At 73.3% G+C, this 166,760-nt stretch carries 137 protein-coding genes, 4 tRNA genes, 6 pseudogenes and 2 riboswitches (1 of these 149 only partly in view); of the genes and pseudogenes, 67 read left to right on the top strand and 80 right to left on the bottom strand.

All coding sequences use genetic code 11. The features are described from left to right. On the bottom strand, positions 1-351 hold the 5' portion of the coding sequence (bcp, locus tag H297_RS0117285) for a thioredoxin-dependent thiol peroxidase (protein ID WP_027738094.1). Its footprint begins 126 nt before the window's first position; only the first 351 of its 477 coding nucleotides appear in the window; its start codon is at positions 349-351; its stop codon lies beyond the left edge, outside the window. Between the two features lie 386 nt (positions 352-737). Between bcp and H297_RS0117290 the strand changes: the two genes are divergently transcribed. After that, on the top strand, positions 738-1,091 hold the full coding sequence (locus tag H297_RS0117290) for a DUF3618 domain-containing protein (protein WP_027738095.1): 354 nt from the start codon (positions 738-740) through the stop codon (positions 1,089-1,091). Positions 1,092-1,184: 93 nt separating this feature from the next. Continuing rightward, entirely contained in the window at positions 1,185-1,487 is a 303-nt protein-coding gene (locus tag H297_RS0117295) for a GroES family chaperonin (protein WP_037794493.1), read from the top strand. 239 nt (positions 1,488-1,726) lie between these two features. Here the strand turns inward: H297_RS0117295 and H297_RS0117300 are convergent, their stop codons facing one another. After that, a complete protein-coding gene (locus tag H297_RS0117300; RefSeq protein WP_027738097.1) occupies positions 1,727-2,050 on the bottom strand; it encodes a DMT family transporter in 324 nt (107 codons plus the stop codon). A gap of 29 nt (positions 2,051-2,079) precedes the next feature. Further along, positions 2,080-2,147: riboswitch (guanidine-III (ykkC-III) riboswitch) on the bottom strand. Between the two features lie 43 nt (positions 2,148-2,190). After that, positions 2,191-4,539 (bottom strand): transglycosylase domain-containing protein, encoded by a 2,349-nt coding sequence (locus tag H297_RS36825; protein ID WP_486589556.1) that lies wholly within the window; start codon positions 4,537-4,539, stop codon positions 2,191-2,193. Between the two features lie 1,199 nt (positions 4,540-5,738). Between H297_RS36825 and H297_RS0117310 the strand changes: the two genes are divergently transcribed. The 3 genes from H297_RS0117310 to H297_RS0117320 all read left to right on the top strand — a co-directional run bounded on the left by H297_RS0117310 (position 5,739) and on the right by H297_RS0117320 (position 8,532). Next, positions 5,739-6,545 (top strand): ABC-2 family transporter protein, encoded by an 807-nt coding sequence (locus H297_RS0117310; protein WP_027738098.1) that lies wholly within the window; start codon positions 5,739-5,741, stop codon positions 6,543-6,545. 73 nt (positions 6,546-6,618) lie between these two features. Continuing rightward, the gene (locus tag H297_RS0117315; RefSeq protein WP_199787226.1) at positions 6,619-7,383 is read left to right on the top strand and encodes an ABC transporter permease; all 765 of its coding nucleotides are present in this window, start codon (positions 6,619-6,621) and stop codon (positions 7,381-7,383) included. Positions 7,384-7,590: 207 nt separating this feature from the next. Continuing rightward, positions 7,591-8,532: an ATP-binding cassette domain-containing protein gene (locus tag H297_RS0117320; RefSeq protein ID WP_027738100.1), complete on the top strand. Its 942-nt coding sequence runs from the start codon at positions 7,591-7,593 to the stop codon at positions 8,530-8,532. 73 nt (positions 8,533-8,605) lie between these two features. Here the strand turns inward: H297_RS0117320 and H297_RS0117325 are convergent, their stop codons facing one another. Then, positions 8,606-9,904 (bottom strand): SGNH/GDSL hydrolase family protein, encoded by a 1,299-nt coding sequence (locus H297_RS0117325; RefSeq protein WP_027738101.1) that lies wholly within the window; start codon positions 9,902-9,904, stop codon positions 8,606-8,608. Between the two features lie 325 nt (positions 9,905-10,229). Between H297_RS0117325 and H297_RS0117330 the strand changes: the two genes are divergently transcribed. Both H297_RS0117330 and H297_RS0117335 read left to right on the top strand, forming a co-directional pair. After that, positions 10,230-11,660: a DUF445 domain-containing protein gene (locus H297_RS0117330; protein ID WP_027738102.1), complete on the top strand. Its 1,431-nt coding sequence runs from the start codon at positions 10,230-10,232 to the stop codon at positions 11,658-11,660. Positions 11,661-11,858: 198 nt separating this feature from the next. Next, the gene (locus H297_RS0117335) at positions 11,859-12,728 is read left to right on the top strand and encodes a fumarylacetoacetate hydrolase family protein (protein ID WP_027738103.1); all 870 of its coding nucleotides are present in this window, start codon (positions 11,859-11,861) and stop codon (positions 12,726-12,728) included. A gap of 69 nt (positions 12,729-12,797) precedes the next feature. Here H297_RS0117335 and H297_RS0117340 read toward each other — a convergent pair whose 3' ends face one another. After that, positions 12,798-13,871 carry a Gfo/Idh/MocA family protein gene (locus H297_RS0117340; RefSeq protein ID WP_027738104.1) on the bottom strand — a complete coding sequence of 358 codons (1,074 nt, stop codon included), beginning with the start codon at positions 13,869-13,871 and terminating at the stop codon, positions 12,798-12,800. Between the two features lie 212 nt (positions 13,872-14,083). On the opposite strand from H297_RS0117340, the gene H297_RS0117345 reads away from it, so the two are divergent. Then, entirely contained in the window at positions 14,084-14,863 is a 780-nt protein-coding gene (locus H297_RS0117345; RefSeq protein ID WP_027738105.1) for an HAD-IIA family hydrolase, read from the top strand. A gap of 80 nt (positions 14,864-14,943) precedes the next feature. On the opposite strand, the gene H297_RS36830 is transcribed toward H297_RS0117345, so the two are convergent. Both H297_RS36830 and H297_RS0117355 read right to left on the bottom strand, forming a co-directional pair. After that, positions 14,944-15,729 carry a CbtA family protein gene (locus H297_RS36830; protein ID WP_051351928.1) on the bottom strand — a complete coding sequence of 262 codons (786 nt, stop codon included), beginning with the start codon at positions 15,727-15,729 and terminating at the stop codon, positions 14,944-14,946. Between the two features lie 23 nt (positions 15,730-15,752). Next, on the bottom strand, positions 15,753-15,980 hold the full coding sequence (locus H297_RS0117355) for a CbtB-domain containing protein (protein ID WP_027738106.1): 228 nt from the start codon (positions 15,978-15,980) through the stop codon (positions 15,753-15,755). A gap of 34 nt (positions 15,981-16,014) precedes the next feature. Further along, positions 16,015-16,141: riboswitch (cobalamin riboswitch) on the bottom strand. A 267-nt stretch (positions 16,142-16,408) separates the two neighbouring features. Here H297_RS0117355 and H297_RS0117360 point away from each other — a divergent pair. Then, positions 16,409-17,512 carry a glycoside hydrolase family 6 protein gene (locus tag H297_RS0117360; RefSeq protein ID WP_078514220.1) on the top strand — a complete coding sequence of 368 codons (1,104 nt, stop codon included), beginning with the start codon at positions 16,409-16,411 and terminating at the stop codon, positions 17,510-17,512. Positions 17,513-17,594: 82 nt separating this feature from the next. Here the strand turns inward: H297_RS0117360 and glxA are convergent, their stop codons facing one another. The 3 genes from glxA to H297_RS0117375 form a co-directional block, all read right to left on the bottom strand. Beyond that, positions 17,595-19,619, bottom strand: a complete 2,025-nt coding sequence (glxA, locus tag H297_RS0117365; RefSeq protein WP_027738108.1) for a radical copper oxidase GlxA — start codon at positions 19,617-19,619, stop codon at positions 17,595-17,597. Positions 19,620-19,700: 81 nt separating this feature from the next. Further along, complete coding sequence (locus tag H297_RS36835; protein WP_486589544.1) at positions 19,701-21,746, bottom strand: glycosyltransferase family 2 protein; 2,046 nt, start codon at positions 21,744-21,746, stop codon at positions 19,701-19,703. A 391-nt stretch (positions 21,747-22,137) separates the two neighbouring features. Then, on the bottom strand, positions 22,138-23,259 hold the full coding sequence (locus tag H297_RS0117375; protein ID WP_027738109.1) for a winged helix DNA-binding domain-containing protein: 1,122 nt from the start codon (positions 23,257-23,259) through the stop codon (positions 22,138-22,140). Positions 23,260-23,776: 517 nt separating this feature from the next. On the opposite strand from H297_RS0117375, the gene H297_RS44310 reads away from it, so the two are divergent. Together H297_RS44310 and H297_RS0117385 are read left to right on the top strand one after the other, a co-directional pair. Beyond that, positions 23,777-24,424, top strand: a complete 648-nt coding sequence (locus H297_RS44310) for an ABC-2 transporter permease (RefSeq protein WP_486589545.1) — start codon at positions 23,777-23,779, stop codon at positions 24,422-24,424. 109 nt (positions 24,425-24,533) lie between these two features. Continuing rightward, positions 24,534-24,607 (top strand) — tRNA-Lys (locus H297_RS0117385). Positions 24,608-24,672: 65 nt separating this feature from the next. Here the strand turns inward: H297_RS0117385 and H297_RS0117390 are convergent. From H297_RS0117390 to ehuB, 5 genes are all read right to left on the bottom strand, one after another. Then, entirely contained in the window at positions 24,673-25,467 is a 795-nt protein-coding gene (locus tag H297_RS0117390; protein WP_027738110.1) for an IclR family transcriptional regulator domain-containing protein, read from the bottom strand. A gap of 212 nt (positions 25,468-25,679) precedes the next feature. After that, the gene (gene ehuA / locus H297_RS0117395) at positions 25,680-26,450 is read right to left on the bottom strand and encodes an ectoine/hydroxyectoine ABC transporter ATP-binding protein EhuA (RefSeq protein WP_037794548.1); all 771 of its coding nucleotides are present in this window, start codon (positions 26,448-26,450) and stop codon (positions 25,680-25,682) included. Positions 26,451-26,493: 43 nt separating this feature from the next. Next, positions 26,494-27,144, bottom strand: coding sequence for an ectoine/hydroxyectoine ABC transporter permease subunit EhuD (gene ehuD / locus H297_RS0117400; RefSeq protein ID WP_027738112.1), 651 nt, complete (start codon positions 27,142-27,144; stop codon positions 26,494-26,496). Then, positions 27,144-27,884 carry an ectoine/hydroxyectoine ABC transporter permease subunit EhuC gene (ehuC, locus tag H297_RS0117405; RefSeq protein ID WP_027738113.1) on the bottom strand — a complete coding sequence of 247 codons (741 nt, stop codon included), beginning with the start codon at positions 27,882-27,884 and terminating at the stop codon, positions 27,144-27,146. Before ehuC ends, ehuD begins: the two co-directional genes overlap by 1 nt. After that, positions 27,881-28,807, bottom strand: a complete 927-nt coding sequence (ehuB, locus tag H297_RS0117410; protein WP_199787223.1) for an ectoine/hydroxyectoine ABC transporter substrate-binding protein EhuB — start codon at positions 28,805-28,807, stop codon at positions 27,881-27,883. The genes ehuC and ehuB overlap by 4 nt, the downstream gene beginning before the upstream one ends. Before the next feature lie 133 nt (positions 28,808-28,940). Here ehuB and H297_RS0117415 point away from each other — a divergent pair, with 133 nt between their 5' ends. Next, positions 28,941-29,462: a DUF3830 family protein gene (locus tag H297_RS0117415; RefSeq protein WP_027738115.1), complete on the top strand. Its 522-nt coding sequence runs from the start codon at positions 28,941-28,943 to the stop codon at positions 29,460-29,462. A gap of 284 nt (positions 29,463-29,746) precedes the next feature. Here the strand turns inward: H297_RS0117415 and H297_RS0117420 are convergent, their stop codons facing one another. Together H297_RS0117420 and H297_RS36845 are read right to left on the bottom strand one after the other, a co-directional pair. Further along, a complete protein-coding gene (locus H297_RS0117420; RefSeq protein ID WP_027738116.1) occupies positions 29,747-31,159 on the bottom strand; it encodes an amidase in 1,413 nt (470 codons plus the stop codon). A 99-nt stretch (positions 31,160-31,258) separates the two neighbouring features. Next, positions 31,259-32,302, bottom strand: a complete 1,044-nt coding sequence (locus H297_RS36845) for a D-2-hydroxyacid dehydrogenase (protein WP_486589546.1) — start codon at positions 32,300-32,302, stop codon at positions 31,259-31,261. Positions 32,303-32,547: 245 nt separating this feature from the next. Between H297_RS36845 and H297_RS0117430 the strand changes: the two genes are divergently transcribed. The 3 genes from H297_RS0117430 to H297_RS0117440 all read left to right on the top strand — a co-directional run bounded on the left by H297_RS0117430 (position 32,548) and on the right by H297_RS0117440 (position 35,904). Beyond that, complete coding sequence (locus H297_RS0117430; RefSeq protein ID WP_027738117.1) at positions 32,548-33,504, top strand: aspartate racemase/maleate isomerase family protein; 957 nt, start codon at positions 32,548-32,550, stop codon at positions 33,502-33,504. A 256-nt stretch (positions 33,505-33,760) separates the two neighbouring features. Next, complete coding sequence (locus H297_RS0117435; protein ID WP_027738118.1) at positions 33,761-34,498, top strand: aspartate racemase/maleate isomerase family protein; 738 nt, start codon at positions 33,761-33,763, stop codon at positions 34,496-34,498. A 254-nt stretch (positions 34,499-34,752) separates the two neighbouring features. After that, positions 34,753-35,904: an MsnO8 family LLM class oxidoreductase gene (locus H297_RS0117440; protein WP_027738119.1), complete on the top strand. Its 1,152-nt coding sequence runs from the start codon at positions 34,753-34,755 to the stop codon at positions 35,902-35,904. Here the strand turns inward: H297_RS0117440 and H297_RS36850 are convergent. After that, positions 35,859-37,784 (bottom strand): putative bifunctional diguanylate cyclase/phosphodiesterase, encoded by a 1,926-nt coding sequence (locus H297_RS36850; RefSeq protein ID WP_486589547.1) that lies wholly within the window; start codon positions 37,782-37,784, stop codon positions 35,859-35,861. The genes H297_RS0117440 and H297_RS36850 overlap by 46 nt on opposite strands. Before the next feature lie 462 nt (positions 37,785-38,246). Here H297_RS36850 and H297_RS0117450 point away from each other — a divergent pair, with 462 nt between their 5' ends. Beyond that, the gene (locus H297_RS0117450; RefSeq protein ID WP_051351946.1) at positions 38,247-39,437 is read left to right on the top strand and encodes a M6 family metalloprotease domain-containing protein; all 1,191 of its coding nucleotides are present in this window, start codon (positions 38,247-38,249) and stop codon (positions 39,435-39,437) included. A 76-nt stretch (positions 39,438-39,513) separates the two neighbouring features. On the opposite strand, the gene H297_RS0117455 is transcribed toward H297_RS0117450, so the two are convergent. The 7 genes and pseudogenes from H297_RS0117455 to H297_RS36865 form a co-directional block, all read right to left on the bottom strand. Beyond that, positions 39,514-39,587 (bottom strand) — tRNA-Lys (locus tag H297_RS0117455). Positions 39,588-39,697: 110 nt separating this feature from the next. Then, the gene (locus H297_RS0117460; RefSeq protein WP_027738121.1) at positions 39,698-40,102 is read right to left on the bottom strand and encodes a hypothetical protein; all 405 of its coding nucleotides are present in this window, start codon (positions 40,100-40,102) and stop codon (positions 39,698-39,700) included. 93 nt (positions 40,103-40,195) lie between these two features. After that, the gene (locus H297_RS0117465; RefSeq protein ID WP_051351929.1) at positions 40,196-41,614 is read right to left on the bottom strand and encodes an AAA family ATPase; all 1,419 of its coding nucleotides are present in this window, start codon (positions 41,612-41,614) and stop codon (positions 40,196-40,198) included. Further along, positions 41,611-43,146 carry a hypothetical protein gene (locus H297_RS0117470; protein WP_027738123.1) on the bottom strand — a complete coding sequence of 512 codons (1,536 nt, stop codon included), beginning with the start codon at positions 43,144-43,146 and terminating at the stop codon, positions 41,611-41,613. The genes H297_RS0117465 and H297_RS0117470 overlap by 4 nt, the downstream gene beginning before the upstream one ends. Beyond that, positions 43,146-44,324, bottom strand: a complete 1,179-nt coding sequence (locus H297_RS36855; RefSeq protein ID WP_064744840.1) for a hypothetical protein — start codon at positions 44,322-44,324, stop codon at positions 43,146-43,148. The genes H297_RS0117470 and H297_RS36855 overlap by 1 nt, the downstream gene beginning before the upstream one ends. A gap of 236 nt (positions 44,325-44,560) precedes the next feature. Next, a pseudogene (locus tag H297_RS44315) lies at positions 44,561-45,156 on the bottom strand (IS5 family transposase); the annotation flags it as partial. Between the two features lie 55 nt (positions 45,157-45,211). After that, on the bottom strand, positions 45,212-45,628 hold the full coding sequence (locus tag H297_RS36865; protein ID WP_486589548.1) for a Rossmann-fold NAD(P)-binding domain-containing protein: 417 nt from the start codon (positions 45,626-45,628) through the stop codon (positions 45,212-45,214). A gap of 480 nt (positions 45,629-46,108) precedes the next feature. On the opposite strand from H297_RS36865, the gene H297_RS0117490 reads away from it, so the two are divergent. Next, complete coding sequence (locus H297_RS0117490; RefSeq protein WP_027738125.1) at positions 46,109-46,702, top strand: histidine phosphatase family protein; 594 nt, start codon at positions 46,109-46,111, stop codon at positions 46,700-46,702. A gap of 14 nt (positions 46,703-46,716) precedes the next feature. Here H297_RS0117490 and H297_RS0117495 read toward each other — a convergent pair whose 3' ends face one another. Beyond that, on the bottom strand, positions 46,717-48,183 hold the full coding sequence (locus H297_RS0117495; RefSeq protein ID WP_027738126.1) for an NsdA family TPR-like regulatory protein: 1,467 nt from the start codon (positions 48,181-48,183) through the stop codon (positions 46,717-46,719). A 140-nt stretch (positions 48,184-48,323) separates the two neighbouring features. Between H297_RS0117495 and H297_RS36870 the strand changes: the two genes are divergently transcribed. Then, a complete protein-coding gene (locus H297_RS36870; RefSeq protein ID WP_051351930.1) occupies positions 48,324-48,755 on the top strand; it encodes a hypothetical protein in 432 nt (143 codons plus the stop codon). 40 nt (positions 48,756-48,795) lie between these two features. Here H297_RS36870 and H297_RS0117505 read toward each other — a convergent pair whose 3' ends face one another. Beyond that, entirely contained in the window at positions 48,796-49,221 is a 426-nt protein-coding gene (locus H297_RS0117505; RefSeq protein WP_037794507.1) for a hypothetical protein, read from the bottom strand. Between the two features lie 375 nt (positions 49,222-49,596). On the opposite strand from H297_RS0117505, the gene H297_RS0117510 reads away from it, so the two are divergent. Further along, positions 49,597-50,454: a fused MFS/spermidine synthase gene (locus H297_RS0117510; protein ID WP_027738129.1), complete on the top strand. Its 858-nt coding sequence runs from the start codon at positions 49,597-49,599 to the stop codon at positions 50,452-50,454. A 788-nt stretch (positions 50,455-51,242) separates the two neighbouring features. Here H297_RS0117510 and H297_RS0117520 read toward each other — a convergent pair. Continuing rightward, positions 51,243-51,818: a hypothetical protein gene (locus H297_RS0117520; protein WP_027738130.1), complete on the bottom strand. Its 576-nt coding sequence runs from the start codon at positions 51,816-51,818 to the stop codon at positions 51,243-51,245. Positions 51,819-51,862: 44 nt separating this feature from the next. On the opposite strand from H297_RS0117520, the gene H297_RS0117525 reads away from it, so the two are divergent. Both H297_RS0117525 and H297_RS0117530 read left to right on the top strand, forming a co-directional pair. Continuing rightward, positions 51,863-52,597 (top strand): response regulator transcription factor, encoded by a 735-nt coding sequence (locus H297_RS0117525; RefSeq protein ID WP_027738131.1) that lies wholly within the window; start codon positions 51,863-51,865, stop codon positions 52,595-52,597. Next, positions 52,594-54,045 carry a sensor histidine kinase gene (locus H297_RS0117530; protein WP_027738132.1) on the top strand — a complete coding sequence of 484 codons (1,452 nt, stop codon included), beginning with the start codon at positions 52,594-52,596 and terminating at the stop codon, positions 54,043-54,045. Before H297_RS0117525 ends, H297_RS0117530 begins: the two co-directional genes overlap by 4 nt. 244 nt (positions 54,046-54,289) lie before the next feature. Here H297_RS0117530 and H297_RS0117535 read toward each other — a convergent pair whose 3' ends face one another. Then, positions 54,290-54,520: a chaplin gene (locus H297_RS0117535; protein WP_027738133.1), complete on the bottom strand. Its 231-nt coding sequence runs from the start codon at positions 54,518-54,520 to the stop codon at positions 54,290-54,292. A gap of 333 nt (positions 54,521-54,853) precedes the next feature. Here H297_RS0117535 and H297_RS0117540 point away from each other — a divergent pair, with 333 nt between their 5' ends. The 3 genes from H297_RS0117540 to H297_RS44320 all read left to right on the top strand — a co-directional run bounded on the left by H297_RS0117540 (position 54,854) and on the right by H297_RS44320 (position 58,104). After that, a complete protein-coding gene (locus tag H297_RS0117540) occupies positions 54,854-55,894 on the top strand; it encodes a chitinase (protein WP_027738134.1) in 1,041 nt (346 codons plus the stop codon). A 257-nt stretch (positions 55,895-56,151) separates the two neighbouring features. Beyond that, the gene (locus H297_RS0117545) at positions 56,152-57,234 is read left to right on the top strand and encodes a LacI family DNA-binding transcriptional regulator (protein WP_027738135.1); all 1,083 of its coding nucleotides are present in this window, start codon (positions 56,152-56,154) and stop codon (positions 57,232-57,234) included. A gap of 72 nt (positions 57,235-57,306) precedes the next feature. Beyond that, positions 57,307-58,104 (top strand): peptidoglycan DD-metalloendopeptidase family protein, encoded by a 798-nt coding sequence (locus H297_RS44320; protein ID WP_106959651.1) that lies wholly within the window; start codon positions 57,307-57,309, stop codon positions 58,102-58,104. A 67-nt stretch (positions 58,105-58,171) separates the two neighbouring features. On the opposite strand, the gene H297_RS0117555 is transcribed toward H297_RS44320, so the two are convergent. After that, positions 58,172-58,654, bottom strand: coding sequence for a DUF6233 domain-containing protein (locus H297_RS0117555; RefSeq protein WP_027738136.1), 483 nt, complete (start codon positions 58,652-58,654; stop codon positions 58,172-58,174). 140 nt (positions 58,655-58,794) lie between these two features. Between H297_RS0117555 and H297_RS0117560 the strand changes: the two genes are divergently transcribed. Beyond that, positions 58,795-59,010 (top strand): hypothetical protein, encoded by a 216-nt coding sequence (locus H297_RS0117560; protein ID WP_486589549.1) that lies wholly within the window; start codon positions 58,795-58,797, stop codon positions 59,008-59,010. Between the two features lie 211 nt (positions 59,011-59,221). Here H297_RS0117560 and H297_RS0117565 read toward each other — a convergent pair. From H297_RS0117565 to H297_RS40765, 3 genes and pseudogenes are all read right to left on the bottom strand, one after another. Further along, positions 59,222-59,294: transfer RNA gene (locus H297_RS0117565), tRNA-His, on the bottom strand. A 96-nt stretch (positions 59,295-59,390) separates the two neighbouring features. Then, positions 59,391-59,996 (bottom strand): oligoribonuclease, encoded by a 606-nt coding sequence (gene orn / locus H297_RS0117570; protein WP_027738138.1) that lies wholly within the window; start codon positions 59,994-59,996, stop codon positions 59,391-59,393. 777 nt (positions 59,997-60,773) lie between these two features. Next, positions 60,774-61,809 (bottom strand): annotated as a pseudogene (locus tag H297_RS40765) (helix-turn-helix domain-containing protein); the annotation flags it as partial. Between the two features lie 1,103 nt (positions 61,810-62,912). Here H297_RS40765 and H297_RS0117580 point away from each other — a divergent pair. Further along, on the top strand, positions 62,913-63,434 hold the full coding sequence (locus H297_RS0117580) for a universal stress protein (RefSeq protein ID WP_027738140.1): 522 nt from the start codon (positions 62,913-62,915) through the stop codon (positions 63,432-63,434). 359 nt (positions 63,435-63,793) lie between these two features. Here H297_RS0117580 and glmS read toward each other — a convergent pair whose 3' ends face one another. Together glmS and H297_RS0117590 are read right to left on the bottom strand one after the other, a co-directional pair. Continuing rightward, a complete protein-coding gene (glmS, locus tag H297_RS0117585; RefSeq protein ID WP_027738141.1) occupies positions 63,794-65,623 on the bottom strand; it encodes a glutamine--fructose-6-phosphate transaminase (isomerizing) in 1,830 nt (609 codons plus the stop codon). 97 nt (positions 65,624-65,720) lie between these two features. After that, positions 65,721-65,999, bottom strand: coding sequence for a hypothetical protein (locus tag H297_RS0117590; RefSeq protein ID WP_027738142.1), 279 nt, complete (start codon positions 65,997-65,999; stop codon positions 65,721-65,723). A gap of 217 nt (positions 66,000-66,216) precedes the next feature. On the opposite strand from H297_RS0117590, the gene H297_RS0117595 reads away from it, so the two are divergent. Beyond that, complete coding sequence (locus H297_RS0117595) at positions 66,217-68,052, top strand: beta-N-acetylhexosaminidase (protein ID WP_027738143.1); 1,836 nt, start codon at positions 66,217-66,219, stop codon at positions 68,050-68,052. A gap of 87 nt (positions 68,053-68,139) precedes the next feature. On the opposite strand, the gene H297_RS0117600 is transcribed toward H297_RS0117595, so the two are convergent. The 4 genes from H297_RS0117600 to H297_RS0117615 all read right to left on the bottom strand — a co-directional run bounded on the left by H297_RS0117600 (position 68,140) and on the right by H297_RS0117615 (position 74,316). Then, complete coding sequence (locus H297_RS0117600; RefSeq protein ID WP_027738144.1) at positions 68,140-69,306, bottom strand: acyl-CoA dehydrogenase family protein; 1,167 nt, start codon at positions 69,304-69,306, stop codon at positions 68,140-68,142. 2 nt (positions 69,307-69,308) lie between these two features. Then, positions 69,309-70,325 (bottom strand): hydroxymethylglutaryl-CoA lyase, encoded by a 1,017-nt coding sequence (locus H297_RS36885; RefSeq protein ID WP_051351934.1) that lies wholly within the window; start codon positions 70,323-70,325, stop codon positions 69,309-69,311. Next, the gene (locus tag H297_RS0117610; RefSeq protein WP_027738145.1) at positions 70,322-72,544 is read right to left on the bottom strand and encodes an ATP-binding protein; all 2,223 of its coding nucleotides are present in this window, start codon (positions 72,542-72,544) and stop codon (positions 70,322-70,324) included. Before H297_RS0117610 ends, H297_RS36885 begins: the two co-directional genes overlap by 4 nt. 95 nt (positions 72,545-72,639) lie before the next feature. Next, positions 72,640-74,316, bottom strand: coding sequence for a carboxyl transferase domain-containing protein (locus H297_RS0117615; RefSeq protein ID WP_051351935.1), 1,677 nt, complete (start codon positions 74,314-74,316; stop codon positions 72,640-72,642). A gap of 117 nt (positions 74,317-74,433) precedes the next feature. On the opposite strand from H297_RS0117615, the gene H297_RS0117620 reads away from it, so the two are divergent. From H297_RS0117620 to H297_RS36890, 3 genes are all read left to right on the top strand, one after another. Then, a complete protein-coding gene (locus tag H297_RS0117620; protein ID WP_027738147.1) occupies positions 74,434-75,057 on the top strand; it encodes an SACE_7040 family transcriptional regulator in 624 nt (207 codons plus the stop codon). Positions 75,058-75,194: 137 nt separating this feature from the next. Continuing rightward, positions 75,195-76,352 (top strand): acyl-CoA dehydrogenase family protein, encoded by a 1,158-nt coding sequence (locus H297_RS0117625; RefSeq protein ID WP_027738148.1) that lies wholly within the window; start codon positions 75,195-75,197, stop codon positions 76,350-76,352. 94 nt (positions 76,353-76,446) lie between these two features. After that, entirely contained in the window at positions 76,447-77,424 is a 978-nt protein-coding gene (locus H297_RS36890; RefSeq protein ID WP_078514222.1) for an acyl-CoA thioesterase, read from the top strand. Here the strand turns inward: H297_RS36890 and H297_RS0117635 are convergent. After that, positions 77,391-78,215 carry a phosphatase gene (locus H297_RS0117635; RefSeq protein WP_199787224.1) on the bottom strand — a complete coding sequence of 275 codons (825 nt, stop codon included), beginning with the start codon at positions 78,213-78,215 and terminating at the stop codon, positions 77,391-77,393. The two genes, H297_RS36890 and H297_RS0117635, sit on opposite strands and share 34 nt — an antisense overlap. A 113-nt stretch (positions 78,216-78,328) precedes the next feature. Between H297_RS0117635 and speB the strand changes: the two genes are divergently transcribed. Next, positions 78,329-79,363: an agmatinase gene (speB, locus tag H297_RS36895; RefSeq protein WP_051351936.1), complete on the top strand. Its 1,035-nt coding sequence runs from the start codon at positions 78,329-78,331 to the stop codon at positions 79,361-79,363. A 501-nt stretch (positions 79,364-79,864) separates the two neighbouring features. Here speB and map read toward each other — a convergent pair. Further along, positions 79,865-80,632 (bottom strand): type I methionyl aminopeptidase, encoded by a 768-nt coding sequence (gene map, locus H297_RS0117645; RefSeq protein WP_027738150.1) that lies wholly within the window; start codon positions 80,630-80,632, stop codon positions 79,865-79,867. Between the two features lie 73 nt (positions 80,633-80,705). Here map and H297_RS0117650 point away from each other — a divergent pair, with 73 nt between their 5' ends. The 3 genes from H297_RS0117650 (at position 80,706) to H297_RS0117660 (ending at position 86,298) form a co-directional block, all read left to right on the top strand. Beyond that, a complete protein-coding gene (locus H297_RS0117650; protein WP_027738151.1) occupies positions 80,706-80,996 on the top strand; it encodes a helix-turn-helix domain-containing protein in 291 nt (96 codons plus the stop codon). A gap of 247 nt (positions 80,997-81,243) precedes the next feature. After that, on the top strand, positions 81,244-82,350 hold the full coding sequence (locus tag H297_RS0117655; protein WP_027738152.1) for an esterase-like activity of phytase family protein: 1,107 nt from the start codon (positions 81,244-81,246) through the stop codon (positions 82,348-82,350). Between the two features lie 123 nt (positions 82,351-82,473). Next, the gene (locus H297_RS0117660; RefSeq protein ID WP_027738153.1) at positions 82,474-86,298 is read left to right on the top strand and encodes an ABC transporter transmembrane domain-containing protein; all 3,825 of its coding nucleotides are present in this window, start codon (positions 82,474-82,476) and stop codon (positions 86,296-86,298) included. A 72-nt stretch (positions 86,299-86,370) separates the two neighbouring features. Here the strand turns inward: H297_RS0117660 and H297_RS36900 are convergent, their stop codons facing one another. After that, on the bottom strand, positions 86,371-86,880 hold the full coding sequence (locus tag H297_RS36900) for an NUDIX domain-containing protein (protein ID WP_051351950.1): 510 nt from the start codon (positions 86,878-86,880) through the stop codon (positions 86,371-86,373). A gap of 158 nt (positions 86,881-87,038) precedes the next feature. On the opposite strand from H297_RS36900, the gene H297_RS0117670 reads away from it, so the two are divergent. Beyond that, positions 87,039-88,472, top strand: a complete 1,434-nt coding sequence (locus tag H297_RS0117670; protein ID WP_027738154.1) for a S28 family serine protease — start codon at positions 87,039-87,041, stop codon at positions 88,470-88,472. Positions 88,473-88,502: 30 nt separating this feature from the next. Here H297_RS0117670 and H297_RS0117675 read toward each other — a convergent pair whose 3' ends face one another. The 6 genes and pseudogenes from H297_RS0117675 to H297_RS0117705 all read right to left on the bottom strand — a co-directional run bounded on the left by H297_RS0117675 (position 88,503) and on the right by H297_RS0117705 (position 95,613). Next, positions 88,503-89,351, bottom strand: coding sequence for a sugar phosphate isomerase/epimerase family protein (locus H297_RS0117675; RefSeq protein ID WP_027738155.1), 849 nt, complete (start codon positions 89,349-89,351; stop codon positions 88,503-88,505). Between the two features lie 103 nt (positions 89,352-89,454). Continuing rightward, a complete protein-coding gene (rbsD, locus tag H297_RS0117680) occupies positions 89,455-89,844 on the bottom strand; it encodes a D-ribose pyranase (protein WP_027738156.1) in 390 nt (129 codons plus the stop codon). Next, positions 89,841-90,902: a ribokinase gene (locus H297_RS0117685; RefSeq protein WP_027738157.1), complete on the bottom strand. Its 1,062-nt coding sequence runs from the start codon at positions 90,900-90,902 to the stop codon at positions 89,841-89,843. Before H297_RS0117685 ends, rbsD begins: the two co-directional genes overlap by 4 nt. 135 nt (positions 90,903-91,037) lie before the next feature. Then, positions 91,038-93,030 (bottom strand): annotated as a pseudogene (locus H297_RS44325) (ABC transporter permease/substrate-binding protein). Beyond that, positions 93,020-94,585 carry a sugar ABC transporter ATP-binding protein gene (locus tag H297_RS0117700; RefSeq protein WP_027738160.1) on the bottom strand — a complete coding sequence of 522 codons (1,566 nt, stop codon included), beginning with the start codon at positions 94,583-94,585 and terminating at the stop codon, positions 93,020-93,022. The pseudogene H297_RS44325 and the gene H297_RS0117700 overlap by 11 nt, the downstream one beginning before the upstream one ends. Beyond that, entirely contained in the window at positions 94,582-95,613 is a 1,032-nt protein-coding gene (locus H297_RS0117705; RefSeq protein ID WP_027738161.1) for a LacI family DNA-binding transcriptional regulator, read from the bottom strand. Before H297_RS0117705 ends, H297_RS0117700 begins: the two co-directional genes overlap by 4 nt. Before the next feature lie 298 nt (positions 95,614-95,911). Here H297_RS0117705 and recD2 point away from each other — a divergent pair, with 298 nt between their 5' ends. Together recD2 and H297_RS0117715 are read left to right on the top strand one after the other, a co-directional pair. After that, the gene (gene recD2, locus H297_RS36905) at positions 95,912-98,167 is read left to right on the top strand and encodes an SF1B family DNA helicase RecD2 (protein WP_037794512.1); all 2,256 of its coding nucleotides are present in this window, start codon (positions 95,912-95,914) and stop codon (positions 98,165-98,167) included. Between the two features lie 149 nt (positions 98,168-98,316). Continuing rightward, positions 98,317-99,633 (top strand): citrate synthase, encoded by a 1,317-nt coding sequence (locus H297_RS0117715; RefSeq protein ID WP_199787225.1) that lies wholly within the window; start codon positions 98,317-98,319, stop codon positions 99,631-99,633. 456 nt (positions 99,634-100,089) lie between these two features. Here H297_RS0117715 and H297_RS0117720 read toward each other — a convergent pair whose 3' ends face one another. From H297_RS0117720 to H297_RS0117730, 3 genes are all read right to left on the bottom strand, one after another. Next, positions 100,090-100,344: a heavy-metal-associated domain-containing protein gene (locus H297_RS0117720; protein WP_051351937.1), complete on the bottom strand. Its 255-nt coding sequence runs from the start codon at positions 100,342-100,344 to the stop codon at positions 100,090-100,092. 106 nt (positions 100,345-100,450) lie between these two features. Further along, positions 100,451-100,645, bottom strand: coding sequence for a MerR family transcriptional regulator (locus tag H297_RS0117725; protein WP_027738164.1), 195 nt, complete (start codon positions 100,643-100,645; stop codon positions 100,451-100,453). A 174-nt stretch (positions 100,646-100,819) separates the two neighbouring features. After that, a complete protein-coding gene (locus H297_RS0117730; RefSeq protein ID WP_027738165.1) occupies positions 100,820-101,281 on the bottom strand; it encodes a MarR family transcriptional regulator in 462 nt (153 codons plus the stop codon). A gap of 80 nt (positions 101,282-101,361) precedes the next feature. Here H297_RS0117730 and H297_RS0117735 point away from each other — a divergent pair, with 80 nt between their 5' ends. From H297_RS0117735 to H297_RS41785, 9 genes are all read left to right on the top strand, one after another. Further along, positions 101,362-101,730, top strand: a complete 369-nt coding sequence (locus tag H297_RS0117735) for a VOC family protein (protein WP_027738166.1) — start codon at positions 101,362-101,364, stop codon at positions 101,728-101,730. Between the two features lie 3 nt (positions 101,731-101,733). Beyond that, positions 101,734-102,696 (top strand): Fe-S cluster assembly protein HesB, encoded by a 963-nt coding sequence (locus H297_RS0117740; protein ID WP_027738167.1) that lies wholly within the window; start codon positions 101,734-101,736, stop codon positions 102,694-102,696. Positions 102,697-102,833: 137 nt separating this feature from the next. Beyond that, on the top strand, positions 102,834-103,919 hold the full coding sequence (locus H297_RS0117745; RefSeq protein ID WP_027738168.1) for a 5-dehydro-2-deoxygluconokinase: 1,086 nt from the start codon (positions 102,834-102,836) through the stop codon (positions 103,917-103,919). A gap of 59 nt (positions 103,920-103,978) precedes the next feature. Further along, complete coding sequence (locus H297_RS0117750; protein ID WP_027738169.1) at positions 103,979-104,866, top strand: Cgl0159 family (beta/alpha)8-fold protein; 888 nt, start codon at positions 103,979-103,981, stop codon at positions 104,864-104,866. A 207-nt stretch (positions 104,867-105,073) separates the two neighbouring features. Then, the gene (iolB, locus tag H297_RS0117755) at positions 105,074-106,036 is read left to right on the top strand and encodes a 5-deoxy-glucuronate isomerase (RefSeq protein ID WP_027738170.1); all 963 of its coding nucleotides are present in this window, start codon (positions 105,074-105,076) and stop codon (positions 106,034-106,036) included. Further along, positions 106,033-107,919 (top strand): 3D-(3,5/4)-trihydroxycyclohexane-1,2-dione acylhydrolase (decyclizing), encoded by a 1,887-nt coding sequence (gene iolD / locus H297_RS0117760; RefSeq protein WP_027738171.1) that lies wholly within the window; start codon positions 106,033-106,035, stop codon positions 107,917-107,919. Before iolB ends, iolD begins: the two co-directional genes overlap by 4 nt. Before the next feature lie 73 nt (positions 107,920-107,992). Then, complete coding sequence (locus H297_RS0117765; RefSeq protein ID WP_027738172.1) at positions 107,993-109,498, top strand: CoA-acylating methylmalonate-semialdehyde dehydrogenase; 1,506 nt, start codon at positions 107,993-107,995, stop codon at positions 109,496-109,498. A gap of 91 nt (positions 109,499-109,589) precedes the next feature. Further along, the gene (locus tag H297_RS36910) at positions 109,590-111,953 is read left to right on the top strand and encodes an FUSC family protein (RefSeq protein WP_051351938.1); all 2,364 of its coding nucleotides are present in this window, start codon (positions 109,590-109,592) and stop codon (positions 111,951-111,953) included. A gap of 290 nt (positions 111,954-112,243) precedes the next feature. Continuing rightward, positions 112,244-112,465 (top strand): hypothetical protein, encoded by a 222-nt coding sequence (locus H297_RS41785; RefSeq protein ID WP_486589550.1) that lies wholly within the window; start codon positions 112,244-112,246, stop codon positions 112,463-112,465. Here H297_RS41785 and H297_RS0117780 read toward each other — a convergent pair. Then, positions 112,455-113,375: an NADP-dependent oxidoreductase gene (locus tag H297_RS0117780; protein WP_027738174.1), complete on the bottom strand. Its 921-nt coding sequence runs from the start codon at positions 113,373-113,375 to the stop codon at positions 112,455-112,457. The two genes, H297_RS41785 and H297_RS0117780, sit on opposite strands and share 11 nt — an antisense overlap. A gap of 83 nt (positions 113,376-113,458) precedes the next feature. On the opposite strand from H297_RS0117780, the gene H297_RS0117785 reads away from it, so the two are divergent. Together H297_RS0117785 and H297_RS44330 are read left to right on the top strand one after the other, a co-directional pair. Beyond that, positions 113,459-114,028: a TetR/AcrR family transcriptional regulator gene (locus tag H297_RS0117785; protein WP_027738175.1), complete on the top strand. Its 570-nt coding sequence runs from the start codon at positions 113,459-113,461 to the stop codon at positions 114,026-114,028. Positions 114,029-114,275: 247 nt separating this feature from the next. Beyond that, positions 114,276-114,573 (top strand): annotated as a pseudogene (locus H297_RS44330) (hypothetical protein); the annotation flags it as partial. Here the strand turns inward: H297_RS44330 and H297_RS43295 are convergent. The 8 genes from H297_RS43295 to nhaA form a co-directional block, all read right to left on the bottom strand. After that, complete coding sequence (locus H297_RS43295; protein WP_158693704.1) at positions 114,561-115,073, bottom strand: pentapeptide repeat-containing protein; 513 nt, start codon at positions 115,071-115,073, stop codon at positions 114,561-114,563. The pseudogene H297_RS44330 and the gene H297_RS43295 overlap by 13 nt on opposite strands. A gap of 308 nt (positions 115,074-115,381) precedes the next feature. After that, positions 115,382-115,885 carry a hypothetical protein gene (locus H297_RS0117795; RefSeq protein ID WP_027738177.1) on the bottom strand — a complete coding sequence of 168 codons (504 nt, stop codon included), beginning with the start codon at positions 115,883-115,885 and terminating at the stop codon, positions 115,382-115,384. 61 nt (positions 115,886-115,946) lie between these two features. Continuing rightward, complete coding sequence (locus H297_RS0117800) at positions 115,947-116,444, bottom strand: hypothetical protein (RefSeq protein WP_027738178.1); 498 nt, start codon at positions 116,442-116,444, stop codon at positions 115,947-115,949. A gap of 25 nt (positions 116,445-116,469) precedes the next feature. Beyond that, positions 116,470-117,810, bottom strand: coding sequence for a hypothetical protein (locus tag H297_RS0117805; RefSeq protein WP_027738179.1), 1,341 nt, complete (start codon positions 117,808-117,810; stop codon positions 116,470-116,472). A 15-nt stretch (positions 117,811-117,825) separates the two neighbouring features. Then, complete coding sequence (locus tag H297_RS0117810) at positions 117,826-118,296, bottom strand: hypothetical protein (protein ID WP_486589551.1); 471 nt, start codon at positions 118,294-118,296, stop codon at positions 117,826-117,828. Between the two features lie 207 nt (positions 118,297-118,503). Next, entirely contained in the window at positions 118,504-119,367 is an 864-nt protein-coding gene (locus H297_RS0117815) for an SDR family oxidoreductase (protein ID WP_078514224.1), read from the bottom strand. Positions 119,368-119,463: 96 nt separating this feature from the next. Continuing rightward, the gene (locus H297_RS36915) at positions 119,464-120,942 is read right to left on the bottom strand and encodes a hypothetical protein (RefSeq protein ID WP_051351939.1); all 1,479 of its coding nucleotides are present in this window, start codon (positions 120,940-120,942) and stop codon (positions 119,464-119,466) included. A 109-nt stretch (positions 120,943-121,051) separates the two neighbouring features. Beyond that, entirely contained in the window at positions 121,052-122,431 is a 1,380-nt protein-coding gene (gene nhaA, locus H297_RS0117825; protein ID WP_027738182.1) for a Na+/H+ antiporter NhaA, read from the bottom strand. 493 nt (positions 122,432-122,924) lie between these two features. Here nhaA and H297_RS0117830 point away from each other — a divergent pair, with 493 nt between their 5' ends. The 11 genes from H297_RS0117830 to H297_RS36930 all read left to right on the top strand — a co-directional run bounded on the left by H297_RS0117830 (position 122,925) and on the right by H297_RS36930 (position 136,149). Further along, positions 122,925-123,668 carry a hypothetical protein gene (locus tag H297_RS0117830; protein ID WP_027738183.1) on the top strand — a complete coding sequence of 248 codons (744 nt, stop codon included), beginning with the start codon at positions 122,925-122,927 and terminating at the stop codon, positions 123,666-123,668. A 240-nt stretch (positions 123,669-123,908) separates the two neighbouring features. Continuing rightward, on the top strand, positions 123,909-125,372 hold the full coding sequence (locus H297_RS0117835; RefSeq protein WP_027738184.1) for a hypothetical protein: 1,464 nt from the start codon (positions 123,909-123,911) through the stop codon (positions 125,370-125,372). Further along, on the top strand, positions 125,369-126,682 hold the full coding sequence (locus tag H297_RS0117840; protein WP_027738185.1) for an ATPase, T2SS/T4P/T4SS family: 1,314 nt from the start codon (positions 125,369-125,371) through the stop codon (positions 126,680-126,682). The genes H297_RS0117835 and H297_RS0117840 overlap by 4 nt, the downstream gene beginning before the upstream one ends. Positions 126,683-126,687: 5 nt before the next feature. Continuing rightward, complete coding sequence (locus H297_RS36920) at positions 126,688-127,668, top strand: type II secretion system F family protein (protein ID WP_078514226.1); 981 nt, start codon at positions 126,688-126,690, stop codon at positions 127,666-127,668. Continuing rightward, positions 127,665-128,588 (top strand): type II secretion system F family protein, encoded by a 924-nt coding sequence (locus H297_RS0117850; protein WP_027738186.1) that lies wholly within the window; start codon positions 127,665-127,667, stop codon positions 128,586-128,588. The genes H297_RS36920 and H297_RS0117850 overlap by 4 nt, the downstream gene beginning before the upstream one ends. A 53-nt stretch (positions 128,589-128,641) precedes the next feature. Further along, the gene (locus H297_RS0117855; protein ID WP_037794581.1) at positions 128,642-128,905 is read left to right on the top strand and encodes a hypothetical protein; all 264 of its coding nucleotides are present in this window, start codon (positions 128,642-128,644) and stop codon (positions 128,903-128,905) included. 11 nt (positions 128,906-128,916) lie between these two features. Further along, positions 128,917-129,372: a TadE family protein gene (locus H297_RS0117860; protein ID WP_027738188.1), complete on the top strand. Its 456-nt coding sequence runs from the start codon at positions 128,917-128,919 to the stop codon at positions 129,370-129,372. Between the two features lie 36 nt (positions 129,373-129,408). Beyond that, a complete protein-coding gene (locus H297_RS0117865; RefSeq protein WP_027738189.1) occupies positions 129,409-129,837 on the top strand; it encodes a TadE/TadG family type IV pilus assembly protein in 429 nt (142 codons plus the stop codon). Further along, positions 129,834-130,343 carry a pilus assembly protein TadG-related protein gene (locus H297_RS0117870; protein ID WP_051351940.1) on the top strand — a complete coding sequence of 170 codons (510 nt, stop codon included), beginning with the start codon at positions 129,834-129,836 and terminating at the stop codon, positions 130,341-130,343. The genes H297_RS0117865 and H297_RS0117870 overlap by 4 nt, the downstream gene beginning before the upstream one ends. Before the next feature lie 144 nt (positions 130,344-130,487). Then, on the top strand, positions 130,488-134,414 hold the full coding sequence (locus H297_RS40300; RefSeq protein WP_486589552.1) for an AfsR/SARP family transcriptional regulator: 3,927 nt from the start codon (positions 130,488-130,490) through the stop codon (positions 134,412-134,414). A gap of 148 nt (positions 134,415-134,562) precedes the next feature. Beyond that, the gene (locus H297_RS36930) at positions 134,563-136,149 is read left to right on the top strand and encodes a YfbK domain-containing protein (RefSeq protein WP_037794516.1); all 1,587 of its coding nucleotides are present in this window, start codon (positions 134,563-134,565) and stop codon (positions 136,147-136,149) included. Between the two features lie 108 nt (positions 136,150-136,257). On the opposite strand, the gene H297_RS0117890 is transcribed toward H297_RS36930, so the two are convergent. From H297_RS0117890 to H297_RS0117965, 16 genes and pseudogenes are all read right to left on the bottom strand, one after another. Beyond that, a complete protein-coding gene (locus H297_RS0117890) occupies positions 136,258-136,965 on the bottom strand; it encodes a LysM peptidoglycan-binding domain-containing protein (RefSeq protein WP_027738191.1) in 708 nt (235 codons plus the stop codon). A 268-nt stretch (positions 136,966-137,233) separates the two neighbouring features. Continuing rightward, entirely contained in the window at positions 137,234-137,644 is a 411-nt protein-coding gene (locus tag H297_RS0117895) for a TIGR03618 family F420-dependent PPOX class oxidoreductase (protein ID WP_027738192.1), read from the bottom strand. A 73-nt stretch (positions 137,645-137,717) separates the two neighbouring features. Next, complete coding sequence (locus H297_RS0117900) at positions 137,718-138,797, bottom strand: helix-turn-helix domain-containing protein (protein ID WP_027738193.1); 1,080 nt, start codon at positions 138,795-138,797, stop codon at positions 137,718-137,720. A 356-nt stretch (positions 138,798-139,153) separates the two neighbouring features. Further along, on the bottom strand, positions 139,154-139,699 hold the full coding sequence (locus tag H297_RS0117905) for a transglycosylase SLT domain-containing protein (protein WP_027738194.1): 546 nt from the start codon (positions 139,697-139,699) through the stop codon (positions 139,154-139,156). A 1,321-nt stretch (positions 139,700-141,020) separates the two neighbouring features. Then, a complete protein-coding gene (locus H297_RS0117910) occupies positions 141,021-141,578 on the bottom strand; it encodes a type 1 glutamine amidotransferase domain-containing protein (protein WP_027738195.1) in 558 nt (185 codons plus the stop codon). Positions 141,579-141,730: 152 nt separating this feature from the next. Continuing rightward, positions 141,731-142,648: a polysaccharide pyruvyl transferase family protein gene (locus H297_RS0117915; protein ID WP_027738196.1), complete on the bottom strand. Its 918-nt coding sequence runs from the start codon at positions 142,646-142,648 to the stop codon at positions 141,731-141,733. Then, positions 142,645-143,829: a glycosyltransferase family 9 protein gene (locus H297_RS36935; RefSeq protein ID WP_486589553.1), complete on the bottom strand. Its 1,185-nt coding sequence runs from the start codon at positions 143,827-143,829 to the stop codon at positions 142,645-142,647. Before H297_RS36935 ends, H297_RS0117915 begins: the two co-directional genes overlap by 4 nt. Positions 143,830-144,179: 350 nt before the next feature. Next, positions 144,180-145,667: pseudogene (gene rfaE2, locus H297_RS36940) on the bottom strand (D-glycero-beta-D-manno-heptose 1-phosphate adenylyltransferase); the annotation flags it as partial. A 286-nt stretch (positions 145,668-145,953) separates the two neighbouring features. Further along, positions 145,954-146,706 carry an SIS domain-containing protein gene (locus H297_RS36945; protein WP_106959652.1) on the bottom strand — a complete coding sequence of 251 codons (753 nt, stop codon included), beginning with the start codon at positions 146,704-146,706 and terminating at the stop codon, positions 145,954-145,956. 154 nt (positions 146,707-146,860) lie between these two features. After that, on the bottom strand, positions 146,861-148,144 hold the full coding sequence (locus H297_RS0117935; RefSeq protein WP_027738197.1) for a glycosyltransferase: 1,284 nt from the start codon (positions 148,142-148,144) through the stop codon (positions 146,861-146,863). Further along, the gene (locus H297_RS0117940; RefSeq protein ID WP_027738198.1) at positions 148,144-149,109 is read right to left on the bottom strand and encodes a glycosyltransferase; all 966 of its coding nucleotides are present in this window, start codon (positions 149,107-149,109) and stop codon (positions 148,144-148,146) included. The genes H297_RS0117935 and H297_RS0117940 overlap by 1 nt, the downstream gene beginning before the upstream one ends. After that, the gene (locus H297_RS36950) at positions 149,106-150,296 is read right to left on the bottom strand and encodes a glycosyltransferase family 9 protein (RefSeq protein ID WP_078514228.1); all 1,191 of its coding nucleotides are present in this window, start codon (positions 150,294-150,296) and stop codon (positions 149,106-149,108) included. Before H297_RS36950 ends, H297_RS0117940 begins: the two co-directional genes overlap by 4 nt. Then, the gene (locus H297_RS36955; RefSeq protein ID WP_486589554.1) at positions 150,293-151,072 is read right to left on the bottom strand and encodes a D-glycero-alpha-D-manno-heptose-1,7-bisphosphate 7-phosphatase; all 780 of its coding nucleotides are present in this window, start codon (positions 151,070-151,072) and stop codon (positions 150,293-150,295) included. The genes H297_RS36950 and H297_RS36955 overlap by 4 nt, the downstream gene beginning before the upstream one ends. Next, on the bottom strand, positions 151,069-152,103 hold the full coding sequence (locus tag H297_RS0117955) for a glycosyltransferase (RefSeq protein ID WP_027738199.1): 1,035 nt from the start codon (positions 152,101-152,103) through the stop codon (positions 151,069-151,071). The genes H297_RS36955 and H297_RS0117955 overlap by 4 nt, the downstream gene beginning before the upstream one ends. Continuing rightward, the gene (locus tag H297_RS0117960; protein WP_027738200.1) at positions 152,100-153,803 is read right to left on the bottom strand and encodes a carbamoyltransferase C-terminal domain-containing protein; all 1,704 of its coding nucleotides are present in this window, start codon (positions 153,801-153,803) and stop codon (positions 152,100-152,102) included. Before H297_RS0117960 ends, H297_RS0117955 begins: the two co-directional genes overlap by 4 nt. 66 nt (positions 153,804-153,869) lie before the next feature. Then, positions 153,870-154,877, bottom strand: coding sequence for an NAD-dependent epimerase/dehydratase family protein (locus H297_RS0117965; protein ID WP_037794520.1), 1,008 nt, complete (start codon positions 154,875-154,877; stop codon positions 153,870-153,872). 593 nt (positions 154,878-155,470) lie between these two features. Here H297_RS0117965 and H297_RS36960 point away from each other — a divergent pair. The 4 genes from H297_RS36960 to H297_RS0117985 all read left to right on the top strand — a co-directional run bounded on the left by H297_RS36960 (position 155,471) and on the right by H297_RS0117985 (position 159,394). Then, complete coding sequence (locus H297_RS36960) at positions 155,471-156,964, top strand: MFS transporter (RefSeq protein WP_078514230.1); 1,494 nt, start codon at positions 155,471-155,473, stop codon at positions 156,962-156,964. Between the two features lie 265 nt (positions 156,965-157,229). Next, positions 157,230-157,421 carry a DUF2795 domain-containing protein gene (locus H297_RS0117975; protein WP_027738202.1) on the top strand — a complete coding sequence of 64 codons (192 nt, stop codon included), beginning with the start codon at positions 157,230-157,232 and terminating at the stop codon, positions 157,419-157,421. Between the two features lie 6 nt (positions 157,422-157,427). Further along, positions 157,428-158,447 carry a glycosyltransferase gene (locus H297_RS36965; RefSeq protein WP_078514232.1) on the top strand — a complete coding sequence of 340 codons (1,020 nt, stop codon included), beginning with the start codon at positions 157,428-157,430 and terminating at the stop codon, positions 158,445-158,447. Then, positions 158,444-159,394 carry a glycosyltransferase gene (locus H297_RS0117985; protein ID WP_051351941.1) on the top strand — a complete coding sequence of 317 codons (951 nt, stop codon included), beginning with the start codon at positions 158,444-158,446 and terminating at the stop codon, positions 159,392-159,394. Before H297_RS36965 ends, H297_RS0117985 begins: the two co-directional genes overlap by 4 nt. A 138-nt stretch (positions 159,395-159,532) precedes the next feature. Here H297_RS0117985 and H297_RS0117990 read toward each other — a convergent pair whose 3' ends face one another. The 3 genes from H297_RS0117990 to H297_RS0118000 form a co-directional block, all read right to left on the bottom strand. Continuing rightward, positions 159,533-160,024: a hypothetical protein gene (locus tag H297_RS0117990; RefSeq protein ID WP_027738204.1), complete on the bottom strand. Its 492-nt coding sequence runs from the start codon at positions 160,022-160,024 to the stop codon at positions 159,533-159,535. 214 nt (positions 160,025-160,238) lie between these two features. Next, positions 160,239-160,886 carry a response regulator transcription factor gene (locus H297_RS0117995; RefSeq protein ID WP_027738205.1) on the bottom strand — a complete coding sequence of 216 codons (648 nt, stop codon included), beginning with the start codon at positions 160,884-160,886 and terminating at the stop codon, positions 160,239-160,241. After that, positions 160,883-162,025 carry a sensor histidine kinase gene (locus H297_RS0118000; RefSeq protein ID WP_027738206.1) on the bottom strand — a complete coding sequence of 381 codons (1,143 nt, stop codon included), beginning with the start codon at positions 162,023-162,025 and terminating at the stop codon, positions 160,883-160,885. Before H297_RS0118000 ends, H297_RS0117995 begins: the two co-directional genes overlap by 4 nt. 131 nt (positions 162,026-162,156) lie before the next feature. Between H297_RS0118000 and H297_RS0118005 the strand changes: the two genes are divergently transcribed. Both H297_RS0118005 and H297_RS0118010 read left to right on the top strand, forming a co-directional pair. Further along, on the top strand, positions 162,157-162,891 hold the full coding sequence (locus H297_RS0118005) for a methyltransferase (protein WP_027738207.1): 735 nt from the start codon (positions 162,157-162,159) through the stop codon (positions 162,889-162,891). Continuing rightward, complete coding sequence (locus tag H297_RS0118010; protein ID WP_027738208.1) at positions 162,888-163,499, top strand: DedA family protein; 612 nt, start codon at positions 162,888-162,890, stop codon at positions 163,497-163,499. The genes H297_RS0118005 and H297_RS0118010 overlap by 4 nt, the downstream gene beginning before the upstream one ends. Positions 163,500-163,914: 415 nt before the next feature. On the opposite strand, the gene H297_RS0118015 is transcribed toward H297_RS0118010, so the two are convergent. Beyond that, positions 163,915-163,990 (bottom strand) — tRNA-Arg (locus H297_RS0118015). Positions 163,991-164,342: 352 nt separating this feature from the next. Here H297_RS0118015 and H297_RS0118020 point away from each other — a divergent pair. Next, positions 164,343-166,394, top strand: coding sequence for an ATP-binding protein (locus H297_RS0118020; protein WP_106959654.1), 2,052 nt, complete (start codon positions 164,343-164,345; stop codon positions 166,392-166,394). 5 nt (positions 166,395-166,399) lie between these two features. After that, a pseudogene (locus tag H297_RS0118025) lies at positions 166,400-166,760 on the top strand (hypothetical protein); the annotation flags it as partial.

Here is a 166,760-nt window from a genome sequence, read left to right on the forward strand (position 1 = left end):
GACGGTCTTGCCGTACAGCTTCTTCTCGCCGTAGGCGCCGTACGCCTCCATCGTCTCCTTGCCCGGGTCGCCGACCAGCGTGATCTTCAGCGACTCCTTCTCGCGGAACTTCGCCAGCTTCTCCGGCTTGTCCGGGGAGACGCCGATGACGTCGTAGCCCTGACCGGCCAGCAGCTCCAGATTGTCCGTGAAGTCGCAGGCCTGCTTGGTGCAGCCCGGCGTCATGGCCGCCGGGTAGAAGTAGACGATCACCTTGCGGCCGCGCCGGTCGGACAGTGAGACGTCCTTGCCGTCGGCGTCGGGCAGCGTGAAGTCGGGGGCGGTGTCGCCGGGCTGAAGACGCTGACTCATCGGGCTCCTCCACTGCTGTTTCGGGTAGGCGGGGCTGTTCCGGTCCGCCGTGCTGCGCGGGCGCACCGGGTTCGTGCGCGCCGCCCTGTTCCTCTGCGTTTCTCCGCGTTTCTCTGCGTGCCTCCGCACCGGGGGCCGGTCCGCGAGGTCCGTGCCGGGCAGGGCGGTGGGCGGAACCGGTGGGTTCCGCCCGCCTCCGCTGCGGGTACCCGCCGGTAGCAGCGTGCCTGCCAGCGGGACCGGCCGACGGTCGCAGCCGGACCTGCCCGAGCGTAGCCGGAAGCCGCCGTTCGGGGGTGCCGTGGGGCATCGGCCCCGGCAAGCTGACAGGATGGCCGCTGACACACACGGTAGGACGCAGGACTGACAGCGACGGAGGCAGCTCGGTGCCGGAAGCCAGGACCCCCGCGGACATCGAGGCGGACATCGTCCGCAGGCGGCAGGACCTCGCCGCAGCGCTCGACGAGATCGCCGTGCGCGTGCACCCGAAGACGATCATGGGCGACGCCAAGGCGAAGGCCGCCGCCGCGGTGGACCGGACGGCGGGACGCGCGTACGTCGCCGCCAACCGGGCGGTCACCGATGTGCGCGCCCAGTTCGTCACCGAGGACGGCGCCCCGCGCCTGGAGCGTGTCGTGCCCGCCGGGGTGCTGGCCGTCGCCGTGCTCGGCGGGGCCCTCGCGCTGTCGTCCCGTCGGAAGCCCGCAGGCCGCTCGAAGGGCCGCCGCCGTCGTCACTGACGCGGCACCGACGCCGACGCGAGGCTGGGATACGGTCTTCCGGTGAGCTCAAGGACCCCTGCCCCCACACACGATGACAAGCTGCCGATCCGCATGCTGCACGACCGGGTGCTCGTGCGGACCGACAACAGCGAGGGCGAGCGCCGCTCCTCCGGCGGCATCGTGATCCCCGCGACGGCGGCCGTCGGACGCAAGCTCGGCTGGGCCGAGGTCGTCGCTGTCGGCCAGAACGTGCGGACGGTCGAGCCCGGCGACCGGGTGCTGTACGACCCGGAGGACCGGGCCGAGGTCGAGGTGCGGGGCATCGCGTACGTCCTCATGCGCGAACGGGATCTGCACGCCGTGGCCGCCGAACGCCTCCAGGACAGCGACGACTCGACCGGCCTGTACCTGTGACCCTTCGCAGGGCCCGCACCCGCGGGGTCCGTTGACGGACCCCGCACCAGCGCTCCACACGGAGGCGCCCCCGCTCCCGCGGGGCGCCTCACCCGTCTCCGGGCTCCACCGCCGGGGGCAACCCCCGGGCCCCCGGCCGGGTCAGTGGGTGCCGGAGGTGAGTTTGAGGCCGACCACCGAGACCAGCAGGAGAGCGATGCGGTGTCTGTCCGGGGGCAACCCCCGGGCCCCCGGCCGGGTCAGTGGGTGCCGGAGGTGAGTTTGAGGCCGACCACCGAGACCAGCAGGAGAGCGATGAAGAACAGGCGCCCCGGGGTGACGGGTTCGCCGAGCAGCAGCATGCCGACCACTGCGGCGCCGGCCGCGCCGATGCCGACCCACACGCCGTAGGCGGTGCCGATGGGCAGGCTCCTGGCGGCCAGGGACAGCAGCATCATGCTGACGGCGAAGCCCGCGACGGTGAAGACGCTGGGCCACAGCTTGGTGAAGCCCTCGGTGAACTTGAGCCCGATCGCCCAGGTGACCTCGACGAGACCGGCGACGACAAGCAGGATCCAGGCCATGACGGCACCTCCGTGAACACGACTGCGGGGGTGCGTCGTCTTGTCGGTCCCGGTACGGCGCGTCTCGTCGGGACCGGCCCGCCGTGGCGGACCGGTCCTCGGACCGTAGCAAAAGCCGCGACCGGAGGTGGTGGCTCAGCTCACCCGTTGCCGCCTGGCAGACCGCCGCCCGGATCGCCCGGGCCGCCCGCCCCGCCCGGATCACCCGGGTCCCCGCCCCCGCCGGGGTCACCGGGACCGCCGCCCGGGTCGCCGCCGTCGGCACCACCGGTCTCCGGGATGCTCGGACCGTCGGAGGTGGGCGGATCGGAGGTCGGCGGCTCGGGTGAGCTCGGCTCGTCCGGCGGCTCCTCGGTCTCGGTGGGCCTGTCCGGCGGGGAGTCGGAGGACGGCGGGCCGGTCGTCGGCTGCGAGGGATCGGCCGGCGGCGAGCTGGGCACGCTTCCGTTGCCGGAGGTGTCCAGGTCGAAGTCCTTGGCCGGGCGGCCGTCCAGCGCCGCCTTGGTGTAGGCGCCCCAGATCTCCGCCGGGTAGCCGCCGCCGTTGACGCGTTCCTGCCCGCCGGCCCCGTACAGCGGCTTCTGGGCCCCGTTGGCGGGGTCCTTGCCCAGCACCGCGATCACGGTCGACAGGTCCGGCGTGTAGCCCGCGAACCAGGCGGCCTTGTCCTCCTCCGCGGTGCCGGTCTTGCCCGCAGCGGGGCGCCCGGCGGCCTTGGCGGCGGTACCGGTGCCGCCCTCGACGACGCTGCGCAGCCCGGCCGTGGTGGTGTCGGCGGCGGCGCGCGGGACGGCCTGCTTCGGATCGTGTCCGGGCAGGTCGACGACCTCCCCGCCGCGAGTGACCTTGCTGACCATGCTGTACTCGCCGTGCTTGCCGTGGTTGGCGAGCGTGGCGTACGCCTCGGCCATGTCCAGCGGCGAGGCCGCGGCGACGCCGAGCGCGATGGAGCCGTCCTCGGTGAGGTTGGGGGTCTGCTCGGGCAGTCCCAGGTCGACCGCGGTCTGCTTGACCTTCTTGGGGCCGACGTCGATGCCCATCTGCGCGAAGACGCTGTTCACCGACTTGTCCATCGCGGTGGTGACGGGGATCCGGCCGTAGGAGCGCTGGTCCTCGTTGGCGGGCGCGTAGTCGGTGCCCTGGCCGTTGTCGACCACCTCGCGCTTGTTCTTGCCGTCGTAGACCGTGTTCAGCTTGATCGGCCGGCCGTCCTGCGTCTTGGCCTTGTTCTGCAGGGCCGAGGTGAACACGAACGGCTTGAAGGTCGAACCGACCTGGTACTCGCGGTTGGTCGCGCTGTTGGTGTACTGCTCCGTGAAGCCGATGCCCCCGTACATCGCGACGACCTTGCCGGTCTTCGGGTCCACCGAGGCGCCGCCCGCGCGCACGTACTTGTCGGTCTTGCGGTTCTTCTTGTCGAGCTGCGACATCAGCTTGTCGTCGACCGCGTCCCGCATGGCCTTCTGCTTCTTCGGCTGGAAGGTCGTGGTGATCCGGAAGCCGCCGGCGCGCAGGCGCTGTTCGTCGATGATGTGGTTGCTGGTGAGGTAGTTCTTGACGGCCTCCACCAGGTAGCCGCGTTCACCGGACATGTTCCGGGAGGGCTTGGGCTCCTCCGGCTCCGGGAACTTCATGCCCTTCCGGTCGCTCTTCTTGACCCACCCCTCCTGCACCATGCCGTCCAGCACGTAGTTCCAGCGGGCCAGCGCCCGTTTCTTGTTCTCCGGGTGGGCCCTGGTGTCGTACGCGTTCGGCGAGTTGACCAGGGCGGCCAGGTAGGCGCTCTCGGCCGTGGTCAGTTCGCTGATGTCCTTGCCGTAGTAGGCGTGCGCTGCGGACTGGATGCCGTAGGCGTTCCGCCCGAAGTAGCTGGTGTTGAGGTAGCCCTGCAGAACCTCGTTCTTGCTGACCTCGTTGTCCAGCTTCAGCGCGATGAAGAACTCCTTGGCCTTGCGGGTGACCGTCTGGTCCTGGCTCAGGTAGTAGTTCTTCACGTACTGCTGGGTGATCGTCGAACCGGACTGGCGTCCGCCGCCGGTCAGCATGTTCCAGCCGGCGCGGGCCATGGCCTGCGGGTCCACCGCCGACTCGTGGTAGAAGTCGCGGTCCTCGGCGGCCAGCACCGCGTGCTGCGTCGCCTTGGGAACCTTGCTGAGCGGGACGTTCTCCCGGTTGGTGTCGCCGTCCCGGGCGATCTGGCTGCCGTCCGCGTACAGGTAGACGTTGGTCTGCGCCGCCGCCGCCTCGTTCGGGGCCGGGATGCTGACCAGCAGGTAGCCGGCCACCAGCGCGCCCGAGACGAGCAGGACCACCAGCAGGGCGCCGCCGAGCACCATCCGCCACGTCGGCAGGAGCCGGCGCCAGCCGGTGCGGCGCCGCTTCTCCTTGCCTTTCCTGCCCTTCTTGGCGGCCTTGCCCGCCTTGTCGTTCTCTGCGGGCGGGGTGCGTGCGGCACCCGGGCCGCCGGGTGCCGCGGCTGCCTGGCCCATGAGGGCGGTCTCCGCGGCGGGGGTGTCGCCCCCCGCGGAGACGGCCGCGGTGCCCGCCGCGCCCGCTGCCGCCGGGACGGCTCCGGTGGCCCAGGAAGGGGTCCGCCCGTTGCCCCGCCCGCGCTCCTCGGGACCGGTGGCACTCGTGAAGCCCGCACCGTTCTCCCGGGCGGAGCCCCCCTCGGAGCCCGCGTCCCCCTCCGGGGCGGCCTCGCCCTTCGGCGTGGCTGCGCCCGTCGCGGCCTCGCGGTCCGGGGCCTGTCCGCTGTCATGGGTGGCTCCGCCCGTCGCGGCCTCGCCGCTCTTCGGGGCCTCTCCACCCCTCGGGGCGACCTCGCTCTGCGGAGCGCTCCCGTCCTCCGGGGCAGCCTCGGCCTCCGGGGCGGGCTCGCTCTCCGGTGCGGGGGAGCTCTTTTGGGGGGTGCTGCTGGTGAAGGGGATGCGGCTCTTGACGGTGGGCTCTGCCGCCCCATCGCCGCTGTCCGTGGTGCTGCCGGAATCTTTCCTGCCGGAGCCCTCGCCCGCCGCCGCGCCGGTGTCCTCCGAGGCCGCGCCACCCGAGGCGGCGTCACCCGAGGCGGCGTCACCCGAGGGTGCCGTCCCACCCGTGGCACCGGTGTCCCGTCCGGGGGCGGCTTCGTTCCCCGCCGTACCGGCGTCCTCGGGACCGGCCTTCTTCGCGGAGGAGACGTCCCCGGCGGGGTCGGCGCTTCCCCTGGGGGCGGCGCTTCCCTTGGAGCCGGTGGCCCTCGTGGGGCCGGTGACCGTCTCCGGGCCGGATCTGGCACCGCGTGCGGCCCGCTTCGGGGCGGGGTTCGCCGCCGGCCCGGCCGCCTTGCCGTGCTGCTCACCCTTGGCAGGGGAGTCTCCCTCGGCCGGGGGGTTTCCCTTGGCAGGGGAGTCCCCCGGGGGCGGGCTCTTCTCGGGCGGGCCGTCCGACTCCGGCTCACGGCCTTCGGCGTCGCTGTTCGGCTCGTCACTCATGTCTGCAGGGACTCCTCGTCCAATGGCGGGCGATGCGTAGTACGCCCCGTAGAACACTTTCGCACCCTCCGCACCGCAGACCGAGCCCAGGGCGCGGCGGGGTCCGGATATTCGGTGGCGGCCCACCGAGCCGCCGGACTAAGCTCCGTCGCTTCGCCCACGCACGGTTCTCGCACGGAAGTGCTACTGGAAAGACGGTGGAGGAGCTCGAAAGGATGCATCTGCTCCGTCTCAATCTCGCCGTGGCCGCGAGCGGCTTCCGGCGCTACGCCACCTACCGTGTCGCCACGGCGGCCGGCGTCTTCACCAACACCGTCTTCGGTTTCATTCTCGCCTATACGTTCCTCGCACTGTGGCACGAGCGTCCCCACCTCGGCGGGTACGACGAGACGCAGGCGCTGACGTTCGTCTGGGTCGGCCAGGCGATGCTGTCCACCGCCGCGCTGATGGGCGGCGGCTTCCAGGACGAGTTCCACGAACGCGTACGCAACGGCGACGTCTCCATCGACCTCTACCGGCCGGTCGACCTGCAGATGTGGTGGCTCGCCTCCGACCTGGGACGAGCCGCCTTCCAGGTGCTGGGCCGCGGTGTGGTGCCGATGGCCGTCGGTGCTCTCGCCTTCGACCTGGCGCTCCCCTCCTCGCCCACAGTGTGGCTGCTGTTCCTGTGTGCCGTCGTACTGGCGGTGGTGGTCAGCTTCGCGCTGCGCTACCTGTTCGCCCTGTGCAGCTTCTGGCTGCTGGACGCGACGGGGCTGAGCGCCCTGGCGACCCTGCTGAGCCTCTTCTTCTCGGGGATGCTGCTGCCGCTGACCGTCTTTCCCGGCGCGTTCGGCGAGGTGGCCCGCCGGCTGCCGTGGGCCGCCACGCTCCAGGTGCCCGCCGACGTGCTGCTGGGGGCGAGCCCGGACGGGAGCTGGGCAGGGCTCGGCTTCCAGGCGATGTGGGCGGCGGTGCTGCTGGCCGCGGGGCGGCTGCTCCAGGCCGTCGCGACCCGCAAGGTGGTGGTCCAGGGTGGCTGAGGCACTGTCGGCGGCCCGCCGTGGGGCGGGCCGCTTCGCATGGGGGCTGCGCGCCTACGGTTTCATCGCGGTGATGTGGGTGCGCTCCACGATGGCGTACCGGGCGTCGTTCGTGATGATGCTGGCGGCGAACTTCGCGACGACCTTCCTGGACTTCGCCGCGATCATGATCATGTTTTCCCAGGTGACCGAGCTGGGCGGGTTCACGCTGCCCGAGGTGGCCTTCCTCTACGGCACCTCCAGCGTCGCCTTCGGCCTGGCCGACCTGCTGCTGGGTGAGGCGGAACGGATCGGCCGCCGGGTGCGGGACGGCACCATGGACGTCCTGCTGACGCGCCCGGCGCCGGTGCTCAGCCAGATCGCGGCGGACCGGTTCGCCCTGCGCAGGCTGGGCCGGGTCGGCCAGGGCGGGCTCGTCCTGGGCTGGGCGCTGTCGCGGCTGGAGCTGGACTGGACGGCGGGCCGGGTGCTGCTGACCGTCTCGATGGTGCTGTGCGGCGGACTCATCTTCGGCTGCGTGTTCGTACTCGGCGGCGCCTTCCAGTTCTGGGCCCAGGACGCCTCCGAGGTGCCGAACGCCTTCACCTACGGCGGTACGACCCTGCTCCAGTACCCGCCCACGGTGTTCGGCAAGGAGCTGGTGCGCGGGGTGACGTTCGTGGTGCCGCTGGCCTTCGTCAACTGGCTGCCGGCGCTGCGCGTACTGGGGCGGGACGATCCGCTGTCCCTGCCGGGCTGGGTGGACTTCGCCGCGCCTGCCGTCGCCCTGCTGTGCTGCGCGGGCACCGCACTGGTGTGGCGGGCGGGGCTGCGGGCGTACCGCAGCACGGGAAACTGACGGGAGAGGGAGAGCGTGGACGCCGTGCCGGAGACGGACGAGGATTTCGACGAGCGCCGCGAGGTACGTCCCGACGAGCGCCTCCTCCGTGAGGGAGAGGACGAGCGTCTTCCCGCGGGTGGGGAGGGGCGTTCCCCCGCGGGGGGCGACGTGCGTCTGCCCGTCGGAGGGGGTGGGCGTCCCCTTCCAGGAGAGGACGAGCGCTTCATCGACGTCCGGGAGCTGACCAAGACGTTCCGGGTGCGGCGCCGCACCGGTCTGCTGCGCCGTACCAGCAGCGAGGTGCACGCCGTCGACGGCATCTCCTTCGCCCTGCGGCGCGGCGAGATGACCGGCTTCATCGGGCCGAACGGCGCCGGGAAGTCGACGACGATCAAGATGCTCACCGGCATCCTCACCCCCAGCAGCGGAAAGCTGCGGGTCGCCGGGGTGGACCCCTGGCGGGAGCGCACCGAACTGGTGCGCCGCATCGGGGTCGTCTTCGGGCAGCGCACCACCCTGTGGTGGGACCTGCCGCTGCGCGACTCCTACAAGCTGGTGCGCCGTATCTACCGCATCCCGCGGGCCCGCTTCGAGGAGAACCTGGCGCGCTGCGTGGAGCTGCTGGAGCTGGGGGAGCTGCTCGACGTCCCGGTGCGGCAGTTGTCGCTGGGGCAGCGGATGCGGGGCGACATCACGGCGGCGCTGCTGCACGATCCGGATGTGCTCTACCTGGACGAGCCGACGATCGGGCTGGACGTCGTCAGCAAGGCGCGGGTGCGGGAGTTCCTGCTGCAGCTCAACGCGGAGCGCGGCACCACGGTGCTGCTGACCACCCACGACCTCAGCGACATCGAACAGTTGTGCAGGCGGGTGGTGGTCATCGATCACGGCCGTCTGATGTACGACGGTGCTCTCGCGGGGCTGCACGAGGTGGGCCGGGGCGAGCGCACCCTGGTGGTGGACCTGGCACGCGAGCTGCCCCCGATCGAGGACGTGGCCGGGGCCCGTACCGTCCGCACCGAGGGGCCCCGCCAGTGGCTCACCTTCCCCGCCACCGACAGCGCCGCCCCTCTCGTCTCGCACATCGCGGCCCACTACCCGCTGGTGGACCTCTCCCTGCGCGAGCCGGCCATCGAGGACGTCATCGCGCGGATGTACACGAGCTGAGCGGCCTGCACGGGGCCGTGGAGCGTGGGGCCGTGCAGCGACGGGGGCCTCGCGCGGGCGTGGCGGCGGGCCGTCACAGCTTGGCGGGCCGTGCCCCCTTCAGCAGCTTGAGGTCCAGCGCCTGGGCCATGGACCGGAAGCCGTTGTCGCTGGGGTGCAGGTGGTCGCCGGAGTCGTAGGCCGCGCGCAGCCGCTCGGGGTGCGCCGGGTCGCGCAGGGCGGCGTCGAAGTCGACCACGTTGTCGAACACCTTGCCCGCGCGGATCTGCTCGTTGACGGCCTGGCGCACGGCATCCATGCGCGGACGGTAACCACGGTGACCGCCGAACGGCGTCAGGGTGGCGCCCACCACCCGCAGGCCGCGCGTGTGCGCCTGGCGCACCAGGTCCCGCAGGCCGTTCACGATCTTGACCGGGTCCCGCTGCCGCGGCGGCTTGATGATGTCGTTGAGGCCCATCTCCACGACGACGACCTTCACGCCCGTACGGGACAGCACGTCCCGGTTGACGCGGGTCAGTCCGCTGGGCCCGTTGTTGGGCGAGAACTTGCTGCCGTCCACCAGGACGCGGTTGCCGCTGATGCCGGCGTTGAGCACGCTGAGCCGGGGTGCGGCCCGCTCGGTGCGCAGCCGCTCGGCCAGGAAGTCCGTCCAGCGGTGGTTGGCGCCGGGGCTGGAGGTGATCCCGTCGGTGATCGAGTCGCCCAGCACCGCCACGGCGCCGTCGGTCTCGTTGCTCCACACGTCGACCCCGCTCAGGTACCGCCAGTACGGGCTCTGCTGGGTGAAGGCGGTGCCCGACGTGTCCTCGGTACGGTCGCCACCGGCCACATAGCTGGTCTGGCGGGCGTACGGGTGGTAGGTGACCGGCCCGGAGGGCGAGGGGGAGTACGTGGTGACCAGCAGGTCGGCGGCGTGCGGCACGTTGAGCCGCACCGCGTCGCTGGTGACCTCGCCGCCGGCCGGGATGGTGACCGAGGGCCTGTTGCCGAAGCTGAGGCGGCGCATGCTGCCGGCCGCCGCCGTGGGATTGCTGGGGGCCGCGGCCAGGGCGACGGTGGCGTGCGAGACCGTCAGCGGACGGTTGCCGAACAGGTTGGAGACCTGGACACGAGCCTGGGTGCCGCCCACGGCGGTGTGCACGATGTTCCGGATCGACATGTTCGCGAAGCCGTCACGGCTGTGCGGCTCGGCCGCTGCCGGGGCCGCCGACCAGGTGCCGACCCAGTTCCCCGAGGAGGCGGGCGCGGCAGAGTTGCGGGACTGCGCCGAGTCCTCACCCGGTCCGTTCCCGTTGCTGCCCGCTCCGATGAATATCGCGGTCGAGACGAGGACCACGATCGCCGCAAGCCCGGCGAGCAGGGCATAGCCCATGTTCCTGGTCACGCGCGATGGATCTCCTCGAACTGGACGGAGCCCCGGCTCCGGTCGGTCGGCAGTGCCATGATCCCACGAAAGGGGCACGAACCCCCTCGGGGGGCTGTGTGCTCCGGGGGTGTCGGCGGTCGTTCCGACTACGGCACCGGGTCGTCGTTGATGTTGTTCCAGTGCTGCCGATCAAACAGACGCGCACAAGCGGCTGTCCGTTCCACTCGCTTCCGGGCGAGGGAGAATGGCAGTCCCCGAAGCGGCCGCAAGACGGCCGGAAAGCGGCTGCGGGGCGGTGTCCAGGGGCGGTCCAGGGGGACGGTGGGAGCGGATGGAACGGACAAATGAGGGCGAGCGGCTCGGTCATGATGATGCCCACGTGAAACCCGTCACACGCGGTCTCCCCGCTACCGGAGAACCGGATGGAAGCGGGCGCGGCGCACTGCGCCGATCGGGTGCGCCGGGCTCCCCCGGCGGCCCAGGGGGTGGCGGGAGCGGCCACGGAGGGCTGACCGCGGCGGATGAGGAGCGGCGGCGCGGCGTACGGCGGATGAAGGCCATCGCGACCGGCGCCCTGCTGCTGATGGCCGTCGTCTTCGCGCTCGCCACCTGGGCCGGGCATGCGGGCGCCGGCACCTGGACCGGGTACGTGGCGGCCGCCGCCGAGGCCGGCATGGTGGGTGCGCTCGCCGACTGGTTCGCGGTCACGGCTCTCTTCCGGCATCCGATGGGGCTGCCCATTCCGCACACCGCCATCATTCCGACGAAGAAGGACCAGCTCGGTCAGAGCCTCGGGGAGTTCGTGGGGGAGAACTTCCTGTCCGCCGACGTCGTCCGCGGCCGGCTGCGCGCCGTCGGCATCGGCAGCAGGTTCGGCACCTGGCTCGCCCAGCCCGAGAACGCCGAGCGGGTGACGGCCGAGCTGTCCACCGCACTGCGCGGTGCGCTCACGGTGCTGCGGGACTCCGACGTGCAGGCGGTGGTCGGTGAGGCGGTCACCCGCCGGGCCACCGCGCAGGAGGTGGCGCCGGGGATCGGCAGGCTGCTGGAGCGGATCGTCGCGGACGGCGGCCACCGCCGCGTCGTCGACCTGGTGTGCACCCGTGCCGCCGAGTGGCTCGGCGAGCACGGGGATTCGGTCATGGACGCGGTGGCGGGCGGGGCACCCGGCTGGACGCCGCGGTTCGTCGACCGCAGGGTGGGCGAGCGGGTCTACCGCGAACTGCTGCGCTTCGTCACCGAGATGCGGGACATGCCCGATCACCCCGCGCGGGGCGCCGTCGACCGTTTCCTCACCGACTTCGCCGCCGATCTGCGCTCCGACCCCGAGACCCGGGCCCGTGTCGAACGGCTCAAGAACGAGACGCTCGCCCGCCACGAGGTGCAGGACCTGATCGCCTCCGTGTGGGGTGCGGTCCGCGCGATGCTGGTGGCCGCCGCCGAGGACGAGCGCAGCGAACTGCGGGTGCGCGCCCGTGCCGCGCTGCTGTCGCTGGGGCAGCGCCTGGCGGGCGACGGGCGGTTGCAGGGCAAGGTGGACGGGTGGCTGGAGGGCGCCGCCGTCCACCTGGTGACGACCTACCGCGACGAGATCACCTCCCTCATCTCGGAGACCGTCGCGGGCTGGGACGCCGAGCACACCTCGCGGAAGATCGAGGCCCACATCGGCCACGACCTCCAGTTCATCCGCATCAACGGCACCGTCGTCGGCTCCCTCGCCGGCCTCGCGATCCATACCGTGGCCCACCTGCTGGGCGCCTGAGCCGGAGGTTCCGGCGCATCGGGGCGGACCCGCCGGGCCCCGGCACGTCGGGGCGGACCCGCCGGGTCCCGGGGTGCCGCGTCGGGGCCGGGCGGCGGAGGCAAGTGCACGAGGCTACGGTCCAGTACGTGAACGCGGTCTTGTGGTTCTGAACGCCCTCTTGGACGATCGGCTGATTCGCCTGGGAGGGAGAGCGACGTGAAACTGCTGCGCGTCGGACCGGCGGGAGCCGAACGCCCCGCACTGCTGGACGAGGACGGAACACTGCGCGACCTGTCGGGGCTCGTCACCGACATCGACTCCGGCCTGCTCGCGGACGAGGCCGCCCTCGGGCGGATCCGCGAGGCCGCCACCGCCGGAAGGCTGCCCGAGCCGGCCGCCGGCACCCAGGCGGAGGCCCAGCGGGTCGGGCCGCCGCTGGCCGGTATCGGCAAGGTCGTGTGCATCGGGCTGAACTTCCACGACCACGCCGCGGAGACCGGGGCCGCGATCCCCGAGGAACCGATCGTCTTCATGAAGGCGCCCGACACCGTGGTCGGCCCCCACGACACGGTGCTGATCCCGCGTGGCAGCGAGAAGACGGACTGGGAGGTCGAGCTGGCCGTCGTCATCGGGCGGACGGCGCGGTATCTGGACTCCCACCAGGAGGCGATGGCCTGCGTCGCCGGGTACGCGATCGCCAACGACGTGTCCGAGCGCGCCTTCCAGATCGAGCGCGGCGGCCAGTGGGACAAGGGCAAGAACTGCGAGACGTTCAACCCGCTGGGCCCCTGGCTGGTGACGGCCGACGAGGTGCCCGACCCCCAGGCGCTGGCGATGCGGCTGTGGGTCAACGGCGAGATCCGCCAGGACGGCTCGTCGGCGGACCAGATCTTCCCCGTCGCCGAAGTGGTGCGCTATCTCAGCCACTTCATGACGCTCCGTCCCGGCGACGTGATCAGCACCGGCACCCCCGCGGGCGTCGCTATGGGGCAGCCCGAGCCCAAGCCCTACCTGCGCGAGGGAGACGTCGTCGAGCTGGAGATCGCGGGGCTCGGCCGGCAGCGCCAGGTCATGAAGTCGGCGTGAGTCCCGCCGCGCGGGCCGGGTGAGGCGTGCCCCGCCCGGCCCTGGCCGCCGCGTGCCGCGGTGCCTCCCTCACACGGTGCGGGCCCGGGTGAGGGAGCGGGCCGTCTCCAGGACCTGGAGGCAGGCCGCCGCCTCGTGGGCGGTCACCGGCGGGGGCGTGCCCTCGCGCAGGGCGGTGGCGACCGCGTCGTAGAAGGCGGGGTAGTCGCCGTCCAGCGTGGGCACCGGGCGTACGTCCTCCAGGGCGCCCAACGTGCCCCAGGCGGTCTCCGGTTCGATGCCCCAGGGGGTGCCCTCGACCGGGCGGGCCCCCTCGCGCAGGGCGCTCTCCTGCGGGTCGAGGCCGTACTTCACGTAGGCGGCGCGGCTGCCCAGCACCCGCAGGCGCGGCCCGAGCTGGGCGGCCGTGGCACTCATCCACAGGTGGGAGCGGACACCGTTCTCATGGGTGAGGGCGATGAAGGTGTCGTCGTCGGCCTCGGCTCCGGCGCGGCGTACGTCGGACTCGGCGTAGACGGAGGCGGCGGGCCCGAAGAGGGCCAGCGCCTGGTCGACCAGGTGGCTGCCCAGGTCGTAGAGGAGTCCGCCCACCTCCTCCGGGTCGCCCGACTCCCGCCAGCCGCCCTTGGGGCGGGGCCGCCAGCGCTCGAAGCGGGACTCGAAGCGCCGGACGTCGCCCAGCGCGTCCTCGGCGAGCAGGGAGCGCAGGGTGAGGAAGTCGTTGTCCCAGCGCCGGTTCTGGAAGGGGGCCAGCAGCAGGCCCCGGGCCTCGGCCTCGGCGGCCAGTTCGCGGGCCTGCGCGGCGGTGGGGGCCAGCGGCTTGTCGACGACCACCGGCAGCCCCGCCTCCAGCGCGCGGTGGGCGAGCTGCACATGGGTGCGGTTGGGCGTGGCGACCACCACCAGGTCGATCCGGTCCGCGTCCGCGAACAGCTCGTCGGCGGACGCGAGGGTGCGCACCTCGTCGCCCGGGGCACCGGCCCGGCGGGCGCGCTCCTGGCGCTCGGGGTCGGAGGTGACGACGGTGTCGAGCACGAGGCCCGGCGTCGTGGCGATCAGCGGCGCGTGGAAGACCGATCCGGCCAGGCCGAAGCCGAGCAGCCCGACACGGAGCGGCGAGGGGGTGGTGTCCATCCGGTTCATGCTCCCACCCTTGCAAAGCGGGCACCGGGGGGCACGCACCGCCCACCGCCCGCGCGGGCCCGCCCGGACCGGCCGGAGCCGTCCGCCGAGGCCGTCCGTGCTGACTGACCGGTACCGGCGGCTGCGGTTACGCTGAGCGCGGCGGCCGGTTTTCGTACACCGTGGTACGCACCCACCGGCCGGACCACCACGACCCTGGCAGGAGCCCACCCGTGGCAGAGCGCAAGCCCATCGAGTCCTGGCTCACCGACATGGACGGTGTGCTGATGCACGAGGGGATCCCGGTCCCCGGCGCCGACTCCTTCATCAAGCGGCTCAAGGAGTCCGGCCGGCCGTTCCTGGTGCTCACCAACAACTCGATGTACACCCCGAGGGATCTGCACGCCCGGCTGGCCCGCATCGGGCTGGACGTGCCGACGGAAAACATCTGGACCTCGGCGCTCGCCACCGCACAGTTCCTGGACGACCAGCGCCCCGGCGGCACCGCCTACGTCATAGGAGAGGCCGGGCTGACGACGGCGCTGCACGACATCGGCTACGTGCTGTCCGACGCCGACCCCGACTACGTCGTCCTCGGCGAGACCCGCACCTACAGCTTCGAGGCGCTCACCCGCGCCATCCGGCTGATCAACGACGGTGCCCGGTTCATCGCCACCAACCCCGACGAGACCGGCCCCTCCGCGGAGGGCGCCCTGCCCGCCACCGGATCGGTCGCCGCCCTCATCACCAAGGCCACCGGCCAGCACCCCTACTTCGTCGGCAAGCCCAACCCGCTGATGATGCGGGCGGGCCTCAACGCGATCGGCGCCCACTCCGAGACCAGCGCCATGATCGGTGACCGCATGGACACCGACGTACGCGCCGGCATGGAGGCCGGTCTGGAGACCTTCCTGGTGCTGACGGGGCTCACCCGGCCCGACGAGATCGAGCGGTACCCCTACCGCGCCTCCAGCGTCGTCAACTCGATCGCGGACCTGGTCGACCGGGTCTGACCCCGGCGGCGGCCCGCCCCCGCGAGGGACCCGGGGACCCTCGGGAGGGGCTGCCGTGAAAGGGGGCCGCGCCCCGTACGTCAGGGGGCCGCGACCGGGCGGTGCCGGGCCGGCCGGACCGCGAACAGGGCACCGAGGAGACCCCACAGCACGACGTGCGCCCCCAGGGACAGCACGCGGAAGTCCCACAGCAGGGTGGCACCGACCGGGACGGCGTCCGGGTTGTCCGGCAGCAGGAAGAGCGCCGCCAGGGTGGCGGCCACCACGGCCGCCGCCGCCGACTGGCGTGCCGGCAGCCCGCGTCCGGCCCGGCCCAGCCGCAGGTGCACCTGGTGGGCCAGCACCATGCCGAGGACGCCGATGACCAGCGCGGCCAGCCACAGCGCCTGCCGCTGGGTGACGGTGCCGCTGTCGCCGACCCCGGGCGGGTTGGCGGGGTAACGGAGCGCCGGCAGCAGGGACAGCGCCAGGAAGCCGGCCCCGGCCACGCCCATGGCGCGCTGCCAGGTGCGGCCGTCGTCGCGGTCCGCGCCGTGGTGGACGAGGGCGTAGGCGACGGTGAAGAACACCCCGAGCGCGAGACCGGCCACCACGGCGGTGACGACCAGACCGAAGTGCTGGGTGCCCCGGCTGAAGATCTCCTCGGCCTCGGCGGCGTGGGTGCGGGCCCCGTGCCCGCCGTGGCCCGCGTGCCCGGCGGCAGCGGCGGAACGCTGTTCCTCCAGCCGGATCGCCCGGTCCATCAACGGTTCGGCCAGCAACAGGGAGAACAGCCCGGAGGCGAGCCCCGCCAGCCCGCCGGCCGCGAGGCCGCGGCCGAGGAGAGGCAGCAGGGGGTAGGGGGACGTCTGAGCGGAGACGGACATGAGGAGCAGCGCTTCCCTTCCGGTCAGTGGCAGGGAGCGCCGAACAGGTGGCGGCCGTCGTGTGAGAACTCGTGCAGGTACGAGCCGGTGGCCGTAACGAGGTTGCCGTTGTCGATGAAGACGGCGTAGAGAGCGAGCAGGGCGACGATCGCCACGGCGGCGACGACGAGCCAGTCCCGGGTCCTGACCGTCGCCGGATGTGCGGCGCCAGCTTCCGGAGCGGTGGCCGTGCCGGCGGTGTGCGGGGACATCCGCGTGTGCCTCCTCCTGGGGTTTCCACGCCCCGTCGGTGGAGAAGCGACAGGTCAGTTCCTGACTCCCGCACGGGTGTTCACCGCCGCGTACGGACACAGTGGCGGGACCGTCCCGGAGTCGCACCGGGTTCCTGCGCACTGTCGCCTCGGTATGGAAATGTGCCGCTCAGGAGGCTCCCAGCGTGAATGTGCACTGTCAATACGGCCTCCGTCACACCGCGTGCCGACCGCCCTTGCGACCAGCCGGTTCCGCGCCGCCGCGGGGTTGTCCACAGGCCGGCCGTGGGTGGTGGCCGCTGTGACACCATGAAGCGACGGTTCGGGCAGGGCGGGGAACCGGGTGGACCGCGGGCCCGGGTGCGCCGGAGCCCTGGGAACGCCAGGGGTCCGGGCGCGCCGAGTCCGGTTACGCCAAGGGGGAGTGGATGGACGGCAGTCATGGCCGCAGGCCGCCGCGCGCGACGCGCCACCGGTCCGCGGGGAACTCGCGGGGCGGTGCGAGGCTCCCGCGCGGCGTCGCCCGCGCGGTGGCCGGGCTGGTGGGGGCCGTGCTGCTGGTGACCGGCTGCTCCTCCTCGGACGGCGGTCCGGACCGCAAGGGAGCCGGGGCGGCGCCCACCATCGAGCAGCGCCCCAAGTCCGTTGCCCCGTACTGGGTCGACCCTGGGGGGAGCGCGGCGCGACAGGCCGCCGCCTACGCGAGGGACGGCAAGGACGCGAAAGCCGCGCAACTGAAGAAGATCGCCACCCAGCCGGTCGCGGAGTGGATCGGCACGCAGGACCCCGGCGGGCAGACGGAGCGGATCACCAAGGCCGCGGCGAAGGCGGACCGCGAGGCACTCCTGGTCCTCTACAACATCCCGCACCGCGACTGCGGCCACTACAGCAAGGGCGGCGCCCACGACGCGGCGGCCTACCGCAGATGGCTGGCGGCGGTCGTGCGGGGCATCGGCGACAGAGCGGCCACGGTGATCGTCGAACCGGACGCCGTCGCCCACATGGTGGCCGAGGGCTGCACCCCTCGCCGCTACCACGACGAGCGCTACCGTCTCCTCGACGAGGCCGTCACCGCACTGAGGAAGCTGCCCGGGACGCGGGTCTACCTCGACGCGGGCAACCCGGACTGGATACGCGACGCGGGCGCCCTGGTCGAGCCGCTCCACCGCGCGGGCGTCGCCAAGGCCGACGGCTTCTCCCTGAACGTCTCCAACTACCAGACCACGGCCGCGAACCTCTCCTACGGCAAGGCGCTGTCCTCCAAGATCGGCAAGAAGCCGTTCGTGATCGACACCAGCCGGAACGGCAACGGACCGGTGCAGGGCGGCGCCGGTGGCGAGGAGTCCTGGTGCAACCCGCCGGGCCGCGCGCTGGGCACGCCGCCGACGGTCAGAACGGGGCAGGAACGGGTGGACGCCTACCTGTGGATCAAGCGGCCGGGCGAGTCCGACGGTGAGTGCAAGGGCGGCCCCAAGGCCGGTCGGTGGTGGCCCGAACACGCCCTGGAACTGGCCCGCAACGCCGCCCGCTGACCGCGGGGCCGGGGCACGGACAGCTCTCGTCGTCCGCCGGGAGCGACACCGTCGACCGGGCGTGGCCCAGCCACGCCTCCGGCTACTCGGGGTCCTGAGCGGTCACCCTCGCATGGGCGGCGCCCGGGTCGACGTCCACCTTGACCCAGCGGGCCTTGGAGGGGATGCCGTCGTCGTCCACGGCGAAGACCATCCACCAGCCGGGGGTCACCAGCGACGGGTCGTCGGGGATGGCGGTCGTCAGCGTGGACCGGCCGGACTTCTTCGCCTTGAGGGCGACCGACGACTGCTCCACGTTCGTCACGTGCGTGAAGGAGCCGGGCCGCACCAGACGCAGCTTCTCGATCGAGTCTGCGTCCCTGCTCCGGAAGGAGATCCGGTCACCGGGCGAGACGGTCTTGCGGCTCCCGCCGGCGTCCCGCAGATCCGGCTGCTTCTTGCCCTTGTTCAGATAGGGCGGGGTGTAGATCTCGATGCGCTGGTCGAACGTCCCGGGTCTGGTGTCGGCCTTGTCGGCGTAGAGCGAGTCGGAGCCGAAGGTCAGCACGCGCCCGTCGGGCAGCAGCAGGCCGCCGGAGTGGTAGTTGCGCCCGACGAGGGGCGCGGCGGCTTCCTCGTACCGGTTGGTCCGCGGGTGGTAGAGCGCGGCCTTCAGCACGTTGCTGTCGCTCTTGCCGCGGTACTGGCCCGAACCGTTGGTGGTCAGCACGGTGTCGTCCGGCAGGACGACGCTGCTGGGGTAGCGGACCTTGTCGTAGAGGTCGGGGCCGTCGTGGAAGCGCGGGGTGTCGTCCTTGAGGTCGACGATGCGGGTCCTGGAGGTCGACTTGGGGGACTCGCCGACACCGCCCCCGCCCTGGACCATGTACTTCCGCGACTGGGTCGGCGGCAGTGGCACCGACATCGCCGTCTCCAGCACGTCCGGGTCGCTCATGCCGGGGATCGCGGTGAACTTGTTGGTCTCGATGTTCCAGATGCCCGGCTTGCGGCCCTTGTCGGCGGGGCCGTAGCCGGCCGTGGTGCCGCTGTAGAAGATCCGGTTCTCGCCGACCAGATGGAGCCCGGGGTACGTGGGGAAGAAGCGGGTGTCGGGCAGGTAGTGCCACTTCTTCGTCCTCGGGTCGAAGACCTCGTTCTTGCCGGGCACGACCTGGCCGATGTCGTCCAGTCCTGAGACGGTCAGGGTCCGGCCGTCCTGCAACGTGACCTGGGTGGGGTACCAGCGGGCCTCGTGCATCGGGTCGACGGGCAGGTACCGCTCGGCCACCGGGTCGAACTCGTAGGCGCCCTTGATGCCTTGGAAGTCCTTCTTGTCGAAGGACATCTTCTGCGCGATGCCGTAGACGTCGTGCCGCCAGGCGCCGGTCAGACCGCTGACCGTGTACTTGTCCTGGGTGCCCGTCGAGTATGCGCGGCCCTCCCGCTCGGCCTCGGCGTAGACGCGGGTGACGCTGGCCCGCGTGGTGACCGCTCCGGTGTCCTGGTCCTTCACCTTCTTGGCGGGCGGCAGGTTGACGGCGTGCTGGGCGACGAAGGACTTGCCGTTGCCGCGGCCGGTGAAACGGGTGCCCTTCTTGACCATCTTGGCCCGGTCGGGGTTCTCGTTGTAGAGCAGCATGAGCCCGCCGGCCTTCTTCACGTCGCCCTTGAGGGTCTCGTACCGCTGGGTGCCGCCCGCCACCAGCAGCTTGCCGTCCGGGAGCTGGTTGTGCCCGGAGCAGAAGAGGTCGTCGGGGGTGGGGATGTTCTTGAAGGTGTTCTTCGCCGGGTCCCACAGCACCGTGCGGAAGCTCTTGGCGGCGAAGTTCTTCGCGTCGTTCCCCGACCCGGCCACCAGCAGCACCTTGCCGGTGTTCAGCAGCGCCGCGTGGATGGTGTTGATGCGGTACTTCTCGGGGACGTCGACGATCTGCCAGTGGCCCCTCTCCGCCTTGTACTCGGGCCGGTTGATCGCGTAGTCGTGGTACTTGTCCGAGGCGAAGCCGTACAGCGCGGGGCCGTTGAAGGCGGCGATGGCGACGATGACGGCCGTACCGATCGCGATGCGCCGGAGGCGGCGGTTCTTGCTGCGGCGTCTGGCCTGTCTGCGGGTCGAGCGGGAGGTCATGGTGCGAGTCCCCAGGTGAAGCGTCGGTGCGGGGTCGAGTACGGGCGCCGGCACCTCTCACGGGCGGTCCGGGCCCTCACGTCACGGGGTGCCGGATCCCCGTACGGGGTGGGCGCCGTGGTCGGGCCCGGCGTCGTGGCCGGGAAACGTGCCCTGCGGCGAGGCCCACCCCGTCGGTGCCGGTGCGAAGGCCGGCACCCCGGCAGGAGCGGCGACGGCCTCCGGGGCCGGGGGCGGGCCGCCGCGACGGCCCGCCCTGCCGCGTGCCCGTCGCCGGGCCCTGCGGCGCTTCTTCTCGGCGCGGACGGTGACGCGCCAGCCGATGACCGGGGCCGCCGTGATGAGCAGGGCGAGCCCGGCCCAGGTGAGCATCGCGGGGTGGTCGTGGCCCAGGAAGAGGGAGCCCACGAAGGAGCCGCCGAAGACCGCGATGAAGAACAGGTGGACCCGGAAGGTCCCGAAAAGGGTGTCGGGGCTGGCCGAGTTGCCCTTGGGGGTGACGACGAACCTGCTCTTGCGGCGCAGCACCGTGTCGAAGAGGGAGCGCGCGTAGATGGGTGCCGAGAGGGCCGACATCAGCATGCCGGCCAGCCCGCCTGAGCCCTCCGGCTCGTGCGGGGAGACGTTGTGCCGCCGGTTCCAGACGTAGAGGCCGATCTGGAGGGCGGTCGCGTTGCCGTACAGCGCCATCCACACCGCGGGGTCGATCTGTACGCCGGAGGCGCCCATGCCGAGGAAGAGGGCGCAGGAGAGGGCGGCGAGGATCCAGTTGAGCGCCGAGACCGGGTAGAAGATCATCAGCATCGTGTAGTTGAACAGCTTGCCCGCCGGCATGGTGCCCAGGCCGCGCCAGTACTGGCCGAGGATCGTCTCGTAGGTGCCGCGGGACCAGCGCAGTTGCTGGGTGAAGAAGTCCGTCCAGGCGTTGGGGCCCTCCCCGACGGCCAGCACGTCGGGGGTGTAGACGGAGCGCCACTTGTTGCCGGTGGCCGGGTTGCGGTGGCGGTGCATCTCGAAGCCGGTGGCCATGTCTTCGGTGATGGAGTCGTAGAGGCCGCCGATGGACCGGAGTGCCGAGACGCGCACCGCGTTGCTGGTGCCGACGAACATGGGGGCGTCGTAGCGGTTGCCGGCGCGCTGGATGAGGGCGTGGAAGAGGAACTGCTGCGACTCGGCGGCCTTGGTGACGAAGTTGTCGTAGTTGCCGTAGACCTGGGGTCCGATGACGAAGCCGACGTCCGGATCGCGGAAGTAACCGAGCATCCGCTCCAGGTAGTTGGGCAGCGGCACGTGGTCGGTGTCGACCCCGGCGAAGTAGTCGTAGTGGTGGCCGTGGGCGTCGAGCCAGGCGTTGTAGTTGCCGTGCTTGGTCTTGGCGCGGAAGGCGCCCTTGGGGGTGTTCCAGGCGGCGACGCCCTTGCGGGAGAAGTGGTGCACCCCCAGCCGCCGGCACACCTGTTTGACCTCGGGGTCGTCGCCCTCGTCGAGCAGCCAGACGTGCAGGGTGCCGCGGTGCCGTACCCGGACGGCCGCCTCCAGGGTCCTGGTGACCATCTCGATCGGCTCCTTGCCGGGCACGAACGAGGTGAGGAAGGCGACGCGGGTGCCGGACTCGGGCACCACGGGTATCGGGTCGCGGGCCACCAGGGTGGCGTGCGCGTTGGATATGACGTTCAGCGTGCGGAACAGCTCGATCAGACCGATGGCGACGAGCATGACGATGTCGAGCTTGAGCACCAGGTCGGAGACCTCACCGGCGTCACGCTCCGTCCAGTGCGCCGGCTGCATCAGCCACACCAGCAGCCCCGCGGACAGCAGCGGTGCCAGGCACAGCAGGAAGCCCGCCCGCCACCGGTGCGGCTCGTCCGCGAGCAGGCTGCGGTACGCCACCCGGTAGGGCTTGCTCGGATCGGGCCGGGTGAGCGGTCCGGCCAGCCGGCTGTAGTGCTCGTAGTCGTAACGGGGCGCGGCACGTTCCCACGGGTGCGGAGAGGGGGTTCTGCGGGGGCCGGGCAGGCGGAGCCTGGCCGTTCGGGTCGGGTCCTGGTCGTCCTGGTCGGCCCTGCCGTCCAGGTCCCCCTGCGGTGTCGACTCCCACTGCGGGGCACCCATCGGCGGCGTCGTCATGCAACCTTCCCCCCGCACGCAGTGGCGTGCGTGCCTCGTGCCGGTCCGCGTCCCGCACTCCTTCGCTCGGCCCGGGGCGGCGGATTCCGGCCGCCGCCTCGGCGTGAGACGGCCGTGGGCCGGTGCGCGGTTCCCCTGCGGTTCCGCTCGCGTGTACGTCCGCCCGCGTGCTCCCCCGGCACGCCACGGACCGCTCGGTAACCGCACGTCAGGTTGTCGGACTCGTCACATGAAAGCAAGGCCGGTAGGGGCGGTTCAAGGCTGTTGTGGCGTTATGAACGTGACGGATGTGATGGATGCGTCATTGCCGCGTGGCTTTCGCGTGGCCCCGCCGTGGCCCTCGCGTGGCGGCCCCGCCGAGGCGGCTCACTCGCTGCCGGTGCGCGTCGGCCTACTTGGGCGACGGCGGCGCGGGCGCGGCGAAGGTCACGGAGTGCGGGCCGGGCGCCCCGTCCGTCACGAACCGCAGCAACCGCTCGCCCTCCTCGGCCAGCGCCTGCCGCGTCCCGTCGGCCAGTTGCCCGAACGGGGTGAGCGTCAAGGTGGCGGTCCTCCTTCTGGTGTCGCTCCTCCAGACGCCGCCGACCCGGCCGTCCACCAGGAACGTGCCGGGTACCTGGCCGTTCCGGCCGGCCAGCGTGCGGCGTACCGGCTCGTCCAGGATGCGGGAGCGGTCGGCGTGGGCGAGGACGAGGCTGTCGTACCGCGCCAGGAACCGCACCGGCAGCGGGACCTCCGCGTCGGGGCGGGGCGCGTGGGGCAGGTCGAACAGTTCGCGGCCCGTCTCGTCGGCGAAGACCCGCAGTTGGGGCCGGAGCCGTTCCACCACCTCGCCGAGCCGGGTGAGGCCCGACCAGGCCTGGACGTCCCGTACCGAGGCGGGACCGAAGGCGCCCAGGTAGCGCAGCACCATCGTCTCCACGCACGGTTCGGCAGCCGGCGGTCGCCCCAGCCAGTTCTCGGCCGTCGCGACCCGGGGCCGTCCCGAGCGGCCCCACAGCCCGCGGGGCGGGATCTGCACCAGGGGCAGCAACAGGCGCGCGGTCATGGCCAGGGCGCGCGGCTCCTCGTCGGGCCACTGCGTGTGCAGGCGGTCGCCGAGCTCGGCGCCGGTCAGCGGCTCGGCGGCCAGCAGTGCGCGGGCGGCCGCGGCCACCTGCCGCGGGTCGGCGGCGGCGAGCCGCGCCGACCTGGTGGTGCGGGCTGCGGCCTCGTGCAGCGGCTGGGTGAGCGCCCTCAGCTGGAGCGCGTCGCGGTCGCTGACCAGGTGCACGGTGCCCCGCATGACGCTGAGCCGGACCACCTCGCGGCTCTCCAGCAGCCGGGAGAGCTCACCGGGGTCGAAGTCGGCGAGCCGGCTCCACAGCGCGATGTACGGCGGTTCGGGCGCCTGGGCCTGGAGGCCGGCCAACTGCTCCACGGCCTCCCGTACCGGCATCCGGGCACGTTCGAGAAGGAATTGGCGGGCGAGCAGGGCGCGGCTGAGCGCCGGGCGCGTGAGTACGGCGGGCATGCCGGAAGTCTCACCCACGGTCGGCGGCCGAGCCGCGCGCCGACACCCACGGCGCGCCCGGAGGGCCAACAGTGGGGAATGAAGCGGACGATGCGGTAGGGATGTGAAATCACTCGCAGCGGTACCGAAAACGGAAACCCACAAGGAAACGGGTCCATGCACAACGCCATGTCCGGCTCTCGCCCCACCGGCGCGCTCACCCCCGGCGCCCTCGCCCTCGTCGTCGGCGTGTTCCTCGTCCAACTGGGCTTCCTGCTCTCCTACATCGGCTCCTTCCACCACCCGCAGCCGCAGGGCATCCCGGTGGCCGTCGTCGCCCCGCAACAGGTCGCCGACCGCCTCGGCGCACTGCCGGGCCACCCGGTGGACCCCACCGTCGTGAAGAGCGAGCAGGCGGCGCGCGCGCATCGAGCAGCGCACGGCCGAGGGCGCGTACCTGATCGGCTCGCGCGGCAGCCAGGACACCCTGCTGACCGCGTCCGCGGCGGGCGGCCCGCAGGCCCAGGCGCTGCGTCAGGTGGGGGAGCGGGTTGCCGCCGAACAGCACCGGCGCCTGAAGGTGGTGGACGTCACGCCCTCGGGCGCGCACGACTACGAGAGCCTGACCGCCTTCTATCTGATCGTCGGCTGGCTCGTGGGCGGCTACCTGCTGGCCTCGCTGCTGGGGGTGGTTGCCGGTACCCGGCCCGCCCGCCCGGGGCAGGGGGCGCTGCGGCTGGCGGGGGTGGCGGTCTACTCCGTGCTCTCGGGGCTCGGCGGCGCGGTCATCGTCGATCCGGTGCTGCACGCGCTGCCCGGGCACTTCGTGGCGCTGTGGTGGGTCGGTGCGCTGCTGGTCTTCGGCACGGCGGCGTGCACGATGGCGCTGGAGGCGTTCCTCGGGATCGCCGGCATCGGCGTCGCCGTCGTGCTCTTCGTGGTCCTGGGCAATCCGAGCGCCGGCGGTGCTTTCCAGAAGCATCTGATCCCGTCGTTCTGGCGGGCCATCGGCGACTGGATCCCCACCGGCGCCGGTACCACCGCCGTCCGCAACATCGTCTACTTCTCCGGCCACGCCGTGGGCGCGCCCGTGCTGGTCATGGCGGGCTGGGCGCTGGCCGGTGCGGTGCTGCTGCTGGTGGGCTCGATCCGGCGGCGGGAGCCGGGGCTCACCCTGCCGATCTGACCGACCGGCCGTGGTGCGCCGGTCACCGGCTGCGACGAGCCCCGCAGTGGTCACGAGCACCCCCGCGAAGGGGGTAGTATTTCTGTTGTCGGCCGGAAACGGCAGGCAGGCGCCGTTAGCTCAGTTGGTTAGAGCAGCTGACTCTTAATCAGCGGGTCCGGGGTTCGAGTCCCTGACGGCGTACAGCACAGGCCGCGGCCCTCCTGGTCACCAGGAGGGCCGCGGCTTCTTCGTGTGCTTCGCGCAGGTCACAGGGCGAGGGAGAGCATCACCGGTGCGGCGCGTTCGCTCAGCATCTCGGCCGCTCTGCGCAAGCGGTGCGCCTCGGTGACGGGCAGTGACAGCGCCAGGCAGCTCACCGAGGAGCCCGCCGTCACCGGCACGGCGGCGCAGACGGTGCCCACGGCGTACTCCTGGAGGTCGAGGACCGGGACCGTGGGCGGCTGCCGGTCGAGGGCGTCCAGCAGCAGCCGCTCGTTCGTGATCGTCCGCGAGGTGAGCCGCGGCGTCCGGTGCCGGGCGAGATGGTCGGCACGCCGGTCGTGATCGAGCTGGCTGAGCAGGCACTTGCCGAGGGCGGTCGCGTGCGCGGCCGAGCGGAAGTCCACCCACTGGTTGACCGCCGGGGTGCCGGGGCCGTCCGCGACCTGGGCGCTGTCCAGCTCCCCGTCCTCGTACCGGCCGAAGTAGACCGCCGCGCCCACCGCGTCCCGCAGCTCGGTCAGCGTGCTCTGCAACCGCTCGCGCAGCGCCCGGGCGCGCTCGACATCCGAGCCGAACAGTACGAGCGCGTCCCCTATGACGTAGCTGTCGTCGTCCAGCCGGGACAGGTAGCCCTCCCGGCACAGCATCCTCAGCAGGTGGTCCAGGTGGACGTGGGGGAGCCCGGCCTCGCGGGAGAGCGTCGCCTCGGGGACGCCGTCCCGGTGCCGGGCCGCCGACTCCAGGACCCGCAGCGCGTACCGCACCGAGCCGAAGGGTGTGACCGGCTCGCGCCCCGGCTCCTCGGGCGAGCCCGGTGAGGGTGGTTGGGATAGCGCCACGGTGGCCCCCTGGGGTTGTGACCGTCCGCACCGTCGCCGGTCCGTGGGGTCACGGCAGTACGGCAATACGCCCACGATAGCGGCCAACGCCTGCCGGAAGCGGGGCTGTTGCTGCTATTGGCATATGCCAGCGGGCTGGATGCGCCCCCGGATGCGCCCCTCTGTGCGCCCCAGGCGCACAGAGGGAAGGGCGGCTCACCTGGCCCTGTCGGTCACAGGACCGCGCTGAGGAACTCCCGGGTCCGCTCGTGCTCCGGGTCGGAGAAGATCTTCTCCGGCGCACCGGACTCGATGACCCGTCCCGCGTCGAACATCAGCACGTCGTCCGAGATGTCCCGTGCGAAGTTCATCTCGTGCGTGACGCAGAGCATCGTGATGTCCGTGGAGTGCGCGATGTCCCGCAGCACGTCCAGCACACCGGCCACCAGCTCCGGGTCGAGCGCCGAGGTCACCTCGTCCAGCAGCAGCACCTGCGGCCGCATCGCCAGCGCCCGCGCGATCGCCACCCGCTGCTGCTGACCACCCGAGAGCTGGGTGGGGTACTTGTCCAGGTGTTCGGTCAGGCCGACCATCTCCAGCAGCTCGCGTGCCCGCTGCTCCGCCTCGTCCTTGGACAGCCCCAACACGTGCACCGGAGCCTCGGTGATGTTGCGGAGCACCTTCATGTTCGGGAAGAGGTTGAACTGCTGGAAGACCATGCCGATCTTCTTGCGCACCTCGCGGGAGTGCTTCTCGCCCGCCGGCACCAGCTTGCCGTTCCGCTCCTCGTGGGACAGGTACTCACCCGCCACCTTGATGGTGCCCTCGTCGGGCTTCACCAGCGTCATCAGCAGCCGCAGGATCGTCGTCTTGCCCGATCCGGACGGCCCGATCAGCGTGACGTGCTTGCCGGACGCCACGTCGAAACAGAGGTTGTCCAGCACCACGTTGCTGCCGTAGCGCTTGGTGACGTTCTCGAATCTGATCAGCTCGCTGCCGTCCACGGTCGGGTTCGTGGCCTCGTTCGCAGCGCTGCTCGGGGTGTTCTCAACGGACAAGACGACGCTCCAGGGCTCGCGTAAGCAGGGATGCCGGGTAGGCGATGAGGATGAAGGCGACACCGACGACGGTGATCGGCTCGGTCGGCTGGAAGGTGATCGCGGTGAACTGCCGCGCCTGACCGAGCATCTCCAGCGCGCCGATCGTGGCGATCATCGGCGAGTCCTTGAGCATCGCGATCACGTAGTTGCCCAGCGCGGGCACCACGCGGCGGATCGCCTGCGGCAGGATGACGGCGCTCCAGGTACGGCTCCGCGGCAGGCTCAACGCCGTGCACGCTTCCCACTGGCCCTCGGGCACCCCGTCGATGCCGGCGCGGTAGACCTCGGCGGTGTACGTCGAGTAGTGCAGGCCGAGCGCGATGATCCCCGTGGTGAGCGCGGAGAGCGTGACGCCCCACTCAGGCATCACGTAGAAGAGGAAGAACAGCTGCACCAGCAGCGGCGTGTTGCGGATGAACTCGGTGACGACCGTGACCGGCCAGCGCACCACCTTCAGCGGCGAGCGCTGCGCCATGGCCCACACCAGGCCGAGCGCGAAGGCGATCAACGAGCCGAGCACCAGCGCCTGGAGAGTGACGAGCACACCGTCCCAGAAGCGCGGCATGAAGTCGGCGACAGCCGACCAGTCCCACTGCATCAGGCGGTACCTCCCTGGCTGGAGCGCGAAATCGCGGTGGCCTGCGCGATGTCGGGCTTGCGCATGCCGTCGCTCTTCGTCGGAGCCTGGCCGACACCTGCCTTGGCCTTCCGCTCCACGGCACGCATCACACGCGTCAGCAGGAACGCCAGGACGAAGTACATGACCAGGATGATCGTGTAGACGGGCGCGCTCTGCCCGAGCGCGTTGCGCACCAGGCCGGCCCCGAAGGTGATGTCACCGACACCCAGCACGGACACCAGCGCGGTGCCCTTGAGCAGCTCGATCAGCAGGTTGTTTGCGGGCGGGATCATCTCCGGCCACGCCTGCGGCAACTTGATCTTCACCAGGCGCTGCCAGGGCGAGAAGCTCAGCGCGATCCCCGCCTCCTGCTGGGCCGGGGCGACGGCCGCCAGCGCGCCGCGCACGATCTCCGAGCCGTAGGCACCGTACGAGAGGCCCAGCGCGAGCACTGCGGCCCACATCGGCACGAGCTGCCAGCCGAACGCCACCGGCAGCACGAAGAACATCCAGAACATCAGCACCAGCGCGGAGGTGCCCCGGAAGATCTCCATGTAGAGGCCGGACAGGAACCGGACGCTGCGCAGCCTGTTCGTCCTGGCCACACCCACCACGAAGGCGACGAAGGCGCCCAGTGCCGCGCTGTAGACGGTCAACTGGACGGTGACCCACACACCACTGAGGAGCAGCTCCCACAAACCTGCGGTCAGGTCCGTCATGCGCAGCGCTCCTTCGCGGTCATCGTGGTCATCTCCTCCGGCAGGAAGCCGAAGGGCTTCATGACGCGCAGGAGTTCGCCGCTCTTCTTCATCTTGTGCAGCTCACGATTGAAGGCGTCGCGCAGGTTCTGCTCGTTCTTGCGGAAGGCGAACGCGCCGGTACCCAGGTCGGGCTTCCCGTCCAGCTTCGGGGTGAACGCCTCGGTGTACTCGGCCTTGCTGCTCTTGGTCTGCCGCACCACGTTGCGGACGGTCACGGCCGTCCCCGAGAAGACGTCGGCCCGCCCCTGCTCCACGGCCAGCAGCCCCGCAAGCTGGTCCGGCAGCAGCAGGATCTCCGACTCCTTGATGCCGGCTTCCCCCGCGTAGCCGATCTCCGCGTAGCCGGTGCCGGTGGCCATCTTCGCGCCGGCCTTCTTGATGTCCTCGTAGCTGTTGAGGTTCTTCGGGTTCCCCTTGCGGACGATGAACGCGTCCCGCATCTCGTACTCGGGGTCCGCGAACAGCACCTGCTTGCAGCGGTCCGACGTGATGTACATACCCGCCGCGACGACGTCGAACTGCTGCGAGTTGAGCCCCGGGATCAGCGAGTTGAACTCGGTCGGGAAAGGCTGCACCTTCGGCACACCCAGTCGCTTGAAGATGATCCGCGCGATGGCAGGCGACGTCCCCGTCAGCTCCCCGTCCTTGTCGATGTAGCTGTAGGGCTGTTCGCCGGCGAGGCCCAGCTTGACCGTACCCTGGGCCTTCAGCCGTTCCAGCAGATCTCCCCCGTTCTCGGTGTCCGCGCTGGACACCCGACTGCATGCGGTGGTCGCCCCGAGCGCACTCACCGCACCCAAGGACGCCGCTCCGGCGAGCAGCGACCGACGGTTCAAACGTCTCCCGGCACGAGTGGTGTTGTTCCTCTGTGGTGGAGCCATGGGCGCGCGGCTACCCAACCGGGCAGACAATATGCGGACCATTTCCGGCCTGTGATGGGGTCGCGATACGGCCGTGGTCTGCGCCACCATTGATCCGTAATCGAGGAACACGCCCACCTGGTGCGGAGGCACGATGGCTGACCGCTTCATCGAAGTGTCGTTGGACAAGCGCGGAGTGAGCTGCACGGCGAAGCTGCTGGAGGATCGGGCGCCGATCACCTGCGCGGCCGTGTGGAACGCGCTGCCGCTCGGCGGGGACGTCTACCACGCCAAATACGCGCGCAACGAGATCTACGCCCTCGTCCCGCCGTTCGCTCCGCAGGAGCCGCCCCTCGAAAACCCCACCATCACTCCCATTCCGGGCGACCTGTGCTATTTCACCTTCTCCGACACCCAGCTGGCGACCTCGTCCTACGGGTACGAGGCTGCTGCCGAGCAGCGGGGGAGCGAGGCCGCGCACGCGGGCCGGAACACCGTTGTCGACCTCGCCCTCTTCTACGAGCGCAACAACTTGCTGATCAACGGGGATGCGGGGTGGGTGCCCGGCATCGTGTGGGGGCAGGTCGTCGACGGGCTCGACCGGATGGCTGAGGCCTGCCAGGACCTGTGGCGCGCCGGCGCCCTCGGCGAAAGTCTCAACTTCCGCCGAGCCTGAAACCGAGGCGGCGCCCCTCCAACCCGCTGGGGCGCCGCCCCTGTGACCCCCCATGTGTCGGGGGCTTCGCCCCCGGGCCTCATGTCCTCGCCGGACGGGCGTCGGGGCGGCTCCATCCCAGACTCCGTCCGGGGGGAAACCCCCCAACCCCAGGAGCCCCCTTCCGAAAGAGCTCCGGCTCGTTTGCTTCGCGGCTACGCCCTGTGCGTCAGGACCTCGGTGCGTCCGGCGGGTTCCGCGCGGCCGTGCGGGAGGAGACGGGTGGGGCCACAGGGGCTGAGACCTCAGCCCAGGGCGGAGGGCACCACCTGAGAGACCCCTCCCTCATACAGGGCGTGCGCCGCACTCAGGACGAGCGCATCCTGGTGCCGGGCACCGACAAGGTGCAGCCCCACGGGCAAGCCCTCCGCGTCGGTGCCGCACGGCACCGACGCGGCCGGCTGCTGCGTCATGTTGAACGGATACGAGAACGGCGTCCACTCCGTCCACCGCCGCATCCCGGCCCCCCGCGGCACCTCCACCCCCGCCTCGAAGGCGGTCAGCGGCATGGTGGGCGTCACCAGCAGGTCGTACCGCTGGTGGAATCCCCCCATCAGCTTGCCGAGCGCCATGCGCTCGTCCACCGCGGCCAGGTACTCCAGGGCGCTGCGCGCCGCCCCCTCCTCGCAGACCTCGCGGAGACCGGGATCCAGCCCCGCCCGCTGATCTTGGCTGAAATATTGCGTCACGCGTGCCGCCCCGCTGAACCACAGGGTGTGGAAGGACTCAAGGGGATCAGCGAACCCCGGGTCGGCCTCCTCCACCACCGCGCCGAGCTCTTCCAGCAGTGTCACGGCACCCCGTACCGCGGCCGCCACATCGGGGTCGACCTGCACGCGTCCGCCGAAGTCGGGCGAGAAGGCCACCCGCAGTCCGCGCACCCCCTCGGCGCCGGCCGCCAGCGCGCCGCGGAAGCTGTGCGGTACGGGGCCCAGGTGGGACCAGTCGCGTGGGTCCGGCGCGCTGATCACGTCCATCAGGAGGGCCGCGTCCTCCGCGTTCCGGGTCATCGGGCCGACGTGGGCGAGCGTCCCGAAGGCACTCGCCGGGTAGATCGGCACCCGCCCGTAGGTGGGCTTCAGCGCGAAGATGCCGCAGAAGGAGGCCGGGATGCGCACGGAGCCGCCCCCGTCGGTGCCCAGGGACAGCGGTCCGGCGCCCGCCGCGACGGCTGCCGCACTGCCGCCGCTGGAGCCGCCCGCCGTGCGCTCGGGCGCGTGCGGGTTGCCGGTCGCGCCGTGCCGGGGGCTGTCGGTGACGCCCTTCCATCCGAACTCGGGCGTCGTCGTCTTGCCGACGAAGACGGCTCCGCTCTCCCGCAGCCGGGCGACCGAGGGCGCGTCCTCGTCCCAGTCGCCCTCGGTGTCCACGGACCGCGACCCCTTCAGGGTGGGGCCGCCCCGCTGGAGCAGGATGTCCTTCACCGTCACCGGTACGCCGTCGACGGGACCCAGCGGTTCGCCGCGGCGCCACCGGCCGGCGGACTCCTCGGCCTGGGCGAGTGCGGAGTCGTGGTCGATCCGGACGAACGCGTTGAGCCGTTCCTGCGTGTCCGCCGCGCGCTCCAGCGTCGCCCGGGTGACCTCCAGGGGGGAGAAGTCCCCCGTTTCGTAGCCCGCCGCGAGCTGGGTCGCGGTCAGGGCGGTGAGATCGGACATGACGAACCTCCCGTGAGACCGGGCGGCCCCTGCGGGGTCACCCGAACCGATGAGTCCCGACCCGCTGTGCGGGCCGGGACGGTGGGCCGCCTGCCCGGCTCAGCGCTGCTGCGCCGTGGGCCCGGCGGGGGCTGCGCTGGTTGCGGGGCCGCCGTTGGGACCCGCGGAGCCTCCGGCGGAGCCGGAGGGGACATAGCCGAGCCGCTTGTCGACGACGTTGACGAGCGGACGGCCCGCCTCCCAGCGGTCGAAGTTGTCGAGGAACTGTTCGGCGAGGTCGTCGCGCCAGCCGACGGTGTCCCCCGACATATGGGGGGAGATGAGCAGACCGGGCACGTCCCACAGCCTGCTGTCGGCGGGCAGCGGCTCCTCCGCGAAGACGTCCAGCGCGGCCCCCTTGATGCGGTGCGCCAGCAGGGCGTCCACCAGGTCGTCCTCGACCACGTGCTGGCCGCGCCCGACGTTCACGAAGTGGGTTTCGGGCTTCATGCGCGCAAACATCGCGGCGTCGAACATGCCGGCGGACTGCGGGGTCAGCGGTGCCACGCACACCACCCAGTCGGCGTACCCCACCAGATGGGGGAGGGAAGCGGTGGCGTGTACGCGGCCGAATTCGGGGTCGGTGTCCCGTGCGGTACGGCCGACGAGGTCCACTTCGACACCGAGTGCCAGTAGTGCGCGGCCGATTTCCCGGCCGATCGGTCCGGACCCGACGACCGTCGCCCGAGTTCCGCCGACGCGAAATGTCTCCCGGTGCCGCCAGCGCCTCTGTCGTTGCAATTCCCAGGTGCCACGGAAATCCTTGGCCATGGCTAGCACGAGGCCGACGACGTATTCGGCAATGGGACGGTCAAAGACGCCTCTGGCATTCGTGATGACGGTGTCGCGGCCGTCGGCCAGCTCCGGCAGCAGCCGGTCCACGCCGGCGCTGGGAGTGTGCACCCAGCCGGGCCGCGGCCCGTCGCCCGGCCACGCCCGACGCACCGCGTCGGAGAGGAAATCCCAGACCAACAGCACGTCTGCAAAAGGGATTTGCTCGGCAAGGGTCTGCTCGTCGGCGTGGACGACACGTGCTCGCCCCGCCAGTCGGTCGAGCCGCGGCGACGGCTCGGCGTCGAGGACAAGGACGCAGGTTTCGGACATAGGCAGGAAACCGTTTCGAAACGCAGGGACGGTTGGCTGAGGAGTGAGCCGACGAGTGACGGGAACCAGCCTCAGATGGCGGGATTGACCACGGTAGGGAGCAGAAACTACCTTCGTCAACAAAGACATCTGCCCCGGCGTCCCGGCTTCTGACCGGCTTTGCAGTTCTTGTGGTTCCTTGACTTCCCTTGACTCAGGGGCCTTCTGGCCATGAGCCATTCCCCTCCGTTCTTTTGGGGCCCGAAATGGACGTCTCCTTCCTCGGCGGACCGCTGCCGCAGCGCGGCGTGGGAATCGTCGCTCCCTTCGACTTCGCACTGGACCGCGAACTCTGGCGCTGGGTGCCGGACGACGTGTCCCTGCACCTCACCCGCACCCCCTTCGTCCCCGTAGAGGTCAGCCTGGACCTCGCCCGCCTGGTCAGCGAGCACGAGACGCTGCGTGAGGCGGTACGGGCGCTCAGCGCCGTGGCCCCCGAAGTGGTGGCCTACGCCTGCACCTCGGGGAGTTTCGTCGGGGGCACGGCGGGGGAGCGGGCCATGACCGCTGCCATGGCCGAGGCCGGCGAGCTCCCCTCCCTCACCACCTCCGGAGCGCTTCTGGACGCCCTGCGGGAGATCGGTGCCCGGCGGATCGCCCTGGTCACCCCGTACACCAAGTCGGTGACCGACTCGCTGGAGGACTACCTCGACGAGGGCGGCATCGGCATCAGCGGCCGCTGCTACCTGGGCCTGACCCGGCACATCTGGCGGGTGCCCTACCGGGACGTGGTGGACATGGCCCGTGAGGCGGTGGTGGACGCGCCCGACGCACTGTTCATCTCCTGCACCAACCTGCCGACCTACGACGTGATCCCGCAGCTGGAGGCCGAGCTGCGGATGCCGGTCCTCTCCGCCAACCAGGTGACCATGTGGGCCGCGCTGCGGGCCCTGGGCAAGGAGGCCGTCGGCCCCTACCAGGCGCTGCTCGACCCCGTCGCCCGGCGCGGCCCCGCCGCCATGACCTCCTCCATCGGCACCCAGCCGCTCGCCCATGAGACCGACGGCCTGGTCGAACCGGACGAGCAGACCGTCGAGCACGAGCCGGAGGCCGCGCTGGCGGGAGCGGGCACCGAGCCCGTCGAGCCGCTGGAGGGCCCGGGCGAGCTCGGGTACGGCCAGCCCGCCCACCCCGACGACTGGGGCCCCCAGCCCCCGGCCTGAGCCCTGCACCGGGCCCCGGCACCTCGCTCGGGCCCGGCCCCGACGGCGGCCCGCCCCGACAACAACCCGGCCCGAGAGCGGTCCGCCCGCCCCGACAGCAGCCCGCCCCGACAGCGCCCCCCCCGGGGACCGTCCGTCCACCGCGAGCTGCCCCTCGTACATCGCTGCACCTCGCACACCTCAGTACGCAACATCGTGCACGGCACCCCCCGGTGCCGTGCACCCGCACACCGCACCGAACTCCCAGGAGGCGTTGATGGCACAGGCGGCACCGGCCCCGGCAGTCGGGTTCCTCTACCCCGGCTACTCGGCCGAGGACGACTATCCGAGGCTGGAGCGGATCCTCGCCGAGGCGGGCACCGAGGTACGGCTGCCCCTGGTGCACACCGACATCGGAGAGGACGCGCACCGGGTGGACGCCCTCCTGGAGATGGGCTCCGCGGCGCGGCTCGCGGCCAAGGTCGAGGAGGCGAAGGGCCACGACATCCAGGCCGTCGTGTGGGCCTGCACCAGCGCCAGCTTCGTCTTCGGCCGGGACGGCGCCCGAGAACAGGTCCGCGAGCTGGGGGAGCAGGCGGGCCTGCCCGCCTCCAGCACGTCCTTCGCCTTCGCCCACGCCATCCGTGACCTCGGCGTCGAACGGGTCAGCATCGCGGCCACGTACCCGGAGGACGTCGCCGACCTCTTCCGCGGCTTCCTGCGGGACGCGGGCGCCGAGGTCGTCGCCATGCGCGGCAGCGGCATCATCACCGCGGCCGAGGTCGGCACCTGGGGTGAGGAGGAGGTCCTGGCCCTGGCCCGCGGCGGCGACCACCCCGAGGCCCAGGCGGTGCTCCTGCCCGACACGGCCCTGCACACCGCCGCCTACCTGCCCGCCCTGGAGGCGGAGCTGGGCAAGCCCGTGCTCACGGCGAACCAGGTGACCGCGCGGGAGGGCCTCCGCCTTCTGGACGTCAAGGCCAGGTGCCCTGCCCTGGGCGCCCTCTTCACCTGACGGTGCCGGACCTCACCTCGCCCTGCCGGACCTGGCCGTGTCCGACCTCGTCCGGCAGGGCCCGGTCCGGCAGGCGACCCGACGGACCGACCCGACGTCCGACCTGGCGGGTCCCTCACCGCCCCGACGGTGCCGCAGGGGCCCGGTGACCACCGGGAAGCGGCCCTCGGAGGCTGCCGGGAAGACAGCGGCCCGCTGACGCGTTGACCCCTCGGGCGCAAACGGCCCGGAGAGCAACCGAGGGAAGGCGAGCCATCGTGAGCCAGGCAGGCCAGGCAGGCGAGGAGGCACAGGACGGGTCCCGGGACACCGGTATCCGAGGCGAGGTACGGGGCGGGGCGCCGGTGCCGCTCTCCGTTCTGGACCTGGTCAACGTGGGGCAGGGCTACACGGCGGGCGACGCGCTGGCCGCCTCGACGCGGCAGGCCGCGCTGGCCGACGCCCGCGGGTTCACCCGCTACTGGGTGGCCGAGCACCACTCGATGCCGGGCGTGGCCAGCTCGTCGCCAGCGGTCATCCTCGCGCACCTGGCCGCGCACACCGAACGGGTGCGGCTGGGCTCCGGCGGGGTGATGCTGCCCAACCACGCGCCGCTGGTCATCGCCGAGCAGTTCGGCACACTGGAGGCGCTGGCGCCGGGCCGCGTCGACCTGGGCCTGGGCCGCGCCCCGGGCACCGACGGGGCGACCGCCGCCGCGCTGCGCCGCACCGAGCGGCTGCGCGAGGGGGCCGAGGACTTCCCGCAGCAGCTGGCGGAGCTGATCCGCTTCCTGGACGACGACTTCCCCGACGGCCACCGCTACGCGCGGATCCACGCGGTGCCGGGACCGGTCCAGGCCGAGGGCGACCGGGCGGCGGCGCACCGGCCGCCGGTCTGGCTGCTGGGCTCGTCCGGTTTCAGCGCGCAGCTGGCCGGGCAGCTCGGACTGCCGTTCGCCTTCGCGCACCACTTCTCGGCGGCCAACACGCTGCCCGCCCTGGAGCTCTACCGCGAGACGTTCCGCCCCTCCGCCGTACTGGACGAGCCGTACGCCCTGATCGGCGCCGCCGCGCTGGCCGCGGAGGACGAGAAGGAGGCCTACCGCCAGGTGCTGACGGGGGCGCTGTCGATGGTGCGGCTGCGCACCGGGCGGCCCGGCCTGATCCCGACCCCGCAGGAGGCGGAGGCCCACCCCTACAGCGCGGTGGAGCGCGACTTCGTGGACAGCTGGCTGGGCAACGTCACCTACGGCACGCCCGATGCCGTGCGGGAGGGCCTGGACGCCCTGGTGAAGCGGACCGGCGCCGACGAGCTGATGCTCACCGCGAACGCGCACTCACCCGAGGCCCGGGTCCGCTCCCTGGAACTGATCGCCGACGCCTACGCGCTGCCCGAGGACCCGGCGGGCGGGGCGCGGAACGCCTGACCGGCGGTGGGGGCCGGCGCACCGGAGGAAGCCCGGCCGGCCGGGAACGCCGAGGGGGCCGCAGCGCCCTGGGACGCCGTGGAGGCGGCCGGCCGGTCCAGCATCTCGGCGATCCGGTCGGCCTCCATCGGCTTGGCGTAGTGCCATCCCTGGCCCGTGTCGCAGCCGATCCGGCGCAGCCGTTCGGCCTGTGCGGGCCCCTCCACGCACTCCGCGGTGACGGTCAGCCCCAGCTTGTGCGCCAGCTGCACCAGGGCGGTCACGATCGTCTCGTCGGCCGGGTTCTGGTGCCGTGCGGTGCGGAAGCCGCGGACGAACGTGCCGTCCAGTTTGAGGGCGCGGACCGGGAGGCGGCTGAGGTAGGCCAGGTTGGAGTAGCCGGTGCCGAAGTCGTCGATGGCGATGTGGACGCCCATGTCCGAGAGCGCCTGGAGCGCCTGGAGGGGGCGCCCGGCCGAGCCCATCACCGCCGACTCGGTGAGCTCCAACTGAAGCAGGTGGGCGGGCAGTCCGGTCTCCTGGAGGATGTCGGCGACGTCCCGCACCAGGTCGCTGTCCCACACCTGGCGCACCGCCACGTTGACGCTCACGTACGGCGGCGGGCCGGGATGCCGGAGCATCCAGCGCCGGGCCTGGCGGCAGGACTCCTGGAGCACCCAGCGGCCCAGCGGCACGATGGCGCCGTTCTCCTCGGCGAGTCCGATGAAGCGGTCGGGGCCCAGCTTCCCGAACTGCGGATGCTGCCAGCGCACCAGTGCCTCCACGCCGCGCAGCGCGTCGTCGGAGAAGCCGACGATGGGCTGGTACTCCAGCACGAACTCGCCCCTCTCCACCGCCCTGCGCAGGGTCGAGGACAGCGACTGGCGGGTCATGCGGTGGGCGTTGCGCTCCGGGTCGAAGAGGGTCCAGCGGGCCTTGCCGTCGGCCTTGGCCCAGTACAGCGTGGTGTCGGCGGCCTGCATCAGCTCGGTGGGGGTGGTGCCGGCGGTCTCGCGTTCGACGACGCCGATGCTGGCGGAGACCGACAGGCGCTGCCCGGCCAGGTCGAAGGGGCGTTGCAGCGCGGCCAGGACGGACTGCGCGAGGGCGGTCACCTGGTCGGTGCCGGTGGAGGACTCGACCAGCAGCGCGAACTCGTCGCCGCCGAGCCGGGCCACCAGGTGCCCGCCGTCGTCCCCACCGCCGGACTCGGCGCACCGGGTGAGCCGCTGGGCCACCGCGTCGAGCAGGTTGTCCCCGACCCGGTGGCCGAGGGTGTCGTTGACGGCCTTGAACCCGTCCAGGTCCAGGTAGCACAGGCCGGTCCGGCCGGTCGCCGAGTCGGCCAGCGCCCCGGCCAGCCGTTCGAAGAACAGGGTGCGGTTGGGCAGCCTGGTGACGGGGTCGTGCATCTGCAGGTGGCGCAGCCGCTCCTGCAGGTCGCGGCGTTCGCTGATGTCCGCGATGGACAGCAGCGCCTCGCCGTGCGCGGTGGGCGTCACGGTGATCTCGGCCCACAGGGTGTGCCCGTCGGCGTGCTTGAGCCTGCGGGTGCACGACATCCGGTCGGCGCGGCCCTGGAGAGCCTCGTGGTAGGCGCTGCGGACCCGCCCGTCGAGGCCGAGGCCGGCCAGCTCGGCGAGGGGGCGCGCGACCAGGCGGCGCGGGTCGGCGCCGAGCAGGATGCCCAGCGCGCGGTTGGCCGTCAGCACACGGCCGTGGGGGTCGACGATGGCCATCGGAAGCTGCGCCGCCTGGAAGGCAGCCCGGAAGTCGCTCTCGTGGTGCCCGTTGTGTGCGCGCCGCCGCCAGCGCTTGTGGCTACTTTCCGTGATGGTCTGGGGTTGCGTTACGAGGGCTTCGCCGGAGTCTTTGCCCGGTCCTTCGAGGGGTCCGTTCACCGATCGCTCCGCGGGGGGCTCGTCTCGTGCGGATCGGTTCGGCCGGCTGCCCGTAGGCCGCCCAGGGGAGGATCCGCGCTGGAAATGTGCCGATCATAGAGGTTGGCGCACAAGCGGAGCCAGTGTTTCGGCTGCCGCCGCCGGTCGCCGGCACGGCCGGGGAACGGGTGTGAGCGCGAGGCTGACCGTTTCTGCGCCAGTGCTGCCAGCGCCCTGACCGCTAACGACCGGGCATTACGAAGAGTAGTCATACTGCGGTTGACTCGACCGGTCTACCGAAACGGTGCATAACCGGACAGCGGGCGGGAGGGTGGGGAGGGTCCGCCGTTCCTTTTCCGGTGAGGTCTCCACGTGGCGCCTGCGTCGGTACCCGGGGGTGTGAAACGGTCTGCCCGCAACCGCTCCGGGGTACGGGCCGACCGCCTGGGTCCGGGTGCCCGGCACCGGGTGGGGGCCGTCGTCATGGCGTTGACGGCCTTCATGGGGGTCGGGCTGGCCGCCGGACCGGTACGGGCCGTTGCAGCGCAGACGCCGTGCGCTCTGCCGCGCACCGACGCGCACCACTCGTTGGGGTTGGACACCTGGAACGCCTCCTATCCGCGCCCCGAAGGGTCGCTCGATGCGGCCCTTCTCTTTCTCTCTTTCCCCGATGCGACCCCCATGGCCACCCCTCGAGAGCTTGTGAATGACCATTTCCCGGCCACATCGGACTTCTTCCTGCGGGCGAGTTACGGGAAGTTCCGGTTGCGGCCGCACCCCGTCGACCACTGGATCCGGATGCCCAAGCCCGCCTCCGCCTACGGCATCCAGCGCGACTGGGACGCTGACCTGCGCAGTTCCTACCTCCAGGACGCCGTGCGCGCGGCGGACCCGCACGTCGACCTCGCCCGCTACGACGTCGTCTACCTCGTCGCGGACCCGGACGCCCCCGGTGTGGACTCCGATGCGACGAAAGTGGTCAATCTCGATGAGCCGATCGTCGCGGACGGAACAGACCTCGACCGGCTCGTCACGGTGTTCGAGCGGCACCCGCCCGACCGCAACGTCCTCGCACACGAGACCGGCCACCTCTTCGACCTGCCCGACCTCTACGAACGCCCCGCCGACGGCAAGGCGGACTGGGACACCCGGGTCGGCGACTGGGACCTGATGGGCAGCCAGTTCGGACTCGCGCCGGAACCGTTCGGGTGGGAGAAGTGGAAGCTGGGCTGGCTGGAACGGTCCGCTGTCGCCTGCGTGCCCGCCACCGGGGGAGCGCCCCCGCAGGCCCGCTACACGGTGCGGCCGCTGGCTGCGTCCTCCCGGCGCCCTGCCGACCCCGACGGCACCCGGCTCGTCGTCCTGCGCACCGGCGAGAACCGCGCCCTGGCCATGGAGGTCCGCGAACGCCGGGGCAACGACAGCGAGGCGTGCAGCGAGGGCCTGCTGATCTACCGGGTCGACAGCGGCGCCCCCTCGACCCACGGCCCCGTCGAGGTCGTCGACACCCACCCGGCCACCTCCGGCTGCCAGGGGGCCTCCGTGCACAGCCGCCTCGCCGACGCACCCTTGGGCATGGGGGAGAGCTGGTCCGATCCGCAGGAGGCCGTCCGCGTCGAGGTCACCGGCCGGACCGCCGAAGGGGACTGGGACATCCGCATCTCGCGGGGCTGAGCAGCCCTGACGCCGGCAGGCGTGGTGCGCACACGACGAAGGCCCCCCGCTCCCGCGGAGGGCCTTCACCTGTCCGTGCGCCGCCAGGGACTCGAACCCCGGACCCGCTGATTAAGAGTCAGCTGCTCTAACCAACTGAGCTAGCGGCGCCTGCTGACGTCGTAGACCTTAACACCCCGATCCGGTGAACCGGAAATCGATAATTGCACCGTCGCCACCCCTCCCACCTGCACGCTCTCCCCGCCTCGGGCGGGGTGCTCCTAGCTTTGGGGCGGGGGCTCGGTGCCGGGCACCCGGTCCTTGAGCAGATCCTGACCGAACTCGATCATCTTGCGCGCGTACTCCTCGGTCCACCCGCCGCGGTCGGCGATGGCCGCGTCGGGCAGCTTGTCGAAGTGCTGCGGGTCTGCGAGCTGCGCCGCGGCGCTGGCCTGGTACTCCTGCGCGCGGTCGGCCGCCGCACGGAACGCGTGGACGAGCTCGGTGGAGCGGTCCAGCAGCTCCTTGGGGTCGGTCAGCGACTCCAGCCCGAAGAAGTGCTCGTCATCGGGCGCCGCGTCGGACGGTTCGAACAACAGCGGTGCGGGGCGGCGGTACTGCGGGCCGCCGCCGCTCCCCCCGGCGGAGGAGCGCGAAGGGTCCGGAGCCGAGCGCGGCTCAGACATGTGTACATACCTCCAAGGTCGTGGGCCGCCCTCCATTGTGCGCCCGGCACCCCCGAGGCCGCACGGGTCGCGGAAGGCCGTGAAGTGCGGGCGTCAGGCCAAAGACACCCGGTGGTCCGCCAGGTGGGAGAGCACCGCCTGGTGGGCCTCCCAGCCGTCCGGGGCCGGGGAGGCGGCACCGAGCTGGACGGGCTCGGTCGCCGGGTGCTCGTCCAGCAGCTCGGCCACGCCCGCCCGGCACACCACCACGCAGGCGTGCCGGTGCCGGGAGGCCAGCACGCACAGCCGCCCGGTCTCCAGGTGGAAGTCGGTGGCGTCGGGCCGCCCCGACAGCGGGTGGAGGACGACCGTGACGTCGAACTCCCGGCCCTGGAGCCGGTTGGCCGTGTCCACGGTGACCCGGGTCGCGTCCCTCGCGGCGTCCGCGCTCCGCGTACCGTCTCCACGAGCCGAACCTGCTGTACCCGTCGGCTTCGCCAGCGCCGCGCGGACCGCCGCCGCCTGGTCCCGGTGCGCGGTGCCCACCGCGATCCGCTCCGCGCTGAGCACGGCCCCCGGCCCGTCCGTCGCGTCCCGTTCCCCGTGGGTGCGCCCCTCCCGCTCCAGCAGGCGGTGCACCAGACGGGCCACGGCCGCCACGGCCTCCGGGTCGGTACGCGGCGTACGGGCCGCCGGCAGCTCCAGCAGGCCCCATCCCGCCGAAGCCGCCTCGTCCAGCACCGCGTCCAGCGGCGAGCCGTCGGCGGGCGCGGTGAAGGCGAGCCGACGCGCCCCCGGCCCCGTGCCGCTGCGGAACGGCGTGTACGGGTAGAAGGCCCGGGAGACCAGCTCCGCCGCCGAGTGCGGCAGCCGCCACGAGACCGGCAGCCGGTGCTGGGGCAGCCCGGGGTTGTGTGCCAGCAGAGTGCTCACGGCGCTGGCCGACGGATCGTGCGCCTGCCCCGCCCACTGGTCGGCGCCCACCTGGCTGAACGGGTCGAGCTGCCCCGGGTCGCCCACGAACAGCGCCCGCTCGAAGAGGGAGGCCACCGCGAGCAGGGCGTCGGAGCGCATCTGGTACGCCTCGTCCACGATGGCGTGCCGCCACGGCTCCTCGGCCGAGACCCAGGCCCACTTGGCGGCCGTGGAGACGACGACCTCCAGCCCGGCCAGGTTCGCGGGCTTCGCGGAGGTGCGCACCGACCGGTGGCGGTCCAGCATCGGGTCGTAGGGCCTGGGCTCGCTGCTGTGCAGCCGGCCGACCGGCAGCGCGGGGTCGGCGCTCGCCAGCCGGTCCACCAGGTCGTCCACCTGGGCGTTCGTCTGCGCGATGACCATCAGCGGGTGCCCCGCGGCGGCCAGTTCACGGGCCGCGCGCACCACCAGGGTGGACTTGCCGGCGCCGGGCGGCGAGTTCACCACCACGCCCCGGTGGGTGCCGTCCACGGCGTCGGCCAGGATGGCCTCCGTGGCCGCCGCGGCGGCCTGCGCCGGGGACGCGGCGGCCCCCGGCGGTTCCACGAGCGTCGTCACAGTACGTCCTCCGAGGTCACCGGATCGGGCCGCTCCGCGTGCGGTTCACCGGGCGGGCCGCCGTGGGTCCAGGGGGTCTCCTCCGGTTCGGGCAGGCCGGGACCGCCGCGCGGCGCGTGCTCGAACAGCGTCCAGCACAGCAAGTCGCCCTTCTCCGGCACGGTCCCGGGCGCCGGCTCCTTGCCCCGCCCCATCCCGTTCACCAGCCGCAGCACGAACTCCCCCGGCCCGGCCATCTCCACCAGCTCGGCCCGCTGCTGCCCGCCCTCCGGCAGCATGCGGTGCAGCTTGTCCCCGTCGGACAGCAGCGGTACGTCGTGGGTGTGCACTGTCACCAGGGGGCGGGGCGAGGGGCGCTTGCCGTCCGAGTACGCCATCTCCACCTCCAGGACCTCCGCCGAGAACGCCTCGCCGGCCAGCCGCCGTACGGCCATCACCAGCGGGTCGTCCAGCGCCTCCTGCGCCTCCAGCTCGGCCTGCCGCTGCTCGCGCATGGCCAGCTTGCGTGCCGCGGTGACCGCGTCGTCGCGGCGCGGCTGGGGCGGTTCGGCGGCCCGCAACCGGTCCCGGTGGTGGGTGTAGGACTGCCGGTCGCGCCGCCACCTGTCGGGCACGTGCGCGGCCTCGGGCAGCGTGTGCAGCAGCTCCACGCCCTGCCACATCGCCTCCCAGGTGGGCCGCAGCTGGGTCGTCACCAACTCGTGCACCGCCTGCTCGGCGCCGGGCACACCCCGGTCGTAGCGGGCCAGCGCCGGAGCCAGCAGCTTGTTGTCGAACGTCGGGTCCGTGGCGGGACCGGCAGGCGGCACCAGCAACTGGCCCCGTTCGTCCCGGCCCAGCTCCGCACGGAGCGCCGCCTCGGCCCCTGTGAGCCCCTCGGGTGGTGCCAGCCACGCCAGCAGCGCCCCCAGATGCTGGTCCTCCAACTGGCTCTGACCCGTGGCCCAGTGCCGGCTCAGCAGGCCCGTCATCGACAGCAGCAGCGAGGAGCCCGGCACCCGGGCGCGCTCCCCGTAGTGGGTGAGCCAGCGGCCCAGCAGCGGCACCCGGGGCGGCGCCGGATGCTCGGCGTCCGGCTCCTCCTCAGCGGTGCGCCGGAACCGCATGGAGCGCCCCAGCAGCCGTACGAAGTCCACACCGGGACCTGTGGGCACCAGTACCTGCGGAGCGTCGGTGCACAGCTCGGCCTCGACGGTGACCCGCTTGCCGGTCTCCGGGTCGGTCTCCTTGCGCTCCACCAGCTCCACCTCGTCCTGACAGGACTCCAGGTGGGGCAGCACCACCTCGGCCAGCCGGCCGAGGAAGGCGAACCGCAGGTCGCGGTCGCGCGGCTGGGCGACGGTGAAGACCGTCGGCGCCGCCGGGTCGGTGCCCAGCATCACCCCCAGCGGCGCGCCGTTCTCACCGGCCGTCGTCAGCGGGACGAGCACCAGCGGGCGGCCGGTCAGGTGCCGGTGGCGCACGGTGGCCACGGGACGGGCGTGCCCGCATGCGGCGGCCTCCATCCGCGCCAGCGCGTGCATCAGCGACATCAGCCCACCTCCGCGTCCACGGCGGCGGACCGCCGTGCGGCCGCGCTCTCCAGCGCCTCCGCGCGCAGCGCCGCCGCCCGCCGCAGCATGGTGGCCGCCGGGTCCCGGGCCGAGGCACCGTCCGGGTCGCCCGAGGCGGCCGCCAGGACGTCCGGCACCGTCGCCAGCCCGCCCAGCTCGCCCCGCACCGAGCGGCCCAGCGCCACCACGGACTCCGCGCCGCGGGCCCGCTCCCGGCAGTGGAAGGCCAGCTCGCAGGCGGACAGGCACTCCGGTGCGTACGCCGCCGGCACCGACTCGACGGCTGCCGTCAGCTCGCCGGGCTCCTGCGTGGGGGCGAAGTGCACCCCCTCGGGCAGCTCGGCGGCGATCTCCTCCAGCCGGGTCAGCCGCCCGATCTGGCGCCGGGTGGCGGCGACCTGCTTGCGCAGCGGGAGCAGCCCGGCGGCCGGCAGGTTGGAGAAGTCCTTCGGACACACCAGCAGCGCGTTCTCCCGCACCGTGCGGGGCCCCTCCTCCAGCGCCAGCGCGTAGACCGCCGCCTGGCGTGCGGCGGCGCCGGCCTTCACCGGGTCGGCGGCACCGTCCAGGATCGGGAACGACTTGATCTCGATGATGCTGAGCGAGCCGTCCGGGTGCACCACCAGCGCGTCCGGCTCCAGATACGCCGTCGAGCCCGCCACCTCCAGGGACAGCAGCGGATGGTCGAGCAGCGCCCAGTGGCCGTGCTCCACCTCCGCCAGCGCCAGCCTGGTGCGTTCGGCGCGCCCGGCGGGGCCGTCGGCGGCCAGGTCGGGAACTGTGACCTGCTCCGGCTCGGGGGGCGTCTCGGCCACCTGTCCGCACAGCAGGGCGAGCAGTACCTCGCCGCCGTCCGCCTTCACCCGCGCCTCGAACACGTTGCCGCGCACGAGCGCGAACTGCGACTGCCCGAACGGGGCGGGCGACCCCAGCGCCTGCGCCACCGCGGCCTTGTCGACGCCGGCGCCGTCCAGCAGCGCACGGCGCCGGCACCCCGGGTTGGCGGCCAGCGCGGCCAGGGCCCGCGCGTCGAGGTGCCGCTGCGGCACGTCGGGACCGCCGCGCAGTTCGGCCAGCCGCCGCGGCGAGGCGGCCCGCCCGGCCGGTGCGGACCGCCCGGGCGGCGGGGTCTGCTTCGGGAGCGAGGAGGAAGTCATCGGCTGTGGCCTCGGGGGAAGGGTGCGGTACCCGCCGAAGTCTCGCATCCACCCCTGACAACCACCCCCCCGCAGGCGGCGTGTGCCTCTGCGGGCAGGCGCCCCCGGCCGTCGGCCCGCCCCGCAGGGTGCGGCTTGCCACACGCCGGGACGGCCTCCCGACCCGCCCCGCCGGACTGGGTGTCCGGACCGCCGGGCAGGCACCTGCTCGGGCCGCCCAGGCAGTTGCGTTCGGATCATTCAGCAGACCGGAGGAGGATGCCGACGATGTGGAGCCCGGTCAGGTGGACGGTGGCGGCCTTCTCGTAGCGGCTGACGACGCCTCGCCACTGCTTCAGACGGCTGATGCGCCGTTCGACGGTGTTGCGCTGCTTGTAGGCGGCGGGGTCGAGGGCCGGTGGTCTGCCGCCGCGTCTTCCTCGTCGTGGTCGGTCTCCGTGCCGGTCGTCGGGGACGGGGAGCACTGCGCGGGTGCCGCGCTCGCGCAGGTACTCGCGGATCGCTCGGGAGGAGGCCGCCGTGTCCGCCGGACCAACGTCCGGCTCGGTGCACGGACGGCCACTCTCTGGGGGAAACACGCACGCGTCTCTCGGGGAACACGCACGCGGGTCGCGACGTCGGTGCAGGCGGGTGCGTCGTCGGCCTGTCCGGTGGTGAGAACGAACGCAGGAGGGCGACGACCGGCATCTGCGGCGAGGTGGATTCTCGTGGTCGGTCCGCCGCGGGACCGGCCGGTGGCGTGGTCGTGTGGCTCGTCGGTGGCCCCCTTTGCACGGGCTCCCGCCGCGTGCAGGTGGGTGCGCACGACCTTGGAGTCCGCTGAGACCGCCCAGGCAGCGGGGGGTTTGCCCGGATCAACGACCAGGTGACCGGGAAGAAGCTCGGCTTCAGGTGGCGATGCGGGCCGCGAGTCGGTCAGCGGCGGTGCGGGGCTCTCGGCCGAGAAGTGCGGTCAGCAGCGGATCGGTTTCGGCGAAGTGGCCCGTGCGGGCTGCCTGGTACCAGGTGAGCACGCGTCGGGCCATCTGCTCCGGCACACCGATCGTGACCTGGTCGGCGACCCACTGGTCGTCGTCCAGGACGATGCGCTTGACGGCGCGATCGGTGAGGTCTGAGGCGATCTTGGCGAGGTCGTCGAAGGTGACGGCCGTCGGCGCGGTGAGGGTGATCGGGCCGTCGATGGAGGGGTCGTCGGCGAGGACGACCGCAGTGGCCTCGGCGATGTCGGCACGGTCGGTGTACAGGACGGGACCGTCCTGCGGCTGAGCGATGTTGCAGACCTGTCCGCACGTGGAGCAGCTCATGGAGATCTGCCGGGTCGGAAGCCGGGCCAACGAAGAGCTCACCGCAGCGGCGCGGACTTCCGGGGCGCTACGGCCAGAGTTCACGGCTGACGATCTCCACGCACGCGTCGTCGACAACGCCCTCGCCCTCCAGCACGGCAAGCGACCTCCCCGGAGGGATGACGGCCGCCGCACCGCGTACCTCCTGGACGGAATCCGAGGGCGCCTTCCGTTTCCGGTCCGTTTCTGGCGGACGATGACAGCGCCCTTGCCCCGGCGTCAGACGTACCCCGCGGTGGGTGCCCTCGTGGACAGGCGTGCCCCGCAGGTGGGGGCGGTGCTGCGAACCGCCTGGTGCGGCGCCCCGCCGGGCGGTCCGGTGGGGGGTTGCGCGAAGATGGAGGGAGCGGTTTCCGGACAGTCGGGAAGCCGCGTTCCGGGTGCCCGGACCCCGTGTCCGGGCGGGCCGGACACCCCGCACGTCACGTCCGAGAGGCTCCCATGGCAGCGCGCATCCTCCTCGTCCGGCACGGTCAGACCGAGTGGTCGGTGACCGGCCAGCACACCGGCAGGACGGACGTCCCGCTGCTGGACGAGGGCCGCCGGGCGGCGAAGCTGCTGGGTGAGCGGCTGCACCGGGCGCCCTGGCACGGGCTGCCCGGCGCGGAGGTGCGCACCAGCCCCCTCTCGCGGGCCCGCGAGACCTGCGAGCTGGCCGGGTTCGGCGGCGCCCCGCGCTGGGACGCGCTGATGGAGTGGGACTACGGCGACTACGAGGGCCTCACCCCCGACCGGATCCGGGAGCGCGCGGGCGACGACTGGTTCATCTGGCGGGACGGTGTCACCGGCGGCGAGACCCTGGCCGAGGTCGGGGAGCGCGCCGACGAGGTGGTCCGCTGGGCGCGCTCGGCCGACCGCGACGTGCTGGTCTTCGCCCACGGGCACATCCTGCGCGTGCTGGGCGCCCGCTGGCTCGGTTACGACCCCTCCTTCGCGGCCCGCCTGAAGCTGGATCCCGCCTCGCTGTCGGTCCTCGGCTGGGCCTACGGCGACCCGGCCCTCGAACGCTGGAACGACACCGGTCACCTGGACTGATCCGGCCCGGCGGGTCAGGCGGCTCCCGCCTGGCGGGTGAGGAACTCCGCCACCAGCGGTTGCGCGCCATGGGGGCGGAGCCGGTGGGCGGTCGCCTGGAGCATGGAGTTGATCCGCGTCGACTGGACGGGCCCGAGGAAGTCCAGGGCCTGCGCGCCGGCCGCCGCCGCCTCGTCCACCTCACCGCGGGCTGCCAGATCGCCCGCCAACTCGGCCGTGAACAGGGCGCGGTTGCGCGTGAAGTGCGGCTTCTGGAGGCGTACGGCCCGCTCGGCGTGGTCGGCGGCGCGGTCCCACTCGCCCAGGGCCGACCAGCACTGGGCCTCCAGCCCTTCCAGTTCGGCCTCGCCGAAGAAGCTCATCCACTCCGGGTCGCCGTCGCGGCTGCCCCGCGCGAACAGCCGGTGGGCCAGCGCGAGCGCCTGCCCGCAGTTGGTGCGGTCGCCCAGCCCGGCCCAGCCGCCGGCCTCACGCAGGGCGAGGAGCGACAGCAGGTGGGGCGAGCCCAGTTCCTTGGCCGCCTGGCGGCCGGCCTGCGCGGCGCGGACGGCCTCGCGGGGGCGGTCCGCGTCGCGGGCGAGGAAGGCGGTGTTGCAGAAGGCGTGTGCCTCCAGCGCCGGGTCGCCGGCGACCCGGGCGGTGGCCAGGGCTTCCGCGTAGTGGGAGCGGGCGTCCGCGTAGTGGCCGGAGTCGTGGGCCAGCCAGCCGACGGAGATGGCGAGTTCGCCCGCGCCGGTGTGCAGCCGCTCGGCCACCGACCGGCTGCGGGCTCCGGCGTCCAGCAGGTCGTAGGCGGTGCGCAGCGGTGCGGCGGCCCGGTGGTAGAGCCCCGCGCCGCCGTGCCGGTCGTCCAGCAGCCGGATCTGCCGTACGGCGGCCTCGACGGCGCTCGCCTCGGCCTCGCCGGCACAGGCGGGGGTGGGGACTGGGGGTGCGGAGCGGTCGGCGGACCAGGCGTGGGGGGCGGCCCCGCCGAGGGAGGCGGCGGCGAGGGCGGCGGGGCCGCCCGTCATGAAAGCGCGACGTAGCACGTCGCTCTCCTCGTCGTACTCGGGACAGTTGGGGAATGCGATGAGACCGGGGCTGTCGGGGTGGTCGGGGTGCGGGGGGAGGGAGCCGGGGACGGAATCACCGCAGCGCGCGGTGGACCGAAGGGGCGCTTCCCGTTCGGCGTGCGCCCCTTGAGCGCGCGCCGCGCGACCGCGTACCGACTCCCGGGGTGCGAAGCCCATGTCCGCCAGCGAACAGCCGGGGAACATGTGCAGGAACACCCGCTCGTAGGCGTAGTTGGGGCACCGGATCTCGCCCGACTCGACGCGGCCGATGTACCGCGCGTCGCACGAGACCTGTTCACCGATCTCCCGCGCCGAGCGGCGCACGTTCGCCGCGAACTCCCCGGGGGAGAGATGCCCCCTCAGTGCCCTGAACGCGGTGTTGGGAGCGTGCTGCGGTCGGGGTGACGTTGAGGGTGACGACGCCATGGCGGAAACGTACCGGCTGTGACGGGCCCGGCACCGAGGGTTTGGCTACAAACCGGATATCTCACCCGGCTTCTGCCATGAAGTGCCATCCAATGCGCTGGTTCGCTGCCGTAGCTGTTGACGAGGACAGCCGTTGGACCATGCACACCGACCGCGAGGAGGGGTCTGAGTTGTTGGACAGTGGTGGAGGCAACGGCACTCCTGGCGCCGGACCGGTGTCCGAGCCCTGCGACCTGGTGACCGTGCCCGCTCGGCACGGTCTGGAGGCCGTGGACATCCTCCGGCTGCGGGACGGGGTCGGTCCCGTGCTGCACGACCGCTCCGGCGACACCCTCGGCTTCCTCGTCCCGCCGGGGACGGCGGACTGCTGGGACCTTCCGGGCAGCGCCTGTACCCAGACGTACGCGTACGGGCCCCGCGTCGCCGCGCCGCCCACCGGTGAACCGCCGGTGGCCGGTACCGGATGGCTGGTGCCGCCCTCGGTCGCCTACGCGCACGCCACCGAACCCGCCGAGCTGCGGGCCGCGCTGGGCGAGGCCGCGCGCACCATCGAGGCCGCGAGCCGGGTGTGAACCGTGGCTCGCGGCGCGTGGTCGAGGTGGTGCCGCGGGGTCAGCGGCCGTAGGCGCCGCCCCGGACCGCCCGGGTGCCGCCCGGACAGGTCATGGTGACCCGCTTCGAGCCGGAGAGCGCCGGAGTGACGTAGCGGACCCGGTTCGAGCAGTCGACGAAGACCCGGTAGGCCCGCCCGGAGCAGGAGACGGCGAAGGTCCGCCCCGAGAGGTAGGGGTTCCAGCAGCGCAGCGAGGCGGCCTTGGCCGGGGCGGACTTCCCGGCGCGGCCCTCGCGGGCCGCATGGCCGTGCTTCGTACGGCCTGTGCGGGTGTCCTTGGCCGCGTAGTGGGCGCTCGCCGCCACCTGCGAGTCCGCGACTGCGGCGGGCGCCGATGCCGACGCCGCGGGGGCCGTCGCCCCGCCGGCTCCGAGTGCGAGCAGTACGCCGGCGCCGAGCACGGCCAGTGAATTCCGAATCGTCATGCGCGTGTTCCCTTTCCTTGTGTCACGCGGCCCGCGTGGCCGTTCACCCGCTTTTCGGGCGACAGCAAAAGAATCGATCCGAGAATGAGGGGAATCAATAATTCCATGTTCTTGGTATGATATTTACGCTGGTCGTGGCGGTCTGCCTCGCCCTTGTCGGAGCGGAGGCGAATCGGTTCTCCCGCGACCCGGGACCGCACGCGGAACCATCCGAGTGAGTGAAACGAACGGTGGTTGTTCCCGCTTTTTCCGAGTGCCGGGAAGGCGGAATCCGCAAAGAAATCGCACAGCCCGGGAAGAGGTCGGCGAGGGGAGTCGAGAGCGCGGCGGGGGTGCCCGGGACGGTGGCCGCAGCCGTGCCGGATACTGGGTGACATGGCACGGGGCGAGCGGCGACGAGGGCGGGAGACCGTCGTCGCACCCGTCACCTCCGGCACCGCCTCACTGGTGCCGGACCCCGACCGTCCCCGGGCGTGGTCCCTGCTGCTGGACGGTGCGCCCCAGTCGCACGTCGACCTCGACGACCCCACCCACCTCGCCTTCGAGTACCAGCGCAGGATCGGCCACCTCGTGGACCTCCTCGCCCTGCCGGGCCGCCCGGTGCACGCCCTCCACCTGGGCGGCGGCGCCCTCACGCTGGCCCGCTACCTGGCCGCCACCCGACCCCGCTCCACCCAGCAGGTCCTGGAGGTGGACCAGGAGCTGACCGGCCTGGTGCGCGCCCACCTCCCGGTGCCCAAGGAGTGGCGGATCCGCGTGCGGGCCGGGGACGCCCGCGAGGGGCTGGGCAAGCTGCCGCCGGGGTGGGCGGACCTGGTCGTCGCCGACGCCTTCAGCGGTGCGCGCACCCCCGCCCACCTCACCAGCACCGCGTTCCTGAACGAGGTGCGCCGCGTACTGCGGCCCGACGGCTGGTACGTGGCCAACATCGCCGACGGCCCGCCGCTGAGCCACCTGCGCTCCCAGATCGCGACCGCCGCGGCCGTCTTCCCGGAGCGGTGTCTGGCCGCCGACCCGGCGGTGCTGCGGGGTCGGCGGTTCGGCAACAGCGTGCTGCTGGCCGCCGATCGCCCCCTGCCGGTCGCCGAGCTGACCCGGCGCGTCGCGGGGGACCCGCATCCGGGGCGGGTGGAGGCGGGCCGCTCGCTGGACGCGTTCACCGGCGGGGCACGGGCGGTCACCGACGAAACGGCGAAGGCCTCTCCCACCCCTCCCGAAGGCACGTTCGGCTGACCGGTGGGTGCCAGGACACGGTCCCGTACCCGGCCTCGGACTGGAGGGCTCGCATGGTGAGGTAGCGCGTGTTCCTCGCTGAGGCCGTGCCTGGTGTCACCGTGTGCGGTGGCAGGGGGCGTATCGGCTCCAGGTGCCTACGGCTTCGGTGACCAGGCCGGTGGCTGTCTTGTCGTGGTGACCGAGGGCCTTCGCGATGACGGGGGCCGGGGCCTGGAGGACGAGTTGGCGGCTCGCGGAGGTCCTGCCGCGCTGTGGCGGGACGCCGATCGTTCGCAGGTGGCCTCGGAGGCTGACCGGGTTCATCGGCCGGCCGGGCCGACGGCCGGAGAAGAGCCACCGTGAGCTTCTGCTGCCGGCGTAGGGCAGGTGCCGACAAGAGCGGATGCAGGCCCGCATGAGGTCAGCGATGGACTCCGGCGGCGGGGGCGGCGGATCTCCCAGCCGCACGGCGCTGGTGGCCCCGCCGTCGAAGACATCGTCGACCGTGAGGCGAACGATGCAGGCGAAGGGTTGCGTGCAGAGGAGGACGAGCGCAGCGGCGGTCCGGGTCCGCAGGGGGCCTGAGGCTTGCCGGAGCCGCTGGTCGGCCAAGTCGTGGAACCGGCGTCGAAGCTGTAGCCGAGGATCTTGAAACAGCCCGAACACCCTCGGAGCGCGAGGCGCTGCCGGTGGCCGCCACATTCGGCTCCGCCCCGCCTGCCACGTGTGCTGGATGTCATGATCACCGGCTTGGCGTCAGCCGCTGCACCGATGTTCTCCGAGGCCGGTGCCCCGGCCCGGCGGCGTCAGCCGGCGAAGGTCTCGATGCGGGGCTGCCCGTCGTCCCAGCGGCAGAAGACCGACGAGGAGGCGGAGCCGTCGGTGAAGGTCACCCTGATGTAGCCCTGGGCGTGCCACACCTTCATCTCCCAGCCCGGCTCGGGCGTCGCGGACACCAGCGTCGCGGAGTCGGCGCCCATGTCGAAGACGGCGCGGCCACCGTGCACGGTCGCCCCCTCCACCTGCCCGGTGGCGCCGCTTTCCGAGGCGGGCGGTGGCGTGGTGGGCCGCGGGGTCCTGGAAGGGGTGCGGCGCGGTGTGTGGTCCGGCTTGCGGGAGAGGGACGGCGAGGGGGAGGGGGTGCGCGGCCTGGGCCGGTGGGTGGAGGAGGCCCGCGGCTGTGCACCGGGGTCGGGTCCGTGGGAGACGGGCAGCGCGCGCGGCGGGTCGTAGGGGGTGCCGTCCAGCACGGTGTGCACGCCGAACCAGGACAGGGTGGTGGCGGCGCCGGTGGCGAGTGTCCACGCGAGGGCGTGCGCCCCGCGCGGCCTGCGGAGTCGTCCGGTGCGCTGCGTTCCCTTCGTCCCCGTCGTCCCCGTCATCCCCGTCACCTTAAGGCCCGCCGCGATGCCGTACGGTTCCGCCCATGGCACGAGTGCTCGTGGTCGAGGACGACCAGTTCGTACGCTCCGCCCTCATCCGGCACCTGACCGAGGCCGCCCACACCGTGCGCAGCGTCGGTACGGCGCTGGAGGCACTGCGGGAGGTCGCGCAGGTCGGCTTCGACGTGGTCGTCCTCGACCTGGGGCTGCCGGATCTGGACGGTGCGGAGGCACTGAAGATGCTGCGCGGCGTCACCGACGTGCCGGTGATCATCGCCACGGCGCGCGACGACGAGACCGAGATCGTCCGACTGCTCAACGCGGGCGCGGACGACTACCTGGTCAAGCCGTTCTCCGTCGCGCACCTGTCGGCCCGGATGGCCGCCGTGCTGCGCCGTACGCGCACCGGCGAGCCCGGCGGCGACGCCTCCGGCGACACGGTGATCCGGGTGGGCGGCCTGGCCATCGACCCGCTGCGCCGGATGGCCGAACTGGAGGGCGCACTGCTCGATCTGACGCGCCGGGAGTTCGACCTGCTGGCGTTCCTGGCCCGGCGGCCGGGCGTCGTCGTCCCGCGCAAGGAACTGCTGTCCGAGGTGTGGCAGCTCTCGTACGGGGACGACCAGACCATCGACGTCCACTTGTCATGGCTGCGGCGGAAGTTGGGGGAGACCGCCGCCAGGCCGCGCTATCTGCACACCTTGCGCGGCGTAGGCGTCAAACTGGAACCGCCCGCCCCCGCGCCCCCGCCGCCCGCGGAGGGGAGCGGGCCCGCGTGAGGTGGGCCCTGGTGAAGGTCTGCCTCGCCGTGACGGCGATGGTGGTGGTGGCCTTCGCCGTCCCGCTGGGCCTCGTCGTCAAGGAGACCGCACGCGAGCGGGCCTTCGCGAACGCCGAACGTCAGGCCTCCGCCCTCGGCCCCGCCCTGGCCATCACCCGCGACCGCCGCCAGCTCCAGCGCGCCGTCGCCATCACCCAGGCGGGCGCGGAGGGGCGCATCGCCCTCGACGTACCGGCGCCCGCCGCGGGGCGCGGCGCGTCGGCAACCGGCGGCACCGACCGGCCGGGCCCGGTACGGGTCGGCCACGGTCGCGCCCGCCCTGCGCAGGTGGCCGCGGCCCGGCAGCACGGGCGGGCCGCCACCGTCGAGGCCGCCGGCGGCTACGCACTGCTGCGGCCCACCGCGGTGAGCGGCGGCACCGCGGTCGTGGAGATCTTCGTCCCGGACGGTGAGGTCACCCACGGGGTCGCCACCTCCTGGATGGTGCTCGCCGGGGTCGGTCTCGCTCTGGTCGTCGGTTCGGTCGCCGTCGCCGACCGGCTCGGCACCCGCATGGTGCGGCCCGCCGAACGGCTCGCCGGCGCCGCGCACGACCTGGGCGAGGGACAGCTCGACGTGCGGGTGCCCGAGGAGGGCCCCACGGAGCTGCGGTCGGCCGCCACCGCCTTCAACTCCATGGCCGACCAGGTCGTCCAACTCCTGGCCAACGAGCGGGAGCTGGCCGCCGACCTCTCCCACCGGCTGCGCACCCCGCTGACCGTGCTCCGGCTCAACGCGGCCTCGCTCGGCGAGGGCGACACCGCCGAACAGACCCGGGCGGCCGTGGCCCAGTTGGAACGCGAGGTCGACACCGTCATCCGCACCGCCCGGGAGCAGCAGGGCGCGGCTCCGGGCGGCGGGCACGCCGCCGCCTGCGACGCGGCCGAGGTCGTCCGGGAGCGGATGGCCTTCTGGTCGGCGCTGGCCGAGGACGAGGGGCGCGAGGCGCGGGTCGCCGGGACGGAGCGGCCGGTGCGGGTGCCGGTCGCCAGGGCGGAGCTGGCCGCCGCCGTCGACGCGCTGCTCGGGAACGTCTTCCGGCACACCCCGGAGGGCACCGCCTTCGCCGTAGACCTGCACAGCGGCGGCCCCGCCGGCGGGTCGGTCGAGGCCGTCATCCTGCTGGTCTCCGACGCCGGACCCGGCATCCCGGACCCGGGCGAGGCGCTGCGCCGCGGCCACGGCGACGGCGGCCCGGGCTCCACCGGCCTCGGCCTGGACATCGTGCGTCGCGTCGCCGAGTCCACCGGCGGGGACGTACGGCTCGGCCGCTCGGTGCTCGGCGGTACGGAGGTGCGGGTGTGGCTCGCGCTGCGCGAGAGCGGCGCCGGCTCCCGCGGCACCCGCCGCGCCGGGCACCGGCTGCGCCGCCGCTCCCGGCGCGCCCACCTCGCCCGCCGGAGCTGAGCCGGCAAGCGGGCCGGCGCCGCCGCCCGGCCCGATACGGAGGGCTCGCCCGAGGACGGGCGCCGCCGCCGCGGGAGGGCGCAGGGGAGACCGGCGGCCGGCCCGTACCCCCTGGCTGCGGGCCTGCCCTGGTCGCGGGCTGCCGTGGCTGTCATGTCGCAGTGCTGCGAAAACGCCGCCGGGTCCGGCCCGTGGGAACGGACCGGACCCGGCGGCGCTGTGCGGAGCGCCGGTGCGTGGGCGCTTACTTGTTGGCGCAGGCGTTGCCCGCGGCGGGGTTCAGCAGCCCGATGACGTCGATGCTGTTGCCGCAGACGTTGGCCCCGACCTGGACCGGAACCTGGACGACGTTGCCGCTGAGGACGCCCGGCGACTTGGCGGCACCACCCTGGGCACCGGCGTCGGCGAACGCGGCGGAGGCACCGCCCAGGACGAGGGCGGCGGCGAAAGCGGCCGTGGTCACGGAACGAAGCATGGTGTTTCTTCTTTCAGGAGACAGACAACTTGCGCTTGGGACCCATCCACGCACAGGGGGCCCGGCCCGGTCGTTGTGACTTTCCGACCGTCGCCCGCCCGTCACTCGTCGGAGGGTGTGCGGTGTGCGGCGTTCGGAGCAATCCGGGCCGCGCAGGCCCTCCGCCCCTGCCGCGCCGCCCTGAACCGCCGGTCCTGATGGAGCCCTTTCCGCGGCCTTAAGCGCGCCCTAAGGGGCACCGCCCTCCGTCCGCAACGCGGCATTCGCCCGATTCACGGTCAGTAGCGTGCTCGCCGTTCCCGTCCCCCACGAACCGAGGCAGGGCTTCACGCCATGACGAACACAGCCGGCCACCGCCGCCGCACCCACCGCACGACCAAGCTGATCACGGGCGCCGCCGCGGCGGTCCTCGTCGCGGGCGGCGGCTTCGCGCTCGCGGGCAACGCGACCGCCGGCGAGGAGCAGGCGGCAGCGCCCCAGGCGGGCGGCACCCCCTTCGCGCCGTACGTGGACACCTCGCTCCAGCCCTCCTACGACCTGCTGGACAGCGCCGAGAAGACCGGGGTCAAGGAGTACAACCTGGCCTTCGTCACCAGCGCCGACGGCCAGTGCGCCCCCAAGTGGGGCGGCACCCAGGAGCTGAAGGACAACCCGGTCGCCCAGCAGATATCCGACCTGCGGGCCAAGGGCGGCGACGTCCGCGTCTCCTTCGGCGGCGCCAACGGCTCCGAACTCGGCCTGGCCTGCGACTCGGCCGACCAGCTCGCCGACGCCTACGGCAAGGTCATCGACGCCTTCGACCTGAAAAAGATCGACCTGGACATCGAGGGTGCCGCGCTCCCCGACACCCAGGCCAACGAGCGGCGCGCCCAGGCCGTCGCCGCGCTCCAGAAGAGCCACCAGGACCTGGACGTCTCCTACACGCTGCCCGTGATGCCCGAGGGGCTGACCCAGCCCGGCGAGGCGCTGCTGAAGAACGCCCAGTCCAACGGGGTGAAGGTCTCGGCCGTCAACATCATGGCCATGGACTACGGCCCCTCCTACGACGGCGACATGGGTGAGTACGCCACCCAGGCCGCCACCGCCACGCACAAGCAGGTCGCCTCGGCGCTCGGCCTCGACGACGCCAAGGCGTGGCAGGCCCTGGCCATCACCCCGATGATCGGCGTCAACGACGTCAACGTCGAGGTCTTCAAGCCCGAGGACGCCAAGGAGGTCAAGGCCTTCGCCGACAAGAACGGCATGGGCTGGGTCTCCATGTGGTCCGGCACCCGCGACAAGGCCTGCCCGGGTGGCCCCAAGGACCAGGCGGACCCGACGTGTTCCAGCATCGACCAGCAGGCCGACGAGTTCAGCAAGGCGTTCGCGGGCTGACGCCCCCGGGCCCCCGGCCCGAGCAGGCAGCCCCTCCCCGGCCGGTCCCGACCGCGGCGCCTCCGTCCACGGCCCCGGTCCCGGCGCCGGCCCGGCCGGCGGGGCGCGACGGTTCCACCCCCCCACACCCCGTCGCGCCCCGCCGCGCCCGTGCGGAACCCGCGCACGGGCGGCTCCCTGCGCGCGCCGTTGTAGTTGAATGAGCCCCGTCGCCCCGGCCCCGCCGGGCCGGGGCTCGCGGCGCGGGGGAGGGGACCATGGCAGCAGCGCGCGGCTCGCGCACCGGCAGACGCACACCGTCCCGGCCGACCCTGGAAGAGGTCGCCCGCCGCGCCGGAGTGGGACGCGGCACCGTCTCCCGCGTCGTCAACGGCTCGGCCCGCGTCAGCGACCGCACACGCGCCCTCGTCGAGGAGGCCGTCGCCGAACTGGGGTACGTGCCCGACCGGGTGGCCCGCGCCCTCGCGGCCGGCAGGGCCGACGCCATCGCGCTGGTCGTGCCCGAGGCCGGGTCCCGCTTCCTCACCGAGCCGTACTTCTCCGGCATCGTGCACGGCATCAGCGCCGAACTGACCGGCGCCGACATGCAGTTGCTCCTCACCCTGCTCCGTACCCAGCAGGAGCGCGACCGCTTCGCGCAGTACGCGGCCGCCCACCGTGTCGACGGCGTGCTGCTCGTCTCCGTGCACGCCGACCACACCCTGCCCGACCTGCTGGCCCGGGCCGGGGTCCCGGCCGTGCTCGGGGGACGGCGCCGCGCCGCCGAACCGACGCCCTACGTCGACTGCGACAACAGCGGCGGCGCCCACCGCGCCGTCACCCACCTGCTCACCCGCGGCCGCCGCACCGTCGCCACCATCGCCGGACCCGCCGACGTGTACGCCGCCCGCTGCCGCGCCGACGGCTACCGCGCCGCGCTGCGCGACGCCGACCGCCCCGTGCGCGACGAGCTGCAGGCCCCCGGCGACTTCACGGAGGAGGGCGGCGCGCACGCCATGCGGCAGCTTCTGGAGCGCACGCCGCGGCTCGACGCCGTCTTCTGCGCCTCCGACGTGATGGCCGCCGGAGCCCGGCACGCCCTGCGCGAGGCGGGCAGGACCGTGCCCGACGACGTGGCGCTCGTCGGCTTCGACGACTCGGTCGTGGCCCGCCACATGGATCCGCCGCTGACCACCGTGCGGCAGCCCCTCGCCGAGATGGGCCGCGAGATGGCCCGCGTCCTGCTGGAGCTGCTGGGCAAGGGAACGCCGGGCACCTCCGCCACCGCGGCCAGCCCCGCCGAGGGGGACCGCTGCCACCGGGTGCTGCCCACCCAACTGGTCACCCGGGCCTCCTCCTGACGGGGTATCCGCTCACCCCTTGGGCCCCGCTCCGGGTGCGCGGTGCCCACCGGGGGCCGTTGCATCGCGGGTATGGCCCCTACAGCGACCGGAAGAGCGAAGCCCCGCACGGCGATCCCCGCGACGGGGGTGCCGCGCCGCCGCCCGGGCGTCGGTGCCGCGGGCGCCGTCACCCTGCTCGCGGCCCTCACCCTCCCCGCCGTCGCCCTGCCCGCCGTCTCCGGCAGCGGGCCGGGCGACCCTCTGTCCGCGGTCGCCCCGGCTGCCCGGCGCGGTCCGCTCGACGCCGGCTCCCCGCTCACCCTGCCCGGCCCCGCCGAGCCCGGTCCCGGGTCGCCCGGCCCGACCGGGGAGCCCGGCGCGGGTCCCGACTCCCGTCCGACGGGGGAGCCGGGCGCTTCCGCGGGGTCCGGGGCGGGGGAGTCCGGCAGCTCCGCGGGGACCGAGGCCGGGGACGGCGCGTGGGTGGGGCCGGTGGGGCGGGAAGGGGTGCGGATCTCGGAGGCGTACGGGGTGGCGGGCGACTGGGCGGCGGGGCACCACACCGGTGTCGACCTCGCCGTACCGGTGGGCACCTTCGTCCGTTCCGTGGGCCCGGGGGAGGTGGTGTCCGCGGGGTGGGCCGGTGACTACGGCAAGGCGGTCACGGTACGCATGACGGACGGCATGTACACGCTCTTCGCTCACCTGTCGGAGGTCTCCGTGGCCGCCGGTGACTCCGTACGCGCCGGAACCGGACTCGGCCTCTCCGGCGACACGGGCCGCACCTTCGGGCCGCACCTCCACTTCGAGGTACGCACCGGAACGGGGTACGGCAGCGACATCGACCCCGTCCGCTACCTCGCCGACCACGGCGTCCACCTGACGTGAGGCCCGGCCTTTCGCCCTCCGCGCGGCCAGTCGCCCCCGGGTGCGCGCGGTGGCGGAGCGGCGGCGGTCAGCGGTGGGATCGGCACAGGGCCCGGTCGGGGCGGCACACGTCGCATACCCGGGCCTCCTCGGCGCAGGTGAGCAGGGACATGGCCTCCCGTGCGGTGATCCGCCGGGTCAGCCACCCGTCCCGGGCCTGCCAGCAGTCGCGTCGGTGCACGCACCACCAGGGCCCCTCGGTGCCGACGCCCCGGACCCGCACGGCCACCCACTGGCGGCCGGCCACCGCCCCCGCGGTCGGTACGGCTTCGTAGTCCTCGCCGGGGAGCGGAGTGATGTGCTCGGCCGAGACGCTGATGGCGGTCGGGGCGCTGCCGGGTTCGGTACGGCCGTCGGGGTGCTGGTAGCGGCTGGGCAGGATCGCCTCGCACTCGTACCACCAGTGGCCGTCGGGCGTCCGGGACCGGCCGGTGACGACGACGTCCAGCTCCTGCCCGTCCGGCATGCGGGCCCGCGCCCACGGCCCCGCACGATCGCGCCACTCACTCACGTACCGAATATTAGTTCGAATAAAACGGGTGCGCCGTCCGGGTTCATTCCGGCCGACGTTTTCGTGTTGTACCAAAAAGTGACACTTCGCCCGCCATCGTGGTGCTTCGTCCAACCAAACCCTTGGAGGTTCACATGCGTATGCGTACGCTTGCGCGCTCCGTCGCTGTCGGCTTCGCCGTCCTCGGCCTGGCCGGTGCGGGCGCGGGTTCCGCTGCCGCCTGGCCGCAGGGGCACCAGCACAACTCGGTGCACGAGTCGGTCAAGAAGGAGTGGAAGAAGATCCACGTCTCGGACGACGACCACATCGTCAGCGACTCCGTGATCTTCGTCTTCGGCCCGATGCAGAACGACTGAACCGAACCGGTTCGGTTCGAAGTGGCAGACGCCTAGCTCTGCCCGCCCGTCAGCACCGCGTTCCCGCCTCCGGGAGGAGGCCGGGAATGCGGTGTTTTTATGCCCCGACGGCCGCGTGTCCCGCGCGGCACGACGGCGGCGGCGTCGGCGCTACGACACGAGAAGGGCCCGTGACCGGCTCGGAAGCCGATTACGGGCCCTTCTTCTCAAGGGTGGACGACGGGACTTGAACCCGCGACTTCCTGGACCACAACCAGGTGCTCTACCAACTGAGCTACGACCACCACGTCCGGCTCGGGAAGTGAGTCCCCGACCGGGCTGCTAAGAGTGTACAGGCTTCGAGGGCGTGCTCGCGCACGGGTTTTCGGAGGGGTCCGCGGTCACTCCGCCGGAGGCAGCACGTGCCGGGCTGCGATCTTCTTCGCCGTCTCCGAGTCGGGGCCGGGCTGCGGGACGAACACCGCCTCGCGGTAGTACCGCAGCTCGGCGATCGACTCCCGGATGTCGGCCAGCGCACGGTGGCTCCCGTTCTTCTCCGGGCTGTTGTAGTAGGCCCGGGGGTACCAGCGGCGGGACAGCTCCTTGACCGAGGAGACATCCACGATGCGGTAGTGCAGGTGGCTCACCAGCGCCGGCATGTCCCGGACGAGGAAACCGCGGTCGGTACCGACGGAGTTGCCGCACAGCGGCGCCCTGCCGGCGTCCGGCACCCACTCGCGCAGGTACGCCAGGACCCGGGCCTCCGCGTCGGCCAACGTCGTCCCCCCGTCCAGCTCCGCGAGCAGGCCGGAGGTGGTGTGCATCCGGCGCACCACCTCCGGCATCGCCTCCAGCGCGGAGGCGGGCGGGCGGATCACGATGTCCACGCCGTCGCCGAGTACGTTCAGCTCCGAGTCGGTCACCAGCGCGGCCACCTCGATGAGCGCGTCATCGGACAGCGAGAGGCCGGTCATCTCGCAGTCGATCCACACCATGCGATCGTTCATGCGCTTCACACTACGTGACCCGCCCGGGTCAGCCCTCGCCCCGCCCACGCTGCCCCGGAACCCGCGGGGCGAACGCGTCCGCGTCGGGTTTGCCCTGCTCGAAGCGGCTCTCCCGGACGCTCCGGAACGCGCGCAGCCCCTCTTGTCCGGCGGCCCCCGGTTCGAGAACCGCCTCCTCCGCACCGGCGGCCCCGGCCTGCTCGGATCCCGTCCCTGGCGACCCCTGCCGACCGGGCTGCCCCGGTGCCGCACCCTGCTCGGGCGGCGCCGAGTGGCCGGATCCGGGGTGACCGGCACGGGGAGCCCGTGCCTGCCCGGCTCCCTGGCCGAGCCCCTGCGTCTGCGCCTGCTGCCCCTGGCCTTGGCTCTGGCCCGGCATCTGACCGCTGCTCCGCCCCTGTCCCGGCCCGCTGCCGGGGACGGCCCCCTGACTGCCGGAACCGTGGTGCGGTACCTGGCCGTTCCCGAAGCCGTGCCCTTGGCCGTGGGCGTGCCCCTGACCGTTGTTGTGCCCCGCACCCTGGCCGTGTCCCTGGCCTGGTGGGAGTCCGGCCCCCTGGCCGTACCCCGCCCCTTGGCCGTACCCCGGGCCCTGGCCGTACGCCGCGCCCTGGCCGTGGACCCAGCCCTGACCGGATCCCGGCCCCGGGCCACGGGCGTGGCCCGGGCCGCCGTGTCCGTACGCCTGGCCGTGGCCGGGCTGGGGCTGGTGCGGCAGGCGTACGGCGCCCTCCGGGCCGTCGGCGAAGGGCGGCCCGGCGTCCTCGTCGCCCTGGTCCCCGTCGAGCCGCCGGGCCCGGTAGGCGGCCCGGTAGGCGGCGGGAGAGGCACCGAGCTGACGGCGGAAGTGACCGCGCAGCGCGACGGGGGAGCGGAAGCCGCAGCGGCCCGCCACCTCGTCCACGGAGTAGTCCGAGGTCTCCAGCAGGCGCTGGGCCTGGAGCACGCGCTGGGTGATCAGCCACTGCAGTGGAGCGCTCCCAGTAAGAGACCGGAAGCGCCGGTCGAAGGTGCGGCGGCTCATGTACGCGCGCGCGGCGAGGGTCTCCACGTCGAACTGCTCGTGGAGGTGTTCCAGCGCCCAGGCGACGACTTCGGCGAGCGGGTCGGCGCCGATCTCCTCTGGTAAGGAGCGGTCCAGGTGGCGAGGGTGGCCGCCGGTCTCCTGGCCGGTGCCACGGCGGGGCGGGATGACCAGGCGCCTGGCGAGCGCCCCGGCGGCCTCTGCGCCGTGGTCGGTCCGTACGACGTGCAGGCACAGGTCTATGCCCGCCGCCGTGCCTGCGGAGGTGAGGATGTCGCCGTCGTCCACGAACAGTTCGCGGGGGTCGACGTGCACGGCCGGGTAGCGCTTGGCGAGCGTCGGTGCGTACATCCAGTGCGTGGTGGCCGGACGGCCGTCGAGCAGACCCGCAGCGGCGAGGACGAACGCGCCGGTGCACAGCCCGATGACCCGGGCCCCCTCCTCGTGCGCGCGGCGCAGCGCGTCCAGTGCGGCCTGCGGTGGTGGCTGGGTGATGGAGCGCCAGGCGGGGACGACGACGGTACCGGCCCGGGAGATCGCCTCCAGCCCGTACGGCGCGCTCAGTTGGAGCGCGCCGGTGGTGCGCAGCGGCCCGTCCTCGCCCGCGCAGACCAGCAGCCGGTAGCGGGGAACTCCGGCGTCCTGGCGGTCGATTCCGAAGACGGAGAGCGGGATGGAACTCTCGAAGATGGGACCACCGCTGAAGAGCAACACCGCCACGATCTCGCGCCGGCGGCGCGCGGCCAGCTTGCGGGTCTCGACTGGGCCGTTCGTGGAGTCCTGGCTCATTGGAACTAAGCCCCCCTCAATCGTTGTGTTCCTCTCGGTCCATACACATCTCCCCCGCTCTCCCCCGCAGCGAAAGCCAAGATCGAATCTACTGCGTCGGATGAGGTGGGCGGTGCAAGTTCGGCATCCGGCGCTATGTCGACAAGGCAACTTGGCGTGAAGCGTTCGATCACGAAGCGTTTCACTCCAGCAGGCTGCAGGGAAGTACGCATGCCCTCTCTGCCCCGTCAACGTAGGGTGCACACCCGCGCGGCGCTCCTTTCGCCGCTGGTGGCAGGGGGTCGGGGAAGTGTGGTGGCAAGGGTTGGGGTGCGGTCCCAAGTTGGCCGAAAAACGAGGGGGCTCGGACGTACGATCCGGTCACTTCCGGGGCGCACGCCACCGGTGCGGAGGGGCGTGGGAGGCGCATGCTTCGCCTGGTCGCGGAACGGTGGAGGGAGGCGGGGACGGCGAGTGACGTCATGTTACTGATTGTGCGCCGGTGTGCGCCCTGAGCGATCGGCTCGCGCCATCGCGTCGATCAAGTCGGGCCGTCCGGACGGCGGCCCGCCCCGTCTTCGGCCCGCTCCCGTACCGGTCCCGCGGGCGTCTCCGCCCGGTCCCCGGGGACTCGCCTCCGAGTCGGCCTCCGAGCCGTTCCGGGGCCGCCCCGGAGTCGCTCCACGGGTGCGCCGCGGGCGGGCAGGCCGTCGGCACCGTAGGTGACAGGCGCGTGCGGTACGTGACCACGGTGGCGGGTGCGGAACGGAGAGCCGCAGGTCAGGGGGCGGTGCCTCGCGCATCCCGACGCCGGAAGGTCTCGCCGGTGTCAAGGAGGCGCGTAAGGGGCGTAACGCGGCATTGCGCTGAGGGCCGCGCTCAGGCATGCTCCCGGTTCAACCGCCCCGGCGGTCGTCCTTCATTCCATGGGCACGGGGGGAGTGCCGCCGTACCCTTTGGGTAAAGGACGTGGGAAGACCATTCCCGGTCTTCGTCGATTCGTCGCAGTCGGCGGCGTATCCGTCGTATCCGTCGAGCGGGCCCCACCGGCCCCGAGCAGACCGAGAGAGCGCAAGCCGTCCGTCGTCCCTCTGCACAGAGGACTCACTTCGCCGAGACAATCCATGGCAGGACACGAGATCCCTGACCCAGCGGACCGCAGGCAGATCGCCGACTCCGCGGCGATTCCCGAAGCGGCGGACGAGCCACGCCACTCCTGCGATCCCGCTTTCCAGCACGGCGTCGTCGTGGGCTTCGACGGCTCGTTCTCCAGCGAACGGGCGCTCGCCTACGCCATCGGCATGGCGCACCGTACCGGCTCCGGACTCATCATCGTGCACGTCGCCAACCGGCTGCCGACGACCGTGTGGGCCGGCTGCGAGCCGCCCGTCTTCGTCGACGTCCCCGACCACCGCACCGAGGTCCTCGGGCTCGAACTCGCCTGTGCGGACCACCTGTCCGAGGTGCCGTGGATCCTGGTGGAGCGGGGTGGAGACATCTGCCACGAACTGGAGGAGGTCGGCAGCGAGTACGCGGCCGACGCCATCGTGGTCGGCTCCTCGCACGGTCTGGTGGGGCGGCTCTTCGGTTCGGTGGCGGGCCGCCTGGCGCGGCGGGCCCAGCGGCCGGTCGTGGTCGTTCCCTGAGCCCGGCCGCACGAAAGAGCGGGGCCGGTCCGGCTCCGAGGAGTGTGCGTTCACCCAACTCCCGGGCCCGCTTCTGCGGTTGCGACTGTGCGGATCGATAAATCTACCCGTGCGTAGAGGTGCGTCGTGCGTTTGTGGGGGGCATACAGACAGCACGTGGGAGTCCCCGGCCCGAGGCGTGCCGCCGTCCGGCAAGTGACGGTTCCGTACGGCGGCCCACCTGCCGGCGTAATGGGCGACGCCGGCACAGGGGAGGCGGAATCCCGCGCGGTTGGTGGCCCGCGCGGGATTCCGCCCATCTCGTCACCCGCACCGCGCTCGGACCCGGCCCCGGGTGCTCGCGGCGGTGTTGCCGGGTCTCACTCCACGGTGACCGACTTGGCCAGGTTGCGGGGCTTGTCGATGTCCCGGCCCAGCGCCAGCGCCGTGTGATACGCGAGGAGTTGGAGCGGGATGCCCATCAGGATCGGGTCCAGCTCGTCCTCGTTCTTCGGCACCACGATGGTGTGATCGGCCTTCTCCTGCTCCTGGTGCGCCACGGCCAGGATGCGGCCGCTGCGGGCCTTGATCTCCTCCAGGGCCGCGCGGTTCTTCTCCAGCAGGTCGTCCTCGGGCACGATCGCCACCGTCGGCATCGCCGGCTCGATCAGCGCCAGCGGCCCGTGCTTGAGCTCGGAGGCGGGATAGGCCTCGGCGTGGATGTAGGAGACCTCCTTCAGCTTGAGCGAGGCCTCCAGGGCGACCGGATAGCCGCGCACCCGGCCGATGAAGAGCATGGAGCGGGCGTCGGCGTAGCTCTTGGCCAGCTTCTCGATCTCCGGCTCCTGCTTGAGGATCTCGGTGATCTGGTCCGGCAGTCTGCGCAGCCCCTCGATGATGCGCTTGCCGTCCTTGACCGACAGGTCGCGGGTGCGCCCCAGGTGCAGGGCGAGCAGTCCGAAGGCGACCACCGTGTTGGTGAAGCACTTGGTGGACACGACGCAGACCTCCGGGCCCGCGTGCACGTACACCCCGCCGTCCGCCTCGCGCGCGATGGCCGAGCCGACCACGTTGATGACGCCCAGCACGCGGGCGCCCTTGCGCTTGAGCTCCTGGACGGCGGCGAGCGCGTCGTAGGTCTCCCCGGACTGCGAGACCGCGATGTAGAGGGTGTCCGGGTCCACCACCGCGTTGCGGTAGCGGAACTCGCTGGCCGGCTCCGCGTCGGCAGGGATACGGGCCAGCTCCTCGATCATCTGGGCGCCGATCAGCCCCGCGTGGTACGAGGTGCCGCAGCCCAGGATCTTCACCCGGCGCACGGCCCGCGCCTCCCGCGGATCCAGGTTGAGGCCGCCGAGGTGGACGGTGGCGAACCGGTCGTCGATCCGGCCGGCCAGCACCCGGTCCACCGCGTCCGCCTGCTCGGCGATCTCCTTGTGCATGTAGGTGTCGTGCCCGCCCAGGTCGTAGGACTCGGCGGCGTACTCCACCGTCTCGGGCGAGGAGGCGGTGCGCGAGCCCTCGGTGGTGTAGGTGCGGTAGTCACCGGCCTTGATGGTGGCCATCTCGCCGTCGTCCAGGGTGACGACCTGACGGGTGTGCGAGACGAGGGCGGCGACGTCCGAGGCGACGAACATCTCGTTTTCCCCGATCCCCAGCACCACGGGCGAACCGTTGCGGGCCACCACGATGCGGTCGGGGAAGTCGGCGTGCAGCACCGCGATGCCGTATGTGCCCTCGATGTGGCGCAGCGCCTCCTGGACGCGCCCCTCCAGGCTCTCCGCCTGCGCGGCCGCGATCAGATGGGACAGCACCTCCGTGTCCGTGTCGGAGACCAGGGCGATGCCGTCCGCGCTCAGCTTGGCGCGCAGTTCGGCGGCGTTGTCGATGATGCCGTTGTGGACGACGGCGACCTTCTCGGCCGGGTCCAGGTGCGGGTGGGCGTTGGCGTCGTTGGGTGCGCCGTGGGTGGCCCAGCGGGTGTGGGCGATACCGGCCGTGCCGGAGAACCGCTTGGGGATCCGCTCCTCCAGATCGCGGACCCGGCCCTTGGTCTTGGCCGTCTTGAGGCCGCCCGTCTTGCCGCCGGCTCCGGCGGCCTGGATGGCGATGCCCGCGGAGTCGTACCCGCGGTACTCCAGCCGCTGGAGACCCTCCAGCAGGAGCGGGGCGGTGTCACGCTTCCCGATATATCCCACGATTCCGCACATACTGCTGATGCCCTGCCTCTCGGTCGTGCGCTGTGCTGCTGTCGCTGGTGCCGGCTCGGTCGCTGTCGCCGGCCGGGGCCGTCGGTGCCGTGCCCGGTCAGCCGTAGACGATGCGGCGGAGCTGTCTGAGGGACAGCCGGGGTGGTGCCACGGCGCGGTGCGGCAACTCCGCCTCGATGCGTTCGAAGATCTCGGGGTTGGTCAGCCCCTTGGCCTGGAGCTCGCGGTGCCGACGCCGGACGAACTCGGGGGCCGTCTCGTCGAAGTACGACAGGACGTCCAGCACCACCCGGGCCGCCTCGCCGCGCTGGAGCGGCGTGGTGCGGACCAGATGGTCGAGGAGGTCGTCGTGGACCGGGGTCGGAGCGTCGGGCACTCGTCGATAGTGCTGTCTCGACGCCTCGATCGCAAGAAATCTGCCCGATAGCGGGCACGGCGTGGCGGAAACCGGAGCCCTCCGATGTCTTCCCGTCGCTCGACGGGACCGCCACCATGGCGAAGTGTCGTGAACATGGCTTTCGTTGAGAGTGCGCCACTCCAGTGAACAACCGTTCGATGAGCTCCGGTCGCCCCGGAGCTCGGAGGGATCGCTGATGGGACGACGACGCAGACCGCTGCTGTTCCTGTGTGCCTCACTCCTCGCGGCCACCGCACTGCCGGGCACCCCGGCAGCCGCCGCGGCCCTGGGCGAGGGGACCGGCGCCGCACACGCCCCGCGCCCACTCGACCAGGTGATACCCGCGCCCGCCTCCGTACGGCAGGCCGGCAAGCCGTACGAGATCACCCCGCGGACCGTCATCCGCGTGAGTGACGGCCGTGACGGACACGGCCATGGCGGCGGGGGTGGCCATGGTGGCGGCCACGGTCATGGCGGCGGCCACGGGCGTGGGCACGACAGCAGGAGCGCCACCGAGGAGACCGGGAAGAACGAGGAGCAGGGCAGGGGCGCCGCCACCCACGAGGGCGCCGTCACCACCGACGCGGGTGCCACCACCGACGCGGGTGCCGCCGCCGACGCGGGTGCCGCCGCCGGTGCGGGGGGCGCCGAGTCGGCGCGGAAGGTCGCAGGCCAACTGGCCGACCTGCTGCGGCCCGCCACCGGCTACCGCCTGCCCGTCACCACCCGCAGCGGCCGCGACGGCATCCACCTGCGGCTGACCGACGACCGCCGGCTCGGCCGCGAGGGCTACCGGCTCCACGTCACCGAGCGCGCCGCCGTCCTCAGCGCCCGCGAACCCGCCGGGCTCTTCCACGGGATCCAGACCCTGCGCCAGCTCCTGCCCGCCGCGATCGAGGCGGACCGCCCGCAGCCCGGCCCCTGGCGGATCGCCGGCGGCACCGTCGTCGACACCCCGCGCTACGCCTACCGCAGCGCGATGCTGGACGTCGCGCGGCACTTCTTCCCCGTCGACGCGGTGAAGCGCTACATCGACCAGCTCGCCCTCTACAAGATCAACACCCTGCATCTGCACCTCTCCGACGACCAGGGCTGGCGCATCGCCGTCGACTCCTGGCCGCGGCTGGCCACCTACGGCGGCAGCACCCAGGTCGGCGGCGGGCCCGGCGGCCACTACTCCAAGGCCGACTACCGCGAGATCGTGCACTATGCCGCCGACCGGCACCTGACCCTCGTCCCCGAGATCGACATGCCGAGCCACACCAACGCCGCCCTGGCCTCGTACGCCGAGCTCAACTGCGACGGCAAGGCGCCACCCCTCTACACCGGCACCGAGGTCGGGTTCAGCTCCCTGTGCGTGCCGTTGGAGCGCACGTACGACTTCGTCGACGACGTGATCCGCGAGCTGGCCGACCTGACCCCCGGCCCCTACCTGCACATCGGCGGGGACGAGGCGCACTCCACCAGCCAGGAGGACTACGACGCCTTCATGAAACGCGTCCAGCCCATCGTGGCCAAGTACGGCAAGACGGCCATCGGCTGGCACCAGATCACCGCGGCGCCGCGCCGGGGCACCGTCGCCCAGTACTGGGGCTACGACCGGACCGGTGCCGAGGAACGCGCCCAGGTGGCCGCCGCAGCCCGCGCGGGCACCCGGCTGGTGATCTCCCCGGCCGACCGCTCCTACCTCGACATGAAGTACGACAAGGACACGCCGCTCGGTCTGTCATGGGCCGGGTACGTCTCCACGCGGCGCTCCTACGACTGGGACCCGGCCACCTACCTCGACGGCGTCCCCGAGGGAGCCGTCCTCGGTGTGGAGGCCCCGCTGTGGGCGGAGACCCTTACGACCAGTGGCCAACTGGAATACATGGCCTTCCCCCGGCTGCCCGGCGTCGCCGAACTCGGCTGGTCCCCGGCCGCCACCCACGACTGGGGCACCTACCGTGAGCGGCTCGCCCAGCACGGGCCGCGCTGGGAGCGGATGGGGGTGAACTACCACCGCTCACCGCAGGTGCCGTGGCCGAGGTGACCCGGTGTCCCGGCCCGGGGCGGGCACCCCGACGGGAGCGCCTCGGGCCGGGTCCGCAGCGGTGGGGATCCCCGAGACAGGGGTGGGTCAGACGCCCACCCCCAGCTCGCGGGCGACCAGCATGCGCTGGACCTCGCTGGTGCCCTCGCCGATCTCCAGGATCTTGGCGTCGCGCCACATGCGGGCGACCGGGTACTCGTTCATGAAGCCGTAGCCGCCGTGGATCTGGGTGGCCTCCCGGGCGTTGGAGACGGCGATCTCCGAGGAGTACAGCTTGGCCAGCGCCGCCTGCTTCTTGAACGGCTCGCCCGCCACCAGCCGGGCGGCGGCGTCACGCCAGGTGACGCGGGCGGTGTGGGCACGCATCTCCATGTCCGCGATCTTGAACTGGATCGCCTGGTTGGCGCCGATCGGCTTGCCGAACGCCGTCCGGGTGTTGGCGTAGGCCACGGACTCGTCCACACAGCCCTGGGCCAGACCCGTCGCGAGCGCGGAGATCGCGATCCGGCCCTCGTCCAGGATCCGCAGGAACTGCGCGTAGCCACGGCCCTGCTCGCCCAGCAGGTTGGCCCGGGGGACACGGACGTCGGTGAAGGACAGCTCGTGGGTGTCCGAGGCGTTCCAGCCGACCTTGGAGTAGGCCGGGGCCACCGTGAAACCGGGCGTCCCGGACGGGACGATGACGGTGGAGATGCGCGGCGCGCCGTTCTCCTTGCGCCCGGTGACGGCGGTGACCGTGACCAGCCCCGTGATGTCCGTACCGGAGTTGGTGATGAAGGACTTGCTGCCGTTGATCACCCACTCGTCCGTCTCCTCGTCGAGCACGGCCGTGGTGCGGGTGCCGCCCGCGTCCGAGCCGCACTCGGGTTCCGTCAGCCCGAAGGCGCCCAGCATCTCTCCGGAGCACAGCTTCGGCAGCCACTGGCGCTTCTGCTCCTCCGTACCGAAGAGATGCACCGGCATCGCCCCGAGCGAGACGCCCGCCTCCAGCGTGATCGCCACCGAGGAGTCGACGCGGGCCAGCTCCTCCAGGGCGAGGCAGAGCGCGAGGTAGTCGCCGCCCATGCCGCCGTACTCCTCGGGGAAGGGCAGGCCGAACAGGCCCATGGTGCCCATCTGGCGGACGATCTCGTAGGGGAACTCGTGTGCCTCGTAGAACTCGCCGATCTTCGGGGCCACCACGTCGTGGGCGAACTCCTCGACGGTGCGGCGCAGTTCCTCGTGCTCGGGGGCGAGGCGGTGGTCGAGAGCCATGCTCACTGCTCCTTGAAGTCCGGTGAGGTCGAAGAGGAGGTGCCGGAAGGGGAGGGGGCCGTACCCGCGAGGGCGCGGACCGTGCGGGAGGGGCTGGGGCGGCCCAACTGCCCGGCCATCCAGACGCTGGTCGCGGTCAGCCGCGCGAGGTCGACGCCGGTCTCGATGCCGAGTCCGTCCAGCATCCAGACCAGGTCCTCCGTGGCGAGGTTGCCGGTGGCGCTCCTGGCGTACGGGCAGCCGCCCAGTCCGCCGGCCGAGGCATCCACCGTCGTGACGCCCTGCTGGAGCGCCACCAGGGTGTTGGCGAGGGCCTGTCCGTAGGTGTCGTGGAAGTGCACAGCAAGCCGGGGCCCGCCCGCGGTCCGCTCCGACAGCCCGGCCTCGTGCAGAGCCGACAGCAGCGCCTGGACGTGGCCCGGGGTGGCGACGCCGATGGTGTCGCCCAGGCTCAGCTCGGCGCAGCCCATCCCGGCCAGTGCCCGGCACACCCGCACCACCTGCTCGACCGGTACGGCACCCTCCCACGGGTCGCCGAAGCACATCGACAGGTAGCCGCGCACCGCGAGCCCCTCCTGCCGTGCGCGGGCCACCACCGGCTCGAACATCTCCAGCGCGCCGTCCACCGTGCGGTTGAGGTTGGCCTCGGCGAAGGACTCGGTGGCGCTGGCGAACACCGCGACCTCCCGCGCCCCCAGCGCCAGGGCCCGCTCCAGCCCGCGCGCGTTGGGCACCAGTACGGGCAGCCGCACCCCGGCCAGACCGTCCCCGGTCAGCCGGGGGTAGAGCTGCTCCGCGTCGGCGAGCTGCGGCACCCACCTGGGGTGGACGAAGCTGGTCGCCTCCACGGTGGTCAGCCCGGAGGCGGCCAGCCGGTGGATGAACTCCGCCTTCACCTCGACCGGCACGACGGCCTGTTCGTTCTGCAGCCCGTCCCGCGGCCCGACCTCGTGGATGCGCACCCGGGTGGGCAGCCCGTCCCGGGGCACCACCATGGGCAGGTTCGTGCTGTTCGTCATACGGCTGCCTCCGTCCCGCCGTCCGCTGTGTTCCCGTGCGGGTCCACCACCGCGAGCACCTGGTCCATCGCGACGGTGCTGCCGGCTGTGACGTCCAGTTGGGTCACCCGCCCGGCGTGCGGGGCCGTGATGACGTGCTCCATCTTCATCGCCTCCACCACCAGCAGGCTCTGCCCGGCCGCGACCTCGTCCCCCACCGCGGCCTTGACGAGGGTGACGGTGCCGGGCATGGGGGCCGTCAGCGCATCGGCTCCCTGGGGGGTGCCCGCCTGTTGCAGGGCGGCGGCTACCGGGTCGTGGTCCCGCACCTGCCAGGCCTCGCCGTCCTTGCCCAGCCACACGCCGGGCACGTCCCCTTCCGGGCACAGCGCACGGGTGAAGGTGAGGCTCATGCCGTCCCAGTCGAGCCGCACAGTGCCGTCCTGGTCCGCGCCCCCGCCCGGGTGGCCGTCGGAGCAGGGGCCGGGGGCGAGCCTCGCCCGGACCGGGGTGGCGCCCTCGACGCTGATCTCCGCCTCGCCCGGCAGCACGGGCGCCTCGGGGCGCCTGCCGTCCGGCGCGGCCGGCCGGACGCGTACCGCCACCGGGTCGTGTCCTGGCACCCGCAGGTGGTGCACCGTCCACGCCCGCTGCCCGCCCATCCGCCACCCCGAGGGCACCGCGAACGGGCTCACCCATGTGCCCGTGCCGCCTTCCCGGCCGGTACCCGGGCCGGACAGGGAGTCCCCCTCCGGCCCGCCGTCTGCGCCCCACACACCCTGGTGCGGCGCGCCGGGGGTGAGAGCGGTCTGCCGCAGCAGGGCTGCCGCGCCGTACACCTCCGCGGGCACCGCCTTTGGCAGCAGCCCGGCTGCCGCGCGGTCCACCAGGCCGGTGTCCAGGTCGCCGGAGGCGACCTGCGGGTGGGCGAGGAGACCGCGCAGGAAGGCCGTGTTGGTGTCGACCCCCAGCACCGTCGTCCGCGCCAGCGCCGCCCGCAGGCCGCGCAGCGCCGCCGCGCGGTCCGGGCCCCAGGCGATGACCTTGGCGAGCATCGGGTCGTACGTCGTGCCCACCTCCGTGCCCGTGGTGAGCCCGGAATCGGTGCGTACACCCTCGCCCTGCGCCTCCTGGAGCAGCAGTACCCGCCCCGCCGAGGGCAGGAAGTCGACACGGCCGTCCGCGGCGCCCGGTGCCAGGCGGGCGGTCTCGGCGCAGATGCGGGCCTCCACCGCGTGCCCGTCCAGCGCGATGTCCCGCTGCGCGAACGGCAGCGCTTGCCCGGCCGCCACCCGCAGTTGCCACTCCACCAGGTCCAGCCCGGTGATCAGTTCGGTGACCGGGTGCTCCACCTGGAGGCGGGTGTTCATCTCCATGAAGTAGTAGGCACCCGAGCCGTCGCCCGGGACGATGAACTCGACCGTGCCCGCGCCGCGGTAGCCGCACGAGCGGGCCGCGTCGGCCGCCGCCTCGCCCATCGCCGCACGCGTCGCCGCGTCCAGCAGGGGGCTGGGGGCCTCCTCGACGATCTTCTGGTGGCGCCGCTGGAGGGAGCACTCGCGCTCCCCGAGGTGCAGCACGGTGCCGTGTCCGTCGGCCAGCACCTGGATCTCGATGTGCCGGGGCCGGTCGATCCACCGCTCCACCAGCAGCCCGTCGTCCCCGAACGCGCCGCTGGCCTCGCGACGGGCAGCGGCGATCTCCTCCGGCAGCGCAGCCTCCTGACGCACCAGCCGCATGCCTTTGCCGCCGCCGCCCGCCGACGGCTTGAGCAGCACCGGAAGCCCCGTCTCGCGGGCTGCGACGGCCAGTTCGGCGTCGGTCAGCCCGCTGCCCGAGGAGCCCGGCACCACCGGGACCCCCGCCGCGCGGACCGTCTCCTTGGCGCGGATCTTGTCGCCCATCAGCTCGATGGCTCCGACGGGCGGCCCGACGAAGGTCAGGCCCGCCTCGGTGCAGCGCCGCGCGAACTCGGCGTTCTCCGCCAGGAAGCCGTACCCCGGGTGCACGGCCTGGGCGCCGCTGCGGTGCGCCGCCTCCAGCAGCCGCTCGATGCTCAGGTAGCTGTGGGCGGCGGCGGCCGGGCCGATCCGCACGGCCGTGTCGGCCTCCCGCACGTGGCGGGCGTCGGCGTCCGCGTCGCTGTGGACCGCGACCGAGCGGACGCCCAGCCTGCGCAGCGTGCGGATCACGCGCACCGCGATCTCCCCGCGGTTGGCCACCAGCACGGTGTCGAACATCCAGCCTCTCCTCGCCCTCACGTCGTGACTCGAACCTCCCGCGCCCGCGTCCGGCACCGCCCTCACCGCATCCCGCGTCGCCATCCGGGCCGGCCTCACATCCGGAAGACGCCGAAGCGGGGCGCTTCCGGATCGCGGTGCGGGAGCGGGGCGTTGGCGCAGGCCGTCAGGGCCAGGCCCAGCACCTGCCGGGTCTCCGAGGGGTCGATCACCCCGTCGTCCCACAGCCGTGCCGTGGCGTAGTAGGCGTTGCCCTGCGTCTCGTACTGGGCGCGGACGGGGGCCCGGAACTCCTCCTCCGCCTCCGCGGGCCACTCCTCGCCGCGGGCCTCCATCTGGTCCCGCTTGACGGTGGCCAGGACCGACGCGGCCTGCTCGCCGCCCATCACGGAGATCTTGGCGTTCGGCCACATCCACAGGAAGCGCGGGCTGTAGGCCCGGCCGCACATCGAGTAGTTGCCCGCGCCGTAGGAGCCGCCGATCACCACCGTCAGCTTCGGCACCCGCGCGCAGGCCACGGCGGTGACCATCTTGGCGCCGTGCTTGGCGATGCCGCCCGCCTCGTAGTCCTTGCCGACCATGAAGCCCGAGATGTTCTGGAGGAAGAGCAGCGGGATGCCGCGCTGGTCGCACAGCTCGATGAAGTGGGCGCCCTTCTGGGCCGACTCGGAGAAGAGGATGCCGTTGTTGGCGACGATGCCCACCGGGTGGCCGTGCACATGGGCGAAGCCCGTCACCAGCGTCGTGCCGTACTCCGCCTTGAACTCCTGGAAGCGCGAGCCGTCCACGACGCGGGCGATCACCTCCCGCACGTCGTAGGGGGTGCGGGAGTCGACGGGCACCACGCCGTAGAGCCCCGCCGGGTCGAGGGCCGGCTCCTCCACGGGGCGCACGGCCCAGGGCAGGGCGCCGGGGGAGGCGGGGGCGGGCAGCGTCGAGACGATGTGCCGCACGATGCGCAGCGCGTGCGCGTCGTCCTCGGCGAGGTGGTCGGTGACGCCGGAGACCCGCGAGTGGGTCTCGCCGCCGCCCAGCTCCTCCGCGGTGACGACCTCGCCCGTGGCGGCCTTCACCAGGGGCGGACCGCCGAGGAAGATCGTGCCCTGCTCGCGGACGATCACCGCCTCGTCGCTCATCGCCGGGACGTAGGCGCCGCCCGCCGTGCACGAGCCGAGGACGGCGGCGATCTGCGGAATGCCGGCGGCCGACATCCGGGCCTGGTTGTAGAAGATCCGGCCGAAGTGCTCCCGGTCGGGGAAGACCTCGTCCTGCATCGGCAGGAACGCGCCGCCCGAGTCGACCAGATACAGGCACGGCAGCCGGTTCTCCAGCGCGACCTCCTGGGCCCGCAGGTGCTTCTTGACGGTCATCGGGTAGTAGGTGCCGCCCTTGACCGTCGCGTCGTTGGCGACGATCACCACCTCGCGGCCCGAGACCCGGCCGATGCCCGCGATCACTCCGGCCGCGGGCGCCGCGTCCTCGTACATCCCGTCGGCCGCCAGCGGGCACAGCTCCAAAAACGGGGAGCCCGCGTCCAGCAGGGTGTCGACCCGGTCGCGGGGCAGCAGCTTTCCGCGCGCCACATGCCGCTCACGGGCCCGCGCGCCTCCGCCCAGCCGGGCGCGGGCGAGCTTCTCGCGCAGCCGCCCGGCCAGTTCGCGGTGGCCCCTGCGGTTCTCGGCGGCCGCCTCCGAGTCCGGGTCGACGGCGCTCGTCAGGCGCGGCGCCGCAGGACCGTGCCCGCTCACGTCCCGTACCGTCCGCTCGTGCATCACCGGCCCGCTCCCTCGCTCGCACACCCCGGCCACACCCCGACCGGCTCGGTTAGTGGTCGTTAACCGACTGCTTCAGGTTAACGCCTGCTAACCGGCCTGTCTAGAATGGACGGCATGAGCACCAGGACGGCAGGCACGGCCGCACCCAGCAGGCGGGAGCAGATCCTGCGGGAGGCCGCCCGGCTCTTCGCCGAGCGGGGATTCCACGGGGTGGGGGTCGACGAGATAGGGGCCGCTGTCGGCATCAGCGGCCCCGGGCTCTACCGCCACTTCGCGGGCAAGGATGCGATGCTGGCCGAGCTGCTGGTGGGGATCAGCGAGCGGCTCTACGAGGGGGGCCGGCGCCGGGCGGAGGAGTCGGCGGCGGCCGGTCTCGGTCCCTCGGCGGCGCTGGACGCGCTGATCGAGGGCCACATCGACTTCGCGCTCGACGACCGCGAGTTGATCACTCTCCACGACCGTGAGCTCGACCGGCTGCCGGAGGCGGACCGCAAGCAGGTGCGCAAGCTCCAGCGGCAGTACGTCGAGCTGTGGGTCTCCGCGGTCCGTGCGCTGTACCCGGTCCTGACCGAGCTGGAGGCGCGGGTCGCCGTGCACACGGTCTTCGGGCTGCTCAACTCGACGCCGCATCTGAGCGGTTCCTCCCGGATGCCCGACCGCGGGACGACGGCCGCGCTGCTGCACCGCCTCGCGCGCGGCGCCCTCTCCGCTGCCGAGCCCCGCGAGGGTGCCGGGTAGGCCCCGGTGCCCGGCCGCGGCGTTCCGGGTGGCGCCCCGCTCTGGACAGTGGAGGTGACCCCTCGGTAGCTTTGGAGCAGCGAGACTGAGCAAGCGCTTAGCCATGGCCGAGGCCGTACATGAAGAGGAGGCGTGCTGTGCGCCGCACGGTGTTCAACGAGGACCACGAGGCGTTCCGCCGGACGATCCGTGACTTCATCGCGGCCGAGGTCGTGCCCCACTACCCGCAGTGGGCCGAGCAGGGCTACGTCCCCAAGGACTTCTACAAGAAGCTCGGCGAGCTGGGCATCTTCGGCATCGAGGTGCCCGAGGAGTACGGCGGCGCGGGCGAGACCAGCTTCAAGTACAACGCGGTCGTCACCGAGGAGTGCGCCCGCGCGGGCGTGAGCTTCGGCGGCTCCAGCGTGCACACCGCGCTGTGCCTGCCGTACATCCTCAAGTACGGCAACGAGGAGCAGAAGAAGCGCTGGCTGCCCGCGTTCGTCTCCGGCGAGATGATGACGGCCATCGCCATGACCGAGCCGGGTACCGGTTCGGACCTGGCGGGGATGAAGACGACGGCCAAGCTGTCCGAGGACGGCACCCACTACGTCCTCAACGGCGCCAAGACCTTCATCACCGGCGGCGTCCAGGCCGACCGGGTCCTGGTGTGCGCCCGTACCGCCCCGGCCACCCCCGAGGACCGGCGCGGCGGCATCTCGATCCTGGTGGTGGACACCACGAGCGAGGGCTACGCGGTGGGCCGCAAGCTGGACAAGCTCGGGCTGCGCTCCTCCGACACCGCGGAGCTGTCCTTCACCGACGTCCGGGTGCCCGTGGAGGACCTGCTGGGCGAGGAGGGCAAGGCGTTCGGCTACCTGGGCCAGAACCTGCCGCAGGAGCGGCTGGGCATCGCCATCGGCGCCTACGCCCAGTCCGCCGCCGCCGTGCGGTTCGCGCACGAGTACGTCAAGGAGCGCACCGTCTTCGGCAAGGAGGTCGCCTCCTTCCAGAACACCAAGTTCGTACTGGCCGACTGCAAGGCCGACGTGGACGCGATGCAGGCCGTCGTCGACCGGGCCCTCGAAGCGCTGGACGCCGGGGAGCTGACCCCCGCCGACGCCGCCTCGGCCAAGCTGTTCACCACCGAACTGGCCGCCCGGGTGATCGACAGGTGCCTCCAACTGCACGGCGGATACGGCTACATGCTGGAGTACCCGATCGCGAACCTGTACGCGGACACCCGGGTCTCGCGGATCTACGGCGGCACCAGCGAGGTCATGCGCTCGATCGTGGCGAAGTCGATGGGCCTGTGAACGCACCGTCGCACCGGGGCGTGTCCCGCGGTGCCCGCGGCGGTGTGATCCGCGCCGTAACACCGACGGACCCCGTCCGGGCAGAATCACGCGCATGAGCCAAGCACTGACGTCCCTGCTCGACCTGCTCGACCTGGAGCGCGTCGAGGAGGACATCTTCCGCGGCAGCAGCCGGGCCGCCGTCGTCCCCCGGGTCTTCGGCGGCCAGGTCGCGGCGCAGGCGCTCGTGGCCGCCTGCCGCACCGTTCCCGAGGGGCGGCTGCCGCACTCCCTGCACGCGTACTTCCTGCGTGCCGGCGACCCGGGCGCCCCGATCGTCTACACGGTGGACCGGATACGCGACGGGCGGTCCTTCACCACTCGCCGGGTGGTGGCCGTCCAGCACGGGCAGCCGATCTTCCATCTGTCCGGCTCCTTCCAGGTCCACGAGGAGGGCATGGAGCACCAGGAGGCGATGCCTTCCGCGCCCGACCCGGAGACCCTCCCCACGGCGGAGGAGATCCTGCCGCGCTACCAGCACCTGTTCACCGACCCCGCGGTGCCCGAGCGGCTGCTGCGGGCGCGGGAGGCGGTGGACCTGCGGTACGTGGCGGAGCCCCCGTTCGGCAGCGTCGGGCGGCCCTCCCGGCCGCGCTCACAGGTGTGGTTCCGTACCCAGGGGAAGCTGGACGGCGAGCTCGACGATCCGATGCTGCACATCTGTCTGGCCACCTACGTCTCGGACATGACGCTGCTGGACTCGGTGCTGCTGGCGCACGGCAGGGGCGGCTGGGCGGTCGGCGACGTGGTCGGGGCCAGTCTGGACCACGCGATGTGGTTCCACCGCCCGTTCCGTGCGGACGAGTGGCTGCTCTACGACCAGGAGTCGCCCACCTCGCAGGGCGGCAGGGGGCTGGCCAAGGGCCGGATCTTCACCCGGGAGGGGGCGCTGGCCGTCTCCGTCATCCAGGAGGGGGTCGTGCGGGTCCCGCGCCCTCGGAGCACCGGCTCCGCCCACCCGGATGCTGCGCCGGACGCCCGGTCGGCCGGGCCCGGCGCTCAGCCGGCGAGGCCCGCCGCAGCCAGCACGTAGGCCGTCATCGGCTCGTAGAAGCGCGGGTCGACCACGTGGTCGTCCAGCGGCACGGTGACCTCCAGGGTGCCCTCCGCCTCGCCGAGGAACAGGGCGGGGTCGTTGCAGTCGGCGAAGCCCACCGTGGTCAGCCCGTGCTGGGCGGCGCGGCCGGCCCAGCCGTGGTCGGCGACCACCAGGTCGGGCAGGGACTGCCCGGCCTGCTCCAGGGCGTGCAGGATGCCGGCCATCGGTTCGGGGGAGTGGGTGTGCCACAGCGAGGCGCCCCGCTCGTAGGTGGCGACGCCCTGGAACTGCACGATGACGCCCTCGTCCGCGAAGACGCGCAGCGGCGTGCGCACGATGTCGCAGCCGACGGCGCGCAGCGCGGTGGCCAGGGTGCCGTGCATGTCCAGCAGCGCCCCCGGGTGGCCGGTGGCGAACAGGACGCGGCCCCGGGCCTCGGCGACCTTGCGCAGCTCGGCGGCGGCCCGGTCGAGCGCGGCGGCGGTCAGCTCCGGGTCGATGGTGTCCTGTCCCGTGCGGTAGTCCGGGTCGTCGCTGACGCCGCAGCGCTCCGCCATGACCGCGAGCACGTCCTGCTCGTCCACCCAGCGCTCGCCCAGTTCGAGGCCGAGCCAGTAGTGGCGGTCGCCGTTGGCGAGCTTGCGGTAGTGGTCGAGGTTGTTCTCCCGCGGTGTGGCGACGTCCCCCGCGATCCGGGTGCGCACCAGGTGGGAGATCAGCTCGTCGCGGGTGGGCGCTTCCGGGAGCGGCAGGGGGAGCGACACCGGCAGGAGAGGTCGTGGCATGAGGCCATTGTGTCTCGTACGGGCGCTCGATGGACGGAGTGTCCAAAAGGGGAGCCGCCCTCGCTCAGCAGCGGCCAACTGTCCGGCGGGCCGCTGCGCCTAGGCTCGGCGGTATGACCAGCAGCGACTCCTCTTCCCCGCAGGGGCCCGGCGGCGTGCGGCCGCCGCGCGGTCCCGTCGACTCCTCCCGGGTGCCCCGTTACGCCGGACCGGCGACGTTCGCGCGGCTGCCCCGCATCGACCAGACGGAGGGCCACGCGGACGTCGCCGTCGTGGGCGTGCCGTTCGACACCGGGGTCTCCTACCGTCCGGGCGCCCGGTTCGGCGGCAATGCCATCCGTGAGGCGTCCCGGCTGCTGCGCCCCTACAACCCGGCGCAGGACGCGGCGCCGTTCGCCCTGGCGCAGGTGGCGGACGCCGGGGACATCGCCGTCAACCCGTTCGACATCGGTGAGGCCATCGAAACCGTCGAGGCGGCGGCGGGAGAGCTGCTGGACGCCGGGTCGCGGCTGATGACCCTGGGCGGCGACCACACCGTCGCACTGCCGCTGCTGCGGGCGATGGCCCGCAAGCACGGCCCGGTCGCCCTGCTGCACTTCGACGCGCACCTGGACACCTGGGACACCTACTTCGGCGCCCCCTACACCCACGGCACCCCCTTCCGGCGGGCCGTGGAGGAGGGCGTGCTGGACACCTCGGCGCTCTCTCACGTGGGCACCCGGGGGCCGCTGTACGGCAAGCGCGACCTGGACGACGACGCCAAGATGGGCTTCGGCATCGTCACCTCCGCCGACGTGATGCGCCGCGGGGTGGACGAGGTCGTCGACCAGTTGCGGCAGCGCATCGGCTCCCGGCCGCTGTACGTGTCCATCGACATCGATGTGCTCGACCCCGCCCACGCGCCGGGCACGGGCACGCCGGAGGCGGGCGGTCTCACCTCGCGGGAACTGCTGGAGATCGTGCGCGGGCTCTCCGGCTGCCACCTGGTCTCGGCGGACCTGGTGGAGGTCGCCCCGGCCTACGACCACGCGGAGATCACCTCTGTCGCCGCCTCCCACACGGCGTACGAGCTGACGACGCTGATGACCCGGCAGATCGCGGCCGAGCGGGCCGGGAGCGGGAACGAAGGCGGGAACGGCGGAGCGTGAGGGGGCACGGACGAGCGGGTTCCGGCCGTGTTGGGGGCCGGGCCCTGCCGTGCACCTGCACGTGATCGCCGGGAGAGCCACCGGTCGGGGCGACGATCAGGCAGGTCGGAGCGGGCTTGACGGGGCTGCCGCCCCCTTCGGGGTGGTTACTCAACGCAACTGATTTAATACGTGACGTTACTGATTTTGATCGGTCGACGTGCAATCCGGGGAAGTTCTCGCCAGACTGCACGAGTGATCCCGCGCGGGAAGGTGGCGCGGAGCGCTCATGGAGCCGGCCTCGTGGGGGGTGTCGGCCCAGCGCGCCCAGGGACGCGCCGCCGGTGACCGGGGCGGCACCGGAGGAGCCCGACGGCTCACCGGGCCGCCACCGGTCACCCTCCTGGCTCCCGGAAGCCGGACGCCGCGTTTTGTGGGGTCCCGGAGTCGGTATCGGGCCCGTGGCCCTCGCATCGCCGTCGCGTCTGTGGCCCCGGAGTCGCTGTCGGGGCGGGGTCCGGCTCAGGGTGCGGTCAGTACCCGCGGTCCCTCCGGAGTGATCGCCACCGTGTGCTCGAAGTGCGCGGCCCTGCTGCCGTCCAGCGTGCGCAGCGTCCAGCCGTCGGGGTCGGTGGCGAACCCGTCGCCGCCGCCCGCCAGCAGCATCGGCTCGATGGCCAGCGTCAGACCCGCCCGCAGGGGGTAACCGCGGCCCGCCCGGCCCTCGTTCGGCACCGGCGGGTCCTCGTGCATCCGGCGCCCGATCCCGTGGCCGCCGAACTCCTGCGGGACGCCGTACCCGGCGGCGCGGGCCGTGGTGCCGACGGCGTACGAGATGTCGCCGAGCCGGCCCCCCGCCACCGCCGCCGCGATGCCCGCCTCCAGCGCCTGCTGCGCCGTGGTGAGCAGTGCCACGTCCGCGGGGTGTGCCGTGCCGACGCAGAAGCTGGTGGCCGCGTCGCCTGTCCAGCCGTCCAGCTGTGCGCCGCAGTCGACGCTGACCAGGTCGCCGTCGCGCAGCCGGTACCCGTCCGGGATGCCGTGCACGATGGCGTCGTTGACCGAGACGCACAGCGCCGCGGGGTAGGGCACGGGCGCGAAGTCGGGCCGGTAGTGCAGGAACGGAGAGGTGGCGCCCGCCGCGCGGAGCACCTCCCGGGCGACCTCGTCCAGTTCGGTCAGCCGTACGCCCACGCCGGCGGCCGCGCGGGTCTCCCGCAGGATGTCGGCGACCACGCGTCCGGCCGCTCGCATCGCGTCCAGTGCCGCGTCCGTCTTGAGCTCCACCATGACCGTGTGCCTCCGCTTCCGGGGCCGGACGGCTCCGGCCCACCAATTCTTATACCGGTATTAGTATCACGGCATGGTTCGCACTCCTCTCACACCACTGGAACGCGCACGCGGTCGCCACCTGGGCACCCTGCTCCGCCGGGCGCGGGGCGAGCGCAGCATGACGGACGTGGCCGCCGCGGCGGGCATCTCCGCCGAGACGCTCCGCAAGATCGAGACGGGGCGCGCACCCACCCCCGCCTTCTTCACCGTCGCCGCCCTCGTCGGCGCACTCGGACTCACCCTGGACGAGGTCGCCGACCGGTGCGCGGCCGTCACGGCCGAGGAGTCCGGGGAGGAGGCCGACCGGGCTCCGGCGGCCTGACGACGGGCTCCTCCGGCTGACGACTTCCGGCGGCTGTCGGCCAGGCGGGAGCCCGACGACCTCGTGGCGGGGCGGCGGCCCGGCCTCCCGGTGAGGGGCGGGGCGTCCTGGCGGTGCCGCACGGGTGCCGTCAGCGTGCCGCCCCGCACCATCGTCCGCACCGACGGCGCCGCCCGTGCCCGCACCGTCACCGAACTGCCCGCCCGCTCCACCGTCACACCGTCCGCGCACCGTGAAGGGGTCCACCATGCGTACGCGTCTCCCGCTCGCTCTCGTGACCGCTGCCGCCGCGCTGGCGGGCTGCGTCACCGCCCAGACGGCGGCGGCCCGGCCCACCGCGCTCCCGCAGACCCACCAGGGGCACGCCTGTTCGCGGTCCGTCGCCCTCCAGGGATACTCCGACTCCCTCGACAAGACGACCTTCCACGACCTGCCCGTCGCCGGGATCTCCGCCCTCGCGCCGGACGGGCGCGGGCGGCTCGTGGGCCTCTCCGACCGCTCCGTGCTCTTCACCTTCGACGTGGCCGCACACGGCCCCGTCCCACGCGCCCGCACCGTCGCCGGGGTGCCGGTCGCGGACGGGAACGGGGCGCCGCTCGACTCCGAGGGCCTGGTCGTCGAGCGGGACGGCAGCCGGCTGGTCACCTCCGAGGCGGAGCCGTCCATCGGGCGGTACACGGCGGACGGCACCTTCACGGGTGAGCGGCTGCCCATCCCGCAGGAGCTGCGGGTACGGCCCGCGGGGCGTGCTCAGCACAACCAGACCTTCGAGGGGCTGACCGCCTCGCACGCGGGCCGCACCCTGACCGCCTCCATGGAGGGCCCGCTGGAGGGCGACGGCACGGACGCGCGGGGCCGGGCACTGGTGCGGTTCCAGAACTGGCGGCTCGGCCAAGCGGCGGCCTCGCCCAGCAGCCAGTGGGCCTACCCGGTCGATCCCGAGCTCGGTGTCGCGGAGATCGCCGCGACCGGGGAGGGCCGCTATCTCGTCCTCGAACGCGGATACGACGCGGCGGCCGGCGCCAACACCATCCGCCTCTACCTCGCCGATCCGCGGCACGCGAGCGACGTCGGCGACGTCGGCAACGTCGGCAACACTGGTTCCCGCACCACCGGGCCCGGCGGGGTGCGTCCGCTGCGCAAGACGCTCCTGGCCGATCTGGGTGACTGCCCCGATCTGGGCGCCCCCAACCCCTCGCCGCAGCCCAACCCGCTGCTGGACAACATCGAGGCCCTCGCGGTGACCGGGCGCTCCCCGGGCCGGCTGCACCTGCTGCTGGCCAGCGACGACAACCAGCGCGCCGAGGAGGTCACCCGCCTCTACCGCCTCACCGCGCGGCTGCCCCGCCGCTGAGGGCGGCAGCGGCACCTGCGACAACACGAGCGGGAGATCCGACGGGATGAAAACCTGATCCTGGGACGTTGGGCCTCCGCGGAGGCAGGCCCAACGCGACGGGAAACGGGAAAAGGGAGCATCGTGACCCAGGACAGCGCCGGAAGTCCGAAGACGGCCGCCGGACCCGGATGGGCCCGGCGGCTGGCCGGATACTGTTGGCGGTACAAGCGCGCGGTGGTGTTTGCGCTGGGCGCCTCGCTCGGCGGCATGGCCGTCATGGCGCTGGTCCCGCTGCTGACCAAGATCATCATTGACGACGTGGTGGTCGGCGGCCAGGGCAGCCTGTGGACCTGGGTCGGTCTGCTGGTGGCCGCCGCGGCCGTCATCTACGCCTTCACCTACGCCCGCCGCTACTACGGCGGGCGGCTCGCGCTGGACGTCCAGCACGACCTGCGCACCGAGATGTACCGCTCGATCGTGCGGCTGGACGGCCGCAGCCAGGACGAGCTGTCCACGGGCCAGGTCGTCGGGCGGGGCACCAGCGACCTCCAGCTCGTGCAGAGCCTGCTGTTCATGCTGCCGATGATGATCGGCAACGTGCTGCTCTTCCTCGTCGCGCTCGTCGTGATGGTCGTCCTCTCGCCGCTGCTCACCCTCGTCTCGCTGGCCGTCTTCCCGCTGCTGTGGTGGGTGGCGAACCTCAGCCGCAAGCGCCTCTTCCCGGCCACCTGGTACGCGCAGCAGCAGGCCGGTGCGGTCGCCTCCGTGGTGGACGGCGCGGTCACCGGCGTGCGGGTGGTCAAGGGCTTCGGGCAGGAGGCGCAGGAGACGGGCAAACTGCGGGCCATCAGCCGCAAGCTGTTCGCCGGACGGCTGCGTACCGTACGGCTCAACGCCCGCTACACCCCCGTCCTCCAAGGCGTGCCCTCCCTCGGGCAGGTCGCCATGCTGGCGCTCGGCGGCTGGATGGCCACCCGGGGTGAGATCACGCTGGGCACCTTCGTCGCCTTCTCCACCTACCTGGCGCAACTGGTGGGCCCGGTGCGGATGCTGGCGATGATGCTGACTGTCGGACAGCAGGCCCGCGCCGGTGTCGAACGGGTCTACGACCTGATCGACACCGAGCCGCAGATGGCCGAGAGCCCGTACGCGCGCGAGCTGCCCGGGACCGCCGACGCCTCCGTCGAGTTCGACCACGTCACCTTCGGCTACGCGCCCGACGACCCGGTGCTGGACGGCTTCTCGCTGCGCGTCGAGCCGGGGGAGACCGTCGCCCTGGTGGGCGCCAGCGGCAGCGGCAAGTCCACCGTCTCGATGCTGCTGCCGCGCTACTACGACGTGACCGGCGGCGCCGTCCGCGTCGGCGGCCACGACGTGCGCGAGCTGACGCTGGACTCGCTGCGCTCCGCCATCGGCCTCGTCCCGGAGAACCCCTTCCTCTTCTCCTCCTCGCTGCGGGAGAACATCGCCTACGGAGCGCCCGACGCCACCGACGAACAGATCCGTGCCGCCGCCCGCGCCGCCCAGGCCGACCGCTTCATCGACGCGCTGCCCGACGGCTACGAGACCGCCGTCGGGGAGGCGGGCCTGACCCTCTCGGGCGGCCAGCGCCAGCGCATCGCCCTGGCCCGCGCACTGCTGACCGACCCGCGGCTGCTCCTGCTGGACGACGCGACCTCGGCTGTCGACGCCCGCGTCGAGCACGAGATCCACGAGGCGCTGCGCGGCGTGATGGCGGGCCGCACCACTCTGCTGATCGCGCACCGCCAGTCCACCCTCGCGCTGGCCGACCGGATCGCCGTCCTGGACGGCGGCCGACTGGCCGACACCGGCACCCACGAGGAGCTGACCGAGCGCTGCGCCCTCTACCGCAAGCTGCTGACGGACCCGGACGAGCTGGGCGACGTGGGCCGCGACCCGGCCGGCATGGCCGCCGCCCAGGACGCCCGGCAGGAGCCCACCGTCGACGGCGTCACCCCCGAGCTGTGGGTGCGTGAGCAGGAGGAGGAAGCGGACGCCCACGGCACCACGGGCGTCGCTGCCGCCCAGTCGGGACGCCCCGGCACCTTCGCCTCCGAACTGGCCGGGCTGCCCGGCGACCCCGAACTCCTCGCCAGAGTGGCCGCGCTCCCGCCCGCCGACGATGTCCCCGACATCGACGAGCAGCAGGCCGAACGGGCCGAGACCTCCTACGGGCTGCGCCGGCTGCTGCGCGGTTTCGGTGCCGCCCTGCTGGTCGCCCTCGTCTTCGCCGCGCTGGACGCCGGCTTCGGGCTCGTGCTGCCCGTCCTCATCCGGCACGGCATCGACGACGGCGTGGAGAAGGGCGCGCTGGGAGCCGTGTGGTTCGCCTCCGGCCTGGCGCTCGCCGTGGTCGTCGCGCAGTGGGGCGCACAGGTCGGTTCGCTGCTGCTGACCGGACGCACCGGGGAACGCGTGCTGTACGCCCTGCGGGTGAAGATCTTCGCGCAGTTGCAGCGCCTCGGCCTGGACTACTACGAGCGCCACCTGGCCGGCGCCGTGATGACGCGCATGACGACCGACGTGGACGCGCTGTCCACCTTCCTGCAGACCGGGCTGGTCACCGCCGTCGTCTCGCTCTTCACCTTCCTGGGCATCCTCGTCGCCCTGCTGCTGCTCGACCTCCAGCTCGCCCTGGTCGTCTTCGCGACGCTGCCGCTGCTGGTCGTCGGCACCGTCTTCTTCCGGCGCAAGAGCGTCAAGGCCTACGAACTGGCCCGCGAGCGGGTCAGCGTCGTCAACGCCGACCTCCAGGAGTCCGTGGCCGGGCTGCGGATGGTGCAGGCCTTCCGCGGGGAGGAGCGCGGCGCCGACCAGTTCGAGCAGCGCAGCGACGGCTACCGGCAGGCACGGGTGCGCGGACAGTGGCTCATCTCCGTCTACTTCCCCTTCGTGCAGCTCCTGGCCTCCCTGGCGACCGCCTCCGTCCTCGTGGTGGGCGCCACCCGGATCGAGAACGGCACCCTGACGGCGGGCGCATTGGTGGCCTACCTGCTCTACATCGAGCTGTTCTTCGCCCCGGTCCAGCAGCTCTCGCAGGTCTTCGACGGCTACCAGCAGGCGGCCGTCTCGCTGCGCCGTATCCAGGAGCTGCTGCGCGAGCAGAGCACCACTCCCGCGCCCGCCGCCCCGCGCGAGGTGGCCGGGGTGCGCGGCGAGATCGAGTTCCGCGACGTGCGCTTCCGGTACGCCACGACCGACCCGACCGGCACCCCGGGGGAGGAAGAGGCCCTCTCCGACGTGCGGTTGACGATCCCCGCGGGGCAGACCGTCGCCTTCGTCGGCGAGACCGGCGCGGGCAAGTCCACCCTCGTCAAGCTGGTGGCCCGGTTCTACGACCCCAGCGAGGGCGCCGTCCTGGTGGACGGGCACGACCTGCGCGAGCTCGACCTGACCGGCTACCGGCACCGGCTCGGCGTCGTCCCTCAGGAGCCCTACCTCTTCCCCGGCACCGTGCGGGACGCCATCGCGTACGGGCGCATGGACGCCACCGACGCCGAGGTCGAGGCCGCCGCGCGGAACGTGGGGGCGCACGACATGATCGCCTCGCTGGCGGGCGGCTACCTGCACGAGGTCGACGAGCGCGGCCGCAACCTGTCCGCGGGGCAGCGGCAGTTGATCGCCCTGGCGCGGGCCGAGCTGGTCGGCCCCGCCGTGCTGCTGCTGGACGAGGCGACCGCCGCCCTCGACCTGGCCACCGAAGCGCTGGTCAACCAGGCCACCGACCGGCTCGCCGGCTCGCGGACCACCCTGGTGGTCGCGCACCGGCTGACCACCGCCGCGCGGGCCGACCGGGTCGTCGTGCTGGACCACGGGCGGGTCGTGGAGGACGGCACCCACGCCGAACTGCTGGCAGCCGACGGACGGTACGCCGAGCTGTGGCGCACCTTCACGGGGGAGCCGGCCACCGGTGCGGGCGGCGAGACGGAGCACGCGCTGGTGTGACGGGGCGCGTGCCGGTGACGGACGCGTGCCGGTGACGGCGCACGCGCCCCGTCCGGCTTCCCGGAGCGACGCTCAGGGGCCGGGCGGGGCGCCGCAGAATCCGACCAGGTATTCGTCCACCGTCTGCACCCGGCCCCAGGGCAGCGGCTCCAGCCCGGTGCGCCAGTGCAGGGCGGAGATCTCCTCGTTCGGGGTGAAGGGCAGCAGCCCGGTCAGCTCGCCGGCGAACAGGGCACCGTAGAGCACGTGCTGTGCCGGCCCCAGGGCGGTGCGGGAGAAGCCGACGAAGCGCAGCGCCGCCGGGTCCACCTCCTGACAGGTCTCCTCGCGCAGTTCGCGGGCCGCCGCCGCGCGGGGCGTCTCCCCCTCCTCGACGCCGCCGCCGGGCAGCTCCCAGCAGTCGCGGTCGCGCACGTGCACCATCAGCAGCCTGCCCTCGTGCCGGACGGCGAGCAGGGCGTAGCCGACCGCTGCGTCGGCGAAACGCGTGTCCTCCGGCTCGTGGTGGAAGGACAGCAGCCGCATCCCGCGTGGCCCGGTGGCCAGCGGGGCGGGCAGCGGCCCGGTTGCGGGATCAGTCATGGTGCGCAGCGTAGCCGCGGCCACCGACGCGGGTGTTCGTCCCGCTGAGCGGTGCGGGCTGACCCGTATGCGTACACACGGCGGGTCCCAGGGTCTGGCGGAGCCGGTCGCGCGCCGATAGGTTCACGTCGACTTTTGGCGAAGTATGGGGAGGGTAAATGCGCAGAACGCTCAGATGGTTGCTGTCTCTGGTGGTGCTGATAGGCACCTTCGGCGTCGGCAGCGCGTCGGCGGGGGCCGCCACAGCGGCCGGATCCGGCGGGAAGGCCGGCGCCACCGACATCAAGGACCGCATCCTCGCGGTACCCGGGATGAGCCTCATCGAGGAGAAGCCCGTCGACGGGTACCGCTATTTTCTGCTCAACTACGAACAGCCCGTCGACCACCGGCACCCCGGCAAGGGCACGTTCCAGCAGCGCATCTCCATCCTGCACAAGGCCACCGACCGGCCCACCGTCTTCTTCACCGGCGGCTACAACCTGAGCACCACCCCCAGCCGCAGCGAGCCGACGCAGCTGACGGACGGCAACCAGGTCTCCATGGAGTACCGCTTCTTCACGCCGTCGCGTCCCGAGCCGGCCGACTGGTCGAAGCTGACCATCTGGCAGGCCGCCAGCGACCAGCACCGCATCCACGAGGCGCTGAAGAAGATCTACGGCAAGAACTGGATCGCCACCGGCGCCAGCAAGGGCGGCATGACGGCGACCTACTACCGCCGCTTCTACCCGCACGACATGGACGGCACCGTCCCCTACGTCGCCCCGAACGACGTGCGCAACGACGAGGACTCCGCCTACGGCACATTCTTCAAGACGGTGGGCACCAAGGAGTGCCGCGACCGGCTCAACGGCGTGCAGCACGAAATCTTCGAGCGCCGCGGCGAGATGGTGCCCCGGCTGAAGAAGTGGGCGAAGGAGAACGACTACACCTTCAAGCTGGCCGGCGGCGCCGACAAGGCCTTCGAACTGATCGCGCAGGACCTGGTGTGGGGCTACTGGCAGTACCACCTGCTCAAGGACTGCGACCAGGTGCCCGCCCCGGACGCCTCGACGGACACGCTCTACCAGTGGGCCGACGAGATCGGCGGCTGGGACGCCGGTACCGACCAGGGCATGCTGCCCTACACCCCGTACTACTACCAGGCGGGCACCCAGATGGGGTCGCCCGACTACGAGGAGCCGCTCCTCGACGACGTGCGCAAGTACCCGGGCCTGAACACGCCCCGCACCTATGTGCCGCGTGACATCCCGATGCGCTTCAACAAGCACGACAAGGCGATGCGGGACGTCGACCGCTGGGTGCGCCGCGACTCCTCGCAGATGCTCTACATCTACGGCGAGAACGACCCGTGGGGCGCGGAGCCGTTCCACCCGGGCAAGCGCACCAAGGACACCGCCGTCTTCTGGGCGCCCGACCAGAACCACGGCGCGCAGATCGCCACCCTGGCCGAGGACGACCGCGCGAAGGCCACCCGCATGCTGCTGAAGTTCGCGGGCCTCAAGGCCGAGCCGGGCGCGAAGCCCCAGCGGCTGACAACGTACGACAAGAAGCTGGACACGCCGCAGAAGGACGCGCGGACACTGCGTCCGTGACCCTCGACTGAGGCCGCCGGCGCGGCACCGTCACGCCGCGTCGGCGAGCAGGCCCAGCAGATGGGCGCGCACGCCCGGCAGCAGCTCGGGCAGTGCGCGCACCTGGGGGTACCAGCGCTTCTCGTACTCCCAGCACAGCCACTCCACGCCCGTCCCCTGCCCGGGGACGGGCGTGCGGGCGTCCGCGGCGCGGGTGAGCACCTCGACGAGTTCCGCGAGCGGCAGTACGCCCTCGCCGGGCGGCAGCGGTGTGCTGTCCTGGCGGGAGGGGACGTCCTTGACCTGGACGTACCCGAGATGGGGGGCCAACAGGTCGTAGGTCTCCTGCGGTTCCTCGCCGCCGCGCCAGGTGTGCAGCACGTCCCACAGGGCGCCCGCGCCCGGTCGGCCGACCGCCCGCAGCACGCGCGCCGTGTCCGCGCCCGTGCGGTGGGAGTCGTGCGTCTCCAGCAGCACCCGCACGCCCAGGTCCTCGGCGATCCGCGCGGCCTCCGTCAGCCGCCGTACCGCCGTCCCGTCGGCCGCGGCGGAATCCCGGGCGGCGCCGGTCCCGTCGGTCTCCGCACCGGGGAAGACGCGGACGTAGGGCACCCCCAGGTCGCGCGCCAGCTCCACCAGGGCGCGCACCTCGGCGAGTACGGGCCCGTCGTCGCCGTCCGCCGCCATCCTCGGATACCCGGCAAGACACAGCACCTCAAGCCCTGCCCGGCCGAACCGCTCGGCCACCTCGCTCCGCTCGCGCGGGCTCAGACCGGGGTGGACCGGCTCTTCCTCGTGGGCGCGCAGCTCCACCCCGTGGAAGCCGGATCCGGTGGCCATGCGCAGGACTTCGTCGAGGGGCGTGCCGGGGACGCCGAGGGTGGAGAAGGCGAGTCGCATGCGCTCAGCCGACCAGATGCACGGGGAAAAGTCACGCTACGGCTCACACCGGAAGGCGGGCACCGTCAGCTCGGAGTCGGCTCGGAGTCAGCTCGGAGCCGGCTCAGAACGGTACCCCGCACCGCAGCACCACGTTGGCGTACGGCCGCGCCTCGCCGGTGCGCACCACCAGGCGGGCCCGGCGGGTGAGCGCCTTCAACTCCTCGTGCGGCACCGACCGCCAACCGGGCAGCTTCTCCTCCAGCAGCGCCGCGCACGCGGGGTTGGCCTCGCGTACCTCGGTCGCGGCCGTGGCGCCCTCGACCTCCAGCTCGTCGAGCAGCCCCGTCAGCACTTCGGCGAAGGAGGGCGTGCCCGCGCGGAAGGCCAGGTCGACGACCGTGGGCCCGTCGGGGATCGGCAGCCCCACGTCGCACACCACGACCAGGTCGGTGTGGCCCAGGCAGGCCAGCGCCCCGCTCAGTCCGCGGTTGAGTATGCCGCTCCGCTTCACCCGGCACGCCCTTCGGGCTCCGCGCCGAGGGTGCTTCCGTCAGCCGTCTCCATGTCAGAGGCGGTGGGGTAGGACTCCTGAGCCCCCGGGCGGGTGACCGCGAAGGAGCCGACGCGCACCGCGTACCGTACGGCTTCCTCCAGCCCGCTGCCGCGGCCCAGCCGCCAGCCGAGCGCCCCGGTGAAGGCGTCACCGGCGCCGGTGGTGTCCACGGCCTCGACGTGCGGGCTGGGCACCCGCACCATGCCGACCCCGTCCGTCACCTCGGCGCCCACCTCGGACCCTGCCACCAGCGCACCCTCGCCGCCCAGCGTGACCACCACGCTGCGCGGGCCCAGGCCCAGCAGGGCGGTGGCCCACTCCGCCGGGTCGTCACCGAGCGACGCGCCGTCGTCCAGCAACTGGCGTGCCTCGTGCTCGTTGACCACCAGCGGGTCGCACAGCCCCAGCACGTCCTCGGGCAGCCGCGCGGGCGGGGAGGGGTTGAGCACCAGCCGCGCACCGTGCTCGGCCGCGGCGCGCGCCGCCGCGGCGACCGTCTCCAGCGGGATCTCCAACTGGCAGGAGACCACCGCGGCCGCCTCGAACAGCGGGCCCGCCGCCGCCACGTCCGCCGGGCTGAGCCGGGCGTTGGCGCCGGGGGAGACGACGATGCTGTTGTCGCCCGCGGCGTCCACGGTGATGAGGGCGACGCCGGTGGGGGCGTCGGTGCCCTCGGCGCCCTCGGGGGCACCGGCCGCGCCGGGGACCTTGACGCCGTCCTTGCCCACCGTGCCCGGTGTGTCCGTCGGGCCCACGAGGAGCCCCGCCAACGCCGCACCCGCGTCCCGCTGCGCCTCGGCCAGCATCCGGCCGTACGCGTCGTCACCGACGCGCGCCAGCAGCGTGGTGCGGGCCCCGAGCCGGGCGGCGGCCGCCGCCTGGTTCGCGCCCTTGCCGCCCGGGTGGATCACCAGGTCCGACCCGAGCACCGTCTCGCCCGGGCCCGGCCGTCGGTCGAGACCGATGACCAGGTCGGCGTTGGCGGACCCTACGACCAACAGGTCGTACTCGTGCATCCGGTGTGCTCCTTCTCGCTCCGCGCGGGCAGCGCCCGCGCGGACCGCGTTGCGTGTCGTCCGACCGGCTCCCGGCCTCGGTGACCTTCCCGGCCCCGAGTCGTGGGACCGCGTGGTCCGGGAGCCGTCCTGGGATCAGGAGTAGCGGTCGACGTTCTTCTTGGTGACGACCTTCACCGGGACCTTGATCTGGTCCTGCACCTTGGTCTCGTCGATGACCCGCATGGCGTTGCGGACGGCCATCTTGCCCAGCTCGGCCGGCTGCTGGGCGACGGTCGCGTTCAAGGTGCCCTTCTTGACGGCCTTCATCGCGTCCGGGGTGCCGTCGAAGCCGACGACCTTGACGCTCTTGCCGGACTTGGCGCCCAGCGCCTTGACCGCGCCCAGCGCCATCTCGTCGTTCTCCGCGAAGACCGCGTCGATCTCCGGGTGCGACTGCATGGCGTTGGTGGTCACGTCCAGGCCCTTGGCCCGCTGGAAGTCCGCGGGCTGCTTGGTGGCGACCTTGATGCCCGGGTACTTCTTGAGGCCCTCCTTGAAGCCCTGCCCGCGCTCGCGGGAGGCGGAGGTGCCCGTCTGGCCCTGCAGGACCAGGATCTCGCCCTTGCCGCCGAGCAGGTCGTTGATCTGCTTGGCGGCCTGCTTGCCACCGGCGACGTTGTCGGAGGCGACCGTCGTCTCGATCTTGGCCTTGTTGACGCTGCGGTCGGCGGCGATGACCGGGATGTTCGCGTTGTTCGCGGCCTTGACCGAGGGGGCGGCGGCGTCCGAGTCGACAGGGTTGATGATGATCGACTTCATCTGCTGAGAGGTGAAGTTCTGCATCTGGTTGGCCTGCTGGGAGGCGTCGTCCGAGGCGTTCTGGACGCTCAGGTCGGCGCCCTGCGCCTTGGCCTCGGCCTCCGCGCCCTCCTTCATCTGGACCATGAAGGGCTGGTTGAGCGCCGATATGGCGAAGCCGATCTTGGCCTTCTCCTTGCCGCCCTTGGAGTCACCACCGGAGCCACAGGCGGAGGCGGTCAGCGCGACCGCCGTGGCCACGATGAGGACAGACGTGTTCTTTCTCTTGCTCATTGCTGCATTCCTTGCAGTCGGCAGTGGGACGAACTACGCGAACTCCCCCGTTGCACAAAGATCACGTGCGACGACGCAGTGTATCGAGGAGCACAGCCAATGCGATGACGACCCCGATGACGACTTGCTGCCAGAAAGCGGAAACGTCGAGCAGGTTGAGCCCATTGCGCAGAACAGCGAGGATAAGCGCGCCGATCAGCGTTCCGGAAGCCTTTCCGACCCCTCCGGAGAGACTCGCACCGCCGATCACCACCGCCGCGATCGCATCCAGTTCGTAACCATTGGCCGCGTTGGGCTGGGCCGAGGCGAGCCGGGACGCAAGGACGATTCCGGCCACTGCCGCGAATGTGCCCACCAGGGTGTAGATCACCAGCTTCTGGCGCCGTACCCGGATGCCGGACAGGTGCGCGGCCTCCTCGTTGCCGCCGATCGCGTACATCGACCGCCCGCTGTAGGTGCGGGCCAGGATCACCGCGGCCAGCACGCCCATCACCAGCATCACGATGACCGGCACCGGCAGCCACTCGCCGATCGTCTTGCCGATCCAGGACAGCGAGTCGGGCAGCAGCACCGGGTTGCCCTCGGAGACGACCTGCGCCAGACCGCGCGCCGCCGAGAGCATCGCCAGGGTCGCGATGAACGGCGGCAGCTTGCCGTAGGAGATCAGTACGCCGTTGAGAAGCCCGCAGGCCGTACCGGTGAGGATCGCCAGCACGGTGCCCAGGAAGACCGGCATGCCCTGGGTGGTGGTGAACCAGCCGAGCATGACGCCGGAGAACGCGGCCACCGAACCCACCGACAGGTCGATGCCGCCGGAGACGATGGCGAAGGTGACGCCGAAGGCGAGGATCGCGGTCACCGCGGCCTGCACGCCGACGTTCAGCAGGTTCGTCGTCGTGAAGAAGTTCCCGGACATGATCCCCAGGACCACGACCAGGACGACGAGCGCGCTGAGCGCACCGTTGTCCAGCAGGATGCGGCGTATCACGTGCGGCGGCCCGCTGCTGCCGGGGCGCTTGTCCAGGCGGTGACCCGGCTGCGTGTCAATGGCCACGGGGAGATTCCTCCATTGTGCTCGTTCCGGGCGCGGAGGTGCCGACGGCCAGGGCCATGACGGCGTCCTGGGTCGCTTCCCGCGCGGTCAGTTCACCGGCGATCCGGCCCTGGGACATCACCAGGACCCGGTCGCTCATGCCCAGCACCTCGGGAAGGTCACTGGAGATCATCAGCACCGCGTGGCCGGAGGCCGTCAGCTCGTTGATGAGCTGGTAGATCTCGACCTTGGCGCCCACGTCGATGCCGCGGGTGGGTTCGTCGAGGATCAGCACGCGGCTCTTGGCCAGCAGCCACTTGCCGATCACGACCTTCTGCTGGTTGCCGCCCGAGAGAGTGCGCACGTGCTGGTCCAGGCCGGCCATCCGCACCCCCAGCCGGTCGGCGATGCGGGCGGCGTCCTTGCGCAGCCCGCCACGGTTCACCAGGCCGCCTCTGCTCGCCTCGCGCATCGAGACCAGACCGAGGTTCTCCGAGACCGATGCCTCGGGCAGCAGGCCCTGCCCCTTGCGGTCCTCCGGGACGAGGCCGAGCCCGGCCGTGTGCGAGGCCCACACGTCGCCGCCGGGCAGCCGCTTGCCGCCCACCTCGACGCGGCCCGCGTCGTAGTCGTCGGCGCCGAAGACCGCGCGGACGACCTCCGTGCGGCCCGCGCCCACCAGCCCGGCCAGCCCGACGACCTCGCCGGCCCGCACCTCGAAGCTGACGTCGGCGAAGACGCCCTGCTTGCGCAGCCCCGAGACCCGCAGCAGCGGTGCGGCCCCGGTCACGGCGTCCTCGGCCTGCACGGTCTGGCGCGGGTACTGCTGCTCGATGCTGCGGCCCACCATCAGCCGCACCAGCTCGTCCTGCGGCGTGTCGGCCGGCACCTGGCCGACGCTGCGCCCGTCGCGCAGCACCGTGACCCGGTCGCCGATCGCGGGGATCTCCTCCAGGTGGTGGGTGATGAAGACGATGCCCACGCCCTCCGAACGGAGTCTGCGCACGATCGCGAAGAGCCGGGCCACCTCCTCGGTGGTGAGCACGGCGGTCGGCTCGTCCATGATCAGCACGCGGGTGCGCAGGCTGAGCGCCTTGGCGATCTCCACCATCTGGCGCCCGGCGATGCCCAGTTTGCCGACCGGGGTGCGCGGCGAGGCGGTGACACCGACGCGGTCCAGCAGCACTTTCGCGTCGGCCTCCATCTTCCGGCGGTCCACCATGCCCAGCCTGCGCGGCTGGCGGCCCAGGAAGATGTTCTCCGCGACGGAGAGCTGCGGCACCAGGTTGAACTCCTGGTGGATGGTGGCGATGCCCTGCTTCTCGGCGGACTCGGCGTCCGCGATGCGCACCTGCTTGCCCTCGCGCAGCACCCGCCCGGCGTCCGCGCGGTAGGTACCGGAGAGCACCTTGATCAGCGTGCTCTTGCCGGCGCCGTTCTCGCCGAGCAGGACGTGCACCTCGCCGGAGCGCAGGTCGAAGTCGACACCGTCCAGGGCGACCACGCCGGGGAACGTCTTGCGGATGCCCTCGGTGCGCAGCAGTTCCCGTGCCGGGGGCGGATCAGGGGTGGTCAACGGCGCGTCCTTTCGTCTTCGCCGCGGCAGCGGCGCGCTGTTTCGCCGCAGGAGCGGCGCGCTTCGAGGTGGGCAAAGAGCGTGACGGAGTCGGCGCTCCGTCCCTCCACCAGGTCGGTCAGTGCGGCGACCGCACGGTGCCCCAGTTCCTGGGTGGGCTGGACGATCGCGGTGATCGGCGGAGCGGTGTGCACGAACCAGGGGATGTCGTCGAAGGCGGCCAGCGACACGTCGTCGGGCACTGTGAGGCCGAGCGTGCGCAGCTTCTCCATGACGCCCAGCGCCATCAGGTTGTCCGTCGCGAAGACCGCGTCGGGCGGCCGGGGCAGGGTGAAGAAGTCCTCGGTGGCCCGACGGCCGCTGGCGGTCTGGAAGTCGCCCTGCCCGATGTAGATCTCGGGGAGCGGCAGACCGAACTCCTCCACCGCCTGGCGGAACGCCTCCAGCCGCTCGTTGCCGGTGGTGCTGGCGACGGGCCCGGTGATGATGGCCGGCCTGCGGTGGCCCAGCTCGTACAGGTGGGCCACCAGGGCGCGGACGGCGCTGCGCCCGTCGGCCCGTACGACCGGCACGTCCAGGCCCTCGATCCACCGGTCGACCAGGACCATGGGGATGCCGGTCAGTGCGGCCTCGCGCAGTGCGAGGGAGTCGCCGTTCGCCGGGGAGACCAGCAGCCCGTCGATCCTGCGGTCCAGCAGGGTGCGTACGTGGTGGTCCTGGAGCGCGAGCTGTTCGTCCGCGTTGCCGATGATGACGCTGTAGCCCCGCTCGCGTGCCGCGTCCTCGACGGCGCGGGCCAGCTCGGTGAAGAAAGGATTCAGCACGTCGCTGATGACCAGGCCCAGGGTGCGGGTCTGGTCCGTGCGCAGCGAGCGGGCCAGCGTGTTGGGCCGGTAGCTGAGCTCGGAGACGACGGTCAGGACGCGGGCCCTGGTCTCCTCACGGACCCCGCTGTGGTCGTTGAGGACGCGGGAGACCGTGGCGACGGAGACGCCGGCGCGTGCCGCGACGTCCTTGATGCCTGCCATTGCGCTGCCGGTTTCCAAAGGTGCGAGGAACGGACGGGGTACGGGAGAGAAGAGGGGGGAAGTGTTCCCGTGCGCAGGGCACTTGGTGGGGGCGCCGCGCTGCGTGCATGGAAACGATTACATCGGTCATGGAATGTGATGTGCGCATGGTGACGCAAGCTGAGACCGGGGCCGATGCAGGATCGTGATGATGCGCGTGCAGCGGTAACTGCGCCCGTGACGAGGAGACTTCCGGAGCGTGACGGAAGGCTGCCCACAGGGTGACGGTGATGTCGGCACGCGGGGCTACGGTCGGGGCATGACGTTCCAGCCTGCCGTGCTCGAAGGGGTCCTCGAACGCATCACCTACGCCAACGAGGAGAACGGGTACACCGTCGCCCGGGTCGACACCGGCCGCGGCGCCGGTGATCTGCTCACCGTCGTCGGCGCGTTGCTGGGCGCCCAGGCAGGCGAGTCGCTGCGGATGGAGGGCCGCTGGGGCTCCCACCCGCAGTACGGGCGCCAGTTCCACGTGGACAACTACGTCACGGTGCTGCCCGCCACGATCCAGGGCATCCGCCGCTATCTGGGCTCCGGCCTGATCAAGGGCGTCGGCCCGCGCATCGCCGACCGCATCGTCACCCACTTCGGCGTGCGCACGCTCGACGTCATCGAGGAGGACCCCGGGCAGCTCGTCCAGGTCCCGGGGCTGGGCCCCAAGCGCACGAAGCTGATCGCCGCCGCCTGGGACGAGCAGAAGGCCATCAAGGAGGTGATGGTCTTCCTCCAGGGCGTCGGCGTCTCCACCTCCATCGCGGTGCGCATCTACAAGCAGTACGGCGACGCCTCGATCTCCACGGTGCGCGGCAACCCCTACCGGCTGGCCGCCGACGTGTGGGGCATCGGCTTTTTGACCGCCGACCGCATCGCGCAGTCCGTCGGCATCCCGCACGACAGCCCGGAGCGCGTCAAGGCAGGACTGCGGCACGCCCTTTCCCAGTCGTCCGACCAGGGGCACTGCTTCCTGCCGGAGGAGCGGCTCATCTCCGAGGCGGTCAAGCTGCTCCAGGTCGACACCGGCCTGGTCATCGAGTGCCTCGGGGAGCTGACTGCCGACGAGGAGGAGGGCGGCGTCGTCCGCGAGCAGGTACCCGACCCCGAGGATCCCGAACGGCGGATGACCGCCGTCTATCTCGTCCCCTTCCACCGGGCCGAGGTGGCGCTGGCCGCGCAGCTCAGGCGGCTGCTGCGCAGCGGGGAGGACCGGCTGCCCGCCTTCCGCGACGTGGACTGGCAGGCGGCGCTGGGCTGGCTCGCCTCCCGCACGGGCGCCCAACTGGCCGCCGAGCAGCAGGAGGCGGTCAAGCTCGCGCTCACCAGCAAGGTGGCGGTGCTCACCGGCGGCCCCGGCTGCGGCAAGTCCTTCACGGTGCGCTCGGTGGTGGAGCTGGCCCGCGCCAAGAAGGCCCGCGTCGTGCTGGCGGCCCCCACGGGGCGGGCCGCCAAGCGGCTGGCGGAGCTGACGGGTGCCGAGGCCTCCACGGTCCACCGGCTGCTGGAGCTCAAACCGGGCGGGGACGCGGCCTGGAACCGGGAGCGCCCGCTGGAGGCGGACCTGGTGGTGGTGGACGAGGCCTCGATGCTGGACCTGCTGCTGGCCAACAAGCTGATCAAGGCGGTGCCGCCGGGCGCCCACCTGCTGCTGGTCGGCGACGTGGACCAGCTGCCGTCGGTGGGGGCGGGCGAGGTGCTGCGGGACCTGCTGGCCGAGGGCGGGCCGGTGCCGGCGGTGCGGCTCACCCGCATCTTCCGCCAGGCCCAGCAGTCGGGGGTGGTGACCAACGCGCACCGCATCAACTCCGGCAGCCATCCGCTGACCCGGGGGATGGACGACTTCTTCCTCTTCGTGGAGGAGGACACCGAGGCCGCGGGGGCGCTGACGGTCGACGTGGCGGCGCGCCGGGTGCCGGCGAAGTTCGGGCTCGACCCGCGCCGCGACATCCAGGTTCTCGCGCCCATGCACCGCGGCCCGGCCGGCGCGGGCGCCCTCAACGGGCTGCTCCAGCAGGCGGTCACCCCGGCCCGCCCCGGGCTGCCCGAGAAGCGCTTCGGCGGCCGGGTCTTCCGGGTGGGCGACAAGGTCACCCAGATCAGGAACAACTACGAGAAGGGGGCGAACGGCGTCTTCAACGGCACCGTCGGCGTGGTGACGGACCTCCAGGCCGAGGACCAGCGGCTGACGGTGCGCACGGACGAGGACGAGGAGGTGGGCTACGACTTCGACGAGCTGGACGAGCTCTCCCACGCCTACGCCGTCACCATCCACCGCTCGCAGGGCAGCGAGTACCCGGCGGTGGTGATCCCGGTCACCACCGGCGCCTGGATGATGCTCCAGCGCAACCTGCTCTACACGGCGGTGACGCGGGCGAAACGCCTGGTCGTGCTGGTGGGCTCACGCAGAGCGCTGGGCCAGGCGGTCCGTACGGTCTCGGCCGGCCGGCGGTGCACGGCGCTCGATCACCGGCTGGCCGGGGCGTTGACCGCCCCGGGAGGCGGGAACGGTCCCAGGGGGTGACCATGACGGCCAGAAGGGTGCAGGATGTTCAGAAGGGCGGCACTCCGTGCCACCATGGAGCCCTCTGGCTGACCCCCAGTGCACCGCACGGCGCTGGATAGGGGAGAGTGGAAGAAGTCAGGGCACCTCGAAGAAGAGGCACTACGTCGGTGAGGGATGACGTGAGCGAGAACCGCGACAGCGAGAAATCCGTAGTACTCCGCTACGGAGACGGCGAGTACAGCTACCCGGTCGTCGAGAGCACGGTGGGCGACCGTGGCGTCGACATCGGCAAGCTGCGTGCCCAGACCGGTCTGGTGACCCTGGACTCCGGCTACGGCAACACCGCCGCCTACAAGTCGGCCATCACCTATCTCGACGGTGAGCAGGGCATCCTGCGCTACCGCGGCTACCCGATCGAGCAGCTCGCCGAGCGCGGCACCTTCCTGGAGACGGCGTACCTGCTGATCAACGGCGAGCTGCCCACCGTCGACGAGCTGAGCGGGTTCAAGAACGAGATCACGCAGCACACCCTGCTGCACGAGGACGTCAAGCGGTTCTACGACGGCTTCCCGAGCGACGCCCACCCGATGGCGATGCTCTCCTCCGTCGTCAGCGCCCTGTCGACCTTCTACCAGGACAGCCACAACCCGTTCGACGAGGAACAGCGGAACCTGTCGACCATAAGGCTGCTGGCCAAGCTGCCGACGATCGCCGCGTACGCCTACAAGAAGGCCATCGGCCACCCGGTCGTCTACCCGAGCAACGACCTGGGCTACGTGGAGAACTTCCTGCGGATGACCTTCTCGGTCCCCGCGCAGGAGTACGACCTCGACCCGGTCGTCGTCAGCGCCCTGGACAAGCTGCTGATCCTGCACGCCGACCACGAGCAGAACTGCTCGACCTCCACGGTGCGGCTGGTCGGCTCCTCGCAGGCGAACATGTTCGCCTCGATCTCCGCGGGCATCAATGCGCTGTGGGGCCCGCTGCACGGCGGCGCCAACCAGAGCGTCCTGGAGATGCTCCAGTCCATCCAGGCGGCGGGCGGCGACGTCGACACCTTCATCCGCAAGGTGAAGGACAAGGAGGACGGCGTCAAGCTGATGGGCTTCGGTCACCGGGTCTACAAGAACTTCGACCCCCGGGCGAAGATCATCAAGGCGGCGGCCCACGACGTCCTCTCGGCGCTCGGCAAGAGCGACGAGCTGCTGGACATCGCGCTGCGCCTGGAGGAGCACGCGCTCTCAGACGACTACTTCGTCGAGCGCAAGCTCTACCCGAACGTGGACTTCTACACCGGCCTGATCTACCGCGCCATGGGCTTCCCGACCAGCATGTTCACCGTGCTGTTCGCGCTGGGCCGGCTGCCGGGCTGGATCGCCCAGTGGCACGAGATGATCAAGGAGCCGGGTTCCCGGATCGGCCGTCCGCGGCAGATCTACACCGGTGTGGTGCAGCGCGACTACGTGCCGGTCGAGGCCCGCTGAAGCGGCTGCCCGCCCTCGTCGGCGCGCACGGCGCTCCCGAACCCCGCGGAAGGCCCCGGTCCCTCGGACCGGGGCCTTCCGGTTGTGGTGCGCGGTACGGTCGCCGGCGGAGGATGTCTTTCCGTTTGTGAGAGTTGCCGACGAGACGTAGGTCACAGAAATTGGGGGGTAACCATCGGCGGGGTTCGGTGGTCTAACCGGGTGGCGTCGGCCTCCCGGCGGAGTCGTCGCCGCGCGTCGGATCCGTCTTGGGGGACGGATGCGAGGTGAAGAAACGGTGCACGTGCGCGGGGAGCTTTGAGCGGCCCTCCCGTCCGCACGTACACCCACAGAGCGCCCGGCCAGGATCCCGTGGGGGGAATCCGCGACCGGGAAGAGAAAGCGCCCCATCGACGGGCCCGTGGGGGGACCCGGCCGGTGGGGCGCTTTTCGCTGTCCGTGCCCGGGTGTCGGCGCTCAGGCGCGGCCCACCAGTTCGTAGCCCGCCTCGTCCACGGCTTCCCGCACGGCGGCGTCGTCCAGTGCGGCGGACGAGGTGACGGTGACCTCCCCCGAGGCGGCCGCCGCCTGCACCGCCGAGACGCCCTCGATCCGGGAGATCTCCTCGCGGACCGCGCCCTCGCAGTGGCCGCAGGTCATGCCGGTCACCTGGTAGGTGGTCGTGACGGTGCTCATGGTCCACCCCTCCTTCTCGTGCTGTTCGGTACTCATTTCTCGCTGCGGGCGCACGGTGTCCGGCCCGCGCCGGGTGCGTGCGTGGGACCGACTATACCCCCAGCGGGTATACGATTCCGTTCCGCGGGGCCCGCCCGCGGCCTCAGCGTCCGCCGCGGTGCCCCGGCCTGCGGGTGACCCAGTCGCGGATGGTGTCCGCGTACCAGTAGGGCTTGCCTCCCTCCACGTGGTCGGGTGGTGGCAGAAGGCCGTGCTTCTTGTAGGAGCGCACGGTGTCGGGCCGTACGCCGATGTGTGCGGCGATCTCCTGGTACGACCAGAGTCGGTGGTCGGCCATGTGGCACCTCCCAGGGTGGCTGGTGAGGCAGGCAGTCGGCCTGCCCCTCCCGGTGCTGAACGACGCACAGTGATGTTCGGCGGTGGCCGTGGGCGCCCTGTGACGGCCGGCCGATGAAACCGTGACATCGGTGACGGACACGCCCGGTCGGAAGTGGGGGCGCGGCGCGGTGGGTCAGTCGCCGAGGGCTCGTGCGATGCGGTCGCAGTCCTCCAGGAGGGCGTCGAGGCGGTCGCCGGGGAGGGCCTCGACCATGCGGGCCTCGATGGCGTACACGGCCGCCTGTGCCGCCCGGAGCCGGCGGCGGCCCTCGGCGGTGAGGGTGGTGGGGCGGGCGCGGCCGGTCTCCACGGTGTCGGGCCGCTCGATGAGGCCGTCGCGTTGCAGCGCGCGCAGTACGACGTTCATCGACTGGCGTGTCACGAAGGTGGCGCGCGCCAGTTCGGCGTTGGACAGGCCCGGTCGTGCGGCGAGCACTTCGAGACAGGAGTACTGCGGCACGGTCAGCTCGTGCGCGCGCAGGGCCGCGTCCATCGCGCTGCGCAGGGCGGCGTGTGCTCTTTTGAGGCGGTATCCCACGTGGTCGAGCACGTCCTCGGCCGGGTGCGGTGGCTCCACTGGCAGCCTTCCTTCCATGTTCGTGTTTTGACATCCGCCGGACGGCATCCTAGTGTCAAGCATGTCAAAGCCCTGACATCCAAGCGAGGAGGAATCCCGTGTCCGTCAGCATCGACGGCCCCGACTTCGTGGCCCTTCAGGTCCGTGACGTGGAGGGCGCGGCCACGTTCTTCGAGAAGCACCTCGGCCTGGTCCGCACCCCTGCCGCCCCGCCCGGCGCGGTCGTGTTCGACACCAGGCCGTGCCCCTTCGCGGTGCGCGAACCGCTGCCCGGGACCGACCTGGACGCGGGCCGCCCCGGTCTGGGCGTGGCCCTGTGGTTCTCCACCCCCGACGCCCCCGCCCTGCACGAGAAGCTGACCCGGGAGGGCGTCGAAGTGCTGACGCCGCTGGGCGACAGCCCGTTCGGACCGGTGTTCTCCTTCGTCGGCCCCGAGGGGTACGTCCTGACCGTCCACGGAGCCTGACCGGTGTCCACCGCCCTCTTCCGCCCCTCCGGGCCGTTCTCGCTGGCCTCGTCCGCCCGGTTCCTGGAGGGCTTCACCCCCGCCTCCTACGCTCCCGCGAGCGACGGCCTGCTGCGGCTGGCCTTCGCCGCCGACGACGGGGAGAGCGTGATCGGCTGCGCGGTCCGGCAGGGCGGGGCGGCGGGCGACCGGCCCGGGGTCGTGTCGGCGGAGTTCACCGTGCACCGTGACGGCCGGGAGGTGGAGGCCCGGGCCGGTACCCGCGACCACGGTGCGGTGCGCGACCAGATCGGCCGCATCCTCTCCCTCGACGTCGACGGCACCGGCTTCCCCGCCCTGGCCGACGCCGACCCCGTGGTCGCCGGCCTCCAGTCCGCCTACCCGGGACTGCGCCCCGTCCTGTTCCACTCCCCCTACGAGGCCGCCGCCTGGGCCGTCATCGGCAACCGTGTCCGGATGAGCCAGGCCGCCGCGCTCAAGGCCCGTCTCGCGCGCGAGCACGGCGGGGCCGTCGACGTCGCGGGGCGGCGCCTGTACGCGTTCCCCGCCCCGCGGGTCCTGCGCGGTCTGGACCGTATCGACGGACTGAGCGGCACCAGGACCGCACGCCTCCGCGCGCTCGCCGACGCGGCGCTCGACGGGCGTCTCGACGCTTCCGCGCTGCGCGCGCAGCCCGCCGCCTCCAGCCTCACCGACCTGAGGGAACTGCCCGGCGTCGGCCCCTTCTCCGCCGAGCTGATCCTCATCAGGGGCGCCGGGCACCCCGACGTCTTCCCCCTGACCGAGCCCCGCCTGCACCGCGCCGTCGCCACCGAGTACCGGCTGGATCCGGCCGCCGCCGACGACCCCGACCGGCTCGCCCGGATCGCCGACGCCTGGCGTCCCTACCGCAGTTGGGTCTCCCTGCTCCTGCGGGTCCGCGCCCAGGAGCGGCAGGAGGGAACGGGCCACCACGTCAATATGTAAGGACAAAGTATTGACAGTCCTCTCCCGCGCGTCGGACGATGAGCCCGGCACGCGCCGCCCGGAACCGGGCACTCGACCCGGCACCGGGCCGGGAACCGGTCCCGGGAGGAGACCGGGAACGAGAGGGGACGGGATCCATGACCGAGTCGCACGACGTGGTCACCATGGGCCGCATCGGAGTCGACCTCTACCCGCTCCAGACCGGCGTACCGCTCCAGCACGTGGACAGCTTCGGCAAGTTCCTCGGCGGCTCCGCCACCAATGTGGCCGTGGCCGCCTCCCGGCTCGGCCGCTCCGCCGCGGTGGTGACCCGCACGGGAGACGACCCGTTCGGCGTCTACTGCCATGAGGCGCTGCGCGGCTTCGGCGTGGACGACCGTTGGGTGACCCCCGTGCGGCGGTACCCCACCCCGGTCACCTTCTGCGAGATCTTCCCGCCGGACGACTTCCCGCTCTGGTTCTACCGGCAGCCCAAGGCACCCGACCTCGAACTCCGAGCCGACGAGCTGGACCTGGCCGGCATCGCAGCCGCCCGCATCTTCTGGATGACCGGTACCGGGCTGTGCGCCGAGCCCAGCCGCACGGCCACCCTCGCCGCGCTGGAGGCCCGCACCGCGGCCCGCCACCGTCCCCCGCCTGCCGCGGCATCCGGCCCGGCCGCCGCCGCGGCCTCCGCCACCGCTTCCGCCGCAGCGCCCACCCCCACCGCCACCGCCACCGCCACCGCCACCGCCACCGTCTTCGACCTCGACTGGCGTCCCATGTTCTGGGGCGCCGGCACCGACGGGGACCTGTCCGAGGCCGAAGCCGCCGAGGCGGCGCGCCCGCACTACCGGGCGGCCCTGGCGCACGCGACCGTGGCCGTCGGCAACCTGGCCGAGTGCGAGGTCGCCACCGGCACCCGCGAGCCCCGCGCCTGCGCCGAGGCCCTGCTGGCCGCGGGCGTCGAGCTGGCCGTCGTCAAGCAAGGACCGCGCGGCGTGCTGGCCGTCCACGCGGACGGCACCGTCGCCGAGGTGCCGCCGCACCCGGTGGAGGTGGTCAACGGGCTGGGCGCGGGCGACGCGTTCGGCGGCTCCCTGTGCCACGGGCTGCTGGCCGGCTGGGACCTGGCGCGCGTGATGCGGTACGCCAACGCCGCCGGGGCGCTGGTCGCCTCGCGGCTCGCCTGCTCCTCCGCCATGCCGACCGCGCACGAGGTGGCGGAGCTGCTGACCGGCTGACCCGGCGCGCGGTGCTCCGAGCCCCGCCCCGTTCCCGACGCCCCGAAAGCGAGCCCGCCTTGACCACCAGCAGTGTCAGCATCTCCGAGCTGGCGTCCGTGCGGACCCGGCATCCGGAGGCCATCGCCGAGGCGGCGGCGCGCCGTGTGCGCCGCCCGCTGGTGGGGGAGCGGGAGCGGCTGATGATCGTGGCCGCGGACCATCCGGCGCGCGGGGCGCTGGCCGTCGGCGGTGACGCGTTCGCCATGGCCGACCGCGCCGAGCTGCTGGCGCGTCTCGTCACCGCGCTGTCCCGGCCCGGGGTCGACGGGGTGCTGGCCACCGCCGACGTGCTGGAGGACCTGCTGCTGCTGGGCGCGTTGGAGAACAAGGTGGTGCTCGGCTCGATGAACCGGGGCGGACTGGCCGGGGCCGCCTTCGAGCTGGACGACCGCTTCACCGGGCACCGGCCGCAGGACATCGCGCAGTTGCGCCTCGACGGAGGCAAGCTGCTGCTGCGCATCGACTACGACGACCCCGGCTCGCTGCGCACGCTGCACGCCACCGCACGGGTGATCGACGAGATGGCGGCCCGGCGGCTGCCGGTCTTCGTCGAGCCGTTCCTGACCGGGCGGGTGGACGGCAGGGTGGTCAACGACCTGAGCGGTCCCGCCGTGGCCCGCTCGGTGGCCATCGCCTCCGGGCTGGGCGGCACCTCCGCCTACACCTGGCTCAAACTCCCGGTCACCGCCGACCCGGACGAGATGGCGTGGGTGTGTGCGACCTCGACGCTGCCCGTCGTCCTGCTCGGCGGCGAGGTCCACGGCGACCAGGAGGGCACGTACGAGAAGTGGCGCACGGCGCTGCGGCTGCCCACCGTGCGCGGGCTGGTCGCCGGGCGCTCCCTGCTCTACCCGGCGGACGGCGACGTGGGCGCGGCCGTCGACACCGCCGTGGGGCTGCTGTGAGCACACGGTGCGCGGGGCAGGCTGCGACCGCACGGCGGTGTGGGAAGCGCGGTGACCGAGCGGTCCCGTGGGAACGCTGCGACACCACGAGGCGGCCGTGACATCCGAGAAGCCACGAGGCTGCCGGAAGGGTGACGGGCCGCCGGAAGAAGTGCGGGGCTGCCGGGAAAGGTGCCCGAAGGGCGCCGGGAAAGGGGCTGTGACGACATGACGGTCAGCGACTTCCACCTGCGGGCGGGCGAGGCCGCCGAGGGACCGTACGCACTCGACATCGACCCCGAGCGGGCCGGGTGGGGCTGGTCCTCGCTGCGGGTGCTGGAGCTGCCGCCGGGCGGCTCGCACGTGTGGGAGACCGGCGGGAGCGAGTGGATCGTGCTGCCGCTCAACGGTGGGTGCACCGTGGCGGCGGAGGGCGAGACGCTGCATCTGACGGGCCGCGGCAGCGTCTTCACCGCCGTCAGCGACTTCGCCTACGTACCGCGCGAGGCGTCCGTGACGGTCGGCAGCGCGGCGGGCGGCCGGTTCGCGCTGGCCGGTGCGCGCTGCGAGCGGCGGCTGCCGGTGCGGTACGGCGCGGCGCGGGACGTACCGGTCGAACTGCGCGGCAGCGGCCAGTGCTCGCGGCAGGTCAACAACTTCGGCGCCGCACACGTCTTCGAGGCGGACCGGCTGATCGCGGTCGAGGTCCTCACCCCCGGCGGCAACTGGTCCTCCTACCCGCCGCACAAACACGACGAGCACCGCGAGGGCGTGGAGAGCGAACTGGAGGAGATCTACTACTACGAGATCGCCCCGCACGGCACCACCGAGGGCGTCGGCTACCAGCGCGTGACGCCCAGCGGACAGGGCCGCGGCACCGATGTGCTCGCCGAGGTGCGCAGCGGGGACGCGGTGCTGATCCCCGACGGCTGGCACGGACCGTCCATGGCCGCGCCGGGCCACGCCATGTACTACCTCAACGTGATGGCCGGTCCGGGGGTGGATCGGGCGTGGCATATCTGCGACCATCCGGATCACGCGTGGATTCGTGGTACCTGGGCCGAAACGCCTGTGGATCCAAGGCTTCCGCTGTACCAGGCGAGCGCATCCGCAGACTCGACCGGATCCGCCAAGGCGCGGGAATCCGCGGACTCGCGGGGTGACTCGCGGGAAGGGAAGGCGCAGCGGTGACCACCGTCAGGCTGACCGTCGCACAGGCCCTCGTCCGCTTCCTCGCCGCCCAGTACACCGAACGCGACGGAGTGCGGCAGCGGTTCGTCGACTCCTGCTGGGGCATCTTCGGGCACGGCAATGTCGCCGGGCTCGGCCAGGCCCTGGTCGAGAGCGGCCAGGGACCGGGCGCGCCGCTCCCCTTCCACCAGGGCCGCAACGAGCAGGCGATGGTGCACGCCGCCGTCGGCTTCGCCCGCCAGCGGGGCAGGCTCTGCACCCAGGCCGTCACCACCTCCATCGGCCCGGGCGCCACCAACCTGGTCACCGGTGCGGCGCTGGCCACCGTCAACCGGCTGCCCGTACTGCTGCTGCCCGGCGACACCTTCGCCACCCGCGCCCCCGACCCGGTGCTCCAGCAACTGGAGGCGGCGTACGCGGGGGACGTCTCCGTCAACGACGCGCTGCGCCCCGTCAGTCGCTGGTTCGACCGGGTGCTGCGCCCCGAGGCGCTGATCCCCGCCGCGCTGAGTGCGCTGCGGGTGCTGACCGACCCGGCCGAGACCGGCGCCGTCACGCTCGCGCTGCCGCAGGACGTGCAGACCGAGGCGCACGACTGGCCCGAGGAGTTCTTCGCCGAGCGGACCTGGCGGGTGGGCCGCCCGGAGCTGGAGGCCCCGGTGCTGGCCGAGGCCGCCGAGGCGGTCCGCTCGGCCCGCAGGCCGCTGCTGGTCGCCGGGGGCGGCGTGCACCACAGCGAGGCCGAGGCGGCGCTGGCCGCGTTCGCGGACGTCACCGGCGTCCCCGTCGCCTCGACCCAGGCGGGCAAGGGCTCCCTGCGGTTCGACCACCCGTGCGACGTCGGCGGCATCGGGCACACCGGCACCGCCGTGGCCGACGCGCTCGCCCGCTCCGCCGACCTGGTGATCGGCGTCGGCACCCGCTGGACCGACTTCACCACCGCCTCCCACACCCTCTTCCCCGCCTCGGCCCGCTTCGTCAACCTCAACATCGCCGCCCTCGACAGCCACAAGCTCGGTGCGCTCTCCGCCGTGGCCGACGCGCGGGCCGGGCTGGCCGCGCTGACCGGCGCGCTGCGCGGGCACCGCGTGACGCCCGACTACGAGGCCGAGTACACCCGCGCCAAGGCGGCCTGGGAGCGCACCGTCTCCGAGGCGTTCGCCCCGCACCCGCTGGACGAGGAGGCACCGCCCTCCCAGACGCAGGTGCTCGGCGCGCTCGACTCCGTCGTCGGCGACGAGGACGTCGTCATCAACGCCGCCGGATCCATGCCGGGCGACCTGCACAAGCTGTGGCGCGCCCGCTCGCCGCGCCAGTACCACGTCGAGTACGGCTACTCGTGCATGGGCTACGAGATCCCCGCCGGGATCGGTGTCGCCCTGGCCGCGCCCGACAGGACGGTGTGGGCGCTGGTGGGCGACGGCACGTACCTGATGCTGCCCACCGAGATCGTCACCGCCGTGCAGGAGGGCGTGAACCTCAACGTCGTCCTCGTGCAGAACCACGGCTACGCCTCCATCGGCGGGCTGTCCGAGCAGACCGGCGGCGAACGCTTCGGCACCGCCTACCGGTTCCGCGACGCCGACGGCGGCTACACCGGTGCCCCCCTCCCCGTCGACCTCGCCGCCAACGCCGCCTCCCTCGGCATGGAGGTGCACCGGGCCGCGACGTACGGCCAACTGCGCGGCGCACTCGCCCAGGCCCGCGCCTGCGACCGGCCCACCTGCGTGTACGTGGAGACCGACACCGACCCGGCGGTGCCCGCGCCAGGACCCGAGGCGTGGTGGGACGTGGCCGTCGCCGAGACGTCCGCGCGGCCCGCCGCCCGTGCGGCCCGTGAGGAGTACGAGCGCAACCGCGCCCGCCGCCGGTGGTACCTGTGAGACCCCGCGACGGCGCCCCGAACGAGCCTCCGCGCAGCCGGCACCACCCCGTCCCGAGAAAGGTCCAGGCCCCATGAAGACCCTCGGTCACTGGATCGGCAACAAGCCGGTCGTCTCCAGCTCCGGCCGGTACGGCCCCGTCTGGAACCCGGCCACCGGCGAGCAGCCCACCCGGGTCGCCCTCGCGTCGGTCGCCGAGGTGGACGACGCGGTCGCCGCCGCCGAGGCGGCCTACGGCGAGTGGTCGCGAAGCTCGCTGGCCCGGCGCACCGCATTCCTCTTCCGCTACCGCGCCCTGCTGGACGCGCACCGCGAACAGCTCGCCGAACTGATCACCGCCGAGCACGGCAAGGTGCACTCCGACGCGCTCGGTGAGGTCGCGCGCGGCCTGGAGATCGTGGAACTGGCCTGCGGCATCCCCGAGAAGCTCAAGGGCGAGCTGTCCACCGAGGTCTCCACCCGGGTGGACGTCTCCGCCCTCCGGCAGCCGGTCGGCGTGGTGGCGGGCATCTCGCCGTTCAACTTCCCGGCCATGGTGCCGATGTGGATGTTCCCGCTGGCGCTGGCCTGCGGCAACACCGTCGTGCTCAAGCCCAGCGAGAAGGACCCCTCGGCCGCCTTCCGGCTCGCGGAGCTGGCCGCCGAGGCCGGACTGCCCGAGGGCGTGCTGAACGTCGTCAACGGCGACAAGGAGGCCGTCGACCGGCTGCTGGCCCACCCGGACGTGGCGGCCGTCTCGTTCGTCGGCTCCACCCCCGTCGCCCGGCACGTGCAGGCCGAGGCCACCGCGCACGGCAAGCGCGTCCAGGCGTTGGGCGGTGCCAAGAACCACATGCTGGTGCTGCCCGACGCCGACCTCGACCACGCCGCCGACAACGCCGTGAGCGCCGCCTACGGTTCGGCCGGTGAGCGGTGCATGGCCGTCTCCGTCGTGGTGGCCGTCGGCGAGACGGGGGACGCGCTGGTCGACAGGATCGCCGAGCGGGCCCGCGCGCTGCGCATCGGCCCCGGCGATGACCCGGCCAGCGAGATGGGCCCCCTCATCACCCGCGAGCACCGCGACAAGGTCGCCTCCTACGTCACCGGCGCGGCGGCCCAGGGTGCCGAGGTCGTCGTCGACGGCACCGGGCTGACTGCCGAGGAACACCCCGAATGCGCCGACGGCTTCTTCCTCGGCGTCTCCCTCCTCGACAAGGTCACCCCCGGCATGGCCGCCTACGACGAGGAGATCTTCGGCCCCGTGCTCAGCGTCGTGCGCGCCCAGACCTACGACGAGGCCCTGGCGCTCATCAACTCCAGCAAGTGGGGCAACGGCGCCGCCGTCTTCACCCGTGACGGCGGCGCCGCCCGCCGCTTCCAGTTGGAGGTGGAGGCCGGCATGGTCGGCGTCAACGTGCCCATCCCGGTGCCGGTCGGCTACCACTCCTTCGGCGGCTGGAAGCAGAGCCTCTTCGGCGACCTGCACATCTACGGCAACGACGGCGTGCAGTTCTACACCCGCGGCAAGGTCGTCACCACCCGTTGGCCCGACCCCGCGGACAGCGGCGGCGTCAACCTCGGCTTCCCCAGCAACCACTGACCACCCGGCAGAAGACCGCACCGGACGGGGGCGCTGTCGGCTGTGCCCCCGTCTGCCCCTCTTTGAATTCTTTCTCGGTAGTCTCGATCGCATGCTCGGGTACCTGAAGACCGCACCCCTGTCCTGGCTGAGGGCGCTCAAGGAGACCGCCCGCCTGGGGCTCACCGTGGAACGCGCCGCGCTGACACCGCTGATCGCGGTGCGCGGCGCCTGCGGTGTGGGCATCGTGGTCGGGCTGGCGCTGCTCATCGGCACCCCGCAGCTCGCCGTCTCCAGCGCCTTCGGTGCCTTCGCCTCCGGCATCGCCACCTTCCAGCGGAGCTGGCGGCCCCGCCCTGTGCTGGCGCTGGCCGCCTCCGCCGGACTGGCCGTCTCCACCTTCCTCGGCTACCTGCTGGTCGGCTGGCCGTGGGGGTTCGTGCTGCTGCTCGCCCTGTGGGCGTTCCTGGCCGGGATGGCATGGGGGATAGGGCCCACCTCCGGAGTGGTGGCCGCGTTCAACATCTCCGTCATGCTCATCACCGTCCACCTGCCCACCTCCACCCTCGGCGCCCTCAGCCACGCCGTACTGATCGCCGCCGGCGGTGTCGTACAGGCCGGGCTGATCGTGCTGTTCCCCATCAGACCCTGGGGCGAGCGGCGCGAGGCGCTGGCCGACGCGCTGGCCGGCGTCGCCGACTACGCGCGCCGCCTCCGGCACGACCCCATGGCGCCCTTCGACCCCGAGCCCCTGATCGAGGCCCGCAGCGCCGCCTACGTCACCCCGCGGCAGGCCCGCCGCCGCCCCCGCCAGTTGCACGGCTACCGCGCCCTGGCCGAACGCTTCCGCCCTGTCCTCGCCTCCCTCGCCGACCCCGTCGTCGGCGGCGCTCCCATGGTCGGACCCGAACGCGACCGGGTACGCGAACTCCTGTCCGCCGCCGCCACCGTGCTGGACGCCACCGCACGCGCCGTCCGCCGCGGCGAACGCGTCCGCCTCCCCGACCAGGCGCTCGACGTCCTCCAGGTGCCCAAGAGCGGACCCGTCCTGTCCGGGCCCGCCCGGCGCGCCGCGCTGCGGCTCATCGCACTGACCGACGACGCCGTCGAAGCCGCGCAGGAACCCGTCGAGGTCACCCGCGGCGGTGTCCTGGCCCGCGTCACCTGGCACGTCGCCGACCGCGAAGGGCGCCGCCGCGGCTACCCCGACCGCGCCCCCGTCGACGCCAGTCTCGACGGGCCCTACGGCCCCGACCCCGACGAGGTCGCCGCCGAGGAGGCCGAGGCCGCCCGTGTGACGGAGAACAAGGCCGCAGGCGGCAAGCACACCCCCGCCGCGGGGCACGCACTCGCCCGCGAGCGCCACCTGCACATGCCCACCCTCGCCGGCCTGGTACCCGTCGCCCTCCGCGCGTTCCGCCGCGAGATGCACTGGTCCTCGCCCATCCTGCGGCACGCCATCCGGGTCAGCGCCGTCGCCTCCGTCGGCTTCCTGCTCGGCAACGCCCTGCCCCCCGCCCACGGCTACTGGGTGCCCCTGACCGCCGCGATGGTGCTGCGGCCCGACTTCTCCCGCACCTACCAGCGCGGCGTCGGCCGCTTCGTCGGCACCCTGCTCGGCGTCGCCGTCGCCGGTACGGTCATGGCACTGGCGAGCCCCGGCCCCTACCTGAGCGCCGCCCTCGCCGTGGTCAGCGTGGGCTTCATGTACGCGCTGATGCGCACCGGGCAGGCCATCACCTCCGTCTGCACCGGCTCCTACGTGGTCTTCCTCCTCGGCATCCTCGGCGCCGACTGGTACCAGACCGCCTACGAACGCGTCGGACTCACCGCCCTCGGCGGCGTCCTGGCCATGCTCAGCTACGCCCTCTTCCCCGCCTGGGAGACCCCGCTCCTGCGCGACCGGCTCGCCGACTGGCTCGCCGCCACCGGGCGTTACACCATCGCCGTCCTGGACGCCTTCGCCGAACCCGCCGAACGCGCATCCCGCCAGGTCCGGGAAGCGCTCCTCGACACCCGCGCCGCCCGCCAGGAATGGGAGCAGGCCGTCAGCCGCGCCGAAGCCGAGCCCGTCCGCCAGCGCGGCACCCACTCCCGCATCAGCCGCCGCTCCGCCAGCGACGCCCAGTCCGCGCTCGTCACCCTCGGCCGCGCCACCATGCTCCTGGAGGCCCACCTCCCCGACCGGGACGCGGCGCCCGACGCCGGCGCCGCGGACTACTCCGCCAGGCTGGCTCCCGCCGTCGCCGCCGCCACCACCGCCATCCGCGAGGGCCGGCCCGTCGAATGGGGCGATGTGCACGCCGCCCTCCTCCGCTGGTGGGACCAGGCCGACCAGCCGCCCCCCGTGGCGCTGCGCACCGCCGAACTGCTCACCGACGCCCTCGACGACCTGGCCCAGGCGGTCACTCCGAAGGAGACCGCCGAGCGGGAGAGGGAACCGCACTCAACTGGTGCCCATAACGGAAAATCATGATCGGCGGCTCCCCCTCCTCCACCCCCGCCGCCAGCATCACCCGGTAGATGAACGGCGCCGGCCCCGTCACCTGCGTCACGGTGCCGGCCTTCCCCGTCCTGCTGTCCCGCACCCGGTCGCCCTCCGCCCACACGGTCACAGGCTGGGCAACGCACGAGGGTGCCAGAGGTCACCGTGCTCCCGGCGCAGATGCGCCCGAAGAGTGCCTTGCGGATCGTCCCGCCGCTGCACCGGACCGTCCGCAGTTCCCTCTGCACTGCACACCGACCGGATCGTCCTGGCTCGACCTCGTGGAGCGATGGTTCGCCGAGCTGACGAACGAACAGGTACGGCGAGGCGTCCACAAGACCGTCCTGACCCTGGAGAAGGGCATCCGGACAGGGATCGCAGCCCGGAACACCGGCCCCCGGCCCTACGTCCGGCCCAGGACCGCGGACGAGATCCCCGAACGCCTTGCCTCGTATCCGAGCAGAACTCCTGGCTCGGAAGACCAGGGGCGGTTCACAGCGTGATCACTATTTTGCCGTGGACATGCCTCTCGGCCTGCGTCGTCACGGCTTCGCGGATCTGCTCGACCGGGAAGGTGGCCGCGATCGGCACCGTGATCCCGCCGGAACGGATCGCCTCGGCGATCCGCTCCATGGCGCCCGGACCCGCGTCCAGGGCGCCCGCCTTGTGTACGCCAGGCGGCGGGGCGGGGCCGTCGGCCACGACGGAGATGCGCTGGGGCGCCACGCCGAGCGTGAGCGCGGCCTCGGCCGCCTCTCTTCCGAACAGGTCGGTCGCGGCAGTGATGCCCTCGGGCGCCAGGGCCCGCACCCGGTCCACCAGGCCGGGGCCGTACGCGACGGGTTCGACGCCGAGCCCGCGCAGGAATCCGAACGTGCCCTCGGAGGCGGTGCCGAGCACTCGGGCGCCCGCGAGCTTCGCCAGCTGCACGGCGAAGATGCCCACGCCGCCCGCCGCCCCGCCGATCAGGACGGTGTCCCGGGCGCCGAGCCCGATCGAGGCGAGCGCGGCGGAGGCCGTCAGGCCGGAGACCGGAAGCGTGCCCGCCACCTCGTCGGCGACGCCCTCCGGGATGGGCCATATCGTTGTCGCCGGTGTTTTGACCAGCACGAAGTCGGCGACGGACCGGCCGATCGCACCGCCGTACACCCGGTCGCCGGCCGCGAATCCCGTGGCTTCGGCGCCCACTTCGTCCACCACTCCGGCGAAGTCGCTGCCGAAACCGGCGGGCAAGGTGATGCCGAACCGCGCTGCCATGTCGGGCTGCGTGGTGATCTGCCAGTCCATCGGGTTCAGCCCGGCGGCCGTGACCCGGACGCGGACCTCGTCAGGTGCGGCGTGCGGCTCGGGTATCTCCTGCAGTTCGAGCACTTCGGGACCGCCGAATCGCCGGTAACGGACAGCTTTGCTCATGGGTGACCCCTCCAGGCCAGTGATGGGACTTGGTCTCATCGACCCTACATCAGTGATGGGACCAAGTCCCGTAGACTGCTCTCATGGCTCGCTGGCAACCCGACGCACCAGGACGACTCGCCGCCGCCGCCCTCGACCTCTTCGAGGAGAACGGCTACGAGAACACGACCGTGATCGAGATCGCGGAGCGTGCGGGGCTCACCAAAAGCACGTTCTTCCGGTACTTCCCGGACAAGCGCGAAGTGCTCTTCGGCAGGGGCACGGTGACCGGTCTGCTCGTCGAGGGGATCGCCTCGGCGCCGCCGACGGCCGGGCCGCTCGACACGGTGGGGCACGCCCTCGACGCGCTCGGCCGGACGTTCTTCACAGCCGACCGCCGCGAGTTCAGCAGCCGACGACAGGCCGTGCTGAACGCCAACACGGAACTGCGTGAACGCGAAGCCCTGAAGAGGATCGACCTCACCGCCTCGATGACCGAGGCCCTCGCCCGCCGCGGCACCCCGAACCCGACCGCGCGCGTAGCCTCGCAACTGGGCGCTCTGGCCTGGGAGATCGCCTTCGACCAGTGGGTCGAAGGCGACAACAGCGAGGACTTCGGTCCGCTCGCACAGCAAGCGCTCACCGAAGTGCGCACGGCCGGAGTCCTGCGCTGAGGCGGGTAGCGCGTCGTGATCGTTCCGTGGGTTCACCTGCGCTCCGAGCCTGATCCGGCGGACCGCTGCGCGCGACGCGAATGCGACCGGGTGCGCTACCGCCCCGCGCGGCGGCACTCGCGCCTTCCGGACACGAGATCGGGCGGTGAGCCCACCCGGTTGCCCCAACCACTGCACAGGCCGGGCACCTCGGGCGGACGGACGGTCCAAAGGCGTTCTCCGCACCCCAGACGACCGGGTCCGGTGTGTGCGCTGGTCGCGACCATGGGGAAGGGCGCCCGCTGGTCAGCCCGCGAAGACAAACCTGGACGCCCTGCTGGCGGCACCGCATGTGTTTGTCGGCGACCATGTGGCCTCTTGTCGCCTTGTCGTCTTGTCGCCGGATCGGGCGACCTCCGCAACTCACGGACAGCGAACTGCTGTGCCTGGCGGTCACGCAGGTTTTGCTGGGCTTCCCTTCGGCCCGGCACCGGATCCGCTTCGCCCATGCCAGGCTCGGGCACCTCTCTCGCCACCTGCCCCAGCAGTCCGCCTACAGGCAACGGCGCCGAGTGCTCCCGGCACCGCGTCCAGGGCGGTGGCGTGGACGCGCGCAGAGGTCGAAGGCTGCGCCGGTGAAAGTGGCGCGTTCGGCGAACGCGACGCCTTCGAACGAGGTCCGGTCGCCGAAGGCCGCGTCGGCGAAGAACGCGCGCCCTTCGAACCGGGCGGACTCGAAGGAGGTGTCCGCCCCGGAACGCGTCCCGCGGAAACGTGCGCGACCCTTGAAACTGGCATGGTGGAACATGGCGCCGTCGCCGAACTCCGCAAAGGTGAAGCCGGCGTTCTCGCCGAACGAGGTTTCACTGAACCAGGCGGAAGCGCCGAACACAGTCCTCTTGAAGAGCACGTCGTCACCGAAGGCGGCTGCGTCGAAGCGGGCGCCGGAACGGAAGCATGCGCCGTAGAAGGACGTATGGCTCTCGAACACGGCGTGCCGGAAGGTCGCCCATCCGAACCGCGCCACCTCGTCCGCCCCCCGGAGCGGGGAGAGCACTTCCTGCAACAGGTCCGGGGTGAACCGCGTCCCCGAGTAGTCGACATCCGCCCCGGGACGGAGTGTGCCGAGGCGATCGGCTCGTGCCGCCTCCGTCAGGTGGGCCAGGCACCTGCTGTAGGGCGCGATGCGGCGTCCCCGGCAGCCGAGGCGCTCGTCCTCCGTGGCACCGTGACCGCAGTGCGGCCAACTCGGCGGGTCAAAGGACATATGGCGCACCAGCAGCTCTGTGCACACGCGGCCCGACCGACGCGGCCCGGCGCTCCGGCACTGCGGTGCCTCCCGTCCCTGGTGTGATCCCTCCCGGCTCCGTCACCTCAGGGCCGGCCGAAGACGACGCCGCGCCACGTCCAGCCGGCTTCGAGCACCGTGTCGCGCAGAGGTTCCTTCAGGTCGGAGCTGTCGAAGCGGAAGGTCTCGGTCATCTCGAAGCGGCCTTCCTCGCCGCGGCCCACGGTCCAGTGGCGGGAGGTCGTCTTCACCGGGCCGCGCCCGTACGCGCTGGAGATCGGTACGCCGTCGATCCAGACGACCTTCCACTGCTCGTCCAGCGCGCGGACCTCGCGCTCGGCGGGGACGAGGCGCATCCGGATGCGGATGCGGCGGCTCAGTTCGCGTTCCCGGAAGAAGGACTGCCAGGCCGGTTCCGTGAGCCGCCACTCCGCGACCAGGTCGGCGCCCTCGTCGGCGCCGTCGCGGACGAGGTAGGGAACGTCGGGGCCGTTGAGGCCGAGCAGCGCGGTGCGCAGCGCCCCGGCGGGCTGCGGGGGCCGGCCGGGGCCGGGGCGCCTGGTGCCGGTGAGTCTGTCGAAGAAGCCCATCGCGTCGTCTCCCTCGGGTGCCTGGCCGTCGGGGCAACCCTCCCACGGCCGCCACGGCCTGCTAGCTGGCCGGCCCCGTCTCGGGACGCACGGTGCCCACGAAGCTTTGGAAGTCGGGCAGGACGTCCTCGAACTGGGCGGCGGTGGTGGTGAGGACGAGCCGGATCACGGCACGCCTGTGCGGATCGTCGGCGTCCAGCATGGACAGGTACACCTGGGACTGGACGAGGTCGCGCCGCTCGTCGCCGACGGCGGTGGAGAAGGTCAGGGTCTGGGTGAGGCCGGGCGCCTCCTCGGTGCCGAGGTCCTGGCGGGCGGCCACCTTCACCGCTTCGGCCATCGTGCCCAGGTGCCGCACCGACTGGTCGGCGAACTCGCTCAGCGGTGTGGCGTCCGGCCGGTACTCGCCGTCGATCGTGAGGTTGGTGGTGAACCCGGCGTCCGGCTGCGGATGCACGGCGACGAAGGCCGCGCCCGGGGCGCCGGCCTGGTCGGGCGGCAGCGGGCGCCAGCCCTCCGGCAGCCGGAACTCGATCGGCACCGGCAGGGTGGTGGCCATCGGGGCCTCTCCTTTCCGCGCGCTGTCAGAAGATGCTGGTGAAACCGTCCTTGACGGCTCCTGCGGCGTCGCCGAGGGCATGGACCGCGTCACCGGCGGTGTCGGTCACCTTCTTCGGGTCGACGACGATCTCCGCACCCACCTTGCCACCGATGATCGGGGAGGCGCCGAACTCGAACCCGATGTGCCGCTTGCCGTGCGCGTCCTTCTTCCACAGGTCCAGGTCCCCCTCGATGCCCTCACCCGCCCACGCCTCGCCGGTGACGCCGACGCCGACGCCGCCCGCGTCCGCACCGACGGCACCACCGGCCTTCGCACCGGCGAAGGCCTTGCCGCCGATGTCGACGCCGTCGGCTCCGGCGCCCGCGTGGCCCTCCACCGCGCCGCCGGCGAACCCCCAGCCGCGCCCGTACGCGGACCCCAGGTCGGAACCGACACGGCCCTCCACCAGGGCCCGCGCGCCCGCCGACGCTTCGCCGCTCGCGTAGGCACCGTCGTTGGTCAGCGACAGGTTCCCGGAGACGCGGGCGCCCCCGTACACGTCCCACAGTCCGGTCGCCTTGGCCGCGCCCCAGGTCAACTGGCCCTGCTGGGTGACGTGGAACAGGTCGGCGTACGCCTTCGCGAAGCCTTCCATGCCGTAGCCGGGTCCGGACACGGACGTACCGGCGTCGGGGCCGGTGGCCGTGACCGACCCGGTGCCCTTCAGCCCGCCGCCGTCGGTCTTCGTGTGCGGGTCGGAGGGGGCCGGCCTGCCCGCCTTCTCCAGGTCGGTCTCGGGGTGTGCGTTGAAGCCGCCGAAGCCGATGCCGTCCAGCTCGACGTCGCTCGCGGCGCTGATCAGTGCGCGCTTGACGGCCTGGTCGGCGTCGTCGACCGCCTTCACCGCCTTGGCGATCTTCCTGGTCCAGCCGTGCGCCTTCTCCTTGGCGTCGGCCAGCAGTTGCGGGTAGGACGGATCGTGGACGAGGGCGCGCTTCTCGCTGGGCGTGAGCTTGTCGTAGCCGACGTAGGTCGCCTTGCCCTTGCTGTCGACCTTGTAGTCCTTCTTCTGCGCGTCGGAGACCAGGTCCTTGACGGCCTTCTGCAGGCGGGTCAGTTCGGTGTGGGCCTGGGTGAGCAGCTCGGCGACGGCGTGCGCCTCCTTCTTGGCGGCGCCGAACTCGAACGCCGAGACGCCGGCGCGCTTCTGGTGCGCGCCGAAGGACCGGCCCTGCCAGTTGCCGTTGCCCAGGGCGCCTTTGACGTGCTTGTCGTAGTTGCCCTTCAGCTCACCGAAGCGGTCGCCCATGTTCTTCCAGGCGTCGGAGACGTCCGTGAGGCAGGACAGGTCGGCCGTCATGACGTCCTGGTAGCTCAGTGCCACGGTTCCCCCGCATCGTCACAGATGGTCGAGGTTGCTCGACGGTCGCAGGGAGTTGAACTGGGACTGCGTGTCGAGTTCCTGGCCCTGGAAGAGCTTCTTGGTGCCGCGCAGCGCGTCGAGTTCCCGCTGGAGCTGGCCCATCAGCTTGTTCACCTGGCCCTGCCAGGTCGTCATCGCGTCGGCCAGCCCGTCCTTGGTGGCCCAGCCGGACAGGCCCTTCAGGCCCGTATCGGGCTTCAGATGGGGGTTCGCCATCGGGGGGTTCGGGGCGAGGGAGGGCGGGCGCACGGTCTGGCCGCCGCTGTCCGCCATGGCGCCGGCGGACTTGGTGTCCGACAGCAGGTGGTTCTCCATGTAGGTGGCGGCCCGCTTCTTGTCGCCCGCGGAGCTTGCCAGTGTGGTGCCGTCACCACTGGCGCCGCCACCGCGGTCGCCGCCGGCCTGGGCGAGGTGCATGCGCTGGTCTGCGGAGTTGTCGGAACTCATGGGTCACCCCCGTGGTGCTGCCGAACCGGAGCGTGCGGAACCCGGTGGGTGCGACGCTTGCTCGGCGTGGACCTTACCAATGTCCACCAGGTGCGGTGGCGTCGGCAACGGGGCCGGACCATACGGTTCCGTAAAAGCCCGGGCCGAAGGGTTTCGGCGACGTGGACCACGCGGCTCCGCAGAGAGGGGCATGCTGTTGCCGGAGGGTCACGGGGTGATGCGGCCGCCCGCCACGTCGAGGGTCAGCCCCGTCAGGTAGCTCGCGGCGTCCGAGGCCAGGAAGAGGGCGGCCGAGGCGACGTCGGTGGGCTCTCCCATGCGGCGCAGCGGGTGCCGGAGGGCGACCCGGTGCTGGGCCTCCTTGGACATGACCGCCGCGGTCCGCTCGGTCCGGACGGCCGACGGGGCGAGGCAGTTGACACGGATGCCCTGCGGGCCCAGCTCGGTGGCGAGCTGACGCGTCAGCATGGCGACGCCCGCGTTGGCGACGCCGTACGCCAGATTGGCCCCGCCCGGCAGGCGCCCCGTGGACGAGGACGCCGAGGACGCCGAGGACGCCGAGGACATGGTGAGGATGCTGCCGCTGTACCGCTCCACCATGCCGGGCAGGAACGTGCGGACGGTCAGGAAGGCGGAGGTCAGCTCCGAGTCGAGGATCTGGTGCCAGCGTTCCTCGGTCAGCTCCAGGGTGGGGGTGGGGGCAGCCTGGCCGCCCGCGAACGCCGCGAGGACGTCGACGGGCCCCAGTTCGGCGGCCACCCGTTCGGCGACCCGCCGCAGTGCGCCCGCGTCCGTCACGTCGGCGACGGCACCGGTCGCGGTGCCGCCCCGCTTGCCGATCTCCTCGACGACCCCGAAGAGCGCCGGGCGGTCCCGCCCCATCAGGCAGACCCGCACGCCCTGCGCCGCCAGCGCCCGCGCCGTCTCGGCACCGATGCCACGCGAACCGCCGGTGACCACGGCGACCTTGCCCGCCAGGTCGGGGTAGACCGGGTGGGCGGGCCAAGCGGAGAGGGCGGCGGACGACGGCGCGGCGTCGCCCTCCGCGGAACCTTCGGCGTCGGTCGGCATCAGACGGTCCTTTCGGCAACGGCGGACATCAAAGAGCTCCTTCGGTCCTCACAGCGTCCTACAGCGCCCTGCAGCGTCCCTCGGTGGAGGAGGGCATCAGACGGTGTCCTGCTGTCCGTCGAGCCCCAGTTCCCTGCGGCGGCGGTGCCCGTAGCGCGCCGCCGAGACCGCGCAGCCCAGCAGCACGGCACTGTCGGCGCCGAAGGCCAGGTGGAACTCCGCCATGCCCGTGGGCTTCGAGCGGCTCGGCCGGCCCTCGCCGCGCGGATCGGCGAACACCCGGAACCGGTCACCGACGTCGGCGCCGTGGCAGGGGATGCGCAGGTCGCCCCAGGCGGCGGCCCGTTCGGTGCCGCGCGGCTGAAGGCGGCACGTGGCGGCGTACCGGGGCGGGTCGTGCACGTCGGTGACCTCGACGTCGACCCAGGTGCCCCGGTCGAGCAGCAGGGAGGTCGAGTGGCCGCGGTGGGTGACGGGCACCAGCGCGATCCCGGCCAGGATGACCAGCAGCAGGTAGCGGCGGCGCGGACCGTAGTGGGTCAGCTCCAACAGCAGGACCAGCACCGCGAGCAGTGCGGCCGCGAGCAGAGTCCAGAAGACGCCCGTACCGCCGCCCAGGTGGCGGGTCACCAGCACCGGAGCGGCGCCCAGCGCGCACACCGGCAGCGTCGCGGCCACGGCGAGGGCGACCGCCGCCCGACGCGGAAGCCGGTCCAACCGGGCGTCCAGGCCCGCCCGCAGGCGGTGCGGTGCGGCGGGCCGTCCGCCGAGCCGCGCGTACAGGGCGTTCCGGGGCGAGCCGGACTGCTCGGCCGGGTGCGGGCCGGCGCCGCCGGTGGCGGTGTGCGTGGTGCCGCCGCGGGACCCGACGCGGTAGCGGCGGGCGGTGGCGGTACCCCTGCAGCCTGCGGCCGACAGGATCGCGGCCCACGCCAGGAGGACGCCGTAGACGGTGGGGTCCGGGTCCTCGTACGTGCCGGGTGAGAAGGCCTGTTGCAGACCGGCGGCGGCGAAGAGGACTGCGAGGACGAGCCCGAGGGCGGAAAGGGCCAGCCAGGCCGCGCGCCGTCCCGCCAGGGCACGCGCTGCCGCGTCGTCGCGGTGCGGCAGCCCGTGCGCGGCGAGCAGCCGCCGCCGCTCGCGGCTGCGATTGCTCCGCGGGACGAGCAGCACGGTGCCGACGACGACGAGGAGGGCGCCGCCGCCCAGGGAGAGGTCCGCCGCCAGGCCCTCGGGGCGGCCGACGTGGGTGTGGTCGTAGAGCCCGGAGCCCAGGAAGCCGCAGCCCGCGCAGGCGCACACGACCAGCGCGGCACGCGCCCACAGCCGGCGCGGTGCCAGCTCGGCGCGGGCCAGCCGCACTCCGTACCCGGGCGCTGCCTCGGGCAGCGCGTCGTAGTCGCTGCCGGAGCGCGGGCGGCCGTTCCCCTGCGCTGCGGTGGCCGGGTGTGATCGGGTGCGCCCTGGGGCCTTGCCGACGGCGGGGCGGTCGCCGTCCGGGGGGCTGTCGGCGCGCGGGCGAGGGGGGACTGTGCGGTCGTCCGCGTGCGGACGGCCGCGCGCCGTTCGCGCCATCGCATCCCCCGTGCCTCGCCTGTCCCCGTGTGCGCACCCCTCCCCGTGCCGGTGCGCCGACAGCAACTCTAGGCGCCGGGGCCGACACCGGACGGGACGGGGAGCCGCTTCACAGCCCCGTGCCCCGGTCGGCGTCCCGCTCCCGCTCCCGTCGTCTGCGGGCGGCCTCGGTGGGGCGGCGCAGCGGGTCCTCCTCCTGGTCGATGTCGGGGACGGTGTCCCGGTCCTCGTCGCGGGTCTCCTCCTCCCACAGCGCCCGGTACTTCGCGTCCCGCAGCTTGAGCAGGAGGCAGGCCACCAGGGCGGCGGCCAAGGAGCCGACGAGGACCGCGGCCTTGGTGTGCTCGGTGACGGCGGTGTCGGTGAAGGCCAGCTCCGAGACGAGCAGCGAGACGGTGAAGCCGATACCCGCCAGGACGGCGACCCCTGCGACGTCCGCCCAGGCCAGTTCGGAGCTGAGGCGGGCGCGGGTGAAGCGGGCCGTCAGGTACGTACCGCCGAGCACTCCCACGAACTTCCCGACGAACAGGCCGAGCACGACCCCCAGCGCCTCGGGTTGCCGGAAGGTTTCGCCGAGTGCGGAGACGGAGACGCCGACCCCCGCGGAGAAGAGGGCGAAGACGGGCACGGCGAACCCCGCGGACAGGGGACGGACCCGGTGTTCGACGCGCTCGGCGGGGGAGGAACTGTTCGGGTCGTCCGGGTTGTCGGGCGCCACGCGCAGCAGCAGCCCCATGGCGACGCCCGCGATGGTCGCGTGCACCCCGCTGTTGTAGGCCAGGGCCCAGATGACGACGGCCAGCGGGACGTAGACGTACCAGCCGCTCACCCGCAGGTTGACGTGGAGGACGCGGAAGAGGACCAGTCCGGCGACGGCCCCGGCGAACGCGGCCCAGTCGAGGGTGGAGGTGTAGAAGACGGCGATGACGAGGATGGCGCCGAGGTCGTCGACGATGGCGAGGGTCAGCAGGAAGGCGCGGATACCGGAGGGCAGGTTGGTGCCGATGACGGCGAGCACGCCGAGCGCGAAGGCGATGTCGGTGGCCATCGGGACCGCCCAGCCGCCCATGTCGCCGCCTTGCGCCGCGTTGACCGCGACGTAGCAGAGGGCCGGTACGGCCATGCCGCACACCGCGGCGGCCACCGGCAGCGCGGCGGCCGCGGGGCGGCGCAGTTCGCCGACGGTCAGCTCGCGTTTGAGTTCGATGCCGGCGACGAAGAAGAAGAGGGTCAGCACGCCGTCCGAGGCCCAGTGCTCGACCGACAGGTCGAGGCCGAGGGCGGGGACGCCGAAGTGGAACGTGCGCACGGTCTCGTACAGGTGCCCGAGCGGGGTGTTCGCCCAGACGAGGGCCAGCACGGCGGCCACCAGCAGCACCGTGCCGCCGACGGTCTCGGTGCGCAGCGCGTCGGTCAGCAGCCTGCGTTCCCTGGCCGAGGGGCGTGCGAACAGGGAGGCGCGGCCGTCGTCTGCGGGGGGCGGGGTCATGGTGGCTCCGGAGGGCTCGGCGGGGACCAAAGATGCGGAGACACGTTCCCCGCACCGCCGACCAGACTTCCCGGCACACCTATGACGCTTCCGGCGTCTTCCCGACGCCTCCCGGACACCGTACCGGCGCGGCCCCGCCCCCGCACACCGGGAAAGTCCGCCTCGCCCGTGAGCGCGGGGCCGCTCGTGCCCGCGGGCGGGTGCGGGTGCGGAACGGTCCGCTCCGCAACGAGGGGCGGGCGGCGGCGCACGCGCCGCCGCAGGGCCGTCGAACTCTCCGCCCGAGGCCGCCGATGGCCCGGGAACCGCCTTGAGGGGGTCAGGGGCTGTTGATACTGTGCCTTGGATTTACATGGCGTAGTCGCACGTCGGTACGCGGGGGAACGACCGACAGGGCGACGGGGGGCAGGTTTCTCGTTGTGACAAGTTCGACGTGCGACGCACGAGCCGTTCGCGCACCGTCCACGGACGCACGGACCACGGGGGTGGTGAGGTGAAGACCCAGGAGCGCGGCGTCGCCGGAGCCGGACGCACGGCGGCCCTCCCCGGCCCGGGCGGCGACCGGCTGCCCTCGGCGCCCCGCGAACGCAAGCCCGCGCTCGCCGCGCTGGCCGTCCTCCTCGTCCTGCTCGGCGCACTCGGCGCCACCGTCCTGGTGATGCGGGCGGGCGACCGGGTCGAGGCCATCGTCGTCACCAAGCGGGTGCCGCGCGGCCAGCCGGTCCCCGAGTCGGCGGTCAAGTCCGTGATGGTCGCCGAGGACAGCGACATCCAGTACGTGCGCTGGGAACAGCGCGGACTGCTCACCAAGTACCGCACGGCCACGGACCTGGTGGACGGCACCGTCCTGGTCGGCAGCATGCTCACCAAGGAGAAGGGCCTGGAGCCCGGCAAGGCCGTGGTCGGACTCTCCCTCAAGAGCGGGCAGTACCCGCCGCGGCTGGAGGAGGGCGACACCGTCTCCGCCTACCGCGTCGGCCGCAACGCCTCCTCGGGCGGGCAGGGCGGCTCCGACGACGAGTCGGACACCGGCAGCGGCCACAACTCCGGTGGCAGCGCGGCCCTCGCCGAAGGCGTACGGGTGCAGTCCCTGAGCAAGGACGGCAGCGACTCGGTCGCCTCCAGCGGCAACCTCCCCGTCTCCGTCGTCGTGGACAGGAGTGACGTCGCCGAGCTGACCGCCGCGGCCTCCAACGGCGAGGTCTCCCTCGTCCTCGACTCCGGCAGCGGCGGCTGAGGGCCCGCCGGTGCACCGGGCGGCGGCGTCCGTCCCCTCCCCCGCGCCACGGAGCCGTGGCGCGGGGCCACCCCACCGGGTGGCAGGCGCACCGCGTGCGGGAACCGGGCCGCGCGGCGGAACCGTCCCGCCGGGCGGAGTCGTCGTCCGCTACGGCGGTACCGGGCCCAGCAGAGCTGACGGTGGGTCGCAAGCTGACAGTGGGTCGACATCGACCCGGCCGAGGAAAGGCGTAGCCGGATGGCGCTGATCGCACTCGCCGCCGACAAGGGGGCACCGGGGGTCACCACGGCCGCCGTCGCCCTCGCGGCGGTGTGGCCGCGCCGCACGCTGCTCGCCGAGGTCGACACCGCGGGCGGCGACCTCGTCTACCGCAGCCCGGGAACGGACGGGCGCCCGCTCGACCCCAACACCGGCATGCTCTCCCTGGCCGCCGCCGCCCGCCGCGGGCTCGCCCCCGAACAGCTGTGGGACCACGCCCAGCGGCTCTCCGGCGGGCTCGACGTGCTCGTCGGACTGGGTGCGGCCGAGCAGTCCGCCGGGCTGGCCGGCCAGTGGGACACGGTGGGCCGCGCCTTCGCGTCCCTCGCCGACACCCCGCACCCGCAGTTGGCCGCGGACGTCATCGCCGACTGCGGGCGCATCGGGCCCGAGGCCGCCTCGGTCGCCCTCTTCCCGCACGCCGCGCTGGTGCTGCTGCTGGCCCGCGGCGAGCCGGAGCAGATCGCCCGGGTACGGGACCGGGCGCTGGCCCTCACCGGACGGCTGCACGGCGGCCAGCGCGGGATGGCGCCACTCGCCCAGCCGCTGATCGGGGTGGTGCTGGTCGCCGAGGCGCAGGGGGCGGCCAAGGTCGCGAGCCAGGTCAACGACATGCTGGTGGCCTCGCGGGCCGGTGCCCAGGTCGTCGGCGTGCTCGCCCACGACCCGCCCGGCGCCCAGCAGTTGGCGGGCCGCCGCCGGGGCCGCGTCGACCGGTCCCTGCTGGTCCGCTCGGTCCGCAAGGTGGCCACCGACCTCCACGAGCAGTACGCCGCCGCCTGGACGGGCGGCCCCGACGAGGCCGCCCGCCGGCAGGCGGCCCCCCAGCCGTCGGCGCCGCACCCCTTCCCGGCCCCGGGACAGCCCGGTCCCGCCGCGCAGGGCCTGCCCGGCGGGGAGGGCACCCTGCCGCCGCCCCAGGCGTCCTCGGCCCACGCGATGCCCGCGGCGCCCCCGCCCCCGCTCGACGGCGCCTCCGCACAGCAGCCCCCCGCGGCACCCTGGCCGCCACCACCGGCACCGTCGCTGCCCGTGCAACCCGTGCAACCCGCGCAGGACCGGACGGGGCCGGGCGGGCCCGCGCAGGCGGAGTCCGCGCCGGGCCGGCCCGTAGCGCCTCCGTCGTCGCGGCCCGCGCCGCCGTCCGGGGCGTATCAGCCGTCCCCGTCCCCGCGGCCCGCGCAGGGCGAGGCCGGGTGGCCTGCGCCCGCACCGCAGCAGCCGGCACCGCCCGGCTCCGGACCGCACCAGCCGCCGCAGCCCGTGCAGGGGCAGCCCGCGCAGGGCGAGCCCGCACCGGGGCAGCCCGGCCAGGGCGAGGGCGCCGGGGAGGTCACTCAGCAGATCAGGGCGGTCCCGGGGCGGCAAAGGCCGTCCGCGCCGGAGCCGACGCCGCCGCTGCCGCTGCCGGGGCGGGGCGGGGACGAGGGGGCCGCCTCGTGAGCGGAAGCGTCGTCGATCACCAGTTGGTGAAGCGGTTCCGGCAGGAGGCCGGGGACCGGATCGCCGAGCAGCGGCGTATCGACCAGGCGTCCGGCGTGGCGCCGATGACGCCGGAGGACGAGCGGCAGTTCGCCCGTGCCGTGATCGCGCAGATCCTGGAGGAGTACGCGCGTGCGGAGATCAACTCCGGCCGTACCCCACCGGACGCGCACGCCGAGGAGGCCTACGCGGCGGCGGTGCACGCCGCGCTGTTCGGCGTGGGCCGCCTCCAGCCGCTGCTGGACGACCCCGAGGTCGAGAACATCGACGTCAACGGCTACGACCAGGTGTTCGTCGGCTACGCCGACGGGCGTGAGGAACGGGGCGAGCCGGTCGCCGAGTCGGACGAGGAACTGATCGAGCTGATCCAGGTGCTCGGCGCCTACTCGGGCCTGTCCTCACGCCCGTTCGACACCGCCAACCCGCAACTGGACCTGCGGCTGCCCGACGGCTCGCGGCTCTCCGCCGTCATGGACGTCACCCGCCGCCCGGCGCTGTCGATCCGGCGGGCCCGGCTGGGCAAGGTCTTCGTCTCCGACCTGGTCGGCAACGGGACGCTCACGCCGGAGCTGGGCAGCTTCCTGACGGCGGCGGTGCGGGCCCGCAAGAACATCATGATCGCGGGGGCCACCAACGCGGGCAAGACGACGCTGCTGCGCGCCCTCGCCAACGAGATACCCCCGCACGAGCGGCTGATCACCGTCGAACGGGCCCTGGAGCTGGGCCTGGACCAGTTCCCCGAACTCCACCCGAACGTGGTCGCCTTCGAGGAGCGACTGCCCAACTCCGAGGGCCAGGGCACCATCAGCATGGCCGAACTGGTGCGCCGCTCCCTGCGCATGAACCCCTCCCGGGTGATCGTCGGCGAGGTGCTCGGCGACGAGATCGTCACCATGCTCAACGCGATGACCCAGGGCAACGACGGCTCGCTTTCCACGATCCACGCCAACAGTTCCAGCGAGGTCTTCAACCGCGTCTCCACCTACGCGCTGCAAGCACGCGAGCGGCTGCCCATCGAGGCCACCCAGATGCTGATCGCGGGCGCCATCAACTTCGTCGTCTTCGTCGAGCGGCGCAACGCCTGGACCACCGGCGGGCGGCTGACCCGCTCGGTCACCTCCGTACGCGAGATCAACGGGGTGGACGGGCGGGTGCTCTCCAGCGAGGTGTTCGCCGAGACACCGGACGGGCGGCTGGTCGCACACGCGCCGGTCTCCTGCGCGCAGGAGCTGGCCGTCTTCGGGTACCGGCCCACCGGGAACTGGGGGTGAGTGGCATGTCGTTCTCGTCCATCGCCTTCTCGGCCACCGCGGGCGGCATCTTCTCGCTGTCCTCCCTCTACGCGCTCGGCTGCGGCGTCGCGGTGGGCGGCGGCCTCGCGCTGCTGATCGTCGCCCTGCGCGGGCTGCCCGCCAAGCCCGGCGTACAGCGGCAGGACGCGGGCAGGCGCGCCACGGAGCTGGCCCGGTTCCTCAGCAAGCGCGGCTCCATCGCCGTGTGCGCCGGGCTGCTGGTGCTGCTGCTGACGCGCTGGCCGGTCGCGGCCGTCGCCACCGGCATCCTCGTCTTCCTGTGGGACCGGCTCTTCGGCGGCGCAGCCGAGGAGCGGGCGGCGATGAAGCGGGTGGAGGCGCTGGCGGCCTGGACGGAGTCGCTGCGCGACACCATCGCGGGCGCCGTCGGTCTGGAACAGGCCATCCCCGCCTCGGCGCGTGCCGCCGCCCCCTCGCTGCGGCCGCATCTGGACGCCCTCATCGACCGGTTGCGGGCCCGCACCCCGCTGCCCGCCGCCCTCCAGCACCTGGCGGACGAGCTCGACGACCCGTCCGCCGACATCGTCGTGGCCGCTCTCATCCTCAACTCGCGGCTGCGCGGGCCCGGCCTCCGCGAGGTGCTGGGCGCACTGGCCAAGTCGGCGCGCGAAGAGGTCGACATGCGGCAGCGGGTGATGGCCCAGCGCGCCTCGACGCGGCGCAGCGTGCAGATCGTCGTCGGGGTCAGCGTGGCGTTCGTGCTGGGCCTGGCCGTCTTCAACCGGGGCTTCGTCGCGCCCTACGGCAGCCCGGTGGGGCAGGCCGTCCTCGCCTGCGTCTGCGCCCTGTTCGCCTGCGGCTTCTGGTGGCTGCGCAAGCTGTCGCGGATCGAGACGCCCGAACGGTTCCTGACCCGCGGCGACCAGCCGCCCGCGACGGCGCGTGCGGCGCAGCCGGAGCCGGATCCCGCGGCGCAGCCGCACACGGAGGTGGCGGACCGATGAACCCCCTCACGCTCACCGCGCTCACCGGCGCCCTCGCGGGGCTCGGCGTCTTCCTGCTGGTCCGGGCGCTGGCACCCGGCAGGAAGGGCGCGGTCGCCTCCGTCGCCGAGATCGACGCGCTGCGCGCCCGTGCCGCCACGCACCACAGCGGTACCGGCCCCGAGCCGACCGGCAGGCTGGGCGCGGTCCGGGCCCGGGTCGGCGCCCGGGTTGCCGAACTGTACCTGCGGCAGGGCTGGGAGCTGCGCAGCCTCCGCTCCGACCTGGACGTGCTGGAGCGCGGCTGGGAGAACTTCCTGGCGACCAAGGTGCTGCTGGGCGCGGCCGGACTGTTCTTCGGGCCGTTCCTCTTCTCCGTCGTCTGGCTGATCGGCTTCGGCCGCAGCCCGCTGATCCCGCTGTGGCTGGCGCTGTTCTTCGCCGCGGTGTTCTTCATGCTGCCGGACCTGGAGGTACGGCGGGACGCCGCGGCCAAACGGCGCGACCTGCGGCGGGTGGTCGGTGCCTACCTCGACCTCGTCGCGATGAACCTGGCCGGTGGCCGCGGGCTGCCCGAGGCGCTCAAGGCGGCCAGCGAGGTGAGCGACGGCTGGGCGCTGCGCCGGATCCGTGACACGCTCGCCGACGCGCGGATCACCGGGCAGAGCCAGTGGGCCGCTCTCGGCGACCTCGGGGTGCGGCTCGGCGTGGACGAACTGAAGGACCTGTCCGCCTCGCTGGCCCTGGTGGCCGACGACGGCGCCAAGGTGCGCGCCTCGCTCTCCTCGCGTGCCGAAACCATGCGGCACAGGGAGCTGGCCGAGATCGAGGGCAGCGCCGGGGAGAAGTCCCAGTCGATGCTCGTGGCCCAGCTCATGCTCTGCGCCGGTTTCCTCGTCTTCCTCATCTATCCGGCGGCCATGCGTGTCTTCCAGATCTGACGCCCGCCCGCCCCACCCAGCTCGCAGAAAGGACTGAGACGACCGTGAACAATCTGAACAAACCGTTCAACCCGTTTCGTTCCGTCAGCCATCCCGCGCTCGACTTCCTGACCACGTTCCTGCGCGGCCGCATCGAGCGGGCCCGCTCCGGGGAACTGGACCGCGGCGCCTCGGCCGTCGAGTGGGTGATCATCTCCGCGGTCGTGGTGGCGATCGTCGGTGTGGTCGCCGCCATCATCAACATGGCGCTCAAGAACGGCGCCAACAAGGTGAGCGACTGCATCGACGGCGCGGACCAGAACGGCACCTGCAAGTAGGGGACCGGCCAGTGGGAGGGGACAGACGGCTCGTCGCGTTCGTACGCCGCAGGGGGGAGGAGGCCACCCGCCGCGGCGACTGCGGCATGACCGCGATCGAGTTCGTGATCCTCACGCCGGTGCTGTTCTTCCTGATCTTCGCCACCGTCCAGTTCGCGCTGTACTTCTTCGCCGACCACGTGGCACAGGCCGCCGCGCAGGCAGGGGCCCGCAAGGCGCGGCAGGAGGCCGACGCCGACCCCGGCGGCTGGCGTGCCAAGGCCCGGGAGACCTCCTCCTCCTACATCCGGCAGCTCGGCCCCGAACTGATCCTCGACCCCGATGTGCGGATGCTCCACTCCCGGCAGAACACGGTGGGCGTCGAGATCCGGGCGAAGGTTCCCTCCGTCTTCCCCGGCATCGATCTGGACGTCTACGCGATGTCGCAGGGCCCCGTGGAGCGGTTCGTGCCGGACGGGGGTGCCTGAGCCGTGACGCGCGCCGACCGCTCGTGCGGCCCGTTCCTGCGCCGGCTCCGCGAGGTGAGGGGGCTGTCCGCCGCCGACCGGGGACTGTCGACCATCGAGGTGGTGATCCTCGCCCCGGTGATGATCCTGTTCATCCTCGTGCTCGTCGCCTTCGGGCAGCTCGTGGACGGGCGCGGCGCCGTCGACAGCGCCGCCCGGGACGCCGCCCGGGCCGGCTCCCTCCAGCACGGCAGCCACGCGGCTGCCATGACCGCCGCGCAGGAGGCGGCGACCGCGACTCTCAAGGGCACCTGCGCCGGGGGCGTGACCGTACGGGACGCGGGCAGCGACTACCGCTCCGGCGGGCTGTTCACCGTCGAGGTGAGCTGCCGGGTACGCGGCCTGGGCATGCTCGGCCTGAACATCGCCAAGACCCTGTCGGGCCGGTCCACCTCGCCGATCGACCCGTACCGGAGGACCGGATGAGGGCCGGGGACGCCGTCACACGGAGCGGGCGCGCCCCGACGGGGGCTCCGAGCGGAGTCAGGGGCGTGCTCGGCGAGCGGTACGCGGAGTGCGGCGACCGGGGCTCCGGCGCTGCGGCCGTCATCATGTTCGCGCTGCTGTTCATGGTGCTGGCCGCGTTCGTGGTGGACGGCGGACTGTCCATCTCCCAGCGTGAGCGCGCCGCCGACATCGCCGAACAGGCCGCCCGCTACGCCGCCCAGGACATCGACGAGGAGGCCCTGCGCGCCAGCCAGGGCCGCACCGCACCCATCAACTACGAGAACTGTCCGCAGCGGGTGTCGGAGTTCGTCCGCCGGTCCGGGCTCTCGGGCGCCGACGTGGCCGCCTCCGGATGCATCTCCGCCGGCGCCCAGCAGGTGGAGGTCCGCGTCCGGCTCACCTACCGGCCCGTCCTCACCGGCCTCTTCTACAGCGCACCGCTGACCGTCCACGGCACGGCCACGGCGGAATCCGTGACCGGCTGACCGCCCGGCCGCCCGAGGACGGCCCCGACCCTTCCGACCGCACTTCTCACCCCAGGAGCACACGAGATGGCGCGCCGCAGTTCGACACCGGCACCGGCCCCCGGCGGGCCCGGGTCCCGCTCGCGCTCGCGCACTCCCGTGCCCGTGCGCACCCGCCGCGCGACGGGCGACGTCCTCAAGGCGCTGGGCGCGTTCGTCGCGCTCGCCGCGCTGGTCGTCGGCGTTCCGCTGGCGCTCGCGTACGTCATCGGCTGGCCGCTGCCGCGCCACATGCCGTCCTTCGAGACGCTGCGGGACGAGGTGAGCGTCGGCGTGTTCGTCGACGTGCTCACCGTCGTGGTGTGGCTGGCGTGGGCGCAGTTCACCGCCTGCGTGCTGGTGGAGGCCAAGGCCGCCCTCTCGGGGGTGGGTCTGCCCGCGCGGGTGCCCGGCGCGGGACCCAGCCAGTTGCTGGCCCGCCAACTGATCGCCGCGATCCTGCTGCTGGGCTCCGCCACCGGCAGCTTCGCCCCCGGACTGTCCCAGCTCGGCCACACCATGCAGCCACACCACCCGCAGCAGACCGTCGCCGCAGCCCAGCTCACGCCGGGTGAACAGCAGGCGGCGGCCCCCGGGACGGCACACGCCGACAGTGCGGGCCTGCGCACCACCGACGACCGCGGCCCCGGGTCCGACCTCGTCCTGGCGGGCAGCAGCAGTACCGGAACGGGAGGGGTGACGGGAGGGATACGGCCCGCAGCGGCCGGTGACGCCTCCTCCGCGGAAGGGACGAAGTTCTACCGCATCCAGCCGCCGGAGGGCCGCCACCACGACTCGCTGTGGGAGATCGCCCAGCGCCACCTGGGCGACGGCCGCCGCTACAAGGAGGTCTACCGCCTCAACAAGGACCGCGAGCAGCCCGACGGCTCCCGGCTCTCCGAGGCCAGCCTGATCAGGCCCGGCTGGATCATGGAGATGCCCGCCGACGCGCACGGCGGTGAACTCGTCGAGATGCCGGGCGACGCGGACGGGTTGAGCGCCCACGAACGCGCCCAGTACGAGCACTACCAGGCGAACGGCGGCGACCGCGGCGCCGACAGCGTGCCGGACCGGCCCGGCCGCCAGGACCAGGGGGACCACCAGGACCAGCCGGATCAGCAGGATCAGCACGACCGACCCGGCGAGAAGGACGGGCGGCCGGAGGTGGACGAGCCGGAGGAGCCCGGCCGCCAGGACCGGGGGGACCGCCAGGACCGGAGGGACCGGAAGGAGGGGCCCGCCGCGCCCGACGACTCCGGGCGGGATCACGGTCACGGCCCCGGGCAGGACGCGGACGCTGGCGGGGCCGAAAAGGGTGACGGCGGCTCCGGTGACACGGGCACCGACGAGAACGGCGCGGACGTCCCCGACCAGCAGCCCAGCGTTCCCGACAGCAGTACCGACCGGCCGCCCATGCAGCCGGGGGACGAGGGCAGGCAGGACGGTGGCGACTCCGGTGCCGGTTCGGACGCCGACGGCGGCGGTCCGGGCGAGACCGTGGACGTCGCACCCGAGGAGCACGCGCCGGACCGCCAGGGGCAGTCCGTCCCCGAAGGCGCCCAGGACTCCCACGGCTCCGGGCCCTCCGACGAGCAGCAGCCGACCCGGCCCGACGACGCCAGGCCGGACGTGTCGTCCGTACCGGAAGGCCCCGACACCCCCGCCGGCTCCGGTGATCCCGGCGCCACCACGCCGCACGACCAGGACGGCGCCGCCGACGACGGCCACGACGTCTCCCGCGGCGAGGACGGTCACGACGCCTCCCGCGGCGAGGACGGCGACGGCACCGACCACGGCGGCGGCCACACCGGCGGCGCACGCCGCGACGCCGACCACGGCGGTGCGCACGGCGGTGGCGGCGACCGGTCCGGTGGCGACCGGTCCGGCACGGACGGTGGACACGCGGACAGCGACAGCGAGGACGACGGCCGCAATGGCGGCCGTGGGGGCGACGGCACCGGCACCGCTCTCGACCACGCGGGTGGCGGCGCGCAGCGCGACCGTGCGCACGGGGCCCAGGACGCGGCGGCCGACGAGGCGGACAGCGGAGTGCTCGGTCCCCTCGGGTGGCCGGAGGTGCTGCTGGGCGCCCCGCTGCTGGCGGCGGGACTGCTCGCCGCGCTGGGCGGCAGGCGCCGGGCCGTGCTGTGGCGCGCCGTCGCCGGGGGTGTCCGGCGGGCGCCCGGCGACGACTTCGCGCCGCCGTCCGACCCGGCCGCCCAGGCACACGAGGCGCTGCTTGCCGGTGCCGACGCCGATGCCGTCCGCTTCCTCGACCGGGCGCTGCGCGGGCTGGCCGCGGAACTGCGCGAGGCGGACCGGCCGCTGCCCGTCGTCTACGCCGCCTGGCTCACCGGCCAGGACCTGCATCTGCAACTCGCGGAGGAGGCCGGGGAACCGCCCGCGCCCTGGCAGTACGGGCAGAGCGGGACGTTCTGGACGGTGCGCCGTGCCGACGTCCGCGTCGATGCCGGGGCCCGGGGCGCCGCGCCCTTCCCCGGCCTGGTCAGCCTCGGACTGCGCGGCGAGGCGCGGTTGCTGCTCAACCTCGAATCGGTGCCGGGGCTGGTGTCGGTCGCGGGCGAGCCGGAGCTGCGGGAGGCCGTGCTGGCGTCCGTCGCCGCCGAACTCGCCACCGTCGCCTGGTCGCGGGGGCTCTCGCTCACCCTCGTCGGGTTCGGCGCGGACTTGACCGCGCTCGCCCCCGACCGGATGCGCCACCTGCCGGACATCGCCGCATTCCTCGCCGAGCGTGCGGGGGGCCCTGCCGCCCGGCGGGCCGAGCCGCACGTGGTGCTGGTCGGTGCCGAGCCGACGGGGGAGGAGGCGCGCCGTCTCGCGGCGCTGGCCACCGACGGCGAGGCGCCCGGCGGCAGTCACGGCGACGGCTTCGTCGTCGGCGTGACCAGCGGCAGGCTGCCGATGCCCAGCGTCGTGTGGGAGTTCGAGATCGACGACGACCACACCCTCGCCGCCCCCCGGATGGGCCTGGAGGTACGGGCCCAGCATCTGCCTCGCGAGCTGCGTGCCGCCGTCCTGGACCTCTTCGCCGACACCGACGACGCACGCACGGCGGGCAGCGACGGGCCGCGCTTCCGCGTCGATCTGAGCGAGAGCGGACGCCCCGCCGTGTACGCGCGCCTCATGGGCGGGTACGACGTCACCGGCGTCGCCGCGCCCGAGGCCTCGCGCGGCGCCCTGCTGCACGAGGCGCTCGCCCTGCTGCTGCTCAACCGGGACGGGGTGCACCCCCGGGTGCTGGCCTCCGCGCTGTGGCCCAAGGGCGTCACCGACGATGTGCGCGACGCCCTGCTGGAGCGGCTCGGACACTGGCTCGGCACCGACGCCGACGGCAGCCCGCGGCTGACGACCGGCGCGGACGGACGGCTCGGTCTGCGGCCCTCCGTCGTCTCGGACTGGGACGTCCTGCGCACCCTCCACCACGGCTGCACCGGCGAGCGCGGCGCCAAGCTGTCCGCGCTGGTGCGCCGCCAGCAGCTCGGGCACGCGCTCGACCTCGCGAAGGGGCCGCTGCTTCCCGACCGGCCCGCGGGGCGCTACGGCTGGCTGGCCCACCACGTCGCCGAGGCCCAGCAGCCGCTGCTCGCCGCCGAGGTCGGGCTCGCCCTCGCCGCGGAGCAGCTCAGGGCCGGGGAGCCGGACGCCGCGGTGGGCTCCGTACGGGCTGCCCTGCGCAGCGCGCCCGCGGACGAGCGGCTGTGGGAGCAGCTCGTCCGGGCCGCGCACGCCACCGGCCGGCGCGCGGTGCTCGACGACGCCGTGCGCCGGGTGGTCCGGCGTGCCGACCCGGCCCGCGGGGTGCCCCCGCGCACCGCGGCCCTCCTCGACGAACTCGCCCCGGGCTGGGCGGCCACCGCCACGGGTGCCCCCGTCTCCGGCAACACCGGCCCGGGTGCCGACGCCCCTGGCAACACCGGCCCTGGTACCGACGCCCCTGGCAGCACCCGCCCCGGCGGCGACGTCGGCAGCACCGTCCCCCGCAACTCCGGGACCGCGGGCACCGATCCCGGCAGCACCGACCCCGCCTCCTGACGCCGCCGCCCCGAGTTGCCTCGGGGGCCCCGCCTCCCGTCGCCCGGGGGACTGTCACGGGTTCGTGACCCGGCGGGCGGGTCCGGGCGGAGGCGGCGTGCGTCCCATCGCCGCACGCACCGGAGGTTCACCCGCGGGAGGGGACAGGATGAAACGGGGTTGGGCGGGGGCAGCGGCACTGGCCGCCGCGGCGGCGCTGGCAGGCTGCACGGGCGGGTCGCACGAGGAGTCGCTGGCGGACGGCACGGCGCAGGGCGGCGGGCCCGGCGCCGTCGCCCCCGCGCCGCCGGGCGGTCAGCACAGCCGGAGCGCCGACCCCGGCGCGGAGCCCACCCGGCCCGCCGACTTCCGCTCCACGTTCGCCCTCGACGTGGACACCGCGTCCTACAGCTACGCCCGACGCCGACTGCGCGACGGGGTGCGCCCGGCCGCCCGCACGGTGCGGACCGAGGAGTTCGTCAACAGCTTCCCGCAGGGCTACCGGCGCCCCGGCGGCGACGGCTTCTCCGTCTCGGCGGACGGGGCCCGCACGGGCCAGGCGGGGTGGTCGCTGATGCGGGTCGGGATGGCCACCAAGGACAGCGATCCGCACGCGCCCCGCCGCCCCGCCGCGCTCACCTTCGTGCTGGACGTGTCCGGTTCGATGGGGGAGCCGGGGCGGCTGGACCTGGTGAAGAAGGCGCTGGGAACGGCGGCCGGTGAACTGCGGGCGAGCGACGCGGTCTCAGTGGTGACGTTCAGCGGCGAGGCGAGGACCGTGCTGCCCATGACGCGGCTGGACGACGGTGGCCGGTCCCGGTTCCGGGACGCCGTCGCCGGTCTGGAGCCGCAGGCGAGCACCAACCTCGGTGCGGGGATGCGGGCAGGCTACGAGCAGGCGGCCGCGCACCGGCAGGGTGGAGCCACCAACCGCGTCGTCCTGCTGTCGGACGCGCTCGCCAACACGGGCCGGACCGACGCGTCGGCGATCCTCAGGAGTGTCGAGCGGCACCGCAAGGAGCAGGGCATCTCCCTGTTCGGTGTCGGCGTCGGCAGCGACTACGGCGACGCGCTGATGGAACGCCTCACCGACAAGGGGGACGGCCACACCGTCTATGTGTCGACCCCGGCCGAGGCGCGGAAGGTGTTCGTCGACCAGCTTCCCCGCAACATCGAGCTGCGGGCCCGCGACGCCAAGGCGCAGGTCGTCTTCGACCGGAACACGGTCGGCAACTTCCGGCTGCTCGGCTACGAGGACCGCGCAGTGGCCGACGAGGACTTCCGCGACGACACGGTGGACGGCGGCGAGATCGGCCCCGGCCACACGGTCACGGCGCTGTACGCGGTCGAGTTGCAGGAGGGGGCCACGGGCAGGGCGGCCACCGCGACGGTCCGCTGGCTAAACCCCGACAGCCGCACACCGCACGAGACGTCCCGCACGGTGGACGCCGGGACGCTGAGGAGCGGCTCGCTGTGGTCGGCGCCCGGCGGGAAGCGCGAAGGGCACGGCGAGGAGGCGGGCAGTACCGCAGGCGCGGGGAAGGTGTCACCGTATCTGCGACAGGCGGCCGTCGCCGCGTACTTCGCGGCGGAACTCCGCTCCGGCAGCGGCGCCCCTCCCGGTCACCGGCCGCTGCCGGGCGCGCGGTCGCTGTCCGGGTTGCACACGGCGGCGGACGGCCTCGCGAAGAAGGACGGGCTGCGCTCCGCCGCCGGTCTGGCGAAGGACATCCAACGGGCGCGGCAGGCGCAGTGACCCTGCCCCGGGCCTTTTGCCGTCGAGGCGGGGAAAGAGCCGTGGCCCGTGCCTTCGGGGGAAGAGGCACGGGCCACGGCGGTCTCGCCAGGGTACGTCGGGACGGCGTCAGCCGACCTGGAGCTTCTGGCCCGGGAAGATGAGGTCGGCGTCGCCGCCGATCGTGGACTTGTTGTCCGTGTACACGCGGTGCCAGTCGCTGCCGTGCGCCTCGGCGATCTTGCTGAGGGTGTCACCGGACTTGACGGTGTAGTTGCCGTGGCCCTTCTTGTGGGGCTGCGGCTGCGCGGGCTTCGTCGGCTGGGCGGGCTTCGGCTCGGCCTGCTGCTGCGGGCGCTGCTGCTCCTGCTTCTGCTGCGGTGCCTGCTGCTCGGGCCGGGCCTGCTGCTGGGAGCCGCTGTCGCTGCTGCCGCCGTCCGGGTTCACATCGGCCGCGGGGCCGCCGGAGGTGAGGCCGCCGGCACCGGCGCAGGACCAGGCGCCCGGGCCCTGCATCTGGAGCAGCTTCTCGGCGGCGGCGATCTGCTGGTCCTTGGTGGCCAGGTCGGCGCGCGGCGCGTACTTGGTGCCGCCGGCCGCGGCCCAGCTGGAGTTGTTGAACTGGAGGCCGCCGTAGTAGCCGTTGCCGGTGTTGGCCTTCCAGTTGCCGGAGGACTCGCACTGGGCGACCTTGTCCCAGGTGTCCACGGAGGCGGCGTTGGCGCCCGTGGCCGAGACCAGCGGGAGGGCGACGGCTGCGCCGGCGACGCCGGTCACGGTGGCGATGCGCACGGCCTTGGAGGGGCGACGGTGGCGGCCCTTACCGGAGAACAGCATGGTCTTTCTTTCCTTACGGTCGCGGCTGTTCGCCCATGAGTTCGAGCGAACGTGTCGAGCGGGAGCGACAGTAGGCACAGCTGTCCGGATGCTCCAACCAGGAGCGGTAAAGATCCATAACGCCGCTTGACACGCAATCACGGCATCTGTGCTGGTGATGCGCTTGTGCGGAGATCCGCAACGGTGGGTGTGACGTAACCGCCCGAGACAAGCGTCACAGGAAGGGCCGTTTTGGGCGGTGTTGGGGTGGACACGTCACCGGTCACCGTCACCAACCCGAGGGTTTCGCCGTACCCATGGCGCGGTCGACGGTGATTTCGATGACGACGCGTTCGGGATTGACCCGGGGCACCTTGTAGCGGCGGGCGTAGCGGGCCTCGGCGTCGGCCACCGCGTCCGGGTCCTGGCGCACCACCGCCGCACCCTCCAGCGTGCACCAGCGCCGCCCCTCCGCCTGGCTGACCGCGACACGCACGCCGGGGCCGGCCGCCAGCACATTGCGCACCTTCTTGCTGGAACGGCTGCTGATGACGCGGGCGATGCGCGTCGCGGGGTCGTAGGTCACCCCCACCGGCACCAGGTGCGGGGTGCCGTCGGGCCGCGGCGTGGACAGGAAGCAGGTCCGGCGCTCCGCCCAGAAGTCGGGTCCGCCGGAGGGAGGGGGCGTCTGCGTGGTCATGGCGGGCACGCTACCGCCCGCGGCGCAGCGCCCTCCGGCTCCCCAGGGGCCTCGTGGCCGTCGGCCCGACGCCTCAGCCGGAATGCAGCGAGGTGGCGGGCCAGTCGAGCAGACGGGCACCGATCACCGCGGTCTGGAGCATGTAGCGGTGCGCGGGGTCGGCCGGATTGGCTCCGGTCAGTTGTTCGATCCGGGCGAGCCGGTAGGTGAAGGCCCGCACGCTGAGGGAGAGCCTGCGGGCCGCCTCGGCCGCGACGCAGCCGGTGTCGAAGTAGGCGGTCAGCGTGTCCAGCAGCATCTGCGCGCCCCCGCGCGCCGAGGTCAGCGGGCCCAGCGTGCCCAGCACCAGGTCCGCCATCGCCTGCCGGTCGCGGGTCAGCACCGGATAGACGAGCAGATCGGCGGCGTACAGCACCGGCTCGTCCAGCTCCAGGCGCGCGGCGAGATCGAGGACGCTGAGCGCCTCCTCGTACGACTGCACCACGCCGCCCGGGCCCGGCCGCACCCGCCCGATGGCCACCTGGCCGCCGTCGGTGGCGGCGTAGCTGTGCTTGGCGAAGTGCTTGAGCACGTCGGGCTGGTCGCCCGGCGCGACGCACACCAGCCGGCCCTCCTTGGTGGTCAGCAGGGTGTTGCGGTCCTGGAACCGGGTGATGAGCGCCTGTTCGACCTGCCGCGCCACCGGGTCGCCCTCGTCGTAGGCGCTCGTGCTGTACGCGACGGCCACCGCGTGGCTGTGCGAGAGCCGCAGCCCGAAGCGCTCGGCACGCTCGGCGAGCCGGCCCAGGTCGCTGCGGCCGTGCAGCAGGTCGTCGATGAACTCCCGGCGCGCGGCCTCCTCCTGGCGGACGGCCTGCCGCTGGGCCCGCTCGTACCCCTCGGCGACCGCGTCCACGGCCTGCTGCATGCCCGCCAGCAGGCTGTCCGGATCGCCCGCCAGCGACGGCCATGCGGTGCGCGCGGCCTTCAGGTGGGCGCCCATCAGGTCGCGCAGCCCGTACCCCGCGTCGGCCGCGCGCTCGCCGAGGGTGCGCCGGCCCTCCAACTCGTCCCGCGTCAACCGGCGCCCGGTGGCACAGACCTCGGAGAGGATCTGCGTGTACCCCACCAGGTACGCCTCGGGTATCTCCACTGCCGCACCCACTACGGTCACCCCCGTGCTTCCACCGCCCCGACGGCTCCTTGATGCCGCCCGGCATGCAGACCCTAGAGAACTCTGCCGGGTTCCGGCAATGCGGGGGAGTCGGTCCGCCCGGCAGTATGCGTGGTGAGGGGGAACGGGGGCACGTTCCGGTGCCACACCCCGGCAGGGGATACCGGCGGCGGCAGGGGGGATGCCGTACGCGGGCAGGGGATGCGGCACCGGAACGCGGGGGGCCGGCGCGTGGCGGGGGGACCGGCCGGTACGACGAGAGCGGGTGGGAGGCGTGGTGCCTCCCACCCGCTCGGGTGTCCCCTGCCTGGTGCTGCGGTCGTGGTGTCCGCGGCCGCGCAGTACGCGGAGTCGACTCAGTAGGCGGAGTCGACCTGGTCCATGGAGCCGTAGCGGTCGGCGGCGTAGTTGCAGGCGGCGACGATGTTGGCGACGGGGTCGGTGAGCTTATCGGCGGTGCCCTTGACGTGGTACTGGTCGAAGGTGGGCTGGATCACCTGGAGCAGTCCGCGTGAGGGGGTGCCCTTCTGGGCGTTGACGTCCCAGCCGTTGACCGCGTCGGGGTCGCCGGCCGACTCGCGGATGATGTTGCGCTTGATGCCGTCGTAGGAGCCGGGGATGTCGTTCTTCTTCATGATCGCGCGGGCCTCACGGATCCACCCGTCCAGGTTGTCCGGGTAGGTCTTCTTCCCTGCCTTCGCGGCCTGCGCGGAGTGGGGGGCCTTCTCGGCGTGTGCGGCGTGCTGGGCCTTGGCGTGCGCCTCGGCCTGCGGGGCGGCCTGTGCGGTGCCGGTCAGCATGGCGGTGGCGACACCGGCGATGGCGCCCACGGCCGTGACGCCGGTGGTGGTGACGCGGGACAGCTTGGCGGGACTGAGGCGGGACAGCAGAGCAGTACGCATGTGAGCGGGATGCCTTTCGAGGGGGGACACATCCGGTCGCGGTGCGGGGGCGGGCCTGCTGCCCGGGCTCTCGTCGCGACCTGGCCCCACCCTGGGAACCGGCTCCCCGAGCGGGCAAATATGTGACGTACGATCCAGATTCGTCCGTTTTGCAGGGATAGGGCTTCCGCTCCCGCTGCCGCCCCGTTCCGGGTAAACCGGACATACGAGGTCGCCTCGTAAGTGATCTACGCCCTATGGGCACGCTCACATCCGGCTCGGAATCCCGTCACGCGGGGGCGGATGCTGATTACGGAAAGTCACGATTCTCTGGGGTGCTTCCCCGGCGTGGCGGAAGCGGTGGGAGGCTGCGTCGCCGCCCCCGGAGGGGTCCGGCCGGTGCGGGCCACTGCCCGCGAGAAGTGGGGGCCGGAGGGGCGAGTCGATGAGCGGCGCGGATGATGCCGGACGGCGGGAGCCGGTGGCAGGGGCGGGTCCCGAGGGTGAGGGCGGGGCGGCCGGATCGTCGTCGGCGCCAGTGGCTCGCTGGTCGGCCCGGCAGCCCTGCGGGTGGGCGCGCGCGAGGCACGTACCGGTGGGCGCACTTTGGCGGCGGTCCTCGCGAGGGAGCAGCCGGAGGGCGAGGCGGCGTACATGCTGCGACCCCGACCGGGGGTGGGCGGCGCACTGGTACACGGACGCCTGCGTGCGGCCGGAGCGTGCCTTCGGCGAGGTGTGTGGCGGTGTGCCGGTGGGTGTTCTCTTTGTTGTGCGGGGCGTTGTGGGGACTGTCTGTGGTGGGGTCTGTGTCAGGTGGCTGTCCCGGCTGTGCGGGGCCGGAGCGTGCCTTCGGCGAGGTGTGCGGCGGTGTATCGGTGGGTGTCCCCTTGGTCGTGCGGCGCGTCGTGGGGGACTCTCCGTAGCGGGGCCTGCCAGGTGGCAAACCGTCCCGGCGACAGCCTGGTGCCGGGCACCCCGGGCACCCCGGGCACCCCGGGCACCCCGGGCACCCTTCGCCCGTGCCCCTGTGCCTGCGGGAGGACCACCCGCCGGGTGCCGACCCGGGCGACCTGCCCCGTTCCCGCCGGCCCCGCGCCCCGGGTTCCGGGTCACTACCGCGTCACCGCGCGGCGCGCGACGGTGGACGACGTCCTCGGCGCCGGTTCGGGCGCGGTGACGGCATGGCAAGCGGGGCGGTAGCGGCCTGATCCGGGTGCGCAACGGCCTCGGCGGGACGGGTAAGACGGGTAAGACGGGTAAATGGTCCGCACCCGGCCGCCCCACGCGGGGGCGGCCGGGTGCGGGTGACGCGCGGCGCTACGTGTCGCGGCGCGTCAGGGCGTCAGGCGGGTTGCGGAGTCTTGGCGAAGTGGCCGACGAGCGCGGCGCAGAACGCCGGGAGGTCCTGCGGGCCGCGGCTGGAGAGCAGGTTGCGGTCGACGACGACCTCCTCGTCGACGACCTCGGCGCCCGCGTTGCGCAGGTCCGTGCGGATGCTGGGCCAGGAGGTGAGGCGCCGGCCGCTGACCACGCCCGCCTCCGCCATGGTCCAGGGGCCGTGGCAGATCGCGGCCACCGGCTTGCCGGTCTCCATGAACTCGCGGGCGAAGCGCACGGCGTCGGCGTCGGTGCGCAGTTGGTCCGGGTTCATGGTGCCGCCGGGCAGCAGCAGCGCGTCGTAGTCGCTCACGGAGGCGTCTGCCACCTGCTCGTCGACGGAGAAGGTGCCGGCCGGGTCGATGTCCGACTGGCGGGCTTGGATGTCGCCGGTGTGCAGGGAGACCAGGTCGGTCTGTGCTCCGACGGCGTGCAGCGCGCCGCGCGGCTGTTCCACCTCGATGCGCTCGACCCCGTCCGTGGCGAGGATCGCGACCTTCTTGCCGTGCAGTTCGTCCGTCATGGTGCGGTTTCCTTCCGCTGGGGAGCGGACGTCCGGCTCCGCCGGACGGCGGGAGCGGGCGTGCGTCGGCGGCGGCGCCACCGGTACCGGACCCAAGGGCCGGTGTCCCGGCGCGCCACTCCTCCAGGCTCCCATCCGGCTTCCAGAAGGTGTCAAACGGGACGATTCGGCCCCGGAGGGGGCGTGGTGAGGGCCTGTGCCAGGGCGTCCGCGAGCGCGTCCGGCGGCGGAGCCGCCGCCTGCGCGACGGCACGGGCGGCGCCCTCCGTACGGGCCCAGTCCCACCAGTGCTGGAGCGTCTCGCCGTCCAGCCGCTCCGCGGGGACCACCGCGGGCCAGCCCAGCGCCCGCGCCTGGGCGCTCACCTTGGCGCCGCCCGCCACCGGGTCGACGGCGATGACGGGAACGCCGATACGCAGCGCCAGCACCAGCCCGTGCAGGCGGTTGGTGACCACCAGGTCGGACCGTGCCAGCAGCGCGTCCAACTGTTCGGGGGTGGCGCACAGCCGCCAGTCGTGGCTGTCCAACCGCGTCTCCAGCGGCAACCGTGCGCAGTCGTGCGCCCCGAGCCAGGCGGTGATGCGCCGTACCGTCTCCTCGTGCCGCCGCTGCTCCGCGTACTCGTGCTGTCCGGCAGTCAGCACGGTGGCCACCACCGGCGGCGGCTGTGCCGGTGGCCGGGTGCCCGCCGACAGATCGGGGAGCGGGCCCTGGGACGGACCGTCCCGGGCGATGACCTGGTCGAAGCCGCGGACGGCGGCCGCCCCGGGGTCGATGACGGAGACGCCCACGGCCAGCCGGCGGCAGTGCGCGAACCGCTCGTGCAGCGCGGCGACCTGCGGTCCGTGCAGCGGCCCGCACACGAAGACCAGCAGGTCGTACCGCTGGGGCCGCACCGTCTCCAGCGACAGCTCGCCCGGCCGGAAGCCGGGGCTCCACGCCACGTCGTAGGGCACCCCGGCCGCCCGCGCCACGCCCTCCACCCGGCGCAGCGCCAGCACGTCGCCGGCGGTGGCCTCCCCGTTCTCGAAACTGAACCAGCCGACGAGCAGCGCCCGGTGACCCCTCACGGAGCGCCGTCCGGGTGCGAGGGCACCTCGTGGGACGGCACGAGGGCGGGCGTTCCCGCTGCCGCGCGGCGGCTCCCCGGTGCGGGCCCGCCCTCGGCGCCGGTACCGAGGCCGGGCAGCACGGTTCCGGCCGGTGCGGCGTCGTGCCCTGCCGGGTCGGTGGGGGCCTGGGGTGCGGCCGGGCCGGGTGGGGGCAGCGTCGCGCAGGCGTCCAGGACCTCGGAGGGGCCGATGCGCAGCAGGCGCGCGTCGGGGCGGGTGCCGTGCGGGTCGCCGGGGCGTGCTCCGTCACCCGGGTCGGGATGCCACAGGGCGCGGTGCCGGGGGTGCGCGGGAGGGCCCCACAGGGCGGGGGAGAGAGGGCCGAACAGGACGACGGAGGGCGTGGCGAGCGCCGACGCGAGGTGGGCCACCCCCGTGTCGCCCACCAGCACCGCGCGGGCCTCGGACACCAGGGCGGTCAGCACGTCGAGGGGCAGCCCCGCCGGGCCGCCGGGCACCGCGCGCGCGGGCAGCCCGGCCCGTTCCGCCACCTCGCGGGCCGGCGCGAGCTCGCCCGGACCGTGCGTGACCACCACTTCGCTGCCCCGGGCCCGCAGAGCGCGCGCCACGTGGGCGAACCGCTCGGCGGGCCAGCGCCGGGCGGCCGCGTCGGCGCCGGGGTGGATCACCACGGCCCCCGGTGCGGGCGACGGCAGCCCGGGGCGGTCCAGCAGCAGGTCGCCGGGGTCGGCGGGGATGCCGTACCAGCGCAGCAGCGCGCACCAGCGGTCACGTTCGTGCGCGTCCTGCTGCCAGCCGGGCGCCGAGCCCGCCGCGTACGCCAGCAGCTTCGCCGGTGCGGTGGCGGCCAGCACGTCGCGGCTCGCCGGCCCGTTGCCGTGCAGGTCGACGGCGAGCCGGGGCGGTGCCCAGGGCCACGTCAGCGCGGCGGGCACCTCGCGGCCCGCGCCGCCCGCGGGCAGCAGCACGTCGGCGGCGCGGGCGGCCCGTACGACCGGGGCCAGCCAGGCCGGTGCGGCCAGCACCAGTTCGTGGTCCGGGCGGGCCCGGCGCAGGGCCCGCAGTGCGGGCAGGGCGGTCAGCAGGTCGCCCAGCCCCAGGGCGCGCAGCACCAGCGTCCGTGCCCGCCCCGGCGCGGTACCGGCCCCCTCCCGCAGTACGAGGGGCCGGGGGGTCACGATTCCGCCCCGGCGCGGCCCGCACCGCCCGGATCGCTCGGGCTTCCCGGCCTCCCGGGGCCACCCGCGCCACCCGTACCGCCCGGGCCACCCGCACTGCCTACGCCTCGCGTGCCGGCCGGTCCGTTCCCGCTGTCCGTGTGCCCCGTACCGCCCACGGGCCCCCTGGCATCCACGCCTCCCGCACCGCCCGCGCCGCTCCCGCCGTCCGTCCGTCCGTCGCCTCCCGGCCCTTCCGCCGCTCCGGAACCACCCCGGCTGCCAGGGCCGCGTGGACCCGTGGAGGGTGACGGCGCCCGCCCGGTGCCCGTCCCCGCGGCGGTACCTGCCGCCCCCGCGCCGTGGTGGTCGGCGGCGCGGCGGGCCAGCGCGGTCGTGGAGCGCCCGTCCAGGTACGGGAGCAGCAGGACCCGGCCGCCCCACTCCTCCAGTGCGCTCGCTTCGGGAAGCCGTTCGGTGCCGTAGTCGCCGCCCTTGACCCACACATGGGGGCGCAGCTCCCCCAGCAGGCGTTCGGGGGTGTTCTCGTCGAAGACGGCGACCGCGTCCACGCAGTCGAGCCCGGCCAGCACGGAGATGCGGTCCGCCTCCGGGGTGAGGGGGCGGCCCTCGCCCTTCAACCGGCGGACCGAGACGTCGGAGTTGAGGCAGACGATGAGGCAGTCCCCGGTGCGGCGGGCGTTCTGCAACATGCCGACGTGCCCGGCGTGCAGCAGGTCGAAGCAGCCGCCGGTGGCCACGACCGTGCCGCCGCGGGCCCGCACCGAGGCAGCCAGGGCGCGGGCGTCCGTCAGCGAGCGGTCCGCCGCGTGCAGGGGCGGCGGGGATGCGGGCGCCGCGGGGGCGCTGCCGGGCACGCCGCCCCACAGGTGCGGGTTGCGCACCCCGCCCGCCGCCACGAAGGCACCGGACTGCCGTACCGCCTCGTGGGTGGCCTCCTCCGGCAGGGCGCCCTCGGCCAGGGCGCGGGCAGCCGTCGCGGCGAAGCAGTCGCCGGCGCCGCACGGGTCGCCGTCGGCCTCCTGGAGCGGCGGGAAGTACAGCGGGGCCTCGTCCCCGGGGCGGGCCAGCACCGCACCGCGCCGGCCCAGGGTGACGGCGACGGCCGCGCTGCGCCACTCCGCGGCCAGCGCGGCGCCGCGCCACCCGTGCCCGTGCAGTCCGTCCCGGTCGGTGTCGGCGTGGGGGTCGGCGCACTCCGAGCACAAAGCCCTGGCCTCGGCCGCGTTGGGCGTCACCAGCCGGGCGCCGGGCACCGGCGGCTCACCGCGCGGGTGCGGGTCCCACACGACCTGGGTGTGCCCGGCCAGCACCGCGAGTTCGGCGCGCAGCCGGGCGGCGACGCCCCGCCCGTAGTCGGACACCAGCACGGTGTGCGCCCCGGCGAGCGCGGCCCGCACCTCGTCGGTGACCGGCCCGACGGTGCCGCCGCCCCGGTCCACCCGCAGCAGCGGCCGCCCGTCGGCGCACAGCCGCGTCTTGACGGGCACACTGCCGCGCAGCGGCAACTCCAGCACCCGCACGCGCGGGGCGAGCAGGTCACGGACCACCTGGTCGGACCGGCTCTGCCCCAGTGCGGTGACCAGTACCACCTCGGGCCGGTCGGCCTCCTCCCGGCCCTGGGCGTCGGCTCGGGCACCGGGCCCGTCCCCGGCGAGATCGCGGGGAAAGGCGGCGGCCAAGGTGGCGGCCAGCCCTGCCCCGCCGGGCCTGCTGTGCTCCTCGGACACGTCCAGCACCGGCGCCGGCGCATCCGGAGCCAGCCGGTTTGCCTGGCCCTCGACGTCGGTGTCCAGCAGCGTGTCGCCGACGACGACGAGCGGACGGTTGCGCGGCATGCGCGCCTCCTTCGGCGTGGTGCGGGCCCGGGGATTGTGCTGCGCGACCCCGGGGCGCGGGGCCCTGGTGGGGCCTTGCGGGACGTGGTGCGGGACCTTCCGGGAGGTGGCGCCCGGCTACCGGGGAGAGACGGGACGCGGGGATGCAGGGGTTGCAAGGGGATGCAGGGGACGCAGGGGGTACAGGGGATGCAGCCGGGTCCCTCTGCGCCGTCCTGCCGTGGTGGGACCCTGCGGAGGACTGCCCTGCTGGACCCTGCGGCGTCCTGCCGGGGCCGGGGCCGGTTCACCTTTCGGGCGGCACCCGGGCGGCCCGTCCCTCCGGCTCCGTGGCGGGCACCGGCTTCCCGGCGTCCACGGGAGCCCGGACACCGGAGTCCGTGCCGTCCACGGGAGCCCGGACATCGGAGTCCGTGCCGTCCACGACGGCCGGCAGCGGAGTGGTGGCCGCGAGCAGGTCCGCGGCCAGCCCTTCGGCCGCGTCGAACGCCTCGCACAGCAGGTGCACGGCCACCAGGTGCACCTCCTGCACGGTCGCGGTGGTGGCCGCCGCCACGCACAGCGCGTCGTCGGCGGCCGTCGCCAGCGGGTTGGGCGCGGGGCCGGTCAGCGCCCACACCCGCAGCCCGGCGCGGTGCCCGGCCACCGCCGCGGCCTGGAGGTTCTCGCTGCGCCCCGAGGTGGACAGCAGCATCAGCACGTCGCCGGGCCGCCCGTGCGCGGCGACCTGGCGGGCGTACAGCTCGGCAAATCCGTAGTCGTTGCCGATGGCCGTCACCGCGGAGGTCTCGGCGTGCAGGGCGATCGCCGAGTAGGGCGGGCGCTCGCCCTGGTAGCGGCCGACGAGTTCGGCGGTCAGGTGCTGGGCCTGGGCGGCGCTGCCGCCGTTGCCCGCGGCCAGCAGCCGTCCGCCGTCGCGCAGCACCCCGGCCAGCTCCTCGCCCCACGCGGTCACGTGGGCGGAGTGGTTCTCCCGGAAGGCGGCGACGGCCTGTTCGAGTGCCTGGCAGTGGGTGTGTGCGGGGTCGATGGGGAGCATGGCGGTGGCCGCCGGGCGGGTCAGCGGACCGGCCCGCGGCCTCCCTCCTTCACGCGTACGGAACCGACAGGGATCGCAAGGGCGCCGGCGAGGCGCGGGGACGACGGGGTGCCGAGCACCGGGATGCGGGGCACCGGGATGCAGCAGGAAGGCTTCAGGGCACGGCGGGCACCGGCGCCCGGGTGGCGGCGGCGGTGCCCGCCGTGCGGGCGTCGTCCAGCACGGCGCGGTAGACCTCCTCGGTCTGGCCGACCACCCGCGTCCACGAGTAGCGGGACAGCACCCGGCGCCGCCCGGCCGCGCCCAGGGCCCGGCCGCGCGCGGGCATCGCCAGCAGTGTGCGGACGGCCGCCGCCAGCGCCTCGGCGTCGCGCGGCGGCACCAGCAGCCCGGTGGAGCGGTGGTCGACGGTGTCGCGCTGGCCGCCGACCTCGGTGGCCACCACCGGTGTGCCGCAGCTCATGGCCTCCAGCGGGACGATGCCGAACGGTTCGTAGTCGGCGGGGCACAGCACCGCGTCGGCGGCCCGCATCAGCGGCGGGATCTCCTCGCGGCCCAGCCCGCCGGTCAGGTGCACCCGGTCGGCGACGCCGAGTTCCCGCGCGAGCCGCCGCAGCCGTACCGCCTCCGGGTCGTTCTCCAGCGCGGCACCGGACGGGCCGCCCGCGACGACCAGCTCCGCGCCGGGGACGCGGGCGAGCGCGGCGATCGAGAGGGCGGCGCCCTTGCGCGGTACCAGCCGCCCGACCTGCACCAGCAGCGGGCGGTGCGCCGGGCGTGGCCACACCGGCCCGGTGGGGGTGAACACGTCCGGGTCGACTCCGCAGGGCACCACCGACACCCGCTCGGGCGCCACCCCCATCGCGGCCAGCTCCTCCACCTCGTCACGGCAGGTCGCCAGGATGCGGTCGCACAGGGTGCCGACGGCCGTCTCGCACGGGATGCGCTCCCCGGGGCTGGTGTCGGCCTCGCCCTGGTGCCGCTTCTTGACGGTGCCCAGCGCGTGGTAGGTGTGCAGGAACGGCAGCGCCCGCTCCTGCGCGGCCTGGAGGGTGGCCAGGCCCGACATCCAGAAGTGCGAGTGCACCAGGTGGGGCCGCTCGGCCGCCCACTGGGCGGACAGGAACGCGCCGAACCTGCCCATGTAGGGCAGCAGTTCGTCCTTGGGTACGGGCTCGGGCGGCCCTGCGGGCACGTGGTGGACGTCCACGCCGTGCCGCAGCGGCAGCCGTTCGGGCAGCTCGGCCTCGTCCCGCCGGGTGTAGACGGTCACCCGGTGGCCCCGGGCGGCCAGCGTCTCGGCCAGCCGCGCCACGTGCACGTTCTGGCCGCCCGCGTCGGCGCCGCCCAGGGCCGCCAGCGGACTGGCGTGCTCGGAGACCAGCGCGATCCGCAGCGGGCTGCTGCCTGTGGTCCGGTCCTTGCGTACGGCCGGCATCAGTGGGTCACCTCCTCCAAGAGCTGCTCCCAGCGGTGCAGGAAGGTCTTGAGTCCGTAGCGGCTCAGCGCGGCCCGCCGGGCGCGGGCGCCGTCCTCGGCGGCTGCCGCGGGCTCGTCGAGGTAGTGGCGGGCTGCCCGGGCGAGCACCTCGGGGCGGGTGGAGAGCACCCCGGCGCCCTCGGGCACCGCCTCGACGGCCTCCGTGGTGGCCAGCGCCACCACCGGCATGCCCAGGTGCATGGCCTCCAGCAGGGACAGGCCCAGCGAGGTCCAGCGCACCGGGTGCAGGTAGCAGCGGCGGCGGGCCAGTTCGGCGTGCAGCCGCTCCTGCGGCAGGTCCGCCGCCCGGCACCGGTCCTCGGCCAGTCCCAGGTGGGCGGCCAGGCTGCCGGTGCGCATGCCGAACACGTCCAGCGGCGCGGCCTCGCTCAGCGCGGGCAGCAGGTCGGTGCCGACGAACCTGCCGCGCCGCACCGGGTCGTTGACGACGACGGCGGCCCGCTCGACCTCGCCGGTCCACTGGTGTCCGGGGTCGACGACGCCGTGCTCGACGACGGTGGTGCGGGTGGATCCGCTGTCCCAGAAGAGCCGGTTGAAGTGGGTGACGTGCACGAGGGTGAGGTCGTCCCGGTCGGCGCAGGGGTGCCGGGTGTCGGGCACGTCGCCGTCCGGCGCGTTGTGCTCCAGGTAGACGGCCGGGAGGTCGCGGCCCGGCCTGCGGCCGCCCAGCCAGCGGGTGGCCAGCTCCTCCTCGTGGGGGCGTTGCAGCACCACGAGGTCGACCTCCGCGTCGGCGAGCTGCGCCGGGGTCACCTCGCGGACCGCGTCGGGCCAGGCGAACGTCTCGGCGCGGCCGAGCCCGTCGGGGCCCCGGTCGGGCAGCACCGGCACCAGATAGGTGTGCGGCCCCTGCACGAACGCCGTCGTCCAGGACCCGTGCACGTGCCAGATCAGGATGTTCATGCTCCGGCCTCCCCGGTGGTCGAAGTGGTGCGGCCCGCGGACCCGGCACCAGGCCCGGCGGTGCGCGAGGCTCCGGTACGGGAGGCGGCGGGACGCGGGGCGGCGCCGCGGCTGCGGGTGGCGGGCGGCAGCCGGTCGAGTGCGGCCAGCACCTCCTGATCGCCGATCCCGTCCAGGCAGGGGTGGCCCGCCACCGGGCAGGAGACCGCCCGGGAGCCGGCGCACGGTGCCCGCCGGTCGCCCAGCAGGACGTGCGGTACCCCGTACGGCGCCCAGCGTCCGGGCGGCACCACGGGCGCGAACAGGCAGACGACGGGGGTGCCCACCGCCGCTGCCAGGTGCGAGGGCCCGGTGTTGCCGACGACGGCGGCGCGGGCGCCCGCCAGCACGCCCGCCAGCTCGTGCAGTCCGGTGCGGCCGCCCAGGTCCAGGGCGTGCTCCCCGGCGACGGCGGCCGTCAGCTCCTTCTCCGAGGCCGCGCCCGTGACCACCACCCGGTGCCCGGCCCCGGCCAGCGCCGCCACCGCGCGGGCCGCCCGCCCCTCGCTCCAGGTGCGGGCCGGCGCGGTGGCGCCCGGGTGCACGACGACGTACGGGTCGGTGCCCGTCAGCGGCCCGGTGTCGGGCGGCGGCACGATCGCCAGGCCCCCGTGGTCGCCCGGCGGCAGCGCGAGACCGGCGGCCGCCGCCAGGTCCATCGCGGCCCGCGCCTCGTGCCGGCCGCGGCGCCGTCGGTGCCGCAGCTGGAGCAGCGAGCCGGGGTAGTCCTCGCTGTCGGCGGCCACCCACGGCACCCCGGCCAGTTTCAGCAGCAGCGCCGTCGGCAGCGGACTCTGGTGGTAGGAGGTGAGGATCAGGGCGCGGTCGACGTGGCGCTCGGCCAAGGCGGCGGCCAGCTCCTCGCACGCGGCCCGCTCCACCGCCGCCGGGTGCCGTCCCACCCAGGGGGCGTCGAAGGTGAGGACCTCCTCCACGCCGGGCAGCAGCTTGGCTGCCGCCCCGCCCAGCGGGCCCGCCAGCAGCGTGACCCGCCGCGACCCGGCCGCCGCCATCCGTACCGCGGGCCCGGCCAGCAGGACGTCGCCGACGCTGTCGAGCCGGACCACGAGCGTGTGCGGGGCCCTCTCGCCCGGGGCGGGCCCGGGCGGGGGTGCGGGGTGCGACCGTGCGGTCCGAGGGGGCGTCATGCCGGGCCTCCAGGAGGGCGGGGGCCGGCGTCACCGGCGGCGGTGCCCTCGCCCGTCGCGGTGCCTGCCTCCCCGCGGGCGGGGATGCCCAGCAGGGTGCGGACGGCGCCCGCCAGGTGCCCGGCGGTGCACGGGGCGGCCCGGGTCTCCTGCGGCAGCGTCGCCTCGTTCGGGACGAGCAGGCCGGGCGCCCCGGCGGCGTGCGCGGCCAGCAGGTCGGTGCCGATGTCGCCGACGACCACCGCCTGCCCCGGAGCCACCCCCAGCGTCCGGCAGGCGGCGTGCACCAGGCCGGGCGCCGGTTTGCGGCAGGCGCAGTTGTCCGCCGGCAGGTGCGGGCACACGGCGGTCACCTCGACCGGCCCGAGCAGCTCCTCCATCCGCGCGTGCACCGCGTCGAGCTGGGCGAGGGTGAGCAGTCCGTGGCCGAGGTCGGGCTGGTTGGTCACCACCGCCGCCCGTACTCCGGAGGCCCGGAGCAGCGCCAGGGCCTCCTCGGCGTGCGGGCGCGGCCGCACCCGTGCGGGGTCGGTGTTGTGCGGGACGTCCTCGACGAGGGTGCCGTCCCGGTCGAACAGCACCGCCTGTGGCATGCCGCGCCCGCCGTGGGCGCACTCGGCGGCTGGGCGGGGCGCGTCCCACGGGAGCCGCAGCAGCGGGGCGCCGGGCCCGTCCTGGTACCAGGCGGCGGTGGCCGTGCGCAGGAGGGCGCCGTCTGCCGCGGAGCCGTGCTGCGCGGGGCCGGGCGGCGGTTGGGCGCGGGTGCGGGTCCTCACGGCCACACCCCCGTGCCGTCGCACCACCGGGCGGGCCACGCCTGGAGTTGGGCGCGGGCCCAGTGGAAGGTGGCCACCGGCGGGATCAGCAGGCTGCTGAGGGCCATGGTGAGGCCCTCGTCGCGGGTGAGCGGCCCGGGGCGCAGCCGGGCGGCCAGGAACTCGCCGGTACCCGCCAGCCACAGCCCGCCCAGCACGGCGGCGGCGCGCGGCCGTCCGACGGCCAGCCCCGCCAGGGCAGCGCCGGCCGCAGCGGTGACGGCCACGTGCCGGGGCAGCCGGCCGCGCGGCGCACCGGCCCGGCGCCACCACCCGGTGCCGTGCAGCCGGTTCATCAGCACGTCGTCGGCGTTGCCGCGCTGGGCCCGTACCGACACCCAGCGGTCGGCGGCGCGCACCGGGTGGACGGTGTGCCGGTCGCCCTCGGCGAGCTGCCAGCCCGCCGCGTCCAGCCGCAGCGCCAGGTCGGCGTCCTCGCGGAACGCGCGGCGGAACCGCTCGTCGAAGCCGCCGACCGCTTTCAGGGCGGCACGCCGGTAGGCCATGTCGGCGGTGATCCAGCGGGCGGTGGCCAGCCCTGCGGTGGTGCGCTCCCAGTCGGTGGGCGGCCGGTCCTCGGGCAGCGGCACGGTGATCCGGCCCTGGGTGCCGGCTGTCCTGCCGGGGGCCGCGTCGGCGCTGTCCAGGTCGGCTGCCAGCCGTGCCGTCCACCGGTCGCCGGGGATCACGTCGTCGTCGAGGAAGGCGATCCACTCCTCCTCGGTGGCGCGCCAGCCCACGTTCCGTGCGGCGGCGGGCCCGGCGGCGGCCCCCGGCACCACCGTGACGAGGTCCGTGAGCGCTTCGGGCACCTGCACGGGCAGCGGCCCGCACTCGCGTGCCGGACGGTCGTCGACCAGCACGATCCGCCGCGGTCTCGGCTCCCCCGCCTCGGCCAGTGCCTGGAGGGTGCGGTTCAGCGACGGCCTGCCCAGGGTGGGGACGACGACGGCGAACGCGGGCCCGGATCCGCTGCGCCGGCGGCGGCTCACGCGGCCGCCCCCCGCCGGTCGGCGGGCGCTTCGTACGCGGCGTCGCCGCTGCCGTCGCCCCGGTGGAAGAGGGCACCTCTGCGCACCACGTACGGGCCGATGGCCAGCAGGTCGACGGGGGAGGAGCCGAAGCATTCCAGCGCGTCGCGCGGGTCGTCCACCATGGGCCTGCCCGCGGTGTTGAGGCTGGTGTTGACGACGACGGGCAGCCCGGTCAGCCGCTCGAACGCGGTCAGCATGCGGGCCACCAGGGGCTCCTTCTCGCGGCTGACGGTCTGGATGCGGGCCGTGCCGTCGGTGTGCACGACGGCGGGGATGCGGTCCAGCCAGGCGGGCCGCACATCGTGCACGAACAGCATGTAGGGGCTGGGCAGCGGCCCTTCGAAGATCTCCGGCGCCCGCTCCTGGAGCACCATGGGGGCCACCGGGCGGAACTGTTCGCGGCCCTTGACGTCGTTGAGGCGCTCCAGGTTGGCGGCCCGGCCCGGGTGTGCCAGCAGCGAGCGGTGGCCCAGGGCGCGGGGCCCGTACTCGCTGCGCCCCTGGAACCAGGCGACGATCCCGTCGTCCGCGAGGGCTTCGGCGACCGTCCCGGCCACGTCGTCGGGCTCCTCGAACGGCACCCCGGCGGTGGTCAGCCACTCCCGCAGCTCGGCGGGCTCCCAGCGCCGCCCCAGGTCCGCTCCGGCCAGCGGCTCGGTGGCGTCCCCGCCCCGGGCGGCCAGTGCCAGCGCCCCGCCCAGCGCGGTGCCCGCGTCCCCGGCGGCGGGCTGCACCCACACGTGCGAGAAGGGGCCCTCGGCGGCGATCCGCGAGTTGGCCACGCAGTTGAGTGCCACGCCGCCCGCCATGGTCAGCAGCTCGTCGTGGGTCTGCCCGTGCAGCCAGCGCACCATGTCCAGCAGCGTGTCCTCCAGGCACCGCTGGGCACTGGCCGCGAGATCCGCGTGCTCCTGCGTGAAGTCCTGGCCCGGCCTGGCCGGTGGCGCGAAGCTCTCCCAGGGCACGTCCCGGGCCACGAAGCCGCCGTCCCCCGTGGAGTGCACGTACCGGGCGAGCTCGGCGGCCATCCGCGGCTTGCCGTAGGAGGCCAGCGCCATCACCTTGTACTCGTCCGAGGAGCGCAGAAACCCCAGGTGGGTGGTGAGTTCCTCGTAGACCAGGCCCAGCGAGTGGGGCAGCTGCTGCCCGTGCAGCGGCTCGACGGCGGCACCCCGGCGGCGGGCCGCCAGGTGGGACGTCGACTCGCCGCGCCCGTCCACCACCAGCACCGAGGAGCGGTCCGCATCGGGCGCGGCGAACGCCGAGGAGGCGGCGTGGGCCACGTGGTGGGCCACGAAGTGCACCTTCTCCTGCTCCAGCCCCTCCAGCGCCTCGCACAGGAACGCGGGCGCCTGGTGCGCGTACGTCAGCCGCAGCGGGTCCCACGGGTCGTCCAGGCCCAGATCCGTGGCCGGTTCGGCCAGGTCCGGGTCGAAGGAGTAGGCGACCGCGTCGAGGTCCTGGGGCTGCAGCCCCGCCTCGGCCAGACACCAGGCGGCCGCCTTGACGGGCAGCTCCCAGGCGGCGAACGGCACCGGGCGCTTGCCGTGCTTGCGGCGGGAGAAGCGCTCCTCCTCGGCGGCGGCCACGGTGTGCCCGTCGACGACGAGCGCGGCGGCCGGATCGTGGAAGAGGGCGTTGATACCGAGAACGCGCATGTGCTGCCTTTCGCCGCAGGGCGCCGATGGGGGAGGGGGGGTCGTGAGGTGGCGGGGTGCCCGGCGTCACCCGGTGGCGTGCCGGCGGAACCAGTCGATCGTCTGCCCAAGTCCCTCACAGGCCGCCACCGTCGGCTCCCACTGGAGCTTTCCGCGGGCCAGCGTGATGTCCGGGCAGCGCACGGCGGGATCGTCGCTGGGCCGCTCGATGAAGCGCAGCCCGGAGGAGGAGCCGGCCAGCGCGATGATCAGCTCCGCCAGCTCCTGCATGGTGATCTCGTCGGGGTTGCCGATGTTGACGGGACCCAGCAGCTCGGAGGCGGCCATCGCCAGGACGCCGCGCACCGTGTCGTCCACGTACGCCAACGAACGGGTCTGCCGCCCGTCGCCGGTCACCGTCAGGTCCTCGCCCGCGAGGGCCTGCCGGACGAAGGTGGGCACGGCACGGCCGTCGTAGCCGCGCATCCGCGGCCCGTAGGTGTTGAAGAGGCGGACGATGCCCACGTTGCTGCCGTGGGTGCGGGCCTCCGCCGCCGTCAGGGCCTCCCCGTACCGCTTCGCCTCGTCGTACACGCTGCGCGGTCCCACCGGGTTCACATGGCCCCAGTACCGCTCGCTCTGCGGATGCTCCTGCGGATCGCCGTACGCCTCCGAGGTGGAGGCGTGCACGAACCGCGCCCCGTGGCGGCGGGCCAGCGCGAGCGCGTTGCCGGTCCCCGCGCTGCCCGTGCGCAGCGTGTGCAGCGGCATGCGCAGATAGTCGGCGGGCGAGGCCGGCGAGGCGAAGTTGAGTACGAGGTCGGGCGGATGCGCGGCGCCCGCGTCGGCCACCTCGCCGTCGAAGGGATGCGTGATGTCCGCCTCCACGAGACGGAATCCCGGCCGGTCCGCCAGCGCCGCCACGTTCTCCCGCCTGCCGGTGGAGAAGTCGTCGACACAGGTGACCTCGCCGCCGCTTTCCAGCAGCGCGGCACACAAATGGGAGCCGACGAATCCGGCACCTCCGGTGACAACCGTGTGGCGGAAACCCCGGAACCCCCGGAAAGCGGGTATGGAGTCGGTGCGCGGGTCCATGGACACTCCTGCGGCTTTCGCGGCCCTCCCCGCAGAGCAAGGGAGAACTGGTGAAAAGCTGACGGCGGCGCACGGCGATGTGCTCGCCCTCACAAGCGTGCGGGGCTCCCCACCGCGCCGCAACGCGAGGAGCATCCGAGCGCTGCTCACCGTGGCGCTGCGCTGCGTGAACGACCGCTGTGCAGCGGGGTCGAGTCCCGACGCGCAGTGACGGCGTGCCGTCCGCCGACAGCCCTGTGAGCAAGGCAACCCGGGGTCTTTTCCGCCTGGTCATCCCCTGTACGGGGAGGAGAATGGCGCACTGCTCGGCGAAGCGGCGACCGAGTCGGCGCGAACCGTCTGTGAATATGGCTGAGGGCGTCGGACGGAAGTTCTTCTCCGCCTGCTCCGCCCTCCCTCCACTTTCCGCTCCGCCCTTCCTGCCCCCTGCCTTCCTGCGTGAATTCCTTATGCCTTTTCACTCGACTGACGAGAGTCGCTCGACCGCCGAAAGTCACGCGACCGAAGAGAGTCACGCGACCGCCGAAAGTCACGCGGTCGGCGACAGCCGCTCGACCGCCGAGAACGCGAGCCGACGCGGGCCCCTCGCACGGATGCGCGACAGGCTCCCGGGCCGGTCCTCCGTCCTGCGCGCGCAGCGCGCGGACCGGCAGGGCGACCGCTCGGAGCGCAACCCCTGGCGCTCCCTGCGCTACCCCAGCATGCGCTGGTGGTCGGCGGCCAACCTGGTCTCCAACGTCGGCACCTGGATGCAGCTGACCGTGCAGAACCTGCTCGTGCTGCAACTGACCGGATCGGCCGCCACCACCGGGCTGTCCCTGGCCGTTCAGGCCGCCCCCGGGCTGCTGCTCAGCCTGGTCGGCGGCAGCCTCGTCGACTCCTGGCCGCGCAAGCTGACCGCCTCGGTCAGCCAGGCGCTGCTGGGCGTGGTGGCCTTCGCCACCGCCGCGTCCGTCGCCTTCGGCATGCTCACCGTGCCGCTGCTGATGGTGCTCGCCGCCGTCACCGGCTCCATCGCCACGGTGGACAACCCCGCCTGCTCGCTGCTGGGCAACGACCTGGTCAAGCGGAAGGACGTGCCCTCCGCCATCGCGCTGGGCTCCGTGGTGCACAGTGCGGGACGGCTGCTCGGCACCGCGGCCGCCGGTGCGGCCGTCGCCTGGTTCGGCATGTCCTCCGCCTACCTGGTCAACGGCGTCTCGTTCCTGGCCGTGGCCGCCGTCATCCCGTTCCTGAAGCTCGCCCCGGCGGAGGAGCGCGAGCCGCAGACCGCCCACGAGCGTCCGGCACGCACCCCCGCACCCGCCGCCGCGGGGCGCGGCAGGGCCCGTCTCGCGCTCGGCGGCGACACCCGCGAGGGCCTGGTGTACTTCGCGCGCAACCCGCGCCTGGTGGCCCTGGCCGCCATCACCGGCATCTCCGCGATCTTCGGTCGCAACTACCAGTTGACGCTGGCCGTACTGGTCACCGGACCGCTGGCCGCGGGTGCCGGGGCGTTCAGCACCGTCTCGACCGTGCTGGCCGTCGGCGGCATGGCCGGTGCCGTGCTCGCCGGCTGCCTGCGCAAGCCGGCCGTGCGGCACGTGGCCCTGCTCGCCGCCGCGGGCGCGCTGCTCCAGGTCGTGGCGGGCTTCTCCCCGTCGCTGGTCTTCCTGATCCTGCTGGTGGCGCCCATGGCCGTCGTGGAGTCCGTCTCCGACACCGCCGGGACGACCGTGCTGCAGACCGAGCCGCCCGCCCACCTGCGGGGCCGGGTGCTGGGCGTGTGGCGCAGCGCCTCCACCGGCTGGGGCCTGGTGGGGCCGCCGCTGCTGGGCGCCCTGATGGAGTTCGCGGGAGCCCGCGGCGGACTGATCGCGGGTGGCCTGGCCATCGTGGCGGTCACCGGTGCGGCCCAGATGCTCCAGCGGCGTCCGGCGTCGCTGCGCGGCCTGCGGCGGCCCGGCACCCGGGCGGGAGCCCCCGCCCTGGCGCCCGCACCTGCGCCCGCGCCCGTGGCCGCGGCCACCGGTGCGCCTGCGCCCGCGGTGGTGCCCGCGCCCGCGGTGGCGCCCGCCGTGCGTGAGGCGGCGTCGGCCGCGGCCTGAGACCGGGAGCCCGGGGACGCTCCCTCCCGGCCCGCACCCTGTCCCAGCGGCAGGGTGCGGGCCTCTCCCGTGTCTCGCCGTCTCGCCGTCTCGCCGTCTGCTCCACCCGCTCCCGGCCCTTCCGCTCCGCCCCTGTCTCCGTCGGCTCCGTGTTGCGGGCCACACGGGTGGCTCCCACCATGGAATGAGCAGGATGAGCAGGAAAACGCCATGTCGGACATCCCTCGTATGGCGGAGCCGTGCGACGCAGACCTGTGGAGGAACGATGAGCGACGTGAACCCCATCGAGGTTCAGCAGGCCCTCAAGGGTGCCTCCTATCCGACGGACCGGCAGACCCTCACCGACCTCGCCAAGAAGAACAAGGCGTCCAACCAGGTCGTCGACAAGCTCTCCCACATGAAGCGCGACCGGATCGAGGGACCGGACCAGGTCGAGAAGGAGATGTTCTCCGGCTGACGCGCCATGGCAGGTACCCCGCACGGCGCCAACGCCGCCTCCCACACCCCCGGCACGCCCGGCTCCTCCGGCGCCCCCGGTCCCACCGGGGGCGCCGGAGTTCCCGGCGGTCCAGACGCCCCCGGCACCGTCCGGCGTGAGCTGCGCGACCGGCTCGGGGTCGTGATCGCCACCCGCGACCGGCGCGACACCCTCGCCGGGACGCTGGAGCGGCTGTCGGCTCTCCCCGAGAACCCGCGGATCCTGGTCGTGGACAACGCCTCCAGGGACGGCACGGCGGACATGGTGCTGGGCTCCTTCCCCGGGGTGGAGGTACTGCGGCTGCCGGTCAACCGGGGTGCGCTGGCCCGCAACGAGGGGGTGCGCGTCCTGCACACCCCCTACGTCGCCTTCAGCGACGACGACTCCTGGTGGGAGCCGGGGGCGCTGTCCACAGCGGTGGACCTCCTCGCTACCCGCCCCACCACGGGGCTCCTCGCGGCGGGCATCGCCGTCGGTACACACGGCGCCCCCGACCCGCTCAACACCGTGCTGGCCGCCTCCCCGCTGGGCGCGGGGCCCGTGCCGCGCAGCCGCAGGGTGCTCGGGTTCCTGGGCTGCGCCGCCGTCGTACGCCGACAGGCCTACCTGGACGTGGGCGGCTACCATCCGCTGCTGTTCTTCGGCGCCGAGGAGACCCTGCTCGCCTACGACCTGGCCGCCGCCGGGTGGGAGGTGCTGCACTGCCCCGACGTGGTGGCCCGGCACGCCCCCGCCGACGCGCCCCGCCCGGGCCGCGAGGCGCTGGTCCGCCGCAACGAACTGCTGATCGCCTGGCTGCGCCGGCCCCTGCCCGTGGCGGCGCGGCGTACGCGGGCGCTGTGCGGCCAGGCCGTCCGCGACGCGCAGGCCAGACGGGTCGCCCGCGGCCTGCTGCCCCGCCTGCCCGCGGCGCTGCGGCTGCGGCGCCCCCTCCCGTACGCCGTGGAGGAGGCCGCCCGCCTCGTGGAGGAGACCCGCCCGGTGGGGGAGGGGGCGACGGCATGACGACGTCCGACGACGCACCGCCCCCGAACGCCCCCGCCTCCGGGCCCGGGCAGCCGGACGCACGGGTGACGGTCGTGGTCATCACCCGCGACCGCCGCGACGAACTCCTGCGCACCCTCGGCCTGCTGGAGAGCCTCCCCGAGCAGCCGAAGGTCCTGGTCGTCGACAACGCCTCCACCGACGGCACCGCCGATGCCGTGCGGGCCGCCCACCCGGCGGTGACGCTGCTGCGACCGGGCCGCAACACCGGCGCGGTGGGCCGCAACCTGGCCGTCCGCCAGGTCACCACCCCCTACGTGGCCTTCTGCGACGACGACTCCTGGTGGGCGCCCGGCTCGCTGGCCGGGGCCGCGGACCGGCTGGACGCCCGTCCGGGCCTGGCGGGCGTCGTGGCCCGCATCCTCGTCGAGCCGGAGGGGAGGGAGGACCCCGTCGTCGAGGAGTTGCGCACCTCGCCTGTGCGGGGCCCCGCCTGGCTGCCGGGCCCGGCACTCGGCTCGTTCCTGGCCGCCGCGACCTGCCTGCGGGTCGCCGCCTTCCGTGAGGCGGGTGGGTTCGACCCGCGGCTGTGGCTGGGCGGCGAGGAGGAACTGCTGGCCACCGACCTGGCCGTGCGGGGCTGGTGGCTCGCGTTCGCCGAGGAGCTGACCATCCACCACGCCCCCTCACCGGTGCGCGACGCCACCGGCCGCCGCGTCGACGGGCTGCGCAACACCCTCTGGTACACCTGGCTGCGCCGCCCGCTGCCCGCCGCGCTGCGCCGCACCGGATACCTGGCCCGCTCGGTGCCCCGCGACGCCGCCAGCGCCCGCGCGTTCGCCCGCGCGCTGGCCGGTCTCGGCTGGGTACTGGCCGAACGCCGGCCCGTGCCCGCCTTGGTCGAGCACCGCCTGGCCGCCCTGGAACGGGCCCAGCGCGCCTCCACGGCGCGCCGGTACGTGGGCTGACGGCGCAGCGGCGCCCGGCCCGACGGCGCTCCGGTACGGGAGCTGACGGCGCGCGGTCACGCCGGCCGACGGCCACCTGCGGCGGGGCTGACGGCACACCTGTACGCGGACCGGCGCGGAGGGGCGGTGCGGTCGGCCTCAGCGGCGCAGGCCGGCGCGCTCCCTGTCGGGGGCGAACGGCACCCCCGTCCGCAGCGCCCGCAGGCTGACGGCCACCGCCTCGCCGAGGAAGCTGACGCCGAGCGACAGGCTCGTCGGGCGCGCCTCCTCGTGCATGCCCAGTCCGCGCGCGGCGAGCGTGAACGCGGCCATGACCGCGAGGGTGCCGACGACGCAGAGGAAGGTGCGGCCCGTGTAGCGCTGCCACAGCACGCCGTCCTTCTCGAAGACCGTGACGGCCCGGCCCCGCACGGCACCGAGCGCGAACCCGAGCAGACAGCCTGCGACGGCCCAGCCGATGTCCGCGGCGCCCAGCCCCGCGGTCCGCACCAGCGTCCAGGCGCCGACCGCGGTGAGCACGAGCGGCGCACCCCACAGGTCCCTGGCGTTGAGAGGCTCCCCGGCCAGCCGTTTGGCGATCACACCGAGCGCGAGGGCGACGACGAGCGCCGCGACCAGCCAGCCGTGCATGGGGCTCCCTCCGTTGTGGCACGAGTGTGCTAAAAAAATGGTAGCCCAGGCGTGCTACTACCTCAAGGGGGCCGGCAGCCGTGCGAGGTGGGCCCCGCGGCCACGGAACCCCTCGACGGCGCCGTCGCCCAGTTGCGTGCCGGGGGCGGCGTCAGGCGCGGCGAGCACCGCACGGAGGACCGACGGGCGGGGGACCGACGGGCAGGGGCGGGGCTCAGCTCAGGCCGGCGTCGCGGGCGAGGAGGGCTGCCTGGACGCGGTTGGTGACGTCCAGGGCGGTGAGGATGCGGCTGACGTGGGCTTTGACAGTGCTCTCCCGCATGTCGAGGCGGGTGGCGATGTCGGCGTTGGTCTCGCCGTGGGCGAGGAGGGCCAGGACGTCGCGTTCACGGGGGGTGAGGTGGTCGAGCCGGTCGCGGGCGGCGGTGGCCTGGGGCCGGCCCGCCTGGTGGTAGCGGTCGATGAGGCGGCGGGCGGCGGTGGGGTGGAGCATGGCGGAGCCGGTGGCCACGAGGTGGACGGCGCGCAGGATCTCGGCGGGGTCGGTGTCCTTGAGGAGGAAGCCGTCGGCTCCGGCCGTCAGCGCGTTGTAGACGTATTCGTCGAGGTCGAACGTCGTCAGTGTGATGACCTTCGGGGGGTGGGGCAGGGCGCGGAGCCGGGCGGTGGCGGTGATGCCGTCCATGCGGGGCATGCGGACGTCGACGAGCGCGACGTCGACGCGGTGGGCCGTGGCCAGTTCGACGGCCTGCCGGCCGTCGGCCGCCTGGGCGACGACCTGGATGCCGCCGTCCGCGTCCAGGAGATCGGCCAGTCCCAGGCGGACGAGGGCGTCGTCGTCGACGATCATGGCGCGGATCATGGGAGGGAGCCGTTCTGCTCGGTGTGTGCGGGGTGGGGGATGCGGGCGGCGAGGCGCCAGCCGCCGTCGCCGTGCGGTCCGGCGCTCAAGTGCCCGCCCAGGGCGCGGACCCGTTCGCGCAGGCCCACCAGCCCGTATCCGGAGGGCGCAGCGTGCGCCGCGGGGGTGCCGGGGGCGTTGACGACCTCGACGACGGTCTCGGGCGGACCGTGGTCGACGCGGACGGTGACCGGTGCACCGGCGGCGTGCTTGCGGGCGTTGGTCAGACCTTCCTGGACGAGACGGTAGAGGGCCAGGCGGTGTGCGGCGGGCGCCTGCTCGGGCCGGCCGCGGGTGTGCAGGCCGACCTGCTGGCCGGCCGCGCGTGCCTGCTCGACCAGCTCACGCATGTCGCGCAGGACGGGGGCGGGCGGGGCGTCGGCATCGGTGCGGGGGGCGTGGAGGGCGCCCAGGATGTCGCGCAGATCCGTCAGCGCTTCGGTGGAGGCGGTGCGCAGCAGGGCGAGCCGTTCGGTGACCGGAGCGGCCAGCGTGTCCGTCCTGGTGGCCAGGACCCCGGTGTGCAGGGCGATGAGGCTGAGGCGGTGGGCCAGCACGTCGTGCATCTCCGCAGCGATACGGGCACGCTCGGCCGCGCGCGCGGCTTCCTCGCGCAGTTCCCGCTCGACGCGCAAGTGCTCGACCTCGGTGCCCAGGGCCTTCACCAGGCGTCGGCGGTTGCCCATCCACAGCCCGCCCACGACGGCGAGCAGCAGGAACAGGCTGGCCCCGTACTGCTGTGGGCGCCACAGCGAGACAGCCGTGGGCGCCACCGTGTTGGCGGCCAGGACGGCGATGCCGCAGCCCGCGGCCACCGCCGCCCGGCGCCGGGCGGCCAGGTCGAACAGGGCGACCAGCAGCAGCGGCAGCAGCGGCCACCCCCACACCCCGGTCGCCGCTGTGGCCAGCGCGGGCGCGACGAACCAGGGAAACCGGCGCACGAGCAGCACTGCCCCGCACAGCATCGCCGCGGCGGTGCGCAGGGTGGCGTAGTGGCCACCCGCGGTGGCTGCCCCGCTCTGGACGGCGCCGGCCGTCAGCAGCGCCACCAGCCCCCAGCGCCCGTACCGGGGCCACGGGTAGGTCTCTTTCCAGCTCACGCCCAGATCCTAGGCAGCGCCCCCCTCGCCGTCCTCCGACGATCTTCGCCGCTGTTCCCCTACTTTCGTAGGGGGAGGCGGGCGCACAACGGCGGATTCCGCGGCGACGCCCGATTTCTAGCGTCGAAGCCATGGACGACTGGACCACCTCGCACGACCGAGTCCTCGCGCAGCGCCATGCCGAGGGCTGGATGTTCCTCATCGAAGCCGCCCGCGACCTGGGCACCACCGGCGCCATCGCGCCCAGCAGTGCTGCGCTGGCCCGCGCACTGACCGATCCGGTGCGTGTCCGGGCGGGACGGCCGCTGCACGTCCTGGAGGCAGGAGCCGGGACGGGCGCGGTCACCCGGATCCTGATCCCCCAGCTTCCGGCGGGCAGCCACCTGGACGTCGCCGAGGCCAACCCGCGCTTCGGCGCCCGCCTGCACCAGCTCACCACCACTCACCCGCAGTCGGCCGGACGCAGGGAGCAGGTCCACCTTCACAACCGGCGCATCGAGAAGCTGGACACCGGCCGCCGCTACGACGTGATCGTCTCCGGCCTGCCGTTCGCCAACTTCACCCCCCACCAGGTGCGGGCGATCATGGACCGCTACCTGGAACTGCTGCACCCGGGCGGCACTCTGACCTACTTCGCCTACCTCGGTACCCGACGGGCCCGCACGCTGCTGGCCTCCGGCGCCCAGGCACGCCGGCACCGGGCCGTCGAGCAGGTGCTGGCCGCCTACCAGCGCCGCTACGCCACCGGGTGCTGGACCGTGTGGGGCAACCTTCCTCCGGCCAAGGTGTGGCAGCTCACCCGGCCCGCCACGCCCGCCCGCACGGCGTCCCGCCCGGCGCACGAGGCGACCGGCAGTTCGCGGTGAACACGCTGACCGACGCCCTGGGCCACGTCGGGCCCTGCGGCGCCTACGCGATCGTGGCCGCGGCGGTCCTCGCCGAATCCCTTTTGCTGGTCGGTGCCTTCATCCCCTCCCTCACCATCCTGCTCACGGCGGGCGCACTGGCACGCAGCGGGCAGCTGCATCTCCCGGTGCTCATCGCGGTCGCCTCGTGTGCCGTCGCCGCGGGCGACCTCCTCGCCCACCGCACCGGACGCGTGCTCGGCGAGCGCCTGCGCACCGGACCTGTCGGCCGCCGCCTTCCCGCCGCCGCCTGGCGGCGCGCCGGAACGCTGATGGCCCGCCGCGGCGGCCAGGCCGTCTTCGTCGCCCGCTTCCTCCCGGTCGTCCGCACCCTCGTCCCGCACCTCGCCGGGGCCACCCGGCTGCCCTATCGCCGCATCGCTCCCTACAGCCTTGCCGCCGCACCCCTGTGGGCCGGTGCCGAAGCCGGCGCCGGATACGCGGCCACCGCCTCCCTCCAGCGCGCCCTCAGCCTCGGCGCGCCCGCAGTGGCCGCCGGTGCGGCGGGCCTCGTCGCGGCGGCGGTGCTCTGGAGGAAGGCACACCGCGTACGAGCCGACGCGGCATAGCCCGGTCACCCGGAGCCGGCGGGTCATGAGCCGGGCCATGGAGTACGCGGCGCGATACCGCCTCCTCCGCCCGAACCCGCTGCCCGAGGGGGAGGGTGCAGCCAGGGGCGGCAGTCGGATGATCCGAAACGGACCGCAGGGGTCCGCTACGTACCGGGGCGGCATGAAAGCGGCCCCCGGTATCCCGCGAGAGCGGTGGCTTCGGGCCGCTGGGACGTATCCGGCCGACCCGGCGCAGAAGCGCCGTCGACCGGGGGGCCGGGGAACGCACGGGGGACGGGCACGCCGTGGATGCCCCGTCCCGGCCGGTTCCTGCCGGGCTCCGACTCTCGCAGGCAGGTGGCCCTACTGCGGCCGGATCCAAGGCAAAACCGCCCTGAACTGGGAGGACGTGGTCCATGGGGCGGCGAGTCGGTGGTGCCCCCGGTAGGACTCGAACCTACGGCCAAGCGCTTAGAAGGCGCCTGCTCTATCCACTGAGCTACGGGGGCCTGTCTCCGTTGCGGTGGGCGGGCCCGCCGGTCCCCGGAGTGACCACGGCGGGGTCAAGGATAGGGGGCCGTGCGGCTCGTCCTGTGTGCTTCACGTCCGCGACGCCATGTGGAGGTTCCGTGAAGCGGTCCCGATAATCGCAGGCCGGTGCGATTCACGCAGCGGTTTTGGCGGTGCGCGGTGCGGGTGTTGCGCAGTCGTTATGGGTGCGGCCGGGTCGCAGGTGGTAGATCGGGGGTGAATGGGGCGAAAGGGTCTATTGGGCGCCTAAAACGTCTATTTTTCCCGCCTCGTACCGTGGGCATACTTCAAAACTGCCGCAAAATTGGGCATTCTGCGCATGTGGCGATCATGGACGTACGGCTAGAACTGCTCGACGCGCTCACCGCTCTGCGCGAACGCGTCGCCGCCGCGCGCTTCCCCCTCCCGTTGCCGGGCGCCGAACGCGCCCGCCGCTCCCGGGACGAGCTGCTCGCTCAGCTCGACGACTACCTCCTCCCGCGCGTCCGTACCCCCGAGGCGCCGCTGCTCGCGGTGATCGGCGGCTCGACGGGCGCCGGCAAGTCGACCCTGGTCAACTCGCTGGTGGGGCGGAAGGTCAGCGAGGCGGGAGTGCTGCGGCCCACGACCCGGACCCCGGTGCTGGTCTGCCATCCGGACGACCGCCCCTGGTTCACCGCGCGGCGCGTACTGCCCCGCCTGGAACGCGTGTGGGTCCCCAGACAGGACACGCCGGGCACCCACGACACGGGGACAGGACCCGGGACCGGAACGGGCCCGCTGGGCGCCGGCCGTGGCACGGGAACCGACCGCAGCGGCCCGTCCGCAGGTCCACCCGGCCCGGACACGGGCCTCGGGCTCGCTCCGGACACGGGCCGGCACCCGGGCGCCCACCCCGACCGGGGCCGCCGGGGACTCGGTGCGGGGCGGGGGTTCGGCGGGGACGTCGACCGGGACATCGAGCGCGGCGACCGCGACACGGGTACCGCCTGGAGCCCTGAGGGCGAACCGGACTGGGAAGCCACCTGGGACGGCGAGGAGGACGCCGAGGGCGACGAGCCCCGGCGCGCCCTGCGCATCGAGACCGACAGCGGACTGCCGCCCGGCCTCGCGCTCCTCGACGCGCCCGACATCGACTCCCTCGTCACCCACAACCGCGACCTGGCAGCCGAACTGCTCTGCGCCGCCGACATCTGGGTCCTGGTCACCAGCGCGGCCCGCTACGGCGACGCCGTGCCCTGGCACCTGCTGCGCAGCGCCAGGGAGTACGACGTCACCCTCGCCACCGTCCTGGACCGGGTACCGCACCAGATGGCCACCGAGATCACCGCGCAGTACGGGATGCTGCTGGACCGCGAAGGCCTGGGCGACGTCCCCTGCTTCACCGTCCCCGAACTGCCCGAATCGGCAGGCGGCTCCGGCCTGCTGCCCGGCTCCGCCGTCCTGGGGCTGCGCCGGTGGCTGGAGGGACGCGCCGCCGAACCCGCGGCCCGGCAGGCCGCCGCGGGGCGCACCGCAGCCGGGACGCTCACCTCCCTGCACCCGCGCATCGCCGCCCTCGCCGGCGCGTCGGCCGCCCAGTACGCGGCGGCCCTGCGCCTCACCCAGCACATCGAGACCGCCTACGAGCGGGCGGGGGAGCGGCTGCGCACCCGCATCGCCGACGGTGAGCTGCTGGCCGGTGACGCGGCCGAGCACTGGCGCTGCTTCCCCACCGACAGCGACGGCGACGAACTCTTCGACGCCTTCGCCGACGGTCTGGCCGCGCTCCTGTGCGGCGCCGTCGCCGCCGCCGACGAACGCGTCGCCGAACTGCGCCGCGCCACCCCTGCCCTCCAGCGGTGCGCCTCCGACGCCGACGGCGCCGCCGAGGAGACCGCGCGCGCCGAGGCCGCCGGACGGATCGGTGTGATGGTCCGCCGCTGGCGCCGCTGCGTCGAGGAACTCGCCGACGAGGAGGCCCGCGCCGTCGGCCGCGCCGCCGCCCCCGACGGCGACATCGAACGCGTGGCAGGGCTTCTTGCCGCCGGGCTCCTCGGCGGCCGGCGCGCCGCGGGGGCCGACGACGCCCTTGCCGGCCTGCTCGGCCAGGAGAGCGCCCAGGACCTGCGCGAACAGTGCGCCGAACTGCTGGAGGACTGCGTCAGCCGTGTCCTCCACGGCGAGCGCGACCTGCGCCTCGCCCCGCTGGACGAGCTCAACACCGGCCCGGAACCGCAGATGGAACTGATCGCCGCATTCTCGGTGCTCCGCCGGGTCGAGGCCGCCCGCCGACTGCACGACCCGAGCAGAACGGACGCACCTGCTCACGAGTTCCCGCCGACGCGTACCCCGCTCGGCCTGCATCCCAGCACCCAGCGCGGCCCGCAGCGTGGTCTGCAGGGCGCGCACATGGAGAGGTGACCGCAGTGACGTCCACCGACGCCGCCGCCAGCGGGGCCGACAAGTCCCCCGAGAGCTGGTACACCACCGCGCCCGCCCACGTGGAAGGGCAACTGGAACTGAACCTGGACGAGGCCCCGGAACAGGACCTCCCGGCCCCGCCCACGGAACCCTCCCCGGGGCCGGACACGCCTGCGCCGCCGGATCCCGTGGGGGAGGAGACGGGCGCCGACGCCTCCGTGGACACCGTCGCCCGCCCCCCGCACCCCCCGGCCGGGAACACCACGCCAACCTTCGCCACCCCCGACCAGGCCACCCCCGGACAGGCCGCCCCCGGTCAGGCCGCTTCCGGTCAGGTTGCTTCCGGTCAGGGCACGCCGGGCCAGG

The sequence above is a fragment of the Streptomyces sp. CNT360 genome (genome assembly GCF_000424785.1).

What these genes read in the sequence shown, in the direction of transcription:
- H297_RS0117650 (WP_027738151.1), top strand. Translation starts at nt 80,706, where the DNA reads ATGGTTCGCACTCCTCTCACACCACTGGAACGCGCACGCGGTCGCCAC.
- H297_RS0117595 (WP_027738143.1), top strand. Translation starts at nt 66,217, where the DNA reads ATGGGACGACGACGCAGACCGCTGCTGTTCCTGTGTGCCTCACTCCTC.
- H297_RS0117960 (WP_027738200.1), bottom strand. Translation starts at nt 153,803, where the DNA reads ATGCGCGTTCTCGGTATCAACGCCCTCTTCCACGATCCGGCCGCCGCG.
- H297_RS0117360 (WP_078514220.1), top strand. Translation starts at nt 16,409, where the DNA reads ATGGACGGCAGTCATGGCCGCAGGCCGCCGCGCGCGACGCGCCACCGG.
- H297_RS0117985 (WP_051351941.1), top strand. Translation starts at nt 158,444, where the DNA reads ATGACGACGTCCGACGACGCACCGCCCCCGAACGCCCCCGCCTCCGGG.
- recD2 (WP_037794512.1), top strand. Translation starts at nt 95,912, where the DNA reads ATGACGTTCCAGCCTGCCGTGCTCGAAGGGGTCCTCGAACGCATCACC.
- H297_RS0117420 (WP_027738116.1), bottom strand. Translation starts at nt 31,159, where the DNA reads ATGTCCGATCTCACCGCCCTGACCGCGACCCAGCTCGCGGCGGGCTAC.
- H297_RS0117975 (WP_027738202.1), top strand. Translation starts at nt 157,230, where the DNA reads ATGAGCGACGTGAACCCCATCGAGGTTCAGCAGGCCCTCAAGGGTGCC.
- H297_RS0117435 (WP_027738118.1), top strand. Translation starts at nt 33,761, where the DNA reads ATGGCACAGGCGGCACCGGCCCCGGCAGTCGGGTTCCTCTACCCCGGC.
- H297_RS36915 (WP_051351939.1), bottom strand. Translation starts at nt 120,942, where the DNA reads ATGGCGCGAACGGCGCGCGGCCGTCCGCACGCGGACGACCGCACAGTC.
- H297_RS0117670 (WP_027738154.1), top strand. Translation starts at nt 87,039, where the DNA reads ATGCGCAGAACGCTCAGATGGTTGCTGTCTCTGGTGGTGCTGATAGGC.
- H297_RS0117315 (WP_199787226.1), top strand. Translation starts at nt 6,619, where the DNA reads ATGTGGGTGCGCTCCACGATGGCGTACCGGGCGTCGTTCGTGATGATG.
- H297_RS0117295 (WP_037794493.1), top strand. Translation starts at nt 1,185, where the DNA reads ATGCTGCACGACCGGGTGCTCGTGCGGACCGACAACAGCGAGGGCGAG.
- glmS (WP_027738141.1), bottom strand. Translation starts at nt 65,623, where the DNA reads ATGTGCGGAATCGTGGGATATATCGGGAAGCGTGACACCGCCCCGCTC.
- H297_RS0118020 (WP_106959654.1), top strand. Translation starts at nt 164,343, where the DNA reads ATGGACGTACGGCTAGAACTGCTCGACGCGCTCACCGCTCTGCGCGAA.
- H297_RS0117490 (WP_027738125.1), top strand. Translation starts at nt 46,109, where the DNA reads ATGGCAGCGCGCATCCTCCTCGTCCGGCACGGTCAGACCGAGTGGTCG.
- H297_RS0117510 (WP_027738129.1), top strand. Translation starts at nt 49,597, where the DNA reads ATGGCACGGGGCGAGCGGCGACGAGGGCGGGAGACCGTCGTCGCACCC.
- H297_RS0117940 (WP_027738198.1), bottom strand. Translation starts at nt 149,109, where the DNA reads ATGAACATCCTGATCTGGCACGTGCACGGGTCCTGGACGACGGCGTTC.
- H297_RS0117895 (WP_027738192.1), bottom strand. Translation starts at nt 137,644, where the DNA reads ATGACCACGCAGACGCCCCCTCCCTCCGGCGGACCCGACTTCTGGGCG.
- H297_RS0117545 (WP_027738135.1), top strand. Translation starts at nt 56,152, where the DNA reads ATGGCAGCAGCGCGCGGCTCGCGCACCGGCAGACGCACACCGTCCCGG.
- ehuB (WP_199787223.1), bottom strand. Translation starts at nt 28,807, where the DNA reads ATGGCTCCACCACAGAGGAACAACACCACTCGTGCCGGGAGACGTTTG.
- H297_RS0117430 (WP_027738117.1), top strand. Translation starts at nt 32,548, where the DNA reads ATGGACGTCTCCTTCCTCGGCGGACCGCTGCCGCAGCGCGGCGTGGGA.
- ehuD (WP_027738112.1), bottom strand. Translation starts at nt 27,144, where the DNA reads ATGCAGTGGGACTGGTCGGCTGTCGCCGACTTCATGCCGCGCTTCTGG.
- glxA (WP_027738108.1), bottom strand. Translation starts at nt 19,619, where the DNA reads ATGACCTCCCGCTCGACCCGCAGACAGGCCAGACGCCGCAGCAAGAAC.
- H297_RS0117705 (WP_027738161.1), bottom strand. Translation starts at nt 95,613, where the DNA reads ATGGCAGGCATCAAGGACGTCGCGGCACGCGCCGGCGTCTCCGTCGCC.
- H297_RS36855 (WP_064744840.1), bottom strand. Translation starts at nt 44,324, where the DNA reads ATGACTTCCTCCTCGCTCCCGAAGCAGACCCCGCCGCCCGGGCGGTCC.
- H297_RS0117810 (WP_486589551.1), bottom strand. Translation starts at nt 118,296, where the DNA reads ATGAGTTCCGACAACTCCGCAGACCAGCGCATGCACCTCGCCCAGGCC.
- H297_RS0117720 (WP_051351937.1), bottom strand. Translation starts at nt 100,344, where the DNA reads ATGAGTACCGAACAGCACGAGAAGGAGGGGTGGACCATGAGCACCGTC.
- H297_RS0117520 (WP_027738130.1), bottom strand. Translation starts at nt 51,818, where the DNA reads ATGACGGGGACGACGGGGACGAAGGGAACGCAGCGCACCGGACGACTC.
- H297_RS0117725 (WP_027738164.1), bottom strand. Translation starts at nt 100,645, where the DNA reads ATGGCCGACCACCGACTCTGGTCGTACCAGGAGATCGCCGCACACATC.
- H297_RS0117835 (WP_027738184.1), top strand. Translation starts at nt 123,909, where the DNA reads ATGGCGCTGATCGCACTCGCCGCCGACAAGGGGGCACCGGGGGTCACC.
- H297_RS0118005 (WP_027738207.1), top strand. Translation starts at nt 162,157, where the DNA reads ATGGACGACTGGACCACCTCGCACGACCGAGTCCTCGCGCAGCGCCAT.
- speB (WP_051351936.1), top strand. Translation starts at nt 78,329, where the DNA reads ATGACCAGCAGCGACTCCTCTTCCCCGCAGGGGCCCGGCGGCGTGCGG.
- H297_RS36845 (WP_486589546.1), bottom strand. Translation starts at nt 32,302, where the DNA reads ATGTCCGAAACCTGCGTCCTTGTCCTCGACGCCGAGCCGTCGCCGCGG.
- H297_RS36830 (WP_051351928.1), bottom strand. Translation starts at nt 15,729, where the DNA reads ATGTCCGTCTCCGCTCAGACGTCCCCCTACCCCCTGCTGCCTCTCCTC.
- H297_RS0117375 (WP_027738109.1), bottom strand. Translation starts at nt 23,259, where the DNA reads ATGCCCGCCGTACTCACGCGCCCGGCGCTCAGCCGCGCCCTGCTCGCC.
- H297_RS36945 (WP_106959652.1), bottom strand. Translation starts at nt 146,706, where the DNA reads ATGCTCCCCATCGACCCCGCACACACCCACTGCCAGGCACTCGAACAG.
- H297_RS0117330 (WP_027738102.1), top strand. Translation starts at nt 10,230, where the DNA reads ATGGAACGGACAAATGAGGGCGAGCGGCTCGGTCATGATGATGCCCAC.
- H297_RS36930 (WP_037794516.1), top strand. Translation starts at nt 134,563, where the DNA reads ATGAAACGGGGTTGGGCGGGGGCAGCGGCACTGGCCGCCGCGGCGGCG.
- H297_RS0117300 (WP_027738097.1), bottom strand. Translation starts at nt 2,050, where the DNA reads ATGGCCTGGATCCTGCTTGTCGTCGCCGGTCTCGTCGAGGTCACCTGG.
- H297_RS36865 (WP_486589548.1), bottom strand. Translation starts at nt 45,628, where the DNA reads ATGAGCTGCTCCACGTGCGGACAGGTCTGCAACATCGCTCAGCCGCAG.
- H297_RS0117870 (WP_051351940.1), top strand. Translation starts at nt 129,834, where the DNA reads ATGAGGGCCGGGGACGCCGTCACACGGAGCGGGCGCGCCCCGACGGGG.
- map (WP_027738150.1), bottom strand. Translation starts at nt 80,632, where the DNA reads ATGGTGGAGCTCAAGACGGACGCGGCACTGGACGCGATGCGAGCGGCC.
- orn (WP_027738138.1), bottom strand. Translation starts at nt 59,996, where the DNA reads ATGAACGATCGCATGGTGTGGATCGACTGCGAGATGACCGGCCTCTCG.
- H297_RS0117470 (WP_027738123.1), bottom strand. Translation starts at nt 43,146, where the DNA reads ATGTCGCTGATGCACGCGCTGGCGCGGATGGAGGCCGCCGCATGCGGG.
- H297_RS0117655 (WP_027738152.1), top strand. Translation starts at nt 81,244, where the DNA reads ATGCGTACGCGTCTCCCGCTCGCTCTCGTGACCGCTGCCGCCGCGCTG.
- H297_RS0117600 (WP_027738144.1), bottom strand. Translation starts at nt 69,306, where the DNA reads ATGGCTCTCGACCACCGCCTCGCCCCCGAGCACGAGGAACTGCGCCGC.
- H297_RS0117815 (WP_078514224.1), bottom strand. Translation starts at nt 119,367, where the DNA reads ATGCCGACCGACGCCGAAGGTTCCGCGGAGGGCGACGCCGCGCCGTCG.
- H297_RS0117310 (WP_027738098.1), top strand. Translation starts at nt 5,739, where the DNA reads ATGCATCTGCTCCGTCTCAATCTCGCCGTGGCCGCGAGCGGCTTCCGG.
- H297_RS0117415 (WP_027738115.1), top strand. Translation starts at nt 28,941, where the DNA reads ATGGCTGACCGCTTCATCGAAGTGTCGTTGGACAAGCGCGGAGTGAGC.
- H297_RS0117560 (WP_486589549.1), top strand. Translation starts at nt 58,795, where the DNA reads ATGCGTACGCTTGCGCGCTCCGTCGCTGTCGGCTTCGCCGTCCTCGGC.
- H297_RS0117965 (WP_037794520.1), bottom strand. Translation starts at nt 154,877, where the DNA reads ATGGACCCGCGCACCGACTCCATACCCGCTTTCCGGGGGTTCCGGGGT.
- H297_RS36965 (WP_078514232.1), top strand. Translation starts at nt 157,428, where the DNA reads ATGGCAGGTACCCCGCACGGCGCCAACGCCGCCTCCCACACCCCCGGC.
- H297_RS0117745 (WP_027738168.1), top strand. Translation starts at nt 102,834, where the DNA reads ATGACCGAGTCGCACGACGTGGTCACCATGGGCCGCATCGGAGTCGAC.
- H297_RS0117460 (WP_027738121.1), bottom strand. Translation starts at nt 40,102, where the DNA reads ATGTCTGAGCCGCGCTCGGCTCCGGACCCTTCGCGCTCCTCCGCCGGG.
- H297_RS0117620 (WP_027738147.1), top strand. Translation starts at nt 74,434, where the DNA reads ATGAGCACCAGGACGGCAGGCACGGCCGCACCCAGCAGGCGGGAGCAG.
- H297_RS0117850 (WP_027738186.1), top strand. Translation starts at nt 127,665, where the DNA reads ATGAACCCCCTCACGCTCACCGCGCTCACCGGCGCCCTCGCGGGGCTC.
- H297_RS0117990 (WP_027738204.1), bottom strand. Translation starts at nt 160,024, where the DNA reads ATGCACGGCTGGCTGGTCGCGGCGCTCGTCGTCGCCCTCGCGCTCGGT.
- H297_RS36870 (WP_051351930.1), top strand. Translation starts at nt 48,324, where the DNA reads ATGCACACCGACCGCGAGGAGGGGTCTGAGTTGTTGGACAGTGGTGGA.
- H297_RS0117615 (WP_051351935.1), bottom strand. Translation starts at nt 74,316, where the DNA reads ATGCACGAGCGGACGGTACGGGACGTGAGCGGGCACGGTCCTGCGGCG.
- H297_RS0117890 (WP_027738191.1), bottom strand. Translation starts at nt 136,965, where the DNA reads ATGCTGTTCTCCGGTAAGGGCCGCCACCGTCGCCCCTCCAAGGCCGTG.
- H297_RS36835 (WP_486589544.1), bottom strand. Translation starts at nt 21,746, where the DNA reads ATGACGACGCCGCCGATGGGTGCCCCGCAGTGGGAGTCGACACCGCAG.
- H297_RS0117730 (WP_027738165.1), bottom strand. Translation starts at nt 101,281, where the DNA reads ATGGAAGGAAGGCTGCCAGTGGAGCCACCGCACCCGGCCGAGGACGTG.
- H297_RS0117540 (WP_027738134.1), top strand. Translation starts at nt 54,854, where the DNA reads ATGACGAACACAGCCGGCCACCGCCGCCGCACCCACCGCACGACCAAG.
- H297_RS44320 (WP_106959651.1), top strand. Translation starts at nt 57,307, where the DNA reads ATGGCCCCTACAGCGACCGGAAGAGCGAAGCCCCGCACGGCGATCCCC.
- iolB (WP_027738170.1), top strand. Translation starts at nt 105,074, where the DNA reads ATGACGGTCAGCGACTTCCACCTGCGGGCGGGCGAGGCCGCCGAGGGA.
- H297_RS0117780 (WP_027738174.1), bottom strand. Translation starts at nt 113,375, where the DNA reads ATGAGCAAAGCTGTCCGTTACCGGCGATTCGGCGGTCCCGAAGTGCTC.
- H297_RS36825 (WP_486589556.1), bottom strand. Translation starts at nt 4,539, where the DNA reads ATGGGCCAGGCAGCCGCGGCACCCGGCGGCCCGGGTGCCGCACGCACC.
- H297_RS0117450 (WP_051351946.1), top strand. Translation starts at nt 38,247, where the DNA reads ATGGCGTTGACGGCCTTCATGGGGGTCGGGCTGGCCGCCGGACCGGTA.
- H297_RS0117495 (WP_027738126.1), bottom strand. Translation starts at nt 48,183, where the DNA reads ATGGCGTCGTCACCCTCAACGTCACCCCGACCGCAGCACGCTCCCAAC.
- H297_RS0117765 (WP_027738172.1), top strand. Translation starts at nt 107,993, where the DNA reads ATGAAGACCCTCGGTCACTGGATCGGCAACAAGCCGGTCGTCTCCAGC.
- H297_RS0117785 (WP_027738175.1), top strand. Translation starts at nt 113,459, where the DNA reads ATGGCTCGCTGGCAACCCGACGCACCAGGACGACTCGCCGCCGCCGCC.
- H297_RS0117580 (WP_027738140.1), top strand. Translation starts at nt 62,913, where the DNA reads ATGGCAGGACACGAGATCCCTGACCCAGCGGACCGCAGGCAGATCGCC.
- H297_RS36920 (WP_078514226.1), top strand. Translation starts at nt 126,688, where the DNA reads ATGTCGTTCTCGTCCATCGCCTTCTCGGCCACCGCGGGCGGCATCTTC.
- H297_RS0117325 (WP_027738101.1), bottom strand. Translation starts at nt 9,904, where the DNA reads ATGGGCTATGCCCTGCTCGCCGGGCTTGCGGCGATCGTGGTCCTCGTC.
- H297_RS0117675 (WP_027738155.1), bottom strand. Translation starts at nt 89,351, where the DNA reads ATGCGACTCGCCTTCTCCACCCTCGGCGTCCCCGGCACGCCCCTCGAC.
- H297_RS36910 (WP_051351938.1), top strand. Translation starts at nt 109,590, where the DNA reads ATGCTCGGGTACCTGAAGACCGCACCCCTGTCCTGGCTGAGGGCGCTC.
- H297_RS0117610 (WP_027738145.1), bottom strand. Translation starts at nt 72,544, where the DNA reads ATGTTCGACACCGTGCTGGTGGCCAACCGCGGGGAGATCGCGGTGCGC.
- H297_RS0117635 (WP_199787224.1), bottom strand. Translation starts at nt 78,215, where the DNA reads ATGCCACGACCTCTCCTGCCGGTGTCGCTCCCCCTGCCGCTCCCGGAA.
- H297_RS0117935 (WP_027738197.1), bottom strand. Translation starts at nt 148,144, where the DNA reads ATGCCGGCCGTACGCAAGGACCGGACCACAGGCAGCAGCCCGCTGCGG.
- H297_RS0117505 (WP_037794507.1), bottom strand. Translation starts at nt 49,221, where the DNA reads ATGACGATTCGGAATTCACTGGCCGTGCTCGGCGCCGGCGTACTGCTC.
- H297_RS36900 (WP_051351950.1), bottom strand. Translation starts at nt 86,880, where the DNA reads ATGACTGATCCCGCAACCGGGCCGCTGCCCGCCCCGCTGGCCACCGGG.
- H297_RS36950 (WP_078514228.1), bottom strand. Translation starts at nt 150,296, where the DNA reads ATGACGCCCCCTCGGACCGCACGGTCGCACCCCGCACCCCCGCCCGGG.
- H297_RS36890 (WP_078514222.1), top strand. Translation starts at nt 76,447, where the DNA reads ATGAGCCAAGCACTGACGTCCCTGCTCGACCTGCTCGACCTGGAGCGC.
- H297_RS0117355 (WP_027738106.1), bottom strand. Translation starts at nt 15,980, where the DNA reads ATGTCCCCGCACACCGCCGGCACGGCCACCGCTCCGGAAGCTGGCGCC.
- H297_RS0117905 (WP_027738194.1), bottom strand. Translation starts at nt 139,699, where the DNA reads ATGCGTACTGCTCTGCTGTCCCGCCTCAGTCCCGCCAAGCTGTCCCGC.
- H297_RS36885 (WP_051351934.1), bottom strand. Translation starts at nt 70,325, where the DNA reads ATGACGAACAGCACGAACCTGCCCATGGTGGTGCCCCGGGACGGGCTG.
- H297_RS0117340 (WP_027738104.1), bottom strand. Translation starts at nt 13,871, where the DNA reads ATGAACCGGATGGACACCACCCCCTCGCCGCTCCGTGTCGGGCTGCTC.
- nhaA (WP_027738182.1), bottom strand. Translation starts at nt 122,431, where the DNA reads ATGACCCCGCCCCCCGCAGACGACGGCCGCGCCTCCCTGTTCGCACGC.
- H297_RS0117525 (WP_027738131.1), top strand. Translation starts at nt 51,863, where the DNA reads ATGGCACGAGTGCTCGTGGTCGAGGACGACCAGTTCGTACGCTCCGCC.
- H297_RS0117685 (WP_027738157.1), bottom strand. Translation starts at nt 90,902, where the DNA reads ATGCACGAGTACGACCTGTTGGTCGTAGGGTCCGCCAACGCCGACCTG.
- ehuC (WP_027738113.1), bottom strand. Translation starts at nt 27,884, where the DNA reads ATGACGGACCTGACCGCAGGTTTGTGGGAGCTGCTCCTCAGTGGTGTG.
- H297_RS0117535 (WP_027738133.1), bottom strand. Translation starts at nt 54,520, where the DNA reads ATGCTTCGTTCCGTGACCACGGCCGCTTTCGCCGCCGCCCTCGTCCTG.
- H297_RS0117910 (WP_027738195.1), bottom strand. Translation starts at nt 141,578, where the DNA reads ATGACGGACGAACTGCACGGCAAGAAGGTCGCGATCCTCGCCACGGAC.
- H297_RS0117800 (WP_027738178.1), bottom strand. Translation starts at nt 116,444, where the DNA reads ATGGCCACCACCCTGCCGGTGCCGATCGAGTTCCGGCTGCCGGAGGGC.
- H297_RS0117795 (WP_027738177.1), bottom strand. Translation starts at nt 115,885, where the DNA reads ATGGGCTTCTTCGACAGACTCACCGGCACCAGGCGCCCCGGCCCCGGC.
- H297_RS0117995 (WP_027738205.1), bottom strand. Translation starts at nt 160,886, where the DNA reads ATGATCCGCGCCATGATCGTCGACGACGACGCCCTCGTCCGCCTGGGA.
- H297_RS36960 (WP_078514230.1), top strand. Translation starts at nt 155,471, where the DNA reads ATGCGCGACAGGCTCCCGGGCCGGTCCTCCGTCCTGCGCGCGCAGCGC.